The organism is Serinibacter arcticus (genome assembly GCF_004786095.1).
Classification (GTDB): Bacteria; Actinomycetota; Actinomycetes; order Actinomycetales; family Beutenbergiaceae; genus Litorihabitans; species Litorihabitans arcticus.
Genome location: NZ_RHPJ01000001.1, coordinates 56,579 through 285,934, shown reverse-complemented (window position 1 = coordinate 285,934; position 229,356 = coordinate 56,579). Strand labels below are relative to the sequence as shown.

Sequence of the window (229,356 nt, the reverse complement as noted above, 5' to 3'; positions counted from 1 at the left end):
GGGCCACCGCGCTCGGCCTCTCGCAGGGCTTCTCGCAGGTGGGGCCGACCGTCGTGTTCGCCCTCGCCCTCACGCTGTCGATGATCGGTCTCGCGACGGCGATGCGCGCCATCCCGATGGGTACGGCCTACGCCGTGTGGGTCGGGGTCGGGGCCGCCCTGACGGTGACGTGGGCGATGCTCACGGGTATGGAGTCCGCCTCCGTCGTCAAGGTCCTCCTCCTGGTCGGGATCGTGGGGTGCGTGGTCGGGCTGAAGCTGGTCGCCCCGGCCCCGGGTGCGGCGTCGCCGTCCAAGGACGGCGAGACGCCCGCACCCCGCGAGGGGCACCCGTCCAGCACGTGACACGCCGCGGGATCGGCCGACATTCCGCCGTCTCGGCGACCCCGCGCGGCACGCGCCACCCGCTGTCGCCCTCCGTACGCGTCGTTGCAGGTCACAGCCCTGCGGGTTGAGTGTTGCGTGAAGGTCACGGCGAGGTCACGGTCGCGGGCTACCACGCCGTCCGCCCGGGTGGCCAATCGAGAAAACGGCGTGTTCGTGCGGATTCTGCGCGCAGAGCGCGTAGTGTCTCCACCCGAAAGCGCGCACGGTGCGCGCGAGATGAGAAGGGGAAACCTGTGACCGTTAACCGCACTGACCTCGTTGCCGCCATCGCCGACAAGGCGTCCCTGACCAAGAAGCAGGCCGACGACGCGCTCGCCGCCTTCCAGGAGGTTCTCATCGAGAACCTCGGCAAGGGCGAGGCCGTCAAGGTGACCGGCCTGCTCTCGGCCGAGCGCGTCGAGCGCGCCGCCCGCACGGGCCGCAACCCGCGCACGGGCGAGGAGATCTCGATCCCCGCCGGCTACGGCGTCAAGCTCTCCGCGGGAAGCACGCTGAAGGCCGCCGTCGGCAAGTGATCCCACCCCGCTGCGGGCGCTGACCCGCGGCGAGAGGATCCGAGAGGACGGGACCCTGCCACCCGGCAGGACCCGTCCTCTCGTCGTACCCGGACGGGTCCGCCTCTCCGTCTCGTGGCTGAGGCGGGGGAGCGGCGCCTCTGCGAGGGTGGAGGCATGGACGTCGCAGCAGCCGCCACCCCCGATCCGATCCCGCCCGCCCTGCGCACGTGGGGCCTGTTCAAACGGTTCGGCGCCAAGGTCGCCGTGCAGCAGTTCGAGCTCTCGATCCCCGCCGGCTCCTACTTCGGCATCGTCGGCCCCAACGGTGCGGGCAAGACGACCACCCTGAGCATGGCCACGGGCCTCCTCGCCCCCGACGCCGGGACCGCCTACGTGCACGGCGTCGACGTGTGGCGCGACCCGCACACCGCCAAGAGGCAGCTCGGCATCCTGCCCGACGGCTTCCGCCTCTTCGACCGGCTCACGGGTGCCGAGCTCGTGACCTACGCGGGCCTGCTGCGGGGGATGGACCCCGCCGTCGTGACGCAGCGCACCGACGACCTGCTGGGCGTCCTCGGGCTCCAGGACGACGCGGGCAAGCTGGTCGCCGACTACTCGGCCGGCATGACGAAGAAGATCGGCCTCGCGACCGCGATGGTGCACGCGCCCAGCGTGCTCGTGCTCGACGAGCCGTTCGAGTCCGTCGACCCCGTCTCCGCGGCCCACATCCGCGGCCTGCTCGGCGACTTCGTGGCCAACGGCGGCACCGTCGTGCTCTCGAGCCACGTGATGGAGCTCGTCGAGCGCCTGTGCACGCACGTCGCCGTCATCAACGACGGGGCTCTCGTGGCCTCCGGCACGATCGACGAGGTCGGCGGCGGAAACCTCGAGGCCCGGTTCGCGCAGCTCGTCGGCGCGACCGAGGCGATGGGAGGTCTGCCGTGGTTGCGACCCTCGCGCGACTGAGGTTCGCCCTCCTGCGCAACACGCTGCTGCGCGAGAAGTGGCGCATCGTCCTGCTCGTCGTCGGTGTGGTCTACGGGCTGGGGCTGCTCGCGCTCGGCGTCGCCGGGATGGCCGCGCTCAACGTCGTCGACGACGGCGTCCGCAGCACCGCGCTGGTGCTGGCCGGCTCGGTCATGGTGCTCGGGTGGGCCGTCGTGCCCGTGCTCGCGTTCGGCCTGGACAGCACGCTCGACCCGCAGCGGTTCGCGGTCTACCTCGCGCCGAGCCGGCGGTTCGCCGTCGGACTCCTGCTCGCCGGGGCGGTCTCGATCCCCGGCGTCGTGACCGTGCTGCTGTCCGTGGGGTCGGCGTTCGCCTGGCTCAGCACGTCCGGGACCGCCACCAGCGTGGTGACGGTCCTGGTGGCGATCGTCTGCGGCGTGCTGGGGGCGCTGCTGTGCTTCCTGCTCGCCCGCGTCACCACGACGGCGGCGTCCGGCGCCATGCGCGGCCGCCGCGGTCGCGATCTGGCCGGGCTCGTGGCCGGGGTGCTCGTGCTCGTGCTGGCGCTGACGCCGTCCTTCCTCCAGAGCGTCGACCTGGGCGGTCTGTCCTACGACGCCGTGGCGGGGGTGCTCGCGTGGACGCCGTTCGGCGCACCGTGGGCGATCCCGGCCGACGTCGCCGCGGGCGAGGGGGTTCTCGCCGTCGCGCGGCTGGCGATCGTGCTGGCGACGATCGCGCTGGCGCTGCCGCTCTACCAGCGGCTGCTGGTGCGCACGATGACGACGGTCGGCTCCGGCGGGCCGTCGGGCGGGACGCGGAGCACGCGGCTCCCGTTCGTGGCGCGGCTCGTGGCGCGTGGCGTGAGCCCGGGCGCGGCGGCCGTGGCCGCGCGGTCCCTGCGGTACTGGCGCGGTGACCCGCGCTACCTCACGCAGGCGCTGTCGATCCTGGTCCTGCCGGTGCTCCCGATCATGATGGCGTTCCTGATCTCGAACCAGGACACGGGTCTCGACCGCGGGGTCGCGCTCGGGTGGGCCGTGCTCGCCGTCGGACCGCTCGTGGCGTGGATCGGGGCGTGGGCGGTGCACGACGACGTCGCCTACGACTCCACGGCGTTCTGGCTGCACGTCGCCTCGGACGTCCGCGGGATCGACGACCGGTGGGGCAGGGCGCTGGCGGTCCTGATCTGGCTCGCGCCGCTGACGGTCCTGCTGAGCGTGGTGCTGCCGGTCGTCGGCGGCCGCGCCGAGCTGCTGCCCGCGGTCCTCGGGCTCTCGCTCGCGCTGCTCGGCACGGGGACCGGGGTCTCGGCGGTGTTCAGCGCCGCGGTGCCCTATCCGGCCGCGCCCCCCGGATCGAATCCGATGGCGAACCAGACCGGGGCGATGGGGGCGACGTTCGTGGCCCAGCTGGGGTCGTTCGCGGTGCTCGGCGTCATCGTCCTCCCGACGGCGCTGACGCTGATCCCGGTGTTCGCGGCCGGGACCGCCTGGGCGTGGCTGACGCTGGCGCTCGGCGCGGCGACGGGGGTGGTGGTCGCGTTCCACGGGCTGCGGTGGGGCGGGCGGCTGCTCGACCGGCGAGCTGTGCGACTTCTCACCACGATCCGGTCGTGGCCGAAGCACTGATCGCCACTGATCAGGGCCGACGGTCCTGCGGTCGCCCGGTGCGGCGGTGGGCGGGTGGTTCGGGAGGCCGCCGGGACCCATCGCGTCGGAGGGTCCCCGTACACTCGGGACCATGAGTGAGCCCCTGCCGCCGAGCACCCCCGGAGCTCCCGAGGGTCCCTCGGGTCCGGCCACGCAGGGCTCCACCGGCACCCTCGAGCGCACCGAGACGCGGCACGCCACGCAGCCGGGCGACAACGAGCGCTACGCGCACTACGTGCCGAAGGACCGCATCCTCTCCTCGGCGATGTCGGGCGAGCCGGTCATCGCGCTGTGCGGCAAGATCTGGCTCCCCACGCGCGATCCCAGCCGGTTCCCGGTGTGCCCCGCGTGCAAGGAGATCTACGCGGGCATGCACGGCGGCAGCGGCGGTTCCGGTGACTCGAACGGCTCGGGCTCCGGCTTGGGCGGCTCCGGGTCCGGCGGATCGGACGCGTGAGCGCGCCCCGGCGCGCCGACGCAGGCGGTACGGCCCGGGGTCAGCAGCCCGGGCAGGACGACGAGCCCGACCTGTTCGACTCGTGGCGCGCGGAGTCGGTCTCCTCCGCCCCTCCCGCATCGCTCCCGACGCAACCCTCGCCGTCGGCGGCGGAACACCTCTCACCCGCCTTCCCCGCACGTGCCGCATGGGGCACGGCCGGCAACCTGCGAGCGTGGCAGGCGGCGGCGCTCGAGACGTACGGCGAGCGCAACCCGAAGGACTTCCTCGCGGTCGCGACACCGGGGGCCGGCAAGACGACGTTCGCGCTGCGCGTGGCCACCGAGCTGCTCGCGCGCCGGATCGTGACGCGCATCGCCGTCGTCGCCCCCACCGAGCACCTCAAGACGCAGTGGGCCGACGCCGCCGCCCGCGTCGGCATCGCGATCGACCCGACGTTCCGCAACGCGCAGCAGCGGCACGGCTCGCACTTCAACGGCGTCGCGCTGACGTACGCCCAGGTCGGCGCGAACCCCGATCTGCACCGGTCCCGCACGCGGTCGGCGCCCACGCTCGTCATCCTCGACGAGGTGCACCACGCCGGTGACGCCCTGACGTGGGGCGACGGCGTGCGGCACGCCTTCGAGCACGCGGAGCGCCGGCTCTCGCTCACCGGGACGCCGTTCCGCTCCGACACGGCCCCCATCCCCTTCATCGCCTACGAGCCGGACGCCGACGGCGTGCGGCGCTCCAGCGCCGACTACACCTACGGCTACGGCGACGCGCTGCGCGACGGCGTCGTGCGGCCCGTGATGTTCCTGGCCTACTCGGGGCAGATGCGGTGGCGCACCAGCGCCGGTGACGAGGTCAGCGCGCGCCTCGGCGAGCCGCTGACGAAGGACATGATCGGCCAGGCGTGGCGCACGGCGCTGGCGCCCGACGGCGAGTGGATCCCCGCCGTCCTCAAGGCCGCCGACACGAGGCTCACGCAGGTGCGGCGCACCGTGCCGGACGCCGGTGGGCTCGTCATCGCGACCGACCAGACCGTGGCGCGCGCCTACGCCGCGCAGCTGCGGGCGATCACGGGGGAGCCCGCCGTCGTCGTCCTGTCCGACGACGCCGGTGCCTCCGGCCGCATCGAGGAGTTCGGGGCCGGGCGCCAGCGGTGGATGGTCGCGGTGCGCATGGTGTCGGAGGGTGTGGACGTGCCGCGGCTCGCGGTCGGGGTCTACGCGACGGCGACCGCGACGCCCCTGTTCTTCGCCCAGGCCGTCGGCCGGTTCGTGCGGGCCAGGCGGCGCGGCGAGACCGCGTCGATCTTCCTGCCGAGCGTGCCGGTGCTGCTGAACCTCGCGGGTGAGCTCGAGCTGGAGCGCGACCACGCGCTGGACCGGCCCTCCAAGGACGGCCCCGAGGGCGAGATGCTCGACGACGCCGCGCTGGCCGAGGCCAACCGCGAGGAGAAGGCCTCCGACGACCTCGACGGGCCGGGGTTCCAGGCCCTGGAGGCCCAGGCCTCGTTCGACCACGTGCTGTTCGACGGCGGCCAGTTCGGGACCGGCGGCGACATCGGCGGCGAGGTCGAGTCCGACTTCCTCGCGATCCCCGGGCTGATGGAGACCGACGAGATGGCCTCCGCGCTGCGCGACCGGCAGGCGGTGCACCTGCGGGCGGGGCACGGGCGGGCCGCCGCTGCCGTTCCCGGGGAGCCCGGCTGGGCGGGGAGCGACGTGGTGGACCACCGCGAGCTGACGCGGCTGCGCAAGGAGCTGAACCAGCTCGTCTCGGCGTGGGCGCGGCGGTCGAGCACGCCGCACGGCGTCGTCCACTCCCGGCTGCGCCAGCACTCGGGCGGGCCCGAGGTCCCGCTCGCCAACGCGGAGCAGCTCACGAGCCGGATCGCCCAGGTCCGGAACTGGTTCGTCGGCCGGACCTGACCCGTCGTCGGCCGCCGGCTACTGCTGGAGCGCCAGCAGCTCCTCCCACGCGCGGAGCGCGGCGGGCGGGTGGTGGCCGGTCAGGGTGATCAGGACGAGGGCGCGGCCGTCGGCGTCGAACATCTCCAGGGCCGACGTCGGACCGTGCGGCCCCTGCGCCCGCGTCACCCACATGCGGTGGACCGAGGCCTGCGAGACGGCGAGCACCGCCCCCTCCGACCGCAGCCGCAGCGTGCGTCCCGCGTGGCCGATCGCCTCGACCCGCCCCGTGTGGCTCTGCTGCAGCCCCGAGGTCACGGTGAACGTGGGACGCAGCCCGAGCTCGGCGACCCCCGCGAGCACGTCGGGCAGCAGCCAGTGGCCGACGGGGCGGGCGTCCTCGCCGTCGTGACCCGTGAGCGTGCGCAGCCGCGCCCCGCCGGCGTCGGTCAGGTGCGAGTCCACGAGGTCGATCTGGTCGTCGACGCCGGGGCGCGCGGGCACGGGTGCCGGGGGGAGGGTGGTCGCACCGTCGAGCCGGCCGTCGACCCCGCCGTCGAGGCCGTCCTCCGACGGCGGCTCGACCGAGTCCAGCAGCCGCGCGTCCTGGGGGGCGGCGAGCCTGGCCTGGTGCACGCGGCGACCGGTCGCGTCGAACAGGTCCACGCTGGCGGCCGCCGGCTGCGTCAGGTGGATGGACGGGCCAGGGGCGACGCGCAGCGCCGTCGCGACGACGCCCGGTGCGTGCCGCAGCGCGATGGCCGGCTGGGCGATCGGGCCACCGACGGTGGTCAGCGCACCGTAGCGACCGGTCGAGGCGAGGGCCGCACCGTGACCGCTCGTGACGGCGGTGACGCCGTCGAGCAGCTGCAGGTGGTCCACGAGCGCCGGCAGGTCGACCGTGAGGTCGGCCAGCGTGTCGGGGGCGAGATCCTCGAGCAGCCGCAGGTCGCTGACTCCTCGACGCCCGCAGGCGGGCACCGGCCCGCCACCGCACTCACAGCTCTCCGCCACCGCCGACACCACCCGTCGAGACTCCCGGCCACCGGTGCGGTGGCTCCGGGCACGAGTGTAGACGCAAGGTAAGCCATGCCTTACCGGAGCCCGCCGTGGCCTAGACCGCGACGACCTCCGTCGGGATCGCCGGCTCCCCGGCGGACAGCCGCAGCGCCGCCCGCGGCAGCTCGCGGATCGACGCCGCGTGCCGCTCGGTCGCGCGTCGCACGCCCTCGGGGCCGACGAACCGCTCGTCCACGACCCCGTCGACCACGAGCGGCACGTGCAGCGGTCGCAGCTCGGCGACCTCGGCGACCTGGTCGAGCGCGGGCAGATCGGCGTCGGGGGACAGGAGCACGACCTCCTCGGTCGCCAGCCCGTTCTCGATCCGTCGACCGGCGACCTTGCGGCCGCCGACGCTGGACTTCCCGCCCGCCGAGGCCTTCGCGACGGCGTGCATCTCGCCGTCGCTGCCCTCACGCAGCACCAGCTTGTAGACCATGCCGCACGTCGGTGCACCCGATCCGGTGACCACCGACGTGCCGACGCCGTAGGAGTCGACGGGGGCGACGGCGAGCGCCGCGATCGCGTACTCGTCCAGGTCGGAGGAGACCACGATGCGCGTCCCGGTCGCCCCGAGGTCGTCGAGCTGCTCGCGCACCTCGCGCGCGACCGTCGTGAGGTCTCCGGAGTCGAGCCGGACGGCGCCGAGGGCCGTCCCGGCGGCGTCGACCGCGGTGATGACACCCTGCTCGACGTCGTAGGTGTCCACCAGGAGCGTCGTCCCGGCCCCCGCGGAGGCGACCTGGGAGACGAAGGCCGAGCGCTCGTCGTCGTGCAGCAGCGTGAACGCGTGCGCCGCGGTGCCGATCGTGCGCAGCCCGTACCGGCGACCCGCCTCGAGGTTGGAGGTGCCGGAGAAGCCGGCGACGGCGGTCGCGCGGGCCGCCGCGACGGCCGCGTGCTCCTGCGCGCGGCGCGAACCCATCTCCAGGCACGGGCGGTCGCCCGCGGCCGCGGTCATGCGCGAGGCGGCCGCCGCGACGGCGGAGTCGTAGTTGAGGATCGACAGCGCGAGGGTCTCGAGGATCACGCCGTCGGCGAAGGACGCCTCGACCACCAGGAGGGGGGAGCCGGGGAAGTACAGCTCGCCCTCGGCGTAGCCCGTGATGCTGCCGCGGAAACGGTAGTCCTCGAGGTAGGCGAGCGTCTGCTCGCCGACGATCCCGTTCTCACGGAGCCAGTCGAGCTCCTCCCGGCCGAACCGGAAGTCGGCGATCGCCTCCAGCAGGCGCCCGGTACCGGCCACGACGCCGTAGCGCCGCCCGTCCGGCAGCCGTCGGGCGAAGACCTCGAACACGCAGGGCCGATCGGCGGTGCCGTCGGCCAGCGCGGCCTCGATCATCGTGAGCTCGTAGCGGTCGGTGAGCAGTGCGGTGCTCGCGCGGGTGGTCATGGCGCGAGACTAGTTGCTCGCGCGGCCCTGTCTCAGCGTCGGGGCACGAGCCGTTCGAGCTGTGTGACGTGCCGCGGGCCGAGCTCCTCCAGGCTCGCGACGCCGAGCAGGCGCATCGTGCGCGCGATCTCGGAGGTGAGGATGTCGAGCGCCCGGTCGACGCCGGCCCGGCCGCCCGCCATCAGCCCGTAGAGGTAGGCGCGGCCCACCATCGTGGAGCGGGCGCCGAGGGCGACGGCGGCGACGATGTCGGTGCCGGACATGATCCCGGTGTCGAGGTGGATCTCGAGGTCGGACCCGACCTCGCGCACGACCTCGGGAAGCAGCAGGAACGGTACGGGGGCGCGGTCGAGCTGACGGCCCCCGTGGTTGGACAGCGTGATCGCGTCGACGCCGAGCCCGGCCAGCCGCTTGGCGTCCTCCAGGGACTGCACGCCCTTGACGACGATCGTGCCTCCCCACGCCTGGCGGACCTCGGCCAGGGCGGCGTCGTCGATGCCCGGGTCGAACATGGCGTCCAGCAGCTCCCCGACCGTGCCCTGCCAGGAGGAGATGGCCGCGAAGGTCAGGGGCTCGGTCGTGAGGAAGTTCCACCACCAGCCGACCTTGGGCGCCGCGTCCAGGAACGTGGCGGGGGTGAGCTGGGGCGGGAACTGCATGCCGTTGCGCTTGTCGCGGTGCCGCGCGCCCGCGACGGGGGTGTCCACGGTGATGTGCAGCGTGTCGTAGCCCGCCGCCTTGGCGCGGGCGACCAGCTCGAGGGAGCGGTCGCGCTCCTTCATCATGTACAGCTGCATCCACAGCCGGCCGTGCGGTACGGCGGCGCGCACGTCCTCGATCGAGGTGGTGCCGAGGGTGGAGAGGGTGAACGGGATGCCGTGCGCGGCGGCCGACGGCCCCCCGGCGAGCTCGCCCTCGGCGTGCATCAGGCGGGTGAACCCGGTCGGGGCCACGGCCAGCGGGTAGGCCGAGGGGGCTCCCAGGACGTCCCAGCCCGTGGAGATGGTCGTGACGTCGCGCAGCACGCTGGGGTGCAGCTCGATGTCCTGGAACGCCTGCCGGGCGCGTGCCAGGCCGACCTCGTCCTCGGCGGCGCCGTCGGTGTAGTCGAAGGGGCCCTTCGGGGTGCGTCGCTTGGCGACGGCGCGCAGGTCGGCGATCGTCTGCGCCTTCTCCAGACGCGCTCGCACCGGGCTCTGCAGGGGCTTGAGCCGCAGCGTCTGCCGCAGCATCTCCAGTGATGGCACCTGACGCTTCACGCGTGATCCTTCCGTGCCGACCCGCCGGGAGGTCCGTCGGCGCCCGGGCGATGCTACGCCCCGGGTCGGGCGGTCGCAGGCGGCGAGCCGGGCCCTACCCTGGAGACATGTCCGCCCCCGCGCTGCCCGAGACCCGCGAGCAGCCCGCGCCGGTCGCGGTGGGCAAGCCGGTGCGCGGGTGGCGCACGATCGTGTGGGACGACCCGGTCAACCTGATGTCCTACGTCACCTACGTCTTCCGGACCCACTTCGGCTACGACCGCGACAAGGCCGAGGTGCTCATGCTCCAGGTCCACCGCGACGGCCGCGCGATCGTCTCGTCCGGGGGCCGCGAACGCATGGAGGCCGACGTCGAGGCCATGCACACCTACGGCCTGTGGGCCACGCTCGAGGAGGACCCCGCCTGATGCACGCCTTCCGCCGTACCCGGTCCGGCTACGCCACCCGGATGGACGCCACCGAGCGCGCCATCGTCGCCTCGGTGGTCGGCGACGTCGCCGAGCTCCTCGGCCACGGCGTCGGGAGCCTGGGGGAGGACGGGCCGGACGCCTCAGCCTCGACCGAGGGCGCCGGTGCCCCGCCGGCCGACGACGGCCTCCCCGTGATCAGCTGGGACGAGCCGGACGAGGCGTCCTCGCACGCCCCGCTCGACCCGGCGCTCGCGCGGCTGCTCCCGAGCGCGAGCGAGGACGACGGCGTCGCGGGCGAGGTCCGCCGCCTGACCGAGGACTCGATCCGGTCCGCCAAGGGCGAGCGGCTGCAGCGCGTGTGGTGGGACCTGCAGACGCGCGAGGACGAGATCCGCGTGCCCGACGACCGCGCGATGGTGTGGGCGGGTGCGCTGACCGACGTGCGGCTCGTGCTGGCGCAGCGCCTCGGCGTCGAGGACGCCGACGCGGCCGAGCGCCTGACGCAGGTGGCCGCGTCGTCCGAGGACGAGGTCTCCCGCGCGCTCGCCTCGCTCTACCTCGCGCTGTCCTGGCTCCAGGAGTCCCTCGTGGAGGCCATGCTGCAGGAGCTCCCGACGGCGGGCACCACCGACTGACGTCAGTGGCCTCACGGGCGTCCGGGGTGTTCCGGGCGGTCGCCGGGTCCGGGTGACCTCCCTCACGACGACCGGCCGATGTCCCTGCCTCCGCCTACCCTGGGACGCATGCAGCGCGACCTCCCCATCGGCATCTTCGACTCCGGAGTCGGCGGGCTGACGGTCGCTCGGGCCGTCCTGGACCAGCTGCCGCACGAGGCCGTGCGCTACCTCGGTGACACGGCACGCACGCCCTACGGTCCGCGGCCGATCGCCCAGGTGCGCGAGTACTCGCTGCAGATGCTCGACGACCTCGTGGCCTCGGGCGTGAAGGCGCTCGTCATCGCCTGCAACTCCGCGTCCTCCGCCGTCCTGCGCGATGCTCGCGAGCGCTACGAGCCTGCCGGCATCCCTGTCCTGGAGGTCATCCACCCGGCCGTGCGCCGCGCCGTCGCCGCGACCCGGACGGGCCGCGTCGGCGTCATCGGGACCGAGGCCACGATCTCCTCGCGGTCCTACGAGGACGCGTTCGCCGCGGCACCGCACCTGGAGCTGTTCACGCAGGCGTGCCCCGCGTTCGTGGAGTTCGTCGAGCGCGGCATCACGTCCGGGTCGGCGGTGCTCGACGCCGCCCGCACCTACCTCGCACCTCTGCGCGAGGCGCAGGTCGACGCGCTCGTGCTCGGCTGCACGCACTACCCGCTGCTCACCGGTGTGGTCAGCTACGTGATGGGCGACGGCGTCACGCTCGTCTCCTCGGCCGAGGAGACCGCCAAGGACCTCTACCGCACGCTGGTCTCGGCCGACCTGCTGCGCGAGGACGACGCGCCGCCGCCCCGCCACACGTTCCTCGCCACGGGCGACACCCGCGCGTTCCGCACGCTGGCCCGCCGGTTCCTGGGCCCCGAGGTCCCCGACGTGCACGACGCCGTCGAGGTGACGGGCGAGCTGCCTCGCATCACCGACGAGATCGCCGCGGGCCTCGCGCCCGTGCGGGGGGTCCGATGAGGCTCACGGTGGTGGGCTGCTCCGGGTCGATGCCCGGACCGGCGTCGGCCGCGTCCAGCTACCTCGTGCAGGCCGACGGCGTCGCCGCCGACGGCGACACCGACGCCGGAGCCGCCCGCCCGTGGAACGTGCTGCTGGACCTCGGCTCCGGCGCGTTCGGTCCGCTGCAGACGCTGACCGCCCCGAACCGGCTCGACGCCGTGCTGCTGAGCCACCTGCACCCCGACCACTGCGCCGACGTCACGGCGCTCGCGGTCTGGCTGCGCTACGGGCCGGGCAGCCCCGGGCCACGCGTGGTCGTCGTCGGGCCCGAGGGGACCGGGCAGCGCCTTGCTGAGCTCTCGATCATGACGGCGCAGGAGATCGCCGAGACGTTCGACGTGCGCACCGTGCGCGACGGCGAGACGCTCACGATCGGGCCGCTCGTCGTCACCGCGCACGAGGTGCGCCACCCGGTGACGGCGTTCGCGTTCCGGATCACGGGGCCGGACGGCGCCGTGCTGACCTACACGGGAGACACCGACGCGTGCGCCGGCGTCGAGGCGGCCGCGGCCGGCGCCGACCTGCTGCTGTCGGAGGCGGCGTTCACCGACGGCGTCGACGAGGTGCGCGGCATCCACCTCACGGGGCGCCGGGCCGGTGAGCTGGCCGTGGCCGCCGACGTGCGGCGACTCGTGCTGACCCACCTCCAGCCGTGGGCCGACCCCGAGCGCATCCGGCGCGACGCCGCGGCGGTGTACGCCGGGCCCATCACGATGGCCGCCCCGGCGGCGGTTTACGAGGTCTCGACCGTTTCTTGACGCCGGGTCGGTGCGAAGCATGTCCGCCCCATGACCGGTGCGTGGGCACCCGCCCGGTTCGCCGACCTCGGCGGGTTAGCCTTTGCCGAGACGTGAGAAAGGTGTGTCGATGACACAGGACAGTCGAAGCAGCGCCGTGCCGGCGATGCCGGACGAGCTGAGGGCCGACGTGCGGCTGCTCGGCGAGCTGCTGGGAACGGTGCTGACCGAGAGCGGCGGGGCCGACCTGCTCGCCGACGTCGAGGCGCTGCGCGCCCTGACGATCGAGGCGTACCAGAGCGACGAGGACTCCCTGGCCAAGGCCGAGGAGCTCGTGGAGTCGTTCTCGCCGGAGCGGGCGGCCGAGGTGGCGCGGGCGTTCACGTGCTACTTCCACCTCGTCAACCTGGCCGAGGAGTACCACCGGGTGCGCACGCTGCGCGGCCGCGACTCCTCCGCCCCCGGGGCGATGCTCCCCGCCGTCGACACGATCCCCGGCGCGATCTCCCAGCTGCGTGGCGAGGTCGGTGAGGCGGAGACGCTCGCCCGCCTGGCGCGGCTCGAGTTCCGCCCGGTCCTGACGGCGCACCCGACCGAGGCCCGCCGTCGCGCCGTGTCGGCCGCGATCCGTCGCATCTCCGAGAACCTGGTGCTGCTGGACGACCCGCGCGCCAACGACGCCGAGCGCGCCGAGATCCGGCGCGCGCTGCTGGCCGCGATCGACGTCATGTGGCGCACCGCGCCGGTGCGGACGGAGAAGCCCTCCCCGCTGGACGAGGTCCGCACCGCGATGTCGGTCTTCGACACCACGCTGTTCGAGCAGATCCCGCTCATCTACCGCGCGCTCGACGCCGCGCTGCAGCCCGAGACGACCGGCACCGTCCCGCCGAAGGCGCCAGCGTTCGTGCGCCTGGGCAGCTGGATCGGCGGCGACCGCGACGGCAACCCCAACGTGACCGCGAAGATCACGCGCGAGGCCGCCATCATCGCCGCCGAGCACGTGCTCCTGGGCCTGGAGAAGCACACGCTGCGGATCGGGCGGGAGCTGACGCTGGACGCGTCCACGACCCCGCCGTCGCGCGAGCTGCTCGACCTGCGCGAGCGTCACCGCGACCTGTCGGAGGACCTCACCGGCACGGTCGAGGAGCGCTCGCCGGGGGAGCCGCACCGTCAGGTGCTGCTCGTCATGGCGGCCAGGGTCCGCGCCACGCGCGAGCGCAACGCCGATCTGGCCTACCCCGACCCCGAGGAGTTCCTCGCCGACCTGCGCACGGTCCAGACCTCGCTCGCCTCGGCGGGCGACGTCCGCAGCGCCTACGGCGAGCTGCAGGACCTGATCTGGCAGGTGGAGACCTTCGGGTTCCACCTCGCCGAGCTCGAGGTGCGTCAGCACTCGCAGGTGCACCGCGAGACGCTCGAGGAGATCGACCGGCTCGGCATCGACGGCGCGCTGTCCGACCGTTCGCGCGAGGTGCTCGAGACCTACCGGATCCTCGGACGCATCCAGCGCCGCTTCGGGCCGAAGGCGTCGCGCCGCTACATCGTCTCCTTCACGCAGGAGGCGGCGGACATCGCGGCCGTCTACCGGCTCGCCGAGCTCGCGGCCGGTGGCTCCAAGCCCCCGGTCATCGACGCCGTGCCGCTGTTCGAGACGTTCGAGGACCTGCACAACAGCGTCGACATCCTCACCGCCGCGCTCGAGCAGCCGGCCGTTCAGGCTCGGCTCGCGGCGACCGGTCGCAAGATCGAGGTCATGCTCGGCTACTCCGACTCCTCCAAGGACGTCGGGCCGGTCTCGGCCACGCTCGCGCTGTACGACGCGCAGGCGCGGATCGCCGAGTGGGCCAGGGTCAACGACCTCGAGCTGACGCTCTTCCACGGCCGCGGCGGTGCGCTCGGCCGCGGCGGCGGCCCCGCCAACCGCGCCGTGCTCGCGCAGCCGCCGCACTCGGTGGACGGCCGGTTCAAGCTCACCGAGCAGGGCGAGGTCATCTTCGCCCGCTACGGCGACAAGGCGATCGCGACCCGGCACATCGACCAGGTCGGTGCCGCCACCCTGATGTCGTCCGCGCCCTCCAACGAGCAGCGCAACGCCGGGGCGGCGGAGCGCTTCGCGCAGGTCGCGGAGACCATGGACCGCGTCTCGCGCGAGCGGTTCTACGACCTCGTGCGCGCCGACGGCTTCCCGCAGTGGTTCGCCTCGGTGACGCCGCTGGAGGAGGTCGGGCTGCTCGCGCTCGGCTCGCGTCCGGCCAAGCGCGGCCTGTCGGTGAACTCGCTCGAGGACCTGCGGGCGATCCCGTGGGTCTTCTCCTGGACCCAGGCGCGCATCAACCTCACCGGCTGGTTCGGTCTCGGGTCGGCGCTCGCCGCCGTCGGTGACGTCGAGACGCTGCACGCCGCCTACCGCGAGTGGCCGCTGCTGCGCACGATGCTCGACAACGTGGAGATGTCGCTGTCCAAGGCCGACGAGCGCATCGCCCGTCGCTACCTCGCGCTCGGCGACCGCGACGACCTCGCCGAGCTCGTGCTGGAGGAGATGCGCCTGACGCGCGAGTGGGTGCTGCGCACCACGCAGCACACGCGCCCGCTGGAGAGCTCGCGCGTGCTCGGCCGCGCCGTGCAGCTGCGCTCGCCCTACGTCGACGCGCTGTCGCTGATCCAGCTCCGTGCGCTCAAGCGCCTGCGGGCCGGGGCGTCCGAGGCGGAGGTGCCGGAGCTGCGCCAGCTGCTCCTGCTGAGCGTCAACGGCGTGGCCGCCGGCCTGCAGAACACCGGCTGACCCCAGGGTCGGACCCCAGGGCCGCCCGCCCCGCGAGAGCGACCCGTCCGCCGTGAGAGCGATGCGCCGTGCGTCGTTCCCGCGGCGGACGGGTCGCTCTCGGCGTTCGGGCTGCGCGGCCGCGCCCCCGTAACCTGGGGGCATGACGATCCAGAACCGCGCCGACGGCCGCACGCCCGACCAGCTCCGCCCCGTCCGCCTCACGCGCGGCTGGCTCGACTCCGCCGAGGGCAGCGTGCTCGTGGAGTTCGGCGGCACGCGCGTGCTGTGCGCGGCGTCGTTCACGGCGGGTGTGCCGCGCTGGCGCAAGGGCAGCGGTGAGGGCTGGGTGACCGCCGAGTACGCGATGCTCCCGAGGGCCACCAACAGCCGCAGCGACCGCGAGTCCGTGCGCGGCAAGATCGGCGGCCGCACGCACGAGATCTCGCGTCTCATCGGCCGCAGCCTGCGCGCGGTCATCGACTACTCCGCGCTCGGGGAGAACACGATCGTGCTCGACTGCGACGTGCTGCAGGCCGACGGCGGCACGCGGACCGCCGCGATCACGGGTGCCTACGTGGCGCTCGCCGACGCCGTCGCGTGGGGTCAGAAGAAGGGTCACGTCAAGCCGGGCACCGTCCTGCGCGACTCGGTCGCCGCGGTCAGCGTCGGCATCGTCGACGGTGTGCCGCTGCTCGACCTGCCCTACGTCGAGGACGTCCGCGCGGAGACCGACATGAACGTCGTCGTCACCGGCTCGGGCTCGTTCGTCGAGGTCCAGGGCACGGCCGAGGGTGCGCCCTTCCACCGCGCCGAGCTCGACAGCCTGCTCGACCTCGCGCTCGCCGGCACCACCGAGCTCACCCGCCTCCAGGTCGAGGCGCTCGCCGGACCGGTCGCCGGGTTCCGCGCGTGACGTCGCCCGACGGCGGCACCCACCCCGCCGCGCCCCTGCTCGTTCTCGCCACCCGCAACGCGCACAAGGTGGGTGAGCTCCGCGCCATCCTCACGGGTCCCGACGGCGCGCTGCCCGGGCTCGACCCGGCCGCCGTCGTCGGCGCCGACGCCTACCCCCACGTGCCCGACGTCGTCGAGGACGGCGTCACGTTCGCCGAGAACGCGCTGCTCAAGGCCCGTGCGCTCGCCGCCGCCACCGGCCTGGTGGCGGTCGCGGACGACTCGGGCCTCGCCGTCGACGTGCTCGGGGGCGCCCCGGGGATCTTCTCGGCGCGATGGGCCGGGCGCCACGGCGACGACGACGCCAACCTCGACCTGCTGCTCGCGCAGCTCGGCGACGTGCCGGACGAGCACCGCCGTGCCGCGTTCGTGTGCGCGGCCGCGCTCGTCACGCCCGACGGCCACGAGGTGGTCCACGAGGGCCGGCTGCCCGGCACGCTCCTGCGCGAGCGCGCCGGCGCCGGCGGCTTCGGCTACGACCCGATCCTCGTGCCCGACGGCGGGACGCGCTCGTGCGCCGAGCTCACGCCGGCCGAGAAGAACGCGATCAGTCACCGAGGCCAGGCGTTCCGCGCCCTCGCCCCCGAGGTCGTGGCCGCGCTGCAGCAGTCGTGAGCGAGCCGTTCACCGCGGAGGTGATGGCCGTGCCCGCCGAGGTCGAGCAGTGGTTCCCGGAGCCGACCTTCCACCTGAACCAGCTGCAGGAGCACGCATGAGCACGACGCCGGGCCTGATCGCCGCGCGCAAGGTCACCTTCGCCTACCCCGGGCGACCGGTGCTGGCCGACGTCTCGCTGACCGTCAGCGGCCGCAACCGCATCGGCCTGGTCGGGGAGAACGGCAGCGGGAAGTCCACGCTGCTGCAGATCCTCGCGGGCCGGCTCGAACCCGCGACCGGGACGGTCCGCCGTCGCGGCACATTGACCATGGTGGCGCAGGAGCTGCAGGCCGTCCCGCACGAGACGCTCGGCGACCTGCTCGCCGCGAGCATGCAGCGCTCGCGTGCCGCGCAGACCCGGATGGAGGAGGCGGCCGCACGTGCGGCCGCGATCGACGCCGGGGAGGTCGACCCCGGCGGCCGGACGCGGGCGGGCGCGATGGCGGAGGTGGCCGACGCCGTCGCCGCCTACGAGAACGCGCGCGCGTGGGACGCCGACCGCGAGCTCGACGAGGCGCTGACCCGGTTCGGGGCGCCGCGCGACCTCGGCCGGCCGTTGACCGAGATGAGCGTGGGGGAGCGCTACCGGGTGCACCTGGCGTGCGCGCTCGCGGAGCGCTCCGACGTGCTGCTGCTGGACGAGCCGACCAACCACCTCGACCTCGCCGCGATCGAGCACCTCACGGCGCGCCTGGAGGAGTGGCCGGGCGCGGTGGTCCTGGTGACGCACGACCGGCAGCTGCTCGACGACGTCGTGTCCGAGATCCTCGACCTCGACTCGACCATGAACGGTCCGCCCGCGCGCTACGGCGCGCTGCACTACGCCGACTACCGCGCGTCGAAGGACGCCGCGCTCGCGCGCTGGCGCACGCGGTTCCGCACCGAGCAGAAGCGGCTCGAGGAGCTGTTCTACAGCCGCGACTCCTCCTACGAGGGGCTCTCGGACGAGTGGCGGCCGCCCAAGGGCTCGAACAAGAACCGGCGCGGCACGCGCGCCAAGCAGCACGTCACGGCAGCCGACCGCCAGCTCACGCGGCTCGAGGCGCGCGCCGTGTCGGTGCCGCCCCCGCCGCCCGAGGTCGCCTGGCCGCACCTGGGCGGCGAGCCCGACGGCCACGGCAACGCGCCGCTGCTCCTGCTGCCCGGGGCGCACGTGCCCGGCCGGCTCGAGCGCCCCGACCTGATGATCTCGCTCGAGCGCGAGGACCGGCTCCTGCTGGTGGGGCCGAACGGCCGCGGGAAGTCCACGCTGCTCGGCCTGCTGGCGCAGGCGGGCACGGCGCCCGACGTTCGAGTCGGCGTGCTGTGGCAGGAGAGCCGCCTGGAGATCGTCGGTCGCGAGACGGGGTTCGACGTCGCCACGCGGGTCGTGCTGGCCGAGCTGGCCCGCGGCGGGGTCGACGCGGACGAGCTCGTGCCGATCGCGGCCACCGGGCTGCTGAGCGAGGAGGACCTCGACCGTCCCGTCGTCGACCTCTCGGTGGGTCAGCGACGGCGGCTGGACCTCGCCCTCGTGCTCATGACGGCGCCGCACGTGCTGCTGCTGGACGAGCCGACCAACCACCTCGCCGTCGACCTGGTGGACTCGATGACGGGCTGGCTGCGCTGGGTGGCGTGCGCCGTCGTCGTGGCGACGCACGACCGCCTCATGCGCGAGGACTACGCCGACTGGCCGACGATCGACCTCGGCTGAGCCGGGGTCCCACCGCCGCTGCGCGGTGGGGTAGAACAGTGCGCATGAGCCTGTACGGAACGCCGCCCGAGATGCCGCCGCCCCCGCCCGACCAGGGTCCGGCGGGCCGCGCGCCGGCACCGTCCACGTGCACCGCGTGCGGCGCCGAGTCCCTGGAGGCGGGGTTCATCGAGGACTCCGGCGAGGGGTCGCCGGGTTTCGCGCGCTGGATCCCGGGCGCGCTGGAGCGCGGCATGTTCGGCGGTGCGCGCCGGATGGGCAGGCAGCGGTTCGAGGTGGTCGCGATGGCGTGCCAGCGCTGCCGGCACGTCGATCTCTACGTGGGCAACCCCACCTGAGTCGGGGATGGCCCGGTGACCTGGGTCAGACCAGCCCGCCCAGGTGCGCGACGGCGCCCGCGAGCAGCGCCGCGTGGCCGGAGACGCACTCGCCGCGGACCGCCGGGTCGGTGGCCTCCTGCGGCGTGAGCCAGGCGAGCTGGATGGCGTCGCGCTGCGGGGTGGCGTCGCCGTCGATCGGGACGACGTAGGCCAGCGACACGGCGTGCTGACGCGGGTCGTGGAACGCGTGCGCGACGGCGCTGGGGAAGTACTCGTTGACCGTGAACGGCTGCGGCGACGCGGGCACGCGCGGCAGCGCCATGCGGCCGAGGTCCTTCTCCACGTGCCGGGTGATCGCGGTGCGGATGGTCTCGTGCAGCAGCACGCGCCCGGAGATCACCGCCCGCGCGAGGCCGCCCTCGCGAGGGCTGCGCAGCAGCGTGCCGACCCGCAGGAGCGAGCCGTCGGCGTCGAGCCGCACGGGCACGACGTCGATGTAGACCATCGGCACCTTACGGCGCACGAGGTCGAGGTCGTCGGGGGAGAGCCAGGGGCCCTGGTCGTCGGCGCGCACGTCACTCACCCCTCATTCCTACCTCAGGTTCGAGGCTGGAGCAGCACCCTGAGACACGCGCCACCCGCTCGGTGGTCGGCTCTACCGCCGAGAGCGACGCGTGCGTCGTGGGGGCGACGCGTGCGAGGTCGCTCCGTCGACGCTCAGGTCGCTCTCGGCGAGGGCGTCGCACGTGCGGAGCGCGGTCAGTGGTCGCGCAGCGCCTCGACCAGGTCGGCCTTGTTCATCGACGACCTCCCGGGGATCTCGAGCTCGGCCGCGCGCTTGCGCAGATCGGCCACGGTCCAGTCCTCGTAGCTGCCGGACTCGCCGCCCTTGCGCCCGACGGCGCCGCGTCCGCGCTCCGCCGCCGCGTTCGCGATGCGCGCGGACTTCTCCTTGCTGTTGCCGTCCTCGCGCAGGGCCTCGTAGAGCTCGGGGTCCTTCACGCTGGGGCCGGGATCACGTCGTCGTGCCACGGCACTCACCTCCGCTGGTCGGGTCGCTCCCAGCCTGCGCCCGCGCGCAGCCCCGCGGCAAGGATCAGTAAGGCGTCAGCGGCCCCGACGCCGGAGCGCCAGCAGCGTCACGAGCGGCCAGAGGGACTGTGCGCCGCACGCGAGACGCTCGGTGAGCCCGATCGGCCCTGAGCCCGAGGACAGGAACACCGCGAAGACCACCACGAGCGCGGTCAGCACCACGGTCGCCCCGACGGCGGGCAGCGGCCGCTCGATACCCTCGCCCCCGTTCTCGGCTCGTCGGGCGGTCAGCGCGGGCCACAGCGCCAGGGCGCCGAACCCGATGCCGGCGGCGATGCCGTGCGGCTGCGGGTGCAGGTCGACCGGGAGCAGCCCGACGGCGGCCGTTGCCACGCCGCCGAGCGCGAGGAACATGCGGGCCGCCGGCCGCAGCGGGCGCAGGCCGATCGCCGTCACGACGTGCGCGACCCCGGTGGCGACGAGGGCGACGCCGAGGACCTGCGGCGCGGTGCGCGTGGCGACGGCGAGCGCGCTGATCGTCTCGGTCACGGGATCGAAGGACGGCTGCAGCGACTCGGCCAGCAGCCAGCCGCCGATCATCGCGACGGGGGCGGCGACGGCGGAGACGATCGTCCAGCGGGCCGTGCCGCCCCGGGTGGACGGTCGTGAGCTGCGGGGGGAGGTCACGCGGTCTCCTCGGTCAGGGGTGGTGCGCGAGGCGGGACTTGAACCCGCACGCCCGAAGACACAGGAACCTAAATCCTGCGCGTCTGCCAATTCCGCCACTCGCGCCAGCGGGTCCCCAGCCTACCCAGCGGGGGACCGGAACGGCTCAGGCGACGGCGAGGTCCCGGCGCAGCTTGGCCACGTGGCCGGTCGCGCGCACGTTGTACTGCGCGAGCGTGAGCGTGCCGTCGGGGGCCACGACGAACGTGGAGCGGATGACTCCCGTGACCGTCTTGCCGTACATCGTCTTCTCGCCGTAGGCGCCGTACGCCTCGAGGACGGCCCGGTCGGGGTCGCCCGCGAGCGGGTAGGACAGGCCCTCGCGCTCGGCGAACGCGTCGAGCTTCTCCACGGTGTCGGGAGAGATGCCCACCACCGTGTAGCCGGCGCCCTGGAGCGAGGCGAGGGAGTCACGGAAGTCGCACGCCTGGGTGGTGCAGCCGGGGGTGCCGGCGGCCGGGTAGAAGTAGATGATGACGCCGTTCTCGGCGCCCGAGCGCAGCTCGGTGAGCGTCACGGTCCCGCCGCCCGCGGCCGGAAGGGTGAAGTCGGGGGCGACGTCGCCCACCTCGAGCTTGGCCATGGCTGCTACTCCTCGTGTGTGGTGTGCTGCGCCGTCGACCGAGCGCGGCGCCGGGCCAACGCTACCCCCGCTCACCGGGGAGGGGCGGGGCCGTCCATCGGGTGCGGGCGTGGCGCGAAGAGCCCTCCGGACGGGCTATACTTGTTCGGCGCTGCTTCGCAGCACGCGCATGGTGGGTATAGCTCAGCTGGTAGAGCGCCGCCTTGTGGTGGCGGATGTCGCGGGTTCAAGTCCCGTTACTCACCCGGTTCGGAGAAGGCCGGATCCCCTCGGGGATCCGGCCTTCTTCACGTTCTGGTGCGACGTCGTCGCGCGCCTCAGCCCTCCGGCGTGGTCCCGGCCTCGGGCGCCCCGTCGCCCTCGGACGCCGCCACGACGGCCGGCGTCGGGCTCGCCGAGATCAGCGCCGCCCGCTTCTTCAGGTCGGCGGAGGACGGGCCGTCGCCGTCGGGGAAGAGCGCGGCGCGGTAGTAGCGCAGCTCGTCGATGCTCTCGGCGATGTCCGCCAGCGCGCGGTGCCCGCCGGCCTTCTTGGGCGAGGCGTAGTAGGCGCGCGGGTACCAGCGGCGCGAGAGCTCCTTGATGGAGGAGACGTCGATGATCCGGTAGTGCAGGTGCTCCACGACCTCGGGCATGTCACGGTCGAGGAAGACGCGGTCGGTGCCGACGGAGTTTCCCGCGAGCGGCGCCTTGCGCGGCTCGGGCACGAAGGAGCGCACGTACTCGAGGACCTGCTCGCGCGCGCTCTCCATCGTGACGCCGTCGGCCAGCTCGTCCAGGAGACCGGAGGTGGTGTGCATGGTGCGCACCACGTCGTTCATCTGCTCGACGGCACCGGGCGGCGGGGCGATGACGATGTCGATCCCCTCACCGAGCGGCGTCAGGTCGGAGTCGGTCACGATCACCGCGACCTCGATGAGGGCGTCGAGACGGGTGTCCAGGCCCGTCATCTCGCAGTCGATCCAGACGATGGGGTCCTTGGCACGCGAAGTCACCCCACCACCCTAGGTGGAGAGCGGGGGATCCGAGAGTGCGGGCTCAGGCGGGGGCGACCTGCGTGACGTCGTTGTGGGGGTCGTTGCCGTAGGCCACCTCGCGCAGGATCGCGCTCGCGAGACGGTCCAGCGCGCCGGGGGAGAGGGCCGCGTACAGCGACGGCTCGACGAGCTCGAGCTCCATCAGCAGCGGAGGCTTGTCCCCGCGGATGACGAGGTCCACCCGGGCGTACAGCAGCGGGCGCGACTTCATCGAGCGGCCGGGGACCAGGCGACGGACCTCGGTGATGATGTTCTGCGCCGCCTTGATCTCCTGCTCGGACGGCTGCCACGGCTCCATCGACTCGCGCGTGTACGCGGTGTCCTCGCCGGTGTCCTCGCCCACGAGCATGGCGCCCTTGTGGATGGCGTGGGAGTACTCGCCGTGCAGGAAGACCAGGGCGCTCTCGCCGAACGTGTCGATCTCCGGCATGTAGCGCTGCACCATCACGGCGCGGCCGGCCTCGAGCAGGCGCTTGGCGTGGTTGATGGCGAGTCGGCGGGAGTCGGCGTCGGTGGCCGTGTACCGCCCGGTGTCCGCGGAGCCGGCGGACACCGCAGGCTTGACCACGAAGTCCTCGCGTGCCGGGAAGCGGTTGTGCAGGTCGCGCTTCTCGTAGTGGCGCTCGGGTTCGAGCCACTGCGTCTCCACGACCGGCAGACCGAGCTGGGCCAGCGCGTCGATGTAGTGCTTGTCGCTGTTCCAGCGGATCACGTTGAGCGGGTTCCGCAGCTGCGGCACCTGCTCCGCCCACGCGAGGAACTCCTCGCGTCGCACGCTGTAGTCGAAGACGTTGCGCAGCACCACGAGGTCGAACGCGGTCCAGTCCACGTCGGCCGCGTCCCACTGCAGGATGCTCCCCTCGGCACCGCGCTCCCCGAGGGCGACGACGAGCGCGCGGTCCTCCGGATCGCCGTCGGGCAGGTCGGAGCAGGTCACGAGGGCGATGCGCGCAGCTGTGGTCACGGGGTCCACCGTAACGGCCGGGTCAGTCGCGCGGTGGACGCAGCCCCGAGGGGCGCTCGAGCACCCGCGCGAGCTGGTCGCGCACCCGGTCCTTGGAGCGGGGCGTGGCGGGTGTCGCCAGACCCCGCACCAGGACGTCCTGCAGCTCCGGATCGTTCGCCACGGCCTCGACGACGTGCGCCGCGACCTCGTCGCGGTCCCGCATCCGCTCGTCCTCCTCGTGCTCGGCGTTCTCCTCGCGCAGCGAGCGCGCCAGCGCCACGAGCATGCCGATGATGACCACGCTGAAGGGGAGGGCGATGAGGATCGTCGCCGTCTGCATGGTCGCCAACCCACCGCGCAGCAGCAGCACGATGCCGACACCGCCGATGCCGAAGGCCCACATGATGCGCGACCAGGTCGGGGGTTCGCTCGTCCCGCTCGCGAGCATGCCGACGACCAGGGCGCCGGAGTCGGCGGAGGTGACGAAGAAGATCGCGATCAGCACGAGCATGAGGGCGATCCAGATGCGGGCGCCACCGAGGCCGTCGAGCAGGTCGAACATGACGTAGTCAGGGTCGACGGTCGCGCCGTCGGCACCCGCGAGATCGGCCGCGCCGAAGAGCTGGCGGTGGATCGCCGTCCCGCCGAAGATGCCGAACCAGATGAAGGTGACCACGGTCGGGGCGAGCATGACGCCGAGCACGAACTGCCGGATGGTACGGCCGCGCGAGATGCGGGCGATGAACATGCCGACGAACGGGGACCAGGAGATCCACCAGCCCCAGTAGAAGACCGTCCACTGCTGCTTCCAGTCGGCGCCCGCCTCACCGTCGTAGGCCAGGAGCTCGAAGGACTGCCCGACGTAGGACTGCAGGAACGCGCCGGCGGACTGGATCGTCTCGCGCAGCAGGAAGAGGGTCGGGCCGAGGGCGAGGACGACCACGAGGAGGAGCGCGGCCAGGCCCATGTTCAGGTTGGAGAGGATCTTGATCCCTCGGTCGACTCCCGAGACGACCGAGATCGTCGCCAGCAGCGTCACGACCACCACGACCACGACCTGCACCGTGAGGGAGGAGGAGATCAGGCCCGTGTGGTCCAGGCCCGCCGTGATCTGGAGGGCGCCGAACCCCAGGGTCGTCGCCACGCCGAAGACCGTGCCGAGCACCGTCACGACGTCGATGGCGTCGCCCCACCGCCCCTTGACGCGGTCGCCGAGCAGCGGCTCGAGGGTCCAGCGGACCGACAGCGGCTTGCCCCGACGATGGATCGTGTACGCCAGCGCCAGCCCGACCGCGGCGTAGATCGCCCAGGCCTGCGGCCCCCAGTGGAGGAACGTCTGCGTCATCGCCGCCTGGGCCAGCTCGCCGCCGTCACCCGTCTCGCCAGGTCGCGGGTTCACGAAGTGGGTCAGCGGCTCCGCCGGGCCCCAGAACACCAGGCCGATGCCCATGCCGCACGCGAACACCATCGAGAACCAGGCGCCGAGCGAGAACTCGGGCTTCTCGCCGCGGCGTCCGAGCACGATGCGCCCGGACGGTCCGAACGCGACGACCAGGCAGAACACCACCAGCGCCGCGACCAGCAGCGTGTAGTACCAGCCGAACGTGGCGATCACGCGGGTCTGCAAGAAACCCAGGACCTCCTCGGCCTGGTCGGGGAAGAACAGCGTCGCCGCCAGGAACGACAGGATCAGGGCGGCCGACCAGCGGAAGACCGGCCCGACGGCGGAGCTCGCCCGGGCGGGGGTCGGCTCGTCGGCCGTGGTCGGTCTGCCGACGGAGGTCGGTTCGTCCCTCGGCTCGTCGAGCGGGGCGTCGGGGGCGGGGGTGTGCGACATGGGTGCTGAGGCGTCCTTCCGGTCCCGGCGAGGTGCCGGCAGCGCGGCCGGCGGACGTGCCCACCAGCCGCGGGACGGGAATCTCCCGCCGGGGGTCCTGACATGGGTGAGGCCCCGCCACCCGAAGGTGACGGGGCCTCATCTGTACACCCCCCCGGACTCGAACCGGGAACCCACTGATTAAGAGTCAGTTGCTCTGCCAATTGAGCTAGAGGTGCATGCCGTGGCGAGAGAAAACACTAGCACCACCCGGGCCGCTGATCGACCACGACGCCGGTCCGCGAAGCCTCCCCGACCCCTTCGGGGCCTCCCGGGGGCAGGATGGAGCGGTGACCTCCACCATGTTCCGTCCCGGCTCACCCGTCGTCCTCGCGCACCGGGGAGGAACGGTCGGCGTCGCCGAGAACTCGCGCCAGGCCGTCGAGAACATGCTCGCGTGCGGTGTCACGACCATGGAGACGGACCTGCGCGCGACGAGCGACGGCGTCGCCGTCCTCGCCCACGACGTGACGCTCGAACGCCGCTTCGCCGACCCCCGGCGCGTGAGCGACGTCACGTGGTGGGAGCTCGACCTGATCCGCGACGTCGACCACGAGCCGGCGCTGCGCCTGGTGGACGTGCTGGCCGAGTACCCGGGCCTCCGGCTCAACCTCGACGTGAAGAGCGACGACGTCGTCGCGCCCACGCTGCGGGCCGTGCGCGAGGCGGCCGCCGCCGACCGCGTCTGCCTCACGTCGTTCTCCTCCCGGCGCCTCGCGATCGCCGAGCGCGTGACCCGCGGCCGCACCGTGCTCGGCACGGGGATGGCCGACGCCGCGCGCCTCCTCGCGGAGAGCCGCGGTCTGGTCCAGCTCGCGCGCCGGTCGACGACGGCGGCGCCCACGACCGGGCGCGCGGTCCAGGTCCCGCTCCGGTTCAAGGGGGTCGACGTCGTCACGCCGCGGTTCCTCGAGCTGGCGCACGAGCGCGGGCACGTCGTCCACGTGTGGACGATCAACGACCCCGGTGAGATGCACCGCCTGCTCGACCTCGGCGTCGACGGCATCGTGACGGACGATCCGGCGGCGGCCGTGGCCGTCTGGGCCGAGCGGGGGCTCGAGCCGGCTCCGCTCTGACGCGACCCGACATCTCGGTTCCCGCCCGGACGGGGTGCGCGCGGCATACTCCGAGCATGCCCGTTGTCGAGTCCAGCATCGTCGTCGACGTCCCCGCCGCCGTGGCCTTCGCCGTCGCCCAGACCACGGGGGAGGTGCGGCTGCGCTGGGACCCGTTCATCGCGCGGCAGCAGTTCCTCGACGGCGCGACGGCGCCGGGCAAGGGTGTCCGCTCGCGCACGCGGCACCGGTCGGGACTGTCGATGGTGAGCGAGTACGTCTCCTACCGGCCGCCGACCACGACCGGCATGAAGATGGTCACCGGACCGTGGTTCTTCGAGCGGCTCGCGGCGGGCTGGAGGTTCGCGCAGCAGGACGACGGCACGACGCTCGCGACCTGGCGCTACAGCTTCAGCTGCCGCCCGCACTGGCTGGCGCCGTTCGCCGAGAAGATCGGGATCTGGATGCTGGGGTCGGACATCCAGCGCAGGATTGCCGGCTTCGGTCGCGGCTGCGCCGATCCGGTGGTCCTGGCGGCGGCGCGGGCGAGCCTCGCGGCAGGCGAGGCCGACGGAGAGTCCCCCGCCTGAGGCTGCCTCAGCGGACGGGCGCGAGCCCCGGTGCCTCGCCCTTGACGATCGGGACGCGGACCGCGTTGCCCCACTCGGTCCACGAGCCGTCGTAGTTGCGGACGTTGTCGTAGCCGAGCAGGTGCGTCAGCACGAACCACGTGTGGCTCGAGCGCTCGCCGATGCGGCAGTAGGTGATGACGGCGTCCGCCGGCGTCAGCCCGACGCCGGCGATCCCCGCACCGTAGATGTCCTCCAGCTCGTCGCGCGGACGGAACGAGGCGTCGGAGTCGACGGCGCGCGCCCACGGCACGTTCGTCGCCGTCGGGATGTGGCCGCCGCGCAGCGCGCCCTCCTCCGGGTAGTCCGGCATGTGCAGGCGCTCGCCCGTGTACTCCTGCGGGGAGCGGATGTCGATCAGCGGGCTGCCGAGGTGCTCGAGCACGTCCTCCTTGAACGCCCGCAGCGTCGCGTCGTCGCGCTCGACCACGGGGTAGGAGGCCGGTGTGACCGGCGTCCGGTCGATCGTGAGCTCGCGGTCCTCGCCGATCCACTTCTCGCGCCCGCCGTCCAGGAGCCGGACGTCGGGGTGGCCGAAGAGCGAGAACACCCACAGCGCGTAGGCCGCCCACCAGTTCGACTTGTCGCCGTAGATGACGACGGTGGTGTCGCGGCTGATGCCGCGCGACCCGAGCAGGTGGGCGAAGCCCTCGCCGTCGACGTAGTCGCGCACCAGGGGGTCGTTGAGGTCCAGGTGCCAGTCGATCTTGACCGCCGTGGGGATGTGGCCGGTCTCGTACAGCAGGACGTCCTCGTCGCTCTCGACCACCACCAGGCCCTCGGTGCCGAGGTGGTCGGCGAGCCACTGCGTGCTCACCAGCCGCTCGGGGTGGGCGTACTGGGCGAACTTGGGTTCGGTGCGATCGACCTCGACCGGCATGGCACGACCTCCTGTAGCGACGACGTCGTCCAGCCTAGGGGGCCGCGCCGCGTCCCGCTCCGTGAGTCGCGGGGTACCGGATCGCGAGACGAGCTCGGACGCGGCGCGCGGTGGGAGGATGGAGCGGTGACCGAGGAGCTGCCCGCGGCGTTCGCCGCCATCCGCGAGGACTTCCTCGCCCTGACCGTCGCCGACCGCCTGCAGCTGCTGCTGGAGTTCGCCAACGGGCTGCCGCCGCTGCCGGCCGAGTACGCGGATCGACCAGAGCTCCTCGAACCCGTCCCCGAGTGCCAGTCGCCGATCGCGTTCTTCACCGCGCTGGAGGAGTCCGGCGACGGCGCCCCCGGCGAGCGCCGCGTCCGGTTCTTCGCCTCGGCCCCGCCCGGTGCCCCGACGTCGCGCGGCTTCGCCGGCATCCTGGCGGAGGGGATCGACGGTCTGACGCCCGCGCAGGTCGAGGCCGTGCCGAGCGACTACCCGCTCACCCTCGGCCTGGCCGAGGCCGTCTCACCGCTGCGGCTGCGCGGCATGACGGCGCTGCTCGCCCGCACCAAGCGCCAGGTCGCGGAGCGCGTCGCGGCGCTCTGAGGCGCCCGCGACACCCGCGCGTCCTGACGGCGCCCTCCCCGTGCCGGGCGAGGCGGGCCGACCTAGACTCGCGCCGTGACCTCCACGACACCGGGCCCGACGCCGAGCCGTCCCGTCTCACCCTGGCCCGCCCCGCGCACCGACGTCGCGCGGACCTTCCCACCCGCGTTCTCGTGGGGCGTGGCGACGGCGGCGTTCCAGATCGAGGGTGCGAGCCACACCGAGGGCCGCACCGACTCGATCTGGGACCACTTCGCGCGCCTGCCGGGGAAGGTCGAGAACGGCGACACCGGTGAGGTCGCGTGCGACCACTACCACCGCTACCCCGAGGACGTCGCCCTGATGCGCGAGCTCGGCGTGGACACCTACCGGTTCTCGACGTCCTGGTCGCGCGTGCGTCCCGACGGCGGCGACCTCAACCCGGCCGGCGTCGCCTTCTACGACCGGCTCGTGGACGAGCTGCTCGCCGCGGACATCAAGCCCTGGCTCACGCTCTACCACTGGGACCTCCCGCAGGCGCTGGAGGAGAAGGGCGGCTGGCGCAACCGCGACACCGCCTACCTCTTCGCCGAGTACGCGCTCGACATGCACGCCGCACTCGGCGACCGCGTCACGAGCTGGACCACGCTGAACGAGCCGTGGTGCTCGGCGTTCCTCGGCTACGCGGGCGGCCAGCACGCCCCGGGGGAGAACGACGACGCAGGCTCGCTCCGCGCGCTGCACCACCTCCTGCTCGGCCACGGGCACGCCATCACCGCGCTGCGCGAGGCCGACGCCGACCTCGAGCTCGGCATCACCCTGAACTTCAGCAGGTACGCCCCGCTGGACCCCGCGAGCGCGGCGGACCTCGACACCGTGCGCCGCCTCGAGGACGGCATGTACGGGTGCTTCACCGGCCCGATCTTCGCCGGCGCCTACCCCGAGACGTTCCTGTCCGACGTCGCCGACATCTGGCCGCAGGACCTGGTGCGCGACGGCGACCTGGCCACGATCGCCGCGCCGATCGACGTGCTCGGCGTGAACTACTACAACTCCTGGGTCATCGCCGCACCGGACGGTTCGGGGGAGGTGTCGCCGTCGGGCGCCTCCGCCGACGGCGGCGTCTCGCCGTGGCTCACCGCGCGCGAGTCGCGGTGGATCCCCACGCAGGCGCCGCGCACCGAGATGGACTGGGAGAACCACCCCGGCGCGTTCCGCGACCTGCTGGTCGAGCTGGACCGTGAGGTCACCGGCCCCGCCGGCACGCACCTGGTCATCACCGAGAACGGCGCCGCCTACCCCGACGACGTCGTGGCACCGAACGGCGAGATCGACGACGCCGACCGCACCACCTACCTGCGCGAGCACATCGCCGCCGTGCACGAGGCGATCGAGTCCGGTGCCGACGTGCGCGGCTACCTGCTGTGGACCCTCCTGGACAACTTCGAGTGGGCCTACGGCTACGGCAAGACGTTCGGCATCGTGCACGTGGATCGCCAGACGCTGCAGCGCACCCCGAAGGCCAGCGCCCGCTGGTACTCCCACCTCATGACCAGCAACGCGCTGGACGCCCACGAGAGGAACGCATGAGCACCTGGAACGACGTCGTCACCCACCTCACGGGCCAGTTCGGCGGTCAGCAGGTCCAGCCGACGCTGATCCGCTTTGCGGGAGCCGCCGGCGGTGACGCCGCTCCCGTGGAGATGTTCGCGGGTCACGAGACGCTGCAGGGCCCGCTGGGGGAGTGGGTGACGCTGCAGGTGCCGCTCGGCACCTACCACGAGCTCGACTTCTGGAAGGTGATGCAGGCCGCGACGCCGCTGGTCTGCGGCGCTGTCGTGGTCAACGGGGAGCGCCTCGTGCTCAAGCACTCCGCCCGCCTCGCGTCGCTGACGCCCGACGACCTCACGATCGCGATCTACCTGCTGACCGGCTCCGCGCGCCAGCTCTCCTCGCTCCGCACGACCGCCTGAGATCCGGCGCACCGGTGGCGGCCCGCGAGCACCGGTTCCGCAGCACCTGGCACCTGCCCGCCGCACCCGAGGCGGTCTGGGGGGTGCTCGCCGACCCCACGGGCTGGTCGTCGTGGTGGCCGGGGCTGCGGTCGGAGACGGTGCACGTGGGGGATCCGGACGGCGTCGGGACCCGCAGCCACGCCGTCTTCCCCTCGCCGCTCGGCTATCGGCTCAACCTCGGTCTCGAGGTGCTCTCGGCCCGCGCACCGCACGCGGTGGTGCTGCGCGCCGTCGGCGACCTGGCGGGGACCGCGCGCTCGACGCTCGAGCCCGACGGCGCTCGCGGCACCGTGCTGCGGATCGACTGGCACGTCCGGCTCACCAGCGCGGCCCTCACGCGGATGGACCGGATCGCGCCGTGGATCGCGGACCCGAGCCACGCCGTCGTGATGCGCGCGGGTGAGCGCGGCCTGCGCCGCCACCTCCTCCGGTCGGGGTGGGACGGCGGCGGGCCGGGGCAGGTGCGGCGGGGAGCCGCGAACTAGACTCTCGGCGTGACTGCACCCGCCGCTCCCGCGTTCGATCTCGACATCACCCGGGTCGCCCGGCCGGCCCGGTCGCAGGCGCTGCTGGACGCGATGGCGGAGCGCGTCGTCGTCGCGGACGGCGCGATGGGCACGATGCTCCAGGAGCACGACCCCTCGATGGAGGACTACCAGCAGCTCGAGGGCTGCAACGAGATCCTCAACGTCTCGCGCCCGGACATCATCGCCGCGGTGCACGACGCCTACTACGAGGTCGGCGTCGACGCCGTGGAGACCAACACGTTCGGCGCCAACTGGTCGAACCTGTCGGACTACGAGATCGACGACCGCATCACCGAGCTCGCGCGCGAGGGCGCGCGGATCGCCCGCGAGCGGGCCGAGGCGTGGCAGGAGCGCGACGGTCGCCTGCGCTGGGTGCTCGGCTCGATGGGCCCGGGCACCAAGCTCCCGAGCCTCGGTCACACCACCTACGAGCACCTCAAGAGCACGTTCGCGGAGCAGGCCGTCGGCCTCATCGACGGCGGCGCCGACGCGTTCCTGGTCGAGACGTCCCAGGACCTGCTCCAGACGAAGTCCGCCATCAACGGCTGCAAGCAGGCGATCGTCGAGCGCGGCGTGCGGCTGCCGATCTTCGTCGAGGTGACGGTCGAGACCACGGGCACGATGCTCATGGGCAGCGAGATCGGGGCGGCGCTGACGGCGCTCGAGCCGCTCGGTGTCGACGCCATCGGCCTCAACTGCGCCACCGGTCCCGCCGAGATGAGCGAGCACCTGCGCCAGCTGTCCGTCCGCTCGCGCGTCCCGGTCATCTGCATGCCGAACGCCGGCCTGCCGGTCCTGGGGAAGAACGGTGCCGAGTACCCGCTCGGCCCGGCCGAGCTCGGGGCCGCGCACGAGCAGTTCGTGCGCGAGTTCGGGCTCTCGCTCGTCGGCGGTTGCTGCGGGACGACGCCGGCGCACCTCGCCGCCGTCGTCGAGCGCGTGAAGAGCCTCGCCCCGCGGCCGCGCACCCCGCAGCCCGAGGCGGGCGTCGCCAGCCTCTACCAGCACGTCCCGTTCGACCAGGACGCCTCCTACCTCGCGATCGGCGAGCGCACCAACGCGAACGGGTCCAAGGCCTTCCGCGAGGCGATGCTCGAGGGGAACTGGGACGAGTGCGTGCAGATCGCGCGCAACCAGATCCGCGTCGGCGCCCACCTCCTGGACGTGTGCGTGGACTACGTGGGGCGCGACGGCGTCGCCGACGTCCGCGAGATCGTCTCCCGCTTCGCCTCGGCCTCCACGCTGCCGCTGGTCATCGACTCCACCGAGCCGGCCGTGCTGCGCGCCGGTCTCGAGCTCGTGGGCGGCCGCCCCGTGGTCAACTCGGTCAACTACGAGGACGGCGAGGGCCCGGCCTCGCGCTTCGGCCAGATCATGCCGCTGGTCAAGGAGCACGGCGCCGCCGTCATCGCCCTGACCATCGACGAGGAGGGCCAGGCGCGCACCGCCGTCGACAAGGTCCGGATCGCCTCGCGACTCGTGGACACGCTGGTGGGCGAATGGGGCATGCGCGTGGACGACATCGTCGTGGACGCCCTGACCTTCCCGATCGCCACGGGTCAGGAGGAGACGCGGCGCGACGCGATCGAGACCATCGACGCGATCCGTCAGATCACCACGAAGTACCCGGGCATCCACACCACGCTCGGCGTCTCGAACGTCTCCTTCGGGCTCAACCCCGCAGCGCGCAGCGTGCTGAACTCGGTCTTCATCCACGAGGCCGTCGCGGCGGGGCTGGACTCCGCGATCGTCGACGCCGCCAAGATCGTCCCGCTCGCCTCGGTGCCCGACGAGCAGCGCGAGGTCGCGCTCGACCTCGTGTGGGACCGCCGCCGCTACGACGAGGAGGGCACGCTGGTCTACGACCCGCTGGCCCGGATGCTCGACATCTTCGCCGGCGTCAACAGCGCCGAGCTGCGCGACGCCCGCGCCGCCGAGCTCGCCGCGCTGCCCGTGGGCGAGCGCCTCGAGCGCCGCATCATCGACGGCGAGGCCAAGGGTCTCGAGGCCGACCTCGACCTCGCCCGGGCGGGGGGCACCAGCGCTCTGGAGATCATCAACAACCACCTGCTCGCGGGCATGAAGGTCGTGGGCGAGCGGTTCGGCGCGGGCGAGATGCAGCTCCCGTTCGTGCTCACGTCCGCCGAGGTGATGAAGAACGCCGTCGCGCTGCTGGAGCCGCACATGGAGCGGACCGAGGCGGCGGGCAAGGGCACGATGGTGCTCGCGACCGTGCGCGGCGACGTGCACGACATCGGCAAGAACCTCGTGGACATCATCCTCACCAACAACGGCTACGACGTCGTGAACATCGGCATCAAGAAGTCGATCAACGAGATCATCGAGGCGGCCGAGCAGCACGGGGCCGACGTCATCGGGATGTCCGGTCTGCTCGTGAAGTCGACCGTGGTGATGAAGGACAACCTCCTCGAGCTGAACTCGCGCGGGCTCGCGAAGCGCTGGCCCGTGATCCTCGGCGGCGCGGCCCTCACGCGCCCCTACGTGGAGCAGGACCTGGCCGAGCTGTTCGACGGCGAGGTCCGCTACGCGCGCGACGCGTTCGAGGGCCTCGCGCTGATGGAGCCGCTGGTCGCGGTCGCGCGCGGCGCGGACCCGGCGCAGGTCGGGCTGCCCGCGCTGCGCCAGCGCCGGCACGCGCCGTCCACGCTGGTGCTGACCGAGCCCGAGGCGATGCCGGCGCGGTCCGACGTCGCCTCCGACAACGCCGTGCCGACGCCCCCGTTCTGGGGCACGCGCCTCGTGCGCGGCATCGCGCTGGCGGACTACTCCGCGTTCCTCGACGAGCGTGCGACGTTCCTGGGCCAGTGGGGCCTCAAGCCCGGCCGGGGCGACGGCGGAGCCTCCTACGAGCAGCTGGTCGCGACAGAGGGGCGCCCGCGCCTGCGGTACTGGCTGGACCGGATCCTCGGCGAGGGCATGCTCGACGCGTCCGTCGCCTACGGGTACTTCCCGGTGGTCGCGGAGGGCGACGACGTCGTCGTGCTGCACCACGGCGACGACCCGACCGGCCTGCTCGGCGCGCCCGGCCTGATCTCGCCCGACGGTGGCTCCGGCGGCGAGATCGGCAGCGAGCGGCTGCGGTTCTCCTTCCCGCGGCAGCGGCGCGACCGCCATCTGTGCCTGGCGGACTTCGTCCGCTCGCGCGAGTCCGGCGTGGTCGACGTGATGCCGGTGCAGCTCGTGACGGCCGGCGCGCACGTCGACTCCGTCACGGCCGAGATGTTCCAGCGCGACGCCTACCGCGACTACTACGAGCTGAACGGGCTCGTGATGCAGCTGACCGAGGCCTTGGCGGAGTACTGGCACGCGCGGATCCGCGCCGAGCTGGGCTTCGCGGGGGAGGAGCCGACGGCGGTGGAGGGGCTGTTCAAGCTCGACTACCGCGGCGGCCGGTTCTCCCTCGGCTACCCCGCGTGCCCGGACATGGAGGACCGCCGCAAGGTGGTCGAGCTGCTGCGCCCGGAGCGCCTCGGCGTCGTGCTGAGCGAGGAGCTGCAGCTGCACCCCGAGCAGTCCACCGACGCGTTCGTGCTGCACCACCCCGAGGCGAAGTACTTCTCCGTCTGACCCCGGCCTACCTCGTTCGCGAGGTACTTTCGGGCGTTCGCGAGGTACTTCGGGGCGTCTCCGAGGTACTTTCCGGGCGCACCTTGGCCCGGCGCAGCGCGGCGAGCACCGCCGGTCCGGCGACGGCGATCCCGACCACGCTCGTGACGGCCCGGATCGTGTCCCACGTCAGCGTCGAGGTCACGAGCGTGTAGCTGAGGAACGACCCGAGGTTCGTCCCCAGGGACGCGTTGGGGGAGTAGCTGATCGAGGTCGCCGGTCCGACGGCGAACGGCCAGAACCACAGGTTCATCACCGCGCCGAAGGCGTAGGACGCGACGACGCCGTAGCTCGCCAGCAGCGCGACCTCGCGCCACCGCGCCCCGCGCTCCCGCCGTGGGGCGCTCCCGCGCGGTCGCGCGCCGGGCAGCAGCCCCGCCCCCGCGCCGACCCACGCGCACGCGACCATCTGGAACGGCGTCCACGGCCCGAAACCGGACGCTATCGAGCTCAGCGCGATCACCAGCACGCCGAGCAGGAACCCGAACCGCGCCCCGAACGCGCGGCCCGCGAGGATCAGCACCACGAACACCGCCTCCACGCCGCCGACGCCGGTGCCCGCGATCCGCACCGCCGCGCCGACAGCGGTCAACGTGCCGAGCATCGCGAGCGTCGTCGCGGAGCGGATGCTCGCGTCGAGCGCGATCAGCACGAGAACGACGGCGATCGGCACCAGCGCCAGCGCCGCCCACGGCGCGGCGGCCTGGGCCTGCGACGGCACGGCCGGCACGATCAGCGGCCAGGCGAACGCCGCCGCAGCCACGAGGTTGGCGACGAGCAGCAGCGCCCGCTGCGCGCGTGTCACGGGCGGACCTTCGCAACGGACTCGAGGGCGGGCACGGCGCGAGGGACCAGGCGCGCGTCCTCGAGCGCGAGCACGCGATCGGCCAGGGCGGTGAACGCGACGTCGTGCGTGGCGATCACGACGGCGGTGCCGGCCTCCGCCGTCGCGCGCAGCGCCCGGCGCACAGCAGCGGCGGCGACGGGGTCGAGCCCGCGGCTGGGTTCGTCCACGAGCAGCACGCGCGGCGTCGCGGCGAGCTGGACCGCGAGCACGAGGAGCCGGCGCTGACCGACCGAGAGGTCACGCGGGTGCCGGACGGCGACGTCCGACGCGGGGCCCTCGCCGTCGGGCAGAACGGCGAACGCCCGGAACCGCGCCAGGCTCGCTCCGACGGCGGCCCCCGCCCGACGGTCGGCGCGCGCGCACTCCTCCGCCACGGTGAGCCGGAACAGGAGGTCGTCCGACGCGTCGGGCACCAGGGCGAGCGCGCGCAGTCGCGGCCGACGGCGCAGCGTGGCGACGTCGGTCCCGCCCACGCGGGCCGTGCCCCGCCGGGGCAGCGCGAGGTGGTTGAGCAGCGTCGTCTTGCCCGAGCCGACGTCACCGGTGACGGCCACGATCTCGCCGGCGGCGACGTCGAGGGACGCTTCGCTCAGCAGGACGCGGCCGCCGACGGCGAGGGTCACGTCGTGCGCGCGCAGCACCGGATCGCCGGTCACGGGGTCCCGTGGCGCGACCGCGTCGAGCGGCCCGGCACTCGCTGGCGCCACCTCCGCCACGCCCGGGTCCGCGACGACGACGCGCGCCCCGCCGTCGTCCGCCGCCACGACCAGCTCCACGTCGGCGACCTCGCGCAGCGCGGCCACGCGGTGCTCGGCCACGAGGACGGTGGTGCCGTCCGCGGCCAGCTCGCGCAGCGCCGTCACGACGCGGGTCCGGGAGGCGAGGTCGAGGTCGGCGAGCGGCTCGTCGACGAGCACGAGGGCGGGGGCGTGCGCGGTCGCGGCGGCGAGCGCGACGAGGTGCGACTGCCCGGCGGAGAGGTGCGACGTCGCGGTCCCCAGCAACGCTTCGAGGTCGAACCGCTGCGCCGCGCGAGCCACGCGGGCGTCGACCTCGGCGTCGCTCGCCCCCTGGACGGCGCTCGCGAACGCGATCTCGGCGGCGACCGTCTCGGCCACGAAGGACAGGCGCGGGTGCTGCGGCACGACGCCGACGAGTGCCGCGGTCGCGTGCGGCGCCACGTCGCGGTCGACGCCGAGCACGCGCGCCTCACCCGCGAGGGTGCCGCCGTCGACCGCCGTGTGCAGACCGCTGAGAGCACGCAGCAGCGTGGACTTGCCCGACCCGGTCGGGCCGGTCAGCAGGACGAGCGCGCCGCGCGGGAGAGTGAGGTCGGCGCGCAGGGTCCAGCCGCCGTCGTGCGCAAGGGTGACGTCCCGCAGCTCGACGGCGGAGGTACCCGCCCCCGACGCGTCCGGCGCGTGGCCGGTCGACGACGCGAACCCCCGCACCTCCATCGACGCACCCAGCGCGACCGCGCGCTCGACCGTCCGCTCCATGACGGGGACGAGCAGGGACGCCGCGCCGCGCTCACCCCGCAGCCGTCGCGCCCGGCGCACGTCGGTCACGCTGCGCACGAGCCCGGGGAACGTCGCCCACGCGATCACGAGCGCCTGCGCCACGGAGCGCAGCGGGCCGCCCCGACTCGCGCGCGCGCAGACCGCGGCGAGGTCGACGACGCCGTTGAGGACACCGAACGCCAGGATGATCGCCGCGATGGGCAGGGCGCTGACGATCGCCGTCGTGATGCCCTGCGTGGTGATCGGGCCCAGCAGGACCACGTGGTCGACCGGGTCCGGCAGTCGGTGGGAGGGGAGGTCGACGAGCACGCGACCGCCGCGGTCGAGGCCGCGGAACAGCGCCTGGTAGACGAGTCGGACCAGGATGAAGCCGAGCGCGAGCAGCGCCGCGGCGCGCACGGGCCCGGATCGCAGACGCACGATCCGGGCCCGGACGGGGGGTGGTGGAGCGGGGGCGGGTGCGCCCATGTCAGCCGGCGGAACCACCGTCGGGGTTGACCGGCTCGCCGTTCAGCGTGAACTGGAGCTCGAGACGCTCGCCCGGGGCGACCGGCTGCGTGTCGACGCCCTCGGCGGCGTAGGTCCACTCGCCGCCGGCCGGCTTGAGCCAGACGGACCAGTACGCGAACGCGGCCGGCATGCCGGCGCACGTCTCGGTGTAGGACTCACCGTTCTCGGGGTTGACGATCGGCAGGTCGGCGCCGGGGACGCCGTTGACGCGGCAGACGACGGCGTCGCCGTACTCGGTCGTGCCCTCCGTCGTCACGCCGGCCAGGTCGAGCGCCTCGCGCGCCGTGATCGGGGCGTCGGTCGTGATGCACCACGCGCCCTCGGCGGCCTCGATCTGGGCCTCGGTCGCGTCGTCGCGGTCGTCCTCGAGGTCGCCGACGTCGGTGACCAGGGCGACGCCGGACGCGCACTCCTCGGCGACGTCGTCGTCCGCGCCGAAGCCGCCGGAGATCGCCGGGGCGCCGGCGGTGCCGGACTCGCCGGGGGAGGACGAGGCGGAGGCGGAGTCGCTGGGCGACGCGCTGGCCGTCGAGGAGGCTGAGGTCGACGGCGTCGAGGACGCGTCGTCGGACCCTCCGGAGCACGAGGCGAGCAGGGCGACGACCGCGACGGCGGCGGTGAGGGAGAGAGTTCGGCGCATGATCGCGAGCGTAGTCAGCGCCGACGGCGACCGGCCGGTCCGATCATCAGGCGGGCACGGCCGGCCCTGCGGTCAGGTCTCGAGCCCGACCAGCTTGAGCCCGACCGTGACGGTGTCCCCGGCCGCGCAGCCCTGAGCGGTCCGGACGGCCTTCTTGACCGGGAGGACGTAGGCACCCTGCTGCTGGCTGGGGAACACCGACGTCGTCCAGGTGCTCGTGCCGATCGTGACCTCGACCTTCACCGACCCGAACCCGCCCTGCAGCCCGGTCGTGCGCTGGTCGATCTCGTCGGAGTCCTTCTCGGGGACCGTGAGCATGTGCCAGCGGCCGTCGTTCATCGTCCACAGCTCGGCGTCGAAACGGTAGGGCATGCGGCGAGCGTAGGCCCGGGCACCGACGCGGGTCAGCACCCGGACCCGCCCGTCACGGGTAGAGGCCGCGCAGCTTGTGGGCCTCCGTGACGCGGGCGACCGCCAGGCACGTCGCCGCCTCGCGCATCGACTGCCCGTTCGAGGTCGCGTAGCCCAGGACGGCGTCCCACGCCTTCGTCATGCGCTCGGCGAGCTTCTCGTTGACCTCGTCCTCGCTCCACCAGTACGCCTGGTTCGCCTGGACCCACTCGAAGTAGGAGACGATCACGCCGCCCGCGTTCGCGAGGATGTCGGGCACCACGAGCACGTCGCGCTCGCGCAGGATCGCGTCGGCGGCCTCGGTGGTCGGGCCGTTGGCGCCCTCGACCACGATCCTGGCCGCGACGCGCTCGGCGTTCGCCTCGGTGATGACGCCCTCGACGGCGGCCGGGACCAGGGTGTCGACGTCGAGCTCGAGCAGCGCCGCGCCGTCGATCTCCTCGCCGCCCGCGAAGCCGAGCACGGACCCCGTGGCGTCCACGTGCTCGATGAGGGCGGCGACGTCGAGGCCCTCGGCACGGTGGACGGCGCCGTAGACGTCGCTCACGGCGCGGATGCCGACGCCGGCCTCCGCCAGGAGGCGGGCGCCGTCGCGACCCACCTTGCCGAACCCCTGCACGGCAGCGGTCGAGGCGGCCGGGTCGAGACCGCGGTGCCGCATCGCGAGCACGGCGACGTGGGCGACGCCGCGGGACGTGGCGCTGGCCCGGCCGAGCGACCCGCCGAGGCTGAGCGGCTTGCCGGTCACGACGCCGGGCACGGTGTGGCCGACATTGACGGAGTAGGTGTCCATCATCCAGGCCATGGTGCGCTCGTCGGTGCCGATGTCGGGCGCCGGGATGTCCTGCTCGGGGCCGATGAGCGGCATGATCTCGCTCGTGTAGCGGCGCGTCACACGCTCGAGCTCGGCGAGCGAGTGCTGGCGCGGGTCGATGGCGATCCCGCCCTTGGCGCCGCCGTACGGCACGTCGACGAGCGCGCACTTCCACGTCATCCACATCGCCAGTGCGCGAACCTCGTCGAGGTCGACGTTCGGGGAGAAGCGCAGACCGCCCTTGGCCGGACCGCGCGAGAAGTTGTGCTGCACGCGGTGCCCGATGAACAGGGCGGTCGAACCGTCGTCGCGCCGCAGCGGGACGCTCACGGTGAGCTCGCGGCGCGGCGTCGCGAGGAGCTGGTGCATCCCGCTGTCGAGACCGAGGTGGTCGACGGCGAACGCCAGCTGGGCGCGCGCGTCGTCCAGGGGGCCGAGGGCTGCGGAGGGGGTGGCGGCTGTGGTGGTCGGGACCGCGGCTGCGTCGTTGCTGCCGGTGGGTGCCGGGGTGGTGGTTGTGCTCATGCTGTGACGATAGTCACGCCGCATCGTCCGGGCGCTGTTCGGGGGACGCGTCGGGCGCGTCTTTGCCGAGCGCTTGACCAGCATGTGGGACGACGCGACGGCGGGGCCCACCGTGAGGTGAGCCCCGCCGTCGGGACGAGCGGGTCAGGCCCTGATCACTGCGGGATCAGGACTCCTGGCCCAGGTGGTGCAGGCGGTACATGAAGGCCGCCATGGCGTCGCGGTTGACCGGCGAGAGCGGTCGGAAGATCGTGCTTCCGTCGTTGCCGGAACCGTCCCAGCCGGTCGCGATGTCGTTCTCCGCCAGCCACGCGATCTCCGCGTAGAACTGGTTGGAGGTGGCCACGTCGGCGAACGGGGAGGTGGCCGGCGCCGGGGTGTCGTTCACCTTGCCCTCGCGGTCGGCGAACCGGTACAGGAACGCCGCCATCGCATCGCGCGCGATCGGGTCGAGGGGGCGGAACTGGGCCGTGCCGTCGGCCTGCACCCAGCCCGTGGAGATCTCGGTCTCTGCCAGCCACGCGATCTCCTTGAAGAACTGGTTGTCCGTGGAGACGTCGGTGAACGGCGAGGTCTCGGGCTCCCGGAACTCGGGCGAACCCGCCAGGCGGTAGAGGAACGCCGCCATCGCATCGCGAGCGACCGGGGTCACCGGACGGAACTCACGCGTGCCGTCCGGGAGCACCCAGCCGGTGGAGATCCGGTTCTGCGCGAGCCACGAGATCTCGGTGAAGAACTGCGTGCTCGGCGTGACGTCCGCGAACGTCACCGCCTCAACCAGCTCGACCGTGAGCGTGTACGTCGTGCTCTCGCCGGTGGCGCCCGTGACCACGATCGTGGCCACGCCGTCGTTCTCGATGGTCGGCTGGGTGACGGCGACCTCGGCGGCCGTGTCCGTCGGGAACGCCTGGACCACCGGGTAGTCCGTGCCCGCCGCCGTGGTGGCGTACTCGGTGGTGCCCGCGGTCAGCGGGACCTCCTGGCCGCCGGAGCGGAGCGAGGCGAGGGTGGACAGCGACGACGCGGACGGTGCCGCCTCGAAGATCTCCACCTCCGAGACCGTCAGGTGGGTGTTCGCGTACGCGTTCATGACCACCCTCAGACCGGTGGCTCGGACGCCGTCCCAGGCGGAGGTGACGACCGGGGCGCCGGCGACCGGTGCCGCGACCGGGGCGTCGGCCTCGTAGCCCGGGGCGCGCAGCCACGTGCCGTCGGGCTGGCGATACTCCACCCGCATGGTCTCGGCCCAGCTGGTGGCGCCGCCGTCGGCGTAGAAGTACACGTCGCTGCCCAGGACGGTCGTCTCGGGGAAGGTGTACGTCAGCGTGCTGGTGGCGGGCTTGTTGCTGCTGACCCAGTTGGACCAGCCCTTGTCGGTCCGGTCGCCGTTGCGCGTCCGGTCGACCACGAAGCTGCCCTCGGTCGAGGACGCGGCGCCCGTCGTCGTGGCGTCGGGCGCGATGTTGCGACCCGTGGCCGTGGTGACGATGACGTTCACGGTGGCGCGCAGCTGCGCGCCGTCCGCCGTCGCGGTGCCCGTGAGGGTCACGACGCCGGGGGCGGCGAGCTGGGCGTCCGTCAGCGATGCCGTGTCCCACGTGACCGGGGCCGGGAAGGAGAGCACCGAGGCGCCCGCCCTGGCCTGGACCGTGGTGGGCAGGGCGGCGACGGCGGCGGCCGCCGTCGACCCCTCGGCGACCGTGACGGACGCCGGGTCGGTCACGGTGAGGGCGGCGACCTCGACGGTCGCGGTGACCTCGAAGGTGCTGCCGTAGACGTCCGTGGCGGTGCCGGCGACCTGGAAGGTGCCCGGGCTCGCCCAGAGGGCGGCGTCGAACGCCTCCCACGTCACGGCCGCGGAACCGCTGCTGCCGGAGGAGTAGCGCGGCACGACCGTGGTCGGCAGGACCGGCGCGACGCCGGGGTTGGTGCGGACGGTGACGTCGACCGGGAGCGCCGTGAGGTCACGGATCGACCAGGTCTGGTTCGCGCCGCCGTTGGAGCCGTAGACGCCCACGGCGGTGCCGTCGGCCGAGGCCTGACCGGCGACGTCGAGCGACTGCGCGATCGAGGCGTTCACCAGCGACCACGTGGAGCCGTTGGTGGTGTTGAGGATCCAGTGCGCCGCGCGGTTGGTCCGCGCGGCCTCCAGCGTCCCGCCGGTCCAGGCCGGGCCGGAGCTGCTCGCGGTGAGGAACCGACCCTGCGCGTCGGCGAGGACGTAGGTCTTCGTGGCACCCTCGTCGGTCCCGCTCGCGTCGACCTCGTGGACCGTCCACGCCTGGCGCTGCGCGGCGGCGTCGGTGGTCGCGATCGTGCGGATCGCGAGGCCGGTGTTCTCGGCGGACAGCGCGCGACCGCTCTGCTGGCCGACGAGCTGGTAGGTCCCGCCGTCGACGAGCGCGGCGGCCTCGGGCGCGACGCCCGAGACGCCGTCGATCACCAGGGTCGTGACCGACTTGGCCGGCACCGTGTAGGTGGCGGTCCGGGCGGCGACGTCGACGGCGACCGGTGCCGACGGGATCAGCGCGCGGTCGGTCGGGGTGTCGAGCGAGGTCGCCTGCGTGGTGACGTAGGCGGTCAGGCTCGCGTCGGCGTCGATCTCGCCGTACTTGGACAGGTCCACGACGACGGTCTGCTCGTCGGCGGCCGGGTTGCTGTGGACAAGCGTGGTGGACTCGCCGTCGGCCGCGACGGCGGCCGTCGTGGTGGTCGACGTCGTCGGGATCAGCGCATCACCGGGGGAGATGAAGTGCGTGTAGTTGCGCAGCGCGTTGTACTTGCTGTTGACCTCGACGCTGCACTCCGGGGCGGCCTCGACGCTGCCCGCGAGCGCGACGCGGCGCGGGGACTTCCAGACCTCCTCCTCGGAGCCGGCGACCGTGTAGGGCTTGCAGTCGAGGTCGATGAAGATCGAGCCCCAGTTGAGGTTCTCGCCGCCGTTCTCGCGCGGCTGGTCCATGTTGTAGGTGTCCTCGACGGGCTGCCACAGGACCCAGGCGTTGGGCTCCAGCTCGCGCAGGTCGTCGTTGATGCGGGAGGCGATGCCGAGCCCGTTCTCCATGAGGAGCGGGTTCCAGCCGTTGACCCAATTGCCCTCGATCTCGCTCATCCACAGGCTCGTGTCGGCCTGCTTGGCGAGGTCGCGGACCACGAGGCGGCCGCTGGTGCCGTAGGTGTGGACGTTCATCTGGCCGACCTTGTCCCGGTGCGCCTGCGTGTAGGCGGCCCAGTTGGTGGCGAACGTGCCGGGGTTGGTCTCGTCCATCGCGGCGATGACGGCGTCGGTGGTGGTGCCCGGCTTGTTCAGCTCGGCGTCCAGCGCGTCGACGACCTGGGTCTGGCGGACGGGGCCGACGTGCATGCCCTCCTGGCGGCCGCCCGTGGGGACGCCGTTCGTCAGCGTGGTGCCCCAGTAGTTGGTGTTCGGCTCGTTGAACGGGTCGATCGTTGAGAAGTCGATCCCGTAGGTGTCCTCGAGGTGCTCGGTGACGGCCACCATGTAGGCCGTGAAGTCGGCGTCGGCGCTCGGCTTGAGCTGGTTGTCCGTGGAGCTGAACCCTCCAGAGACGTAGCCGGACTCCGTCATGAAGTACGGGGCCGAGTTGGCGAACGCCTCCCAGTGGGTGATCTGCTCGTCCTGGACCAGCCGCTCGATCCACCAGCGCTGGGTGGCGTCGGCGTCCCAGTCGTAGTGGTCGGGGTTGGTGGGGTCGAACGCCGCGGCGACGGCGTCGCGGTCGGCGTAGCTCGTCGTGGCACCGCCGTAGGTGCCGGCCGTGCCGTCGGCGTCCTTCGCCCACCAGCCCTCGACGGCGCCGCCGGGGCGCAGGTAGTCCACGACGTCGGAGGCGTTCCCGCCGCCGACGTTGTAGCGCGCGATGTTGAGGTTGAGACCCTCGTCGCCGAAGACGGCCTGGTACAGGTCCTCGCGCAGCTCCTCGGGGTACCCGCCGGTCGCGTTGGCGAACCAGACGAGGCTGGTGCCCCAGCCCTCGAAGGGCTCGCTGGCGTACCAGGGGTTGGGGGTGATGGTTGTGGTCGTGGCGGCCGCGGCCGGTGCGGCCGCGAGGCCGATCCCCACGCTGGACATCACCACCCCGGTCGCGACTGCGCAGGCGATGGACCTGCGGTTCCTTGTGCTCGTCACTGTGCACCTTTCATCTGGGGCGTGGGCCGTGCTCGTCCCCGCGACGGCGGTGTGCCGCTGTGCTGCGTGTCGGACGCTCGTCTTCCTTGACCGTCTTCCCGCGCCTGTGCAGGGTCCGAATCGCGATGTTGACGTCAACATGGCGACGTCATCATCTTAGGTTGGGTTTCGCTCAGGTGGCAACCGGTGGGCCGCGGCGGGCGCTGCATGGGACGCGGGGGCGACGGCGGCGCGAGGGTCTCGCGGACGTCGACGACACGGGCACCACGTCGTCGAGTGCGGTGCCCCCGGCAGGACTCGAACCTGCAACCTACGGATTAGAAGGCCGTTGCTCTATCCATTGAGCTACGAGGGCTGGCCGACAGAGCCTAACGGTCGCAGCGATCGCGGCTCCGAGCGGCCCAGAAAGCCCTGGGCGGCCGGCCGCGTCCGTGGCAGCGTGTCGGCCATGGACACCGTCGAGGACGTCGTCGCGCTGGCCGCCGCCCACGGGCTCGCGCTCACCGCACGGGGCGCCACCGTGACCGAGGCCGGGCTGGACTATCGCGTGGTGATGGCGGACGACGACGGGGGCAGCCGCTGGGTGCTGCGCGTCCCGCGCCGCCCCGACGTCGCCGACGGCATGGCCGCCGAGCTCCGCATCCTCGACCTGGTGGCACCCGTGCTGGCGGCCGACGGCGTCGCCGTCCCGGACTGGCGCGTCCGCAGTCCCGAGCTCATCGCCTACCCGGCGCTGCCCGGGGCACCCGGTCTGACGCTGTCGGAGGCGGGCGAACCCGTCTGGCACATGGACCCCGCGAGCGCCGACTACGCCGCCCGGCTCGGCCGGCTCCTGGCGCGACTGCACTCCATCGACCACGACGACGCGCTGGCCGCCGGCGTCGAGGTGCGGCCCCCGGCGCAGGTGCGGCAGGGGTGGCGCGACGACGTCGCGCGGGTGTCCGAGGCGTTCACCGTCGCGCCCGCCCTGCTCGGCGCCTGGGAGGAGTGGCTGGCCGACGACGACTGCTGGCCCGAGCGGACCGTCATGACGCACGGCGAGATCTACCCCGCGCACGTCCTGCTCGAGGCGGGCGGCGCCGTCGTCGGGGTCCTGGACTGGACCACCGCCCGCGTGGACGACCCCGCCCGCGACCTGTCGGCGCAGGTCGGTGCCGGCGGCGAGGACGCGCTGGCGGTCACCCTCGACGCGTACGCCGCGGCCGGCGGCCACGTCCACCCCGGGCTGGCTCGCCAGGCGCAGCACCTGTGGGACGCGTCCCCGATCGGGTACGGGCTCTACGCGCTGACGACCGGAGCCGAGCAGGACCGCGCAGCCGCGGGGGCGCTGCTGGACCCGAGCGGCTGAGGCGCCGGGGCCCGAGGGTGGTCAGGCGGCGCGCCGCGCCTCGATCGCGACCTCGGCGCCTGCCGCCGCACGGGACCGACCACCACTCCGTCCGCTCCGCCGCCCGGTCACCACCGTCGCCACGGCGATCCCGGCGATCACCAGCGCGATCCCGAGCGCCTGCGGCAGCGTCAGCCGCTCCCCGGACACGAGCACCCCGAGCGTCACCCCGCTCACGGGGTTGAGCAGCCCGATGATGCCGACCGTCGAGGCGGGCAGTCGCTTCAGGCCGGCGAACCACGCGAGGTAGGCGACCGCCGTCGCGATCAGCGAGACGTAGGCGAAGCCGGCCACCGCCGGCCCGTCCAGGGCCGGGGGAGCGCCCTCGACCAGGAGCGCGACCACCACCAGGAAGATGCCCGCCGAGGCGACCTGCCACGCCGTCGAGGCGATCAGCGGGGCGTCGCTGCGCCAGCGCTTGGTGAGCACGAAGCCGAACGAGGACATCAGCATCGCCGTCACCGAGGCCGCCACGCCCCAGAGGTTCACGGCGGCGGCGGCCATGCTGACGATCAGGGCGACGCCGACGATCCCCATCACCGAGCCCACCAGGGCGCGGATCGAGGGTCGCTCGGAGACGAGCGCCCACGCCATCAGCGTCATCGCGATCGGCGCCGCGGCCATGATGCTGCTGGCCACGCCGCTCGGCAGCGTCGTCGCGGCGATGTAGAGGAGCACGAAGAACGCACCGACGGTCAGGACCCCCAGCACGGCCGAGCGCCACCACCACGAGCCGCGCGGGAGCTGCCGCGCGATGAGCAGCAGCACGAGGCCGGCCGGCAGGGCGCGCAGGGTCGCACCCCACAGCGGCGCGTCGGCCGGCAGCCAGGTGTGCGTGACGACGTACGTGCTGCCCCAGACGATCGGCGCGAACGCCGTGACGAGGATCCACCGCCATGTAGCTTCCATGGAAGATATAATGCCTTCCCTGGAAGATATATTCCAGCGGCCCTAGGATCGAGGCGTGGAAGACCACGTCGACGAGATCCAGCGCGAGTGGCGCCGCGAGCGCCCGGACATCGATCCCGCGCCGCAGGCCGTCATCGGGCGGCTGCACCGGCTCGGCGGTCTCCTGATGACCGAGCTCGAGCGCGTGTACGCCGAGCACGGGTTCAGCCAGGGCGAGTTCGACGTCCTCATGACGCTGCGCCGCGCGGGGGAGCCCTACGAGCGCACGCCCGGCGACCTGGCGGCCCGCACGATGGTCACGTCGGGTGCCGTCTCCAAGCGCGTGGACCGGCTCGAGCGCGCCGGTCTCGTGGCCCGGCGGCGGAGCGCCCAGGACGGGCGCGGCCGCGTCGTCGCCCTCACGCCGGCAGGGTTCGCGGCGGCCGACGCCGCCTTCACCGACCACATGACCAACGAGCACCGCCTCGTGGCCGACCTCGACCCGCAGGACCGCGCCGACCTCGCCCGCATCCTGTCGGCGTGGCTCGTGCGGGTGGACCCCGACGGCGTCGCGCCCGGCGCGACGCCGTCCGACGACGCGTGACGCTCTTCACGGTGTCCCGGCGCGCGTCCCGGCCGACCGCGGCGACCTGGGGCAGGGTGGGAGTGTGACCTCCACGACGCCGTCCGGCCCCGACGCGGCCGACGCGCGTCCGTCCCGACCCACGGGCGCGACCGGCCCCGCGCTCGACGTCGCGACGAGCCTCGCCGGGCACCTGAGCGAGGTTGCGCTCCCGCTCGAGGTCCCCGGCGTCGCCCACGCCCGCGACCTGCGCGACCGCGTCCTGGCCCAGATCACCACGCACCTGATCCCGCGGCTGCGCGAGGCGGCCACGCCCGCGATCCTCGTGGTGGGCGGCCCGACGGGCGCCGGCAAGTCCACGCTCGTCAACACGCTCGCCGGTCGCACGGTCAGCCCCGCCGGCGTGCTGCGGCCCACGACCCGGCGCCCCGTCCTGGTGGTCAATCCCGCCGAGGCCCACCTCGTGGCCGATCACCCCGTGCGGCGCCTGGCGGACGTCGTGGCGGCCGACGGCGTCCCCGCCGGTCTCGCGCTCCTGGACGCCCCTGATCTCGACTCCGTGGACGAGGGCAACCGGCGGCTGTCGGTCGAGCTCGTCGAGGCCGCCGACATGTGGCTGTTCGTCACGACCGCCCACCGCTACGGCGACGCGCTGCCGTGGGAGATCCTCGACGTCGTGCGCCGCCGCGGCGTGACCATCGCCGTCGTGCTCGACCGCGTCGCGACCGACGTGCTCGACGAGGTGCGCCGCGACCTGCTCTCCCGGCTCGTCGAGTCCGGTTTCGGGTCGGTCCCGCTGCTGGTGGTGCCCGACGCCGGCCCGGTCGACGGCCCCCTGCCCGCCGAGAACGTGCGCGAGGTCGCGCAGTGGATCGGGCTGCTGGCCACCCGAGCGGGTGCGCAGGGCATCACCGCGCGCACCGTGCGCGGTGTCTGGAGCCCGCTGCGGGCCGAGGTCCGCGAGCTGCTCGACGCCGTCGTGGCGCAGACCGACGCCGCCACCGAGCTGACGTCGCTCGCGACGGGCGCGGCCGCCGTCGCCGCCGACGACCTCGTGAGTCAGCTCGCCGAGGGAGCGCTCGCCGACGGCGGCCCCACCACGCGCTGGCTGGTGCTCGCCGGATCCCGCGGACCGCTCGAGCCCCTCGCGCACGAGGTGCGCGGATTCCTGGCCCGACGGCGCGTGCCCCGGCAGGCGCCCGAGCGCGCGTCCGCCCTCGAGGTGCTGCGGGCCGAGGTCGACCGATCCTTCTCCGACGTGCTCGGACGCGCCGCCGCGACGGCCGAGACCGCCGTGCGCGACGCGTGGACCTCGGCCCCGACGGCGTCGCAGGCCGGATCGGCGCTGGCCGCCGACCGCGGCTCCGCCGTCGCCGCATCCGAGCGCGCCGAGCGGGTGCGCGCGGCCTGGGACGGATGGCTCGCCGACGTCGCCGCCCTCGTCCCGGTGGCGGCCGACGGCGGGTCGGAGGCGCCGCCGCTGCTGGAGGCCACCGGCCGCGGCACGCTGCTCCTGCTCGCCGCCGCGGGGATCGACGGCGCGACCACGGCCGCGCGCCGGGTCTGGCCCGCCGCGGAGGCCGACCGCGCGATCGCGGCGGCGCGCGACGCGCTCGCCGTGCACGCGCGCAACCTCGTGGCGGCCGAGGCGACCGGTTTCACCACGCCGCTCGCGCAGCGGTTCGACCCGGAGGCCGCCGCGGCGCTGCGGCTGCGCGTCGCCGAGCTGCGGATGCTGGCGGGGGAGGCCTGAGATGACGCGGGACGACGGTGGCGCGACCGGCGCCGTGACCGAGCGCGAGAGCGCCAGGCACAGCGAGCTGCGGGATCTGGTGGATGCGTCGGCGGACCGCCTGCCCCCCGACGTCGTCGCCACCGTGCGCACCGGCCTCGACACGGTCGGGGCGCGCCTCGCGCTCGGCGTGCAGCACACGGTCGTCGCGCTGGTGGGTGGCACCGGTTCGGGCAAGTCCTCGCTGTTCAACGCCACCTCGGGCCTCGACGTCGCCGACGTCGGAGCCCGCCGGCCCACGACCGCGCTGCCCACCGCGGGGGTCTGGGGCTCGGACGCCACCGCGCTGCTGGACCACCTCGACGTGCCGCGCGACCGCCGGTTCCGCGGTGAGCAGGCCCTCACCGGACCCGAGCCCGGCTCGATGGACGGCATCGTCCTGCTGGACGTGCCCGACCACGACTCCGTCGCGCAGGGGCACCGCCTCCAGGTCGACCGGCTGGTGCCGCTCGTCGATCTCCTCGTGTGGGTCCTGGATCCGCAGAAGTACGCCGACCACCGCCTCCACGGGGAGTACCTGCGCGGCCTCGCCGGCCGGCAGGACGCGATGCTCGTCGTCCTCAACCAGACCGACACCCTCACCTCCGACGGGCTCGGCCAGCTGCGGCTCGACGTCGCCCGCCTGCTCGTCTCCGAGGACCTCGGGGGCGTCGAGATCCTCACGACGTCGGCGCGCACCGGCGACGGCATCCCCGCCCTGCGCGAGACGCTTCGCCGCACGGGGGAGCGCAGCTCGACCAACCGCTCGGCCGTCCGCGCGCAGCTCGACGCGCTCAGCGCGACGCTGGCGGGCGCGCTGGGGGCCTCACCCGTGCCGACCCTGGACGTGCCGGCCGCCGCGACGCGCCTGGGCGAGACCCTCGGCGTCCCCGCCGTCGCCGACTCCCTCGCCGCCGCCCATCGCGGCTCCGGCGTCCTCGTCACCTCCGTGCGCGAGCCGGCGCGGGCCCGGATCGAGGCCGTCCGCACGGCCTGGGTCGGCGACCTGACGGTCGGGCTGCCGCCGGCGTGGCGCTCCGCCGTCGACGCCGCCGTGCCCGACGCCGGAGCGATCGCCGAGGCCGCCACCGCCGCCCTGCGCGAGGTGCCGGTGGCCGCGACGCCCGGTCCGGGGCTGCTCGCCCGGTTCCGGCGGGCCCGGCTGGAGCGCGAGGGCGCCGAGGCCGCCGCCGCGTACGCCGCCTCGGCGCAGGACGCGCTGGAGCGTTCCGTGACGACGGCGGTGGCCGGCGCCCGCGCCGAGCTCGACCGCCTGGGCGCGGCGCGGCGCACCCTCGAGGCGGGGCGGTTCGCCCCGGCGTCCTCCGGCGCCTGACTGTCCCCAGAGCGCCGGCCCGCCGGAGCGGTCACCTCTCGTCCGGTCAGGCCCCCGCGCCGTCGGCCCCCGCGCCCATCCTCGGGTCACGCACCACCCCGATCCGAGGAGCAGACCATGAACGACACGACCATCACGATCCGCGGCAACGCGGGCTCCGTCCCCGAACTGCGCACGTCCGCGACCGGCACCGTCTGGACCAGCTTCCGGCTGGCCAGCACCTCCCGTCGCCGCTCGCCCGACGGCGGCTGGGAGGACAAGGCCACCCTCTGGGTGAGCGTCACCGTCTTCCGGGCGCTCGCCGAGCGCGTCGCCGCGACCGTCCGCAAGGGCACACCGCTCACGATCGTGGGAGACCTCTCGCACGAGGAGTGGGTCACGCAGGAGGGTGCCCCGCGCAGCGGACCGGCCGTCATCGCGCGCAGCGTGGCGGTCGACCTGGCGGGTGGCAAGGTCACCTGGACGCGCACGGACCCGCCGTCGGGCGGCACCGAGCACCCGCACAGCGCCGACTCCTTCACCCGGTCGATCACCGGCTCCGGCGCGTACGACGAGCCCGCCGAGCCGGAGGAGGCCGGTGAGCCGCGCGACGTCTCCCACCTGGTGACGGTGGGCTCCGAGGCCGGCGACGGCGACGGAGGCGCCACGGGCGCGAGTGGCGGTGGCGAGCCGCCCTTCTGAGCCCTCGCCGCGGGACGGGTCGGGGCCGCCGTCGGCCACGCGCGTAGGCTGGCCCCAGACAACCCACCCGTTGAAGCTCTGAGGGAGAACTGTGGCGGAGTACATCTACTCGATGGTGCGCGCACGCAAGGCGCACGGCGACAAGGTCATCCTCGATGACGTCACGATGTCGTTCCTGCCCGGCGCCAAGATCGGCGTCGTCGGCCCGAACGGCGCGGGAAAGTCGACGATCCTCAAGATCATGGCCGGGCTGGAGACGGCGTCCAACGGCGAGGCCCGGCTCAGCCCGGGCTACTCGGTCGGCATCCTGCTGCAGGAGCCGCCCCTGAACGAGGAGAAGACCGTCCTCGGCAACGTCCAGGAGGCGGTCGGCGAGCTGCTCGCGAAGAAGGCCCGCTTCGAGGCCATCGCGGAGGAGTTCGCCAACCCGGACGCCGACTACGAGGCGCTCACGGACGAGATGGGCAAGCTGCAGGAGGAGATCGACGCCGCCGACGGCTGGGACGTCGACGCCCGCCTCGAGCAGGCCATGGACGCGCTGCGCTGCCCGCCGCCGGACGCGGACGTCTCCGTCCTGTCCGGTGGTGAGCGCCGCCGCGTCGCGCTGTGCAAGCTGCTGCTCGAGGCGCCCGACCTGCTGCTGCTGGACGAGCCCACGAACCACCTGGACGCCGAGAGCGTGCAGTGGCTCGAGCAGCACCTCGCGCGCTACCCCGGCGCCGTCCTGGCCGTGACGCACGACCGGTACTTCCTCGACAACGTCGCGCAGTGGATCGCCGAGGTCGACCGCGGCCGCCTGTACCCCTACGAGGGCAACTACTCCACCTACCTGGAGAAGAAGTCCGCGCGCCTGGAGATCCAGGGCAAGAAGGACGCCAAGCTCGCCAAGCGTCTGTCCAGCGAGCTCGAGTGGGTCCGCTCCAACGCCAAGGGTCGCCAGGTCAAGTCCAAGGCGCGCCTGGCGCGCTACGAGGAGATGGCCGCCGAGGCCGACCGCACCCGCAAGCTCGACTTCGACGAGATCGCGATCCCGCCCGGCCCGCGGCTGGGTTCGGTCGTCATCGACGCCAAGAACCTGAAGAAGGGCTTCGACGAGCGCGTGCTCATCGACGGCCTGTCCTTCACGCTGCCGCGCAACGGCATCGTCGGCGTCATCGGCCCGAACGGTGTCGGTAAGACCACGCTGTTCAAGACCATCGTCGGACTCGAGTCCCTGGACTCCGGGGACCTCAAGATCGGCGAGACGGTCAAGATCTCCTACGTCGACCAGAGCCGCGGTGGCCTCGACCCCAAGAAGACGCTGTGGGAGGTCGTCTCCGACGGGCTCGACTTCATCCAGGTCGGCAACGTCGAGATCCCTTCGCGCGCCTACGTGTCGCAGTTCGGCTTCAAGGGCCCCGACCAGCAGAAGCCGGCCGGCGTCCTCTCGGGCGGTGAGCGCAACCGTCTGAACCTGGCGCTCACGCTCAAGCAGGGCGGCAACCTGCTGCTGCTCGACGAGCCCACCAACGACCTGGACGTGGAGACCCTCGGCTCGCTCGAGAACGCGCTGCTCGACTTCCCCGGCTGCGCCGTCGTCGTCTCGCACGACCGGTGGTTCCTCGACCGCGTGGCGACGCACATCCTCGCCTACGAGGGCACCGAGGATAACCCCTCGAACTGGCACTGGTTCGAGGGCAACTACGCGTCCTACGAGGAGAACAAGGTCGAGCGTCTCGGCCCCGACGCCGCGCGCCCGCACCGCGTCACCTACCGCAGGCTCACGCGCGACTGACCCTGCGTCGATCCGCGAGCGAAGGCCACCACCCCGGCGGGGTGGTGGCCTTCGTGCTGTGTGAGTTCCACGTTCGTCGCGGGCGTGGCTGACGCGGTCGGGACCGCCCGAGCAGGCAGGATGGCCCCATGAGCACCCCTGCGGAGACCGGGAGCGGCGCGGCCTCCGCCAGGGCGACGCTGATGAGCAGTCTCGACGTCGTCCGCGGGCGCCTCGTGGCCACCACGCTGCCGCTGGCGGGAGCCGGGGTCGAGGAGGCGCGGCGCCGCCGTCGTGACCTCACCGACCAGCTCGACGACTACCTCCTGCCGCGCCTGCGGTCCGACGGCGCACCCCTCCTCGTGGTCGTCGGCGGCTCGACCGGCGCCGGCAAGTCCACGCTCGTCAACTCGCTGCTGGGCGCCCCGCTGACCCGCCCCGGCGTGCTGCGCCCCACCACGCGCTCGCCCGTCCTCGTGCACCACCCGGCCGATGCGCCGTGGTTCACCTCCGAGCGCGTCTTCCCCACGCTGCCGCGCCTGGCCACCACGCGCGACGACGGCGCCGCCGCCCCCCAGCGCGAGGACGCGACCACGGTGCGCGCGCTGCGTCTGGCGCCGTACCCGGGCATGCCGCCGGGCATGGCGCTCCTGGACGCGCCGGACATCGACTCGCTCGAGACCGCCAACCGCGACCTGGCCGCGCAGCTGCTCGCCGCCGCGGACCTGTGGCTGTTCGTCACGACGGCGGCCCGCTACGCCGACGCCGTCCCCTGGGACCTGCTGCGCCAGGCCGCCGCGCGCCGGGCCCAGATCGCGCTCGTGCTCGACCGCGTCGACCACGGCAGCGACGAGGTGGTGGTCGACCTCTCCCGGCTCATGACCGCGCACGGGCTGGTGGACGTGCCGCTGTTCGTCGTGCCCGAGGCACCGCTCGACGCGACGGGGATGCTGCCGGAGACCGCGGTGGCCGACGTCGCCGGTTGGCTCTCCGACCTCGGTGCCGACTCCGGCGCGCGCGACGAGGTCGCGCTCGCCACGCGCGACGGCGTGGTCGACGACGTCGCGGCCAGCGTCCGCGCCCTCGCCGACGCCGTCGACGCCCAGGTCGACGCCGCGCAGCGTCTGACCGACGCCGTGGACAGCAGCTACGGGCAGGCGCGCGCGCAGGTCAGCGAGGCGACCTCGGACGGCGCGATGCTCCGCGGCGAGGTCCTCGCGCGCTGGCAGGACTTCGTCGGGGCGAGCGACGTGATGCGCACGATCGAGCGCGGCGTGGGCCGGGTGCGCGACGCCGTCGGCGCGTTCTTCCGCGGCGGTCGCGTCAGTCCCGACACGGTCGAGGTCGCGATCGCCCACGGGCTCGAGGCCGTCACGCTCGACGCCGTCGAGACCGCTCGCGAGCGCACGCGCGCACTGTGGCGGGCCGATCCCGCGGGCGCAGGCCTGCTCGAGGGTGACGGCGCCTTCTCCACGGGCGTCACCGGCGCGAGCACCGCCGACCTGCGCGCCGTCGTCGCGCAGCAGATCCGCGGCTGGCAGGAGGACGTGCTGGCGATCGTCCGCGAGCAGGGCGAGGACCGGCGCGGCCTGGCCCGCGCGCTGTCGTTCGGCGTCAACGGGCTCGGCGTCGCCGTCATGGTGGTCGTGTTCGCCGGGACCGGCGGTCTCACCGGTGCCGAGGTCGGCATCGCCGGCGGGACCGCGCTCCTCGCGCAGAAGGTGCTCGAGGCCGCGTTCGGGGACGACGCCGTGCGCCGGTTGACCGTCCAGGCCTCGCGCCGCCTCGACCAGCGTCTGGGGTCGGTGCTCGACGCCGACTCCTCCATCGCCCTGACCCGCGTGGCCGCGCTCGGCATCTCCACCGACGACGGTCCGGCCCTGCGCTCGGCCGTGGACGCGGTCGTCGCCGCGGCCCGGGCCGAGCGGGTCGAGCGCGAGGGCGGTCTCGGTGTCGGGACCGTGCACGCCCCGGCGATCGGTCAGACCCTCGCGCCGCGGTTGCGCGGCGCGGACCTGCGTGGCCAGGTGTCGGGCACCGGTTCGCTGATCCACCTCTCGCCCTACCAGCGCCAGCGCGATGCGGCGGAGGCCGCGGGCGGTGCCGGTGGGTCGGGCGGTGCGTCCGCCGGCGGCGCCGACGCAGGAGCGGGCGCAGGATCGGGCACGGGCGAGGACGGCGGCCGTCCCGGCTTCTGGCGTCGCATCTTCGGCCGCGGGGACGACGCGTGAGGGCCCGCGGCGGCCACCGCACCGGTACGGACCTCGCGTCCCGGACCGCGTCGCTGCGCGAGCTCGTCACCGCCGGTCACGACCGGCTCCCGCCCGACGTGCTGGGCCCCGTCACGTCCGTGCTGGAGCGCGTCGGCGAGCGGGCCGCGCTGTCGGCCGAGCACACGGTCGTGGCCCTCGCGGGTGCGACCGGCGCAGGCAAGTCCTCCCTGTTCAACGCGCTCGTGGGGGCGGAGGTCGCCCGCACCAGCCGGCAGCGTCCGACGACGTCGCTCGCCCTGGGCGTGGTCGCCGAGTCCGAGCACCTGCGGACCGGGTCGACGGCGCTGCTGGACTGGCTCGGCGTGCCGCAGCGTCACGACCTCCCCGTCAGCGATCGCCACCGCGACGGGCTCATGCTCCTGGACCTGCCCGACCACGACTCCGTCGTCGCCGAGCACCGGGTCCGCGCCGACCACGTCACGCAGCGCGCCGACCTGCTGATCTGGGTCACCAACCCGCAGAAGTATGCCGACGGCGTGCTGCACTCCTCCTACCTGGCGCCGCTGGCGGGCAAGCCGCGGGGCCTGGTCGTCGTCGTGCTGAACCAGATCGACCGGCTCTCGCCGCAGGACGCGGCGGCCTGCCTGGCCGACCTGGCGCGGCTGGTGAAGCAGGACGGGCTGGACGCGGAGGTGGTCGCGACGTCGGCCACCACGGGCGCCGGCCTCGAGGAGCTGCGCGAGGTCATCTCGGGGGCTGTCCAGCGCCGCACCGCGATGGCCGCCCGCCTCTCGTCCGAGCTGACGGGCGCCGCGGACCTCGTCCTGGCGCGCCTGCCCGAGCGGCCCGACGCGGCGCGCGCGACCGAGCGGGCGCACGCCACGCTGACGGCTGCGCTCGAGCAGGCGGCCGGGGTGCCGCTCGTCGTCGAGGCGGTCCGCGGATCGGCGGTGCGCGACGCCGTCGCGCACACCGGCTGGCCGCCGACGCGCTGGGTGCAGCGCTTCCGCCGGGATCCGCTGCGCAGCCTCGGGCTGCGGCTGCCCGGGGTCGGCTCGTCAGGTGGTTCGTCCGCCACGGCGGGTGCGTCCGGCGTCGCCGGCGCCTCCACCGACCTCGTCCGCTCCTCGCTCCCGGAGCCCTCGCCCGCGCTGCGCTCCGCCGTCGCCAGCGCCGCCCGCGCCTACGTCGACTCCGCGACCAGCCGGCTCCCGGCGACCTGGGGCGAGCGGGTCCACACCGAGGTCGTCGGCCGCGCGCAGCGGCTGCCGGACGACCTCGACCTCGCCGTCACGCAGACCTCCGTCGGTGCCGTCGCCCCGGCGCGCTGGTGGCGCGCCGTCGGCGTGTGGCAGTGGCTGCTCACGGGAGCGCTCGCCGCGGGCCTGGTCTGGCTCGCGGTGCTCGCCGTCATGGCGTACCTGCAGGTCCCGCCGCTCCTGACGCCCGTGGTCACCCAGGGCAGCCTCGAGCTGCCGTGGCCGACCGTGCTCGCGATCGGGGGAGCGGTGCTCGGGATCCTGACGGCCGCGTTCGCACGCTGGGCCGCGAACGTCGGGGCCGCGCGGCGGGCGAGACGCGCTCGGGCCCGGCTGCGACGCAGCATCGACGGCGTCGCGCAGGAGCACCTGGTCACGTACGTCGGCGCCGAGCTCGCGGCGCTGGAGTCGATCCGCGCCGCCGCACGTCGGGCCCGCGCGTGACCGCCCGGCTCCGGATCCCGGTCGCGGTGCGCTGGGGCGACCTGGACGCCTACGGCCACGTCAACAACGCCGACGCCTTCACGCTGCTCGAGGAGGCGCGGATCGAGGCGTTCTGGGCCAACGACGCGCGCCCCGACCCGTGGCCGACGGCGATCCTCGCGATGGGTCCCGGCGCCGCCGTCCAGACGCTCGTGGCGCGCCAGGAGATGGAGTACGCGCGGCCGATGCCGCACTCGCGCTCGGGGTTGCTGGTGCAGCTGTGGATCGGTCGGATGGGCGGGTCGAGCATCGAGGTCTGCTACTCGATCCACGACGTCGAACCCGACCTGGCGCGGATCGGTCCGCCGCTGACCAGCCCGGCCTACGCCGTCGCCACGACCACGCTGGTGATGGTGACGACGGCGACCGGCGCCCCGACCCGCCTGCTGCCCGAGCACCGCGCGGCCCTCGAGCCGCACCTGGACACCCCGGTCGCGTTCCGCCATCGCCGCTAGGGTCGGGACCATGCGTCTCGGGATCGACTTCGGCACCACGCGCACGGTCGTCGCCCGTGCCGATCGCGGCAACTACCCCGTCGTGACGTTCCGCGACGCCGACGGGGACGGTCACGAGTACCTGCCCAGCGTCGTCGCCCTCTCCGGTGGCGAGCTCGTGCACGGGTTCGAGGCTCTCGAGGCCGCGCGCGACGGCGCCCCGCACGTCCGGTCGTTCAAGCGCGTGCTCGGCGAGGCCGGGACCACGCACCTGACGCGGATCGACGTCGGGGAGCGCAGCGTCACCGTGCTGGACCTGCTGTCCGACTACCTCGGGGCGCTGCGGACGGCCGTGCTGGCGTCGGTGGGGGAGGACGACGGCGATGCTGCCGGCCTCGGCGCCGCAGCCGGCCCAGGCCGTCTCGAGGCCGTCGTCTCGGTCCCCGCGCACGCCCACACCGCGCAGCGCTACCTGACGATCGAGGCGTTCCGACGGGCCGGGTTCGACGTGCTGCAGCTCGTCAACGAGCCGTCGGCCGCCGGGTTCGAGTACACGCACCGGCAGCCGCGCACGCTGTCCTCGCGCCGCACCGACGTGCTCGTCTACGACCTCGGGGGCGGCACGTTCGACGCGTCGCTCGTGCAGGCGGACGGGCTGCGGCACGAGGTGCTGGACTCGGTGGGCGTCAACCGGCTGGGCGGGGACGACATCGACGTCGTGCTGGCCGAGACCGCGGTCCGGCTGGCGGGCGAGGCGGGTGGGTCGACGGAGCTGACGCGCGCGCAGTGGCGCCGCCTGGTCGACGACGCGCGCGACGCCAAGGAGCGACTGACGCCCCAGACGCGGCGCATCGTGCTCGACGTCGGCGACCTGCCCGTGATCGTCGCGGCCGAGGACTTCTACGCGGCGGCGACGCCGATCGTCGAGGCGTCCGTGACCGCGATGGAACCGCTCGTGGCGCGCCTCGCTGGCGAGGACGGTGCCCCGCTGGCCTCGGTCGCCGGCATCTACCTGGTCGGCGGCGGCTCCGGGCTGCCGCTCGTCCCGCGGCTCCTGCGCGAGCGGTTCGGGCGACGCGTCCACCGCTCGCCCTACCCGGCCGCGGCGACGGCGATCGGACTGGCGATCGCCGCCGACCCCGACGGCGGCTTCACGCTGCAGGACCGGCTCTCGCGCGGCTTCGGTGTGTTCCGCGAGCGGGACGCCGGGAGCGGGCTCGCGTTCGACGAGATCCTGTCCCGCTCGGCCCGCGTGCCGCGCGAGGGCGACGTCACGATCACGCGGCGCTACCGGCCCGCGCACAACGTGGGTCACTTCCGGTACGTGGAGTACACCGCGGTGGACGACGACGGCGCCCCCCAGGGTGCGCTCGTCCCCTTCGCGCAGCTCGTCTTCCCCTACGACCCGGCCCTGCAGGGGGCGACGGGAGACGGATCCGGTGCTGCCGACGGCGGTCTGGAGTCGATCCCGGTCGCACCCTTCGACGCCGAGCACGACGTGGAGGAGACGTACACCCTGGACGCCGACGGCGTCATCCGCCTCACGCTCACCGACCTCGGCACCGGTTTCGCCCGCACCTTCAGCCTCTGACGTCGCGGGCGGGCGGACCCGCCGGGCCCCTCCCCGCCAGCCCCGCAGCCCCGTCCCGCCGGGCCGGGTGGGCATCCGCCCGCACCCGTCCCCACCGTTGGTGCGCACGTCCGGTCGCTTCGCGTGCCCGGAAGCGACGGAACGCGCGCACAACCGGGATGCCAGGCACCCGGTGGGCCTGCCATCACCGGCTACCGGGAGCTGCTCTCGGGGCCGGGGCCGGGGCCGGGGCCGGGGCCGGGGTGGGTCAGGGGTCGTCGCTGTGCACGGATGGCCGCCCCGACGCCGCCGTGGCGACCACCGGTGCACAGCGAGCCTGCCGTGGCGACCACCGGTGCACAGCGAGCCTGCCGTGGCGACCACCGGTGCACAGCGAACCGGCGTCACGGCCGTCCGTGCACATCGAAGCGCGGCCGGCGGGGGCCGACCAACCGGTCAGACGCTCCCGGCGACGTCCTCCACCGCGCGACCGCTCTCGGCCGCCGCCCGCTTCGCGGCCTCGGCCGCCTCACCGATCCCCGCGATCATCTGGCTGAACACCAGCGGGTGGAACGGGACGAGCGAGTACCAGTACAGCTGACCGGCCAGCCCGCGGGGCCGGAACTCGGCGTGCTGCGTGATCCGGGTGCCGTCGCCGTGCGGCTCGAGCCGGAACTCCAGCCACGCGTACCCCGGCAGGCGCATCTCGGCGCGCAGCCGCAGCATCGTCCCTGGCACCACGTCCTCCACGCGCCACACGTCCACGACGTCGTCGAGCGCCAGCTTCTTCGGCGACCGTCTGCCGCGGCGCAGGCCCGGGCCCCCGACGAGCCGGTCCATGATGCCCCGGACGCGCCACGCCAGCGGCCACGAGTACCAGCCGGACTCCCCGCCGATGGCCTGCAGGACGTCGAAGACCTCGGCCGGCGTGGCGTCGACGTCGAGGGTGCGGACGTCCTCCAGCTCCGAACCGCCCGCCCAGTCGGGATCGCTCGCCTGACCCTGACCGGGGTCGACGCGCCACGCGTCCGACCAGCGGGTCTCGACGGCGTCGCCCTCGATCTTCGCCAGCGCGAGCGTCACGGCGCGGTCGAAGCCGACCAGACCCTCGGGCGGGTCGGGCACGTACGTCTTGATGTCGCTCTCGTGCGCGACCACCTCGTGGATCAGCGACCCGACGAGCGGCTTGGCGATCGACGTCGGCACCGGCGTGACGAGGCCGACCCAATGGCTCGAGAGCCGCGGCGTCAGCACCGGCACCGGCACGATCGTGCGCCGCGGCAGCCCGGCGACCTTGGCGTAGCGGTGCATCATCTGGCGGTAGGTCAGCACCTCGGGTCCACCGATGTCGAACGTCCGCGACACGTCGGACGGGATGTCGGCCGCGCCGACGAGGTAGTGCAGGACGTCGCGCACCGCGATCGGCTGGATCCGCGTGTCGACCCACTTCGGGGCCACCATCGCCGGCAGCCGCTCGGTGATGTAGCGCATCATCTCGAACGACGCCGAGCCGGAGCCGAGGATGACCGCGGCCTGGAGCGCCGCCGTCGGGACGCCCGAGGCGAGCAGGATGTCGCCGATCTCGCGCCGCGACTCCAGGTGCAGCGACAGCTCGCCCGGCTCGGCGTCGGGGTGCATCCCGCCGAGGTAGACGATGCGCTTCACGCCCGCCTCGCGCGCGGCCTGCGCGAACGTCAGCGCGACGCGGCGGTCGCGGGCCGCGAAGGTGTCGTCGGCGGACAGGGAGTGCACGAGGTAGTAGACGACGTCGACGCCCTCGAGCGCCGCGCGCGTCGCCGTCGCGTCGGTCAGGTCGGCCTCGGCCACCTCGATGTCGCCGCGCCACGGTCGGTCGCGCAACCGGCCGGGGTTGCGGGCGATGCCGCGCACCGCGAAGCCGGCTCGCAGGAGCTCGGGGACCAGGCGTCCCCCGACGTACCCGGTGACTCCGGTCACCGCTGCCACACGCTTGTCCGTCATGCCCCCAGTCTGCGCCCGACGGCCGGGTATGCGGCCGTCTCGTCTCACACCCGACGACGCCGGCGCCGCCGCACGAGCAGCACCGCCGCCACCACCGCACCGGCCAGCAGCACGAGGACGAGCACCGGCACGAGGATCGCGGCGAGCACGAGACCGATGCTGGTGACGTCCTCGGCGGTCGACAGGACGGGCGCGCTCACCCCCACCGTCGCGGCGTTCGCGACCGGGCGGACCCCCGCCTTGGTCAGGTGCACGACGAGCGCGACGACGACGCCGATCACGATCGGGATCCACCTGCCGTCCGCGAACAGCGAGCCGGGATCGGTCACCGCGACCGTCTCGCTCCCCACGCCGGACGCGAACACGATCCCGCCGGACGCCGGCCGCACCAGCGTCTGGACCACGTCGTTGACGGAGTCGACGGCCGGGATCTTGTCCGCGACGACGTCGACCAGGCACAGCACCCCGAGCACCCCGAGCAGCCAGGGGTTCTCCAGCCACGTCCATCCGGCGGGCAGCGTGACGAGGTCGGTGAACCGCCCGAGCAGGCCGAGCGCCAGCAGCGGGACGTAGGCGTTCAGCCCCGACGCGGAGGCGAGACCGAGGCCGGTGAGGAGTTCGAGCACGGCGACACCGTAGCGCCGTCGGCCCGCCCCGGTGATGTGGGCGGGTCAGGTTCGAGCGTCAGGCGGGAGGCCGCTGACGACGCCGGACCATGCCCTCCTGCGCGATGCTCGCCACGAGGTGTCCCTCGCGGTCGTAGACGCGTGCCGTGCCCAGCCCGCGACCACCCTGCGCGGCGGGGGAGTCCTGCACGAACAGCAGCCACTGCGTCACGTCGACGTCGCGGTGCCACCACGTCGCGTGGTCCAGGCTCGCCACGAGCAGGCCCGGCGTCGACCACGCCAGCTCGTGACGGCGCAGCACCGGCTCGAGCATCGCCTGGTCGCACGCGTAGACCAGCAGCGCGGCGCGCAGGTTGCGATCGGCGACGGCGGAGGCGGGCAGCTCGCTGTGCGCCCTGATCCACATGGCCTGGCGCGTGCCGGGCTCGGGATCGGGGGAGAGGTAGAGCTGCGGTTCGACGTGCCGCACGTCGAACGCCGTGCGCGGGGCGAGGTAGCGCCGCGTGATCTCGGGCGAGGACCGGAACAGCAGGTCCGAGCTGGGCAGCCCCTCGGGTCCGGGCACGTCCAGCGGGACGGGCAGCGCGTGCTCGAACCCCTCCTGGTCCTCCTGGAAGGAGGCGATGAGCGACAGGATCGGCACGCCGTCCTGGAGCGCGTGGGTGCGACGCGCGGAGAACGAGCCGCCGTCGTGCAGCTCCTCGACGGCGAACGTGAGCGGGTGGTCGAGGTTGCCCGGGCGCAGGAAGTAGCCGTGCACCGAGTGGACGAACCGGTCGCCCGGCACGGTGCGCCCGGCCGCGACGATCGCCTGGCCGAACACCTGACCGCCGTAGATGCGCCTGTTCGCGTGCGGCAGCGAGTCGCCGGCGAACGTCAGCGGCGCCGTGCGGTGCAGGTCGAACAGGTCGACGATCGAGGCGAACACCTCGTGACCCTCCGGGACGCGGTCGTCCTCCACGCTCTCTCGCGCGTCGGTCACAGCAGGCTCCGTCCGTGGGGCGGGTCGAGCGGGGTCGGCCGATCCCCCTGGACGGCGGCCTGCGCCGCGGCCCGGACGTCGACGTCGTCCGACGCGTTGACCATCGCGTGCGCCGCGCGCTCGAGGTAGTCCCAGAGCGTGGCCTCGTGCAGGGGTGGCAGGTCGAGCGACAGGAGCGCGGCGCGCATGTGCGCGAGCCACCGGTCGCGCGCGGCGGGCGTGACGGCGAACGGCGCGTGGCGCATCCGCAGCCGCGGGTGGCCGCGGAGGTCGGAGTAGGTCGACGGTCCGCCCCAGTACTGCACGAGGAACTGCTCCAGGCGCTCCTGCGCACCGTCGAGGTCCTCGGGCGGGTACATCGGCGCGAGCAGGTCGTCGGCGCGCACGCCGTCGTAGAACCGCTGCGTCAGGAGCGCGAACGTCTCGTGGCCCCCGACCTCGTCGTAGAACGTGGAGGCGGGCTTGGGGAAGGCCGGACCGGGTGCAGTGCTCACCCGTCAAGGGTAGGCGGCGTGCACGAGGGCGGGTGGCCGGTGGACGGCTGTGCACGGGACGCCGGGTCCTCGGTACAGTGGTCCGGGTCACGGTGGGCGCGAGGTCGCGAAGCCGTGGCCTTTCTCGACCCGACAACCCGGAGGCACACACATGTCCAAGGAGCTGGATTTCCTGGCGGATCTCGGCGGTGCCGCGAACGTCCTCGAGGTGGAGCCCTGCATCACCCGGCTGCGCGTGGAGGTGGCCGACCCGGCGCTCGTCGACGACGCGGCGCTGAAGTCCCACGGCGCCTTCGGCGTCGTGCGCTCGGGCCACGTGGTCCAGGTCGTGGTGGGCCCGGAGGCCGACGACCTGGCCGCCAAGCTCGACGCCGTGCGCTGAGCACGCCCGCCAGCAGCAGGAACGACGACGGCGCCGCCCCCTCGGGGACGGCGCCGTCGTTCTGCCCGAGGGCGCGAGCGGCAACGCCTCGGAAGGCTGCGATCAGGCGAGCTTGATCCCGCGCGAGGTGAACTCGCCGTAGAGCCGTCGCCGCAGCACCGACGCGACGCGCTGATTCTCGCCCGGCTGGGCGTTGGCGCGGACCTGGAGCACCGCCGACGTCGCCGAGATGTCGCTGACGCGGACGGTCGGCTCCCGGTCGGTCAGCACCAGGCCGGCGAGCGCGGGCTCGGTCAGCGCGGTCCGGACGAGGTCCTCCACGAGGTCGCGCGCCTCGTTGAGGTCGGTGTCGGGGTGGAGCGCGATGTCCACGACGGCGAGCGACCAGCCCTGCGACTCGTTCGCCACCCGCAGGATCTGGCCGTTGCGGACGTACCAGAGCCGGCCGTCGTCGTCGCGGATCGTGGTGACCCGCAGCCCGACCTCCTCGACGGTGCCCGCTGCGAGCGTGCTGCCCAGGGCCCCGAGCTCGACGCGGTCCCCGACGTTGCACTGGTTCTCCACGAGCATGAACAGCCCGGCCAGCAGGTCGGAGACGACCGACTGGGCGCCGAACGCCAGGGCGACACCGACGACGCCGGCCGAGGCGATGAGTGGCGCGATGTCGACACCGAACTCCGACAGGACGACGGAGAAGACGATGATGCTGACGACGACGGTCAGGGTCGAGGCGAGCAGCTGGTGCAGGGTCTTGAGGCGCCGGATGCGCGCGTGGTCGACAGGCACGGAGCCGAGGGTGACGGTGAACCTGCCCGTCTTCTCCACCTTCGCGCGAGGGGCGCGGGTGAGCCGGCCGACCACCCGACCGAGCACCCACCGCGCGAGCACGACCAGCAGCGCGCCGATGGCGATGATGATGGCTGAGCGGATGGCGGCTTCCTGCGCGTTCTCAAAAGTCACGCCCCAACCCTAGGTCGAGCCGCTGGGTGCGTGCTGGGTGCCTGCGGGGCACCGGTCTGGCAGGATCGGGGAGGCCCAGGAAAGGACACCCATGACCAGCGACGACACGCAGCGCCAGGACCCGCCGTCCGAGGCGCTGGTCGCCCTTGCCGAGTCCTTCGGGATCGCCACCAGCTACCACTCCTTCTTCGGCGATCTCGTCACCCCGCCGGCGGCGACGCTGCGCGCGGTGCTGGGTGCGATGGGTGTTGCCACGTTCACGCCCGAGCAGGTCGACGCGGCGCTGGAGCAGGCCCGCACCGCGCCGTGGCGCGAGCTCGTCCCGGCGTCCGTGGTCACCCGTCGCAGCCGCGACACCCACGTCCACGTGCACGTGGCCGACGGGCACGACGCGAGCGTCACCCTCCACCTGGAGGACGGCGGCACCCGCGAGCTCGAGCTCGACGGGTCCTCGCCCGAGAGCCACGTCGTGGACGGCGTGACGGTCTGGCGGCTGCGCGTGACCGTGCCGGCCGAGCTGCCGCTCGGCTGGCACGAGCTGCGCGCCCGCCAGCGGCCGCGCGACGGTTCCGACGGCGCCCACCGCGAGGCCACGACCGTCCTGGCCGTGACGCCCGACCGGCTCGACGTCGTCGACCTCCGCCCGGGCTACGGCGACCGCGCCTGGGGCCTGATGGCACAGCTGTACTCGGTGCGCTCGCGCGCGTCGTGGGGGATGGGCGACTTCGCCGACCTCGGCGACCTGGCCGACCTCGCGGGTCACCGCGGCGCCGACTTCCTGCTGATCAACCCGATCCACGCCGCCGAGGTGGTCGGGCGCATCGAGCCCTCGCCGTACCTGCCGGCGACGCGCCGCTTCGTCTCGCCGCTCTACATCCGCCCCGAGGACGTCCGCGAGGCCGCCTACCTGCCCAGCAGCCAGCGGGCGCTGGTCGAGTGGAGCCGGGACAGCGTCAAGGACTCCAACGACGACGCCGACCACCTCGACCGCAACGCCGCCTGGGCCGCGAAGAAGGCCGCCCTCGAGGTGCTGTTCCAGGCGCCGCGGTCCGCCGGTCGGCAGCGCTCCTACGAGGCGTTCGTCAGCAGCGAGGGTCGCTCGCTCGCCGACTTCGCGCTGTGGTGCGCGCTCGAGGAGCACTACGAGGGCACCGTCCGCCCCGACGAGGCCGACGACGCCACGAGCGACCTCGTCGCCCGGCTGCGGGGCGAGCTCACCGAGCGCGTCGCCTTCTACTCGTGGCTGCAGTGGATCGCGGACGAGCAGCTCGCCGCCGCCCAGGCCGCCGGTCTCGCGGCCGGGATGAAGATCGGGATCATGCACGACCTCGCGGTCGGCGTGCACCCCGAGGGCGCCGACTCCTGGTCGATGCGTCGGATGTTCGCCCCCGGCATCTCCGTCGGGGCCCCGCCCGACATGTACAACCAGCAGGGTCAGGACTGGTCGCAGCCGCCGTGGCGCCCCGACGCCCTCGCGCGATCGGGCTACGCGCCGCTCCGCGACATGATCCGCGGCCTGCTGCGGCACGCGGGTGCACTCCGGATCGACCACATCATCGGCTTTTTCCGACTGTGGTGGATCCCGGCCGGTCACGGCGCCGACGCCGGCACGTACGTCCGCTACGACCATGAGGCGATGATCGGGGTGCTGGCCCTGGAGGCCCAGCGCGCGGGCGCCGTCGTGATCGGCGAAGACCTCGGCAACGTCGAGCCGTGGGTGCGCGACTACCTCTCCTCGCGGGGTGTGCTCGGCACGTCGGTGCTGTGGTTCGAGTACGAGGAGGACCGCCCCACGCCGCCGGAGCACTACCGCCGCCTCCTGCTCGCCACGGTCAACACGCACGACCTGCCCCCGACGGCGGGCTACCTCGCCGGGGAGCACGTCGACCTGCGCGCGCGGCTGCACCTGCTGACCGAACCGGTCGAGCAGGTCCGCGCCGCCGCCGACCGCGAGCGCGAGGTCGTCCTGGGTGTCCTGCGCGAGCGCGGCCTCATCGGCGAGCACCCGACCGAGCGCGAGATCGTCGAGGCGCTGCACCTGTACCTCGTCGGCACCGACTCGGTGCTGCTCGGCGTCGCGCTCGTCGACGCCGTCGGGGAGCGTCGCGCGCAGAACCAGCCGGGGACCAACACCGAGTACCCCAACTGGCAGATCCCGCTCGCGGACTCGGCCGGCAACGCGGTGCTCGTGGAGGACCTGGCCCAGGTGAGCCGGTTCGACTCGCTGACCCGCGCCGTCGACGCCGCGCTGCGCCGGAACGCCGACGAGCGTGGCTGACCTGACTCTCGGAGCGCCGCTGCCCGGCGTCGTGACCGCGCTGGCGGACGTGCCGGACGAGGTCTTCGCGACGGCGATGATCGGCCCCGGCGTGGCCGTCCGGCCGTCCGCGGCGGACGCTCCGGCCGGCGCCGCCGGCCGCCTCGACGTCGTCGCCCCGTGCGCGGGCACGCTCGTCAAGGTGCACCCGCACGCCGTCGCGCTGGAGGCCGCCGGGGGCGTGGGCGTGCTCGTCCACCTCGGCATCGACACGGTCGGTCTGGGGGGCGAGGGATTCGAGGTCCTCGTGGCCGACGGCGACGCCGTCGTCGCGGGTCAGACGCTGCTGCGCTGGGACACCACGGTGGCCCTGGCGGCCGGGCTCAGCGTCCTGAGCCCGCTCGTGGTGATCCAGGGCGGTGACGAGGTGTTCACGCTCGTGGAGCCGGGCACCGTCGTCGCCCCGGGCGATCCGCTGCTGCGCGTCACGGCCTGAGCGTCCACGCTCCCGCGGAGCGCGCTCGCGGGGAGGATGCGCGGGCTGGGCGCCCGCGGATCCTCCCCACGAGAGGGTCGACGCGGGGCGTCAGCCCTGCGCGCGGTCCACGGCCTGCACCGCGAGGGCGCGGCGCACGCCGTCGGCCGCCTCGACCACGAGCCGGCGCAGCGCCGGCGTCCGGTCGCCCAGCTGCGCGAGCCACGCGTCCGTCAGCGCGATGACGTCCACCCCGAACGAGGCGTCGATGTCCGCGAGCCACGACGGGTACAGCCACGTGACCACGTTCTGCGCCATCTCGTTGGTGCGCTCGGCCCACACGGTCTCGAGCGCCGCGAAGTAGCGCTCCACGAACGGCACCGTGAGCGCGCGGTCGTGCGTGCGGGCGAACCCGAGCAGCGTGGCCACCTGCTGGGCGTTGGGCAGCTCGTCCGCCGCCACGACCTTGGCCCAGACGGCCTCCTTGGCCTCGGGGGTCGCGATCGCGGCCCGCGCCCCGGCGGCGGCGCGCTCACCGCTCGCGGTCGCGTCGCGCTGCAGCTCGGCGGCGATCTCGGCCTCACCGGCCGCGCCGCCGGCCACCAGCGCCGTCAGCAGCTCCCAGCGCAGGTCGACGTCGATCGCGAGCCCGTCGATCTCGGTAGACCCGTCCAGCAGCCCGCGCAGGCGGGCGAGCTGGTCGGGGGTGCGGGCCCGCAGCGCGTACGCCTTGGCGAACTGGAGCTGCGCGTCGGAGGAGGTCCCGGCCGCCGTCGTCAGCTCCCACAGGCGCTCGGCCGCCCGCTCGCCGACGTCGCCGCGCACGGCGGGGTCGACCAGCTCGCCGATCGCCTGGTTGAGCTGGCGCAGCAGCACCATCACGACCGTCGAGTCGGTCTCGGCGTCGATGTTGCCCAGCACGAGGTCGACGAAGCTGCGTGCCGGCCACTCGCCGTCGCGCGTCATGTCCCACGCGGCGCCCCACACGAGGGTGCGCGCGAGGGAGTCCGTGAAGCCGCGCAGCGACGACAGCGCCGTGGCGAGCGAGTCGTCGTCGAGCCGGATCTTGGCGTAGGCGAGGTCCCCGTCGTTGACCAGCAGCAGGTCGGGGGCAGGCTCGCCGTCCCACGCCGTCACGGGCGTGAGCGCGCCGTCGACGTCGAGCTCGAGGTGCAGGCGACGGACGAGCGTGCCGTCGGTGACGTCGTAGCCGCCGATCGCGAGCCGGTGCGGCCGCAGCGTCGGCCACTCCGGCGGCGCCTCCTGGGCGACGGCGAGCGAGGCGATCCGGCGCACGCCGTCGTCACCCGTGGTGGTCTCGAGAACGGGCCGCAGCAGCGTGACGCCCGCCTTCTCGAGCCACACGCCGCTCCAGCCGGACAGGTCGCGGCCCGAGGTGCGCTCGAGCTCGCGCAGCAGGTCGGGCAGCTCGGTGTTCGAGTGCGCGTGCGCCTTGAAGTAGGCGGCGACACCGGCCATGAACTCCTCGGCGCCGACCCACGCCACCAGCTGGCGCAGCACGGAGGCGCCCTTGGCGTAGGTGATGCCGTCGAAGTTGACCTCGACGTCCTCGAGGTCGTTGATCTGCGCCACGATCGGGTGCGTCGAGGGAAGCTGGTCCTGCTTGTAGGCCCAGGACTTCTCGAGCGAGGCGAACGTCGTCCAGGCGTTGGTCCAGCGCGTGGCCTCGGCCGTGGCGAGCGTGGAGGCGTACTCGGCGAACGACTCGTTCAGCCACAGGTCGTTCCACCACTTCATGGTGACCAGGTCGCCGAACCACATGTGCGCGAGCTCGTGCAGGATCGTGACGGCGCGGCGCTCGACCATCGCGTCGGTCACCTTGGAGCGGAAGACGTAGCTCTCCAGGAACGTGACCGCGCCCGCGTTCTCCATCGCCCCGGCGTTGAAGTCCGGCACGAAGATCTGGTCGTACTTGGGGTAGGGGTAGGGGTAGTCGAACTGGGCCTCGTAGAACGCGAAGCCGCGGCGCGTGACGTCGAGGATCTCCTCCACGTCGAGGTGCTCGGCGAGGCTCGCGCGGCAGTAGACGCCGAGCGGGATCGTGCGGCCGTCGCTGCTGACGAGCTCACCGTCGCCGCCCGCGTACGGGCCGGCGATGATCGCCGTGACGTAGCAGGGGAGCACGACCGTGGGCTCGAAGGTCCAGGTGGACGACGGCGCCCCGTCGCCCGTGTCGGTCGCGACCGGCTCCGGCGTGGGGGAGTTGGAGATGACGCGCCAGTGCGACGGCGCCGTGACGGTGAAGGCGAACGTCGCCTTGAGGTCGGGCTGCTCGAAGACCGCGAACACGCGGCGCGTGTCCGCGACCTCGAACTGCGAGTAGAGGTAGACCTCGCCGTCGACCGGGTCGACGAAGCGGTGCAGACCCTCACCGGTGTGCATGTAGGCGCAGGACGCCTCGACCACGAGCTCGTTGGTGGCGGCGAGGTCGTCCAGCTGGATGCGGGAGTCGGCGAACACCTGCGCGACGTCGAGGTCGCGGCCGTTCAGCGTGACGCGCTGCACGGACGGCGCGACGAGGTCGATGAACGTGCTCGAGCCGGGCTCGCCGTCGAAGTGCACGACGGTGCGGGAGCCGAAGACCTTGTCCCCGCGCGTGAGGTCGAGGGCGATCTCGTAGCTGCGGGTGGTGACGACGGCGGCGCGCTGCTGCGCCTCGGCGCGGGTGAGGTTCTCTCCGGGCACGGTGGCTCCTTCGCGGTGGGACGGTTCTGCGCTCGGGCAGGGCCCGGGTCACGGGCCGCCGATCATCCTTCCACGCGCGCGTCCTCAGCGTCCGGCGAGGAACGCCCTCACGTCCGCGACCTCCTCGCCGCCGACGCCGTGCGGCAGCCCCGCGTAGCGGCGCTCGGTCAGCGTGGTGTGCTCCGTGAGCCAGGCCGAGGTCAGCGCGGTGACCTGCGGCGGGATCACGGCGTCGGCGTCGCCGTGACCGAAGAACGACGGCGGAGCGGCGGCTGCGAGCGCGGCGTCACCCGGGTGCGGCGTCGGCACCACGAAGCCGGACAGCACGACGAGCGCGGCGAACCGCTCCGGCGCGGTGCGCGCGGCCTGCAGCGCGACGGCGCCGCCCTGGCTGAAGCCGAGGGCCACCACCGGGCGGTCGGCGGCGTGCTCGTCGAGCCACGCGAGCACCGCGTCGGCGGCGTCCTGCGCCGCGTCGACCTCGGGGGCCCCGATCGTGGTGATCGGGAACCAGGCCCAGCCGCCGTGGTCCATCGGCAGCGGGGCGCGCAGCGCGGCGGCGTCGCCGTCGTGGCCGAGGTGCTCCAGCAGCGGGACGAGGTCGCCCTCGTGCGCGCCGTAGCCGTGCAGGATCAGCAGGAGCGGCGCAGCGGCGTCGTGAGCGGCCTTCTCGGAGCCGGCCGGGACGCGGACGGTGGCGGTGTCGTCGATCTCGAGGGTCATGGCCCGAGCCTAGGCAGACCCGCTCCGGGAGAGGTGTTCAGGAGGCGGGCGTGAGCGCCACGACGGAGCCCCACGGATCGTCCACGCGCACCGTGCGGCCGTCGTCGGCGACCTCGTGCCCGTGGTGGCGCAGGCGCTCGGCGGCGGAGTCGACGTCGGCGCGCGACGGCACCGTGACGGCGACCTCGCCGAGCCCCAGGGTGGCCGCCCGGGCGGGGGCGCCCGCCGAGTTCCACACGTTCATGCCCATGTGGTGGTGGTAGCCGCCGGCGCTGACGAACAGCGCACCGGGGTAGCGCGCGGTGATCTCGAACCCGAGCGCATCCACGTAGAAGCGCTCCGCCGTCGCCAGGTCGCCGACCTGGAGGTGGATGTGGCCGACCGTGGCCTCGTGCTCCGCCACCGTGGCGACGACGTCCTCCCGCAGGTGCGCGTTCAGGTAGGCGTTCGGGTCGAGGTGCTCGGTGGACATCGCGATGGCACCGTCGGGGCCGAGCCAGCCCGAGCGCGGGCGGTCGCGGTAGAGCTCGATGCCGTTGCCCTCGGGGTCGGTGAAGTAGAACGCCTCGCTCACGTGGTGGTCGGAGCTCCCGACGAACCGCGAGCGGGGGTCCTGCGACGCGGCGAGCACCGTGGCGGCGAGCGTCGCCTCGTCGGGCAGCAGCATCGCGGTGTGGAACAGGCCGGCCTGCGAGCGCGACGGCGTCGGCAGGCCCGGCGTGTGGACGAGGCGGACGACGCCGCGACCGGCCCGCCCGAGCACGACCTCGCCACCCGACTGCGCCACCGGCGTCAGCGCGAGGGCGCTCGAGTAGTAGGACTCCATCAGCGACAGGTCGCCGACGCGCAGCGTCAGGGTGTCCATGTGGGTCGAGGGGGCGAGGAGGTCTGCGGTAGTTGTCACGACAACCAAGATACGCCGGGTATAGTTGTCGAGTCAACTAACGAGGAGCGCCCATGAGCACCGCCGACCCGCACTGGCTCACCCCCGCCGAGCGGAGCGCCTGGCTGCGACTGCTCGCCGTCGTCGAGCTGCTGCCGGGCGCCCTGGACGGCCAGCTCCGGCGCGAGGCGTCGTTCACGCACTTCGAGTACCAGACCCTGGCGATGCTGTCGGAGAACCCCGGGCGCACGCTGCAGATGTCGGCGCTCGCGGACCGCACAAACGCGACGCTGCCGCGGCTCTCGCACGTGATCACGCGACTCGCCGACCGCGGTCTCGTCGAGCGTCGCGCGTGCCCCGAGGACGGCCGTGCCACGAACGTCGTGCTGACCGACGCGGGGTGGGACGCCGTCGTGGCCGCGGCCCCCGGGCACGTGGCGACGGCGCGCGCCGTCGTCGTCGACGCCCTGACCGCGGAGCAGATCGAGCAGGTCGCCGAGATCAGCGAGGCGATCCTCACGCGGCTCGACCCCGACGGTCGGATGACCGGCCAGCTCGACTGACACGATTCCCCCTCCGGGCCCCGCGTGCGACAGTAGGTGACTGACGAGCGCCCGCGAGCGCACAGGAGCACGAGGTCCAGGAGGACTCAGCATGGCTCAAGCCGACGTGACCCAGCAGACCACCGAGGTCGACTTCTGGTTCGACCCGATCTGCCCCTGGGCCTGGATGACGTCACGCTGGATGGTCGAGGTCGCCGCCCACCGGGACGTCACGCTCCGGTGGCACATCATGTCGCTGTCGGTCCTCAACGAGGGCCGCGAGCTCCCCGAGAACTACCGCGAGATGATGGACAGGGCCTGGGGCCCGGCGCGCGTGGTCAACGCGGTGCGCGAGCGTCACGGCGACGCCGTCCTGGGGGACCTGTACACCGCGCTCGGCACGCGCATCCACCTGGGCGAGGAGGCCTACCCCGAGGCCATCGCGGGCGCCCTGGCCGAGGTGGGTCTCGAGGCCGACCTCGCCGAGATCGCGACGTCCGACGAGCTGGACGCGTCGCTGCGCGCCTCGCACGCCGAGGGCATCTCGATGGTGGGGGAGGACGTCGGCACGCCCGTCGTCGCGATCAACGGTCGCGGCTACTTCGGCCCCGTCATCACCCCCGCCCCGAAGGGCGACGAGGCGCTCCGGCTGTTCGACGGTCTCGTCCTGCTGACGTCCGTCGAGGGCTTCTACGAGCTCAAGCGCACGCGCACCGCCGGCCCGATCTTCGACTGAGCGGAGAGCACATGACTGCGCGCACCCGGGGCTGGATCATCGGCCTCGCCGTCCTGAACGGCCTGCTCGTCATCGGCCTCGTCGTCACCCTCATGCTGGGGGCCGCGAACGACGGCGACGACGCGACCGCAGCCGAGTCCGGCAGCGGCTCCGGCGAGCCCGCCCCGGCGCTCGACGGCGCCACGTCGGCGCCGCCGTCGGCGAGCGAGTCGGCCTCGGCGGAGACCGCCGAGACGCCCGAGCTCGCGCCGCCCCCGGAGGGCGCCCTCGACGCCCCGGCGTTCGCGCTCCCGAGCCGCAACATCGCGTGCACGCTCGACGAGGCCGCGGTCACCTGCACGATCGCCGACGCGACCTTCACCCCGCCCGCGGGGGAGGACTGCGAGTTCCGCGGCCAGGTCGTCACGCTGTCGGCCGACGGCGTCGCGATGCCGTGCCCCGACGGGCAGCAGGCGCCAGCGGGCGACGACGTCCCGACGCTGGAGTACGGCCAGTCCACGACGGTCGGGTCCTGGGCGTGCACGTCCACGGAGAGCGGTGTGGAGTGCTCCTCGCTCGCCGACGGCACCCGGTTCACCCTCGCCCGCGCGTCGTTCACGAGCGAGGGCGCCGGCGCCCTGGGCTAGGCCCGACCTACCAGATGCGCACGCGCTCGGCCGGGTCGAGCCACAGCGCGTCCCCGGGCTTCGTCGCGAACACCTCGGCGAACTCGTCGACGTTGCGCACCACGGCGTTCGCCCGGAACTCCTCGGGCGAGTGCGGGTCGATCGAGAGCAGACGGACGACCTCGGCGTCGCGCGCCTTGGTGCGCCAGATCAGCCCCCACGAGTGGAACAGGTCGCGCAGCCCCTCGCGCTCGGTGTCGGGGTCGACGAGACCGCCGGGCGCCGCTGCTGCGAGGGCGATGCGGTAGGCCTTGATCGCGATGCTGAGACCGCCCAGGTCGCCGATGTTTTCGCCGATCGTGAGACCGCCGTTGACGTGGTGGGAGCCGTTCAGCTGAGCGGGGGAGAGCGCGTCGTACTGCGCGATCAGGGCGGCGGTCCGCTTCTCGAACTCGGTCCGGTCCTGCTCGGTCCACCAGTCGCTGAGTCGGCCGGCGCCGTCGTAGCGGCTGCCCTGGTCGTCGAAGCCGTGACCGATCTCGTGGCCGATGACCGCGCCGATCCCGCCGTAGTTGGAGGCGTCGGGGGCGTCGGCATCGAAGAACGGCGCCTGCAGGATCGCGGCGGGGAAGACGATCTCGTTCATCCCGGGGTTGTAGTACGCGTTGACCGTCTGCGGGGTCATGAACCACTCGTCGCGGTCGACGGGACCGCCGAGCTTCGCGAGCTCGCGGTCCGTCTCGTGCGCGCTGGTGACCCGGACGCTCGCGACGACGTCGCTCGTGATCGTCAGGGTGGAGTAGTCGCGCCACCGCACGGGGTAGCCGATCTTGGGCGTGAACGCCGCCAGCTTCTCCAGCGCGCGCTCGCGCGTGGCGGGGCTCATCCACTCCAGATCGGTGATCGATCGACGGTAGGCCTCGACGAGGTTCGCCACGAGGACGTCCATGCGCGCCTTGTTGTCCGGCGGGAAGTGCTGCTGCACGTACAGGCGCGCCAGGGCGTCACCGAGGGCGCCCTCGACCAGCCCGACGCCGCGCTTCCACCGCTCGCGCATCTCCTGCGCGCCGGTCAGCGTGCGGCCGTAGAAGTCGAAGTTCTCGGCGACGACCGCCTCGGGCAGGTACGGCGCTCGCGAGCGCACGATGCGCCACGTGAGCCAGGTGCGCCAGTCCTCGAGGTCGATCTCGACCCACGCCCGCGCGAGATCGCGCAGGAAGCTGGGCTCGCGCACGTCGACCCGCTCCAGCATCGCCGGCGTGATCTCCAGCGCAGCCAGCCACGCGTCCAGGTCGAAGCCGGACAGCAGCGCGGCGAGCTCGTCGCGCGTGGTGGGGTTGTGGGTGGCGACGGCGTCCCGGTCGCGGACCCGGTCCCAGTGACCGGCCGCGAGCCGCGTCTCCACCGCCACGACGACGGCGGCGCGCGCGGCGGCGTCGTCCGCACCGACCCCGGTGGTCAGGGCGAGCTGGCGCGCGACGTGCGCCTCGTACGCGGCGAGCGTCTCGGCGTGCTGCTCGTCGCTGTAGTAGGCCTCGTCAGGCAGCCCGAGCCCGGACTGCGCCAGGTGCAGCGCGTAGGAGTCGGGGTCGTCGGAGTCGGTGTCCACGTACAGCGCGACGGCGCCGCCGACACCCGTGCGCTGCAGCGTCCCCATCGCTCGCGCGAGCGTCGACCGGTCGGTCACGGACGCCACGACGTCGAGGTCGGCGGTCAGCGGGGTCAGGCCGGCGGCGTCGATCGCGGCCTCGTCCATGAAGGCCTGGTACAGCGTGGCGACCTTGGCGGTCTCCTCGGGAACGGGGCCGGAGGTCGGGTCCTGGACGGCCCCGGTGATGATGTCGCGGACGTGCTCCTCGGACTCGTCGCGCAGGCGGTGGAACTCGCCGTCGCGCGCCCGGTCGGCGGGGATGACGTGCTCGCGCAACCAGGTGCCGTTCACGTGGCGGAACAGGTCGTCCTGCGGCCTGATGGCGGGGTCGCCGCCCTCCCTCAGGTCGTCGGGGCTGGGCGGAGGCGTCTGGGTCGAGGTCACCCGTCCGATGCTACGTCCGTTGCGTGCGGCGGTGCGGAACCACGGTTATCGGCTGGCGTCCGCGGCCGGCGACGCTCCACGATGGGTGCATGACCGTTCCCCCGTCAGCGGCCGAGCCCGCGACCGCACCTGTGACCGCACCCGTGACCGGCCCCGTGAGTGCCCGTGTCGAGGCTCCCGAGCTGCCCCCGCTCGACCACCCCGACGTCGCGCTCTGGCGCCCCGCGACCCTCGCCGACGCCGAGGCGATCACCCGGGCGCAGAAGACGATGGACGCCGTCGACCACCCCGACTGGACGACGCCCCTCGAGGACGTGCGCGACGAGCTGGAGAGCAGTCACCTCGACCTGGCGTGCGACAGCGTCCTCGGGCTGGGCTCCGACGGCGACGTGCTCGCGTGGGGTCTCGTCGACCTCTCGCCCGGACGCGCCACCCGCGTGCAGGTGTACCTGACCGGCGGCGTCGTCCCGGCGGCGCGCGGCCGGGGCGTCGGGCGCCGGCTGCTGGCGTTCCAGGAGGCACGGGCGCGGCAGGTGCTCGCCACCCGCTCCGAGGCGCTGCCCGCGCGGATCCAGATCGACGTCGACGAGCGCAGCCCCGCGGCGCTCGCCCTCGCGCAGCGGCTCGGGATGACCGTGCACCGGTGGTTCACCTCGATGGAGCGCGACCTCGCCCACGAGATCGTCGCGGTCCCCGCGCCCCGGGAGGCCGCGGTGATCACGTACACGCCCGATCGCGCCGACGACGCCCGGCTGGCCCGCAACGACTCCTTCCGCGACCACTGGGGCAGCCAGCCGACGCAGCCGGAGCGGTGGGCGCAGTTCGTGGGCGGCGACCTGTTCCGCGCCGACCTCTCGCGCATCGCGGTGGACGCCGACGGCCGCGTCCTCGGGTTCGCGCTGTGCAACGCCAACCCGGAGGACTGGGAGGTCCAGGGGTTCACGAGCGCCTACGTCGGTGTGCTCGGCGTCGTGCGCGAGGCGCGCGGTCGGGGTATCGCCCCCGCCCTGCTCGAGGGCGTGCTGCGGGCGACGGCGGAGGCCGGCCTGGAGCGGGTGGTCCTGGACGTCGACACGGAGAGCCCGACCGGGGCGCTGGGTCTGTACGAGCGTTCGGGGTTCGTGGCGACGTCGCGCTCGATGACGGTGGCACGCGACCTCTGACACGATGGCCCCATGCGCATCCACATCGCCTCCGACCACGCCGGTTTCGATCTCAAGGAGGCACTGATCGAGCACCTCGCCGCGGCGGGCCACGACGTCGTCAACCACGGGGCGGCCACGTTCGACCCGCAGGACGACTACCCCTCCTTCTGCATCGCCGCGGGTGAGGCCGTGGTCGCGGAGAACGAGGCGGGCGGCGGGACCCTCGGCATCGTCATCGGCGGGAGCGGCAACGGCGAGCAGATCGCCGCCAACAAGGTCCGCGGCGTGCGGGCGGCGCTCGCGTGGAACCTCGACACCGCGCGACTCGGACGCCAGCACAACGACGCGAACGTGATCGCGATCGGAGCCCGCCAGCACTCCGTGGAGGAGGCGACGTCCTTCGTCGACGCGTTCGTGGCCGAGCCGTTCTCGAACGACCCGCGCCACCAGCGCCGCATCGACGAGGTCGGGGCCTACGAGGCGCGCTGAGCCTCGGCGCCCGCCGAGGCGGGCGTCGCGGTCGCCTCGGCCGCCGTGCGGCGGCCCTGACGGAGCCCCAGCGTCGCCGCCGCGACGGCGGCGAGCGGGACCAGCACGAGCGCGGCCCACGGGAGCGCGGTCAGCAGCAGGACGGCCGCGCCGAACGCCAGCGCGACACCCAGGGCGACGAGCTCGGAGCGCTGGAGCACCGCCGTCGTGAGGCCGTGCGACTCGCCGCGGGCCTGGAGCCCGGTCTCGTCCTGGCGGTCGACGGCGCGGCCCAGCGCGCGCAGCCGGACGGTCTCGGCCGCGGCGGCCGCCAGGAACCAGCCTGCCGCTGCGGCGACGCCGTAGGGGACGCCCTGCACCAGGGTCGGACCGGCGTCGTCGAGCGCCGTGGACAGCGGCAGGTCGGCGAGGCCCAGCCCGAACGCGATGACCAGCGCGAGGACGGGCGCCAGCGCCGCGGCCAGCACCTGACCGAGCGCGAGCCGAGCCCACGGTCCGCGTCGCGCGCCGAGCGCCGCGCCCAGCACGACACCGCCCCACGCCGCCGGCAACCACGCGAGCGCGGCGGCGACCCAGGTGAGTCCGGCGCCCAGCAGCGGCTGGTCGTGACGGGACGCGAGCACGAGCGCGACGAGCAGTCCGAGGACCGCGAGGATCAGGCGCGGCGCCACGCGGCGTCGAGCGATGGCGAGGTGCTCGCGCGCCCGCTCGACGGGGTCGGGGGCGGCCTCGCCACCGCCGGAGCAGTGCTCGCACGAGTGCGCCGTGCCGGCGGCCGGGGCGGTCTCGGGCGGCTCGGGAACGTCAGGGGTGCTGCTCACGGGGATCGATCTTACGGCGTCGTGCTGCGCCGGTCCCGTCGGCCGCGATGTCGGCGGCAGCGACCATGATGGTGGGATGAGCAACCCACGCCCGCGGGGACCGGCCGTCGCCGAGGCCGTCGCCGCGTTCATCGAGTGCACGCTCGACCTGGCCGCCGAGATACCGCCGGGCCGGGTGAGCACGTACGGGCGGATCGCGCTCGAGGCGCGCGTGCGGTGCGGCCGCGGGAGCGCGCGCGGCGTTGGCCGGGTGATGGCCACGCGCGGGGACGAGATCCCGTGGTGGCGAGTCGTGACCGCCTCGGGTGCGCCCGCCGAGCGGGTGGGTGATCGCGCGCTCGCGCTGCTGCGCGAGGAGGGAACGCCGCTCGTGGGCGGCCGGGTCGACCTGACCGCGGCGCTGCACACGTTCGACCTCGGGACGGTCGTGCCGGACGACGGGGCGGCCGACGACACGGCCGACGACGACATCGACGAGCGGGAGCGCACGCATGCCTGAGGGTCACTCCGTCCGCCGCCTGGCCGACGCGTTCGAGGCGGCCTTCGACGGCCAGCGGCTCGCGGTCAGCTCGCCGCAGGGCCGGTTCGCCGACGGTGCGGCGCTGCTGGACGGCGGCACGCTCGAGGTCAGCGACGCCTGGGGCAAGCACATGTTCCTGGGCATCCGACCCGCCGGCGCGAGCTCGTCCAGCCTCGAGGACCTGAGGTGGCTGCACGTGCACCTCGGCCTCTACGGCGCGTGGACCTTCGCCGGCGATGCGCAGTTCACCGGACCCCACGCGATCGGCGCACCGCGGGTGCGGGTGTCGGAGGAGGAGACGCCGGTGCGCCCGGACGTGCTCGACGCCGCGGGCGCCGACGGCGCTGACGGCTCGGGTGGCTGGACACCGGCAGCCCCGCGCGGTCAGGTGCGGGTGCGCATCGTCGGTGAGCACGGCGTCGCCGACCTGGCGGGGCCCACCCGGTGCGAGGTGCTCGACGACGGCTCGCGCCGCGCCGTCGTGGCCAAGCTGGGACCGGATCCGCTCCGCCCCGACCCCGACGGGGAGGGGGAGGCCGCCTTCGTCGCGGCCGTGCGCGCGTCCCGCACCGTCGTCGGCGTCCAGCTCATGGACCAGTCGGTGCTCGCGGGCGTCGGCAACATCTACCGCGCCGAGCTGCTCTACCGCGCCCGGGTGCACCCGAACCGGCCGGGGTCCTCGCTCGCGGCCCGGACGCTGCGCGGCATCTGGCGCGACGCCGTCGCAGCGATGGCCGACGGCGTCCGCACCGGCCGGATCGTCACCACCGAGGTCGAGGACCGGCAGTCCGCGCGCGACGCCTGGTACGTCTACCACCGCGACGGCACACCGTGCCTGCGGTGCGGCACGCGCGTGCAGGTGGCGGACCTGACGGGTCGCAAGGTCTACTGGTGCCCCCGCTGCCAACGGATGCGCTGACCACCCTCTCCCACCCGCGCAGCCGACCCGATGACGAGGAGCCGACGATGTCCCTTCCCCTCCCGACCGAGCCCCGCACCGCCGTGGACTGGGTGACGCTCGAGGACGTCCCGCTCGCCGTCGTGCGGCACACGGGCGCACGCCAGGGCGACCTGCGCAACCTGTTCGACCGCAGCTTCCGCGTGATCGGTGCGGCGGTCGCCGCCGGCGACGTCCGGCCCACGGGGCCGGCGGTCGCGATCTACGACGGCGATCCCGCCGACGTCGTCGACCTCGCCGTCGGCTTCCCCGTGGCTCAGGCCCCGGACGCGGCGCTCGAGAGGGACGGGGCCGAGATCGTCGGCCATCACCTGCCGGGCGGCGCGTACGCGGCCGTCTCGCACGTCGGGTCCTACGACGGTCTCTCCGACGCGTGGGAGCGCCTGCTCGCCGGCGTCACCGAGGGGGGCGCACAGCCGCGGGGCGCGTGGGTCGAGGTGTACGTGTCGCAACCGACGCCCGAGTCCGACCCCGCGACGATGCGGACCGATCTGCTGGTGCCGGTGGTGCTCGACGACGTCGTGTGAGTCGCCGGCGCGAACCCGCTCAGATCATGTACTCGATGAGCTCGCTCGGGTCCTCGACGGGGAGGCGGTCGCGCGGAGCGACCGTGGGGATGCGGACCACCGCGGGGACCCCGATGGCGACGCCGGTCGCCGGCACGTCCTTGACGACGACGGCGTTGGCACCGATCGAGGCGTCGTCACCGATCGTGATGTCGCCGAGGATCTTGGCGCCCGCGCCGACCGTGACGCGGTCGCCCAGCGTGGGGTGGCGCTTGCCGCGGCTCAGGGACCGGCCACCGAGCGTGGAGCCGTGGTAGAGCATCACGTCGGCGCCCAGCACCGCGGTCTCGCCGATGACCACACCCATGCCGTGGTCGATGAAGAGGCGCGGACCGATGGTCGCACCGGGGTGGATCTCGATCCCCGTCGCGAACCGCGCGAGCTGCGAGACGGCGCGGCCGAGCGGGTGCAGCACGGGCGAGACGGTCCAGAGGCGGTGCGCGAGGCGGTGCGCCCACACGGCGTGCACCCCGGGGTAGAGCAGGGCGACCTCGAGCGCGCTGCGCGCCGCCGGGTCGTGGCGGCGCGCAGCGGCGACGTCCTCGCGCGCTGTGGCGAGGACGGTGCGCAGGCTCGAGGGCATCGCGGGCGTCAGTTCCGTGGCTCTCGTCGGTGCTGTCGTGCTCAGTCGAGCAGGTCGGCGTAGAGGATCGTGGACAGGTAGCGCTCGCCGAAGGACGGGATGATCACGACGATCGTCTTGCCCGCGTTCTCGGGACGCTTGGCGACCTGGACGGCGGCGTCGATGGCGGCACCGGAGGAGATGCCCACGAGCAGACCCTCCTCGGCGGCGGCGCGGCGCGCGACCCTGACCGCGGTCTCGGCGTTGACGTCGATGACCTCGTCGTAGACGGACGTGTCCAGGATCTCCGGCACGAAGTTGGCGCCGATGCCCTGGATCTTGTGCGGGCCGGGGGCGCCGCCGTTGAGGATGGGGGACTCCTCGGGCTCGACGGCGATGATCTGGATGCTCGGCTTGCGCTCCTTGAGCACCTGGCCGATCCCCGTGATCGTGCCGCCGGTGCCGATGCCGGCCACGACGATGTCGACCTCGCCGTCGGTGTCGTTCCAGACCTCCTCGGCCGTGGTGGCGCGGTGGATGGCCGGGTTGGCCTCGTTGGCGAACTGGCGGGCCAGGACGGCGCCCTCGCGCTCGGCGGCGATCTCGTTGGCGCGGTTGACCGCACCCTTCATGCCCTCGGACGCGGGGGTCAGCACGAGCTCGGCGCCGTAGGCACGCAGCAGCGCGCGTCGCTCCTTGCTCATGGACTCCGGCATCGTCAGGACGACCTTGTAGCCGCGGGCCGCGCCGACGAACGCGAGCGCGATACCGGTGTTGCCGCTCGTGCCCTCGACGATGGTGCCGCCCGGCTTGAGCTCGCCCGAGGCGACGGCTGCGTCGATGATCGCCACGCCGATGCGGTCCTTGACCGAGTTCGCCGGGTTGTAGAACTCGAGCTTGCCGAGGACGGTCGCGACGGCGCCCTCCGTCAGACGGTTGAGGCGGACGAGGGGCGTGTTGCCGACGAGCTGCGTGACGTCGTCGTAGATGCGTGCCATGGCTGGATCCTCACTGGTGGGGTGTGGTGGTGCCGCGGTGCAGGACGGTGCAGAGGCAGGCCCACGGTGCGGCGTCCGCGTGGCTACCGGTGGGTGCGAGCGCACGGGCCTGGCCGCCTGGGGGTGGCTGGAGCCGGTGAGCTCTACAGACAGCAGGTGGGGCAGCAACGGCGAAGGGCCGGAACGGAGACGGCGTGGATCATCGCTCGTCCTCTCGTCCCGACCCGGAAGTGGTTGCGGGGACAACATACCTGCTGTCGCCGCCGGAGAGAGCGGATGACGGGAATCGAACCCGCACCATCTGCTTGGAAGGCAGAGGCTCTACCATTGAGCTACATCCGCGAGGAGGCCCGTGAGGGTCCGCGCCGGGAACGAGTGTAGCGGGACTCCGGCCGCCGCTCGCCGTGTCCTAGACTCACGCAGGTCGTCGCCGCGTCCGCGCTGCCGCGGCACCGGGATGTAGCGCAGCTTGGTAGCGCATCCGCTTTGGGAGCGGAGGGTCGCAGGTTCGAATCCTGTCATCCCGACGTGCAGATCTACGCCACGCCCCGGTTCGACGTCGACCGCTTCGCGAGCGTCGGCGTCGTGATGGACTTCCTGCCCGCCGCCGGCAAGGGTCGCAACACGCGCACGCACGTCGCCCGCATCGCCGCCGGCGGCACGCTGGGGGAGCACGAGGCCACGATGCGCCAGGTGTTCGCCGTGATCGACGGCGAGGCCGAGATCTCCACCGAGCACGGTCCGCGGCTGCCGCTGCCCGCCGGTCGGTTCGTCGTGTGGGAGACGGGGGAGCTGCACCAGACGTGGGCGGTGACCGACGTCGTCGTCGTCATCGTGGAGACCGACGCGGCCCTGGAGCTCCCTGAGCACTTCCGCCCCGTGGTGCCGCCCTCGGCGGACTGACGCTCGTCGTCGGGCCCGGGTGCGCCGCGATAGCATGGGGGGCTGAACGAGCGGACGCGCCCCGTCGGCGTGCCCGCGCACGAACGAGAAGCCCCGCCGACGCCCGACGTCGGCCTCCCGAGTTCACCAAGAGAGAGCCTGCCGTGAAGAGTGCCGTCGAGACCCTTGAGCCGACCCGCGTGAAGCTGACCGTCGAGGTGACCCTCGACGAGCTCGCCCCCAGCATCGAGCACGCCTACCAGCACATCGCGAAGGACGTCTCCATCCCGGGCTTCCGCAAGGGCAAGGTGCCCGCGCGGATCCTCGAGCAGCGCATCGGCTTCGGCCCGATCATCGAGCACGCCGTCAACGACGCGCTGCCCGGCTTCTACCGCGACGCGGTGACCGAGGCCGGCGTGTCGCCGCTCGGCCAGCCGGACGTCGAGGTCACCACCGTTCCGACGTCGGCCAAGGAGGGCGCGTTCGCCTTCACCGCCGAGGTCGACGTGCGCCCCGAGATCGCGCTCCCCGAGCTGTCCTCCCTCACGGTCGAGGTCGACTCCCTCGAGGTCGCCGACGACGAGATCGACGAGCGCATCGAGGTCATGCGCCAGCGTTTCGGCACCCTCGCGGGCGTCGAGCGGGCCGCCAAGGAGGGCGACTTCGTCGTCCTCGACCTGAACGCCACGATCGAGGGCGAGGAGGTCGACACCGTCTCCGGCGTCTCCTACCAGATCGGTTCGGGCAACATGCTCGAGGGCCTCGACGAGGCCGTCACGGGCCTCTCGGCCGACGAGTCCGTCACGTTCACCGCGCCGCTGGCCGGCGGCGAGCGAGTGGGTGAGCAGGCCGAGGTCAACGTCACGATCACCGCGGTCAAGGAGCAGGAGCTCCCCGAGCTCGACGACGACTTCGCGCAGCTCGCGAGCGAGTTCGACACGCTGGCCGAGCTGACCGACGACGTGCGCACGCAGGCCGCCGCCGGCAAGGTCGACGGCCAGGCCGTCCAGGCGCGCGACAAGCTCCTCGATGCGCTGCTCGCCGCCGTCGACTTCCCGGTCCCGGCCGGCGTCGTCGAGGCCGAGGTGCACCGTCACCTCGAGGGTGAGGGTCGCCTCGAGGACGAGACGCACCGCGAGGAGGTGCGCGAGGAGGCCACCGAGTCGCTGCGTCGCCAGCTGCTGCTCGACGTGCTCGCCGAGCAGCTCAAGGTCAAGGTCTCGCAGGAGGAGCTCATCGACTTCCTCGTGCGCACCGCGCAGCAGTACCGCGTGGACCCGAACGAGTTCGTGCAGAACGCCGACAAGACCGGCCAGATCCCGGTCTTCGTGGGTGAGCTCGCGCGCAACAAGTCCCTCGCGCTCGCCCTGCGCCAGGTCGCGGTCGTCGACGGCGACGGTTCCGCCGTCGACCTGACGCCGTTCATCGGCTCGGACGAGCTCGACGCCGGCGACGCCGGGGCCGACGACGCGTCCGACTCCGAGATCGTGGAGGTCGAGACCGAGGAGGCCCCGGCCGCCGAGACCGCTGCCGAGGCACCCGCCGCCGAGGAGAAGCCCAAGCGCGTCCGCAAGGCTCCCGCCAAGACGGCTGCGGCGACGGACTCCGACGAGTCGGGCGAGGCTGCCGCCGAGGAGAAGCCGAAGCGCGCGCGCAAGGCTCCGGCCAAGAAGGCCGCCGCCGACGAGGCCGCCACCGACGCCCCGGCCGACGAGGCCGCCGCGGAGGAGAAGCCCAAGCGCGCCCGCAAGGCTCCCGCCAAGAAGGACGCCGAGCAGGCCTGAGCCCCACCGGCCGCCCCCGGCGGCCACCGGCCGACGGCCCGTCACCTCCCCGCGAGGTGGCGGGCCGTCGTCGTGCCGGGGCGTTCCGGACAGTTCCGAGACGTTCGGGGCCGCCCGAGCGGGTGCAGATGTGCGCCAACAGCGAAACGGTGCCGTGGCGGGCATCGCCCGCCCCACCCCGGGCGTTAATGTCGATGAACACGCACGGCAGGCGACCTCAGGGACCCGCGGTGCAGGACGACGACTCAAGGAGCGCCACGTGAGCGAGATGCCTCAGGCCCAGGCCGACCCGAAGAGCTTCGGGCTGGGTGACCACGTCTACAACCGCCTCCTCAAGGAGCGCATCATCTGGCTGGGCTCGGAGGTGCGGGACGACAACGCCAACGCGATCTGCGCGCAGATGCTCCTCCTCGCCGCCGAGGATCCCGACAAGGACATCTGGCTCTACATCAACTCGCCGGGCGGGTCCGTGACGGCCGGCATGGCCATCTACGACACGATGCAGTTCATCCAGCCGGACGTCGCCACGGTCGCGATGGGGATGGCCGCCTCGATGGGGCAGTTCCTGCTCGCCTCGGGCACCAAGGGCAAGCGCTACGCCACGCCCCACGCCCGCGTGATGATGCACCAGCCCTCGGGCGGCATCGGCGGCACCGCCACCGACATCCGCATCAACGCGGAGCTCATCCTCCACATGAAGCGCGTGATGGCCGAGCTGACCGCCGAGCAGACGGGCAAGACCCCCGAGCAGGTCAACGAGGACGCCGACCGCGACCGCTGGTTCACCGCGGCCGAGGCCCTCGAGTACGGCTTCATCGACCACGTCGTGACCCACGCCTCGAACGTCGCCGGTGGCGGCGGGACGACGGACTGAGACGACGAGACCTAGGAGAGACCCCGTGACCCCCATGCAGTCCACGCACCTCACCGCCCCCGCCGGCTTCGGCGGGCTCGCCGCGCCGACGCCGTCCTCGCGCTACATCCTCCCGCAGTACGAGGAGCGCACCGCCTACGGCTTCAAGCGTCAGGACCCGTACACCAAGCTGTTCGAGGACCGCATCATCTTCCTCGGCGTCCAGGTGGACGACGCCTCGGCCGACGACGTCATGGCGCAGCTGCTCGTGCTCGAGAGCCTGGACCCCGACGGCCTCATCACGATGTACATCAACTCGCCCGGCGGCTCGTTCACCGCGATGTCGGCGATCTACGACACGATGCAGTACATCAGCCCCCAGATCCAGACGGTCTGCCTCGGCCAGGCCGCCTCGGCCGCGGCCGTGCTCCTGGCCGCCGGGAGCCCGGGCAAGCGCCTCGCGCTGCCGAACGCCCGTGTCCTGATCCACCAGCCGGCGATGTCCGGTGGCGGCTACGGCCAGGCGTCCGACATCGAGATCCAGGCCAACGAGATCATCCGGATGAGGGAGTGGCTCGAGGACACCCTCGCGGCCCACACCGGCCGGGACTCCGCCCAGGTCCGCAAGGACATCGAGCGCGACAAGATCCTCACCGCCCCGATGGCGCTGGAGTACGGCATCGTCGACCAGGTGCTCGAGAGCCGCAAGAAGGTCGTCGCGCCCGTTCGCTGAGGCGCCTCGTCCTCGGGCCGTCGCCGCTGGTGTCGGCGGCGGCCCGACGCGCATCCGGGTCGCGACACGCGTCCTCGGGGCAACCCCTCTGGCGGACGCGTCCGACGTAGGGTGGAATGGTTCACGAAGGACCCCGGTCAGGATCCGCCTCGGCGGTCACCGGACCGACGACACGCGCGCGGCAGCGCCGCGCGAGCGAGGGGAGGAGAGTCGATGGCCCACCCCACCGATCCCGTCGAGCTGCTCAAGTGCTCGTTCTGCGGCAAGAGTCAGAAGCAGGTCAAGCGCCTCATCGCCGGCCACGGCGTGTACATCTGCACCGAGTGCGTGGAGCTGTGCAACGAGATCGTCGAGGAGGAGCTCTCCGAGCCCGCCGGTGTCGAGGCCGACCTGACGAACCTCCCGACCCCGCGCGAGATCTACGCGCACCTCGAGGAGTACATCGTCGGCCAGGACTCCGCCAAGAAGTCCCTCTCCGTCGCGGTCTACAACCACTACAAGCGCGTGCAGGCGCAGGGCGCACCCACCAGGCTCCACGAGGACGGCGTCGAGATCGCCAAGTCCAACGTGCTGCTGATGGGCCCCACCGGCACCGGCAAGACCTACCTCGCACAGACGCTCGCGAAGATGCTCGACGTGCCGTTCGCCATCGCCGACGCCACCGCGCTGACCGAGGCCGGCTACGTGGGTGAGGACGTCGAGAACATCCTCCTCAAGCTGATCCAGGCCGCAGACTTCGACACGAAGCGCGCCGAGACCGGCATCATCTACATCGACGAGGTCGACAAGATCGCGCGGAAGGCGGAGAACCCGTCCATCACGCGCGACGTCTCGGGCGAGGGTGTGCAGCAGGCTCTGCTGAAGATCATCGAGGGCACGGTCGCCTCGGTCCCGCCGCAGGGCGGACGCAAGCACCCGCACCAGGAGTTCCTCCAGATCGACACGTCCAACGTGCTGTTCATCGTCGCGGGCGCGTTCGCGGGGCTCGAGGAGATCATCGCCTCGCGCACGCACCGCCGCGGCGTCGGGTTCAACGCGCCGCTGCACGACACGGACAAGGAGGACCTGTTCGCCCAGGTCCGTCCGGAGGACCTCCACAAGTTCGGGCTGATCCCCGAGTTCGTGGGTCGCCTTCCCGTCGTCGCCACGGTCGGCAAGCTCGACACGGACGCGCTGGTCACGATCCTGACCCAGCCGCGCAACGCGCTCGTGCGCCAGTACCAGCGGATGTTCGAGCTCGACGGCGTCGAGCTGGAGCTGACGGACGACGCCGTGGCCGCGATCGCCGAGCAGGCGCTCGCCCGCGGCACCGGGGCCCGCGGTCTGCGGGCCATCATGGAGGAGGTCCTCCTCCAGGTGATGTTCGACATCCCTGGCCGGGACGACGTCGAGCGCGCCGTCATCACCAAGGAGTGCGTGACCGAGCGGATCGCTCCGACGCTCGTGCTCCGCTCGCCGTCGGCCAAGAGTCAGCGTCCCGCACGCGAGAAGACCCCGGCGTGAGCGAGGGTGTCGCGGTCGGCGCCGGCGGCTCGGTGCCGACCGTGCCGCCTGTGCCTCCCGAGCTCGCGCGCCTGCGGCACAGCATCGACAACATCGACTCGGCGCTCGTGCACCTGATGGCCGAGCGGTTCAAGGCGACGCAGCAGGTCGGGGTCCTGAAGGCCGCGCTGGCGCTTCCGGCGTCCGACCCCGGCCGCGAGGCGCGTCAGGTCGCGCGGCTGCGCGTGCTGGCGGAGGACGCCGGGCTCGACCCGGTGTTCGCCGAGAAGTTCTTCGCCTTCGTCGTGGCCGAGGTCATCCGCCACCACGAGGACATCGCCGCGCAGGTCTGACCGGGCGAGCGCCCACCCCACCGCGCGGCCGGTTCAGTCCGTCACCGGCACGTCCAGACCGTTCCCTCCCGGGGCGTACAGCTGCTCGATCGGCTCGGCGAAGTCGCGGTGCACGACGTCGCGCTTCACCTTGAGCGAGGGCGTCAGGTAGCCGCCCGCCTCGGTGAGGTCGACGTCGAGGATCCGCACCCGGCGGATCGACTCCGCGCGCGAGACGGCCCCGTTGGCGCGCTGCGTGGCCCGGACGATCGCGTCCTGCACCTGCGGCGAGCGGACCGCCTCCGCCACCGTGAGGTTGCCGAGACCCTTGCCGGCGAGCCAGCCGGGCAGCATCTCGGCGTCGAGCGTCACGAGGGCACCGATGAACGGCCGGCCGTCCCCGACGACCACGACCTGGGAGACCAGCGGGTGGCCGCGCAGGCCGTCCTCGAGCACCGCAGGGGCGACGTTCTTGCCGCCCGCGGTGATGATGATCTCCTTGCGGCGGCCCGTGATGGTCAGGTATCCGGCGTCGTCCAGCGCCCCGAGGTCGCCGGAGCGGAGCCAGCCGTCGGGGGTGAACGCCTCCGCGCTCGCCTCGGGGTTGCCGTGGTAGCCGCGGAAGACGTGCGGTCCGGCGACCTGGATCTCACCGTCGTCGGCGATCCGGACCTGCGTGCCCGGGTAGGACGGTCCGACCGTCCCGATGCGGACGTCGCTCGGCAGGTTGACGGTGGTGGGCGCCGTCGTCTCGGTCATGCCGTAGCCCTCGAGGATCGTCACGCCCATGCCGCGGTAGAAGTGGCCCAGGCGGGCGCCGAGCGGCGCGCCGCCCGAGATGGCGTACTCCAGCGCGCCACCCATGGCGGCCGTGAGCCTGCTCAGCACGACACGGTCGGCGACGCGGTGGCGCGCCCGCAGCGCGGCGGACGGTCCGGTCGGCGTCGCCAGGGCCTGGGAGTAGTCGATGGCGGTCTGCGTGGCGAACCCGAAGAACCGCTTCTTCAGCGCACCGCCGGCCACGGCCTTCTGCTGCGCCGAGTTGAAGACCTTCTCGAACACGCGCGGGACGGCGAGCAGGAACGTCGGCCTGAACGACCCCAGGTCGGCCACGAGGTCCTTCGTGTCGGGCGAGTGCCCGAGCACGCCGGCCTCGATGACGCACAGCACCTCGATGAAGCGCGCGAACACGTGCGCGAGCGGCATGAACAGCAGCGTGCGCGAGTGGGGGAGCGAGACGACGTCGTGCAGGTCCGAACGCGCGCCGTTGCGGGCGAGGTAGACGAAGTTGCCGTGCGTGAGCTCGACGCCCTTCGGCCGGCCCGTGGTCCCCGAGGTGTAGATGATCGTGGCGAGGTCGTCACCCGTGAGCGCGGCGGTCCGGGCGGCGACGGCGCTCGGGTCCACCTCGGACGCGCGCGCCGCGACGTCGGTGAGGTGGTTGAACGTCACGATCTCGCGGACGGAGGCGACGTCGGCCTCGCGCAGCCGCGCCGCGTGCTCGTCCGTCTCGGCGAGCACGAGGACGGCGCCGGAGTCGCCCGCGATCCAGGAGATCTGGTCGGGCGAGGACGTCTCGTAGATCGGGACCGGCACACCGCCGGCGGTCCAGATCGCGAAGTCCGCCAGCGTCCACTCGTAGCTCGTGCGCCCCATGATGGCGACGACGTCGCCGGGCTCCAGGCCCCACGCCACCAGCCCGCGGGCCAGGTCGGTCACCTCGTGCGCGAACTCCGAGGCCGTCACCGGCGTCCACGCACCCGCGACCCGCCGCTCGAGCATCGTCGCGTTGGGGTGGGCGGCGGCCCGGTCGCGCAGGGCGCCCGGGATCGAGACGGCCGGGTCGTACGGGACGACGGCGGGCGTCGCGGAGAGCTGCGTCATGCCTCCATCCTGCCAGCGGACGTCAGGTTCGACGGCGGGCGCCTCAGCCCTTCGGCGGCGCCTCGCCCAGGGTCGCCCGCGCGACGGTGAGGCGCACGCCCTCGCCGTCGGCCGACGTCGGCTCGCCGACCTCGACCGCGATCGGGCCGTGGACCTTGCCCGCGGCGCGCAGGTCGGAGGCGACGGTCTCCACCTGGACGGCCGCGACCGAGGTCGCCAGCACGGCGACGTCGAGCAGCGGCGCGCGCTGGGAGACCTTGGCCTCGCTCTTGACCTTGCGGAGGGCGCCGAGCGCGATGCCGGCGGTCGCCACGAGGCCGTCGAGGTCACCCGTGCGTTCAGGTCCGGCCGCGGCGCGCAGCGCGTCGGTGGTGGGCCACGGCGCGCTGTGCACCGAACCGCTGCGCCACCACGACCACACCTCGGCCGTCGCGAAGGGCAGGAACGGTGCGAACAGACGCAGCAGCACGTCGAGCGCGAGCGCGAGCGCGGCGCGCGCCGAGGCGATCTGCGCCGGGGTGAGCTCCTCGATCTCGCCGTCGGTGCCCGTCGCGCCACGGCCGTAGGCGCGGTCCTTGACCAGCTCGAGGTAGTCGTCGCAGAACGTCCAGAAGAACGTCTCGGTCGTCTCGAGGGCGCGAGCGTGGTCGAAGTCCTCGAACGCGGCGGTGGCGGTCTCGACGACGTCGGCCAGATCAGCCAGCAGGGCGCGGTCCAGCGGCTCGGTCACGGCGGCGGGGTCGAGCACGACGGCGCCGTTCTCGCCCGAGGCCGTGAGCGCGAACTTGCTCGCGTTGAGGACCTTGATCGCGAGCCGACGGCCGATCTTCATCTGGCCGACCTCGAACGCGGCGTCCGTGCCCAGGCGCGCCGAGGCGGCCCAGTAGCGCACCGCGTCCGACCCGTGCTCGAGGAGGAGGTCCATGGGCGTGACGACGTTGCCCTTGGACTTGCTCATCTTCTTGCGGTCGGGGTCGAGGATCCAGCCGGAGATCGCCGCGTGCTTCCAAGGGAGCGCGTCGGACTCGAGGTGGCTGCGCACCACGGTGGAGAACAGCCAGGTGCGGATGATGTCCTGGCCCTGCGGTCGCACGTCCATCGGGAAGACGCGCTCGAACAGGTCGGTGTCGTGCAGCCACCCGCCGGCGATCTGCGGAGTGAGGGAGCTGGTGGCCCAGGTGTCCATGATGTCGGCGTCGCCGACGAAGCCGCCGGGCACGCCGCGCTGATCGCCCGTGTAGCCGGCGGGCACGTCGGAGCTCGGGTCGATGGGGAGCTGCGCCTCGTCGGGCACGAGCGGGGAGTCCCAGCGGGTCTCGCCGTCCTCGCCCACGGGGTACCAGACGGGGATCGGCACGCCGAAGAAGCGCTGGCGCGAGACGAGCCAGTCACCGTTCAGGCCGCCGACCCAGTTGCTGTAGCGCACGCGCATGAAGTCCGGGTGGAACTCCAGCTCGTCACCGCGCGCGAGCAGCTCGGCGCGCAGGTCGCGGCCCGGCGCCTGGCGACCGCCGTTGCGGATGTACCACTGGCGCGAGGTGACGATCTCGAGCGGCTTGTCGCCCTTCTCGAAGAAGTTGGCCTTGCGCTGCGTGGCGCGCGGCTCGTCCAGCAGCTCGCCCGAGGCGCGCAGCGCGTCGACGACGGCCGTGCGCGCCGAGAAGGTCGTCCTGCCGAGCAGCTCGCCGAACACCTCGCGGCCGCCCTCCGACGTGATCCACTCCGGCACCTCGCGCGTGAGGCGACCGTCGCGCTGCACGATCGAGCGCGTGGGGAGGTCGAGCTCGCGCCACCAGATGACGTCCGTGAGGTCGCCGAACGTGCAGCACATCGCGATGCCCGAGCCCTTGTCCGCCTCGGCGGCGGGGTGCGCGAGCACGGGCACCTCGACGCCGAACACCGGGGTGGTCACGGTGGTGCCGAACAGGTGCTGGTAGCGCTCGTCGTCCGGGTGGGCGATGAGGGCCACGCACGCACCGAGCAGCTCGGGGCGCGTCGTCTCGATCGTGACGTCCTGGCCCGCGTTGTCGCCGGTGCCGTGGAACGCCAGCGAGTGGTAGTGCCCGGGGTAGTCGCGGGCCTCGAGCTCCGCCTGGGCCACCGCGGTCTGGAACGTCACGTCCCACAGCCCGGGGGCCTCGGCCTGGTAGGCCTCGCCGCGCTCGAGGTTGCGCAGGAACGCGGTCTGCGCGACGGCGCGGGCCGTCGCGCCGATGGTCTGGTACTGGTGGTTCCAGTCGACCGAGAGGCCGAGGTGGCGCCACAGCGCCTCGAACTGCTTCTCGTCCTCGGCGGTCAGCTGCTCGCACAGACGCACGAACGTGCGGCGCGAGACGGGCACCTGGTCGCCGGCCTTGACGCTCGTGGCGCCGCCGGAGTGCGGCGGCGTGAAGTCGTCGCCCTCGTACGGCAGCGAGGGGTCGCAGCGCACGCCGTAGTAGTTCTGCACGCGGCGCTCGGTGGGGAGGCCGTTGTCGTCCCAGCCCATGGGGTAGAAGACGTCCTTGCCGCGGGCGCGCTGGAAGCGGGCCACGACGTCGGTGTGCGTGTAGGAGAACACGTGGCCGATGTGGAGGCTGCCCGACGCGGTCGGCGGAGGCGTGTCGATGGAGAACACCGACGCACGCTCCGCGGTGCGGTCGAACGCGTGCAGCTGCTGGGCGTCCCACTCGGGCGCCCAGCGCTCCTCGAGGCCCTCCACGCCCACGCGGTCCGGGACGACGACGGCGTCCAGCAGGCCGTGGTCGGAGTCGGTCGAGGTGTGGGTGGGCACACCGGTGCCCTGGGGAGCCTTGGTCATGGCTCCATCATCCCAGAGAGCGCGTGGGCGCGCCGTCGGACGCTTCGGCAATAGTTGGACGCCGTCCAACTATGCTAGGTTCGCCGCATGATGGCGATCCTGGAGCGGGGTCTCGACGGCTCCCCGCTGGAGTACCGGCAGGCGTGGCACCTCCAGCGCGAGCTGCACGCCGAGGTCGTGGCGGGTGCGCGGTCGGCCACTCTCCTGGTGTGCGAGCACCCGCCGGTCTACACCGCCGGGCGCCGCACACGGCGCGACGAGCACCCGGCCGATCCGGGCCCGACCCCCGTCGTCGACGTCGATCGCGGTGGCCGCGTGACGTGGCACGGTCCGGGCCAGCTCGTCGGCTACCCGATCGTGCGGCTGCGCGAACCGGTCGACGTCGTCGCCTACGTCCGCGCGCTCGAGGCGGCGCTGATCGCCGTGCTGAAGCGCTTCGGTGTGGCGGGGACCCGGGTCGAGGGGCGCTCGGGCGTCTGGGTCCAGCGGCCGGACGGGCCGCCCGCGAAGGTGGCGGCGATCGGCGTCCGCGTCGCGAGCGGAGTGACGATGCACGGCTTCGCGCTCAACGTCGACTGCGACCTCGCGCCCTATGAGCGGATCGTGCCGTGCGGCATCAGCGACGCCGGCGTCACCACCCTGGCGCACGAGGCGGGCTCGTGCCTGACCGTGCGCGACGTCGTCGGACCGACGACGGCGGCGCTCGCGGCCGCGCTGCCCGCCGTCGCGCTGCTCGACGTGGCGGTGGCCGCGTGAGCGCCGAGCCCGCTGGCCGCCGGCTGCTGCGGCTCGAGGTCCGCAACATGGCCACCCCGATCGAGAAGAAGCCGGAGTGGATCAAGACCAGGGCGACCATGGGCCCCGAGTACCGCGAGCTGCAGGACCTGGTGCGCAGCGAAGGACTGAACACCGTGTGCCAGGAGGCGGGCTGCCCCAACATCTTCGAGTGCTGGGAGGACCGCGAGGCCACGTTCCTCATCGGTGGCTCGCAGTGCACGCGGCGGTGCGACTTCTGCCAGATCGACACGGGCAGGCCCGCGGACTACGACGTCGACGAGCCCCGCCGCGTCGGGGAGTCCGTGGCCAGGATGGGGCTGCGCTACTCCACCGTCACCGGCGTCGCACGCGACGACCTGCCCGACGAGGGCGCCTGGCTCTACGCCGAGACCGTCAGGGAGATCCACCGGCAGGCCCCGGGCACGGGCGTCGAGATCCTCGTGCCCGACTTCACCGGTCGGGCCGAGCACCTGGCGCAGGTGTTCGACGCCGCCCCCGAGGTGTTCGCGCACAACGTCGAGACCGTGCCGCGCATCTTCAAGCGGATCCGGCCCGCGTTCCGCTACGAGCGCTCGCTCGACGTGATCACGCAGGGGCGCGACGCCGGGATGATCACCAAGTCCAACCTCATCCTCGGGATGGGGGAGGAGCGCCACGAGATCACCGAGGCGCTGTGCGACCTGCTCGACGCCGGGACCGACATCATCACGATCACCCAGTACCTGCGGCCCTCGCCCCGCCACCTCCCGGTCGCACGGTGGGTGCGTCCGGAGGAGTTCGTCGAGATCTCGGCCGAGGCGGAGGAGCTGGGCTTCCTCGGTGTGCTCGCCGGACCCCTGGTGCGCTCGTCCTACCGGGCCGGGCGGCTGTGGGCCCGCTCGATGGTGGCGCGGGGTCGGGAGATCCCCGACCACCTGCGACCCCTGGCCGAGGCGGCGACGCCCGCGCAGGCCGTCGGCTGAAGGCCGGCGCCGGCGTCGGGCACCACCCGCGGCCACGCGCCGCCGGACCGGACGGTGCGAGGATGGAAGGCATGACCTCCGCCCTCACCGTCGGCATCGCCGCAGCCCTGGAGCAGTTCAGCCCGAACGAGATCATCGAGCACACCGCGCTCGCCGAGAAGCACGGCTTCTCCGGCGTGATGGCGGCCGACCACGTGCAGCCGTGGGTACCGGCGCAGGGCCAGGCCGCCTTCGTCTGGAACGTGCTGTCCGCACTCGGTCAGACGACGAAGGGCGACCTCGGCCCCGGCGTCACCTGCCCCTCGATGCGCTGGCACCCCGCGATGGTCGCGCAGGCGTCCGCGACGCTCGCCGCGATGTACCCGGGGCGGCACTGGCTCGGGCTGGGCAGCGGTGAGGCCCTGAACGAGCACATCACGGCCGGCTACTGGCCCGAGGCGCCCGAGCGCATCAACCGGATGTTCGAGGCCATCGAGATCATCCAGAAGCTCTTCACCGGCTCGCTCGCGGGCAAGGACGTCAAGCACCGCGGCGAGTTCTTCCAGCTCGAGTCGATGCGCCTGTGGACGATGCCGGAGACGCCGCCGGAGATCCTCGTCGCCACGGCGGGACCCGTCACCGCGAAGCGTGCCGGCCGCACCGTCGACGGGCTCATCACGGTCGGGGCGCCGCTCGAGAAGATCTCCGGCCTGTTCGAGAAGTTCGACGCCGGCGCGCGCGAGGCGGGCAAGGACCCCTCGACCATGCCGCGGCTGATCCAGCTCCACCTCTCGTGGGCGCCCACGTACGAGGAGGCGCTCGAGAACGCCCTGACGCAGTGGCCGAACGGCGGCATGAAGTTCCCCAAGGGCGACATCCGATCGCCGTTCGACCTCGCCGCGATGGCCAAGCTCGTGCGCCCGGAGGACTTCGAGGGCCGGATGGTCATCTCCGAGGACCCCGACGTCCACCGCGCCGAGATCCAGAAGTACGTCGACCTCGGCTTCGACCGGGTCTACCTGCACAACGTGGGGCGCAACCAGGCCGAGTGGATCGAGACCTTCGGCCGCGACGTGCTGCCGCACCTGCACCGGTGAGCGCGCTGCAGGTCCTCGCCCCCGAGGGCGTTCCCGCCATCACGTCCTCGACCGAGCTCGCCGCTGTCCTCGTGCCCGTGCTCGCGAACCTCGTGTGGCCCGACGGGAGCATCGGGATCGACGCGGGCGACGTCGTCGTCCTCTCCTCCAAGGTGGTCTCGAAGGCGGAGGGCCGCCTGGTGCGGGCCGACGACCGCGAGGACGCCATCGACTCCGAGTCGGTGCGCGTGGTCGCCTCGCGCGAGAACGCGGACGGCTCGCGGCTGCGGATCGTGGAGAACCGGCAGGGCATCGTGATGGCCGCGGCCGGCGTGGACTCCTCCAACACGCACGCGGGCACGATCCTGCTGCTGCCCGTGGACCCCGACGACTCCGCTCGCCGGCTGCGGCGCGGTCTCGCGGCCCGGCTCGGGGGCGTGCGCCCCGGTGTCATCCTCACCGACTCCGCGGGGCGGCCGTGGCGCAGCGGTGTCACCGACCTCGCGATCGGGGCCGCGGGCATCACGGTGCTCGACGACCTGCGCGGGACGCCCGACGACGCCGGTCGCCCCCTGGAGACCACCGTCGTCGCGGTCGCTGACGAGATCGCCGCGGCCGCCGACCTGCTCAAGCGCCCGACGGGCGGGCGACCGCTGGCCGTCGTGCGCGGGATGGCGCACGTGGTGACGCAGGAGGACGGGCCGGGCGCTCGCGGCCTCAACCGCACGGGACCCGACGACATGTTCGCGCTCGGCTCCCGCGAGGCGTACGAACGCGGCCGCGAGGGCCTCCCGCTCCACGACTGATCCGCGAGGCACTTTCTAGCGTTCGCGAGGTACTTCTCGTGCGCTCGACGACGGCGAGGGCCGCGGACGCCGAAGCGTCCGCGGCCCTCGTGGGTCCAGCCGGAGTCCCGCCGGGTGCGCGGGTCAGGCGTCGAGGATCTCCTTGACCTCGTCCGCCGTGGTCGCCCTCTCGAGCCGGTCCACGGAGTCGGCGTCGAGGAACGCGCCGGCGACCTGCTGCAGGAGCGCGAGGTGCTCGTCACCCGTCGCGGCGATGCCGATGACGAAGCGGACCTGCTCGCCACCCCAGTCGATCCCGTCCCGGTAGCGGACGAAGGAGACGGCGGTGCGGGTCACCTCACCCTTGGCCTCGTTCGTGCCGTGGGGGATGGCGAGGCTCTCGCCCATGAACGTCGAGACGGAGGCCTCGCGCTCGTGCATGGCCGCGACGTAGGCGGTCGTGGCTGCACCCGCGGCGACGAGCAGCGCGCCCGCCTCCTCGATCGCGGCCTCACGCGTGGTCGCGGTGCCCTCCAGGACCACCGACTCGCGGTCCAGGACGGAGTCCCGGGTGGCTGTCGCCGTCGCGACGCCGCCCGCGTGGGCGCCGCCGCCGACCGTGGCGGAGGACTCGGGCGAGCCCGAGCCAGGTGCGGACGACGGCGAGCCGCCGTTGTTGCGCTCGCCCACCAGCTCCACGACCTCGTCGTAGCGCGGGGACGCCATGAAGTTGTCGACCGAGACGTGGATCGCCGAGCCGGTGCGCTGCCGCGCCCGGTCGGTCAGGTCCTGGTGCGTGACGACGAGGTCGTAGGTGTCCGTGAGGTCCGAGATCGCCTTGTTGACGACGGTCACACCCTCCAGGCCGGCGGCCTGCACCTTGCGACGCAGCACCGAGGCGCCCATGGCGGAGGAGCCCATGCCGGCGTCGCAGGCGAACACGATGCTGCGGATCGGACCGGTGGCCGAGGCCCCGGCGCCGCTCAGCATCGAGGCGACGGAGGACTTCCGGCCCTTGTTCGACTCCATCTGCGCCGTCGCGGCGTCGAGGTCGAGGTCCTTGTTCTTGTCGATCCGCAGCAGGAAGGCCGCGACGAGGAAGGTGACGGCGGCAGAGGCGACGACCGACAGGATGACGCCGACGTGGCTCCCCGGGGCGGTCATGGTCAGCACGGCGAAGATCGACCCGGGGGCCGCCGGTCCCACCAGGCCGGAGCCGAAGATGACGTTGGTCAGCACGCCCGTCGCGCCACCCAGGATGAGGGCGATGATGAGGCGCGGCTTGGCCAGCACGTACGGGAAGTAGATCTCGTGGATCCCGCCGAGGAACTGCACGATGATCGCGCCGGGGGCGGAGGCGCGAGCCACGCCCGTACCGGCGACGGCGAACGCGAGCAGCAGGCCGAGGCCCGGGCCGGGGTTGGCCTCGATGAGGAACAGCAAGGACTTGCCGGTCTCCGTCGACTCCGCCGAGCCCAGCGGCGTGAACACGCCGTGGTTGATGGCGTTGTTGAGGAAGAGCACCTTGGCCGGCTCGACCAGGATCGAGGTGGCCGGGAGCAGGCCGTTGTCGACGAGCCAGCCGACGCCGTCGCCCAGCCGCGCGGTCAGCCACTCGACGATGGGCGCGATGCCGAAGAACGCGCCGAAGGAGAGGATCGCGCCGAGGATGCCGGCGGAGAAGTTGTTGACGAGCATCTCGAAGCCGGGCCGGATCTTGCCCTCCCAGAGGGCGTCGAGCTTCTTGATGGCCCAGCCACCGACCGGACCCATGATCATGGCGCCGATGAACATCGGGATGCCCGCACCGGCGACGACGCCGATCGTGCCGATCGCACCGACCACGCCACCGCGCGTCTTGTAGAGCATGTAGCCGCCGGTGTACCCGATGAGGATAGGCAGCAGGAACGTGATGGCCGGGCCGACGATCCCGCCGTCGGCGAAGTCGCCCCAGCCGCCGATCTGCGCGACCCAGCTGTCGGGGGCGAACCGCCCGTCGAAGGCCGGACGATCGGGTGTCTCCGGCGTGGCGCCGTTGAGCCACCCGGGCCCGATGAAGAGGGCGGTGAGGAGGCCCCACGCGATGAACGCCGCGATGTTGGGCATCACCATGTTGGACAGGAAGGTGCCGAACTTCTGGACGGCGACCCGCGCGCCGCCCCGCTCCGTGGGCGGAGCCGTCGTGGTGGTGGTCATGCCTTGCCTTTCGCTGGGGCCGAGAGCGCTCCTCGACCGATCCCCGTTGATCTGTGTTCCTGTTTATATCGGTCCGAATCGGGGCTGGTCAAGAGCGATTGACCACACGTTCCCACTCAGGCAGACTGTGGGCGCACGCAACGACACACGCAGGTGCTCCGGGACGCAGCCGTCCGGACCGCACCGGACGAACGGAGCAACCATGAAGGCACTGCGTTTCCACGCCCCCGGCGACGTCCGCATCGAAGACGTCCCCGAGCCCGAGTGCGGCGTCCGCGAGGTCAAGATCCGCGTCCGCAACTGCTCCACGTGCGGCACCGACGTCAAGATCCGCAACAACGGACACGTCAACATCACGCGCGAGACCACGATGGGCCACGAGGTCGCGGGTGAGGTCGTCGAGGTCGGCGCCGACGCCAAGGGCGGCTTCGCCGTCGGCGACCGCGTGCAGGTCATCGCCGCCGTGCCGTGCGGGGAGTGCCACGAGTGCCGCAAGGGCTGGATGGAGGTCTGCCAGAACCAGACCTCGGTCGGCTACCAGTACGACGGCGGCTTCGCCGAGTTCATGATCGTCCCGGAGCAGGTGCTCGCGGTCGACGGCCTCAACCACGTGCCGGACAACGTCGGCTTCGACGAGGCCTCCGCGGCCGAGCCGTTCGCGTGCGCCATCAACGCCCAGGAGCAGCTGGGGATCGAGGAGGGCGACTTCACGGTCGTCTTCGGCGCCGGCCCGATCGGCTGCATGCACATCCGCATCGCACGCGGCGTGCACAACGTCGGCCCGGTGTGGCTGGTGGACGTCAACGCCGAGCGCCTGGCGATGTCGGCCGAGGCGGTCAAGCCCGACGGTGTCATCGACGCCTCCCAGGAGGACGTCGTCGCCCGCGTGCTCGAGCTGACGAACGGCCGCGGCGCCGACGTCATCATCACGGCGACCCCCGCCAACATCACGCAGGAGCAGGCCGTCGCGATGGCTGCCCGCAACGGCCGGATCTCGTTCTTCGGCGGGCTGCCCAAGACCGACCCGACGATCACGCTCGACTCCAACGTCGTGCACTACCGCCAGCTCCACATCCACGGCGCCAACGGCAGCGCCCCCGCGCACCACAAGCGCGCGCTCGAGTACATCTCCAGCGGCCAGATCCCCGTCAAGGACCTCATCACGCGCCACGTCCCGCTCGAGCAGGCGCTCGAGGCGTTCGACATCGTCGCGCGCGGCGAGGCCATCAAGGTGACGGTCGAGCCGTGACCCAGGCGCCCCCGGCGCTGTACGCCCCCGAGCGCCAGCACACCATCCTCGAGCTCGCCCGGTCCCAGGGCCGGGTGGAGGTCGGGTCGCTCGCGGAGTCCCTCCAGGTCACCCCGGAGACCGTGCGGCGCGACCTGACCGCGCTCGAGCGGCGTGGTCTGGTGCGCCGGGTGCACGGGGGTGCGCTTGCCGTCGAACGCCTCGGCGTCGAGCCGACGCTCGAGCGGCGCATGGAGCGGCTGTCCGAGGAGAAGGCCCGCATCGCGCGGCGCGCGCTCGAGGAGCTGCCCGACGACGGCACGATCCTCCTCGACGCCGGCAGCACCACGGTGGCGCTCGCCGAGGCGTTGCCGCGGGGCCGCGACCTCACGGTCGTGACCAACTCCGTGGCGATCGCGGCGCTCCTGCACGAGCGCTCCGACGTCTCGCTGTTCCTCCTCGGCGGCCGGCTGCGACGCCGGACCGGCGCCGCCGTGGGGGAGTGGGCGCAGCACGCGCTCGCCGACCTCGTCGTGGACGTCGCGTTCGTGGGGACCAACGGCGTCGACGTCGTCCGCGGTTTCACGACCCCGCACGAGGTCGAGGCGGCCACCAAGCGCGCCTTCATCGCCGCGGCCCGTCGGACGGTGGTGCTGGCCGACTCCTCCAAGGCGGGTCAGCTCAGCTTCCACCGGTTCGCCCGACCGAGCGACGTCGACCTGTGGATCACGGACGCCGGCCTGGAGGACGAGACGGCTGACGCGCTGGACGCGGCGGGCGTCGCCGTCGTCCGCGTCTGACGCCGGCCGTCAGTCCACCGGGCTCGAGAAGGCCAGGACCGGCTCGCCGAGGGCGGTGCGCACCACCTCGGCGCGCACACCGTAGACCTCCGCGATCAGGTCGGGCGTGAGCACCGTGGCGGGGTCGCCAGCAGCCACCACCCGCCCCGCGTCGAGCACGACGACGTGGTCGCACCACCGCAGCGCCTGGTTCAGGTCGTGCAGCACCAGCACGCTGGTGATCTGCAGGTCCGCGACGAGCCGCAGCAGGTTGAGCTGCGCCGCAACGTCGAGGTGGTTGGTCGGTTCGTCCAGCAGCAGCAGCCGGGGCTCCTGCGCGAGTGCCCGCGCCAGGTGGACGCGCTGACGCTCGCCGCCCGAGAGCGTGGCGACGTCGCGGCCCGCGAGCTCGAGCGCGCCGCACCGCCGCAGCGCCTCGCGGGCGAGGGCCTCGTCCTCGCGCGAGTCGGCGCTCCAGCGCGAGCGGTGCGGGGTCCTGCCCAGCAGCACGACGTCGATCGCCCGCAGCGCGACGTCGGTCGGCGCCTCCTGCTCCACCAGCGCCAGCCGTCGGGCGCGCTCGCGCCGGGTGAGGCGGCGCAGGTCCTCACCGTCCAGCAGCCAGGCCCCGGCGTCGGGGTCGAGCGCTCCCACCAGCGTGCGCAGCAACGAGGACTTGCCCGACCCGTTCGGCCCGAGGATGCCGGTGACGCCCCCGGCCGGGGCGGTGAGAGCGACGTCGTCGAGGATCGCGCGGCCCTCGAGCCGCCACGTGACGCCCGTGATCTGGACGCTCACGCGATCCCTCCCCGGCGTCGCGCCAGGAGCAGCGCGAACACGGGCGCGCCGATGGCTGCGGTGAGGATGCCGACGGGCAGCTCGCGCGGTTCGATCACGGTGCGCGCGGCCGTGTCGGCCCACAGCAGCACCAGCGCGCCGAGCGCGCAGGCGAGCGGTAGCACGCGCACGTGGCGCGCTCCGACGAGGAGCCGGACGGCGTGCGGCACCACCAGCCCCACGAACCCGATCGACCCGCTGACCGAGACCATCGCACCCACCAGCAGCGCCACGAGCCCGAGCAGGATCCAGCGCGTGCGCGCGACGTGGATGCCGAGGCTGGCGGCCGAGGTGTCGCCGAACGCGAACGCGTCGAGCGTCCGACCGGAGGTGAGGAGCACGAGGCCGACGACGGCGAGCGCCACCCACACGATCACCGCGCTGCGCCAGGTGGCACCCCCGAGCGTGCCCATCAGCCAGCCCAGCACCTCGCGGTAGGAGTCGCCCTGGACGGAGGTGAAGATGACGAACGACGTCACGGCCGAGCACGCCTGGGCGACGGCGACGCCCGCGAGCACGGTCCGCCCCGGGGTGAGGCGGCCACCCGAGACCACCCCGGCGAGCGTGAGCGAGGCGGCGAGCGCGAGCAGCGCCCCGGCGAACGCCGCCACCGGGAGCAGGACCCCGACGCCGAGCACCAGCACCGCGACGGCGCCGACGCTCGCGCCGGAGGAGATCCCGAGCAGGTAGGGGTCGGCGAGCGGGTTGCGCAGCAGCGCCTGCATGACGGCGCCGGTGAGAGCCAGGCCGGCGCCGATGCCGAGGGCGGCGACCACGCGCGGGAACCTGCCCTGCCACACGATCGCGTCCTGGATCCGCGTCAGGGGGTCGGGGGGCGCGCTCACCCCGGTGAACGAGACGAGGTTGGCCAGGTGGTGCCTGGCCGAACCGAGGATGTCGGCGGGGGTGATGTCGGCGGGGCCGAGCGTGAGTGCGAGGACGGCGGACGCGGCCAGGACGACGGCGAGCGCGAGGCCCGTCCACCACGAGCGTGCCCGCGCGCGGGACCAGCCGTCGGGTGCGGTGGTGGCACCGCGCCCGACCGGAGGCTCGTGGTGGACGGCGGTGCTCACGCGCCGGCGGCCTGCAGGTCGGTGAGCTGCTCGGTCAGCGTGCGGACCGCCTCGACGTTGCGGACACCGCCCTCGGTCGCCGCGAACGGCACGACGAGGTAGCGCTCCTCCTGGACCGCCCGCAGCGAGGCGGTGACGGGGTTGGCCGCCAGCGTCTCCTTCTTCTTCTCGGCGGTGTTCCAGCTGGAGTCGACCAGGACGATGACGTCGGGGTCGGCGGCCGTGGCGGCCTCCCACGAGTACGGACCCCAGCCGCCCGCGAGGTCGCCGGCGATGTTCGTCAGCCCGACCTCGTCCATGATCATCTGCGGCGCGCCGGTGCCCGCACCGACGTAGGGGGTGTCCGAGCCCGAGGACCACCACAGGGCGGTCGCCGCGGTGGCCGGGTCGCCCGCCGTGCTGGACGCGCCGGCGCGCTCGGCGCGCAGCTCCTCGAGCGCCGCGGTCTGGGTGGCGACGAGCTCCTGCGCCGCCTCGCTCTCGCCGAGCAGGTCACCCACCTGGGTCACCTCGTCGAAGACGTCCTGGAACGTGAGCGGATCGGGCAGGTACGGCGCCTGCGTGCACGCGCTCGGCGCGACGAACGTGGCCACGTCGAGGTCGGTGAGGGCAGAGCGCTCGCCCGCGCCGTCGGCGGAGAAGTTGGACTCCCAGCCGGCCAGGACGAGGTCGGGCTCGACCGAGAGGACGGCCTCGTTGGTGGGCACGCGGTCCGCGAGCACGGGCAGCGACGCGACGAGATCGGCGTCGGCCGCGTCGACCGGCGGGCTGTCCGGGTAGGCGGTGGCGACCAGGCGGTCACCGGCGCCGAGCGCGAGCACGAGGTCGGTCATGGCCGACTTGATCGTGACGATGCGCTCCGGGGCGGCCTCGACGTCGACGGAGAACCCGCAGTTGTCCGCGGTGAAGGCGGTGTAGCCCGCGGGGGTGGTGGGCGTCGAGGACGCGTCCGTGGGGGCGTCCGAGGGGGCATCCGAGGGGGCGGACGACGTCGCGTCGCCGTCGCCGGAACCGCTCGTGCCGCACGCGGCGAGCAGGGCGGTGGCGAGCAGGACGGCGCCGGCGGGGACGAGCGTGCGGCGGGTGGGGCGACGGGTGGGGCGTGCGGTCACGGGAGGGGCTCCTGGCTGTCGGTGTCGTCGCGCGGCCACGGGTGGGGTCGGGCGAACGGCGTCGGCGCGGGCGCGGTGGCGCCACGTCACGGGGTGGGGGAGCGGCCAGGGGCTCCCGAGTGGCTGCTGCGGGACCATGTCCGGTCCCGTGCTCCGGGGCGAGGTCGCGTCCCGTGCTGCCGACCTCCAGTCTAGGTCGACCGGGAGGGGAAGAACGGAGCGCCGCTCGCGGTTGTCCCCTGAGTGCCCCGCAGCGTCATCGCGGAGCAGCCCAGACCCACGACCAAGGAGAAGCCCCGTGGCTCGCACCATCGAACTGTCCGACGGCTCGACCATCCCCCAGATCGGTTTCGGGGTGTGGCAGGTCAAGCCCGACGAGACCGAGGCCGCCGTCGCCGCCGCCCTGGAGGCCGGCTACCGCCACATCGACACCGCCCAGATGTACCGCAACGAGGGTGGCGTCGGCGCCGCCGTCGCCGCGAGCAGCCTGGACCGCGGCGACGTGTTCCTCACCAGCAAGGTCAACAACGACGCGCACGCCCCCGCGGACACCCGCGCCTCGGTCGCGCGCACGCTCGAGCTGCTGCAGTCCGACTACGTCGACCTGATGCTGATCCACTGGCCGATGGCGAAGAGCGCTGCCGGTTTCCTCGACGCCTACGAGGTGCTGCTGGAGGAGAAGGCCGCCGGTCGCATCCGCTCGGTCGGCGTCTCCAACTTCCACGCCGCCCACCTGGACGCGCTCGTCGAGCGCACCGGCGTCGCTCCCGTGGTGAACCAGATCGAGGTCCACCCCTACTTCGCCAACCCGGCCGTCGCCGCGACGACCGAGCGCGGCATCGTGGTGGAGTCCTGGTCCCCGCTCGCCTCGGGCAAGCTGTTCGGCGACGCGACGGTCGAGGCCGTCGCGGCCGAGGTCGGCGCCACCCCGGCGCAGACCGTGCTCGCGTGGCACCTCGCGACCGGCAAGATCATCCTGCCGAAGTCCGTGACGCCGTCGCGCATCGTGGAGAACCTGGCCGCGGGCGACGTCGAGCTCAGCGCCGACCAGATCGCGCGGATCGACGCGCTCGACAAGGGTGAGGACGGCCGCACGGGCCCGAACCCCGAGGACCTGAACTGACGCGCAGCGCGTCGTGAGCACCGGACGCCGTCCGCCGTCGTGCCTGACACGATGGTGGGCGGCGTTCGCCGTACCAGCCGTCAGACCCCACCCCGCCGTCCCACCCGAGGAGCTCCCATGACCACCACCCCCCGCGCCCTCGTGACCGGAGCCTCGAGCGGCATCGGCGCGGCGACCGTCCGTCGGCTGCGCACGGAGGGCTGGGACGTCGTCGCGACGGCGCGCCGCACCGACCGCCTCGAGGCGCTCGCGGCCGAGACGGGCTGCACCTGGGTCGCGGCCGACCTGACGAGGGACGACGACGTCGCGCGACTCGCCGCCGCTGTCGTCGACGGCGGTCCGCTGGCCGCCCTCGTCAACAACGCCGGCGGCGCCATCGGGGCCGACCCCGTGGCGACCGGATCCGTGCAGGACTGGTCGGACATGTACGACCGCAACGTGCTCGCCACGCTGCGGGTGACGCAGGCGCTGCTCCCTCACCTGGAGGCCGACGGTGGCGGCGACGTGCTGGTCGTGACGTCGACGGCGGGGCTCGAGCCCTACCCGGGCGGGGGCGGCTACACCGCCGCCAAGCACGCCGAGCGGCTCATCCCGCTGACGCTGCGGCAGGAGCTCGTCGGGCGGCCGGTCCGCATCATCGAGGTCGCGCCCGGGATGGTGGCGACGGAGGAGTTCTCGCTGAACCGCTTCGGCGGCGACGCCGAGCGCGCCGCGTCGGTGTACGCCGGGGTGCCCGAGCCGCTCGTGGCCGACGACGTCGCGGACGTCATCTCCTGGACGCTGACGCGGCCCTCGCACGTGAACGTCGATCTCGTCGTCGTGCGGCCGCGCGCGCAGGCGACGAGCACGCTGGTGGCGCGGGAGGTCGCCGAGTAGGTCGGTCGGGGGCGGGTCAGCCCTCCTCGCCCAGTCCGTTCACCTCCAGCCACGCCCGACGGCGGCGCACCGGCGCCTGAGCGAGCCACGCGTCCTGCACCACCTCGCGCACCTCGGCCACCGAGAGCCGCCCCACGTCGGCCTCCCGCAGCAGGACGGAGGGGTGCCCGTCGTAGTGGGGCAGGGTGAAGAACGGGGTCGCGGGGTCGTCGATGAGACCGCGCTTGTCGGCCTCGCCGCCGACCCAGAGGACCATCACGTCCGTCAGCCGCTCACCTGTCCGCTCGTCGACGGCGTCGGGCCGCGGCTCCCGCCAGCGGACGAAGGGGTGGGTCGCCACGCGGTAGCACGGCGTGCCGAAGCTGGTGCCGCGCTCGGCGTCGGGCATCGCCAGAGCGGTGTCGTGGATGTCCTGGACGGTGGCCGGATCCTCGTCGCTGCGCGCCATGGCGCCGAGCGTAGACCCGTGGCGTCGGGTCAGGCCGTCGGTGCCGCGCGCCCCAGCTCGGCGAGGATGCGCGCCGCGAGGTGCGCGACGTCGTCGACGACACCGACGGCGTCGGCCAGCTCGTCCGTCTCCGCGTAGCCCCAGGCGACCCCGAGGCACGGGATGCCGTGCTCGGCGGCGCCGGTGATGTCGTGGTGACGGTCGCCGACCATGAGGGTCCGGCGTCCGTCCGCCGACGGGTCGATGCCGAGCGAGGTGAGCGCGTGCTCGATGACCGTGGCCTTGGACGAGGGGACGTGGTCGAGCGGGGCGCCGTACACGCCGTCGACCAACGCGGTGATCCCGTAGCGGTCGCAGATCGGCCGCGCGTAGACCTCGGGCTTCGAGGTCGCGACGGCGAGGGTGCAGCCCGCGCGACGCAGCGCCTCGAGCTGGGCCGGGATGCCGGGGAAGACGCTGCTGTCCCACATGCCTCCGGCCGTGAAGTGGCGGCGGTAGGTGGCGATGACGTCGGTCAGCAGGTCCTCGGGGACGGAGTGGGCGCGCATCGAGGCGGGCATCGGCGGTCCGACGAAGGAACGCAGACCGGCGGTGTCCGGGACCGGGAGGCCGTGCTCGGCGAGGGCGGTCGCGACGGAGGCCGTGATGCCGGGGAGGGAGTCCACGAGGGTGCCGTCGAGGTCGAGGAGGACGAGGGGGGCGGTCACGGGTCCATCGTCTCAGGGTGGCGGGTGGGCGGTGGAGCGCGCGATGTCAGGGGGTGCCGGTCACGGTCCGTCGAGCGTGCCGAACATCGTGGTCTCTCTCCACAGCCCTTCCGTTCAGGCCCGCGAGTCGCTAGAATCGAACACATGTACACGAGCGGCGGTGGCGGTAGTGATGTGGGCGGCGACGACGCCGTCACGCTGCCGCTCTGGGGCGAGGCGCTCGAGGAGGCTTCGCGGACGAGTCTGGGTGACACCTTCAGCCTCACGCTCGAACCCGGCGTCAGCCAGCACGCCGCCCTCGACGCTCTCCGGGACCTCCAGCACCAGGACGGGGGTTCGTTGACGAACGCCGAGGTGCTCGAGGTGATGGCGGCGTGGTCGCGCCAGGCCGCCGCGGCCGAGGCGCAGGTGCGGGCGTGGGCGGCGGTGCTCGCGGCTCGTCCGTCCCTGTCGCCGTCGTGGCGGACGGCCGGGGGTCGGCGCGTCGAGGCCGCGGCCGACGAGATCGGGTTCCGCCTCGGCGTCTCGCGCCGCCGCGGACAGCAGCTGATCGAGGAGGGTCGCCTCCTGGGGGACGTGCTCTCTCCCGTCGACGACGAGCTGAGCGCCGGCCGCATCGACGCCGGCAAGGCGTCCATCCTGGCCGAGGCGCTGGGGGACCAGGAACCGCACGTCGCCCTCGCCGTCTGCGAGCAGGTGCTTCCCGTGGCGCCGTCCCTCGATCACGCCGGGCTGCGGCGTCGCGTCCAGCAGGTCATCCACCAGGTCGACCCGGGGGAGGCCGACGCGCGGCACGAGCGCGCCGTCCTGCGCCGCCGGGTGAACCGCGTGCGAGTGCTGCCCGACGGCATGGCCTCGTTCTCGGCGCTGCTCGCCGCGCCCGATGCCGTGGCCCTCGAGCAGGCGTGCGAGGCCGCGGCCCGTGCCGCGCGGGCCGGAGGTGACGGACGCACGCTGGAGAATCTGCGCGCGGATGCGCTCGCCTCGATGGGCGCTCGCGCACTGACCGACGGGTGGTTGCCGATGCTTCCGCTCGAGGCGATCCGCGTGGTGCGCCCTCGCCGAGGCAGGTCACGCAGGAGGCGGAGCGCTGATCCGGTGCCGATGCCGATGCCGATGCCGATGTCAGTGCCGACGCCGGTGCCGGGTCGGGTGCCACTGATGAGCGGGCCGACGGTCTCGGCCAAGGCCGTCCCCGTCACCTTCTCCGGGCGAAGCGCGGACCTGTCGGTGATCGCGACGGCCGCGGTGCAGCAGGGCCGTGACGGCGCAACCACTCTCGGTGACGTGGCCAGGCACGATCTGTACGCCTGGGAGCGCGACCCGTGGGACGTGGTCGAGGTCGCCCGTGCCGAGGGGGACCCACCCGTCTTCGATCCGGTGCGGCCGCATCTGGTCGCGCCGGACCCGGCCGAGCGGCTACCCCAGGGCCTCGACCCTGGCAACGATCCGTACGTGGACTGGTCCACACCGCCGGTGATGCGGCCCGGCATCGACGCGCCCGAGCTCGTGGGCTACGGCGCGGTGAGCCCGGCGGTGGTGCGGTCGCTGATGGGTGCCGCGCCGTGGGTCCGCGTGACCGAGCCGGTCTACCGGGACGCCGAACCTCCGCCGTCGGTGGACTCCTACCGTCCGAGTGCCGAGCTCGATCGCCACGTCCGAGTTCGGGACGTCACCTGTGTCGTGCCCGGATGCCACGTCCCTGCCGCGCGGTGCGACGTCGACCACCTGGTGCCGTGGCCGGCCGGTCCGACTGCGGCGGACAACCTGCACGCGCTCTGCCGCCGGCACCACCTGCTCAGGACCCACGCCGGGCACGAGCTCGTCGTCGCCCCCGACGGCACCCGCCGGTGGCGCACGCCGCTGGGACAGACGCTGTGGTCCACGCCCGACGGTGTGATCGGCCGCGAGAACGACGGTCGGAGCACCGGTAAGGCGGATCCGAGCACCCGTCCCCGGACGGCGTTGCCCGGTACCTCACGTGCCGGTGTCGCCCGGTGGGGCAGGACCCGCGCCGTCCCGCGCCTGCGCGACAGCGAGGTCGACCGTCGGCTCCGCGACCTCGACGACGCAGAGGCCGACGACCCCGCGGTGGACGACCTGTGGCCCGTCGGTGTCTCGGCGGCGCCACGCTCCGCCGCGTGATCCACCCGGGCCGAGGGCCTCAGCCCGACCTCAGCCCGTCGTCGCACGCACGCCCAGTGCGCCGGCCAGGTCCGCGCTGAGGTCCCCGCGTCCGACGACCTCGACCTCGCCGACGCCCTGCCACGTCGCGATCTCGCGCAGGTGCGCGACGAGGCGCTCGAGGTCCACGGAATGCGCCCCAGCCCGAGCCCCAGCCCCAGCCCCCGTCCCGCCGGCGCCGTCGGCATCGGCGTGCTCACGCCAGGCTGACTGCACGCGCAGCACGCCGGCCTGCCGGTCGGTCTTGAGGTCGATTCGCCCGACCAGCGCCTCGTCCTGCAGCAGCGGCAGCGTGTAGTACCCGAACACCCGCTTGGGCGCAGGCGTGTAGATCTCGATCCGGTAGTGGAACCCGAACATCCGCAACGCGCGCTCCCGCTCCCAGACCACGGGGTCGAACGGCGACAGCAGGGCCATCGCCTCGGTCCGCCGGGGGCGGCGCGCGTCGACGTCGAGAAACGCAGGCGGACCCCAGCCGCGGACGCGCACGGGTGCGACCAGTCCCACCGCCACGAGCTCGACCAGCGCACGCTTCGCGTCGGCCTGCAGCAGACGGAAGTAGTCCGCGACGTCGCGCAGCGTGCCGATGCCGAGGGCGCGGACGGAGATCAGCACCAGGGCGCGGATCGCGTCCGCGCGCGGCACCTCGGTCGCAAGCAGCTCGGCGGGCACCCGTCGTTCCACCAGGTCGTAGGTGCGCTGGAAGTTCGTCCGTCCGGCAGCCACCACCTCGCCCTGCAGCAGCAGCGTCTCGAGCCCGATCTTCACGTCCGACCAGCCCCACCACGGTCCGGTCCGGCCGGCGGCGTCGTGCTCGACGGCGCCTGCGGTCAGCGGACCCTGCGTCGCGAGCTCGCGCCGCAGGAGGTCGAGCATCTCGGGGTGCTGCGCCGCCCAGGAGTCCGGTTCGGTCCCACGCTCGCGGTACGCCTCCTGCCGCCAGCGCCACAGCGGCCAGTCCGTCACCGGGACCAGCGACGCCTGGTGCGCCCAGTACTCGATGAACGGCGACCGCGCCGTGAACGTCAGCCGGTCGAGCAACGCCTTGTCGTAGGGGCCGAGCCGTGCGAACAGCGGCAGGTAGTGGCTGCGCTCGAACACGTTGACCGAGTCGAGCTGGAGCACCCCCAGCCGCTCGACGGCGGAGCGCAGCTGCCGCGTGCCGACCGCCGATGCCTCCGCTCGACGCGGCCGCCCGAAGCCCTGCGCCGCGAGCGCGATGCGCCGCGCCAGCGCGGCCGAGATCTCCTCCATGCGAGGCACGCTACCGACCCCCTCCGTCATCGGCGGCGCGGCGGGCGGCAGCGCAGGCCCAGCCCCGACCCGCAGCCCAGCCCGGACCCGCAGCAGCCCCCTGCCCCTCGCGGGACCGGCGGGTCTAGCATCACGGCATGGCGACCGCCAGATCGAGCAGCGTGCAGGACATCCGGTTCTGCCACTCCTTCGACGGCGTCACGATCGCGTACGCGGTCCACGGCAGCGGTCCGCCGCTCCTGCTCGACGGGTGCTGGCTCAGCCACCTCCAGCTGGACTGGACGAGTCCCGTCTGGCGCCACTACCTGGTCGAGCTCGGCAAGATCGCAACGCTCGTGCGCTTCGACGAGCGGGGTCACGGGCTGTCCGACCGGGACGTCGTCGACCACTCCCTCGAGGCCCGGATCGCCGACCTCGAGGCGGTCGCCGACCACGCGGGCCTCGACCGGTTCTCGTTGATGGCGATGGCGCAGGCGGGTCCGGTCTCGATCGCCTACGCCGCCCGGCACCCCGAGCGGCTGAGCCGGCTCATCCTCTACGGCAGCTACGCGGATCCGCTCGCGAGCTCGACACCGGAGGAGGTCGAGCTGGATCGGACGTTCCAGGCCCTGATCCGGGTGGGGTGGGAGCGTCCGACACCGGAGTTCCGCCGCGTCTTCACCAGTCTGATGATCCCGGGCGCCACCGAGGAGCAGATGCACTGGTTGGACGAGCTCCAGCGCTCGGCCGTCAGCGCCGAGACCGCGATGCTGGCCCGCGAGATCCGCTCCCGGGCCGACGTCCGGCCCCTGCTCGGCGCGCTGTCGCTGCCCACCCTCGTGGTCCACAGCCGCGGCGACCGGATGAACCCGTTCGACAAGGCCCGCTACCTTGCGACCCACATCGCGGACGCGCGGCTCGTGGCGCTGGAGAGCGATAACCACATCGTCCTCGAGGCCGAGAGCGCCTGGCCGGTCCTCCTGCGGGAGATCACCGAGTTCCTGGCACCCGACCGCGCCGCGGCCCACGAGGAGGCGGTCGACGGCGATCTCGTCCTCCTCACGGACCGGGAGATCGAGGTGCTCCGCCTGGCCTCCGAGGGCAGGGAGAACGACGAGATCGCCCGGCGACTCACCCTGAGCGTGCGGACCGTGGAGCGTCACCTGCAGAACGTCTACGTCAAGCTCGACCTGCACGGTCGCTCGGCGAGGACCGCGGCCGTCGCGCGGCTCCTGTCCTACGGTGCCGACTCGTCCGACTGACGCCGCGCGCCCGCCCCACCACTACGCGTCAGCCGCCCGACCGTGCAGCGGACGTCGGCACCCTGGCGGCTGGCACCGATGTGCCGGACGGCGCCGGCTCCTAGCGTCGAGGCTCCCACCGACGAAGGAGTCCACCATGACCACGCTCACCACCAGCCCCGACGACCTCGCCCTCAAGGCCCGCCACCGCGCGCTCTGGGCGCTCGGCGACTACCCAGCCGTCGCCTCGGAGGTGATCGGGGACCTCGGAGAGGTTCTCGTGGCCGCCACGGGGATCGAGGCCGGGGACCGCATCCTCGACGTCGCCGCGGGTTCAGGCAACGCGTCGCTGCCCGCGGCGCGCCGGGGTGCCGCGGTCACCGCCTCCGACCTCACCCCCGAGCTGCTGGAGGTCGGCCGGGGCCTCGCCGAGCGCGAGGGTCTCGAGCTGCGGTGGGAGACGGCGGACGCCGAGGCGCTCCCGTACGAGGACGCCTCCTTCGACGCCACGATCTCCTGCGTCGGCGTCATGTTCGCCCCGCACCACGCCGCGGCGGCCGACGAGCTCCTGAGGGTCACCCGGTCGGGCGGGCGGATCGGTCTGCTCGCCTGGACGCCCGAGGGCTTCATCGGCCAGCTCTTCGCCACGATGAAGCCGTACGCACCACCGCCGCCTCCCGGCGCGCAGCCGCCGCCCCTGTGGGGTCGCGCCGACCACGTCCGCGAGCTGCTCGGGGACGCTGTGAGCGACGTCGTCGCCCACCAGCAGGTGCTGCACGTGGACCGGTTCGCGTCCGGGGTCGCCTTCCGCGACTTCTTCAAGCAGAACTACGGGCCGGTGATCGCCGTGTTCACCTCGCTCGCCGACGACCCCGAGCGGGCGGGTCGACTCGATGCGGAGCTCGCCGCGCTCGGTGACCGGTTCGCCGACGCCGACGGCACCACGGGGTGGGAGTACCTGCTGGTGACCGCCACGCGCGTCTGATTCGGTAGGCGTGACCGCTGCGGTGCGCCGCGGCGGCCACGCCGTCGACCGCCACGCTGTCGACGGGGACGGCCGGTCCGGCGCTAGACTGACCGCACAGGCGTCGACCCGGCCATCACCGGCGAGCCTCCGGAAGAACAGGGCACGCGCGCTCCTCACGGACAGCGCGTCCGCCCCCAGTAGAACCGGACGGGCAGGCCCGTCACAGCCGTCAACGAGAGGTTCGTCCCCGCGTCCAGGCGCGTGGGTCGGGCAAAGCGAGGTGGTACCGCGGTCCACCGGCTCCCGCCGGCAGGTCGCCCTCGTGCACCGCAGCACGCGTACCACCGGAGCACTCCTTGACCAGCAGCCACTACCCCCGCCATCGCGACGACGACACCGGCCCCGTGGCCTCGCCGTCGATCCCGTCGATCGAGGCCGAGGTGCTCGCGTCCTGGGAGGCGGGTGACACGTTCCGCCGCAGCGTCGAGGCCCGCCCCGCGGGCGAGGACGGCGGCAACGAGTTCGTCTTCTACGACGGCCCCCCGTTCGCGAACGGTCTGCCGCACTACGGCCACCTCCTGACGGGCTACGTCAAGGACGTCGTGCCGCGCTACCAGACCATGCGTGGACGCCGCGTCGAGCGCCGCTTCGGCTGGGACACGCACGGCCTGCCCGCCGAGCTCGAGGCCGAGCGCATCCTCGGCATCACCGACAAGAGCCAGATCGAGCAGATGGGCATCGAGGCGTTCAACGCCGCGTGCCGCGAGTCCGTGCTGCGCTACACCGACGAGTGGCAGACCTACGTCACGCGCCAGGCGCGCTGGGTCGACTTCGAGCACGACTACAAGACGCTCGACCCCTCCTACATGGAGTCGGTCATCTGGGCCTTCAAGCAGCTCCACACCAAGGAGCTCGCCTACGAGGGCTTCCGCGTGCTGCCCTACTGCTGGCACGACCAGACGCCGCTGTCCAACCACGAGCTGCGCATGGACGACGACGTCTACCAGATGCGTCAGGACCCGGCCCTGACGGTCGGTCTCCGACTGCACTCCGGTGAGTACCTCCTCGTCTGGACCACCACGCCGTGGACGCTCCCGTCCCACCAGGCGATCGCGGTCAACCCCGAGGTCGAGTACGTCGTCGTCGAGGCGGGGGAGGGTTCACCGTTCGCGACGGCGCAGCCCGGCGCCCGCGTGATCCTCGCGCAGGCGCGGCTCGCGGCCTACGCGCGCGAGCTCGGCGAGGAGCCGACCGTCGTGGAGACGGTCCGCGGCAGCGACCTCGTCGGCGCCCGGTACGCCCCGCCGTTCCCGTACTTCACCGAGGCGGGCACCGGCCGCGCCCCGGCCGACAACCCCGAGCAGTTCCAGGTCATCGCCGGCGACTTCGTCACCACCGAGGACGGCACCGGCCTCGTGCACATGGCGCCCGCGTTCGGTGAGGACGACATGCTCGCGTGCGAGGCCGTCGGCATCACGCCGGTCGTCACGGTCGACGACGCCGGGCGCTTCACCGCGCTCGTGCCCGACTACGCGGGCGTGCAGGTGTTCGAGGCGAACGCCGCGATCATCGCCGACCTCAAGAACGCGACCGGCCCCCTGGCCGACGTCGCGGCGGAGCACCGCGCCGTCGTCGTGCGCCACGAGACCTACGACCACTCCTACCCGCACTGCTGGCGCTGCCGGAACCCCCTGATCTACAAGGCGGTCTCGAGCTGGTTCGTGCGCGTCACGCAGATCCGCGAGCGCATGGTCGAGCTCAACCAGGAGATCGCCTGGACGCCCGAGCACATCAAGGACGGCCAGTTCGGCAAGTGGCTCGCCGGCGCGCGCGACTGGTCGATCAGCCGCAACCGCTACTGGGGCACGCCGATCCCGGTCTGGGTCTCCGACGACGAGAGCTACCCGCGCACCGACGTGTACGGCTCCTTCGAGGAGCTCGCGCGCGACTTCGGCGACGTCCCGCGCAACGCCGAGGGCGAGCCGGACCTGCACCGGCCGTGGGTCGACCGTCTGACGCGGCCGAACCCCGACGACCCGACGGGTCGCTCCACCATGCGCCGCATCCCCGACGTGCTGGACGTCTGGTTCGACTCGGGCTCCATGCCGTTCGCGCAGGTGCACTACCCGTTCGAGAACACCGACTGGTTCTCCCGCCACTTCCCCGGCGACTTCATCGTGGAGTACATCGGTCAGACGCGCGGCTGGTTCTACCTCCTGCACGTCCTGTCGACGGCGCTGTTCGACCGCCCCGCGTTCCGTACGGCCGTCAGCCACGGGATCGTGCTCGGCTCCGACGGCCGCAAGATGAGCAAGAGCCTGCGCAACTACCCGGACGTCACCGAGGTCCTGGACCGCGACGGCTCGGACGCCATGCGCTGGTTCCTCATGGCCTCGCCGATCCTGCGCGGCGGGAACCTGGTGGTCACGGAGGAGGGCATCCGCGCCGAGGTGCGCGGCGTGCTGCTGCCGCTGTGGAACGCCTGGTACTTCTTCAGCCTCTACGCCAACACGGTGAACGACGGCGCGGGCTACTCCGCGCAGCGCGTCGCGCCCGACCGGGTGATCGGGCTGCCCGCGATGGACCGCTACCTGCTGGCCCGCACGCACGACCTCGCGATCGCGGTCACCGAGGCGGCCGACGACTACGACATCGCCGGTGCGTGCGCGCACATCCGCGACCACATCGACCTGCTCACCAACTGGTACGTGCGCACGCAGCGCGAGCGGTTCTGGGCCGAGGACACCGACGCCTACGACACGCTGTGGACCGCGCTCGAGGCGCTGACCCGCATCATGGCGCCGTTCGCGCCGCTCCTGACCGAGGAGATCTGGCGCGGGCTGACCGGCGGCGACTCGGTGCACCTGACCGACTGGCCGGTGCGCGGGGACGACGTCGACCCCTCCCTCGCCCCCGACGCCGACCTCGTCGCGTCGATGGACGCGGTCCGAGCCGCGGTCTCGACGGCGCACGCGCTGCGCAAGGCGCACCAGGTGCGCGTGCGCCAGCCCCTGCGCTCGCTCGCCGTGGTGGTCGCCGACCCGCGTGCCCTCGAACCGTTCGCCGAGCTGATCGCGACCGAGCTGAACGTCAAGGAGATCCGGGTCGAGGACCTGGCCTCCGACGCGGCGGCGCGCTACGGCGTCGTGACGAAGCTGACCGTCAACGCCCGCGCGGCCGGGCCGCGCCTCGGCAAGGGCGTGCAGCAGGTCATCAAGGCGGCCCGCGAGGGCAACTGGAACGAGGTCGAGGGCGAGATCCACGCCGGCGGCGTCGCGCTCGTCGAGGGTGAGTACGAGCTCTCCACCGTCGCCGCGGGGCAGCCCGACGCCGGGACCGACGGCCCGAGCGAGGTCGGCGTCGCCGTCCTGCCGGGCGGCGGGTTCGTGGTGCTCGACCTGGCGCTGGACGCCGAGCTGCGCGCCGAGGGCTGGGCGCGCGACGTGATCCGGGCGGTGCAGGACGCGCGCAAGAGCGCCGATCTGCACGTCGCCGACCGCATCGAGCTGCGGCTCGGCATCCCCGAGCACCACCGCGCGGCGGCCGAGACGCACCGCGCGACGATCGCCCGCGAGACGCTCGCCGTCGCGCTGGAGCTGGACACGATCGCCGAGGCCGACCTCGCCGCGGGGGCGCCCGCCCTCGTGGCACTGACCAGGGTGGAGGGACGCGCATGAGCCGCGCCGGGGCGGACAGCCGCCGCAACGACCAGGACGCCGGGCTCGAGGCCAGGGCGCGGGAGATCTACCACGAGATCCTGCGCCGCACGCCCGAGCACGACTTCGACCCGACCATCGAGCGGGTCCGCCGCGTCGTCGACATCCTCGGCTCGCCGCAGCTCGCCTTCCGCTCGATCCACCTCACGGGGACCAACGGCAAGACGTCGACGGCCCGCATGATCGATGCGCTCCTGCGCGAGCTCGGGCTGCGCGTGGGCCGGTTCACGTCGCCGCACCTGTCCTCCGTGCGCGAGCGCATCGCGATCGACGGCGAGCCCATCTCCGCCGACGCGTGGGTGCGTACGTGGGACGACATCTCCGCGCACATCGCGATCGTCGACGGCGAGCTCACCACCTCCGGGAAGTACGGCGCCGGGGGCGAGCTGTCGTTCTTCGAGGTGCTGACCGCGATGGCGTTCGCCGCGTTCGCGGACGCGCCCGTCGACGTCGCCGTGCTCGAGGTCGGCATGGGCGGGGAGTGGGACTCCACCAACGTCGTGGACGCGGAGGTCGCCGTCGTCGCGCCGGTCGCCCTCGACCACGAGCGCTGGCTCGGTCACACGCTGGCCGAGATCGCGACCGTGAAGTCGGGCATCGTCAAGCCGGGGGCGACCGTGGTCTCCTCCGCCCAGGACGACGAGGTCGCCGCCGTGATCGCCGCGCGTGCCGCGAGCGTCGGCGCGCGCCTGGTCGTGGAGGTCCCCACGGACGAGGACGGTGACGTCGAGGTGAACCTGCCGGGGCTCGCGGTCCTCGCCCGCACGGTCGCCGTCGGTGGCCAGGTCGTGTCGCTGCGCGGCATCGGTGCCACCTACGAGGACATCTTCGTCCCGCTGCACGGCGCCCACCAGGCGCACAACGCCCTGCTGGCCGTCGCCGCCGTCGAGGCGTTCCTCGGGGGAGCGGCGCTGCCGGGCGACGTCGTGGAGGCCGCCTTCGCCGGGGTCACATCGCCGGGCCGGCTGGAGCTGGTCCGGAACTCCCCGACGATCCTCGTCGACGCCGCGCACAACCCCGCCGGCGCGCGGGCCGCCGTCGAGGCGCTGAACGAGGCGTTCGCGTTCGACCGCCTCGTCGGGGTCTTCGGCGTGATGGGGGACAAGGACGTCGAGGGCATCCTGGTCGAGCTCGAGGGCGCCCTGGCCGAGATCGTCGTGACCCACTCCTCCTCGCTGCGCTCGATGGAGCTCGACGACCTCGCCGACCTCGCCCGCGACGTCTTCGGCGACGAGCGCGTGCACGTGGTCGAGCGGCTCGACGAGGCCCTCTCGCTCGCCGTCGACCTGGCGGAGAACGACGCCGAGGGCGTCGGCGTCGGTTCGGGTGTCATCGCGCTCGGGTCGGTCGTCCTCGCGGCGGAGGTGCGCGCGCTGCTCGGCCGGTCCTGACCGATCGTAGGATGCCGCCGTGGAGACCATCGCGCTGCTGCTCGTCGTCGGGGTGCTGCTCGTGGTCGGGGGCGCCTGGCTCGCTCCCCGGCTCGGCGTCGCGGCCCCGGTCGTCCTGCTCCTGGTGGGCATCGGCTGCTCCTACGTGCCCGGGATCCCCGAGGTGGAGATCGAACCGGAGCTGATCCTGGCGATCGTGCTGCCGCCGATCCTCTACTCGGCCGCCGTCAACGTGCCGGTCACCGACTTCCGGCGCAACCTGCGCGCGATCACGGGCCTGTCGGTGCTGCTGGTGGGGATCTCGACCGTCGTGGTCGGGTTCCTGCTGCACCTCCTGCTGCCCGCCCTCCCGTTGGCGGCCGCGTTCGCGCTCGGCGCCGTCGTCAGTCCCCCCGACGCCGTTGCCGCCACCTCGATCGGCAAGCGGCTGGGGCTCCCGCCCCGCCTCGTGACGGTGCTCGAGGGCGAGGGGCTCGTCAACGACGCGACCGCGCTCGTCCTGCTGCGCTCGGCCGTCGCCGCGATCGGCGGGGGCATCTCCTTCGGGGGCATCGCCGCCGACTTCGGCTACGCGGTCGTGGCGGCGATCGGCATCGGTCTCGCGGTCGGCCTCGGGACCGTCTGGGTGCGCTCGCGGCTCGACCAGCCCACGCTGACGACGGCGATCTCCTTCGTGGTGCCGTTCCTCGCCTTCTTCCCGGCGGAGGCGGCGAACGCGTCGGGGGTGCTGTCCGTCGTGGTGGCCGGTCTCGTGACCGGGTACAGGAGCGCGCGCCACCTCAGCGCGCAGGACCGCATCAGCGAGCGGCTGAACTGGCGGACGATCCAGCTGCTGCTCGAGAACGGCGTCTTCCTGCTGATGGGCTACCAGATCGCCTCGGTGATCGACGCCGTCTCGGACGACCACCTGAGCGTCGCGGCGGCGGTCGGGGTCGGCGCCGTCGTCACCGTCGTGCTGCTGGTGGTCCGGATGGCGTTCATGGTCCCGCTGGTCGCCTCGCTGCGACGCGAGCAGCGCCGCGCCGTCGGGCGTGCGGAGCAGCACGGGCGACGGGCGGCCGCCTTCGCCGCGGTGGTGGAGCGGCATCCCGACCACCCGCGCTTCACGCCGGAACGGCTCGCCCAGGCCGAGCGACGCATCGCGCGTCGCGGGGCCGACCTCGACTTCCTGCGCGACGAGGGCCTCGGGCTGCGCGGTGGTGCGGTGCTGGCGTGGTCGGGGATGCGCGGCGTCGTGACGCTGGCGGCGGCCCAGACCCTGCCGTCCGACGTGCCGCTGCGGCCGCAGCTCATCCTGGTGGCGTTCACCGTCGCCCTGCTGACCCTCCTCGGGTACGGCACGACGCTGCCGCTCGTGATCCGGCGCCTGGGCGTGCGTGGCCCCGATCGCGAGACCGCCAACCGGGAGGTGGACGAGCTCCTGAGCGAGATCGTCGACGCCGGGGCGGCACAGCTGGCCAACCCCGAGCTGCGCCGCTCCTCCGGCGAGCCGTTCGACGCCGGGCTGGTGGCGGACCTGACCACGGCACGTCGGCGCATGGCGGACACGATGGCCACGAACAGGGCGGCCGTCGGCACGGGGGAGGTGCCCGCCCGGCAGGAGCTGTACCGCGTGATGCTGGCGGCGGAGGAGGCCGCGCTGCTGGACGCGCGCGCGAGCGGGCAGTACTCCTCGCACGCGATCGAGCGAGCGCAGACGATGCTCGACTCCGAGCTGGCCCGGTCCGGCGGGGAGTAGCGGCGGGCACCCCCCCGACCCGGTCGGGCCTGCGCTGTGGCTCACGGAGGCTGCGTGCCAAATGCGTTTCTGTGCGTGGATCTGCTTAGACTCGCCCATGGCTACGCCCGGGGGACCCAGCACCACGACGTCGAGACGCGCGAGCGGCGGTGCCACCGGCGCCGGACCGGGGGATGCGGGTGCGGGCACCCGCCGGCTCCCCGCCGGCCGCAAGGCCGAGCTCGCCTCCTACGTCGCCGAGGTCGGTGAGGTGACGGTCGCGCAGCTCGCCGAACGCTTCGACGTCTCGAGCGACACGATCCGCCGCGACCTCGACCGGCTGGACGCCGACGGCGTGGTCGTCCGCACGCACGGGGGTGCCGTCAGCCCGTCGGGCTTCGCCAAGCCCGACTCCGAGCTCGACACCCGGCTCCGGCTGCAGGCCACCGCGAAGGACCAGATCGGGGCGCTGGCCGCCACGCTCGTGGAGGACAACAGCGCCATCGTCATCAACTCCGGCACGACGGCGCTGGCGCTCGTGCGGCACCTGCGTCACCACCGCGAGCTGACGATCGCCACGAACAACCTGCGGCTGCCGGGGGAGATCCACCCCGAGGTGTGCCGCGACCTGTACCTGTTCGGCGGGACGGTGCGGTTCGTGTCGCAGGCGACGGTCGGTCCCGTGAGCTTCCGCCCCGCCGAGCACGAGGGTGCGCTGGAGGTGCGGTGCGACCTCGCGCTCATCGGTGTCGGTGCCATCTCGGTCGACCAGGGCTTCTCGACGAGCAACCTGGGCGAGGCCTCGATGATGGGCTCGATGATCCGCCGTGCCGAGCGCGTCGCGATCCTGGCGGACTCCTCCAAGTTCGATCGCCGACTGTTCGCGCGGATCGCGGACCTGGGCGCCGTCGACTACCTGGTCACCGAGAAGGCGCCCACCGGCGAGCTGGGCGAGGCGTTCGCGGCCGCCGGCGTCACCGTGCTGACCCCGTAGCACCGCCCGCGCCGCAAGACCCCGCCCCGATCACGTCCGACCCCGCCGCAGCTCCGCTCGGGGGCGCACGCGACCGTCCAGGTAAAGATTGCATAACGACGCAGAAGTCGGCATTGCAAAACAGCAAACTCTCGCACTAAGGTCGCAGCAGTGCGCATGGAAGCGCGCGGAACGGCATCTCAAGGAGGAGAGTCATGGGCGTTTCTTCGCGTAGGCGGGTGCTGCTGCCGACGGCGGGTCTGGCGGTGCTCGCACTGGTCGCCGCGTGCGGTGGTGGCGACACGGCCGGCACGGGCGACGGGAGCACGGAAGCGGGTGGGGACGGCGAGGTCACCCTCGAGTTCCAGCAGTGGTGGGAGCCGGAGCTGCCGGACGGCGAGTTCCGCGCACTCATCGACCGGTTCGAGGAGGAGAACCCTGGCATCACGGTCGAGCTCCTCTCCGGTCCCTACGCCTCGACGAAGGAGCAGGTCGTCGCGGGCGCCGCGGCGGGCACGATGCCCGACGTCGTCGGGCTCGACGGCGCGTGGGTGTACGACTTCGCCCAGCAGGGTGCCATCGCCGACCTCAGCGAGCTCATGACGGAGGTCGGCTACGACGACTCCGAGCTGGCCAGCCAGATCGAGGTCGACGGCGCGACGTACATGATCCCGGTGGTCAACTTCGTCTACCCGCTGTTCACGAACGACGCGCTGCTCGCCGACGCCGGTGTCAGCGAGGTGCCCACCACGCGCAGCGAGTTCACCGACGCGGCGAAGAAGATCACCGACTCCGGCACCCCCGGCTGGATCTACCCGCTCTCGCTCGAGCAGCCCAGCGGGATCCAGAACAACGTCATGTCCTGGGTGTGGGCCTCCGGCGGCTCGATGCTCGCCGACGGTCAGCCCGACCTGACCAACGAGGACGTCGGCTCCGCGCTCGAGTTCCTCCAGGGGATGTGGGACGACGGTTCCACCGCCCCCGGTGCCTTCACGATGAAGGAGCAGGACATGGTGGAGGAGTTCACGAACGGCCGGGTCGGCATGATGATCGACTCCCTCGCCCACGTGAACCTCATCCGCGAGAGCAACCCCGACCTCGACTTCACGATCTCGGCCATCCCCGCCGAGGACGGCTACGACGGGGAGCGCGGGATCCCCTACGCCTCCTGGGGCATCGGTGTGGCTGACAACTCCGAGAACAAGGAGGAGGCCTTCAAGCTCGTCGAGTTCCTCATGAGCCAGGAGACCAACTCCGAGCTGTCCACGATGGCCAACGCCTTCCCCGGCAACTCCACCTCGACGCCGGACTTCACGGACTCCGACCCGATCTTCGAGGAGGCCTTCGCGATCTACCAGGAGGGCTACCCGGCGAACGAGTTCACGGGTCTGCCGGTCGCTGAGGAGCTCATGCGGATGTTCTCCACGGAGTTCCAGAAGGCGCTGAACGGCGACCAGTCCCTGGACGAGGCCGTCGAGACCGCCCAGGCCGAGTGGTCCTCGGAGTTCTAGGTCCGCGTCGTCACCGGTGATCCGGTCGGCCCGCCCCCACGGGCCGGCCGGATCCCACCCCACGAAGGAGGGAGCACGCGACATGACGACGACACGGACCACGCACCGGCCCCCGCGCGAGGACCGGCCCCAGGCGCCACCGCCGGCGGCCCGACCGCGCTGGACGGCCGCCCTGCTGCGCAGGCGCGCGACCCCGTTCGGCTACCTCTCACCGACCATCGTGCTGATGGTCGTGCTGATGGCGGTGCCGATCGTGATGGTCATCAGCTACTCGGTGATGGACAACGTCATCACCAACCGGTCCCCGGAACCCGTGGGACTGGCGAACTACGGCACGATCCTCGGCGACCCGGCCTTCTGGAAGGCGGCGACCAACACGCTCGCCTTCACCTCGGTCAGCGTCGTCGTGCACCTCGTCCTGGGTCTGACGTTCGCGATCCTCCTGAACACGGAGCTCCTGGGCAAGGTCACCAAGGCCGTCTTCCGCGTCATCCTCGTGCTGCCCTGGCTCTTCACGGTCGCGATCATCGCGGTGCTGTGGCGGATGCTGCTCAGCCCCAACGGCGTCGTCAACGCGATCCTGGAGAGCGTCGGACTGATCGGGGGCGAGGTCGAGTGGCTCTCGAACCCGACCACGGCGCTCGCGGCGGTCACGTTCATCAACATCTGGGCGGGCTACCCGTTCTACATGATCAGCCTGCTGGCCGGTCTGCAGGGCATCCCGCGCGACCTCTACGAGGCCGCGAGCATCGACGGCGCCGGCCCGGTCCAGCGGTTCTGGGCCATCACGATCCCGCAGCTGAAGCCGCTCATCATCAGCCTCGCGCTGCTCGACTTCATCTGGACCACGCAGCAGTTCGCGCTCATCTGGATGACCACCGGCGGCGGTCCCATCGACGCCACCGAGGTGCTCAGCACCTTCACGTACAAGCTCGCGTTCACCCGCTACGAGTTCGCCGAGGCCTCCACGGCCGCCGTGATCATCCTGGCGTTCTCGATGGTGCTCGCCTACTTCTACGCCCGCAGCCAACGAGCGAGGGACTGATCATGGCCACGACCCTGTCCCACCTGCCGAAGAACCGGCCGGACCTTCGTCAGCACCGCACCCCCGGGCGCAAGAACCCCGGCAAGCAGGCCGCCACGCTCGTGGCGCTCGTGGCCGGAGCACTCTTCGCGGGCCTGCCGGTGCTGTGGATGCTGTCGAGCTCGTTCAAGACCAACGGCGAGATGTTCGCCAACCCGCCGCGCCTGGTCACCGAGGGGTTCAACCTCGGCGCGTACACGGAGATCCTGACCGATCCGGTGAAGGTGCGCTTCTTCGTCAACAGCTACGTGATCGCCTTCGCGGTGACGGGCCTGACGCTCCTGGTCGGCATCCTCGCGGGCTTCGCGTTCAGCCGGTTCGACTTCCCGCTGAAGAAGACGCTCAACGTGGTCATCGTCAGCGTGCAGGCGGTCCCGCCGATCACGCTGCTCATCCCGTACTTCGGGCTCATGGTGGCGCTCAAGCTCTACAACACCTACCCGGGCCTGATCCTCACCTACATGGTGTTCACGATCCCCTACGCGATCATCATGCTCACCGGCTACTTCAACACGCTGCCGCGCGAGCTCGACGAGGCGGTCAAGGTCGACGGCGCCGGCCCGTGGACGGCGCTGTGGCGCATCCTCGTGCCGATCGCGGTGCCGGGCCTGGTCTCCGTCGGGATCTACACGTTCATGATCGCGTGGAACGAGTTCCTGTTCGCCCTCACGCTGACGCGCACCGAGGACATGCGGACCGTGCCCATCGGCATCCAGCTCCTCATGGGTCAGCACTCCTACGAGTGGAACCAGATGATGGCCATGAGCATCCTCGGCTGCCTGCCCGTGCTGGTCCTGTTCCTCTTCTTCCAGCGCTACTTCATCGGCGGCATGACCGCCGGCGCCGTCAAGGTCTGACGGCCTCCCCGAACCCCCACCCGTCCACGAAAGGACATCGTCATGCTCATCTCGGGCTCCGACCTGCTCACCGTCGCCGCGAAGAACTCCTTCGCCGTCCCCGCGTTCAACGTCAGCGACTACTCGATGCTCAACGCCGTGCTGGCGATCAGCGAGGAGAAGCAGTCCCCCCTGATCATCGCGATCCACCCCAACGAGATCGCCAATCTCGGGTGGGACGTCATGCCGTCCGTCATCCAGGCCGCCCGCCGGGCGAGCGTGCCCGTCGCCATCCACCTGGACCACGGCGCCACCTACGAGCAGGTGCTGCAGGCCATCCAGGGCGGCTTCACGTCCGTGATGATCGACGGCTCGATGCTCCCCTTCGAGGAGAACGTCGCCCTGACGGCCCGAGTGGTCGAGGCCGCCCACGCCGTGGGGGTCTCCGTCGAGGGTGAGCTCGGGACCATCGGCAAGACCGACGGCTACGCCGAGGAGGGCGCCGACACGATCATCTACACCGATCCGGCCGACGCCGTCACGTTCGTCGAGCGCACCGGCGTCGACACCCTCGCGATCGCCATCGGCACGCGCCACGGCATCTACCCCAGCGACCTGCAGCCCGAGCTGAAGCTCGACCTGCTGCGCGAGATCGACGCCGCCGTCGACGTGCCCCTGGTGCTGCACGGCGGCTCGAACAACCCCGACGCGGAGATCGGCGAGGCCGCGAGCAGCGGCGTCAACAAGATCAACATCTCCAGCGACATCAAGGTGGCCTACTACCTCAAGGCGCGCGAGGTGCTGGCCGACACCAACCTCCGCGAGCCCGACACGATCCAGCCGCCGTGCCGCGACGCGCTCAAGGCCGTCGCGGCGCAGAAGATCGACCTGTTCGGCGCTGCCGGCAAGGCCGAGCTCTACTGACACCGGCGGAACGGAAGGGAACGGAGCGAGCACGTGCGCGAGAGCAGCACCAGCAGGGCGGAGGCGTCCGCGCCGGCCGAGCGGATCGTGCTCGGCCTGGGCGGGACGGTCGACGTCGAGGTCGTGTGGGACGCCGAGGCGCTCGGGGCCGTGGCCCGCGAGCTCGGCGTGACGGTGGCCGACCTCGACGAGCACCGGCCGATCGACGACGAGCGGTCCCTCGTCGTCGTGCTGCTCGCGCTCCTGGCGGCGGGGCGCGGCGGCGAGCGGTTCGCCGCGTCCTCGGACCTGGTGCGCGCGTTCGGCGCCAGGTTCGCCTCCGTCGTCACGCTGGGGGGCACGAACGTGCGGGCGGCGATCGCCATGGCGGTGCTCGGCGTCCCCGCGACGCTCCACCTGGTCGACGTCGACGACACCGTCCGTCGGCTCGCCCCGCCCGGGTGCGTGCTGCTGCACACGGGGGAGAGCCCCGCGCTCGACCCCCACCTGATCGTGCAGTACCCGGCCGGGGCGGTCGTGGAGCTGGCCGACGGCGTCGTGATCGCTCCGGGTGCCAACCGGTTCATCGTCACCAACGATCCACCGAACCGGCTGCTGACGCTGGCACCGGGGCTGGGCGACGCCGTCGCGCGCGCCGACGTCGTCGTGCTCTCCACGCTCAACGCGATCCAGGAGGCCGACGTGCTGGCGGAGCGGCTGCGGCAGCTCGAGGACGTGATGGCCCGCCGCCGGCCGGACTCCCTGGTGCTGTGGGAGGAGGCGGCCTACCACGCGCCGCACGTGCGGGACGAGGTCAGCGCCGTGCTGGTCCGTCTCGCCGACGTCTACAGCATGAACGAGGACGAGCTCGAGGCGTTCGTCGGACGGCCGGTCGACCTCCTGGACCCGGTCTCGGTCTCGGTCGCCCTCACGGTGCTGGCGAGCGTCGTGCCCGCACGCACGCTCGTGGTGCACACGCGGTGCTGGGCGCTCGCGGTGGGGGAGCGGGCGCACGAGCTGCGCGCCGCGCTGCGCGGAGGCGTCGAGATGGCGAGCACGCGGTACGTGCACGGTGACGCGATGACCGCCGAGGACCTGGCGGCGACGGCGTCGCTGGAGGTGCGCTCCGACGCGCGGTCCGCGGCGCGCGCCCTCGAGCGGCGCCGCCCCGACGTGGTGTGCGAGCCGGGGTACCTCCTCGACGTCGCCCACCCCACGACGATCGGGCTCGGCGACTCCTTCGTCGGCGGGTTCGTGGCCGCCCTCGCGCTCGTCCCGGCGACCCCGGTGGGCGGCTAGCGCAAAGTGGTCAGGAGGGGCAGAGTTGGCCAGGGCGGCGGCTCGCCGAGCACGCCCCACCCAACGACGGGAGATGCGACGTGAAGAAGCTCATCAACGACCCCGAGGCCGTCACCAGCGAGGCGGTCGAGGGCTTCGTCCGTGCCCACGAGGACCTCGTCGTCCAGCTCGACCAGCTCGTGGTCGCGCGCGCCGGCGGCGCCGTGCGAGGCAAGGTCGGGCTCGTCTCCGGAGGTGGCAGCGGCCACGAACCGCTGCACGCGGGCTTCGTCGGCGTCGGGATGCTCGACGCCGCGGTCCCCGGCCCGATGTTCACCTCACCCACGCCCGACCCCATCCTGGCCGCCACCCGCGCGGCCGACGGCGGCGCCGGCGTCCTGCACATCGTGAAGAACTACACGGGTGACGTGCTGAACTTCGAGACCGCCGCCGAGCTCGCCGACGCCGAGGACATCGAGGTCGCCACGGTCGTCGTCAACGACGACGTGGCCGTCGAGGACTCGCTCTACACGGCCGGACGCCGCGGCGTCGCCGGGACCGTCCTGGTGGAGAAGATCGCCGGGGCGGCCGCCGAGCGCGGGGACGACCTCGCCACCGTCGCAGCGATCGCGACGCGCGTGAAGGACTCCGTGCGCTCGATGGGCGTCGCGCTGAGCGCCTGCACCGTGCCGCACGCCGGCCGCCCGAGCTTCGACCTGGCCGAGGACGAGATCGAGATCGGCATCGGCATCCACGGCGAGCCGGGCCGTCGGAAGATCCCGCTGGCGAGCGCCGACGAGATCACCGACCTGCTCCTCGACCCGGTGGTGGCCGACCTGGGCCTGACCGCGGGGGAGTCCGTGCTCCTCCTGGTCAACGGCATGGGCGGGACCCCGGCGTCCGAGCTCGCGATCGTCTACCGGCACGCGCGCCGGCGGCTCGAGGAGCAGGGCGTGGCCGTGCGGCGCTCGCTGGTGGGCAACTACGTCACCTCCCTGGAGATGCAGGGGGCCTCGGTCACGGTGCTGCGTCTGGACGACGAGCTCACGGAGCTCTACGACGCCCCCGTCGCCACGGCGGCACTACGGTGGAACCTGTGACCACACCCCCCGCAGCCGCCCCGGCCGGACCCGGTCCCGACCCTGCTGGCACGCTCGACGTCGCGTGGGCCAGACGGTTCGTGGCCGAGGCGGCCCAGGTCGTCGCCGAGAACCGCGTCGCGCTGTCGGAGCTCGACCGCGTCATCGGCGACGGCGACCACGGCGAGAACATGGCGCGCGGCTTCGCGGCCGTGACGGCGGCGCTCGAGAAGGCCGAGACCGCCACGGTCGGCGACGTGCTCAAGCTCGTCGCCACCACGCTGATGTCCACGGTCGGTGGCGCCGCCGGCCCGCTGTACGGCACGGCGTTCCTGCGCGCCGCCAAGGTGAGCGACGCCCCCGCCGTCGACGGTCAGGGCGTGCACAGCCTGCTGGACGCCGCGCTCGAGGGCGTCGTCGCCCGCGGCAAGGCGCAGGTGGGCGACAAGACGATGGTCGACGCGTGGCACCCCGCCGTCGAGGCCGCCGCAGCGGCGGCCGACGCGGGGGGGACCCCGGCCGCGGTGCTGCGGGCCGCGGCCGACGCCGCGGCCGTGGGCGCCGCGTCGACCGACGAGCTCGTGGCTCTCAAGGGCCGCGCGAGCTACCTCGGCGAGCGGAGCGTGGGCCACCGCGATCCGGGCGCCGCCTCCTCCGTGCTGCTGCTCGACGCCGCCGCACGAGCGGCCGGCGAGGCATGAGCGCCGTCGGCCGCGGGCCCGGCAGCCACCTCGGCGGGCGCACGCACAGCAAGGACGAGCGCGCCACCGGGCTCGTGCTCGTGTCCCACTCCGCGCTGCTCGCGGGCGGGGTCGTGGAGCTCGCGGCCCAGATGGCGCCCGACGTCGTGCTCCGCCCCGCCGGCGGCACCGACGACGCGCGGCTCGGCACCAGCTTCGACGTCGTCGAGCGCGCCATCGCCGCCGAGCTCGACGCCGGGTGCTCCGGCGTCGTGCTGCTCGCCGACATCGGCTCGGCCAGGATGACGGCCGAGGCCGTGATCGAGGCGCTCGACGACCCGCGCGTCGTCCTCGCGGGCGGTGCCTTCGTCGAGGGTGCGGTCGCCGCCGCCGTGACCGCGCAGACCGGCGGCGACGTCGCCCAGGTCGTCGCGTCGGTCGCCGCCGCCTCCCGCCAGGTCGCGCTCGAGCTGCCGAGCGAACCGGCGTCGCCGTCGGCCGACGCGTCGGACGCGGCGGCCGCCGCCGCGCCGTCCCGGTCCTCCGACGGTCCGCGGACCACGCCGCGGATCCGCCTCGACATCCCCGCCGCGACCACGCGCCACTCCGTGGTCGTCCGGAACCCGCAGGGTCTGCACGCCCGGCCCGCCGCCACCCTCGTGCGGCTCGCGGGATCGTTCGACGCGGCCGTGCTGCTGGACGGCGCGAACGCCGCGAGCCTGCTCGCCGTCATGGGCCTCGGCCTCAAGCAGGGCGACGAGGTGGTCGTCCAGGCGAGCGGCCCGGACCGCGCGGCCGCCGTGACCGCCGTCGTCGAGGCGTTCGAGGGTGGGTTCGGTGAGCTCTGACGTGACGGACGACAACACCTCGACGGGAGTCGGGTCGGGGACCACGGGCGAGGCGCCGGACCTGGACGCGCCGCGCCCGCCCCGCTCGGCGCGCCGCATGTTCTGCTCCACGCTGCTGGCCCTGGAGGCGTTCGTCGTGTTCTTCGCGGCCCTGGCCGCGTACGGGCTCCGCGCCGTGGACACCGGGGTGATCCTCGGCGTCGGGATCGGGGGAGCGCTGGCGTGCATCCTCGCGGCGGGGCTGCTGCGCAGCTTCGTCGGCTACCTGCTCGGGACCTTCATCCAGGGCTGCCTCGTGGCCGTGGCCTTCCTCGTGCCCGAGATGCGCGACCACATGCTCGCGGTCGGCCTGACGTTCGCGGTGCTGTGGATCATCTGCTGGCGGGTCGGCGGACGCGTCGACGTCGAGCGGGCCGAGCGGTACGAGGCGGAGCTGGAGCACCACGCCCGCACCCGCGGCGACGCCTGAGGGTAGGGTCGTCGCGTGACTCTTCAGCGCTCCCTCGTCCTCGTCAAGCCCGACGGCGTCTCCCGCCGCCTCACCGGTGAGATCCTCCGCCGGATCGAGACCAAGGGGTACCGGATCGTCGCCCTGCAGCAGCGCACGGCGGACGACGACCTGCTCGCCCAGCACTACGCCGAGCACGTCGGCAAGCCGTTCTACGCGCCGCTCGTGGAGTTCATGGGATCGGGCGAGCTCGTGGCCGTCGTCGTCGAGGGCCACCGCGCGATCGAGGGGATCCGCACGATCATCGGTGCGACCGACCCCACCGCCGCCGCTCCCGGCTCGATCCGCGGCGACCTCGCCGCCGACACGGGCGAGAAGGTCCAGCGCAACCTCGTGCACGCCTCCGACAGCCCGGAGTCGGCCGAGCGCGAGATCGGTCTCTGGTTCCCCACCTCCTGACCGGCACCCGACCCGCGAGCCACCGGTACCGCCCGACCCTCCCCGCGAGGCGGGCGGTGACCGTCTAGGCTCGCCAGCGTGTACCTGCGGACGCTGACGCTGCGAGGATTCAAGTCCTTCGCGTCCGCGACGACCCTGCGGCTCGAGCCCGGCATCACGTGCGTCGTCGGTCCGAACGGGTCCGGCAAGTCCAACGTGGTGGACGCGCTGGCGTGGGTGATGGGCGAGCAGGGCGCGAAGTCCCTGCGCGGCGCGTCCATGGCGGACGTCATCTTCGCCGGCACCACCTCCCGCCCGCCGCTCGGCCGCGCCGAGGTGTCCCTGACGATCGACAACGGCGACGGCGCGCTCCCGATCGACTACAGCGAGGTCACGATCTCGCGCACGATGTTCTCCTCCGGCGGCTCGGAGTACGCCATCAACGGCACCCCGTGCCGCCTGCTGGACATCCAGGACCTGCTGTCCGACTCCGGGCTCGGGCGCCAGATGCACGTCATCGTCGGCCAGGGCCAGCTCGACGCCGTGCTGCGCGCCACGCCCGAGGAGCGGCGGGGCTTCATCGAGGAGGCCGCGGGGATCCTCAAGCACCGCAAGCGCAAGGACAAGGCGCTGCGCAAGCTCGAGTCCACGGCCGCGAACCTCGCGCGCCTGACCGACCTGGTCACCGAGATCCGCCGGCAGCTCGGCCCGCTCGCGAAGCAGGCCGACGTCGCCCGGCGCGCCGCCGTCGTGCAGGCCGATCTGCGCGACTCCCGTGCGCGCCTGCTGGCCGACGACCTGGCGCAGGCGCGCGACGCGCACGAGCGCGAGGTGGCCGACGTCGCCGTGCTGACCGCGGCGCGCGAAGAGGTCGAGCAGCTCCTCGGCGTCGCGCGCGAGCGGCAGGCGCGCCTCGAGGCCGCGGCTGCGGCGTCCGCACCCGCGCTGGCCGAGGCCACCGAGGTCTGGTACCGGCTGTCCGGTCTGCGCGAGCGGCTCCGGGGGACCGCGACGCTCGCCGACGAGCGCTGCCGCCTCCTGGGCGACGCCGGCAGCGCCGCCCCGCAGGGCCCCGACCCCGACGACCTCGACGCGCAGGCCGCGAGGGCGCGCGACGCCGAGGCCGCGATCGGCGTCGAGGTCGCGGCGGCCACCGACGCGATGGCCGCGGCCGTGGCCGTCCGCGCCGAGGCGGAGAAGGACGCGGCGACGGCGGAGCGCGAGCTCGCGAGCGTGCACCGCGGCGTCGCCGACCGGCGCGAGGGCCTGGCCAGGCTCGCCGGTCAGGTCGGCGCGGTCCGCAGCCGGATGGAGGCGCAGGGCTCGGAGCTGGAGCGGCTGCGCGGGGTGCACCGCGACGCCACCGCTCGCGCCTCCGCAGCGGAGCTCGAGTTCGCCGAGCTGGAGCTGCAGGCCGCGGGGGTGGAGGAGGGCGAGGAGAACCTCGACCACGCGCACGAGGAGGCCTCCACCGCGCTGGCGCAGGCGGAGGAGACGCTGCGCGCGGCGCAGGAGGAGGAGCGGACCGCACGCGCCGAGCTCGAGCGCTGGACCGCGCGCCACGAGGCGCTCGAGCTCTCGCTCGACCGTCCCGACGGCACGGGGGCGCTGCTCGCCGCCGACCGCGCGGACGTCCGCGGCCCGCTCGCCGACGCGCTCGCCGTCGAACCCGGCTGGGAGGGCGCGATCGCCGCGGCGCTCGGGCCCGTGGTCGACGGCGCGGTCGTCGCCACGCTCGAGGCCGCCGTCGACGTGCTGCGCTGGACCCGCGAGTCCGGGCACGGGCACGTGCGGCTGCTGGTCGGTGACTCCGACGGTGACTCCGACTCCGACTCCGACGGTGACCGTTCCGGATCGGCCGACGCGCGTCCCGCGGCACCCGGGGGCGCCGCGTGGGCGCTCGACGTCGTGACGGCGAGCGGCGTGACCGATGGCCTGCGGCCGCTGCTGGCGGGCGTGCTCCTCGTCGAGGACCTGGCCGCGGCGCGGGCCGCGCTGGCCGACGGCCCGTCCTCGGCGTCGACGCACGTGCGCGCCGTCGTCACGCGCGACGGCGACGTCCTCACCCGTACGGGTGCCAGCGGCGGCGGCGAGGCCACCACCAACGTCATCGCGCTGACGGCGGCGCGCGAGGAGGCCTCCGCGGGGCGTGACGCGGCGCGGGCGCGCGGCGAGCGTGCCCGGTTCGCCCTCGCGGGAGCGAGCGAGGCCCTCGCCGGTGCGCGCAGCACCGCCGAGGCGACCCTGGCCGACCTGCACGCCTCCGACGCGCGCTTCACCGCGGTCGCGGAGCGGCTCGGACGCCTCGGCGCCGCGATCCGCAGCGCCCGCGCCGAGGCGACCCGCGCCGAGGCGGCCATCGTGACGGCCGAGACCTCGCGCACCGAGCGCGAGTCGGAGCTCGCCGAGCTCGCCGAGCGGCTCGAGGTCGCGCAGACCGCCCCGGCCGACTCCGCCGCCGACCTCGAGGCCGCCGGCGCGCGTCGCGACGCGTGCGCCGAGGCCGCCAAGGGAGCGCGATCCCGCGAGACGGACGCGCGGCTCGCGGTGCGGACCGTGGAGGAGCGGGCGCGCGCGATCGCCGGCAGGGCCGCCGCCCTCGAGCGCGCCGCGCGGACCGAGCGCGCTGCCCGGGTCAAGGCGGCCGAGATGGAGCGACGGCGGGCGGTGCGCGCCGAGGTCGCGCGCGAGGTCCGCGGCACGGCGACCCGCGCGCTGGCGCTCCTGGAGCACTCGCTGCAGCGCGCGTCCGACGAGCGCGACGTGGCGCAGGAGGTGCGGGCGCAGCAGGACGCGGACCTCGCCGTCGTCAAGGGTCAGATCGAGCAGCACGCTCGACGGTTCGCCGAGCTGTCCGACGCGTTCCACCGGGACGAGGTCGCGCGCGCCGAGCAGCGGCTGCGGATCGAGGCGCTCGAGGCGCGCGCCGTGGCGGACCTCGGCCTGGAGAGCGAGACCCTGCTGACCGAGTTCGGACCGCACGTCCCGGTCCCGGTGCTGGGCATCGAGGTCGAGGATGGGCAGGACCAGCCCGTCGTGGCCTACGACCGCGCCGAGCAGACCCGGCGGTTCCGCGCCGCCGAACGTGCGCTGGCGCTGCTGGGGCGCGTGAACCCGCTCGCGCTCGAGGAGCACGCCGCGCTCGAGGAGCGGCACTCGTTCCTGGTCGAGCAGGTCGCCGACGTGCGCAAGTCGCGCGCCGACCTGCTCGAGATCGTCCGCGAGATCGACGTCCGCGTGGAGCAGGTCTTCCGCGAGGCGTGGGAGGACACGCGGCGCGAGTTCGACATCGTCTTCGCGCGGCTGTTCCCCGGCGGCGAGGGCCGGCTCATCCTCACCGACCCCGACGACATGCTCACCACGGGGGTCGACGTCGAGGCGCGACCGCCCGGCAAGAAGGTCAAGCGCCTCTCGCTGCTCTCGGGCGGCGAGCGGTCCCTGACCGCGGTCGCGCTGCTCGTGGCGATCTTCCGGGCGCGACCCAGCCCGTTCTACGTCATGGACGAGGTGGAGGCGGCGCTCGACGACGTCAACCTCGGTCGCCTGCTGGAGATCTTCCGCGAGCTGCGCGCCAGCTCCCAGCTCATCGTCATCACGCACCAGAAGCGGACGATGGAGATCGCCGACGCGCTCTACGGCGTGACCATGCAGGGCGACGGCGTCTCCGCCGTCATCAGTCAGCGCATCGAGCGCGAGGAGGAGCCCGACGAGGCCCTCGCACGGGTGTGAGGAGCGCCTGTGAGTGAACTCACCGGATCTTCACGTCGAGCGCCGTGTCCCACCGTGGGCCGGGCGGGGTCCGGCCGGGATACTGGAGGCATGCCTGCCGTCGCCGCCACCCTGGTCGTCCTGTTCGCCGTCGTCATCGCCGCCGGCACGGTCGCCGTGATGCTGGTCTCCGCGCGTCCCGAGGCCGGGTACCGCGCCTGGCTGCGCGACGTGCTCCGACCCGGCGCCGACGCCGGCGGCCGGGACCGCAGCCACCACTCGCGTCCGATGGGCGCCGTCGCCGAGATGCGCGACGCGGCCGAGGGCGAGACGGTCGGCCTGGACGACCTGCTGCGCGACGCCGAGCGCAGCGACGGCTACCTCACCGTCCCGCAGCGCTACGAGGACCGGTTCGAGGTGCTGACGGAGGGCCTCGCCGCCCGTCAGCGCGCCCTCGCCGACCGTCGTCGCGACGACCGTCAGGAGCGCACGAACGCATGAGCACCCAGACCCTCACCCTCGTCCTGATCGCGATCGGCGTCCTCGCCGTCGCGACGATCGTCACGGTGCTCGTCGTCCGGCGACGTCGCGCGCAGCTCCCTGCGGGAACGGACCGCCCCCGCGTGCCGGGGGCGCCCACCGACGGTGATGACCAGCTCGGCGCCGGCGGCACCACGACCACCGCTCCGACCGGCTCCGCCGGGTCGGTCGGGCCCTCGGCCCCCGCGCTGCAGACGCCGGAGGGCGTCGGTGCGCGGCTGGTCCGCCTCCGCTCGCGGCTCGCGCGCTCCGGCGCGCTCGGCCAGGCGCTGCTGGCGGTCCTCGGCCGCGACCACCTGGACGAGGCCGCCTGGGAGGAGCTGGAGGAGACGCTGCTCCAGGCCGACCTCGGCATCGATCCGACCACGTCGCTGCTGACGAGCCTGCGCACGCGCATCCGCGTGGACGGGACGAAGGATCCGGTCGCGATCCGCGCCCTGCTGCGCGAGCTCCTGCTCGAGCAGGTCGACCCGACCATGGACCGCTCGCTGGCCACCACCCCCGTGCTCGGGGCCGACGGCGAGCCGCACCCGGCCACGATCCTCATGGTCGGCGTCAACGGCACGGGCAAGACGACGACGGTCGGCAAGCTCGCGCGCCTGCTCGTCGCGCAGGACAAGGACGTCGTGCTCGGGGCGGCCGACACGTTCCGCGCCGCCGCCGCCGACCAGCTCGCGACGTGGGGCTCCCGCGTCGGGGTCGACGTCGTCCGCTCCGCCAAGGACGGCGCAGACCCCGCCAGCGTCGCCCACGACGCGGTGACCGCGGGGGCCCGCGCGGGCGCCGACGTCGTCATCATCGACACGGCCGGCCGGCTGCAGAACAAGTCGGGCCTGATGGACGAGCTCGGCAAGATCGTGCGCGTGGCGTCGCGTCCGGCCCCGATCGCGGAGTCCCTCCTGGTGCTGGACGCCACCACCGGCCAGAACGGGCTGCGGCAGGCGCGCGTGTTCGCCGAGGTCGCCCACCTGACCGGCATCGTGCTGACCAAGCTCGACGGCAGCGCCAAGGGCGGCATCGTCGTGGCGGTCCAGCGCGAGCTCGGCATCCCGGTCAAGCTCGTGGGCCTGGGGGAGGGTGCGGACGATCTCGCACCGTTCGAGCCCGAGGCGTTCGTCGACGCGCTCCTGGGCTGAGGTCCACGGCGCGGACGCAAGCGTCCGCCATCTGAGCAGACTCCGCTCGCGCAACGAGATGTTCACGATGGAGAGGGTTTCGTCACGCTCCCGTAACACCCCCACCCAGGCGCGGTAACTCCGCCCCAGCACTCTCGAGTCGTACTGCGGACCGCCCATGCGGTCACGGCGACGACGAGAGGAAACCAATGGAGCTGGATAGCGGGAACGCAGCGTGGATGCTGACATCAGCATCGCTCGTGCTGCTCATGACTCCCGGACTGGCGCTGTTCTACGGGGGCATGTCCCGCGCCAAGTCCGTGCTCAACATGATGATGATGTCCTTCGGCGCGATGGGCGTCATCGGCGTCGTGTACGTCCTGTGGGGCTGGTCGATGTCCTACGGCACGCAGAGCGTCGCCGGCATCTTCAACAACCCGTTCGAGTCCTTCGGGCTCGCCGGCGCGCTGCTGGACGGTGACGGCAACTACGTCCTCAACGGCTTCAACTACCCCGTGGTCATCGACGTCGCCTTCCAGGTGACGTTCGCGATCATCACCACGGCCCTGATCTCCGGCGCCATCGCCGAGCGCGTGAAGTTCTCCGCGTGGATGATCTTCGCCGGCATCTGGGTGACCCTGGCCTACTTCCCCATGGCGCACATGGTGTGGGGCGGCGGCCTGCTGTCGGGTTCGGAGAACTCCCTCGCGGCCGCGATCTTCGGCGTCACCGACGGGGCTGCCAACGTCGCACCGCTCGACTTCGCCGGCGGCACCGTGGTCCACATCAACGCCGGTGTCGCGGGCCTCGTGCTCGCCCTGATCATCGGCAAGCGCAAGGGCTTCGGCAAGGTGCCGATGCGTCCGCACAACCTCACGCTCACGATGCTCGGCGCCGGCCTGCTGTGGTTCGGCTGGTTCGGCTTCAACGCCGGGTCCGCGTTCGCCGCCGACGGCGTCGCCGGCCTCGCCTGGGTCAACACCACGGCCGCCACCGCCGCCGCCATCCTCGGCTGGCTCGTCGTGGAGAAGATCCGCGACGGTCACGCCACCTCCCTCGGTGCCGCCTCGGGCATCGTGGCCGGTCTGGTCGCGATCACGCCGGCCGCCGGTGCGCTCAACCCGGTCGGGTCGATCGCGCTCGGCATCATCAGCGGTGTCGCCTGCGCCTTCGCCGTGGGTCTGAAGTACAAGCTGGGCTTCGACGACTCGCTCGACGTCGTCGGCGTGCACCTCGTCGGTGGCCTCGTCGGCACCGTGCTGGTCGGCTTCCTCTCCACCGGCGGCTCGGTCTTCTTCACCGCCGAGGGCGCGTTCGGCTTCGGCGGTCTCGACCAGCTCTGGATCCAGATCCTCATCGCCGTGGTCGCGGTGGTCTACTCCGGTGTCATCACGGCGATCATCGCGATCGCCATCAAGGCTACGCTCGGCTGGCGCGTCTCCGAGGACGTCGAGTCCGCCGGGATCGACCTCGCCGAGCACGGCGAGTCCGCCTACGAGGGCATCAGCGCAGGTCGCATCGCAACGGAGGTCAAGTGATGAAGCTCGTCACCGCAGTCATCCAGCCGCACCGGCTCGACGACGTCAAGGCAGCGCTCGAGGCCGCGGGCATCCGTGGCATGACGGTCAGCGAGGCGAGCGGCTACGGCCGCCAGCGCGGCCACACCGAGGTCTACCGCGGCGCCGAGTACACGGTCGACCTGGTCCCGAAGGTCCGCGTCGAGGTGCTGGTCGAGTCCGAGGCCGCGAGCACGGTGGCCGACGTCGTGGTGCAGGCCGCGCAGACCGGCAAGATCGGTGACGGCAAGGTCTGGATCGTTCCCGTCGAGGACGTCGTGCGCGTCCGCACCGGCGAGCACGGAGCCGGGGCGCTGTAGTCCGCATGACCGCTCCCGACACGCGAGCGGAGCGTCCGGAGGTCCCGCACCCTGGGGTGCGGGACCTCCGTCGCGCCTCCCTCGAGCTGCCCGGCGGCCCGAGCGTCGCCACCCCACCCCGGGGCGCCGGCCCTGCCGGCCCCACCGGCGCGCCGCTCCTGCGCACGGGCGTCGCCTACCGGTCGGCCCTGGCCGACGTCGTCGACGCGGCCCTGGCGCACGAGTGGGACGCCGCGACCACGCGCCTGGGCATCCCCGCCGAGGGCGTCGCGCTCGCCGTCGTCGGCTCGCTCGCCCGCCGCGACGCCGGCCCGACCAGCGATCTGGACTGTCTGCTGGTGCACGACGGCCGCACGCTGACCGACGACCAGGTGGGGGCCCTCGCCTCCGCGCTGTGGTACCCGATCTGGGACGCCGGCCTGGACCTCGACCACTCCGTGCGCACGCTGGCGCAGTGCCGCCAGATCGCCTCGAAGGACCTGGTCGCCGCCGTCGGGCTGCTCGACCTGCGCCACGTCGCCGGCGACGAGAGCATCGTGCTGCGTGCCCGCACCGCCGTGCTGGAGGACTGGCGCGGCGCCGCGCGGCGCCGCCTGCCCGAGCTCCTCACCTCCACCCGCACGCGGGCCGAGCGCAGCGGTGACCTCGCCTACCTCATCGAGGGCGACCTCAAGGAGGCCCGCGGCGGGATCAGGGACGCCGTCGTGGTCGGCGCGCTGGCCGCCACGTGGCTGACGGACAAGCCGCACGGCGAGTTCGACCGGGCCCACGACCACCTCCTGACGGTGCGCGACGCCGTCGCCCTGGAGACCCGGCGCCACACGAGCCGGCTGCTCCAGGGGGACTCCGACGCCGTCGCCGCCCGCCTGGGCTACCCCGACCGCGACGACCTGCTCGCCTCGATCGCGCAGGCCGCCCGCACCGTGTCCTACGCCCTGGACGTGACCGTCCGCGGTGCGCGGCAGGCGCTCCGGCGGCCGTCCCCGACCTGGCGTCCGCTCGTGGTGCGGGGCCGGCGGATGGCGCCGCGCCTGCGCGCCGTCGCGCAGGACCTCGTGGAGCACGACGGCGAGCTCGTGCTCGCCGCGACCGCGCGCCCGAACGACGACCCCGTGCTGGCGGTGCGCGCGGGGGCGACCGCCGCACGGACGGGGCTGCCGATCTCCCCGGTCAGCGTCGCCTCGCTCGCCGGCGCGCCCGCGCCGCCGAGCCCGTGGCCCCGGCAGGCGCGCGAGGACCTGCTCGCGCTGCTCGGGAGCGGCCACGCGCAGGTCGACGTGTGGGAGGCGCTCGACCTCTCCGGCATCGTCACGCGCTGGTTCCCGGAGTGGGCCGCGGTGCGCAACCGGCCGCAGCGCAACCCGATCCACACGTTCACGGTCGACCGCCACCTCGTGGAGTGCGCCGCCTGGGCGGCCGACCTCTCCGCCGACCTGCCGCGGCGCGACGTGCTGCTGCTGACGGCGCTGTTCCACGACATCGGCAAGGTGGCGGGCGCCGTCGACCACTCCGTCACCGGTGCCGAGATCGTGCCGGGCGTGCTCGCGCGGCTCGGGGTGGGCCAGGACGACGCGCGCGACGCGACCACGCTGGTGCGCCACCACCTGCTGCTGGTGGAGCTGGCGACGCGCGCCGACGTCGAGGACCCCGCGACCGCGCAGATCCTGCTGACCGCGCTCGGCCACGACGCCACCCTGCTCGAGCTCCTGCGCGTGCTCACCGAGGCCGATGCGCGCGCCGCCGGACCCAAGGCGTGGACGTCCTGGCGCGCCTCCCTCGTGGAGGCGCTCACGGAGCGGGCGCGGGCGGCCCTGGCGCGCGGGATATCCTGACCTCTCCCGAGTTCCAGCGAGGTTGAAGCCGTGTTCGCCACTTTGTCCGACCGCATCAACGCGGCCGTCTCCTCCCTCCGGGGCCGCGGCCGCCTGTCCGACGCCGACATCGCGGCCTCGATCGCGGAGATCCGGCGCGCGCTGCTGGACGCCGACGTCGCGCTCCCCGTGGTGCGCGACTTCACCGCCACGGTGCGCGAGCGCGCGACCGAGGCGGAGGTGTCCAAGGCGCTCAACCCCGCGCAGCAGATCGTCAAGATCGTGCACGAGGAGCTCACCCGCATCCTCGGTGGCGCGACGCGCGAGATCTCCTTCGCCAAGCGTCCGCCGACCGTGATCATGCTCGCGGGTCTCCAGGGCGCCGGTAAGACGACCCTGGCCGGGAAGCTCGGCAAGTGGCTCAAGGACGCCGGCCACACGCCGCTCCTGGTGGCCTCCGACCTGCAGCGGCCCAACGCCGTGCAGCAGCTGGAGATCGTCGGCAAGGGTGCCGGTGTCGCGGTGTTCTCGCCCGAGCCGGGCAACGGCGTCGGCGACCCGGTCGCGGTGGCGCGCCGCGGCGTCGCGCACGCCCGCGAGCAGTTCTACGACGTGGTCGTCGTCGACACGGCCGGCCGGCTCGGCATCGACGCCGAGCTGATGCAGCAGGCCGCCGACATCCGCGACGCGGTCAACCCCGACGAGACCCTGTTCGTCATCGACGCGATGATCGGTCAGGACGCCGTCACGACGGCGAACGCGTTCGCCGAGGGGGTCGGCTTCACCGGTGTCGTGCTGTCCAAGCTCGACGGCGACGCGCGCGGTGGTGCCGCGCTGTCCGTCTCCTCGGTGACCGGCAAGCCCGTCATGTTCGCCTCGACGGGTGAGAAGGTCGGCGACTTCGAGCGCTTCCACGCCGACCGGATGGCCTCGCGCATCCTCGACATGGGCGACATGATGACGCTCATCGAGCAGGCCGAGCGCGCGTTCGACGAGGACCAGGCGGCGGACCTCGCGAACAAGATCGCGGGCGACGGGGACTTCACGCTCGAGGACTTCCTGCAGCAGATGCAGCAGATGAAGCAGCTCGGCTCGATGAAGAAGATGCTCGGCATGCTGCCCGGCATGGGTCAGATCCGCGAGCAGCTCGAGAACTTCGACGAGCGCGAGGTCGACCGCGTCGAGGCCATCGTGCGCTCGATGACCCCGGCCGAGCGCACCAACCCCAAGATCCTCAACGGTTCGCGCCGCTCGCGCATCGCGCGCGGTTCCGGCGTCACCGTCTCGGAGGTCAACGGTCTGCTCGACCGCTTCGACCAGGCCAAGACGATGATGCGCTCGATGGCGCGCGGCGGCGGGATGCCCGGGATGCCGGGCGCTCCCGGAGGTGGGTTCGGCCTCGGCTCGATGCCCGGCGGCGGCAAGAAGTCCAAGGGCAAGATGGTCGCTCCCGTGCAGCGGGGCAAGAAGTCCAAGAGCGGCAACCCGGCCAAGCGCGCCGCCGACCAGCGCGCGGCGGCCGAGCGCAAGCAGGACGCACCCGCCGGTTCGGCCTTCGGCCTGGGTGCGCCGCAGGACGCTCCCGCCAAGCTCGAGATCCCCGAGGGCCTCGGCAAGCTCTTCGGTCGCTGACGGCGTCGGCAGCATCGCCGCGCATCTGGCAGAATGTCCCGTTGAACCCGGCTGTCGCGGCCCTCTCACCGCGGTACGCCGTGTCCCGAGCAGCGAGTCCGCGGGTGCCCCACGCCCGCACGAGTCGCTCTCACCCCGACCTCATCAGGAGTACCACCACCGTGGCAGTGAAGATTCGCCTCAAGCGCCTGGGCAAGATCCGCGCCCCCTACTACCGTGTCGTCGTCGCCGACTCCCGCACTCGTCGGGACGGTCGTGTGATCGAGGAGATCGGCAAGTACCACCCCACCGAGGAGCCGTCGTACATCGACATCTCCTCCGAGCGCGCCCAGTACTGGCTCGGAGTCGGCGCCCAGCCGACCGAGCAGGTTCTCGCGCTGCTCAAGGTGACCGGCGACTGGCAGAAGCACAAGGGCCTTCCGGGCGCCGAGGGCACGCTGCGTCGCAAGGGTGACGCCGCCGCCGACGCGACCGCTGCGGCCGAGGCCGTCGCCGCCGCCGACGCCGACGCCGAGCTCCGCAAGGCGAAGGCCGCCGAGAAGAAGGCCGCCGCCGACGCTGACGCCGCCAAGGCCGCGAAGGCCTCTGACGAGTCCGCCTCGTCCGACGACGCCGCAGCCTCCTCCGACGAGGCCTGAGCACCGTGCTGGCCGACGCGCTGGAGCATCTCGTCCGCGGCATCGTGGACAACCCGGACGACGTCCAGGTGACCGCACGCCCCGCGCGTCGCGGTGAGCTGCTCGAGCTGCGCGTCAACCCGGCCGACCTCGGTCGCGTCATCGGCCGCGCGGGCCGCACGGCCCGCGCGCTGCGCACCGTCGTGGGGTCCCTGACCACCACGCCGGTCCGCATCGACGTCGTCGACGTCGACCGTCGCTGACACCGGCGCCCGCGCCCGAGATCAACGCCAGCAGCACCGTCGAACCGCCCTCCCTACCCGGGACGGGCGGTTCGTCGTTTCTCCCCCCACGAACCCGAGCGAGAGGCCGACCGTTGAGCAGTGTCATCCCCGAGGGCCACGTCATCCTCGGCCGCATCGGTGCCGCGCACGGGCTGCGCGGCGAGGTCCGCATCGAGATCAGGACCGATGACAGCGCGCGGCTGGCCGCCGGAACCACCGTGCTGACCGACGACCCCCTGGTCGGCGAGCTCACGGTCTCGCAGCTGCGCCAGGCGTCGGGGAAGGCCACGATCGCCTTCGAGCAGGTGAACGACCGCGACGACGCCGAGGCGATGCGCGGCCTGCTGATCCTCGCGCCGGCGCAGGACGAGGACGACGCCTGGTACCCGAGCGACCTCGCTGGCCTCGCGGCGCGCGGCCAGGACGGCCGCGCACTCGGTGAGGTGCTCGAGGTGCGCGCGATGCCCGCGCACGACGTGCTCGTGCTGCGCGAGCCGTCCGGGGCGCGCACCCTGGTGCCGTTCGTGCGCTCGATCGTGCCGGTGGTCGACGTCGCCGGCGGGTTCGTCGTCCTGGCACCCCCCGGCGGGCTGCTGGCGGACGAGCCGCTCGAGGAGGAGTCGCTCGAGGGCGACGACCAGCCCGACGACGGCGAGCAGGCACCCGCGTGAGCGTGCCCCGGGTCGACGTCGTCACGATCTTCCCGGACTACCTCGCGCCGCTGGACCTGTCGCTGATCGGGAAGGCGCGCACGAGCGGCCTGGTGGACCTGCGGGTGCACGACCTGCGCGAGCACGCGCACGACCGGCACCGCACGGTCGACGACTCCCCGTTCGGCGGGGGCGCCGGCATGGTGATGCGGCCGGACGTGTGGGAGCGCGCGATCGAGGCCACGGCGTCGCACCGACGCTCCGGCGCCGAGGGCGACGGGGACGGCGTGGACGAGGGCGGGACGGACGGGCGGGCGCTCGTCGTGCTCGTCCCGACGCCGTCGGGCCGGCCCCTGACGCAGGCGTTCGCGCAGGAGCTCGCCGACGAGCTCGGCGCCGGCGACCGCGTGCGCGCCGTCGTCGCGTGCGGCCGGTACGAGGGCATCGACGCCCGCCTGGTCCCGGCGCTGCGCGAGCGGTCCGACGTCGACCGCGTCGTGGAGTTCTCGCTCGGGGACTTCGTCCTGAACGGGGGCGAGGTCGCGGCGCTGGCGCTGCTCGAGGCCGTCGTCCGCCTCCTGCCCGGTGTGCTGGGCAACCCCGAGTCGGTCGTCGAGGAGTCCTTCTCGCACGAGGCCGTGCTCGAGTACCCGGTCTTCACCCGGCCCGCGCGCTGGGAGGATCGCGAGGTGCCGCCGGTGCTGCTGTCGGGCGACCACGGCGCCGTCGCGCGCTGGCGCCGGGCCCAGTCGCTGACCCGGACCGTCCAGCGGCGCCCCGAGCTCCTGGCGCGGTTGGACGGGCTGGACGCCGTCGACCTCGCCACGCTCGCCGCTGCCGGCGTCGTCCCCGGGCGGCACGGCCGCCTGATCGGTCCGGTGACGGTCCGTCGCGCCGTCGCGGGGGAGGGCGCACTGGTCGCCGACCTGGCGGCCACCACGTTCGCGCTGGCCTGCCCGGACGAGACGACGATGGCCGACATCCGCGCCCACGTCGCCGCCCACCTCTCGCCCCGGGCGTTCGAGGCGCACCTCGCCTCGGCCGACGACGCGGTGCTGCTCGCGTGCGACGTCGGCGACGTGCCGCTCGGGTACGCCGTGGTGCGGACGGGTGCGCCGTCCGCGGACGCCCCCGCGCACGACGGCACGGGCGCCGAGCTGTCGAAGTGCTACGTGCTCCCGCGGGCCCAGGGGAGCGGTGTCGCGCGCGCGCTGGTGGCCGCCGCCGTCCGGCACGCGCGTGCGGCGGGCGCCGACCACCTGTGGCTCGGCGTGAACGCGCGCAACGCCGCGGCGATCGCGTTCTACACGCGCGCGGGCTTCGCCGTCGTCGGCGAGCGGACCTACCGCGTGGGTGAGGTCGACCACCACGACCACGTGATGGTGAAGGACCTCGCCCCGGGTGTGGCAGACTAGAGCGCCGAGTCGTGCGGAGATCCTTCCGGATGATCCCGCGCTCCCACTGCCGCAGGGGTGGGTGCTCCCGGGTTCGCACGGCACGCACTCCATCACCCCGGTGCCTCGAGCGCCGTCGATCCAGCGTGTGACCTGCCGGCGCACGATGAGGAGCACTCATGCAGAAGCTCGACTCCGTCGATGCAGCGTCGTTGCGCGACGACATCCCCGCCTTCCGGGCCGGCGACACCCTCAAGGTGCACGTCAAGGTCGTCGAGGGCTCGCGTTCGCGCGTCCAGGTCTTCCAGGGCGTCGTCATCGCCCGCGCCCACGGTGGCGTGAGCGAGACGTTCACCATCCGCAAGGTGAGCTTCGGCGTCGGCGTGGAGCGCATCTTCCCGCTGCACACCCCGGCGATCGACCACCTCGAGGTCGTCACGCGCGGCGACGTGCGCCGCGCCAAGCTGTACTACCTGCGCAAGCTGCGCGGCAAGGCTGCGAAGATCAAGGAGAAGCGCTGACCTCAGCGCTCGTCGGCGTGATCACGTCGGCACTGCACTCGTAGCGACGCCGAGCCCGGCCGTCCAGGAGGGATCACCATGACCGACCTGGACGAGCCGGGCTCCGGCGTCTCCGAGACCGCCGCCGGCGACGGCGGTAATCGTCGTCAACGGAGCCGCGGCGCCTCGGCGCTGCGCGAGGCCGTCATCGTGCTGGGGTCGGCGCTGATCCTGTCGCTGCTCATCAAGACGTTCGTCGCGCAGGCGTTCTTCATCCCGTCGGAGTCGATGGAGTCGACGCTGCAGGTGGGTGACCGCGTGCTCGTCTCGCGGCTCGCCCCCGGGCCGTTCGACGTCAGCCGCGGCGACATCGTCGTCTTCGTGGATCCGGGCGGCTGGCTGCCGCCGCAGCCGACCGAGGGCAACGAGGTCCGCAACGTCCTCACCGAGGTCGGCGAGTTCGTCGGTCTGCTGCCCGCCAACACCGGCTCCCACCTCATCAAGAGGGTGGTCGGCCTGCCCGGCGACACCGTGACGTGCTGCGACGACTCGGGTCGGATCAGCGTCAACGGCGTGCCGATCGACGAGCCGTACGTGATCGACGGCGCCGTCCCGAGCCTCCTGGCTTTCGACGTCGTCGTGCCGGCGGACCGCGTCTTCGTGCTGGGCGACAACCGCCCGAACTCCGCCGACTCCCGCTACCACGCGGGTGATCCCGGCGGCGGCATGGTGCCGATGGACAACGTCGTGGGCGTCGCGAACACGGTCATCTGGCCCGCGGACCGCTGGAGCCTCCTCCGCAACCCCGGTGCGACGTTCGAGCAGGTCCCGGACCCCTCGTGACCGTCGGCAAGCCCCCCACGCTCCGGCTCGAGCGTGAGCTCGCCGCGGACGGTGTGCTCGTCGCGGGCATGGACGAGGTCGGTCGCGGCTGCCTGGCCGGACCCGTCAGCGTGGGTGTCGCCGTCGTCGGTGCGACGACGGGTCGTCAGCCCGGCGGGCTGCGCGACTCCAAGCTGCTCCCCGCCACGGCCCGGGAGCGGCTGTGCCCTCCGATCCGGCGCTGGGCGCTGGCCGGCGCCGTCGGGCACGCGAGTCCCGAGGAGATCGACCGGATCGGCATCATCGCGGCGCTGCGCCTGGCGGGCCACCGCGCCGTGGCCGAGGTGACGTCCGTGCTGGGGGTGTCCCCCGCGGTCGTGCTGCTCGACGGGAACCACGACTGGTACACGCCGCCGACCGATGACCTCTTCGCGGCGTTCGACGACGTCGGCGGTGACGCCGACGCGGGCGCTGCTCACGGTCCTCGCGTGCTGACGCGCGTCAAGGCCGACATGACGTGCGCGTCGGTGGCGGCCGCGAGCGTGCTGGCCAAGGTGGAGCGCGACGCGATGATGCGCGCGGCGCACGCCGAGGACCCGCGTTTCGACTGGGCCGGCAACAAGGGCTACGCGGCGCCGCTCCACATCGCGGCGCTGGCCGAGCACGGTCCGACGGCGCTGCACCGCCGCTCGTGGCGGCTGCCGGGCGTCGTGGCCGCCGACCGGGGCATGATGGTCTCGTGAGCGCAGAAGACCTCGAGAACTACGAGACCGACATGGAGCTCGCGCTCTACCGCGAGTACCGCGACGTGGTCGGCCTGTTCGCCTACGTGGTGGAGACCGAGCGCCGGTTCTACCTGGCCAACAACGTGGACCTCCAGGTGCGCTCGGCGGGCGGCGAGGTGTTCTTCGAGCTGACGCTGAGCGACGCGTGGGTGTGGGACGTCTACCGGTCCGCTCGGTTCGTCAAGCAGGTGCGGGTGGTGACGTTCAAGGACGTCAACGTCGAGGAGCTGTCGAAGGCCGATCTGCAGGTGCCGTAGCGGGGTCGGCCCAGCGGCGCACGACGGCGACGCCGGCCACCACTGCGGTGGCTCCGAGCCCCTGGGCGAGCGTGGGGCGCTCCGCGAGCAGGAACCACGCGAGCAGCACGGCGAACAGGACCTCGGCCAGGCCGACGAACGAGGCGACGCGCTCACCCAGCATCCGCACCGAGATCACGCTGACCCCGTACGCGACCGCGGTGGGCAGGGCGCCCACGACCAGGAGCGGCACCCAGGCGGGCACCTGGGAGTCGAGCAGCGTGACGTCGACGAACGGCATCCGGACCGCCAGGATCCCGCTCACCCCGATGAGCACGACGGCGACGGCACCGACCACCATGCCGAGACCGGCCATCGCGAGCGGCGGGATCGTCAGCGGCCTGGCGGTGAGAGCGAAGTAGGACGCGTTGCCGATCGCGGAGCCGGCGGCGAACATCAGGCCGACGGGGTCCAGCGCCAGGCTCCCGGTGAGATCCAGCACGGCGACCAGGCCGAACATCGCCAGGCTCGCCCCCACGAGCACGCCCGGGCGCGGCATGCGCCGCGTGCGGAGCCAGGACCAGCCGATCAGCAGCAGCGGACCCGTGTACTCCACGAGCAGCGCGACGGCGACGGGCAGGCGCTCGACGGCGAGGAAGTACAGGGTCGAGGGTGCGGCGACGCCCAGGATCCCGAACGCCAGGATCCAGCGCCAGTTCTCGCGTGCGCTGCGCCAACCACCCGGCGTGCGACGCAGCACGAGGAGCGTGGGGACCGCCAGGAGGACCGCGCCGATGGTCAGGCGCACGATGATCGCCCCACCCGGGGTCCAGCCCGCCTCGAGCAGCGGCTTCACGAACGGGCCGCTGGTCGCGAAGGCGGCCGAGGCCGCCAGGCCGACGAGCAGGCCCAGGCCGCGGTGGCGGGTGCTGGAGGCGTCTGCTGCGCCGTCGACGGCGACGGGCGCGGGGGCCGCTGCCCCGAGCCCGACGACGGGGGTGGTGTGAGGGTCGAGCAGCGGGGCACCGGACATGGGCGTGTCTTTCGCGAGGGTGGGGCGGGGGTGGAGTGGCCGGAGCGTGTGTCAGGAGTGCGCGTGAGGAGTCCGTGTCAGGAGTCAAACGCTACGATGCTGCTGACGCTAGTGGTCCACCACGTCAGGAGTCAACGACATGTTCAGTCATGACACGACGGTGTCGCTGCACGCGGCCGCCGCCCTCGTGAACACCGCTCGGATGCGCGACGGCGAGGACCGCCTGGGAACCGTCGAGGCTCTCGACGACTTCTACGACGCGCACGACTACTCCGGCACCCACACGCACGACGAGGCCGAGCTGACGGCCGTGCGCGAGGTGCGCGACGGCCTCGCCCGGCTGTGGCGCGTGGACCGCGACGAGGCCGTCGGCCTGGTCAACGCGATGCTGCTCGAGGGGCGTGCGCGGCCGCAGCTCGTGCGGCACGACCACTGGGACTGGCACCTGCACGCGCACGCACCGGGCGCGGCCCTCGCCACGCAGATCCAGGTCGAGACGGCGATGGCGCTGATCGACGTCGTCCGGGCGGGGGCGTTCGACCGGCTGCGGACGTGCGAGGGGTGCGAGGCGGTGCTCGTGGACCTGTCGCGCAACTCCTCGCGGCGGTTCTGCGACGTCAACAACTGCGGGAACCGGGCGCACGTCGAGGCCTACCGTGCACGGCGGTCCGCGCGCGGCTGAGGTCCGCCCGGTGAGGCGGACTGTCCCCAGGGCAGGCGGACGGACCAGCGGCGGCCAGTGATGACGGGGCGACGGCGAGGCGTCGCACGACGGTGCCAACCTCGGGCTCGGAGGTGGTCGACGTGGCCGAGAAGGATGCCCTGGGACGACGGGGTGAGGACCTCGCGGCGTCGTGGGTGCGCGAGCAGGGGTGGGAGGTGCTCGAGCGCAACTGGCGCGGGGAGGGTGGTGAGCTGGACCTCGTGGCGCGGGACGGCGAGGACCTCGTCGTGGTGGAGGTGAAGACCCGGTCGGGGACGGCGTTCGGCGATCCGATCGCGGCGGTCACGCCCGCCAAGGTGGCGCGGCTGCGTCGGTTGACCGGGCTGTGGCTGGCGGCCCACGAGGTGCGCCCGCGCGGCGTGCGGCTCGACGTGATCGGCATCCTCTGGCCGCGCGGCGGGGCGCCGGTGCTCACGCACGTCCCGGGGGTGGGGTCGTGAGCATCGGGCGCAGCCACGCCGTCAGCCTGCTGGGGATGGACGGCCACGTGGTCGAGGTCGAGGCGCACCTCGCGCTCGGGCTGCCGGCGTTCACGATCGTGGGTCGGCCCGATCCGGCCATCGGCGAGGCCCGCGAGCGCATCCGGGCGGCGGTGCAGTCGTGCGGGCTGACGTTCCCTGCCAGGCGCATCACGGTCAACCTGCTGCCCGCCGACCTGCGCAAGGCCGGGGCGTTCGACGTCGCCATGGCGATCGCCGTGCTGCGCGCGGCCGGTGTCGCGCCGCACGCCCCGGAGCGCGTGGTCCACCTGGGCGAGCTCGGTCTCGACGGGCGCATCCACCCCGTGCGGGGCGTGCTGCCCGCCGTGCACGCCGCGGTGCGGGCGGGGTTCACGCGCGTGGTCGTCCCGGCGGGCAACCTCGCGGAGGCGGCACTCGTGCCCGGGATCGAGGCGACGGGGGCGCGGCACCTCGCTGAGCTGATCGCGCGCTACGGGGGCGACGTCGAGGTGCCCGACGCCGTGGGGGAGCCGATCGCCGTCGCTCCCGCCGCGCCAGCGGACGAGCCCGACCTCGCCGACGTGCTGGGCCAGGGCGAAGCACGCTTCGCGCTCGAGGTCGCCGCTGCCGGTGCCCACCACCTGTTCCTCGTCGGCCCACCCGGCACGGGCAAGACGATGCTCGCGTCCCGACTGCCGGGCCTGCTGCCCGACCTGACGGAGGCCGAGGCCGTGGAGGTGACGTCGCTGCACTCGGTGGCCGGGGTGTTCGACCCGGCCGGCGGGCTCCTCACGCGACCGCCGCTGGAGGCGCCGCACCACACGGCGAGCGCGGCCGCCGTCGTCGGGGGCGGCAGCGGCATCCCGCGGCCCGGGGCCGCGTCGCGTGCCCACCTCGGGGTCCTGATGCTGGACGAGGCGCCCGAGTTCGCCAGCCGGGTGCTGGAGACGCTGCGCCAGCCGCTGGAGTCGGGCTACCTCGTGATCGACCGGGCGGCCGGTTCCGCGCGCTACCCGGCACGGTTCCAGCTCGTGCTCGCCGCCAACCCGTGCCCGTGCGGACTCAGCTCCGGGACGGGCGTCGGCTGCACGTGCAGCTCGATCCAGCGGCGGCGCTACCTGTCGCGTCTCTCGGGCCCGCTGCTGGACAGGGTCGACCTGCAGGTCGACGTGCTCCCGAGCAACGCCGCGGTGCTCGCGGGTGACCAGGGCGAGCCGACGGCGCAGGTCGCCGCCCGCGTGCGGCAGGCGCGCGAGCGCATGCGACAACGGTGGTCCGGCACCCCGTGGACCACCAACGCCGAGGTGCCGGGGGCGTGGCTGCGGCGGCACCACCGGATGGACCGCGAGGCAATGTCTGGGGTGACCCGGGCCGTCGACCGCGGCACGTTGAGCCTGCGTGGCGCCGACAGGGTGCAGCGCGTCGCGTGGACCCTGGCCGACCTCGCGGGACGTGAGCGGCCGGGCACGCAGGAGGTCGCGGCGGCGATGACGCTGCGGATCCGGGGGAGTCATGGCTGAACCGCTGCCGGACGCGGACGACACCGTGCTGGCGAGGGTGGCCTGGGGCAGGATCGCCGAGCCGTGCGACCTGCAGGCGGGGGCGCTCGTGGCCCACCTCGGCCACCGAGGGGCGCTGGGATGGTTGCGCTCGACGCGCGCCGAACCGCCGCCGGGACTGTGGCCCGCACCCGTGTGGGAGCGGGCGCGCGCCCGGTGGGCGCCGCGGGTCGAGGGGCTGGACCCCGCCCGCGAGGTCGCGGGGATCCGTCGGCTGGGCGGGCGCGTGATCGTCCCGGGTGACGAGGAGTGGCCGGCGGCGCTCGACGATCTCGACGTGCTGGCGCCGCACTGCCTGTGGGTCCGTGGCGACCCGGGGATCCTGCGTCGGCCCGCGGTGGCGATCGTCGGAGCTCGAGCGAGCACGGGGTACGGCGAGCACGTCGCCGGAGAGCTCTCGGCGAGTCTCGCGGACTCGGGGCTGACGGTGGTGTCCGGCGGCGCCTTCGGCATCGACGCCGTCGCGCACCGAGCGGCCCTCGCGGTGGGAGGGGCGACGGTGGCGGTGATGGCCGGCGGGCTGGACAGGTTCTACCCCGCAGGGAACGCGGACCTCCTGGCACGGGTGGCGCGGGACGGGGCGGTCGTCGCCGAGCTCGGGCCGGGCAGCTCACCGAGCCGGTCGCGGTTCCTCACCCGGAACCGGCTGATCGCGGCGCTCGCGGGCGCGTGCGTGGTGGTCGAGGCGGGCTGGCGCTCCGGGACCCTGTCGACGGCGATGCACGCCGCCCGGCTGCTGCGACCGGTCGCAGCGGTGCCGGGACCCGTGACCTCCGCGGCGTCGGCGGGGTGCCACCGCCTGATCCGGGACGGGGTCGCGGTCCTCGTCAGCGACGCGGGTCAGGTTCGCGAGCTGATGGCGAGCGCGGGGGAGGACCTGGCGGACGAACCGTCCGACGACGCGGTGCGCCGCCCGAGCGACACCCCGCCCGGCCTCGACAGCTCGCACGCCCAGGTGTGGGAGGCGCTCCCCGCCCGCGGTGCGGCGACGCTCGAGTCGGTCGCGCGCGTGGGCGGGCTGGCCGCCCGGGAGGTGCGGATCGCGCTCGGAGCGCTCGAGCTCGCGGGTCACGTGCGACGGGAGGGGGATCGCTACCGCCGCACCGCGACCTGAGGTCCCGGGTGGTGCCTCGAGCCGTGGTCAAGAACGGCCGGTGCGGCCCCGACGCCGCCCACGAACCGCAGGGAGCGTTCTCGGCGGGGGGACGGGGACGGGGACGGGGGGCGCATCGGGTGTGCGTCACCGCGTCACCGCGTCGCCGCGTCACGGCGTCACCGCGTTGCGGCGTTGCGGCGTTGCGGTGCTTGCCAGGAGGGGCTGGGCGGGTCACCGTGAACGTGTGGCGGGGACGGGTGGTGCGACGCGAGCGACGAGTGGGGCCGACGCCCCGACGCCCGTTCCGGACGGGGTGCGCCCGGGGGACGCCGCCGTGGTGGCGGAGTTCGCCGCCCACCTGTCGTTGCAGCGCGGGCTCTCGGACCACACCGTGCGGGCCTACGTCGGCGACGTCGTCGATCTGCTCGCCTCCGCCCCGGGCTCGGCCTCCGGCGCCGACCTCGCGCGCGTCGACCTCGCCGTGCTGCGTCGCTGGCTCGCCTCCCTGGCCGCGCGCGGGCTCAGCCGGTCCACGCTCGCCCGCCGCGGCGCGGCCGCCCGGACGTTCACCCGGTGGGCCACGCGCCAGGGACTCATGAGCACGGACCCCGGACTCCGGCTGCGCAGCCCCCGTCCCGACAGGGTGCTGCCGACCGTGCTCACGCCCGCGCAGGCGGCGGCCGCCGTCGGGGATGCCGCTGCCGTCGGGGGTGCAGCAGGCCGGGCCGGAGGCGGTGTGGGCCGCGGCACCGATTCCGACGCCGGCGCCGCAGCAGCCGCCGATGCCGATGCCGGCGCGGCGACGGATCCTGTGGGCGAGGCGCTCCGGCGTCGCGACCGGGCCGTGCTGGAGCTCCTCTACGGCGCGGCGCTCCGGGTCTCGGAGCTCACCGCGCTCGACACCTCCTCGCTCGAGCACACCGAACGGCTCGTCCGGGTGCTGGGCAAGGGGCGCAAGGAGCGCGTGGTGCCGTACGGGGCCCCGGCCGCCTCGGCACTGGGTGCCTGGCTGGCGGTGCGCGACCAGCTCGTGACGCCGGGGTCGGGGCGGGCGCTGTTCCTCGGTCGACGCGGCGGTCGCATCGACCCGCGCGCCGTCCGGACGCTCGTGCACGCGGCGTCGGCCGCGGCCGGGGGTCCGGAGATCGCGCCGCACGGACTCCGCCACAGCGCCGCGACCCATCTCCTCGAGGGTGGCAGCGACCTGCGCTCGATCCAGGAGATGCTCGGCCACGCCTCGCTCGCGACCACCCAGCGCTACACCCACGTCAGCTCCGAACGACTGCTGGCCGCCTTCGCCCAGGCGCACCCGCGAGCCTGACGTTCGACGGCGGCCCCGCCGTCGCCCCGGAGTACGGGGAACGGGGAACGGGGACCGGGGCGGTGACTGTCACGTTTCCACCGGTTCGCTCGACGACTGTCACGTCTGGTCCGGCTACCAGCGCGCGAACCGGACGCCGGGTGACAGCCACCGAGCGGGAAGTCCGTGGCGGTGCTGCGTCGGAGCGATCCGGCGGTGCTGCGTCGGTGACGATCCGGCTGTCAGGGCGAGGGGACGATCCGGTCGTCAGGGCTCGGCGACGACCTCGACCTTGAATCCGGCCGCGTTCTCGAGCCACCCGGCGTAGTGGTCGGGTCCGCCGGCGTGGGGGTACCGATCGGGGTACAGCGGGAACCAGCCGTGCGCCGGGCCGTCGACCATGATCGCGTCCACCTGCGCCCGACCCCCGCCGAGGAGGGCCAGGTGGTTCAGCCCGGGTCGGCGCCGGTCGTGCACGTCCGCGCCGAGGTTCGGGGAGGTCGTCAGGGTGAGGTACGGGCGGTGGGCCGCGCTGGTCACGAGGCTGGGCCCGGGGACGGGGACGGGGACGGGGACAGGGTCGGACCCGAGGACGGGGTCCGACCTGAGGACGGGGTCAGACCTGAGGACGGGGTCGGACCCGGGAACGACGTGGGCCCCGGGAACGACGTGGGCCCCGGGAACGACGTGGGCCCCGGGAACGACGTGGGCCCCGGGAACGACGTGGGCCCCGGCAACGACCACGGGCTCGGCGGACGGGACGGCCCAGGACTCGCCGCCCGCCTCGCCGCCGCCCCACGTCTGCGTCCGCACCAGGCCGAGCCTGTCCAGGAGCCACCCCCACTCCCGGCGGGTCCTTGCGAGGTCGGCGACCCAGATCTCGAGGTGGTGGAGTCCGGGCACGACGCCCATCCAACCAGCGACTACTCCCAGAGTCGGATCACCACCTCTCCCGCGACCAGGAGCGTCGGGTCGACGTAGGTCTGCGGACCGGTTCGGGCGCCCCAGTGGAGGGTGGCGCCGCCGTCGCCGGGCACGACACCGCCGGCTCCCGCGTGCCCGGCGGCGAGCGAGCCGATCACCACCCCGCGCGTCACCGTCTGCCCGGCGACGACGGTGGCGGTGACCGGTTCATAGGTCGTGCGGATGCCGTCGGCGTGGTCGATCGACACGACCCCTCGTCCGGCGACCGGACCGGCGAACGCGACGACGCCGTCGGCCGCCGCCCGGACCGGCGCTCCGACCGCCCCGGCGAGGTCGACGCCCCGGTGGCCCGCCAGCCACGGCTGCTCCGGGTCGTCGAAGCTCCGCACCACCGTCGCCGGCTCCACCGGCCAGGCGTAGAGCACGGCTCTCGGGGCGCTGGTGGCGCCCTCGGCCGCCGACGCCGACGCCGACACCCACACCGGCGGCGGCGCTACCTGCGCGGCGACCGGTGCGGGGCGCGGGGGCGGGGTGGTCACCGAGGTGGCGAGCACCGCCGTCGTCGCGAGGGCGGCGAGGGCGGCGCCACCGGCGAGGACGCGGAGCACCTGGGGCATGCGGTGATCCTGGGGCGCGCACGCCGGGGCGTGCGGCGCACGCGGCACCACGATCGAGGTGGCGTGCCGTCGTCGTCGCGGGGGACAGTCGCCGCGCACGCCACGCCGGTCGCGGCCCCGGTGCCACCGCTCGCACCACAGCATCCTCGGCACCGCGAGGACCGACCTCGCCGGTCGGGTAGTATCGCCGGTGCAGTCGGCATGTGCCGACTGACATCGCGTGCCCGCACATCGGTGCGACAGCCGCGGACGTCCAGACCGGTTCGCCGGTCGAGCATCCGCGGACCCAGTCGCCCGAGGCGCCCCTGATCGGTCCACCTCCGGGTGGTCCAGGAGCGTCGCGAGCACCAGGCCGCCGCTCGACACGAGCAGCGGAACAACCGGATCAGCGGGCGCACCCAGGGGGGCGTCCGCGAGTTGCGCGGGCACACGTCCGCGCCGAAAGGACGTGCCATGGCCGTCGTCACCATGCGCCAGCTCCTCGAGAGCGGCGTTCACTTCGGGCACCAGACCCGTCGTTGGAACCCGAAGATGAAGCGCTTCATCTTCACCGAGCGCAACGGCATCTACATCATCGACCTGCAGCAGTCGCTGCTGGACATCGACCGTGCCTACAACTTCGTCAAGGAGACGGTCGCCCACGGCGGCAGCATCCTCTTCGTCGGCACGAAGAAGCAGGCCCAGGAGGCCGTCGCCGAGCAGGCCGCGCGCGTGGGCATGCCCTTCGTCAACCAGCGCTGGCTCGGCGGCATGCTGACCAACTTCCAGACGGTGAGCAAGCGCCTCGCGCGTCTCGCCGAGCTCGAGGACGTCGACTTCGACGACGTGGCCGCTTCCGGCCGCACGAAGAAGGAGCTCCTCATGATGAAGCGGGAGAAGATCAAGCTCGACCGCACCCTCGGTGGTATCCGCACCATGGGCAAGGTCCCCTCCGCCGTGTGGATCGTCGACACGAAGAAGGAGCACCTCGCGATCGCCGAGGCGCGCAAGCTCAACATCCCGATCGTCGCGATCCTCGACACCAACTGCGACCCCGACGAGGTCGACTTCCCGATCCCGGGCAACGACGACGCCATCCGCGCCGTCGGTCTGCTGACCCGCGTGATCGCCGACGCCGTCGCCGAGGGCACCATCGCGCGTCACTCCGGCGGTTCCAGCAACGCGGGCGAGGCCGCCGAGCCGCTCGCCGCGTGGGAGCAGGAGCTGCTCGCCGCCAGCGAGGCCGGCAAGGACGAGTCCGCAGCGGTGGCCGACGCCGCCGCTGACGTCGCGCAGGAGGCCAAGGCCGACCCCGAGGTCACCGACGAGGTGGCCGTGGCTGCCGAGGTCGTCGCCGAGGTCGTGGCCGAGGCCACCACCGACGAGACGCCCGCCGACGAGGCGCCCGCGCAGGAGTCCGCCCCCGAGGCCGACGCCGCGCAGGACGCCAAGGCCTGAGCCTTCCCGACACCCAGCACTGACGAGAGAGAGTCACACACCATGGCGAACTACACCGCTGCTGACATCAAGGCGCTGCGGGAGAGGTCCGGCGCCGGCATGCTCGACGTCAAGAAGGCGCTCGACGAGGCCGGCGGCGACGTCGACAAGGCGATGGAGATCATCCGCGTCAAGGGCCTGAAGGGCGTCGCCAAGCGTGAGGGTCGCAGCGCGTCGGAGGGCCTCGTGGCCGCCGCCGTCGTCGACGCCCCCGACGCCGACGGCCAGGTCGGCGTGCTCGTCGAGATCAACGCCGAGACGGACTTCGTCGCGAAGAACGCGGTCTTCATCGACCTCGCCGAGAAGGTCCTCGGCGCAGCCGTGGCCTCCGGCGCGGCCGACGCCGAGGCCCTCGCGTCCGCCTACATCGGCGAGCGCTCGGTCCAGGACGTCGTCGACGAGACGGCCGCCACGCTCGGCGAGAAGATCGTCGTGCGCCGCGTGGCCCGCCTCGCCGGCGAGGTCGTCTCGACGTACCTGCACCGCACCGCCAAGGACCTGCCCCCGCAGGTGGGTGTCCTCGTCGCCGGCAGCAAGCCCGCCGGTGAGGTCGCCACCGAGGTCGCGATGCACGTCGCCGCGTACTCCCCGGTCTACCTCACGCGCGAGGAGGTCCCGACCGACACGGTCGCCGACGAGCGCCGCATCGCCGAGGAGACCTCGCGCAACGAGGGCAAGCCCGAGGCCGCGATCAGCAAGATCGTCGAGGGTCGCCTCAACGGGTTCTTCAAGGACCAGGTCCTGCTCGAGCAGGCCTACGCCCGTGACCCGAAGAAGACGGTCGGCAAGGTCGTGACCGAGGCCGGTGGCGAGCTCACCGGTTTCGTGCGCTTCCGCGTCGGCGCCTGATCCACCGCTGGCCTCGGACGGTCGGGACCTCCCGACCGTCCGGGGCCACACGCGCACCTGGCGCGACCTGCTCCCCATCCCCCTCCTGGAAGGCACCGAGGTGACGACGACGTCGGAATCCCCCCGAGCACGACGCGTGCTCCTCAAGCTCTCCGGCGAGGTGTTCGGCGGCGGGACCATCGGTCTCGACCCCGACGTCGTGGCGAGCGTGGCCGCGGAGATCTCCGCGGCCGTCGCCGACGGCGTCCAGGTCGCGATCGTCGTGGGCGGAGGCAACTTCTTCCGCGGCGCCGAGCTCTCGCAGCGCGGGATCGACCGGTCGCGCGCCGACTACATGGGCATGCTCGGCACCGTCATGAACTGTCTCGCGCTGCAGGACTTCCTCGAGAAGGCCGGCGTGAGCACGCGCGTGCAGACCGCCATCGCGATGGGTCAGGTCGCCGAGCCGTACATCCCGCTGCGCGCCATCCGGCACCTCGAGAAGGGCCGCGCCGTCATCTTCGGCGCCGGCGCCGGCATGCCGTTTTTCTCCACCGACACCGTGGCGATCCAGCGGGCGCTCGAGACGCACTGCGACGAGGTCCTCGTGGGCAAGAACGGTGTCGACGCGGTCTACACCGCCGACCCCCGGACCGATCCCCACGCCCGCCGCCTCGAGCGCCTGACGTTCGACGACGCGATCCGGCAGGGCCTCAAGGTGGTCGACTCGACCGCCTTCAGCCTGAGCCGGGACAACGCGCTGCCGATGCGCGTGTTCGGCATGGGTGAGCCCGGCAACGTCACCCGGGCGCTCCGGGGTGAGAGTATCGGAACGCTGGTCACCGCCTGAGGCGGTCGCAGGCGTACCCCGGGTCCGCCCGGGAGCAGGAGACATCAGCGGCTCATCAGCCGCGCGACCGTGCCGGACGCACGACAAAGGAGCTGCAGTGATCGACGACGTTCTCCTCGAGGCCGAGGACAAGATGGACAAGACCGTGGAGGCGGCGCGCGAGGACATGGCGTCCATCCGGACCGGGCGTGCCAACGCGAGCCTGTTCACCAAGATCCTCGTGGACTACTACGGCGCACCGACGCCGCTGCAGCAGCTCGCCGGCGTGACGATCCCCGAGGCTCGCGTCGTGCTGGTCTCCCCGTACGACCGCTCCGCCACGAACGACATCATCAAGGCGCTCCGCGAGTCCGACCTCGGCGTGAACCCGACCGACGACGGCAACGTCATCCGCATCTCCCTCCCGCAGCTGACGGAGGAGCGCCGCCGCGACTACGTCAAGCTGGCCAAGACCAAGGGCGAGGACGCCCGCGTGTCGGTCCGCTCGATCCGCCGCAAGGCCAAGGACGAGCTCGACCGCCTGGTGAAGGACGGCGAGGTGGGCGAGGACGAGGGCGCCCGCGCCGAGAAGGAGCTCGAGGGCGTCACGAAGTCGCACGTCGAGACCATCGACGAGCTGCTCGCCAACAAGGAGCGCGAGCTCCTCGAGGTGTGAGCGACAGCATGACCACGCACGACCCGGACCACGCCGAGACTCCCGCACCCCCGCTCACGCGCCGTGAGCTGAGGGCGCTGCGGGAGTCCGGCGTCCTCCCCGTCGTCGGCGCCGAGACCACGACCGTCGTCGTGCCGCAGGAGCCCGAGCGGATCGAGTCCGCCGACACGAGCGGCGCCCCCGAGGTCCCGTCCGTCCCGACGGCGCCGCCCACGATCGACCTCCGCGCACCCCTGGTGCCCGAGCCCACCCCGAGCGACGTCCTGACCGCCCGAGCGGGCCGCAACGTCCCGGTGGCCGTGGGCGTCGGGGTCGGCCTCGTCATCGCCCTGGTGGCCAGCCTGTTCCTCCGCAAGGAGGTCTTCGGGCTGTTCGCCCTGGCCACGGTGGCCGGCGCGCTGATCGAGCTGCGCGCGGCCCTCGCGCGCCAGAGCATCACGCTGCCGGTGCTGCCGATCCTGGTCGGCGCCGTCGGCATGTTCGTCTCGGCCTACCTGGCCGGACCCGAGGCGCTGCTGGTCTCGTTCGTGCTCACCGCGGGCGGCGTGGTGGTCTGGTGCGCGCTGGACGGCGGCGGACTGCGCGTGCTGCGCAACGCCACGGCCGCGATCTTCGTCGCGGCCTACGTCCCGTTCCTGGCGTCGTTCCTCGCTCTCGCGCTGGCGGCGGACGACGGCGAGTGGCGCGTCCTCATCGTCGTCGTGCTGGTCGTCGCGTGCGACACGGGCGGCTGGGCCGCCGGCGTGACGATGGGACGGCACGCGCTCGCGCCGTCGATCAGCCCGAAGAAGTCCTGGGAGGGGCTGGCCGGGTCGACCGCGCTCGCCGTCCTCGTCGGCTCGATCCTCGTCCCGCTGGTGCTGGACGCGACGTGGTGGGTCGGCGCGCTCGTGGGCGTCCTCACCGTCGTCGCCGGACTCGTCGGCGACCTGGGGGAGTCCCTCATCAAGCGCGACCTGGGCATGAAGGACATGGGGGACTCGATCCCCGGGCACGGCGGCATCCTCGACCGCGTCGACGCCCTCCTCGTGGCGGCCCCCGTCGTGGTCACCGCCCTCGCCCTGGCCGCACCCGCCCTCTGACACCCCGCCCGCACGGTCACGCGGCCGCCAGCAGGGCACAATGGAGCCATCATGACGACCACCACCCCGACCCCCGCCGGCACGGCCCTCCCCGCCACCACCCCCGACGGGCGGCCGAAGCTGCAGATGGCGGCCCCGCGGCGCGGCAAGCCGCCGATGCACCTCGCCGACCTGACGTCCGCCGAGCGGAAGGCGAAGGTCGCCGAGCTCGGCATCCCGGGCTTCCGGGCCGACCAGCTCTCGCGGCACTACTTCACCCACTTCACGCGGGACGCCGAGCAGATGTCCGACCTGCCCGCCGCGGCCCGCGACGAGCTCGTCGACGCGCTCCTGCCGGAGCTCATCACGCCCGTGCGCACGATGGCGGCGGACGGCGGCGAGACGCTCAAGACGCTGTGGTCGATGCACGACGGCGCGAAGGTCGAGTCCGTCCTCATGCAGTACCGCGACCGCACCACGCTGTGCGTCTCGAGCCAGGCGGGCTGCGGGATGGCGTGCCCGTTCTGCGCCACCGGCCAGCTCGGCCTGACGCGCAACCTGTCGACCGCCGAGATCATCGAGCAGGTCCGCCTCGCGGCCGCCGCGAGCCGCGACGGGCTCACCTCGCGCGGCCCGAACCGCCTGAGCAACGTCGTGTTCATGGGCATGGGCGAGCCGCTGGCGAACTACAAGGCCGTGGTCGGCGCCGTGCGCCGCATGATCAACCCGGCACCGGACGGCTTCGGTCTCTCGGCGCGCAACGTCACGGTCTCGACCGTCGGTCTCGTCCCGGCGATGCTCAAGCTCGCCGACGAGAAGATGCCGATCACCCTGGCGCTCTCGCTGCACGCGCCCGACGACGAGCTGCGCGACGAGCTCATCCCGGTCAACTCCCGGTGGAAGGTGGGCGAGGCGCTCGACGCCGCGCGCCACTACTTCGAGGTCACCGGACGCCGCGTGAGCATCGAGTACGCGCTCATCCGCGACATGAACGACCACGGCTGGCGCGCCACGCTGCTGGCCGACGAGCTGCTGAAGCGCGGACGCGGCTGGGTGCACGTCAACCCCATCCCGCTGAACCCGACGCCGGGTTCGAAGTGGACGGCGAGCGATCCCGACGTCGAGGACGAGTTCGTGGCACGGTTGCGTCACGCGGGCATCCCCACCACGGTGCGGGACACGCGCGGAAGCGACATCGACGGTGCGTGCGGTCAGCTGGCCGCAGGTGCCGAGGACCAGCCCGGCCGCCCGGCGTCGCAGAAGGCAACCAGCACGACGGTCGGCACGACGACCAGCGGAGCGCAGGAGGCGGATCGGTGACGGAGCTGTTCCCCCGCGTGTCGACCACGGCACGCGGGTACGACATCGAGCAGGTCGACGCGTTCTTCGAGCGCGCCCGTCACGACTACGAGGGCAGCGTGTCCGGTGAGGTCACGACCGGGACGACCGGGAGGACGGCGCTCGGCGCACCCCCGTCCACCGCCAGTGCCACCGCCGACGCCGACGCCGACGCCGACGCACACGCCTCCGAGGCCGCGACGCCGGCTGCCGGCCCGCTCGACGCCGCAGCCGTCCGCGTCGCGGCGTTCGACCTCGTGCGGCACGGCTACTCGCCCGCCGCCGTCGACTCGGCGCTGGACCGGCTCGAGGCCGCCTTCGTGGCCGCCGACCGCGCCGACTTCATCGCCGAGAACGGGCAGAGCGCCTGGATGACCGGCGTCGTCGAGCGCGCCACCACGCTGTACGAGCGCCTGACGCGCCCCCCGGGCGAGCGGTTCGCGCCGCCGCAGCACGGCCGCGGCTACGACGCCGCCCAGGTCGACGCGCTGCTCGACCGCCTCGTGGCCTACTTCGACGAGGGCACGCCGATCCAGGCCGGCCAGGTCCGCTCCACCACGTTCGACTCCGCCCCGCGCTCGCGCTCCTACGCCGAGGGCCCGGTGGACGCCTACCTCGACCGCGTCGTGGACGTGCTGCTCGCCGTCGAGTGACGTCCTGATGTTCTGGGTCGGCGTCGCCGTCATCGTCGTGGGGCTGCTGGCCTCCATCGCCTGGCACGAGCTGGGACACCTGCTCCCCGCCAAGAAGTTCGGCGTGCTCGTGACGCAGTACATGATCGGCTTCGGCCCCTCGCTCCTCAGCCGCCGTCGCGGCGAGACCGAGTACGGCCTCAAGGCGATCCCGCTCGGCGGGTACATCCGCATGGTCGGGATGTTCCCGGGTGAGGCGATGCTGCCCGCCGCCACCGCGCACCGCCGCGACCCCGCCGCCGTCGGAGGCTGGCGCCGCCGGACGCGCTCGATCGCGGCCGAGGCGCGCGAGTTCTCCGCGCAGGAGGTCCCGCCCGGTCAGGAGCACCGCACGTTCGCCGCCCTCTCGGTGCCGCGCAAGCTCGTGATCATGGCCGGCGGTCCGTTCGCCAACCTCGTGCTCGCATTCGTCCTGCTCGCCGTCGCCATGATCGGCATCGGCCTCCCGGCCACCACGACCACGCTCGGCACCGTCTCGGCCTGCGTCCCCGCGGCGGGGGCCAGCGAGTGCACCGACGCCGACGCCCCCTCACCCGCGCAGGCCGCCGGACTCGAGGTCGGCGACGTCCTGGTGTCGTGGAACGGCGTCGCGGCGCAGGACTGGGCGAGCGTCCAGGGCGCGATCCGCGACGGCGGCACCGCGCCCGCCGACGTCGTCGTCGAGCGCGACGGCGCCCCGGTCCAGCTGACGGTGACGCCCGTCGTCGCCGAGCGCGAGGTCGTCGGCCAGGACGGGACCGTCACGACGGCGCAGATCCCGATCGTGGGCATCTCGCCCACGCAGGTGCTCGAGCGCGCGAGCGTCGGGGACCTCGGCAGCACCTTCGTCCAGGGCGTGGGGGAGACCTTCAAGGTCGTCGTCACGCTGCCCGCGCAGCTCGTCGGCGTCGTCTCCTCGACCTTCGGCTCGGCCGAGCGCGATCCCGGCGTGGTCGGGCTGATCGGTGTGGGTCGGCTGGCGGGCGAGGCGACGAGCACACCCACGGACTTCGGCGCGGCGGGCGCGGCGCTGACCCTCCTGCAGGTGCTGTCGTCGCTCAACCTCGCGCTGTTCGCGTTCAACATGATCCCTCTGCTCCCGCTCGACGGCGGACACATCGCCGGCGCCCTCTGGGAGGGGCTGCGCCGTCGCGTCGCGCGGCGCCGCGGGCGGCCCGACCCCGGCCCGGTCGACGTCGCCCGGCTGCTCCCGCTGACCTACGTCGTGGTCGTCGCGCTCGTCGCGGTCTTCGTCCTGCTCACCGTGGCCGACATCGTCGACCCCCTCTCGCTGGTCTGAGGCGTGGGCTGGCGGACCCCGGCGGGACCGGTGGCACGGGCGCTGGGGCCCGACGACCTCGGTGACGCCCTGGCGCTGTGCTCGCTGGACCCCGTCGGATCCGTGCTGGCGGCCGTCCGCCTGGCCGACAGCGCGGCACGCCCGTCGTTCGGGTCGGGGGCCTGGGGTGCGTTCGAGGACGGTCGGCTCGTGGCCCTGGCGTGGGTCGGGGCCAACGTCGTCCCGGTGAGCCCCACGGGGCGCGGCCTGGAGGCCCTGGCTCGCGCCGTCGTCGTGCACCAGCGCTCGTTCTCCTCGCTGGTCGGGGACGCCCCGGCGGTCCACACGGTCTGGAGCCACCTGTCGCAGGCGTGGCCCAGCCCGCGCCAGATGCGTGCGGACCAACCCTCGCTCGCGATCACCGGCACGCCGGCCGTCGACGCCGATCCGTCGGTGCGGCCCGCCGTGATGGACGAGCTGGAGCTCGTGCTGCCGGCGAGCGTGGCCATGTTCACGGAGGAGTACGGCTACTCGCCGCTGGGCAGCTCCGGCGCCTACGCCGCGCGCGTGCGCCAGCTGATCGACGGCGGGCGCTCGTTCGTGCGGATCGGCCAGGGTCCCGACGGTCCGCGCGTGGAGTTCAAGGCCGAGATCGGGGCGTTCGCGCTCGGCGTCGCCCAGGTGCAGGGGGTCTGGACGCACCCCGACCTGCGCGGGCACGGGCTGGGCGCCGCCGGGACCGCCGCCGTCGTCGAGCACGCCTACGCGCTCGGGGCGCGGACCGTCTCGCTCTACGTCAACGACTACAACGCCACGGCCAGGGCCGTGTACCGCCGCGTGGGGTTCGACCAGGTCGGCTCGTACGCGACCGTCGTGCTCTAGGCGGGTGAGCCCGCTGGCATAGGCTGGGGCCGTGCTGATGCGGATGTCCACCCTGTTCCTGAGAACCCTGCGCGACGACCCCGTCGACGCCGAGGTCGACTCCCACAGGCTGCTGGTGCGGGCCGGCTACATCCGGCGGGCCGCCCCCGGCATCTACACGTGGCTGCCGCTGGGGCTGAAGGTCCTGGCCAAGGTCGAGCAGGTCGTGCGCGAGGAGATGGCCGCGGCCGGGGCGCAGGAGATCCACTTCCCGGCGCTGCTGCCCCGCGAGCCCTACGAGGCCACCAACCGCTGGACGGAGTACGGCCCGAACCTCTTCCGGCTGCACGACCGCCGCGGCAACGACTACCTGCTCGCGCCCACGCACGAGGAGATGTTCACCCTCGTGGTCAAGGACCTGTACTCCTCCTACAAGGACCTGCCGCTCGCGCTCTACCAGATCCAGACCAAGTACCGCGACGAGGCGCGTCCCCGCGCCGGCCTCCTGCGCGGCCGCGAGTTCATCATGAAGGACGCCTACACGTTCGACATCGACGCCGAGAGCCACGCCGCCTCCTACCAGGCCCAGCGCGACGCCTACGAGCGCATCTTCGCGCGGCTCGGTCTGCCCTACGTGATCGTGACGGCGACGTCCGGTGCCATGGGCGGGTCGCGCAGCGAGGAGTTCCTCTCGCCGTCGCCGATCGGCGAGGACACCTACGTCCGTTCGGCCGGCGGCTACGCGGCCAACGTCGAGGCGGTCACGACGCCGGTGCCCGAGCCGGTCCCGTTCGACGGCGCCCCCGCGGCGCACGTCGAGGACACGCCGGACACCCCGACGATCGCCTCGCTGGTCGACGTCGCGAACGCGCGGTTCCCCCGCCCCGACGGCAGCTGGACCGCCGCCGACACGCTCAAGAACGTCGTCGTCGCGCTCACGCACCCCGACGGCGGTCGCGAGGTCGTCGTCATCGGCCTGCCCGGCGACCGCGAGGTCGACCTCAAGCGTCTCGAGGCCGCTGTCGAGCCGGCTGCCGTCGAGGCGGCTGGCGACGCCGACTTCGCCGCGCACCCCGAGCTCGTCAAGGGCTACATCGGTCCGAGCGCGCTCGGACCGAATGCGGCCGGAGCGCGCGACGTCGCGCCCGACGGCCGCGTCCTGGCCGGTGCCGTCCGCTACCTGCTGGACCCCCGTGTCGTGCCGGGCACCCGCTGGATCACCGGGGCCGACGAGGCCGGGCGCCACGTGTTCGAGCTCGTCGCCGGTCGCGACTTCACCGCGGACGGCACCATCGAGGCCGCCGAGGTGCGCGCCGGGGACCCGGCGCCCGACGGCTCCGGTCCGCTCGAACTGGCGCGCGGGATCGAGATGGGTCACGTGTTCGACCTCGGCACCAAGTACTCCCAGGCGCTCGGCCTGACGGTGCTCGACCAGAACGGCAAGTCGCGCGTCGTGCACATGGGCTCGTACGGCGTCGGCGTCTCGCGCGCCGTCGCGGCGCTGGCCGAGAACTTCCACGACGAGCGCGGCCTCACCTGGCCGGTCGCCGTCGCCCCGGCGCACGTGCACATCATCGCCACGGGCAAGGACGAGGCCGTGTTCACGGCGGCCGAGGAGATCGCGACCCAGGCGCAGGAACGTGGCCTCGAGGTCCTGATCGACGACCGCCGCAAGGTCTCGCCCGGCGTGAAGTTCGCCGACGCCGAGCTGCTCGGCGTCCCGGTCGTGGTCGTGGTCGGACGCGGTCTGGCCGACGGCGTCGTCGAGGTGCGTCGCCGCGCCGCCGGCGTCACCGAGGAGGTCAAGGTCGCCGGGGCGGCGGGGCACGTGGCCGAGGTCGTGGCGTCGCTGCGCTGAGCCGAAGCATCATGGACGACGGGGGACCCACCGATGGTGACGAGCATCCTGCTCCTGCTGCTGGTCGCGCTGGCGGCGGTCGGGCTCCTCGCTCTCGTGATCGTGCTCGTGGTCGTGGGTGCGCGCCGCAACCGCGCACGGGTCGGAGAGCTGGCCGGTCTGGCGGCCGCCCGCGGCTGGCGCTTCCACCCGGACGGGCGCGGCCTCGAGGAGCGGTTCACCGGTGATCCGTTCGGGCGCGGGCGCCGCCGGACCGCCTCCCAGGTGCTCGAGGGTGTGCACCAGGGCTGGCCGTTCATCGCGTTCGACTACTCCTACGTCACGAGCAGCGGGAACGACGGTCGCGACACCACGAGCTGGTTCTCCGTCGTCTCGCTGCACCTCGGGGCGCGGGCCCCGCTGCTCCAGGTCCGACCGCAGTCGGCGTTCGGGCGGTTCTTCGCCGACTCCTTCGGTTCGGACTTCCGCATCGGTCACGCGCCGTTCGACGACTCCTTCGACGTCCGGACGGACTCGCCGGAGTTCGCCCTGGACGTCCTGGGACCGCAGGTCGCGGAGATGCTGCTCGCGACCCGGGACCGCGCCTGGCGCTGGCACGGTGACTCGCTCCTGGTGTTCCGGCCCGGCAGGCACGCCGCCGCCGAGATCGACGGCGTGCTCGCGCAGGCCGCGCACCTCCTCGGTCTCGTCCCGCCCCACGTCTGGGCGCGGCTGCGGGGCGGCCCGAGCGACGCGCCGCTCTGAGGCGCGGCCCGTCCCCCACGGCACCCTCGTCGCCACCTAGGGTCGACGGCATGTCGAACTCCTCCTTCCCGTCGTTCTTCGTCATCTTCGGCGTGGTGATCGCGATCATCGTCGTCAGCGGGGTCGTCTCCGCCAGGCGGAGCCGGGAGCGGACGCAGGCGCTGGTCGCCTACGCGGCGGCGCGCGGCTGGCTGTTCCACGCCGACGGCACCGGTCTGGAGGACCGGTTCGGGGGCGAACCGTTCCAGCGGGGGCGGCGCCGTCGTGCCTCCCAGGTGCTCGAGGGCACCCACCGGGGCTGGCCCTTCATCGCGTTCGATTACACCTACGTCACGAGCAACGGCAAGAACAGCACCACGCACCACTTCTCGGTGGTCTCGCTGCACCTCGGCGTGCGCACCCCGATGCTGCAGGTGCGGCCCCAGTCCGCGTTCGGGCGGTTCTTCTCGGACGCGTTCGGGACCGACTACCACATCGGTTTCCGCGAGTTCGACGACGCCTTCCACATCAGGACAGACTCCACCGAGCTCGCGCACGACGTGCTGACGGAGGCGTTCTGCCGCCGGCTGCTCGCCGCCCCCGAGCGGGCGCTGCGGTTCCAGGGCGACTCGCTGCTGCTGTTCCGCACCGGGCGGCACGACCCGGCGGAGGTCGACGCCGTCCTGGAGCAGGGGAGCGAGCTGCTCGCGCTGGTCCCCGCGCCCGTGTGGGAGCGGCTGCGCGGGGTGGGCGGTCCCACGGACGCGCCCGTCTGATCAGTCGGTGCTCGCCGCCGGGCCGGGGAGCCCCGGCAGGACCACGGCGGGGGAGTCGAGCGGTCCTGTCGCGCCCAGCGCGCGGGCGCGCAGCAGCGCCTCGAGCGCCGCGTCGAGCCCGACCGTGCGGGAGGCGGCCGGAAGGGCGCTGGTGACCCACAGCGAGGCGACCTCGGTCTCCAGGGCGATCGCGGCGGCCACGGGGTCGCCGTCCAGGAGGGGCCCGACGTCGTAGATCGCCTCGCGGGGATCGGCCTCGCCCCCGGTGGATCCCGCCCGGGCGGCCAGCAGCTCCGCCGTGCGGCGCAGCGTGGCGGCGCGACGGTTCCAGTCGGTCTGACGCGCGTCGTCACCGTCGCGCGCGGCCAGCACCTCGTAGGCGTACGCGGCGGCGTCGAGTCCGCGCACCAGGGCGTCGACGTCGCGGAACGTCGCCAGCCGGAGCGCGTTGGTGTCGGTGCCGCCCGTGGGCAGGGGAGCCGCCGGGGCGACGCCGGTCGTCCCGACGACCTCGTGCGCGGCCAGCGCGCGCCACAGGGCCACCGAGGCGAGCACGGTCGCGGTGCTGCCGGGGACCTGCGCGAGGTCGGAGCGCGCGTCGTCGTAGCCGGTCACCAGGAGTGCCACGGTCCCGACCAGGTCCGTGACGGGTGGCGCCACGGACGGGTCGGCGGTGCCGTCGGTCTCCGATGCCGGGTCGGCGGCGGCACCCGAGGCGCCCGCCCACTCCCCGCCGAGGTCCTGAGCGTGCGCCGCGCTGGCGGCGGCGATCTGCTGCAGGCGGTCGACGACGGACGCGGCGGCGGGATCGCTCTGCGCCGCGGTCGCGGCGGTCGCGATCGCCTCGGCGTCGGAGACGGCGCCAGCGCGAGCGGTCTCGGCGGCGTCGGCCGTCACGGGCGGCGGCTCCGGCTGCTCCAGACGGACGCCGCAGCCGCTCGTGAGCCCGACGAGCACGGCGACGCAGGCCGCCAGGGTGACGCTCGCACGCCCGGGGGCGAGGCCGTCGTGACGCCCGGTGCGGGGCGGACGGGTGAGGAAGGAGGCGGAGCGGGGCACGGGGCAACGGTAGTCTTGTCCGGCTGCGGTGCGTGGGTACGCGCCGCGGGAAGCGCACATAACTACACACGGGAGGCGTCATGACGGCCGAGGAGCTGAACCGACGACTGCGCGCGGTCGTCGAACCGCTGGCGAGCAGCCACGACCTGGTCGCGGAGAGCGCGCAGCTGCGCACCCGTGGTCGGCTGCGCACCGTCGTGGTGGTGCTGGACCTCGCCGACGGCCCCGGATCTCTGGGCTCGGACCTGCTGGGTGAGGTGACGCGCGAGATCTCCGACGCCCTGGACGCCGACGACGTCGTCGAGGGTGCCTACACGCTCGAGGTGTCCTCGCCCGGCGTGTCCCGTCCCCTGACGCAGCCCCGCCACTTCCGCCGCGCCGAGCGACGCCTCGTGCGCCTGGCCCTGACCGACGGGAGCACCCTGGTCGCCAGGGTGCGCTCCGCCGACGACGACGGGGTGACCGTCTCCCGCGACGGCGCCCCCGACGGCACCCACGAGACGCTGACCTACGCGCAGATCACCACGGCCACGGTCGAGGTCGAGATGCGCCGCCTGGAGGAGAACTGATGGACATCGACATGGCCGCGCTGCGGCTCATCGAGCGCGAGCGCGAGATCGGCTTCGACGTGCTCGTCTCGGCGATCGAGCAGGCGCTGCTCACCGCCTACGAGAAGACGCCGGACGCGAAGGACCGCGCCCGCGTGGAGATCGACCGGTCGACCGGGCACGTGAGCGTGTTCGTCACCGAGACGACCGGTGAGGGCGACGACGTCGCGACGCACACCTACGAGGACACTCCCGACGGGTTCGGCCGCGTCGCGACGGCGACGGCGCGCAGCGTCATCGTGCAGCGCCTGCGCGACGCCGAGGACGAGCAGGTGCTCGGCGCGTACCGGGGCTCGCAGCTCCAGCTCATCTCGGGCGTGGTGCAGCAGGGCGGACGCGGCGGCATCGTCCTGGTCGACCTCGGCGGCGGCGTCGAGGCCGTGCTGCCCCCGCACGAGCAGGTGCCGGGCGAGGTCCTCGCGCACGGCGAGCGCATCAAGGCGTACGTGACCGAGGTCGCCCGCGGCCCGCGCGGGCCGTCGATCACGCTGTCGCGCACGCACCCCAACTTCGTGCGCCGGCTGTTCGAGCACGAGGTCCCCGAGGTCGCCGACGGCAGCGTCGAGATCGTGGCCCTGGCGAGGGAGGCCGGCCACCGCAGCAAGGTCGCGGTCGAGTCGCACGTCGCCGGGATGGGCGCCAAGGGTGCCTGCATCGGCCCGATGGGTCAGCGCGTGCGCGCCGTCATGGCCGAGCTGCGCGGCGAGAAGATCGACATCGTGGACTTCTTCCCGGACCCCGCCAAGTTCGTCGGAGCCTCGCTGTCCCCGGCGCGCGTGACCAGCGTCACCGTCGTGGACGAGGCCGCCCGCGCGGCGCGCGTCGTGGTCCCCGACTACCAGCTCTCCCTCGCCATCGGCAAGGAGGGTCAGAACGCACGGCTGGCCGCGCGTCTGACCGGGTGGCGCATCGACATCCGGTCCGACGCCGCGCCGCAGGACGAGGCCCCGGACCGTGGGCCGGTGGGCGACGAGCGCGGTCAGGGGTAGACTGATGGGCGGGTCGACGACCCGACGCCCGCGTCCAGGACGCGAACCAGCCCCGACATCCGAGACCGACGCCACTGCGGCGAGCCTCGGATCGGGTCCGGTACGCACGTGCGTGGGGTGTCGGACGAAGGCCCTGCGGTCCGCCCTGGTGCGCGTCGTCGCCGTTCCGGGCACCACCCAGGTGGTGCTCGACCGGCGTGGTGACGCCCCGGGCAGGGGAGCGTGGCTGCACGAGCAGCACAGCTGTCTGGACCGGGCGCTCGCGCGCCACGCCGTACCCCGCGCCCTGCGACTGCAGGACGCGGACGCCTCGCAGGTCGAGGCAGCACTCCGAGCGGCCATCCGCCCGGAGTGATCGAGCAGCAGTTCACGAGCGAGAGCGGGATGAGACGCCGATGGGCCCCCGATGAGCACTCAGCAATGAGCTCGAACCAGTAGACGAGGTCCTCCCTTCCCGGGTGGACCCGGAGAAGGAGAGTTGTGGCCAAGACCCGCGTGCACGAACTTGCACGAGACCTCGGGATGAGCAGCAAGGATCTGCTCGACCAGCTGAAGTCGATGGGGGAGTACGTCAAGTCGGCGTCCTCGACCATCGAGTCCCCCGTCGAGCGCCGCGTGAGGGAGAAGTTCCCCACCGCGCCCGCCGCAGAGAAGCCCGCAGACAAGCCGGCCCCGAAGCCGGCCGCCGCTGCGGCACCCGCCGCCCCGGCGCCCGCGCCGTCCGCCCCCGCCCCCGTGGCACCCGCCGCGCCCAGCGCGCCGCAGGCCGCTGCGCCGAGCGATGCCCCGGCCGCGCCCGCCCCGGTGAGCCCGGCTCCGGCCGCGGCCCGTCCGGGTGCTCCGCGTCCCGCGGCACCCGCGCCCGCCGCTCCGGCCCCGGCCGCCCCCGTGGCTCCCGCGGCGTCGGCTCCGTCGGCCCCCGCCGCTCCCGGCGCCACCCCCGGCCCGCGCAGCAGCGCGCGTCCGGGCAACAACCCGTTCGCGCCGTCGCAGGGGATGCCCCGTCCGGCTCGCTCCGGCGGCGCCGCACGTCCGGGCAACAACCCGTTCGCGCCGTCGCAGGGCATGCCCCGTCCCGGCGGTGCCGGTGGCGCCGGCGGCCCTCGCCCCGCTCAGGGTGCCGGCGCGCCGACCGGCGCCGCCGGTCCTCGCCCGGGTGGCACCGGCGGTCCGGGTGCCGGTGGCCCCCGTCCCGGCGGTCCCCGCCCCTCGCCCGGCGCCATGCCGGCGCGCAGCTCCGTCGGTCGTCCCGGCGCCCCCGCTCGCGGTGGCGCAGGTGCCGGTCGCGGTGGTCCCGGCGGTCGTCCCGGTGCCGGTGGCGGACGCCCCGGCTTCGGTGGCGCTCCCGGTGGTGCGCCGGGTGCCGGCGGCGGTCGTCCCGGAGGCGGCGGTGGCCGTCCCGGTGCCGGCGGCCGCGGTGGTACGCAGGGTGCGTTCGGTCGCGCCGGTGGCCGCCCGGTCCGCGCACGCAAGTCGCGTCGGGCGAAGCGCCAGGAGTTCGAGCAGATGTCCGCGCCGTCGATCGGTGGGGTGCAGGTTCCCCGCGGTGACGGCAGCACGGTCGTGCGCATCCGTCGGGGCGCGAGCCTCGCGGACTTCGCCGACCGCATCGACGCCAACCCGGCGAGCCTCGTCACGGTGCTGTTCCACCTCGGTGAGATGGCCACGGTCACGCAGGCGCTCGACGAGAACACGTTCGAGGCGCTGGGCGCCGAGCTCGGCTATGTCATCGAGGTCGTGTCCCCGGAGGACGAGGAGCGCGAGCTCTTCGGCAGCTTCGACATCGACCTGGACGCCGAGCTCGAGGCCGAGGGCGACGACGACCTGGCGGCACGTCCGCCGGTCGTGACCGTCATGGGTCACGTCGACCACGGTAAGACGAAGCTTCTCGACGCCATCCGCTCCACGGACGTCGTGGCGGGCGAGGCCGGCGGCATCACGCAGCACATCGGCGCCTACCAGGTGTCGGTCGAGCACGAGGACGCCGAGCGCGCCATCACCTTCATCGACACCCCCGGTCACGAGGCGTTCACCGCCATGCGTGCCCGTGGTGCCGACGTCACCGACATCGCGATCCTCGTGGTCGCGGCCGACGACGGCGTCATGCCCCAGACGATCGAGGCGCTCAACCACGCGCAGGCCGCCGGTGTGCCGATCGTCGTCGCGGTCAACAAGGTCGACAAGGAGGGGGCGAACCCCGACAAGGTCATGCAGCAGCTGACCGAGTACAACCTCGTCGCCGAGGCCTACGGCGGCGAGACCATGTTCGTCAACGTGTCCGCCAAGAACCGCACGGGCATCGACGAGCTGCTCGAGGCCGTGCTCCTGACGGCCGACGCGTCGCTGGACCTGCGCGCCAACCCCGACAAGGACGCGCGCGGTGTGGCCATCGAGGCCAACCTGGACAAGGGTCGCGGTTCCGTCGCGACCGTCCTGGTCCAGTCCGGCACGCTGCGCGTGGGCGACTCGATCGTGGCGGGCAAGGCCTACGGCCGCGTCCGTGCCATGTTCGACGACCACGGCGACAACCTGTCGGAGGCGGGCCCGTCCCGTCCGGTGCAGGTGCTCGGTCTGACGTCGGTCCCGCGTGCGGGTGACACGTTCATCGTCGCGCCCGACGACCGCACGGCCCGCCAGATCGCCGACAAGCGCGATGCTGCCGACCGCGCGGCCAACCTGGCCAAGCGTCGCAAGCGGATGAGCCTCGAGGACTTCACCCTCGCTCTCGAGCAGGGCAAGGTCTCCACGCTCAACCTCGTCCTCAAGGGCGACGTGTCCGGTGCCGTCGAGGCGCTCGAGGACGCGCTGCTCAAGATCGACGTGGGTGCCGAGGTCGACCTGCGGATCATCCACCGCGGTGTCGGTGCGATCACGCAGAACGACGTCAACCTCGCGACCGTCGACAACGCGGTCATCATCGGCTTCAACGTGCGTCCGGACGTCCGGGTGTCCGAGCTGGCCGACCGCGAGGGTGTCGACATCCGGTACTACTCGGTCATCTACGCCGCCATCGACGACGTCGAGAGCTCGCTCAAGGGCATGCTCAAGCCGATCTTCGAGGAGGTCCAGCTCGGGACCGCGGAGATCCGTCAGATCTTCCGCAGCTCCAAGTTCGGGAACATCGCCGGTTCGCTGGTGCGTTCCGGCCTCATCCGTCGCAACAGCTCGGCACGTGTGCTGCGCGACGGCGTCGTGATCGGGGACAACCTGAAGATCGAGTCCCTGCGCCGCGAGAAGGACGACGCCACGGAGGTCCGCGAGGGCTTCGAGTGCGGTATCGGGCTCGGCTCGTTCAACGACGTCCGTGACGGCGACGTCATCGAGACGTTCGAGACGCGGGAGAAGGAGCGCACGGCGTGAGCGACAACTCTCGTGCCATCCGGCTCGGCGAGGCGATCAAGGAGATCGTCGCCGTGATGCTGGAGCAGCGGATCAAGGATCCGCGGCTCGGGTTCGTCACGGTGACCGACGTCAAGGTGACCGGCGACCTCCAGCAGGCGACCGTGTTCTACACGGTCCTCGGCACGGACGACGACGTCGCCTCGACGACGGCGGCGCTGGAGTCGGCCAAGGGTCTGCTGCGGACCGAGGTGGGTCGGCGCACCGGGGTGAAGTTCACCCCGTCGCTGATCTTCCAGCTGGACCGCACGCCGCAGACCGCGTCGGACATCGCGGAGGCGCTCCGCATCGCCCGTGAGCGCGACGCCGAGGTGGCGGCCCTGGCCGCCGCGGCGGTGTACGCGGGCGACGCCGATCCCTACCGCAAGCCGGTCGTGATCGGCGCCGACGAGCAGGACGACGCCGCGGAGCGGGACGACGCCGGCGAGGCGACGTCCTGAACGAGAGCACGCAGACGAGGCCGTTCGGGGACGCCCCGGACGGCCTCGTCGTCGTCGACAAGCCCGCGGGCTGGACGTCGCACGACGTCGTCGCCCGGATGCGGCGGCTGCTGCGCACGCGCAAGGTCGGCCACGCCGGCACGCTGGACCCGATGGCCACGGGCGTGCTCGTCCTCGGCGTCGGGCGCAGCACCCGGCTGCTCACCTACGTGGTGGGGGCCGACAAGACCTATCTCGGCACGATCCGGCTCGGTCAGGACACCGTCACGGACGACGCCGAGGGTGACGTCACGTCCTCGGCCGGCGCGGCCGGGATCGCCGAGTCGGCGGTCCGGGACGCGCTCGTCCCGCTGACGGGCGACATCCTCCAGGTGCCGAGCTCGGTGAGCGCCATCAAGGTCGACGGTCAGCGGTCCTACGCGCGGGTGCGCTCGGGTGAGGACGTGGCGCTGCCGTCGCGGCCCGTCACCGTGAGCGAGCTCGTCGTGACGGACGTGCGTCGGGGTGCGGCGGAGGACGGCACGGCCGTGCTCGACGTCGACGTGCGCGTCACGTGCTCGTCCGGCACCTACATCCGCGCCATCGCGCGCGACCTCGGCGCCGCGCTCGGCACCGGGGGACACCTCACGGCGCTGCGCCGGACCAGGGTCGGCGGGTTCGACCTCGACCGCGCCGCCGACCTCGACGCGCTCGCCGCCGCGAGCGAGGCGGGGGAGATCGCCCTGATCGGCCCGGCCGACGCCGCCGGGGCCGTGATGCCGGTGCGGCGGGTCGACGCCGCCGAGGCGGCCTCGCTCGGCTACGGCCAGCGCATCGACGCCTCGGGCGAGGACGGGCCCGTCGCCGCCGTCGGCCCCGACGGTGTGCTCGTGGCCGTCCTGGGCGACGAGCGGCGCGACGGTGCCGTCCGTGCGAAGCCCGTCATCGTGCTCGCGCCGCGCTGAGACACCAGCTGAGTCCACACTGGTGGCGTGACCGGCACCGACCTCCGCTCGATCCACCACCCCGGCGCGCTCGTGGGGCCGCTGTGGGCCGTCGCGGTCGGGCGCGGCGCGCCCGTCGTGCTGCTGCACGGCAACTCCGAGAGCCACCGCGTCTTCGACGCCCTGGTGCCGCACCTGGCGGGATCCCTGACGCTGGTCGGGCTCGACTCGCGCGGTCACGGGCTGTCCCCGCGCGGTGAGCGGGGGCTGACGATCGCGTCGATGGCCGACGACGTCGCGGCCACCCTCGCGGCGCTGGGCCTGGACCGGCCCGTCGTCGTCGGCTTCAGCGACGGCGGCAACATCGCCCTCGAGCTCGCGCTGCGGCACCCGGACGCCGTCGGCCCGCTCGTGGTGGTCGGGGCCAACCTGTTTCCCGAGGGGCTCACGCCGTTCTCGAAGCTGACGACCGACGTCGCGCACGCCGCCACGGTGCTCGGCTCGCGCGTCGCGCCGGCGCTGGGGCCGCTCGCCGAGCGGCTCGGGCTCATGGTGCACGACCCCCGCATCGACCCCGACGCGCTGGGGGCGCTGACGCAGCCGGTCCTGGTGGTGGTGGGGGAGCGCGACGCGATCCGGCCGGAGCACACCGCGCTCATCGTCGACTCGATCCCGCGTGCTCGACTCGCCGTCGTGCCCGGTGTCGGCCACATGGTGCCGGTGCGGGCCCCCGCCGCGCTCGCGGACCTGGTGCGCGGGGTGGTGCGTGGATCGCGGGACCCCGGCGAGGTGGCAGGCTAGAGGACTGCTCGCCACCTCCGGCGGGCCGGAACAGGAGAGTGGCGTGGAGGTCTGGGAAGGACTGGGGCGCGTGCCTGCGGGCACGGGACCGAGCGTGGTCACGATCGGCAACTTCGACGGCGTTCACCGCGGTCACGCGCAGGTGCTGCGGCACGTCGTCGAGGAGGCGCGCGGCCGGGACGCGATCGCCGTCGCCATGACGTTCGACCCGCACCCCTCGAGCGTGCACCGGCCCGAGGCCGTGCCGGAGCAGCTCACCGGCCTGGGCGACAAGCTCGACCTCGTGGCGCAGGCCGGGGTCGACGCGGTGCTCGTGGTCGCCTACACGCCCGACTTCGCCTCGCAGGGGCCCGAGCAGTTCGTGCGGCGCTACCTCGTGGACACCCTGCGACCCGTGCTCGTCGTGGTGGGGCACGACGTCCGGTTCGGCGCCGGCAACACCGGTGACCGCACGACCATGACCGAGCTCGGCCGCCGCTACGGGTTCGACGTGGAGGTGCTCGCCGACGTCGCCTCCGACGCCGACCGGCGCTGGTCCTCCACGTGGGCGCGCGAGCTGCTCGCCGCAGGACGGATGGACGAGCTGGCCGAGGTGCTCGGGCGTCGGCACGCGATGCGCGGCGCCGTCGTGCACGGCGAGGCGCGCGGCCGCCTCCTGGGCTTCCCGACGGCGAACCTCGACCCCGCCTCCTCCGGCGCCGTCCCCGCCGACGGGATCTACGCGGGCTGGCTCGTGCGGGGCTCGGGCGCGGCGACGGGCGGCGGCGGGGAGCGGCTGCCCGCGGCGATCTCCGTCGGCACCAACCCGACGTTCGACGGCGTCACGCGTCAGGTCGAGGCCCACGTCATCGGTCGCACGGACCTCGACCTGTACGGCGAGGAGGTCGTGGTGGAGTTCGTGCGGCGGCTGCGCCCGACGTTGCGCTACGAGGGCGCAGAGGCGCTCGTGGCCCAGATGCACACCGACTGCGCGCAGGCGCTGGAGGTGCTGGGGGACCAGCGCCTGGTGTAGGGTGAAGACGCCGTCAGAACGGCCGCGGACCTCTCTGCCCGGGTGAACCAGCCCCGGTGCGCCGCGCAACGACACCACAGGAGAACCATGCCTCTCGATGCCGCCGTCAAGCAGCAGATCATCGCCGAGTACGCCACCACCGAGGGTGACACCGGTTCGCCCGAGGTCCAGATCGCGATGCTCACGCAGCGCATCAAGGACCTGACGGAGCACCTCAAGCTCCACAAGCACGACCACCACAGCCGCCGGGGCCTCATGCTCCTGGTCGGCCAGCGTCGCCGCCTCCTGGGCTACCTGCAGAAGGTCGACATCGAGCGCTACCGCTCGCTGATCGCCCGCCTCGGTCTGCGCCGCTAGCACACCGCGCTCCGGCCCGGACCCTCTCGGGTCCGGGCCGGTCGTGCATGCGCCACCAGCACCACCCGCTCGTCCCGTCACACCAGCACCACATCCACCCGCAAGCGTCGGCACCGCCGTCGGTCCTCGGTAGTGGCTCCCGTCTCCCGGCACTCGGCCGCGGAGCGAGGGCCTCGATCGAAGACGGGCGCCGGTCGGCGCGCGAACCACGAAGGAGGGCACCCGTGGAGGGTCCCGAGATCACGTTCGCCGAGGCAACGATCGACAACGGTCGCTTCGGCACCCGCACCATCCGCTTCGAGACCGGCCGTCTGGCCAAGCAGGCCGGCGGCGCCGTCCTGGCCACCCTGGACGAGGACACCGTCGTGCTCTCGACCACGACGGCCGGCAAGCACCCCCGCGAGGGCTTCGACTTCTTCCCCCTCACGGTGGACGTCGAGGAGCGGCAGTACGCCGCCGGCAAGATCCCCGGCTCGTTCTTCCGCCGCGAGGGCCGCCCCTCGACCGAGGCGATCCTCGCCTGCCGTCTCATCGACCGCCCGCTGCGCCCCCTGTTCGTCAAGGGTCTGCGCAACGAGGTCCAGGTCGTCGAGACCGTGCTCGCGATCCACCCGGACGACACCTACGACGTGCTGGCGATCAACGCCGCGTCGGCGTCCACCCAGATCTCCGGTCTGCCGTTCTCGGGTCCGGTCGGCGCCGTGCGCGTCTCCCTGATCGACGGCCAGTGGGTCGCGTTCCCGCGCTACAGCGAGTCGGCCAAGGCCGTCTTCGAGATGGTCGTCGCGGGCCGCGTCGTGGAGACCTCCGACGGCCCCGACGTCGCCATCGCGATGATCGAGGCCGAGGCCTCCGAGGCCGCGTGGGACCTCATCCACGGCCAGGGCCAGCAGGCTCCGACCGAGGACGTCGTGGCCGCCGGCCTCGAGGCCGCCAAGCCGTTCATCCGTGCGCTCGCCGAGGCGCAGCTCTCCCTGGCCGGCCAGGCCGCCAAGGAGATCCGCTCCTTCCCGCTGTTCCCCGACTACGAGACCGACGCGTTCGACGCGATGTCCTCGCAGGCCGGCGCGGACCTCGAGCAGGCCCTGCAGATCGCCGACAAGCAGACCCGCGAGTCGCGTCTCGACGAGGTTCGCGACGCCGCGATCGGCGCCCTCCAGGCCGGCTTCGACGGCCGCGAGAAGGAGCTGCACGCCGCGTACCGCGCCCTCACGAAGGCCGCGATCCGTCGTCGGATCCTCACGGACTCCTTCCGCATCGACGGCCGCGGCCTGCGCGACATCCGTCCGCTGTCGGCCGAGGTCGAGGTCCTGCCCCGCGTCCACGGTTCGGCCATCTTCGAGCGCGGCGAGACCCAGATCATGGGCGTCACCACGCTGAACATGCTGAAGATGGAGCAGCAGCTGGACACGCTGTCGCCCGTCACGCGCAAGCGCTACATGCACAACTACAACTTCCCGCCCTACTCCACGGGCGAGACGGGCCGCGTCGGCAGCCCCAAGCGTCGCGAGATCGGCCACGGGGCGCTCGCTGAGCGCGCCATCATGCCGGTCCTGCCGGCCCGTGAGGAGTTCCCCTACGCGATCCGTCAGGTGTCCGAGGCGCTCAGCTCCAACGGCTCCACCTCGATGGGCTCCGTCTGCGCCTCGACCCTCTCGCTGCTGAACGCGGGTGTGCCGCTGCGCGCCGCCGTCGCCGGCATCGCGATGGGTCTGGTCTCCGAGAGCATCGACGGCGAGACGCGCTACGCCGCGCTCACCGACATCCTCGGCGCCGAGGACGCGTTCGGCGACATGGACTTCAAGGTCGCCGGCACGCGTGAGTTCGTCACGGCCATCCAGCTCGACACGAAGCTCGACGGCATCCCCGCCTCGGTGCTCGCCGGCGCCCTCTCCCAGGCGAAGGAGGCTCGCCTCGCGATCCTCGACGTCATGGCTGAGGCCATCGACACGCCCGACGAGATGGCCCCGACCGCGCCCCGCGTGATCACGGTCCAGGTCCCCGTCGACAAGATCGGTGAGGTCATCGGCCCGAAGGGCAAGATGATCAACCAGATCCAGGCGGACACCGGCGCCGACATCTCCATCGAGGATGACGGCACCGTGTTCATCGGCGCGACGGACGGGCCGTCCGCCGAGGCCGCGCGGGCGGCGATCAACGCGATCGCGAACCCGCACATGCCCGAGGTCGGCGAGCGCTTCGTCGGCACCGTGGTGAAGACGACCACGTTCGGCGCGTTCATCTCGCTCTCGCCCGGCAAGGACGGTCTGCTGCACATCAGCCAGATCCGCCGCCTCGTCGGTGGCAAGCGCGTGGAGAACGTCGAGGACGTGCTGTCCATCGGCCAGAAGGTCCAGGTCGAGCTCGCCGAGATCGACCCGCGCGGCAAGCTCTCGCTGCACGCGGTCATCGAGGACGACGAGTCCGCCGAGGGCTCCGACGCCGCGGGCGACGAGGCCTGAGCATGCCCCGACCCCTGGATCTCGAAGGACCGGGCTCCGGGGTCGGCACGTTCGACCACGCGGTCGAGGGGGGAGGACGGCTGCAGCGCACCGTCCTCCCCGGCGGGATCCGGGTGCTGACCGAGGCCATGCCCGGTCAGCGCTCGGTCTCGGTCTCCGCGACGGTGGCCGTCGGCTCGCGTGACGAGCACGACGGCCACCACGGCTCGACCCACTTCCTGGAGCACCTGCTCTTCAAGGGGACGCCGCGGCGCGATGCGCTCGAGATCGCCGAGGCCTTCGACGAGGTCGGCGGTGAGGCGAACGCCGCCACCGGCAAGGAGAGCACCTCCTACTTCGCGCGCGTGCTCGACGCCGATCGTGCGATGGCCGTCGACGTCCTGCTCGACATGGTCACCTCGGCGACGCTGGAGCCGGAGGCGTTCGAGCTCGAGCGCGGGGTGATCCTCGAGGAGATCGCCATGACCGAGGACGATCCGGCCGACGTCGCCCACGAGACCTTCACGGGTGCCGTCTTCGGCCAGCACGCGCTGGGACGCCCCATCGGAGGGACGCCGGAGACGATCCGCTCGGTGCCGCGCGAGGCCGTGCTGGAGCACTACCGCCGGACCTACGGCCCCTCCGAGCTGGTCGTCACTGCCGCCGGTGGCGTCGACCACGACGAGCTCTGCGAGCTGGTGCTGGCCGGTGCCGCGCTGGGGGGCTGGGACCTCGCGCCCGACGCCCGACCCGTCGCACGCCGCACCGGCGAGACGATCCCGGAGGCGCCCGGCTCCGCCACCACCGTCAACCGGCCCACCGAGCAGGCCAACATCCTGCTCGGCGGCCGTGCGCTCCCCGCGGGCGACCCTCGACGGTTCGCCATGTCCGTGCTGAACGCGGTCCTCGGCGGCGGGATGTCCTCCCGCCTGTTCCAGGAGATCCGCGAGCGCCGCGGTCTGGCCTACTCCACCTACTCCTTCTCCTCGGGCTACACCGAGGCCGGTCTGTTCGGCCTCTACGCCGGGTGCACACCCGGCAAGGTGACCGAGGTCGTCGCGGTGATGGACGAGCAGTGGCGCGCCCTCGCGGACACGCCCGTCTCGGCCGACGAGCTGCGCCGCGCCGTCGGGCAGCTCTCGGGCTCGCTGGTGCTGGGGCTGGAGGACACCGGTTCGCGGATGGCGCGCCTGACGCGGTCGGAGATCTCGCTCGGCGAGCTCTGGACGCTCGAGGAGACCCTCGAGGCGCTGCGGGCCGTGACCGCCGCCGACGTGCAGGACCTCGCCGCCGACCTGCGCACGAGCCCCCGCTCGCTGGTCGTCGTCGGACCGTTCACGCACGACCTCGCCGGCGAGCTGCTGGCGCGAACCGCCTGAGACGGGACCCCCGATGACCGAGCCTGCTGTCCACCCCCGCCGCGCCGTCGTCACCGGGGGTGGCACGGGCCTCGGCGCGGCGATCGCCGAGCGGTTCGCCGCTGACGGCGACGACGTCGTGATCGTGGGGCGTCGCCCCGACGTGCTCGTCGCGACGGCGGAGCGGCTGAACGCGCGGCTCGGCCGCACCGCCGTGACCACGCACGCGTGCGACCTCGCCGAGGCGAGCCAGGTCGAGGACCTGGCCGCCGCCGTCGCCGAGGACGGTCCGGTGGACGTGCTGGTCGCGAACGCGGGCGGCGGCAGCACGCGCGCCGGCGCGGACCTCGCCGAGACCGCGCGCCTGACGACCGACCTGTTCACGCTCAACGTCCTCACCGCGGTGCTGACGATCGAGGCGTTCCGCCCCCACCTGCGCCGGCCCGGCGCGCGCGTCCTCACGATGAGCTCCATCGCCGGCGTGCGCGGCGGCGGTACCTACGGGGCCATGAAGGGCGCGATCTCCTCGCTCACGCTCGGCCTCGCGGCCGAGCTCGGACCCGAGGGGATCACCGTCAACGCGCTCGCTCCCGGTTTCGTGCCCGACACGGAGTTCTGGCAGGGACGGTTGAGCGAGAGCGCCGTCGACCAGCGTGTGCGCCCGACGCTGCTGGGTCGCGCCGGACTCCCGTCGGAGGTGGCCGACGCCGCCGCCTACCTCGCAGGCCCCGGCGCCGCCTGGACCACGGGTCAGATCCTCCAGGTCAACGGTGGCGCCTGCCTCGGCCGCGGCTGAGCGACGGCTCCGGGCACGTAGGGTTGAGCGGGTGAGCATCACTGTGGCCGTGCTCGGCGCGGCGGGTCGGATGGGCAGCACCACGACGGCGGCGGTGCGGGCCGCCGACGGGCTGGAGCTGGTCGCCGAGCTGGGGGAGGGCGACGACGTCGCGGCCCTCACCGGTGTGGCCGACGTCGCGATCGACTTCACCGTCCCCGAGGTCACCGAGGCCAACGTGCACGCGCTGCTCGACGCCGGGGTCCACGCCGTCGTGGGCACGACCGGCTGGGACGCGGCCGCGCTCGGACGGGTCAGGGCCCACGCGTCCACCCGCCCCGACGTCGGCGTGCTGATCGCCCCCAACTTCGCGCTGTCGGCCGTGCTCGCGATGCGGTTCGCGTCGGTCGCCGCCCGCTACTTCGCCTCCGCCGAGGTGGTGGAGATGCACCACCCCCGCAAGCTCGACGCCCCCTCGGGCACGGCCGTCCACACCGCGCACGGCATCGCCGCGGCGCGTGCCGAGGCGGGTCTGGGCGCCATGCCCGACGCCACGGCGACGTCGCTGCCGGGGGCCAGGGGCGCCGACGTCGACGGCGTCAACGTCCACTCCCTCCGGCTGGCGGGTCTCGTGGCGCACGAGCAGATCTTCCTGTCCAACCCCGGTGAGCTCCTCACCATCCGCACCGACTCCTTCGACCGGGTGAGCTTCATGCCCGGCGTGCTGCTCGCGGTGCGCGAGGTGGCTGCCCGTCCGGGCGTGCACGTCGGCCTCGATACCTACCTCGACCTGTGAGGCCCTCCCTCGCGCGCCGCTCGCTCTGGGCAGCGATCGCGCTGATCCTGCTGCTCGGGCTCTACGTCGTGGCCGTCGGGGAGCGGGGCGTGCTGCTGCTGCGCTCCGGCGAGGCCGTCGGCATCGCGCTCGGGGCCGCCGTGCTCGTGATCCCGGTCCTGACCGTGTGGTTCCTCGTGCGCGAGGTCGGCCAGGCGCGCGCCGTCGACCGCCTCACCGGTGTGCTGGCCGCCGAGGACGCGCTCGAGGTCGACGACCTGCCGCGCAGCCCCGGCGGGCGCATCGACCGGTCGGTCGCGGGGGAGCGGTTCGAGCCCGCGCGGGACGCGGTCGTGGCCGAGCCCGAGAGCTGGCGCGCCTGGTACCGGCTCGGGTGGGTCTACGACGCCGCGGGGGACCGCCGTCGTGCGCGCGAGGCGCTGCGCCGGGCCGTCCGGCTCGAGCGCGACGCGCGCCGCTGACGCTCGGCGCCCACCGACGGGCCCGGGCGTCAGTGCGGGTGCGGGTGGTCGTGCTGACCGGGACGGGGCGCGGCGGCCGGCTCGGGCTGGATGACGCCCGTGAGCAGGAACTCCTCGCGCTCGCCCCCCGGCACGTCCAGCACGCGGCGGACGCCGACCTCGGCGAGCCCGGCCGAGGTCAGGAAGCCGGTCCGGGAGGTGTCCTCGCGCAGGCTCCAGGCGCCCACGTGGTGGGCGCCGCGCTCGCGGGCGAGGTCGACGGCGGCGGCCAGCAGCCGGGAGCCGTGGCCCTGCCGGCGGTCCGCCGGTGCCACCTCGAGCGCGACCAGCTCGGTGGTCCAGCCGTCCGGAGCCGCCTCCTCGGGGGTCGCCGGGTCCGCGGGGTCCGGACCGCCGGCCGCGAGCGAGGCGGCGGAGGGCGCGGTGGCCACGAAACCCACGACGCGCGGGCCCGCCGCCGCCACGAGCACGCGCCCGCGCGGATCGGGCGGCGACGCGATCGCCGCGGTCCAGGACGCGGCGACGACCGTCGGGTCGATCGAGGAGACGGCCTCCTCGCCGAGCCGCTCGCGCCACGCGGCGAGCTGGAGAGCGGTGACGACCTCGGCATCGGCGGGGGTGGCCGGGCGCACGGAGACGTCGGCGACGAGGGGGGAGAGCATGCCCCCATCCTCGCGCACGGGGCTCGTCCGCCTGGACCGCACCGGGACCTCGCCGTGACCTGACCGTGACCTCGGAGGTATCGTGGGGCGGTCGTGCGCACCGGCGCACCCGCGCGTGGCGCGCGCCTGGCGCCCGTCCCCGCAACGAGTGCGTGTCGAGAAGGAGGTTTCGGGTGAGCCCTGCCACGTACCGACGTCGTCGTCGCGTGCTGGCCGTGGCGCTCTCGCTCGTCGCGGCCTCCGGCGTCTCGGCCGCCCACCTCGGCGAGCGCTCCGCGAGCGCCGAGCGCATCACCGCCGTGCGCGACTCCGCCGTGGTCACCGAGCAGGGCATGCGCGTGGCCGTGGACGCGGCGCGAAGCGAGCTCGAGCTCGAGGTCGGATCCGCGGCAGCCGTGCTGGCGGGCACGGATCTGGACACCCCCGCCGTCCCCGAGGGGAGGCGAGGACTCGCGAACGACGGCGTCGACCCCGCCGCCGTCGAGCAGCTCAGGGCCGCCGTGGCCGATGCCGAGTCCGCGCTCGCCGCACCCGTGGAGCTGACCAGCGTGCCCGCGGTCGTCGAGAGCGTGCTCGTGGACGTCCCCGTCACCACCACGCCCACGGTGACCGACGTGACCGACACCTCGGCCGCCGTCGCCGCCGCTGCGGACGCCGTCCGCGCCGCTCGCCTCGTCGCCGCCACGCAGGGCGTGCTGGACGCACTGGCCGCGGGCGAGCAGCGCCTGGCGTCGTGGGAGCCGATCGCGGCGGATCCGGCCGTGCTCACGGGTCTGCGCGACGCCGTCGCCGCCGGGGTCGCCGTGCGCGAGGGCGCCACCGTCGACGGCGAGGCCGCCGCTCCCGTGACCGACCTCGACGCCCTGCGCGCCGTGCAGACGGACCTCGAGACCGCCACCGCATCGCACGCCGAGGTCGTGACGCGCCCCGATGCCCCGACCACCGTCGGCGGCATCCCCGTCATCAGCAAGGCCGTCCCGCTGCCGCTCGGCTACGACCCGGGCATGCAGCCGGAGGTGTCCGCCGCGTTCGACCGGATGGCGGCCGCCGCCGCGGCCGAGGAGGGCCTGACGCTGTTCGTCGCGTCCGGGTACCGGTCGTACGACGACCAGGCCGCCACCTACGGTCGGTGGGCGGCCGAGCACGGGTCCACCTACGCCGACCGGTTCTCCTCCCGTGCGGGGTTCTCCGAGCACCAGAGCGGTCTCGCGCTCGACGTCAACGACCCCTCCCGGGCCTTCGACGGCACCCCGGAGGCGACCTGGGTCGCCGCGAACGCGGCGCGGTTCGGGTTCGTCGTGCGCTACCCGGAGGGCAAGGAGGCGATCACCGGCTACGTGTACGAGCCGTGGCACCTGCGGTTCCTCGGCGTCGAGCTGGCCACCGAGCTGACCGACGCCGGCCTCACCCTCGAGGAGCACCTCGGGCTCTCCGCCGACTACCTCGGCGGAGCCCCGTGACCGGCGCCGACATGGCGCTCCGGCCCAAGGTCCGGCACCCGGTCCGGGCGCTCGGGCGTCCTCCCTTCGACGGTAGGTTCCTCCCATGAGCACGCGCAACGCCCGCGCCCTGGCGGAGTTCGGCTCCGTCTCGGTCGCGATGGTGACCCCCATGCACCCCGACGGCAGCATCGACGTCGACGCCGCCTGCGCCCTGGCCACCAGGCTCGTGGACGACGGCGCCGACGGCCTCGTGCTGAACGGCACCACGGGGGAGTCCCCGACCACGCACCAGCCGGAGAAGGACGCGCTCGTGCGCGCCGTCGTCGACGCCGTGGGGCACCGCGCGCGCATCGTCGCGGGTGCCGGCTCGAACGACACGCAGCACGCGGTCCGCATCGCGCAGGGCGCCGAGCGCACGGGTGCGCACGGCGTGCTCGTGGTCTCGCCCTACTACAACCGTCCCTCGCAGGAGGGCGTCTACCGCCACATCCACCAGATCGTCGAGTCGGTCGACCTGCCCGTCATGCTCTACGACATCCCCGGCAGGACCGGCGTCGCGATCGGTGACGAGATCCTCGACCGGCTCGCGCAGCACGACCGCGTGCTCGCCGTGAAGGATGCGACCGGCGACGTGCCGGCCGGCTTCGAGCGGATGCGCCGCACCGGCCTCGCGTTCTACTCGGGTGACGACAACCTCAGCCTCGCCTGGCTCGCGCACGGCGCCGTCGGCGTCGTCAGCGTCGTCGGTCACGTGGTGGCGGGCGCCTACGCCGAGATGGTCGAGCGCATCGGCACGGGGGACCTGAGCCGAGCGCAGGACCTCGCGGTCGAGCTCGCTCCGGTGTGCGACGCGATCATGGGCGCCGGACAGGGCGCGGTGTACGCCAAGGCCGCGCTCGAGCTGCTCGGCGCCATCCCGCACCGCACGGTGCGGTCCCCCCTCGTCGAGGCCGACGAGTCCGAGCTCACCGACCTCGCCGAGCGGCTGCGCGCCCTCGGCATCCTCGCGGCCTAGCCCGCGACACCTGGCCCGCCGGCCAGCCCACGGAAGGAAAGTCATGTCCCACAGCCATCCCGAGCTGCCGCTCCCCGGTCCGCTGCCGACGGGCGCCCTGCGCGTCGTCGCGCTTGGTGGACTGGGTGAGGTCGGCCGCAACATGGCCGTCCTGGAGTACGACGGCCGTCTGCTGATCATCGACTGCGGCGTCCTCTTCCCCGAGGACCACCAGCCCGGCGTCGACCTGATCCTGCCCGACTTCTCCTCGATCGCCGACCGCCTCGACGACGTCGAGGCCGTCGTCCTCACGCACGGGCACGAGGACCACATCGGCGCGGTTCCCTACCTCCTGCGCCTGCGCCGCGACATCCCGCTGATCGGCTCGAAGCTCACGCTCGCCTTCATCAGCGCCAAGCTCAAGGAGCACCGCATCACGCCGGTGCTGCGCCAGGTCGCCGAGGGCGAGGAGGCCAGCATCGGCCCGTTCGACCTCGAGTTCATCGCCGTGAACCACTCCATCCCGGACGCGCTCGCCGTCGCCGTCACGACCGGTGCCGGCACCGTGCTGCACACGGGCGACTTCAAGATGGACCAGCTGCCGCTCGACGGCCGCATCACCGACCTGAACGCGTTCGCGCGCCTCGGCGACAGGGGCGTCGACCTCTTCATGCCGGACTCCACCAACGCCGAGGTGCCCGGTTTCACGACCGCCGAGGCCGAGATCGGTCCGGTGCTGGACCAGGTGTTCGCCGCGGCGACCGGTCGGCTCGTCGTGGCCAGCTTCGCCTCGCACGTCCACCGCGTGCAGCAGGTCATCGACGCCGCGTGGGCGAACGAGCGCAAGGTCGCCCTCGTGGGCCGATCGATGGTGCGGAACATGACGATCGCGGCCGAGCTCGGCTACCTCACCGTCCCCGACGGGGTCCTGGTCGACGTCAAGCGCATCGACGAGATGCCGGCCGACCGCGTCGTGCTCATGTGCACCGGTTCGCAGGGCGAGCCGATGGCCGCGCTGTCGCGCATCGCCAACCGCGACCACCGCGTCGAGGTCGGACCCGGCGACACCGTCGTGCTGGCCTCCTCGCTCATCCCCGGCAACGAGAACGCCGTCTTCCGCGTGATCAACGGCCTCATGCGTCTCGGGGCGAAGGTCGTGCACTCCGGCAACGCCAAGGTGCACGTCTCGGGCCACGCCAGCGCCGGCGAGCTCCTGTACTGCTACAACATCCTGCGGCCCAGGAACGTCATGCCCGTGCACGGCGAGATCCGCCACCTCGTGGCGAACGGCGCCCTCGCGGTCAAGACGGGGGTCGACCCGCAACGCGTCATCCTGGCGGAGGACGGCGTCGTCGTGGACCTCATCGACGGCAAGGCTCGCATCGTCGGTGCGGTGCCGTGCGGCTACGTCTACGTCGACGGCTCCAGCGTCGGCGAGATCGGCGAGACCGAGCTGAAGGACCGCCGCATCCTGGCGGAGGAGGGCTTCATCTCCGTCTTCGTCGTGGTCGACTCCACCACCGGTCAGGTCGTCGCCGGCCCGCAGGTCCAGGCCCGCGGGCTCGCCGAGCACGACGACGTCCTGGCGGACGTCGTCCCCCAGGTCACGCAGGCGCTGGCCGAGGCCTCCCGCGGCGGCAACGTCGACACGCACCAGCTGCAGCAGGTCGTGCGTCGCGTGGTCGGCCGCTGGGCCTCCACTCGCCTGCGCCGTCGCCCGATGATCATCCCGGTGGTCGTGGAGGCGTGATCCCGCGCTGATCCACCTGCTCGACCCGCTCGACCCGCAGGACCCCCGGCGGACCCCGCCACCGGCGGGGTCCGTCCGTGCGTCCGGCCCGGCCGGGCGGCCGGGTGTCGGTCCCGGGGCGGGTGAATGCGGCGTGGTTGAGTGGGCAGGTGGCGTGCGTCCAGCCGACGCCGCCGCACCGCACCAGGAGGAGAGTCACATGGCGAACAAGCCACCGTCCCCGGGGCGCACCGCCTCGGCGGCCCGCGCCGCCGGCACCTCGGCAGGCGCCGGACGGTCGGCCCGGACAGCGTCCACGTCGCGCGCCGCCGCGCCGTCGTCGACGAGGTCGCGCGCGGGGGAGACCCGGAAGCAGGCGCCGGGTCGCAGCGCCGCCACGACGTCGGGCAAGAACGGGGGCACGACGGCGCGCAAGCCCGCGGCCCGCACCGCTCCCGCCGCACCGCACCGCCCCGCGCTCCCGGTCCGGATGGTGCGCGGTGCCTGGCTCGGCATCGCCCACGTCGTCGGCGGGACCGCGCGCTCGGTGGGCACCGGCGCCAAGGGCATCGACCCGGCGCTGCGCCGCGACGGCCTCGCCCTCGCTCTCGTCGCGCTGGCGATCGCGGTCGCCGCCCGCGAGTGGTTCTCCCTCACCGGCTCCGGCTCCGACCTCGTGCACGTCGCTGCGGCGGGCGCTGTCGGACGCGTCGCCGTCGTCATCCCCGTGCTGCTCGTGGCCCTCGCCGTGCGCCTGATGCGTCGCCCCGACCTCGGTCCGGCCAACGGCCGCATCACCATCGGCCTCGCCATCATCACGTTCGCGTCCTGCGGTCTGTTTGCCGTCGCCGGCGGGGCCCCCGAGATCGGTCAGGGCTGGGAGGGGCTGCGCGGCGCGGGCGGCATCGTCGGCTGGCTCGCCGCCAACCCCATGACCGCCCTCCTGAGCGAGTTCGTCACCGTCCCCGTGCTCGCGATCCTCGCGTTCTTCGGCCTCCTCGTCCTCACGGCGACGCCGGTGCGTGCCATCCCGGAGCGCTTGACCGCGCTCGGTGACACCGTGACCGGCCGGTCCCGGGTCCGCGCCGACGGCGAGCACGCCGAGGACGGCGAGGACCGCGACGAGGACGACGTGACGCGCGCCCACGAGGACGAGGACGACGACCTCCCCGCCCAGGCGCTCGGCCGTGCCCGCGGGCGCCGGTCCCGCAAGCGGGCTGCCGAGGCCGAGGCCGACGCCGCTGCGGTCACCGCCGTGGGCGACCGCGTCGCCGACGAGGCCTTCGTGCGCCCCGACCTCCACGAGGAGCTCCCCGAGCCCGAGCCCGCGCGACCCGTGCGTCCGCAGCGACCGGGGCGGACCGCGCCGGCCGCCGTCGCAGCCGCCGCGGGGGTGGTCGACGACGTCGAGCTCGCCGAGCCGATCACCGAACCGCTGGAGCTGCAGGCGCCGCCGACGCAGGTGCTGCCGCCGCGCGCCGAGCAGCAGGCCCTCGACCCCTCGCTGAGCTACGTGCTGCCGCCCCCCGGCGCGCTTGTGGAGGGCGCCCCCCACAAGAAGCGCAGCGCCGCCAACGACCGCGTCGTCGAGGCGCTCACGGACGTCCTGACGCAGTTCGACGTCGACGCCGAGGTCACGGGCTTCACGCGTGGCCCGACCGTCACGCGCTACGAGGTCGAGCTCGGCTCCGGCACCAAGGTCGAGCGCGTCACGGCGCTGAGCAAGAACATCTCCTACGCCGTGGCCAGCGCCGACGTCCGCATCCTGTCCCCGATCCCCGGCAAGTCCGCGATCGGCATCGAGATCCCGAACGCCGACCGCGAGACCGTCGTCCTCGGCGACGTGCTGCGCTCCTCCGTCGCGCACCGCGACGAGCACCCGATGGTGATGGGCGTGGGCAAGGACGTCGAGGGCGGCTACGTCATCGCGAACCTCGCCAAGATGCCGCACCTCCTGGTCGCGGGCGCCACGGGAGCCGGAAAGTCGAGCTTCGTGAACTCGATGATCGTCTCGATCATGATGCGCGCCACCCCGGAGGAGGTGCGGATGATCCTCGTCGACCCCAAGCGGGTCGAGCTGACCATGTACGAGGGCATCCCGCACCTCATCACCCCGATCATCACCAATCCCAAGAAGGCCGCCGAGGCGCTGGACTGGGTGGTGCGGGAGATGGACGCGCGCTACGACGACCTCGCCAACTTCGGCTTCAAGCACATCGACGACTTCAACAAGGCCGTGCGCTCGGGTCGGGTCAAACCGCTCCCGGGCAGCGAGCGCGTCATCACGCCCTACCCCTACCTGCTGGTCGTGGTCGACGAGCTCGCCGACCTCATGATGGTCGCGCCGCGCGACGTCGAGGCCTCCATCCAGCGCATCACGCAGCTCGCGCGCGCCGCGGGCATCCACCTGGTGCTGGCGACGCAGCGACCCTCGGTCGACGTCGTCACGGGCCTCATCAAGGCCAACGTCCCGAGTCGGCTGGCGTTCGCGACGTCGTCGCTCGCCGACTCTCGCGTGGTGCTCGACCAGCCGGGCGCCGAGAAGCTCATCGGCCAGGGTGACGCGCTGTTCCTGCCGATGGGATCGGCCAAGCCGATGCGTGTGCAGGGCGCCTGGGTCACGGAGTCCGAGGTGAACGCCGTCGTCGAGCACGTCAAGAGCCAGGCGCAGGCCTCCTACCGCGAGGACGTGGCCGTCGTCGCGACCAAGAAGCAGGTCGACGAGGACATCGGCGACGACCTCGAGCTGCTGCTCCAGGCCGCCGAGCTCGTGGTCACCACGCAGTTCGGTTCGACGTCGATGCTGCAGCGCAAGCTGCGCGTCGGTTTCGCCAAGGCCGGACGGCTCATGGACCTGCTGGAGTCGCGCGAGATCGTCGGCCCCTCCGAGGGCTCCAAGGCCCGCGACGTCATGGTCACGCCCGAGGGCCTGCCCGACATGCTCGCGATGCTGCGCGGCGACGACGTGCCGTCGGGCGGGTCCGGCGGGTCGGTCGCCGCGGGCGGCGTGCCCGCCACCTCGTACGCCGCGGCGGCGCCCGTCGACCTCGTGGCCGACGACCTCGCCTCGCGGCCCCAGGTCTGGGCCGAGGACGACGACGAGGAGTCCGAGGACGCATGGAGCCTGACCGGTCGGTGAGGCGGCCCGGACGGGGGCGACACGGCCCGGGGTGGGCACCGAATCGTGGGTGGCCGTCGTCGCCCTCTAGTGTGGTGACGTGACAGGGACCGAGAGCGCCGCCTCGTGGCGTGCGGGGATGTGGAACCTCCCCAACGCGCTGACCATCGGTCGCCTGGTCCTCGTCCCCGTGTTCGTCCTGCTGCTGCTGGCGGAGTCGACGCCGACCCGGTGGTGGGCCCTGGCGGTGTTCGTGCTGGCCTCGGTCACCGATCAGCTGGACGGCCACCTGGCCCGCTCGCGCAACCTCGTGACGGCCTTCGGCACGCTCGCGGATCCCGTCGCCGACAAGGCGCTCATCCTGGGCGCGCTCGTGACCCTGTCGGTGCTGGGGGAGGTCCCGTGGTGGATCACGATCCTCGTCGCGGTGCGAGAGCTCGGGATCACCGCGCTGCGCGCGGTCCTGGTCCGGCGCTCGATCATGCCCGCATCGCTCGGCGGCAAGGTCAAGACGGTGCTGCAGATCGTCGCGATCGTGCTGCTGGTCGTGCCGTGGTCCGCGCTCGTCGACCCCGACCCGATGCGCGTCGTCGCGCTGGTCGCCCTCTACCTCGCCCTGGCCGTCACGCTCCTGACGGGCCTGGACTACGTGGTCAAGGGCTGGCGCATCTCGCGCTCGACCCGCCCGGCGGCGTGACCACCGCCGAGCGTCTGGTGGCGGCGCTCCGCGCGTCCGGGCGGCGCCTGGCCGTGGCCGAGTCGCTGACCGGTGGGGCGGTGAGCGCCGCCGTCGTCGCGGTTCCCGGAGCCTCGGCCGTGCTGCGCGGCTCGGTGACCGCCTACGACGCCGAGGTGAAGTCCGAGGTGCTGGGCGTAGCTCCGGAGGTGATCGCCGGGCACGGCGTGGTCTCGGCCCCCGTCGCGATCGCGATGGCGCGCGGGGCCGCGCGGCTGCTGCGCGCCGATGTCGCCGTGGCCACGACGGGTGTCGCCGGACCGGGGCCGAGCGACGGCGTCGCGGCAGGCCGGGTGGTGGTCGCCGCTGTCCGCGGTGACGTCGTCGCGGTGCGCAGCGTGCTGCTGGGAGGCGGCCGCGCGCTGGTCCGAGCAGCCGCCGTCGAGCTGGCGCTCGGCGTCGCGCTCGGCGTGGTCGACGAGGTCGTTCCCGTCGTCGCCGACGGGAACACGGCGCGCCTCTGACGCGTTGCACCCAGTGATGGACAAGAACATGAACGTGCAGGGTCGGCTGACGCCGGTCGCGCAGGTGGCTGCCCGCCGGGCGTCCACGCTGCGAACACCGTCACACCTCGGACGCACGCCTGTCACACGCCCGGGGTACCGTGGCCGTCTGGCCGGCGCAGCCTCACCGGGAGCTGCTCAGCTGGCCATCGTGGACACAGGTGCGAAGGAGGGACGGGCCATGGTTCTGCTTCGACGTGAGCTGGGCGACGTGCTTCGTGACGTCCGCCTCGCCCAGAGCAAGACGCTGCGTGAGGTCTCGGCCGCGGCCCGGGTCTCCCTCGGCTACCTCTCCGAGATCGAGCGGGGCCAGAAGGAGGCGTCCTCCGAGCTGCTGAGCTCGGTCTGCGACGCGCTGGACATCCCGCTGTGGGCGCTGCTGCGCGAGGTCAGCGACCGGATCGCCACCGCCGAGGGTGTGCGCATCCCCGACACGGTGCCCGACGAGCTCGAGGCCTCGGTCCGTCCGTTCGCGGCAGCCGTCTGACCTCGCAGGATCTGCCCGCAGGGGCGACGACCGGACTCCGGGAGTCGCCCCTGCGGCGTGTCCGGGGCTTCGCGCTGGTGGGGCGAGCTGCCGTGGCCACGGGCGGTCGTGCGTCAGCGCAGCTGGCAGCGCGGGCAGTAGTAGGCGATCCGGTCGTAGGGGGCCTCGCCCACCCGCCCGTCGCGGATCGGCGTCGTGCAGCGGACGCACGGTTCGCCTGACCGGCCGTAGGTCACCATGGCGATCGAGCCCCGCGTGTTCGGTCCGGTGGGGGCGTCGGCCGAGCCGAGCATGAGGCGTCGCGCGGTGGCGGACATGGCGGCCGGGTCGGGCACCTCGGCGGCGGCCCGCCACGGCGAGACCTTGTGCCGGAAGAGCGTCTCGGCCATGTAGATGGTCCCGAGCCCGGCCAGGACCCCCTGGTCGAGCAGCACCGCGCCGATCTCGCGCGCACCCTGGGCGTGGATCGCCTCACCGATCGCCGCCTCGACGTCGGCGTCGTAGGTGTCGCCCAGCACGTCCGGCCCCAGCGGGGCCAGCAGGCGGGACTCGTCGTGCGTGCGCAGCAGGTGCATCATCCCGAGCTGGTGACCGGTGCAGGTCCACGTCGCGGTCGCGAGCAGGGCCCGGACGTCCGAACCTGCCGCGGCCGGGTCGTAGGTCCGCGGACCACGCCCGTAGCGCGACCTCTCGCGCCGGTCGCGGGGCCGTCCGCCCGTGGAGCGCCGCGCGCCGACGTCGGCCCCGGCGCGGTCGTCGCTCTCGGCGGGCGTGGCCGCCACGCGCCACGTGCCGTCCATCCGGAGGTGGGTGTGCAGGGTCCGGCCGTCGGAGAACCGGGTGAGGAGGTTCTTGCCGTAGGAGGCCGTTCCCAGGCTGCGCAGCCCGGTGAGGTCGTGACCGGCCAGCGTGGGCCAGCGCAGCTCGGACCGGACCAGCTCGCCGTCGGCCAGGGCCAGGGTGAGGCGACGGGCGGTCCGGAGCACCACGTCACCCTCAGGCACGTGGCGACCTCCCCGCCGCGCGGACGTTCGACCCCCGGGCCGCGGCCGCGGGCGCCCGCAGCTTCAGGCCCCGCGGGGTGGCGATGAAACCGGCCTCCCGCAGGGCGAGCGCCGCCGGCGCCTGGGACGTCAGCGAGCCCTCGCCGTCGACCTTGCGCACCGTCAGACCGCTGTAGCGGTCGGGGGCCTGGTCCACGAGCGCGTGGGCCGCGAGCGCAAGGTCCTCGCCGTCGTCGGTCATCGCCAGCACACTGCCGCCCCCGCGCTCGACGAACAGCACCAGACGACCGTCCACGAGCACGACGTCGGCCCCGGCCACCCGGCGCGGGCGAGCCCCGGTACCCGTGGAGGCCGCGGGGTCGACGACCTCGGGCGTGCGGCGCTCCCGGGTGTCCGACGCCGAGGCCGCGCCGTCCGTGCCGGTGTCGTGGTCGTCGGCCGCGAGGTCCGACCCCGTCGTGGCGCCCGGTCCGGGCGCGGCACCGTCGGATCGGCCGAACCGTGGCCACGGGACCAGGGAGCCGTAGGGGTTGGCGGGGTCGGCCGCCGCCATCACGAGGGCTCCCGGTCGCAGGCCGGCGTCGGCCCGCAGCCGATCGACGCACTCCGGCAGCGCGAACTGGGCCGCGCCCTGACCCTCCACGAGGTAGCCGCGACGGATGCGGCCGGAGTCCTCCAGGCGCGAGAGGACGGGGTAGAGCGCGCCGAAGCCGCCGGGGACGCCCTCGGCCTGCGCGATGCCTCGCAGGACGACCCCGTGGCGCTCGAGCAGGCTCGCCGCCCTGGCCGTCATCCGCAGGGTGGGTTCGGTGCTGCGCTCACCGACGAGGCTCCAGCGCCCGGCCATCGTCGGCGGTGTCGCGATCCGCGGGGGGACACGGCTGCCGGTCCGGGCGCCGCTGCTGGCGAGCATCGACTCCTTCATCAGCGACTGCCGACTCATGCGGCGCGCCCGCGTCGCGGAGGTGCCGGACGTGCCGTTGCGCGGTGAGCGCGACCCACCACCCGACGTGGCGGTCCGGGCACGCACCGGGGCGAACGTGTCGTTGGTGACGTGTCCGGCCCACACCGCCTCCCAGACGGCGTCCTCGACGTCGCTGGACGACGGAGCCGTCGCCCCGGCCGCCGCGGCCGCCTCGGTCACGGCCGAGACGATGTCCCGGAAGAACAGACCACCCCGCTCGAGCGCGTCCACCACGGCGGCGGCCGTCGGACCGGGCAGCGACTCGGGCACGGGGGCGAGCAGGGGCACCGCGTCGGCGGGGACGAGCACGACCTTGCCGGTGCCCGCTCCGACCCAGACCACCTCGCCCGCGCTGGTCAGCTCGTCGAGCAGACCGGGGGAGTACGACCGCACCCGCGAGGGCAGGATGCTCGTCTCGACGTCGGCGACGTCGAGCTCGGCGCCCGCCAGCTGGTCCACGGCCGAGAGCAGGCCGTCGAGCCCGTAGAGCTGGCCGAGCTGGTGCCAGCGCGGCAGGTAGATGCCGAGCACGTGTGCCGGAACGGCCTCGACGTCGGCGCGGGCGGCGGCCAGCGACCGGCGCCGGATCCGGCGCAGCACCTCGGCGTCGCAGTACTCCCGCTCGCCGGTGAGGGCGACGGCCGGCGAGGACGCCGCTCCCGTCGCATCCGAGGCGGGTGAGCCGTCCGTCCCCCCGGGCCGCGCACCGGGCGGCCGGAGGCGGCCGGCGACGACGGCGCCGGACGCCTCGAGCAGCCCCAGGGTCGGCGTCAGCGTGCCGGGGGCGAGCCCGAACCGGCGCGCCAGGTCGGACACGGTGAACGGCCCGTGTGTGCGGGCGTGGCGGCGGACGAGGTCGCTCAGCGGGTCCGGGACCGGCGCCAGCAGCGCCTCGGGCAGCCCGACGGGCAGCGCGGTGCCGAGCGCGTCGCGCAGCCGGCCCGCGTCCTCCACCACGGCCCACTGCTCCACACCCGCCACCCTGACCGCCATGACGCGGCGCTGGTCGGCGAGGTCGCGCAGCCAGGCCTCCGCCCGAGCGGTGCTCGACGCGACCGATGCCTCGGCCGCGGCGCTGGTGGTCGCGGCGGAGTCGGCCGTGGCGGAGCTGGTCGTGTCCGTGTCGCTGCTGGTCGCCCCGGATGTCTCGGTCACGTCCCCGGCGGCCGCCGCCACCGCGGCGTCGTCGGGGAGGCAGCGAACGGCGACCTCCGCCGTCGGGATCGGGCCGAGGCGGCGCACGACGTCGAGCACGGCCTCGGCGTCGCGCGCCCGCACCTGCTCGGTGCGCAGACCGACCTCGGCCTCCACCCGCAGGACCGCCTCGGGATCCAGCAGGTCGGCGAGGTCACCGGCCCCCTGCCCGAGGAGCTCCGTGAGCAGCTCCGGGTCCAGTGCCAGCGCGGCGGCGCGGCGCTCGGCGAGGGGGGCGTCGCCGTCGTAGAGGAACTGCCCGACGTAGGCGAACATCAGCGAACGCGCGAACGGGGACGGCGAGGACGTCGTCACCTCGTGGATGCGGACCTCGCGGCGACCGATGCGCCGCATCAGCTCCTCGAGCGCGGAGGTGTCGAAGTCGTCCTGCAGGCTCTCGCGCACCGCCTCCAGCACGACCGGGAAGTCGGGGTAGCGAGCCGCGACGGCGAGCAGCTGGCTGGCGCGCTGGCGCTGCTGCCACAGCGGCTGGCGGCCGTCGGGGCGGCGCCGCGGCAGCAGCAGCGACCGCGCGGCAGCCTCGCGGAACCGGGCGGCGAAGTGCGCGGAGCCGGCGAGCGCGTCGATGACCGCCCGCTGGATCTCGTCGGGCTCGAGCAGCAGGTCCGCGAGACCGACCGTCGTGCTGCCGCCCGAGGCCGGGGCCTCGTCGGGGGCGGGGAGGAGCCAGTCCTCGAGCGGGTCGTCGACGTCGGGCAGGCGCAGCACGATGCCGTCGTCGGAGTGCATCGCGGCCACGTCCATCCCGAGCTGCTCCCGCAGCCGACCGACGAGGGCCAGGGCCCAGGGTGCGTGCACGCGCGAGCCGTAGGGTGAGTGGATCACGAGGCGCCAGTCGCCCAGCTCGTCCCGGAAGCGCTCCACCACGATCGAGGTGTCGCTCGGGAGCTGGCCGACGGCCTCGAGCTGCTCGCCGAGGTAGCCCACGAGGTTGTCGCGCGTCCAGTCCGTGACGTCCCAGCTCGCCACGGTCGCGGCGAGGTCGCCGGACTCCTGGGCGGAGCGCATCATCGCGCCGAGCGCCATCCCCAGCTCGGCCGGGCGGCCGGGCTGATCGCCCTTCCAGAACGGCAGGCGCCCGGGGACGCCCGGTGCCGGTGTGACCAGCACCCTGTCGGGCGTGATGTCCTCGATGCGCCAGGTGCTCGACCCCAGCGTGAACGTGTCGCCGACGCGCGACTCGAAGACCATCTCCTCGTCCAGCTCGCCGACGCGCCGGCCGCCCCGCGCCGCGACGTCGTCGGCCCCGGTGGCGAGGTAGACGCCGTAGAGCCCGCGGTCGGGGATCGTGCCGCCCGAGGTGGCGGCCAGGCGCAGGGCACCCGGTCGGGCGCTGAGGGTGTTCTCGATGCGGTCCCACACGATGCGGGGCCGCAGCTGCGCGAAGTCCTCGCTCGGGTAGCGCCCGGCGAGCATGTCCAGCACGGCGTGCAGGCTGCCGTCGCCCAGCGTGGCGTACGGCGCCGATCGACGCAGCAGCCGCGCCAGGTCCGCCACCGGCCAGTCCTTGACCGCCAGCATCGCCACGACCTGCTGCGCCAGGACGTCCAGCGGGTTGCTGAGGCCGCGGACGTCCTCGATGCCGCCGACGCGGGCCTGCACGGTGGCCGCCACCGCGGGCATGAGGTCGCCCCGGTGGATCGGCACCACGATGCCGTGCGACACGGCGCCCACCTGGTGTCCTGCCCGACCGATCCGCTGCAGCGCGCTCGCCACCGACGGCGGCGAGCCGATCTGCACCACGACGTCGATCGAACCCATGTCGATGCCGAGCTCGAGCGAGGACGTCGCGACGACGGCCGGCAGCCGACCGCTCTTGAGGTCGTCCTCGATCGCGGTCCTGGCCTCGCGGCTCATCGACCCGTGGTGGGCGCGAGCGATCACCCCGGCGGTCGGGAGTGCGGTGCCGGACTGGCCGGGCATCTCGGCCGCCCAGGCGGATCCGGCGTCGGACTCGGCGGCGTGGTCGTCGTCGCGGCCGAGGTCGTGGTCGAGGTCGGCGTCCTCGTCGGGGGCGTGGCGGCGCTCCCACTCCTCGTTCAGCCGCGCGGTGAGGCGTTCGGCGCCGCGGCGCGAGTTGGTGAAGACCAGGGTGGTGCGGTGCTCGCTGATGACGTCGACCACGCGCCGCGTCACGGCCGGCCACACCGAGGCGGTCCGGCCCCGGGACGGAAGGCCCGGCGTCGGGAGCGCTCCGGCCGCCGCACCGGAGAGGTCGGGGCCGCTCACGGGGGCGTCGTCGATCTCCTCCTCGAGGTCCGTGAGGTCGGGCACCGGCACGTCGACGTCGATCAGGAGCTGCTTGGTCGACGGCGGTTGGACGAGCCGCACGGCGCGGCCACCGTCCTCCGGGGTGCGCATCCCGGCCAGGAAGGTCGCCACGCCGGCGACCGGACGGACGGTGGCGGACAGGCCGATGCGCTGCGCCGGGGTGGCGAGCATGTCGTCGAGCCGCTCGAGGCTGACGGCGAGGTGGGCGCCGCGCTTGCTCCCCGCCAGCACGTGCACCTCGTCCAGGATCACCGTCGTGATGCCCGTGAGCCCCTCGCGCGCGGCCGAGGTCAGCACCAGGAAGAGCGACTCCGGCGTCGTGATGAGGATGTCCGGCGGACGGGTCGCGAGCGTGCGGCGCTCGTTGGCGGGCGTGTCACCCGTGCGGACACCGACGCGCACGTCGGGCGGTTCCTGGCCGAGCGTCCGCGTGGTCCGCGCGATGCCCACCAGGGGCGAGCGGAGGTTGCGCTCGACGTCGGCCGCCAGGGCCTTGAGCGGGGAGACGTACAGGATGCGGCAGCGCTCCTGCGGTGGTGGCACCGGGGCGGTGAGCAGCTGGTCGACCGCCCACAGGAAGGCGGCGAGGGTCTTGCCGGACCCCGTGGGGGCGACGACGAGGGCGTGCTGCCCGTCGGCGACGGCGTCCCACGCGCCGACCTGGGCGGCGGTGGGAGCCTCGAACGACTCGGTGAACCACGTCGCCGTGGCGGCGCTGAAGCGCTCGAGGCCGCGCGGCGTGCTGGTCATGCCCCCATCATGCTGGCACCCACCGACATCCCGGTCCGTCGGTCCGGCGGCCGACGGTGGCGCGTACGGTTGTCCGGTGCGCCACTCCGAGTTCTGGTCAGTGATGGAGCAGGTGTTCGGCGCGACCTACTCCCGCAGCCTCGCCGGAGACCTGGTGATGTCGGGGCTCGACGGCCGGACGGCCGACGAGGCGCTCGCGGCGGGGGTGCCTCCGCGCGAGGTCTGGGAGGCGGTGTGCGACGCCACCGGGCAGGACGACACCGCCCGCTGGCTCCACCGCGAGGACCTCCGCAAGGTGCGCCGACCCCGTCGAGGGTGACGGCGAGGGGCGCTCGGCGTGTCGCTTTGATCGAACACGCGTACGACCTAGAGTTGTCCCCAGGTGAGCCCGCCGGCTCGTGATCCCGATCGGATCCGGGGCGGCGAGCGCGATGTCAGTGGCCAGACATACCGTCACCGCAGAGCCACCCGGCGAGGGTGGTGCTGATAGGGCCAGACCTGTCCGTCACGATCCCGCAGGCCGGGAGAACTCGAGGAAGCACCATGGCTGCACAGTCAGGAAAGACGAGCAAGCTGCAGGTCGGTAAGCAGCCGGACAAGCTGAAGGCGCTCGAGGCCGCTCTCGGTCAGCTCGACCGCCAGTACGGCAACGGCTCGGTCATGCGGCTGGGCGACAGCGTCCGCCCGCCGGTCGAGGTCATCCCGACCGGATCGATCGCGCTCGACATCGCGCTCGGGATCGGAGGCCTCCCGCGCGGCCGCATCATCGAGGTCTACGGGCCCGAGAGCTCGGGCAAGACGACCGTCGCGCTGCACGCCGTGGCCAGCGCCCAGCGCGCCGGTGGCATCGCCGCCTTCATCGACGCCGAGCACGCGCTCGACCCCGAGTACGCCAAGAAGCTCGGCGTGGACACCGACGTGCTGTACGTCTCCCAGCCCGACACGGGGGAGCAGGCCCTCGAGATCGCGGACTCGCTCATCCGCTCGGGCGCGCTCGACATCATCGTCATCGACTCCGTCGCGGCCCTCGTGCCGAAGGCCGAGATCGAGGGCGAGATGGGCGACAGCCACGTCGGCCTGCAGGCCCGCCTCATGTCGCAGGCGCTGCGGAAGCTGACCGGTGCGCTCTCCTCCTCGGGCACCACCGCGATCTTCATCAACCAGCTGCGCGAGAAGATCGGCGTGTTCTTCGGTTCGCCCGAGACCACGACCGGCGGCAAGGCGCTGAAGTTCTACGCCTCCATCCGCCTCGACGTGCGCCGCATCGAGACTCTCAAGGAGGGGACCGACGCGGTCGGCAACCGCACCCGCGTCAAGGTCGTCAAGAACAAGATGGCCCCGCCCTTCAAGCAGGCCGAGTTCGACATCCTCTACGGCCACGGGATCTCCCGCGAGGGCGGCCTCATCGACATGGGTGTGGACGAGGGCTTCGTGCGCAAGTCGGGCGCCTGGTACACCTACGAGGGCGACCAGCTCGGCCAGGGCAAGGAGAACGCCCGCAAGTTCCTCATCGACAACCCGGACCTGGCCGACGAGATCGAGTCCAAGATCAAGACCAAGCTCGGTATCGGTGTCCAGGTCCCCGAGGACGCCTCCGAGCTCGACGAGGAGCCGGTCGACTTCTGACCGATCTCGACCCCGCACCACCTGACCCGAGGAGACCGTCGTGAGCGACGTGCCCGAGGATCTCGCGTCAGAGACGCCGCAGCGCCCCCGGCGGGGCGACGGGCCACGCGCCCGCCCCCGCCGTCGGGGCGCTGCGGCGCGCCGGGACCCCGAGGAGGGGCGCGTCGGGCGCACGAGCCCCGAGACCGCGGGTGACGAGGGTGGGGACGCCGAGGTGTCGGGCAGTGTGCAGCCCGGTGTCCCGGCCGGCGTCGACGCCGATCAGGAGAAGGTCGCGCGGTCGGTGGCCCTGCGCCTGCTGACGTCCGCCCCGCGTTCGCGCGCCCAGCTCGCGCAGGCGATGGCGAAGAAGGAGGTCCCGGTCGACGTGGCCGAGCGCGTGCTCGACCGCTTCACCGACGTCGGACTGATCGACGACGCCGAGTACGCCGCCATCCTGGTCCGCACCCGTCACGTCGAACGCGGTCAGGCGCGTCGCGCCATCGCCCAGGAGCTGACGCGCAAGGGGATCGACGCCGAGACGGCCCAGGAGGCGCTCAGCGTCATCGATCGTGACGACGAGGACGCCGCCGCTCTCGAGCTCGTGCGGCGTCGGGCCGGCGCCAGCGCGGGACTTCCGCGCGAGAAGCGCGAGCGCCGCCTGGTGGGCATGCTGGCGCGCAAGGGCCACCATCCCGGCTCCGCCTTCCGGATCGTCAGGGCCGTGCTCGATGCGGAGGGTGTCGCGGCGACGGCTGATCGTGACGACGGCGCGCCCGGTGACGGTTGGGGCGCCTGACAGGTCGCCGGAGACGTGACGGCGAACGACGAGAGGGACCGGCCGCTGGCCGGTCCCTTCCATCGTTCGTTCGGCCTCGTTCCGGGGCCGGTGCCTACCGGACCTCGCCGACGACCGCGCCGGTGTTGTCCGCGGTCAGCTGCGGCCTGGTGCTCCCGGCCGTGCGCCGTGAGAGCCGCCGGGCCACGAGATCGGCGAGCTTGGTCAGCATCCAGTTGATCAGGATGAACACCAGCGCGCAGACGACGAGTGCCTGGAGCATGTTGCCCTCGGCCGCTCCGAACTGGCGGGACAGCTGAAGGAACTCGTTGAACGTGATGATCGATCCGAGCGCCGAGTCCTTGAGGATGACCACGAACTGCGACATCAGCGAGGGCAGCATCGCGATGAGTGCCTGCGGCAGCTCCACGAGCCGGAGCGACTGGTTGTGCGTCATGCCGACCGCCGCGGCGGCCTCGCGCTGACCCTTGGGCAGACCGAACACGCCGGAGCGGACGAGCTCGGCGATGATCGACCCGTTGTAGAGCGTCAGCGCGACCACGACCGACACGAGGGGAAGGTCGGCCGGCGGGAGCACGTCCGCGTACCCCAGACCGATCCACAGCGCGATCATCATGATCAGCACGGGGACGGCGCGGAAGAACTCCACCACGATGCCCGCGACCCACCGCACGGGGGCGAGCGGGGCGAGCCGACCGAGACCGAAGACGAGACCGAAGACGATGGCCAGCACCACGGAGTAGAGCGCCGCGACGATCGTGTTCTGGAGCCCGGGCAGGAAGAAGTTCGTCCAGGCGCGGGACGTGAACAGCGAGGTCCAGCGGCTGGCCTCGAGCTGACCCTCCTGGCCCAGCTTCCACAGCACGAGCGCGACGATCCCGGCGGCCACGAGACCTCCGACGACGTTCGCGACGAGGATGGTGCGACGGGCCCGGGGGCCCGGCGTGTCGAACAGCACGGCCTGACTCATCGCGACACCGCCAGCTTCCGGGACAGGGACGTGGTGAGCACGCCGACGGGGACCACGAGGATGACGTAGCCGACCGCGAAGATCATGAAGATGAGCACGACCAGGTTGCCGTTCTGGTCGATCATGGCGCGCATGACGCTGGAGGTCTCGGTGGCCACGCTCGCCGCCGCCGCGACGGTGGAGTTCTTGATCAGGGCGATCAGCACGTTGCCGAGGGGCGCGACCGCACCGCGGAACGCCTGCGGCAGCAGCACCAGCCGCGCGGCCGGGATGAACGGCAGGCCGATCGCGCGAGCTGCCTCCGCCTGACCCAGCGGCACCGTGTTGATGCCCGAGCGCACCGCCTCGCACACGAACGCGGCGTGGTAGAGGCCCAGACCGACCACCGCGTAGATGAAGAAGTTGACCGTGAAGTCCTGGGAGAAGGTGATCTTCAGCTGGCTCCAGACCCCCAGCACCCCGAACAGCATGATCACGGTGAGCGGCGTGTTGCGGAAGATCGTCACGTAGGACGTGCCCAGCCACCGCAGCGACGGCACGGGGGACACCCGCATCACGCCGAGCGCGGTGCCGAGGACGAGCGCCCCGATCGCGGCCCAGAAGGTGAGCTGGATGTTGACCCAGAACGCCGCAGGGATGTTGTAGCTGGAGAACAGGAAACCGACCTGCTCGAACAGATTCATGAGCCTTGCCTCCGAGGGACCGGCGTGTCAGGGGTGATCGTCGGCTGACCGACACCGACCGGCCCGGCGGGTACCGCCGGGCCGGTCGAGTCGATCGCGTCGATCAGTGGTGCGGGTCGATCAGGTCAGGCGCAGGCCGCCGGGGTCGGCGGGTTCAGCTCGGCGTTGGGGGTGTAGCCGGTGCCCTCGGTGTTCGCGGTCACGGCCTCCTCCCATGCGCCGTCGTCGATCATCTTGGTGATCGCGGTGTTGATGTCCTCGCAGCGGTCGGAGTCCTGCGGGATGCCGACGCCGTAGTTCTCCTCGGAGAACGGGTTGCCGACGACCTTGAACTTGCCGGAGTTGGCCGGGGTGGCCGCGAGGCCGGCGAGGATGATGTCGTCCGTCGTGACGGCGTCGACCTGGCCCGACTCGAGCACGGTCACGCAGTCGGCGTAGCCGGGCTGCTCGAGGAGCTGGACCTCGGAGGCCAGGGTGTCCTTGACCTTCTGCGCCGACGTCGAACCGGTGACCGAGCAGAGGTTCTTGCCGTTGAGGTCCTCGGGACCGGTGATGTCCTCGTTGTCGGCGAGCACCAGCAGGTCCTGGCCGGCGACGAAGTACGGTCCGGCGAAGCTCACGACCTCCTTGCGGGCGTCGGTGATCGAGTAGGTCGCGAAGATCATGTCGACCTGGCCGGTCTGCAGCATGTTCTCGCGCTGCGCGGACGGGGCGGAGACGAACTCGATGGCGTCCTCGCCGTAGCCCAGCTCGCACGCCACGTACTTGGCGACGTCGACGTCGAAGCCCGTGTAGTCGGAGCCGTCCTGGAAGCCGAGGCCCGGCTGGTCGAACTTGATGCCGATGCGGAGGCTGCCCTCGCCGCCGGTGCAGTCGGCCGAGGCGCCGTCGCTCGAGGTGGCCTCGGAGCCGCCGTCGGTGGTGGTCTCGGAGGCGTCGGGGTTGCCGGCGTCGGTCGTACAGGCCGCGAGGCTGAGCGCGGCGACGGCCGCGAGTGCGAAGACGGAACGGACGTTGCGCATGAGGTGTGCTCCTTCGTGTGCGAACCGGGGGCGAGCCCCCGGGAACGTGCTCCCGGATCGATCAGGTGATCCGGAACTCCAGGTCACGGCGGTCCGGCGGACCGCCGTCGGTCAGTGGGTGAGGATCTTGCCGAGGAAGTCGCGGGCGCGGTCGGACTGCGGGTTGGTGAAGAAGGACTCGGGGTCGGACTCCTCCACGATCTGGCCGTCCGCCATGAAGACGACGCGGTCGGCCGCCTTGCGCGCGAAGCCCATCTCGTGGGTGACGACGATCATGGTCATCCCCTCCTTGGCGAGGGAGACCATGACGTCCAGGACCTCGTTGACCATCTCGGGGTCGAGGGCCGAGGTCGGCTCGTCGAACAGGATCACCTTGGGTCGCATCGCGAGGGCGCGCGCGATGGCGACGCGCTGCTGCTGCCCGCCCGAGAGCTGGGCGGGCATCTTGTCGGCCTGCGTGGCCACGCCGACGCGCTCGAGCAGCTCCATGGCCTCGGCCACGGCCTGCTTCTTCTTCAGGCCCCGCACCTTGATCGGCCCGAGAGTCACGTTCTCGAGGATCGACTTGTGGGCAAAGAGATTGAAGGACTGGAAGACCATCCCGACGTCGGAGCGCAGCTTGGCGAGCGCCTTGCCCTCCGCGGGCAGCGGCTTGCCGTCGAGCTCGATGACACCGTCGTCGATCGTCTCGAGCCGGTTGATCGCCCGGCAGAGCGTGGACTTCCCGGAGCCGGACGGGCCGATGACCACCACGACCTCGCCCTTGGCGACGTCCAGATCGATGTTCTGCAGCACGTGCAGGGCGCCGAAGTGCTTGTTGACGCGGCCGAGGTGGACGAGGGGCTGACCGGCGGCGGCCGCCGGCGTCCCGGCGGGCTCTGGCGTGGATGTCATCTGGGAAACCTAGCCCGCCCTTGTTACGCGGAGCAGCATCGGCGGGTCACATCTTGGCAACGTTTTGTCATCACCGGACACCGTCGGGCCCTCGGTGGTATAAGCGGGGATCGGTGACGCCGGGGTGGTCCGTAGACTGCTGCGGTGACGATCATCGCCCCGGCCGCACCCGCTGCTCCCGCCGCCACCCGCAGCTACGTCATCCGCACGCTGGGGTGTCAGATGAACGTGCACGACTCCGAGCGGATGGCCGGTCTGCTGGAGACCGCGGGTCTGGTGCCCGCGCACCCCGAGGGAGCCGGGACCGACGTCGCGGCCGACGCCGCGCAGGCCGACGTCGTCGTGATCAACACGTGCGCCGTCCGCGAGAACGCGGCGACGAAGCTCTACGGCAACCTCGGGCGCCTGGCGCAGGTCAAGCGCGAGCGGCCGGGTCTGCAGATCGCGGTCGGCGGCTGCCTGGCGCAGCAGGACCGCGACACGATCGTGGCGAAGGCGCCGTGGGTCGACGTCGTCTTCGGCACCCACAACATCGACGCGCTGCCGGTGCTGCTGGAGCGCGCGCGGCACAACCAGCAGGCGCAGGTCGAGATCCACGAGTCGCTGCAGGTCTTCCCCTCCACGCTGCCCACCAAGCGCGAGAGCGTCTACGCCGGCTGGGTCTCGATCTCGGTGGGCTGCAACAACACCTGCACCTTCTGCATCGTCCCGCACCTGCGGGGCAAGGAGCGCGACCGCCGCCCGGGCGACGTGCTGGCCGAGGTGAAGGCCGTCGTCGACGCCGGGGCCATCGAGGTGACGCTGCTGGGGCAGAACGTCAACTCCTACGGCGTCTCGTTCGGGCAGCGCGACGCCTTCGCGCGGCTGCTGCGCGCGTGCGGCGAGATCGAGGGCCTCGAGCGCGTCCGCTTCACGAGCCCGCACCCCGCCGCGTTCACCGACGACGTCATCGAGGCGATGGCGCAGACGCCCAACGTGATGCCCAGCCTGCACATGCCGCTGCAGTCCGGGTCCGACCGCGTGCTGCGCGCCATGCGCCGCTCCTACCGCAGCGAGCGCTTCCTCGGCATCATCGACCGCGTCCGTGCCGCGATCCCTGACGCCGCGATCACCACCGACATCATCGTGGGCTTCCCCGGTGAGACGGAGGAGGACTTCGCGGACACGCTTCGCGTGGTCGAGGCCTCACGGTTCTCCTCGGCCTTCACGTTCCAGTACTCCAAGCGGCCGGGCACGCCCGCCGCGGACCTCGCCGACCAGGTGCCGCAGGAGGTCGTCACCGAGCGCTACGGGCGCCTGGTGGAGCTGCAGGAGCGGATGGGCACGGCGGAGAACGTCGCGCTCGTCGGCACCTCCGTCGAGGTCCTCGTCTCCGAGCAGGACGGCCGCAAGGACGCCGCGTCCGGGCGCATCACCGGTCGTGCGCGCGACAACCGGCTCGTGCACGTGGGTCTCCCGGCGGGTCTTCCCGACGCCGAGCGACCGCGTCCGGGCGACGTCGTCAGCACGCGCATCACGCACGCCGCGCCGCACCACCTGGTGGCCGACGGCGCCGAGGTCGCCGTCCGCCGGACGCGTTCGGGCGACGCGTGGCAGGCGCGGCGCGACGGCGGCGACTCCTGCGGTGTCACGCCAGCGGTCGGCGCGACGACGGCGGCGCCGGGGCCGGTCTCGCTCGGTCTTCCCACGCTCCGCGTGCGCTGAGGGCCGGAGGTCGAGCCCGAGGGCTCGGCGTCAGGACCCCGCGGGTACCGAGGCGGCGAGCGAGCGCAGCGCGTGCGCCGTCACCGTGAGCGCGACGTCCACGACCTCGGCCACCTGGTCGGGGCTGAGCCCGACGGCGATGGACGTCGCGCTGGACGCCACGATCGTGAGGCTGTCGTCGGACGCCTCGGTGTAGAGCGTCGGCAGCAGGCGGTCCCGGTTCCAGTCGTTGACGAGCTGCGCCGCGCCCCGGCCCGCGCGCAGCGGCAGCAGCCGTGACCAGCGCGTCCGGACCACGAGGTCGGTGCCCTCGATCACGACCTGGTAGGCGTTGGCCTCCCACCGTCCAGCGACGCCCGTGGGCAGGTCGCGGACGAACTCGCCGCGCTCGCTGACCAGCACGCGGAGCATCTCCGGGGTCACGACGCCGACCCTTCCCGCGGTCGCGGTCACGACGGGTCCTGGCTGAGCGCAGGGTCGGGGTAGAGCTCGTCGAGGGCGTCGAACACGAGGCCGCCGCCGGCCAGCCCGACGGCGAGGTGGTGGTCGATCTGGGTGTCGCTCAGTCCGGTGCGCACCGGGAGGGAGACCTCCGTCAGCACGTGCACGCGGCCGTCGTCGTGCACCCTGACGTAGCACTTGGGGTGACGGCGCTCGCGGTTCCAGCCGTCGGTGAACGCCAGGATCTCCCACAGCCGCTCGATGGAGCCCTGCCGCGACCAGCGGCCGCGGACCTGGAGCACCTGGTCGCGCACGACGGCGAAGGAGAAGAAGCGGTACGCCCACAGCCCGCACAGGTCACCGCGCTCGTCCACGAGGTAGCGGTACCCCCGCCGGTGCAGGGACGCGGCGATCCGGTCGCGGGTCACGGGGAGGACGATCTCGTCCGCGGGGACGGTCTCGCCGGTGTCGGTGACGGCGCCGGCCTCGACGTCGGGGGTGCTCGCGGCCGGGGCGTCCGACGCGGGTCCGACCGGGGCTCGTGCGCCCTCGCGCCCGGCGCCGTCGGGGGAGGCGTCGTCGTCGGCTCCGGGTCGATCCGAGCGCCGCACCCGGGCGTCGCGGCTCGCGTCGCCGTCCCGGCGGCGTAGCCACTCCCAGCGTCGAGCCACACGCCCAGCATAGGCACGTGTCTGGGCCATGATGGCCGGGTGGCGACCACGATCCGACTGCTGACCTGGAACGTCCTCGGCCTGCGCGAGCCCTCGCGGGTGGCCGCCGTCGTGCGCCGGGCGCGTGCCGACGTCGTGTGCCTGCAGGAGTGCCCGCGGTGGCCCGGCGGGCGGGCGGCGCTGGCGCTGTTCGCGTCCGCGACCGGGCTGCGTCTGGCGGCGGGCGGCGGATCGCGCGGGGTCGCGGTGCTGGTCCGACCCGGGGTCGAGGTGACCGCCGGCCGCGTCGAGGCGATGCCCCGACGGTTCGTCGGTGCGTGGTTCACCTACCCCAGGGCGACGGCGACGGCGAGCCTCGTCGTCGAGGGCCGACCCGTGACCGTCTCGAGCGTGCACCTGGACGTGTGGGAGCCCGGACGGCTCGCGCACGTCGATCGCATCCTCGCGGGGTTGCAGGACGGCGACCCCGGCGCCGCCCACGTCGTCGCCGGCGACCTCAACGAGGGGCCCGACGGGGAGTCCTGGGCCCGGCTCACCGCGACGCTGTCGGACGCCGCCGCTGACGGTGGACCGACCTATCCCGCGACGGCGACCCGGCGCCCCCGGTCGCGGCTCGACGCCGTGCTCCTCGGCGGCCCGGTCGCGGCCGTCGACCACCGCACCGGGCCCGACCGCTCCGGTCTGCCGTCGGACCACCTGCCGGTGCTGGTGACCCTCGAGCTGCGCGACCCCGCGGGTCAGCCCGACCCGCAGTCCCGGCGGTCCGGGGGGTCGGACGGCTGGACCGACCGCTGGGGGGCCCCGCCGGCCGGTGCCTGAGGGCCGGCGGGCCGGGTAGCGTCGGGGGGTGCCGAGCCAGACCGCAGCGACGTCGACGGACCCCGGGACCGAGCAGATCCCGGTCGTCGCCGTCGTCGGACCGACCGCCTCCGGCAAGAGCGCCCTCGCGATCGCGCTCGCCACCCGCCTGGGCGGGGAGATCGTCAACGCGGACGCGATGCAGCTCTACCGGGGCATGGACATCGGGACGGCCAAGACCCCGCTCGACGAGCGCGACGGCGTCGTGCACCACCTGCTCGACGTCCTCGAGCCGCACCAGGACGCGTCCGTCGCGGCCTATCAACCGCGCGCGCGGGCGTTGTTCGACGAGATCGCCGGCCGGGGTCGGGTCCCGATCCTCGTCGGCGGATCGGGCCTCTACCTGCGCGCGACCCTCGACGCGCTCGAGTTCCCCGAGACCGACCCCGCCGTGCGCGCGGCGCTGGAGGAGCGCGGTGAGCGCGAGGGTCCGGGCATGCTGCACGCCGAGCTGCGGGAGCGGGACCCCGAGGCCGCCGAGCGCATCGGGTCGAGCAACACGCGCCGCCTCGTGCGCGCGCTCGAGGTCATCGCCCTCACCGGTCGTCCCTATACGGCCCACCTGCCGACCTACACCTACGCGCGGCCCGCCGTGCAGCTCGCGCTGGACGTGCCGCGGCCCGAGCTCGTCGAGCGCATCACGGTCCGCGCCGCGCGGATGTTCTCCGACGGGCTCGTGGCCGAGACCGAGGTCGTCGCGCGCGGCGGCCTCGGTGTCACGGCCGCCCGCGCCGTCGGGTACGCGCAGGCCCTGGCCGTGCTCGCCGGCGACCTGACGACGGCGCAGGCCGCCGAGGCGACGGCGGTCGCCACCCGGCAGGTGGCGCGCCGCCAGGTGAGCTGGTTCCGCCGTGACCCCCGCATCGCCTGGTTGCCGGGGACCGCGCCGGCGCACGAGCAGCTGGACGCCGCGACGGCGGCGCTCGCGGCGGCCGGCGTTAGCCTGGATCGGTGAGCACGCCGACCCCCCGCACGACCGACCGAGCCGAGCAGCCCACGGCGAGGACCGTGGCCCACGACGGCTGGCCCCGCCTGGTCAAGGGACACGGCACGGGCAACGACTTCCTGCTGTGCGCCGATCCCGACGGCGGGCTCGAGATCCTCCCGGCGGACGTCGCGGCGATCACCGACCGCCACCGCGGCATCGGTGCGGACGGGCTGATCCGCGCCGTGCGGATCGACGTCGCGGCCCTGACCGAACCGTCAGCGGCCGCCGCTGTCCGGGACGCCTCGGGGCAGGACGTCGGGTGGTTCATGGACTACCGCAACGCCGACGGCTCCGTCGCGGAGATGTGCGGCAACGGCCTCCGGGTCTTCGTGGCCTTCCTCGTGGACGCCGGGCTCGCCTCGGTGGCCGACGGCGAGCACCTCGACGTCGCGACCCGCGCCGGTGTGCTGCGCGTGCACCGCGTCGGCGACGACCTGATGGCCGAGATCGGCCGGTGGGACGTGCCGGGCGGGACCGAGGCGCTGACGGCGGGCAGCGACGCGCTCGTCACGGTCGCCGGGGTCACGGGTCAGCGACCCGGGCTGTCCGTCAGCATGCCGAACCCGCACGTCGTCATCGCCGTCGCCGACGAGCGCGAGCTCGCGGCCGCCGACCTCACGCGCGCACCGCTCGTCGAACCCGCGCCGCCGCACGGCACGAACGTCGAGATCGTGTGGGCCCAGGGCGAGGTCGAGCGGGACGGCACGCGCTGGGGCGTCGTCAGCATGCGGGTCCACGAGCGCGGGGTGGGGGAGACCCTCTCGTGCGGGACCGGGGCGTGCGCCGCGGCGCTCGCGGCCCAGGTCTGGGCGGGACCCGACGCGCCCGTCGACTGGATCGTGCACGTGCCCGGTGGCACGCTCGTCGTGCACCTCGGACCCGACCGCGCCGTCGCGCTGCGCGGTCCTGCCCAGCTGGTGGGGGACGTCACCCTCCGCTGAGGGCGTCACCCCGATCGCCCCGGCCGGTCGGGTCACCGAGCGCCGGAGCGCGTCACGCGCAGCACCCGGAAGCCGCCGACGCTCGTGATCCGCTCGGTCGGCAGGCCCAGATCCTTCTCGATCCACCGCGCGAGCGAGTCGGCACCGAGGTTCTTCGAGACCACGAGGTGCGCGACGCCGTCGGGTGCCAGCCGAGGCAGCCACCGGCGCAGCATCTCGTGCACGGCGGGCTTGCCGATCCGGATCGGGGGGTTGGACCAGATCGCGGCGAACCGCACGTCCTCCGGCACGTCGTCCGGCACGACGGCGGTGACGTTCGCCGCGCCGTCGGCCGCCGCGTTGCGGCGCGTGAGGTCCAGCGCCCGCTCGTTGACGTCGACGGCCCACACGCGCGCCTCGGGCGCCGCGTGCGCCAGCGTGAGCGCGACCGGACCCCAGCCGCAGCCGAGGTCGAGCAGGTCACCCGTCGCCGGCGGCGGTGGGACGACGTCGAGCAGCAGCCGGGTGGCGTGGTCCAGGTGGTCGCCGGAGAAGACGCCGGGCGCCGTCGTGATCCGCACCTCGCGCCCGGCCAGCCGCACGTCGATCGTGCGCAGCTGGGCGGGGGAGGCGGGGCTGGCGGTGAAGTAGTGCTCGCCGTGACTCACCCGTCCAGGGTAGTGCGGGCCGGGCCGACCTCCTCGCGCACTGTCCCCACCCACGCCCGGGCGCGCGCTGGTGCGCCGTGAGCGCAAAAGCCTTCGCCGTCGCCGACCCGCGTGGGACGATGTCTCACCTATGACGAAGCACGAGAACCCCACCACCACCGCACAGCACGCGACGGCCGGCGACGAAGCCAGCCGCATCGTGGAGCGCATCCTGGCCAGGGCCGGGACCGCGGTGATGACCGGCGAGGCCGGTCACACCGATCACGACGGCGATCAGCTCGACCTCGTCGAGCGTTCCGCGCTCCGACGCGTCGCCGGTCTGTCCACCGAGCTCCAGGACGTCACCGAGGTCGAGTACCGCCAGCTCCGCCTGGAGCGCGTGGTGCTCGTCGGTCTCTACTCGGGCAACGCCGAGCAGGCCGAGATCTCGCTGCGCGAGCTCTCGGCGCTGGCCGAGACCGCGGGCTCCGAGGTCCTGGACGGCCTGCTGCAGAAGCGGCGCACGCCCGACCCCGGCACCTACCTCGGCTCGGGCAAGGCCGCCGAGCTCGCCGAGATCGTGGCCGCGAGCGGCGCCGACACCGTCGTCGTCGACGGCGATCTCGCGCCCTCGCAGCGACGCTCGCTCGAGGACGTCATCAAGGTCAAGGTCGTCGACCGGACCGCGCTCATCCTCGACATCTTCGCGCAGCACGCGAAGTCGCGCGAGGGCAAGGCCCAGGTCGAGCTCGCCCAGCTCGAGTACCTCCTGCCGCGCCTGCGCGGCTGGGGCGAGTCGATGTCCCGCCAGGCGGGTGGCCAGGTCGGTGGCGCGGGTGCCGGCATGGGTTCGCGCGGACCGGGTGAGACGAAGATCGAGCTCGACCGCCGCCGCATCCGCAACCGGATGGCGAAGCTGCGCCGCGAGATCGCCGCCATGGCACCCTCCCGCGCCACCAAGCGGGCCGTGCGCAACGCCTCGACCGTGCCCGCCGTCGCGATCGCCGGCTACACCAACGCCGGCAAGTCCTCGCTGCTCAACCGCCTCACCGGGGCGGGGGTGCTGGTCGAGAACGCGCTGTTCGCGACGCTGGACCCGACGGTCCGGCGCGCCGAGACCCCGGACGGCCGGGCCTACACCCTGGCCGACACGGTCGGCTTCGTCCGCTCGCTGCCCCACCAGCTCGTCGAGGCCTTCCGCTCGACCCTCGAGGAGGTCGGCGAGGCCGATCTGCTCCTGCACGTCGTGGACGCCTCCCACCCCGACCCCGAGAGCCAGATCGCGGCGGTCCGCGAGGTGCTCGCCGACATCGAGGGTGTCGACCAGCTGGTCGAGGTCCTCGTGCTGAACAAGACCGACCTCGCCGAGCCCGAGACGCTGGCACGCCTGCGCGTGGCCTCCGAGCACACGGTCGCCGTCTCGGCGCGCACGGGCGCCGGCATCGAGGAGCTGCGCGAGCTGGTCGCCACGCTGCTGCCGCGTCCCCAGGAGGCGATCGACGTCGTCGTGCCGTACACGCGCGGCGACCTCGTCAGCCAGGCCCACGACACGGGCGAGGTGCTGGACGAGGAGCACCTCGAGGAGGGCACCCGGCTCCGCGCCAGGGTCGACTCCTCGCTCGCCGCCGCCCTGCGCGACAGCGCCGTCGGCTGAGCCGGTGGCGTCGGCGGTGACGACGACGGCTCCGGGGATCGACGCGGCGCTGGACCTCGTGGTCGCCGATCGCGGCGGTCAGCGGCGCGAGGGTCAGCACGCGATGGCCCGCGCCGTCGGGGAGGCGCTCGAGGGGCGCACCCCGCTGCTGGTTGAGGCGGGGACCGGCACGGGCAAGTCCTTCGCCTACCTCGTCCCCGCGGTGCTGCGCGCGGTCACGAAGTCCGAGCGCGTCGTCGTCTCGACGGCCACGCTGGCGCTGCAGCGGCAGATCCTCACCAAGGACCTCCCGGCGGTCGCGGGCGCGCTCGCCGACGCGCTGCCGCGACCGGCCGAGGTGGCGCTGCTCAAGGGCTGGCACAACTACGCGTGCAAGCACAAGGTCTCGGGCGGCTACCCCGAGGAGACCGGCGCGCTGTTCGAGCTCGAGCCGGCGGCAGAGCACCCGGCGACCGACGGCGACGAGGGGCTCGGTGCCCAGGTCGTGCGCGTCCGGGAGTGGGCTGCCGAGACGGAGACCGGGGACCGGGACGAGCTCGTCCCCGGCGTCGGCGATCGCGCGTGGCGCCAGGTGTCCGTCACCAAGATGGACTGCATCGGCCAGCGCTGCCCGCTCCTGGCGGAGTGCTTCCCCGAGCGGGCGCGGGTCGCGGCCAAGGAGGCCGACGTCGTCGTGACCAACCACGCGATGCTCGGCATCGCCGCCTCGGGCTCGCCCAACGTGCTTCCCGAGCACCACGCCCTCATCGTCGACGAGGCCCACGAGCTCGTGGGACGCTCCCGATCGGCGGCGACGGCGGAGCTGTCCGGCCCGAGCATCGACCGCACCGCGCGCATGGTGCGTCGGCACGCGGGCGTGGTCGTGGCATCCCTGGAGGAGTGCGCCCAGCAGCTCGCAGCCGCGATCATCGCCGTCCCGCCCGGGCGCCTGCCCGACGGGCCGACGCCGCAGCTGACCGAGGTGATCACGCTGCTGGCCGCCGCGTGCCGCGAGGCCCTGAGCGCCACCAAGCCCTCCGGGGGTGGCGGCGGGGCCGGCGACGGCGGTGTCCAGATGGCGCGGTCGGCGCTCACCGTCGCGCTCGAGATCGCGGACCGGCTGCTCTCGGACAACGTCGCCCAGCGTCGGGACGTGCTGTGGTGCGACGAGCGGAGCGACGGTTCCAAGCGCCTGTTCGTCGCACCCCTGGAGGTCGCCGGGCTGGTGGCGGACCACCTGTTCGCCGACCACGCGGTCGTGCTGACCTCCGCCACCCTGCGGATCGGTGGCCAGTTCACACCCGCGGCCCACGAGGTGGGGCTGCACGACCCGGCCGGCTATCGCGAGCTCGAGGTCCCCGCGCCCTTCGACTACGGCAAGCAGGCCATCCGCTACGTCGCCCGGGCGCTGCCGACCCCCGCCGCCGGTGGCGGCGGACCGGAGGCGCTGGCCGAGATCGTCGGCCTGCTCGAGGCGTCCCGGGGCGGCTGCCTCGGCCTCTTCTCCTCGCGACGGGCCGCCGAGCGCGCGGCCGAGCACGTGCGCGAGGTGACCGACCTGCCGGTGCTCTGCCAGGGCGAGGACTCGATCGGTGAGCTCGTGCGTGCGTTCCGCGAGGACGCGGAGGCCAGCCTGTTCGGGACCCTCTCGCTGTGGCAGGGCGTGGACGTCGCCGGGCTCACGAACCGGCTCGTCATCATCGACCGCATCCCGTTCCCGCGACCCGACGACCCGGTCGTCCAGGCGCGGTCGGAGGTGGCCGCGTCGCGCGGTGCGAACGCGTTCCTGTCGGTCTCGGCCGCGCACGCCGCCCTGCTGCTCGCGCAGGGCACGGGTCGGCTCATCCGGGCGACGACGGACCGCGGCGTCGTGGCGATCCTCGACTCCCGCATCGCCACGGCCCGCTACGGCGGGTTCCTGCTGAGGTCGCTCCCGCCCATGTGGCCGACGACCGACCCCGCCGTCGCGCGCTCGGCGCTGCGGCGGCTCGCGCAGGAGGCGGTCGACGGCGCCGGGGTGGATCGAACGTCCCGGGCCGAGTCCGACGTCGACGCCTAGAGTTGAGGCCATGAGCCTCCCCACGGCCACCTCGCCCTCGTTCGCCCGCCCCGTCTCCACCGTCGCGATCGTCGGTGCCGGCTCCGTCGGTGCCACGCTCGCCTACGCCGCACTCGTGCGCGGTGCGGCCCGCCGCGTCGTGCTCTACGACGTCAACGCCGCCAAGGTCAAGGCCGAGGCGGCCGACATCGGGCACGGCATCGAGTTCATCTCGCAGGCCACGATCGAGGGCAGCGACGACATCGAGATCTGCCGCGACGCCGACATCGTCGTGTTCACCGCGGGTGCCAAGCAGCACCCCGGCCAGAGCCGCATGGAGCTGGCGGCCACGACCGTCGGGCTCGTCAAGAAGGTTCTCCCGACGCTCGTGGACATCGCCCCGCGGGCCGTCCACATGATGGTGACCAACCCCGTCGACGTCGTGACCTACGCCGCGCAGAAGATCACGGGGCTGCCGCCGAACCAGATCTTCGGGTCGGGCACGGTGCTGGACTCCTCGCGCCTGCGGTTCCTGATCTCCCGCGAGTGCGGCGTGGCCGTGCAGAACGTGCACGCGTACGTGCTCGGCGAGCACGGCGACAGCGAGGTGCCGATGTGGAGCTCGGCCAGCATCGGCGGGGTGCCGCTGCTGGAGTGGCTCGGCCCCGACGGCTCACCGATGTTCACCGACGGTGTGCGGGAGCGCCTCGGGCACGACGTCGTGCACGCGGCCTACTCGATCATCGAGGGCAAGGGAGCGACCAACTACGCGGTCGGTCTCGCGGTGACCCGCATCATCGAGGCGATCCTGCGCAACGAGCACCGCGTTCTCCCGGTCTCCACCCGGATCGACGACGAGTTCCTCGGCATCTCGGACGTGTGTCTGTCGATGCCGACCATCGTGGACGCCATGGGTGCGCGCGAGCGGCTCGGCCTGCCCATGAGCCAGCGCGAGATGGACCTGCTGCGCGTGAGCGCCGCCCACATCCGGGACGCCGCCCGGACGCTCGGCTTCTGACGGCCGAATTCTGACGGTCGACCTCGACTCCCACGGGGTCCGATGACGAACGGCCCGGCTCCCTGGGGAGCCGGGCCGTTCGTGCGCGGTGCGATCGAGCCGCAGTCCGCGGGCTGTCGTCAGACGCGACGCAGGACCGCGACGACGCGGCCCAGGATCTCCGCGTGGCGACCGTCGATGGGGGAGAAGGCGGGGTTGGCCGGGAGCAGCCACAGGGCGTCCGGCGTGCGCTTGAACGTCTTGACGGTAGCCTCGCCGTCGATCATGGCCGCGACGATCTCGCCGTTCTCGGCCACGTTCTGCGACCGGACGACGACCCAGTCGCCGTCGCAGATCGCGGCGTCGATCATCGACTCACCGACGACCTGCAGGAGGAAGAGGTCGCCGTCGCCCACCAGCCGGCGCGGCAGCGCGAAGACGTCCTCGACCGACTGCTCCGCGAGGATCGGGCCGCCGGCGGCGATGCGTCCGACGAGCGGGACGAACGAGGTGTCGGCGTCGCTCGGCTCCGGCAGCATCACGATCGTGGGACTGACGACGCCCTCGGCGCCGTCCACCTCACCGCTGGCGGCCGGAGCGCCGGTCAGGCTGCGTGCCGGCTGCCGGGCCGGGCGGGCGGCGGCCGCCGCGGCGTCGGCGCGCGGGGTCAGGCCGGGCGCGGCCGAGATGACCGTGGGCTCTCCCACCACCTCCATGGCGCGCGGGCGGTTCGGGTCGCGGCGCAGGTAGCCCTTGTCCTCGAGCTGCTGGAGCTGGTGCTTCACGCTCGAGGGTGAGTTGAGTCCGACCGACTGGCCGATCTCTCGCATGCTCGGCGGATAGCCGCGCTCGGCCACCGACGTCCTGATCACGTCGAGGACGGCGCGTTGTCGCACCGTCAGCACCCTGGGGTCCCGCGTCGCCATCTGTTTCTCCCTCGTCGACGACCCCGCCGCCCCCGGCAGGAGTCCCTGCCCGGCGTCGATGTCAGTGGTCGGTGATCTGCTGCTCGTAGGACAAGCGTACGACCGAGGCACTCCGAATCTGGGACACATGTTCGAACGGAGTGTCGACAACCGCGACGCCATGGCCTACTGTATCGAACAGACGTACGACGAACAAGGGTTCGAAGGGAGAAGCGCATGAGCACGGTCGCACTTTCCACGGGACGCATCACCGCACCGAGGTCCGAGGCCCGCACGACCGGTGGAGCCACCGCGGTCCGCCCCACGGCATCGGCGCGTCCTGCTGCCGTCCGTGAGGGTTCCGACCGTCCGGCCACGCGCATGCGCCTCACGCGACGAGGCCGTCTCGTCCTCGTGGGCCTCGGTCTCGCGCTCGCCGCCGGTGCGGGGTCGATCGCCGGCCAGGCCGTCGCGGAGGCGCCGATCGCCGAGCAGGCGACCACGACCGTCGTGGTCGGGCCCGGGGACAGCCTCTGGACGATCGCCCAGGGCATCGCCGCCCCCGGCGAGGACGTGCGTGACGTCGTGAGCGGTCTCGCCGAGCTGAACGAGCTCGACGGTCTCGGCCTGCAGGTCGGCGAGGAGCTCCTGCTCCCCGCCTCCTGACCGGCGGTCGTCTCACTGGGCGGTGAGCGTCGGTCGCTTCAGACTCGTTCCGACGGAGGGGATCGGGTGGCCGTGGAAGAATGGGCGGCCCGTGCCACCCCCTCGGGTGACGCGCCACCTGCGTTCGGAGTCGACGTGCACTGCCCGTACTGCCGCAACACCGATTCGCGCGTGGTCGACTCGCGCACGAGCGACGACGGCTCGTCGATCCGCCGACGTCGGCTCTGTCCGGCGTGCGGACGGCGGTTCTCGACCGTCGAGACGACCAGCCTGTCGGTCGTCAAGCGCTCCGGGGTCGTGGAGCCCTTCAGCCGGGACAAGGTCGTCTCCGGTGTCCGCAAGGCGTGCCAGGGTCGGCCCGTGACCGACGACAGCCTCGCGCTCCTGGCGCAGAAGGTCGAGGAGACGGTGCGCGCGAGCGGTGCCGCCGAGATCGACGCGCACGACGTCGGCCTCGCCATCCTCGGCCCGCTGCGTGAGCTCGACGAGGTCGCCTACCTGAGGTTCGCATCCGTCTACCAGGACTTCGCGTCCCTCGTGGACTTCGAGTCGGCGATCGCCGCGCTGCGTCATGACCACGCCTCACGCGCGGAGCGCGTCTCGGCCGGAGCGGTCGGTGCGCCCCCTGGCGAGGGTGGGGACGGGACCGACCTGCGGGACGAGGCGGCCGACGACGCTGCTCCCGCCACCGAGGTCGATCACGCATCTGCCGGCGGCACGGGCCCGGACGGTGCAGCCTCTGACGGCACCGCACCGGACGGCGCGGAGCGCGGGCGCTAAACGTGTGGCGTCGCGGCGCCGTCGCGACGATGCTTGACCCTGCGGGACAGTCCCGGCAGACGCGACGAAGGGAGTCGGTCATGACCGCTCAGCAGGACGAGCCCCAGAACGAGGTGTCGGAGAACGTGGTCCGGCAGGACGAGACGCCGGAGAGCGACGCGGGCGTCCAGGCTCCGAGCCAGGACACCAAGGAGCGCTTCCGGGCCGCGCTGGAGGCCAAGCGGGCCGGCCAGCAGGGCCGGGGCGCAGGTGCGCAGGATCGCGACTCGCTCGCCGGTCACGCCAAGGACGGTGCCCACGGCCACAAGGTGTTCCGCCGCAAGTCCGGCTGAGCGTCGGCCGCGGGTCCGGTCGGCGATCCGGGAGTGCGTCGTCGGGCGTCAGCCCAGGTGGCGCACCCGGATCGTCGTCGGCAGCTCGCCGATGCGATCGATGACCTCCGGCGTGACGCCGCCGACGACGTCGGTCACCGCGTACCCGAGCTGACCCCACGTGCCGAGCACCTGGTACTCCACGTTGGCGCCGCTGTCGGCGAGCGCGTCGTTGAGCTGGGCCATCACGCCGGGCACGTTGCGGTGCAGCAGCGCGATCCGCTCCGAGCCCTTGCGAGGGGCGTCGAGCACGAGGCCGGGGATGTTGACCGAGAGGTTGGTGGCACCGGACCGGTCGTAGTCGCGGAGCTTGGTCGCCACGAACTGGCCGATGTCGTGCTGCGCCTCCTCGGTCGACCCGCCGATGTGCGGGGTGAGGATGACGTTCGGCAGACCACGCAGGTCGCTCTCGAAGGCGTCGCCCTTGGACTTCGGCTCGTGCGGGAAGACGTCGACGGCCGCGCCGGCGAGCGTCCCGTCGAGGATCCGCTCGCGGAGCGCGGAGTAGTCCACGAGGAACCCTCGCGAGAGGTTGAGGAAGACGGCGCCGTCGCGCATGGCGTCGAACTGCGCCGTGCCGAACATGCCGGCGTTGCCCGGGCGCCCGTCCACGTGCAGCGTGACGATGTCGGCCTCGCCCAGCAGCGCGTCCAGGCTCGGCAGGCGGCGCGCGTTGCCGAGCGACAGCTTCTCGGCCGTGTCGTAGAAGACGACGCGCATCCCGAGCGCCTCGGCGACCACCGACAGCTGGGTACCGATGTTGCCGTAACCGACGATCCCGAGCGTGCGACCGCGGACCTCGTGCGCGCCGTCGGCCGACTTGTTCCACACGCCCTTGTGGAGCGAGGAGTTCTGCACGGTCAGGCGGCGCGTCAGCGCGATGATCTCACCGACCGCGAGCTCGACCACGGAGCGCGTGTTGGAGAACGGGGCGTTGAAGACCGCGACACCGCGGTCGGCCGCGGCCGTCAGGTCGACCTGGTTGGTGCCGATGCAGAACGCCCCGACCGCGTCGAGGGAGGACGCGGCGAGCACGGCCTCGGTCACCTGGGTCTTGGACCTGATGCCGAGCAGCGAGACGCCGTCGAGCGCCTCGATCAGCTCCGACTCGTCGAGCGCGCCCCTGAGGGACGTGACGTCGTAGCCGGTGTCCGTCAGGAGCTGCACGGCGAGCGGGTGGATGTTCTCGAGGAGGAGGGCGCGAGGCACGGGCCCATTGTGGACCCGTCGACCCGGCGCCCCAAATCAGGGCCGGGGGAGTCCCACAGGGTGGTTGCCGAGCATCGAGAGCAGTCGGGTGGCGCGCGTCATCGCGACGTAGGCGTCACCACGGGCCATCGCGCCGACGTCGAGCGCGAGGACCGCGTCGAACTCCAGGCCCTTGCTCGCCAGCGGGTCCAGCACGACGACCGGCGCGGTGAGATCCACGTTCGCCGGTGCGCCCAGTCGTCGGCGAAGGGCGACGACCTGGTCGGCCGGGGCGATCACAGCGACGGTGCCGCCCAGCGTCCGGGCGTGCGCGAGCTCGTCCTCGACCGTCCCGGCGTCCACCCGCAGCGCCCCCGGGAGGTCGCGGGCCGAGACGACCCGCGACGCGGTGAGCTCGACGCCCTCGCGCCGGGCTGACGCCTCGAGCACGGCGGTCGCGGCGTCCATGACGCTCTCGGGGGTGCGGTAGTTGATCGTCAGCTCCGCCAGGCGCCAGCTTCCGCGCACCGCGGTGTCGAACACGTCCGACCACCGGTGCGCGCCGGCCCCCGAGGAGGTCTGACCCGTGTCGCCCACCACGGTGAAGGACCGGCTCGGGCAGCGCCGCAGCAGCACGCGCCACGCCATGGGCGACAGCTCCTGCGCCTCGTCGACGACGATGTGCCCGTAGGTCCACGACCGATCGGCGGCGGCGCGCTCCGCGGTCGTCAGGATCGGACCGGTGTCGGCGAACCGGGCGGCGAGCATCTCGGCGGAGACCATGCCGCCGCCGGCGCCGGACGCCTGCATGGACTCGCGGGCGTAGGCGATCTCGGCGCGCTGCTGCGCGTCAGCCTCGGCAGCCACGCGCGCGCGCTCCGGATCGATGCGCTCGCCGATGAGCTCGGCGGCCTCGTCCAGCAGGGGGACGTCGGCCTCCGTCCACGGCGCGCCGCGGTCGCGTCGCAGCAGGGCGCGATCGGCGCGAGACATGCCGGGGGCGGCCTCGGCCAGACGCTCGGGACGCGCCCACAGGTCGCGGATCAGGCCCTCGGGCGTCAGGGGCATCCACGCCAGGTTCAGGGCCACGCGCACGTCGCGCTCGACCCTGACGTCCTCGGTGATGCCGGCGAGGTCCTCGCCCGAGACCTCCGAGCCGAGCTGCGCGGCGTACTGCCGTGCGAGCGTGGACAGCATCTGGCGCACGAACACCACGCGGGCGGCGTTGTGGGGCTGGTGCGCGCGGCGCGCACGGCCGCGGGCCGCGGCGACGTCGTCCGGCCGGATCTCGAGGTCGTGCGAACCCACGCGCACGGTCTGGATCCTGGCGGGCACGCGCTGCCGGGCGGCGACGGCGCGGGCGACGACACCGGCCATCGACGCGCGCCCCTTGACGCGCGCGACGGCGGACTCCTCGGTCGCGGTGGCCACGACGTCCGGCAGCAGGGTCGACATCGTCGTGGAGACGACGCCGGTCTCGCCCAGCGCGGGCAGGACCCGCTCGATGTAGCTGAGGAACGCGTTCGAGGGTCCGACCAGCAGGACGCCGGAGCGCGCCAACCGCTCGCGGTGCGCGTAGAGGAGGTAGGCGGCCCGGTGGAGGGCGACGGCGGTCTTGCCGGTGCCGGGTCCGCCCTGCACGACGAGCACGCCCTCGACGTCGGAGCGGATGATCTCGTCCTGCTCGGACTGGATGGTGGCGACGATGTCGTGCATCCGGCCGGTGCGGTGGGCGCCGAGGGCCGCCAGCAGCGCCCCCTCGCCGGACAGGCCGGCGCGCGCGTCGTCGTCGAGCTGGTCGACGTCGAGGACGTCGTCCTCCACACCGGTCACGACGCGGCCCCGCGTGGCGACGTGCCGACGGCGCACGACGCCGCCGGGGTTCGCCGCCGTCGCCTGGTAGAAGGGTCGTGCCGCCGGGGCGCGCCAGTCGGTCAGGACGGGGGTGTGGTCCTCGTCGGACAGGCCGATGCGCCCGACGTAGCGCGAGACGAGAGAGCCCTCGTCCTGCCCGTCGGCGGCGAGGTCGATGCGCCCGAACAGCAGGCGCTGCTCGACCGCGTCGTAGGTGGCCAGGCGATCGGCGTACAGGCTCGAGAACGAGTCGCGCTCCGAGCGCGCCTGGTGGGTCCCGCTGTAGCGGACGGCGCGCACCTGGGCCAGCTGCGCGCGCGTCTGCTCGCGCAGGGCGTCGAGCCGGGAGTAAACGTCGTCGACGACGATCTGCTCGACCTCGAGCTGGGCGGCGAGCACGCCGTCGTCGTCGTCGATCTGCCCCGCACGGTCCACGCTGCCTCCTCGACACCGGCCACGCCTCGACCGGCCGTCCATTATTGCCCATCGAGCGGTGCCCGGTGCACCGTCGCGACGTCGCGCGCGGGGGGAATGCGACCGGCGGGGACCGCGTTGATCCTGGCAGGAACGGCACGGCCCCCGGGCGGTGCGCAGCGGAGAGGACAGACGATGGAGCCCAGCAGCATGTATCGGTGGGAGCTCGAGGGATCGGGTCGTGACCGACGCGGTCGGCACGCCGCACGACCGCAGGTCGAGACGCCGGACGACCTCGACCGCGACGCCGCCGTCCGTGACACCACCGTCCGAGACGACGCGGCCGAGCCCTTCGGCACGATCGCCGCGCCGCACGACGGCGCCGATGCCGGTGCCGGGGACGCGCTGACCCCCGACGACGTGGCAGCGCCCCGCACCCCCCGCACGCTGGACGAGGCCCGCGCCGCCGTGCTCGTGCACGCGATGCGGGGCGGGATGGACGCGGGCAGCGCCGGGTCGCTCGTGGCCGCCCACCTGCTCGCCAGCCACCCGAGCACCCGGGTCGCGACCTTCGACATCGACGAGCTCATGGACTACCGCTCGCGCCGCCCGACCATGACCTTCACCTCGCCGAGCTACACGGACTACGACGACCCGGTCCTCGCGCTCGACCACGTCGCCACGCCCGAGGGCGGGCTGCTGCTCCTGCACGGTCCCGAGCCCGATCTGCGCTGGGAGGCGTTCTCGCGCGCCGTGCGCGAGATCGTCGAGCGTCTCGGCGTGAGCACGACGGTCGGCGTGCACGGCATCCCGATGGGGGTGCCGCACACCCGTCCCCTGGGTGTGACGGCGCACGGCAGCCGCGAGGGTCTCGTCGATCCGCAGGCCGACATCTTCGGCACGGTCCAGATCCCCGGCAGCGCGAGCGCGCTCGTGGAGTTCCGCCTCGGGCAGTGGGGGCACGACGCGATGGGCTACGCCGTCCACGTGCCGCACTACCTCGCCCAGGCGTCCTACCCCGCGGCGGCGAGCGAGCTCCTGCGGAACATCTCCCGGGTCACGGGGGAGGAGCTGGACACGTCCCCGCTCGATGCCGCGGCGGCCTCCGTCGCCGTCGAGATCGACAAGCAGATCGAGGACTCCCCAGACGTCGCCGCGCTCGTGCAGGCGCTCGAGACGCAGTACGACGCCTATCAGGAGGCGTCGGGTCGCAGCCTGCTCGCCTCGGCGGACGTGCCGTCGGCCGACGAGCTCGGAGCGCAGTTCGAGGCGTTCCTCGCCGAGCAGGTCGAGGCCGAGAACGACGACGAGGAGCGCCCGGAGCGCTGATCATCCTGTCGATCCCGGTGGCGTTCTCGATCCGGTGTCTGACACAATGAGGACGTTGCACACAGCTTCTCTCTCTGTCGGACGTTCATCGAGCACGGCGTTGGGGATCGATGCAGCACGACGGCTGGGACACCGGGTCGCAGCCGCAGAAGTCCCCGGAAGGACACCGATGGCACAGGGCACCGTGAAGTGGTTCAACGCTGAGAAGGGTTTTGGGTTCATCGCCCAGGACGAGGGCGGCGCTGACGTCTTCGTCCACTACTCGGCGATCTCGAGCGACGGCTACCGCTCCCTCGAGGAGAACCAGCGCGTCGAGTTCGAGATCACGCAGGGCCCCAAGGGCCCGCAGGCGGAGAACGTGCACGCGATCTGATCGCTGCGCGGGTCCTCGGACCACCGCGTCGGTGCGGCCCATCCCCCGGTGACGGGGGTGGGCCGCACTGCTGTCTGCGGGCGCTCTGCCGTGTCTGGACCCCTCCGCCGCGTCAGGACGACGCCGTCGCGGCGTCCTCGTCCGGTTCGGGCTCGCCCACGGGCAGCAGTCCCGCCTCGGAGGGATCGGCGTCCCGCAGCGGCGCGGCCGTCCCGGCGAACGCGTCGAGCTCGCGTCCGGTCACGAGACGGACCGGGGCGGGCAGCGTCAGCAGCCGACGGGTCAGCCAGGCCTCCTCGATCGGCGTCTGCGACGCGACCACGACGAGGTTGCCGAACCGCCGGCCCTTGAGGATGGGCGGTTCGACGGCGAGCGCCACGTGCGCGAACACCTCGCGGGCGCTCGCGACCTCGCGCCGCGCGACCGGCAGCGGCGGGGTGTCCACGAGGTTGCCGAGGTAGAGGCCGCCGGGCGAGAGGTGAGCATCCGCCAGGCGCAGGAACTCCACGGTCGTCAGGTGGCCGGGGACCCGCGCCCCGGCGAAGGCGTCGCGCACGAGGACGTCGAACGTGCCCGCCATGCCGGCGAGCGACGCGCGAGCCTCACCCACCCTGATCCGCAGCGCGGGGGAGCGGGGCAGGTCGAACCACTCGCGCGCCAGCCGGGCCAGCTCCCCGTCGAGCTCGACGACGAGCTGCCGCGTGCGCGGGTGCAGGGCGTGGATCGTGCGGGCGAACGCGCAGGCAGCGCCGCCCAGGTGCAGGATGCGCGGCTGGTCGGCCTCGAGGGCGGGCGCCATCGCCATCAGCATCTGCTGCATGTACTCGAACTCGAGGTGGGTCGGGTCCTCGAGGTCGACGTAGGAGGACTCGACGCCGTTGACGTAGACCATCACGCCGCCCGACCGGTCCGGATCCCCCTCCAGCTCGACCGTCCCGGTGTCGATGGGGACCTGCCCCTCGGGCAGGGACGAGGGGAGCTGACGCCGACGAGCCACCCGAGGATCGTAGTCGCCTTGACCCGGATCGAACCTGTGTTCGATACTGCTCGCGTGGTGGATCTGGGGCAGGACGACTCGGCGAGCCCGATCCTGCACGTGGACATGGACGCGTTCTTCGCCTCGGTCGAGCTGGCCGACCACCCCGGTCTGCGCGGCCGACCGCTGATCGTCGGTGGCCAGGAGCGCGGCGTGGTGCTGGCCGCCACGTACGAGGCCCGCGCGTTCGGCATCCGCTCCGGCATGCCGATGGCGATGGCCAGGGTGCGGTGCCCCTCGGCCGTCGTGCTCCCGCCGCGGCAGGACGTCTACCGCCGCGTCTCGGCGCGCGTCATGGCGATCCTCGGCGACATCACCCCCGTGATGCAGCAGCTCTCGGTGGACGAGGCGTTCCTCGACGTCTCGGGCGCCCGACGGCGGCTCGGCGCGCCACGGGAGATCGGTGCCATGATCCGGACGCGGATCCGCGACGAGCTCGGGCTCGCCGCCTCCGTCGGGATCGCGCCGACCATGTTCGTCTCGAAGATCGCCTCCACCCGGGCCAAGCCCGACGGCATGCTGGTGGTCCCGGCGGACTCCGCCGTCGCGTTCCTGCACCAGCTCGACGTGTCGGCGCTGTGGGGTGTGGGGGAGAGCACGCGGGCCAAGCTCGCCGAGACCGGCATCCACACGATCGCCGACCTCGCGCACACGCCGCCCGCGACCCTCCGGGCGCGGTTGGGCGTCGCGTCCGCCGCGCGGCTGCACGACCTCGCGTGGGGGCGTGACCCGCGGCGCGTCACGCCCACCCGGACCGAGCGTTCGATCTCCGCGGAGCACACCTTCGCCGTCGACACCTCCGACCAGGCGGAGCTCGCTCGGGCCATGCTCGGTCAGGCGCACACGGTCGCGCGGCGGCTGCGCGAGGCGGGGCTGCTCACCCGGGGGGTGGCGATCAAGGTGCGGATGTCCGACTTCACGACGCTCACGCGTTCTCGGCGGCTCGACGCCCCGAGCGATCTCGCGCGCGAGATCTACCGCGCCGCCGTTGCGCTGCTGGCCGGGGTCACCATCCAGCGGGGCGGAGTTCGCCTGATCGGTGTCAGGGCGGACGACCTCGCCCCCGCGGCGAGCACGGCGGTGCAGTCGCTGCTCGGGGAGGACGACACCCAGCAGCGCGCCCTGGAGTCGGTGCTCGACGACGTCGTGCGTCGTTTCCCGGGTTCTGCCACCATCGCCGCATCGCTGCTGACGTCTCCGGAGGAGCGTCCGGACGTGCGTGCGAGGGAGCGGGCCGGCGAGGTGTGACGGAGCAGTCGGGATCGGTTCGCCTCGAGACCCACCCGTGACTACCACCACCGCCCGCGGGCGCATACCCTAGGACACAACGGTCGTGCCGAGGAGGTCGCCATGCCACTGTCTGAGTACGAGCAGCGTGTGCTCGCACAGATGGAACGTCAGCTCAGCTCTGACGATCCCAAGCTTGCCCAGACGTTCTCCGGGGGCAAGCGCCGCACGTCGCGCATCGTGCTCGGCGCGCTCGTGGTCCTGGCCGGTCTCGGCATGCTGGTGGGCGGGGTCGCCCAGCACATGACCTGGCTCGGGATCCTCGGCTTCCTCGCGATGTTCGGCGGGGTCCTCGTGGCGATGTCGCGTACCGGCGGGTCCGCGTCGCCCGTCGCTCCCGGTGGATCCGGCGCGTCAGGAGCGGGTCCGGCCAAGGCCGCCTCGCGCTCCTCGTTCATGACCCGACTCGACGACCGGTGGGACCGTCGCCGCGACAGCGGTCGCTGAGGTCGGCCCCGGTCGAGCAACCCCTCCACATCCCTCCCCGAGCACCACCCGCTCGGGACGCGAACAGCCCCGGACCCGTGAGGTCCGGGGTTTTTTCGTGCTCGGACACGGTCTGTCCGGTTCACCCCCACCTGCGAGGGGGTCCACGGGCGCCGCTATCCCTCCACTCCGAACCACCCGTCCTGACCTGCGACAACGCGGTCGACATGGCGGCGTGTCGGTACTTTCTCTCGACCGGGTGGAGTGAAGTGGAGTAGGGTGGAGCCAAGCGGAGCCACCGGGCTGAGGGGAGGTGCTGGTTCGCATGCTGATCGGGACCTTCACTCCGAAGCTCGACGACAAGGGCCGGCTGATCCTGCCCGCGAAGTTCCGCGAGGAGCTCGCCGGCGGCCTCGTCATGACGCGGGGGCACGAGAAGTGCCTGTTCGTCTTCCCGATGGCCGAGTTCGTCGAGCTCCACAAGTCGTTGCGGGCGGCGCCGCTCACCTCCAAGCAGGCCCGCGACTTCAACCGCGTCCTGCTCTCGGGGGCGCACGACGAGATCCCCGACAAGCAGGGCCGCGTCACGGTGCCGTCGATCCTGCGCGAGTGGGCCACCCTCGGCCGTGACCTCGCCGTCGTCGGCACCGGCAACAAGCTCGAGATCTGGGACGCCGCGGCGTGGGACGCCTACCTCACGGGCGCCTCCGAGGCGTTCGAGGACGCCGCGGGGGAGGTCGTCCCCGACTTCTGATTCGCACGACCTGCTTGGCCTGCACGACCCGCACGACCCGCTCGTCGAGCGAGGTCTCCCGCCGAAGGATCTGGCGCACTTCCCCGGTGCCAGATCAGCCGGAGGGAGTCCTGGCCCGACGACCAGCACGATCCGCACCAGCACCACCCGAGAGGAGGACCCCATGACGCAGGACCGCCGAGCGAGCGACCTCCACGTCCCCGTCCTCCTGCAGCGCTGCGTGGACCTCCTGGCCCCCGCCCTGGCCGAACCGGGCAGCGTCCTGGTCGACGGCACGCTCGGCATGGGTGGTCACACCGAGGCCGTCCTGGAGCAGTGCCCGCAGGCACGGGTGATCGGCATCGACCGCGACCGCGCGGCGCTGACCCTGGCGGGCGAGCGGCTGGCACGCTTCGGCGACCGGTTCACCCCCGTCCACGCCACCTACGACGAGATCGACGACGTCGTCGCCACGCACGCCGGCGGCGCCGTCCAGGGCGTCCTGCTCGACCTCGGGGTCTCCTCGCTCCAGCTCGACGACGCCGAGCGCGGCTTCTCCTACGCCCGTCCGGCTCCGCTGGACATGCGCATGGACACCAGCACGGGCGAGACCGCGGCCGAGCTGCTGGCCGACGCGAGCGAGGCCGAGCTGCGCCGGATCCTGTGGACCTACGGCGAGGAGAAGTTCGCTCCGCGCATCGCCTCGGCGATCGTGAGGTCTCGCGCGCAGGAGGAGCTGACGACGTCGGTCCAGCTCGCCGAGATCGTCAAGCGCGCTGTCCCGATGTCGAAGCAGAAGACGGGTGGCCACCCGGCCAAGCGGACCTTCCAGGCGGTCCGCATCGCCGTCAACGCCGAGCTGGACGTGCTGGAGGACGCGCTGCCGCGCGCGGTGGACGTGCTCGCCGTCGACGGCCGCATCGTCGTGGAGTCCTACCAGTCGCTGGAGGACCGTCTCGTCAAGCGCGAGCTCGCCCGCGGCGCCGCCTCGAGCGCGCCGCGCGACTGGCCGATCGAGCCAGAGACCCACCGCCCCTACCTCGAGCTGCTGATCCGCGGCGCCGAGAAGGCGGACGCGGCGGAGATCGAGCGGAACCCCCGCTCCACCTCCGTCCGGCTGCGCGCCGCCCGCAGGACCCGCCCGACCCCGGAACACATGAGGAGCACGGCATGAGCGCCGCACCGGCACGGATCGCCCTGCCCGCCACCCGTCGACCCGCGCCCCAGGCGCGTCCGCGTCCCCGCCTGCGCATCGTCCGCCAGACGCAGGCCGAGGCGACCCGCGTACCGTTCTTCGCGCTCTGCGCCACCGTGCTCGTGGCGGCGCTGCTCGCGGCGCTCGGCCTCAACACCTCGATGGCGGCCACCTCCTACTCCATCCGCGACAAGCAGGTGGAGCTCGCCGCGGCCCAGCAGAGCGCCCAGACGCTCGCCGGCCAGGTCGAGCAGGCGAGCTCGCCCGCCCAGGTGATGGCCCAGGCCCAGGCGCTCGGCCTCGTCCCCAACCCCGGTCTGGTCTACATCCGGCTGTCCGACGGCACCCTGGTGGGCGGGCAGTGACGGGCCGTCGGCCGCACGAAGGTCGCACCACCCCTCGAACCTCCCCTCGCGCCACCGGCGTGTCACCGGGGCCCGCGCGGGGAACGGGGGCAGCATCGGGGGCCATGGGACCCAGGCGCACGTCGACGACGACGTCGTCCCGCGCCGCCTCCCGCGCCACCGCCACCGCCGCTCGCGGCACCAGCACCCGCACCGCCGCCCGCGCTCTCGGCACCGCGCCCCGCACGCAGCTGCGCCCGGCCGGCGCTGGTGGGCACGCCCCGCCGCCCTCGGGTCCGCGCGTCGGCGCCTCCGCCCGCCGCCAGTGGATCCTGCTGTGGATCGTCGTGGCGGTGCTGGCGCTGTTCGCCGCCCGTCTCGTTCAGGTCCAGGTCGTCGAGGCGGCCACGCTCGCCGAGCAGGGCCGCGACACCCGGGCCCGGGTGATCCCGCTGGACGCCACGCGCGGCGAGATCGTCGACGCCTCCGGCATGGTGATGGCGACCTCGGTCGTGCGCTACGACGTGCAGGTCGACCTCCGGCAGGTGCCCGCCTACGTCCGCCTCGACGAGACCCGGACGGCGGGTGAGGAGCCGGTCATCCTGGGCCGCGGCGCCGTCGAGGCCGCGAAGCAGCTGGCGCCGCTCCTCGGCGTCGACGAGCACGAGCTCGGCGCGCAGCTCACGGGCACGCAGGGTGGTCTGAGAATCGCCAGGGAGGTGACCCCGGAGGTCCGCGAGCAGATCGAGGAGCTCGGCATCAACGGGCTCACCACGCACTCCACCACCAAGCGCGTCTACCCGAACGGCACGACGGCCGGCGATCTCGTCGGCTGGGTCAACAACGAGCAGAACGGTGCCGCCGGCCTGGAGTACAGCCTGAACGGCGATCTCCAGGGCGTCGACGGCGAGCGCAGCTACGAGACCGGCGTCGGCGGCACGGTCATCCCGTTCGCGTCGCAGTCCACGGTGCCGGCGCAGGACGGCCCGACCGTCCACACCAGCATCGACCTCGACCTGCAGTACGTCTGCCAGAACTCGGTCGACGCCCAGGTCGCCTCGGCCAGCGCGGAGTTCGGCGCCGCCGTCGTCCAGGAGGTCAAGACGGGCCGCATCCTCGCGCTGTGCGACTCCGGCGCGACCGACCCGAACGCGCCGACGGGTTCCGGCGAGATCCGGTCCGTCACCAGCCCGTACGAGCCGGGCTCGACCGGCAAGATCCTCACGGTCGCGTCCGCCCTCAACGAGGGCCTCATCACCCCCACCTCGACCTTCACGGTGCCCGACCAGCTGACGATGCCGAACGGGCAGACCTTCAAGGACGCCACCGAGCACCCCGAGCACGAGCTGACCACCGCCGGCATCCTCGCGTTCTCCTCGAACACCGGCACCGTGCAGATCGGCGACCTCATGACCGACGCCAAGCGCGTGGAGTACATGAACGCGTTCGGCTGGGGCGATCGCACCGGCGTCGAGCTCGGCGGCGAGCGCGGCGGCACCAACCTCGACCCGACGCAGTGGGACGGGCGCACGCGCTACGTCACGATGTTCGGTCAGGCCAACCAGGTCAACCTGCTCCAGATCACCAACGTGATGGCGACGCTCGGCAACGGCGGCGTCCGCCTGCCGCTGCACCTCGTGGACGGCTACAGCGACGACGCCGGGACCTTCACCCCCGCCGAGCACGGCGAGGGTGTCCAGGTCGTCACCGAGCAGACCTCCGACGAGATGCTGCTCATGCTCGAGGGCGTGATGGCGGACCAGCTCGGGACCACCGGCAAGAAGGCCGCCATCGACGGCTACCGCGTCGCGGGCAAGACCGGTACCGCGCAGATCCCCAACACCGTCGACGGCCGGCTGACCGACACTGCGGCCTCGTTCGTGGGTGTCGCGCCCGCCGAGGACCCCGAGATCGCCGTCGGCGTGATCATCTTCCGACCCGCCGGTTCCGGCACGGGCGGCGGGCTCGCCGCCCCGGTGTTCCACGACGTCGCGTCCGCGGCCCTGCAGATGCTCGGCATCCCGCCGAGCGGCACCACGGAGACCCTGTACGAGCTGTACGGCGACACCGCCGAGTAGATTGGCCCATCGTGACTTCTCCGCTGACGCAGTTCCGACCGGAACGCGTACCCGCGACCTCGCTGCGTGACCTCGCCGCGCAGCTCCACCTGACACCCGCCGGCGATCCCTGCGTCGTCGACAGTCCCGCCAGCAGTCCCACGAGCACCCCCGCCAGCAGCCCCGCGAGCACCGACGTCCCCGTGACCGGCGTGACGGTGGCGAGCGACGCCGTCGTGCCCGGCGACGTCTTCGTGGGCGTCCCCGGCTTCACCGCGCACGGCGCCCGGTTCGCCCCGGCGGCCGTGGCCGCCGGTGCCGTCGCCGTCGTGACCGACGCCGCCGGCGCCGCGCTTCTGCCGGCCGATCTCGGTGCGCCCGTCCTGCTGCACGACGACCCCCGCGCCGTCGCCGGCGTGCTGGCCGACGTCGTCTACGGCGGTCCCTCCGACCGCCTCACCACGGTCGGCGTCACGGGCACCAACGGCAAGACGACGACCACGTACTTCGTCGAGGCCGCGCTGCGCGCGGGTCTCGGCACCTCCGCCCTCATGGGCACGGTCGAGCTGCGCATCGGCGACCAGGGTGTGGAGTCGCCCCGCACCACCGTCGAGGCACCCGCGCTGCACCGCCTGATGGCCGTCGCGCTCGAGCGCGGCGTCACCAACCTCACGACCGAGGTCTCCTCGCACGCGATCGCGCTGCACCGGCTCGCCGGCGTGCGCTTCGACGTCGTCGCCTTCACCAACCTGCAGCGCGACCACCTCGACTTCCACGGCGACATGGAGAGCTACTTCGCGGTCAAGGCGAGCCTGTTCGCGCCCGGGCAGGCGGCGCGCGGTGTCGTCGTCGTCGACGACGAGTGGGGCCGCCGGCTCGCTGCGACCTCGCCCATCCCCGTCGCATCGCTCGCCACCCACCTGGACGCGCCCGACGCCGAACGCGCCGACTGGCGCGTGGTGAGCGCCGACATCGGCCTCGACGGGGTCGGATCCACCTTCGACCTGCGCGGTCCCGACGGGGCGGTGCACACCGCCTTCAGCCCGCTCCCGGGCCTGGTGAACGTCTCCAACGCCGCCACCGCGATCGTCGTGGCGGTCTCCGCGGGCGTGCCGATCGACGTCGCGATCGACGCCGTCGCGCGCGTCACCGCCATCCCCGGACGCATGGAGCGCGTGGTCGAGCGCGGTCAGGGCCTGGCTCTGTGCATCGTCGACTACGCCCACACGCCCGACGCGCTGGTCTACGCGCTGGAGGCGGTCCGCCCCATCACGCCGGGACGGCTCGTGCTGGTGCTGGGGTCCGACGGCGACCGCGACCAGGGCAAGCGTCCGATGCTCGGCGAGATCGCCGCGCGGCTGGCCGACGTCGTCGTCGTCACCGACGAGAACCCGCGCTCGGAGGTGCCCGGCACGATCCGCGCGGCCATCCTCGACGGCGCCCGCGAGGTGCGCCCCGACCTGACCGACGTCGTCGAGATCGAGGCGGGCCGGGCCGCCGCGCTGCGGCACGCCATGGACCTCACGCGCGAGGGCGACACCGTCATCGTCACCGGCAAGGGCCACGAGCCCACGCAGGAGATCGCCGGGGTCTTCCACCGCTACAACGACCGCGACGTCTACCTCGAGCACGCTCGCACCCTCCTGCGGGACCGCGCGTGATCGCGCTGCGGGCCGCCGAGGTCGCGGCAGCCGTCTCGGGCACGCTGCACGGGTTCGCCGACGACGCCGACCTCGTCGTCGACGGCCCCGTCGTGACCGACTCGCGCGAGGTCCGGGCGGGGTCGCTCTTCGTCGCCATCCGCGGTGAGCAGGTCGACGGGCACGACTACGCCGCTCGGGCGATCGCCGCCGGGGCCGTGCTCGTGCTGGCCGAGCGCGAGCTCACCGACACCGACGGCGCGGCCGTGCCCGTCGTCGTCGTCGCCGATGCCACCACCGCCCTGGGCGACCTCGCGCGCGAGGTGCTCCGCCGCCTGCGTGCCCGCGCGAGCGGACTGCCGCGCGTCGTCGCGGTCACCGGCTCGGTCGGCAAGACCACGACCAAGGACCTGCTGGCCACCGTGCTCGAGCACGACGGCCCGACCGTGGCCCCCGTGCGCTCGTTCAACAACGAGGTCGGTCTGCCGGTCACCGTGCTGCGGTGCACCGAGGAGACCACCACGCTGGTGCTCGAGATGGGCGCCAGCGGTCCCGGCCACATCACGTACCTGACCGATATCGCGCCGCCCGACGTCGCGGCCGTGCTGGTGGTCGGCAGCGCCCACCTCGGCGGCTTCGGCGGCGTCGAGGGCATCGCCCGTGCCAAGTCCGAGATCGTGACCGGCCTCGCGCCCGGGGGAGTGGCCGTGCTGAACGCGGACGACCCCCGCGTCGCGGCCATGGCCACGCTCGCCCCCCGCGTGGTGACGTTCGGGCGCGAGGGCGGCGCCGACGTCGTCGCCCGCGACCTGACGATGGTCGACGGCGCGCACGCGCGCTTCACGCTCGTGGACG

The 229,356-nt window shown here is 73.4% G+C and carries 205 protein-coding genes, 6 tRNA genes and 2 pseudogenes (2 of these 213 only partly in view); 152 read left to right on the top strand and 61 right to left on the bottom strand.

The features are described from left to right. The 6 genes from SERN_RS01340 to SERN_RS01315 all read left to right on the top strand — a co-directional run. On the top strand, positions 1 to 344 hold the 3' portion of the coding sequence (locus tag SERN_RS01340; RefSeq protein WP_135848334.1) for a DMT family transporter. It extends 58 nt beyond the left edge of the window; 344 of the gene's 402 nt are visible here — the last part of the coding sequence; the start codon falls outside the window, past its left edge; its stop codon occupies positions 342 to 344. A gap of 275 nt (positions 345 to 619) precedes the next feature. Continuing rightward, on the top strand, positions 620 to 901 hold the full coding sequence (locus SERN_RS01335; RefSeq protein WP_135848333.1) for an HU family DNA-binding protein: 282 nt from the start codon (positions 620 to 622) through the stop codon (positions 899 to 901). Positions 902 to 1,057: 156 nt separating this feature from the next. Then, entirely contained in the window at positions 1,058 to 1,849 is a 792-nt protein-coding gene (locus SERN_RS01330; RefSeq protein ID WP_135848332.1) for an ABC transporter ATP-binding protein, read from the top strand. Next, on the top strand, positions 1,825 to 3,462 hold the full coding sequence (locus SERN_RS01325) for a hypothetical protein (protein ID WP_135848331.1): 1,638 nt from the start codon (positions 1,825 to 1,827) through the stop codon (positions 3,460 to 3,462). The genes SERN_RS01330 and SERN_RS01325 overlap by 25 nt, the downstream gene beginning before the upstream one ends. Before the next feature lie 112 nt (positions 3,463 to 3,574). Beyond that, positions 3,575 to 3,940 carry a DUF3039 domain-containing protein gene (locus tag SERN_RS01320; RefSeq protein ID WP_135848330.1) on the top strand — a complete coding sequence of 122 codons (366 nt, stop codon included), beginning with the start codon at positions 3,575 to 3,577 and terminating at the stop codon, positions 3,938 to 3,940. A gap of 71 nt (positions 3,941 to 4,011) precedes the next feature. Then, a complete protein-coding gene (locus SERN_RS01315; protein ID WP_135848950.1) occupies positions 4,012 to 5,856 on the top strand; it encodes a DEAD/DEAH box helicase in 1,845 nt (614 codons plus the stop codon). A gap of 18 nt (positions 5,857 to 5,874) precedes the next feature. Here the strand turns inward: SERN_RS01315 and SERN_RS01310 are convergent, their stop codons facing one another. From SERN_RS01310 to SERN_RS01300, 3 genes are all read right to left on the bottom strand, one after another. Then, positions 5,875 to 6,816: a ChuX/HutX family heme-like substrate-binding protein gene (locus SERN_RS01310; RefSeq protein WP_158292534.1), complete on the bottom strand. Its 942-nt coding sequence runs from the start codon at positions 6,814 to 6,816 to the stop codon at positions 5,875 to 5,877. Positions 6,817 to 6,949: 133 nt separating this feature from the next. Beyond that, positions 6,950 to 8,287, bottom strand: a complete 1,338-nt coding sequence (locus SERN_RS01305; RefSeq protein WP_135848328.1) for a nicotinate phosphoribosyltransferase — start codon at positions 8,285 to 8,287, stop codon at positions 6,950 to 6,952. A gap of 32 nt (positions 8,288 to 8,319) precedes the next feature. Further along, positions 8,320 to 9,519, bottom strand: coding sequence for an alpha-hydroxy acid oxidase (locus tag SERN_RS01300; RefSeq protein WP_135848949.1), 1,200 nt, complete (start codon positions 9,517 to 9,519; stop codon positions 8,320 to 8,322). A gap of 134 nt (positions 9,520 to 9,653) precedes the next feature. Between SERN_RS01300 and clpS the strand changes: the two genes are divergently transcribed. From clpS to SERN_RS15640, 9 genes are all read left to right on the top strand, one after another. Further along, complete coding sequence (gene clpS / locus SERN_RS01295) at positions 9,654 to 9,953, top strand: ATP-dependent Clp protease adapter ClpS (protein WP_135848327.1); 300 nt, start codon at positions 9,654 to 9,656, stop codon at positions 9,951 to 9,953. Then, positions 9,953 to 10,591, top strand: coding sequence for a DUF2017 domain-containing protein (locus tag SERN_RS01290; RefSeq protein ID WP_135848326.1), 639 nt, complete (start codon positions 9,953 to 9,955; stop codon positions 10,589 to 10,591). Before clpS ends, SERN_RS01290 begins: the two co-directional genes overlap by 1 nt. Positions 10,592 to 10,699: 108 nt before the next feature. Further along, entirely contained in the window at positions 10,700 to 11,578 is an 879-nt protein-coding gene (murI, locus tag SERN_RS01285; protein WP_135848325.1) for a glutamate racemase, read from the top strand. Next, positions 11,575 to 12,378, top strand: coding sequence for an MBL fold metallo-hydrolase (locus tag SERN_RS01280; protein ID WP_135848324.1), 804 nt, complete (start codon positions 11,575 to 11,577; stop codon positions 12,376 to 12,378). The genes murI and SERN_RS01280 overlap by 4 nt, the downstream gene beginning before the upstream one ends. Before the next feature lie 109 nt (positions 12,379 to 12,487). Further along, a complete protein-coding gene (locus SERN_RS01275; RefSeq protein WP_233251384.1) occupies positions 12,488 to 15,139 on the top strand; it encodes a phosphoenolpyruvate carboxylase in 2,652 nt (883 codons plus the stop codon). 142 nt (positions 15,140 to 15,281) lie between these two features. Next, a complete protein-coding gene (gene rph, locus SERN_RS01270) occupies positions 15,282 to 16,034 on the top strand; it encodes a ribonuclease PH (RefSeq protein ID WP_135848323.1) in 753 nt (250 codons plus the stop codon). Next, entirely contained in the window at positions 16,031 to 16,690 is a 660-nt protein-coding gene (rdgB, locus tag SERN_RS01265) for an RdgB/HAM1 family non-canonical purine NTP pyrophosphatase (RefSeq protein ID WP_199241469.1), read from the top strand. The genes rph and rdgB overlap by 4 nt, the downstream gene beginning before the upstream one ends. 97 nt (positions 16,691 to 16,787) lie before the next feature. Further along, positions 16,788 to 18,425, top strand: coding sequence for an ABC-F family ATP-binding cassette domain-containing protein (locus tag SERN_RS01260; protein WP_135848322.1), 1,638 nt, complete (start codon positions 16,788 to 16,790; stop codon positions 18,423 to 18,425). 44 nt (positions 18,426 to 18,469) lie between these two features. Beyond that, positions 18,470 to 18,763, top strand: a complete 294-nt coding sequence (locus SERN_RS15640; RefSeq protein ID WP_233251383.1) for a hypothetical protein — start codon at positions 18,470 to 18,472, stop codon at positions 18,761 to 18,763. Between the two features lie 25 nt (positions 18,764 to 18,788). Here the strand turns inward: SERN_RS15640 and SERN_RS01250 are convergent, their stop codons facing one another. The 5 genes from SERN_RS01250 to SERN_RS01230 form a co-directional block, all read right to left on the bottom strand. Continuing rightward, complete coding sequence (locus SERN_RS01250; protein ID WP_135848321.1) at positions 18,789 to 19,328, bottom strand: DUF4916 domain-containing protein; 540 nt, start codon at positions 19,326 to 19,328, stop codon at positions 18,789 to 18,791. A 176-nt stretch (positions 19,329 to 19,504) separates the two neighbouring features. Then, positions 19,505 to 19,777, bottom strand: coding sequence for a DUF7218 family protein (locus tag SERN_RS01245; protein ID WP_135848320.1), 273 nt, complete (start codon positions 19,775 to 19,777; stop codon positions 19,505 to 19,507). A gap of 75 nt (positions 19,778 to 19,852) precedes the next feature. Then, a complete protein-coding gene (locus SERN_RS01240) occupies positions 19,853 to 20,464 on the bottom strand; it encodes a DUF998 domain-containing protein (protein WP_135848319.1) in 612 nt (203 codons plus the stop codon). Positions 20,465 to 20,484: 20 nt separating this feature from the next. Then, positions 20,485 to 20,569: transfer RNA gene (locus SERN_RS01235), tRNA-Leu, on the bottom strand. Between the two features lie 40 nt (positions 20,570 to 20,609). Continuing rightward, complete coding sequence (locus SERN_RS01230; RefSeq protein WP_135848318.1) at positions 20,610 to 21,086, bottom strand: peroxiredoxin; 477 nt, start codon at positions 21,084 to 21,086, stop codon at positions 20,610 to 20,612. Between the two features lie 172 nt (positions 21,087 to 21,258). Between SERN_RS01230 and SERN_RS01225 the strand changes: the two genes are divergently transcribed. Continuing rightward, positions 21,259 to 21,331, top strand: a tRNA-His gene (locus SERN_RS01225). Positions 21,332 to 21,403: 72 nt separating this feature from the next. Here the strand turns inward: SERN_RS01225 and orn are convergent. The 4 genes from orn to SERN_RS01205 all read right to left on the bottom strand — a co-directional run bounded on the left by orn (position 21,404) and on the right by SERN_RS01205 (position 25,124). Further along, positions 21,404 to 22,036 (bottom strand): oligoribonuclease, encoded by a 633-nt coding sequence (gene orn, locus SERN_RS01220; RefSeq protein ID WP_135848945.1) that lies wholly within the window; start codon positions 22,034 to 22,036, stop codon positions 21,404 to 21,406. 88 nt (positions 22,037 to 22,124) lie between these two features. Continuing rightward, a complete protein-coding gene (locus SERN_RS01215) occupies positions 22,125 to 23,087 on the bottom strand; it encodes an ATP-grasp domain-containing protein (RefSeq protein ID WP_135848317.1) in 963 nt (320 codons plus the stop codon). A 22-nt stretch (positions 23,088 to 23,109) separates the two neighbouring features. Continuing rightward, positions 23,110 to 24,906, bottom strand: coding sequence for a BCCT family transporter (locus tag SERN_RS01210; protein ID WP_135848316.1), 1,797 nt, complete (start codon positions 24,904 to 24,906; stop codon positions 23,110 to 23,112). Between the two features lie 145 nt (positions 24,907 to 25,051). Next, positions 25,052 to 25,124 (bottom strand) — tRNA-Lys (locus SERN_RS01205). Between the two features lie 111 nt (positions 25,125 to 25,235). Between SERN_RS01205 and SERN_RS01200 the strand changes: the two genes are divergently transcribed. Continuing rightward, positions 25,236 to 26,021 carry a glycerophosphodiester phosphodiesterase family protein gene (locus SERN_RS01200; RefSeq protein ID WP_158292533.1) on the top strand — a complete coding sequence of 262 codons (786 nt, stop codon included), beginning with the start codon at positions 25,236 to 25,238 and terminating at the stop codon, positions 26,019 to 26,021. Positions 26,022 to 26,077: 56 nt separating this feature from the next. Continuing rightward, positions 26,078 to 26,590 carry an SRPBCC family protein gene (locus SERN_RS01195; protein WP_135848314.1) on the top strand — a complete coding sequence of 171 codons (513 nt, stop codon included), beginning with the start codon at positions 26,078 to 26,080 and terminating at the stop codon, positions 26,588 to 26,590. 7 nt (positions 26,591 to 26,597) lie between these two features. Here the strand turns inward: SERN_RS01195 and SERN_RS01190 are convergent, their stop codons facing one another. Then, positions 26,598 to 27,509, bottom strand: coding sequence for a sulfurtransferase (locus SERN_RS01190; protein WP_135848313.1), 912 nt, complete (start codon positions 27,507 to 27,509; stop codon positions 26,598 to 26,600). A 126-nt stretch (positions 27,510 to 27,635) separates the two neighbouring features. Here SERN_RS01190 and SERN_RS01185 point away from each other — a divergent pair, with 126 nt between their 5' ends. The 5 genes from SERN_RS01185 (at position 27,636) to metH (ending at position 34,206) form a co-directional block, all read left to right on the top strand. Continuing rightward, on the top strand, positions 27,636 to 28,097 hold the full coding sequence (locus SERN_RS01185; protein WP_135848312.1) for a SufE family protein: 462 nt from the start codon (positions 27,636 to 27,638) through the stop codon (positions 28,095 to 28,097). Positions 28,098 to 28,172: 75 nt separating this feature from the next. Beyond that, positions 28,173 to 29,666: a GH1 family beta-glucosidase gene (locus SERN_RS01180; RefSeq protein ID WP_135848311.1), complete on the top strand. Its 1,494-nt coding sequence runs from the start codon at positions 28,173 to 28,175 to the stop codon at positions 29,664 to 29,666. After that, positions 29,663 to 30,049: a hypothetical protein gene (locus SERN_RS15220; RefSeq protein ID WP_158292532.1), complete on the top strand. Its 387-nt coding sequence runs from the start codon at positions 29,663 to 29,665 to the stop codon at positions 30,047 to 30,049. The genes SERN_RS01180 and SERN_RS15220 overlap by 4 nt, the downstream gene beginning before the upstream one ends. A 14-nt stretch (positions 30,050 to 30,063) precedes the next feature. Beyond that, positions 30,064 to 30,576, top strand: a complete 513-nt coding sequence (locus tag SERN_RS01175; protein ID WP_158292531.1) for an SRPBCC family protein — start codon at positions 30,064 to 30,066, stop codon at positions 30,574 to 30,576. A 9-nt stretch (positions 30,577 to 30,585) separates the two neighbouring features. Next, complete coding sequence (gene metH, locus SERN_RS01170; protein ID WP_135848309.1) at positions 30,586 to 34,206, top strand: methionine synthase; 3,621 nt, start codon at positions 30,586 to 30,588, stop codon at positions 34,204 to 34,206. A gap of 7 nt (positions 34,207 to 34,213) precedes the next feature. Here metH and SERN_RS01165 read toward each other — a convergent pair whose 3' ends face one another. From SERN_RS01165 to SERN_RS01135, 7 genes are all read right to left on the bottom strand, one after another. Further along, positions 34,214 to 35,050 (bottom strand): ECF transporter S component family protein, encoded by an 837-nt coding sequence (locus SERN_RS01165; protein ID WP_135848308.1) that lies wholly within the window; start codon positions 35,048 to 35,050, stop codon positions 34,214 to 34,216. Then, the gene (locus tag SERN_RS01160; protein ID WP_158292530.1) at positions 35,047 to 37,032 is read right to left on the bottom strand and encodes an ATP-binding cassette domain-containing protein; all 1,986 of its coding nucleotides are present in this window, start codon (positions 37,030 to 37,032) and stop codon (positions 35,047 to 35,049) included. Before SERN_RS01160 ends, SERN_RS01165 begins: the two co-directional genes overlap by 4 nt. Before the next feature lie 49 nt (positions 37,033 to 37,081). After that, positions 37,082 to 37,762, bottom strand: coding sequence for a hypothetical protein (locus SERN_RS01155; RefSeq protein ID WP_135848306.1), 681 nt, complete (start codon positions 37,760 to 37,762; stop codon positions 37,082 to 37,084). 72 nt (positions 37,763 to 37,834) lie between these two features. Beyond that, positions 37,835 to 38,134 (bottom strand): DUF1905 domain-containing protein, encoded by a 300-nt coding sequence (locus SERN_RS01150; RefSeq protein WP_135848305.1) that lies wholly within the window; start codon positions 38,132 to 38,134, stop codon positions 37,835 to 37,837. 52 nt (positions 38,135 to 38,186) lie between these two features. Next, positions 38,187 to 39,512 (bottom strand): Glu/Leu/Phe/Val family dehydrogenase, encoded by a 1,326-nt coding sequence (locus SERN_RS01145; RefSeq protein WP_135848304.1) that lies wholly within the window; start codon positions 39,510 to 39,512, stop codon positions 38,187 to 38,189. Between the two features lie 166 nt (positions 39,513 to 39,678). Further along, positions 39,679 to 43,605, bottom strand: a complete 3,927-nt coding sequence (locus tag SERN_RS01140; RefSeq protein WP_135848303.1) for an Ig-like domain-containing protein — start codon at positions 43,603 to 43,605, stop codon at positions 39,679 to 39,681. Positions 43,606 to 43,944: 339 nt separating this feature from the next. Further along, a tRNA-Arg gene (locus tag SERN_RS01135) sits at positions 43,945 to 44,017 on the bottom strand. 93 nt (positions 44,018 to 44,110) lie between these two features. On the opposite strand from SERN_RS01135, the gene SERN_RS01130 reads away from it, so the two are divergent. Then, the gene (locus SERN_RS01130; protein WP_135848302.1) at positions 44,111 to 45,010 is read left to right on the top strand and encodes a macrolide 2'-phosphotransferase; all 900 of its coding nucleotides are present in this window, start codon (positions 44,111 to 44,113) and stop codon (positions 45,008 to 45,010) included. A gap of 21 nt (positions 45,011 to 45,031) precedes the next feature. Here the strand turns inward: SERN_RS01130 and SERN_RS01125 are convergent, their stop codons facing one another. Beyond that, positions 45,032 to 45,958 (bottom strand): EamA family transporter, encoded by a 927-nt coding sequence (locus tag SERN_RS01125; RefSeq protein WP_135848301.1) that lies wholly within the window; start codon positions 45,956 to 45,958, stop codon positions 45,032 to 45,034. A gap of 55 nt (positions 45,959 to 46,013) precedes the next feature. Here SERN_RS01125 and SERN_RS01120 point away from each other — a divergent pair, with 55 nt between their 5' ends. The 9 genes from SERN_RS01120 (at position 46,014) to SERN_RS01080 (ending at position 58,041) form a co-directional block, all read left to right on the top strand. Further along, on the top strand, positions 46,014 to 46,541 hold the full coding sequence (locus tag SERN_RS01120) for a MarR family winged helix-turn-helix transcriptional regulator (protein WP_199241468.1): 528 nt from the start codon (positions 46,014 to 46,016) through the stop codon (positions 46,539 to 46,541). 64 nt (positions 46,542 to 46,605) lie between these two features. Then, entirely contained in the window at positions 46,606 to 48,273 is a 1,668-nt protein-coding gene (locus tag SERN_RS01115; protein ID WP_135848300.1) for a GTPase family protein, read from the top strand. Between the two features lies 1 nt (position 48,274). Continuing rightward, positions 48,275 to 49,627: a GTPase gene (locus SERN_RS01110; protein WP_135848299.1), complete on the top strand. Its 1,353-nt coding sequence runs from the start codon at positions 48,275 to 48,277 to the stop codon at positions 49,625 to 49,627. A 117-nt stretch (positions 49,628 to 49,744) separates the two neighbouring features. Next, complete coding sequence (locus tag SERN_RS01105; protein WP_135848298.1) at positions 49,745 to 50,308, top strand: single-stranded DNA-binding protein; 564 nt, start codon at positions 49,745 to 49,747, stop codon at positions 50,306 to 50,308. A gap of 91 nt (positions 50,309 to 50,399) precedes the next feature. After that, complete coding sequence (gene ettA, locus SERN_RS01100) at positions 50,400 to 52,082, top strand: energy-dependent translational throttle protein EttA (protein ID WP_135848297.1); 1,683 nt, start codon at positions 50,400 to 50,402, stop codon at positions 52,080 to 52,082. Positions 52,083 to 52,210: 128 nt separating this feature from the next. Next, a complete protein-coding gene (locus SERN_RS01095; protein WP_135848296.1) occupies positions 52,211 to 54,292 on the top strand; it encodes a dynamin family protein in 2,082 nt (693 codons plus the stop codon). Then, on the top strand, positions 54,289 to 55,977 hold the full coding sequence (locus SERN_RS01090) for a GTPase (RefSeq protein WP_135848295.1): 1,689 nt from the start codon (positions 54,289 to 54,291) through the stop codon (positions 55,975 to 55,977). Before SERN_RS01095 ends, SERN_RS01090 begins: the two co-directional genes overlap by 4 nt. Further along, positions 55,974 to 56,471, top strand: a complete 498-nt coding sequence (locus tag SERN_RS01085; RefSeq protein ID WP_233251382.1) for an acyl-CoA thioesterase — start codon at positions 55,974 to 55,976, stop codon at positions 56,469 to 56,471. Before SERN_RS01090 ends, SERN_RS01085 begins: the two co-directional genes overlap by 4 nt. Positions 56,472 to 56,481: 10 nt before the next feature. Beyond that, positions 56,482 to 58,041 carry an Hsp70 family protein gene (locus SERN_RS01080; protein WP_135848294.1) on the top strand — a complete coding sequence of 520 codons (1,560 nt, stop codon included), beginning with the start codon at positions 56,482 to 56,484 and terminating at the stop codon, positions 58,039 to 58,041. Between the two features lie 435 nt (positions 58,042 to 58,476). Here the strand turns inward: SERN_RS01080 and SERN_RS01075 are convergent, their stop codons facing one another. Genes SERN_RS01075 through SERN_RS01060 form a run of 4 tightly spaced genes read right to left on the bottom strand, consistent with a single transcriptional unit; the run spans position 58,477 to position 62,102 of the window. Continuing rightward, a complete protein-coding gene (locus SERN_RS01075) occupies positions 58,477 to 60,000 on the bottom strand; it encodes an SDR family oxidoreductase (protein WP_135848293.1) in 1,524 nt (507 codons plus the stop codon). Between the two features lie 44 nt (positions 60,001 to 60,044). After that, positions 60,045 to 60,626 carry a DUF4126 domain-containing protein gene (locus SERN_RS01070; protein WP_135848292.1) on the bottom strand — a complete coding sequence of 194 codons (582 nt, stop codon included), beginning with the start codon at positions 60,624 to 60,626 and terminating at the stop codon, positions 60,045 to 60,047. A gap of 58 nt (positions 60,627 to 60,684) precedes the next feature. Beyond that, on the bottom strand, positions 60,685 to 61,608 hold the full coding sequence (locus tag SERN_RS01065; RefSeq protein WP_233251381.1) for an acyl-CoA thioesterase: 924 nt from the start codon (positions 61,606 to 61,608) through the stop codon (positions 60,685 to 60,687). Next, positions 61,605 to 62,102 carry a globin gene (locus tag SERN_RS01060; protein WP_135848291.1) on the bottom strand — a complete coding sequence of 166 codons (498 nt, stop codon included), beginning with the start codon at positions 62,100 to 62,102 and terminating at the stop codon, positions 61,605 to 61,607. The genes SERN_RS01065 and SERN_RS01060 overlap by 4 nt, the downstream gene beginning before the upstream one ends. 151 nt (positions 62,103 to 62,253) lie before the next feature. Between SERN_RS01060 and SERN_RS01055 the strand changes: the two genes are divergently transcribed. Further along, the gene (locus SERN_RS01055) at positions 62,254 to 62,484 is read left to right on the top strand and encodes a glucose PTS transporter subunit EIIB (protein ID WP_135848290.1); all 231 of its coding nucleotides are present in this window, start codon (positions 62,254 to 62,256) and stop codon (positions 62,482 to 62,484) included. Positions 62,485 to 62,586: 102 nt separating this feature from the next. On the opposite strand, the gene SERN_RS01050 is transcribed toward SERN_RS01055, so the two are convergent. Next, the gene (locus SERN_RS01050; RefSeq protein WP_135848289.1) at positions 62,587 to 63,444 is read right to left on the bottom strand and encodes a mechanosensitive ion channel family protein; all 858 of its coding nucleotides are present in this window, start codon (positions 63,442 to 63,444) and stop codon (positions 62,587 to 62,589) included. A gap of 91 nt (positions 63,445 to 63,535) precedes the next feature. On the opposite strand from SERN_RS01050, the gene malQ reads away from it, so the two are divergent. Together malQ and SERN_RS01040 are read left to right on the top strand one after the other, a co-directional pair. Beyond that, on the top strand, positions 63,536 to 65,722 hold the full coding sequence (gene malQ / locus SERN_RS01045) for a 4-alpha-glucanotransferase (protein WP_135848288.1): 2,187 nt from the start codon (positions 63,536 to 63,538) through the stop codon (positions 65,720 to 65,722). Then, positions 65,715 to 66,197, top strand: a complete 483-nt coding sequence (locus SERN_RS01040; RefSeq protein ID WP_135848287.1) for a PTS sugar transporter subunit IIA — start codon at positions 65,715 to 65,717, stop codon at positions 66,195 to 66,197. The genes malQ and SERN_RS01040 overlap by 8 nt, the downstream gene beginning before the upstream one ends. Positions 66,198 to 66,287: 90 nt before the next feature. On the opposite strand, the gene pepN is transcribed toward SERN_RS01040, so the two are convergent. The 3 genes from pepN to SERN_RS01025 form a co-directional block, all read right to left on the bottom strand. Then, positions 66,288 to 68,882, bottom strand: coding sequence for an aminopeptidase N (gene pepN / locus SERN_RS01035; RefSeq protein WP_135848286.1), 2,595 nt, complete (start codon positions 68,880 to 68,882; stop codon positions 66,288 to 66,290). Positions 68,883 to 68,966: 84 nt separating this feature from the next. Continuing rightward, entirely contained in the window at positions 68,967 to 69,605 is a 639-nt protein-coding gene (locus SERN_RS01030; RefSeq protein WP_135848285.1) for an alpha/beta hydrolase, read from the bottom strand. A gap of 37 nt (positions 69,606 to 69,642) precedes the next feature. Further along, the gene (locus SERN_RS01025) at positions 69,643 to 70,509 is read right to left on the bottom strand and encodes a VOC family protein (RefSeq protein ID WP_332888451.1); all 867 of its coding nucleotides are present in this window, start codon (positions 70,507 to 70,509) and stop codon (positions 69,643 to 69,645) included. Between the two features lie 53 nt (positions 70,510 to 70,562). Between SERN_RS01025 and SERN_RS01020 the strand changes: the two genes are divergently transcribed. From SERN_RS01020 to SERN_RS01010, 3 genes are all read left to right on the top strand, one after another. After that, on the top strand, positions 70,563 to 71,051 hold the full coding sequence (locus SERN_RS01020; protein WP_135848284.1) for a MarR family winged helix-turn-helix transcriptional regulator: 489 nt from the start codon (positions 70,563 to 70,565) through the stop codon (positions 71,049 to 71,051). A gap of 91 nt (positions 71,052 to 71,142) precedes the next feature. Continuing rightward, on the top strand, positions 71,143 to 71,766 hold the full coding sequence (locus SERN_RS01015; protein WP_135848283.1) for a mycothiol-dependent nitroreductase Rv2466c family protein: 624 nt from the start codon (positions 71,143 to 71,145) through the stop codon (positions 71,764 to 71,766). Positions 71,767 to 71,777: 11 nt separating this feature from the next. Beyond that, on the top strand, positions 71,778 to 72,392 hold the full coding sequence (locus tag SERN_RS01010; protein WP_135848282.1) for a hypothetical protein: 615 nt from the start codon (positions 71,778 to 71,780) through the stop codon (positions 72,390 to 72,392). Positions 72,393 to 72,399: 7 nt separating this feature from the next. Here SERN_RS01010 and SERN_RS01005 read toward each other — a convergent pair whose 3' ends face one another. Further along, positions 72,400 to 74,406: a M13 family metallopeptidase gene (locus SERN_RS01005; RefSeq protein WP_269846113.1), complete on the bottom strand. Its 2,007-nt coding sequence runs from the start codon at positions 74,404 to 74,406 to the stop codon at positions 72,400 to 72,402. An 89-nt stretch (positions 74,407 to 74,495) separates the two neighbouring features. On the opposite strand from SERN_RS01005, the gene SERN_RS01000 reads away from it, so the two are divergent. Then, entirely contained in the window at positions 74,496 to 75,569 is a 1,074-nt protein-coding gene (locus SERN_RS01000) for a GNAT family N-acetyltransferase (protein WP_135848280.1), read from the top strand. A 12-nt stretch (positions 75,570 to 75,581) separates the two neighbouring features. Next, positions 75,582 to 76,040 carry a ribose-5-phosphate isomerase gene (locus SERN_RS00995; protein WP_135848279.1) on the top strand — a complete coding sequence of 153 codons (459 nt, stop codon included), beginning with the start codon at positions 75,582 to 75,584 and terminating at the stop codon, positions 76,038 to 76,040. Here the strand turns inward: SERN_RS00995 and SERN_RS00990 are convergent. After that, positions 76,025 to 76,861 (bottom strand): hypothetical protein, encoded by an 837-nt coding sequence (locus SERN_RS00990; RefSeq protein ID WP_135848278.1) that lies wholly within the window; start codon positions 76,859 to 76,861, stop codon positions 76,025 to 76,027. The genes SERN_RS00995 and SERN_RS00990 overlap by 16 nt on opposite strands. A 76-nt stretch (positions 76,862 to 76,937) precedes the next feature. Here SERN_RS00990 and SERN_RS00985 point away from each other — a divergent pair, with 76 nt between their 5' ends. The 3 genes from SERN_RS00985 to SERN_RS00975 are packed head-to-tail and all read left to right on the top strand — an operon-like array spanning position 76,938 to position 78,866. After that, on the top strand, positions 76,938 to 77,360 hold the full coding sequence (locus SERN_RS00985) for an MGMT family protein (RefSeq protein ID WP_135848277.1): 423 nt from the start codon (positions 76,938 to 76,940) through the stop codon (positions 77,358 to 77,360). Then, on the top strand, positions 77,353 to 78,300 hold the full coding sequence (locus SERN_RS00980) for an Fpg/Nei family DNA glycosylase (RefSeq protein ID WP_135848276.1): 948 nt from the start codon (positions 77,353 to 77,355) through the stop codon (positions 78,298 to 78,300). The genes SERN_RS00985 and SERN_RS00980 overlap by 8 nt, the downstream gene beginning before the upstream one ends. A 47-nt stretch (positions 78,301 to 78,347) precedes the next feature. Continuing rightward, complete coding sequence (locus tag SERN_RS00975; RefSeq protein ID WP_135848275.1) at positions 78,348 to 78,866, top strand: GyrI-like domain-containing protein; 519 nt, start codon at positions 78,348 to 78,350, stop codon at positions 78,864 to 78,866. 19 nt (positions 78,867 to 78,885) lie between these two features. Here the strand turns inward: SERN_RS00975 and epsC are convergent, their stop codons facing one another. From epsC to SERN_RS00960, 3 genes are all read right to left on the bottom strand, one after another. Further along, complete coding sequence (epsC, locus tag SERN_RS00970; protein WP_135848274.1) at positions 78,886 to 79,488, bottom strand: serine O-acetyltransferase EpsC; 603 nt, start codon at positions 79,486 to 79,488, stop codon at positions 78,886 to 78,888. Between the two features lie 41 nt (positions 79,489 to 79,529). Next, complete coding sequence (gene cysK, locus SERN_RS00965; protein ID WP_135848273.1) at positions 79,530 to 80,465, bottom strand: cysteine synthase A; 936 nt, start codon at positions 80,463 to 80,465, stop codon at positions 79,530 to 79,532. A 271-nt stretch (positions 80,466 to 80,736) separates the two neighbouring features. Continuing rightward, positions 80,737 to 80,807: transfer RNA gene (locus SERN_RS00960), tRNA-Gly, on the bottom strand. 111 nt (positions 80,808 to 80,918) lie between these two features. Here SERN_RS00960 and SERN_RS00955 point away from each other — a divergent pair. From SERN_RS00955 to SERN_RS00925, 7 genes are all read left to right on the top strand, one after another. Further along, positions 80,919 to 80,992 (top strand) — tRNA-Pro (locus SERN_RS00955). 1 nt (position 80,993) lies between these two features. Next, positions 80,994 to 81,368 carry a hypothetical protein gene (locus tag SERN_RS00950; RefSeq protein WP_135848272.1) on the top strand — a complete coding sequence of 125 codons (375 nt, stop codon included), beginning with the start codon at positions 80,994 to 80,996 and terminating at the stop codon, positions 81,366 to 81,368. Positions 81,369 to 81,511: 143 nt separating this feature from the next. Then, a complete protein-coding gene (gene tig, locus SERN_RS00945; RefSeq protein ID WP_135848271.1) occupies positions 81,512 to 83,131 on the top strand; it encodes a trigger factor in 1,620 nt (539 codons plus the stop codon). Positions 83,132 to 83,399: 268 nt separating this feature from the next. After that, positions 83,400 to 84,005 (top strand): ATP-dependent Clp protease proteolytic subunit, encoded by a 606-nt coding sequence (locus SERN_RS00940; protein ID WP_135848940.1) that lies wholly within the window; start codon positions 83,400 to 83,402, stop codon positions 84,003 to 84,005. A gap of 34 nt (positions 84,006 to 84,039) precedes the next feature. Further along, positions 84,040 to 84,717, top strand: coding sequence for an ATP-dependent Clp protease proteolytic subunit (locus SERN_RS00935; protein WP_135848939.1), 678 nt, complete (start codon positions 84,040 to 84,042; stop codon positions 84,715 to 84,717). 213 nt (positions 84,718 to 84,930) lie between these two features. Continuing rightward, a complete protein-coding gene (gene clpX, locus SERN_RS00930; RefSeq protein WP_135848270.1) occupies positions 84,931 to 86,220 on the top strand; it encodes an ATP-dependent Clp protease ATP-binding subunit ClpX in 1,290 nt (429 codons plus the stop codon). Continuing rightward, entirely contained in the window at positions 86,217 to 86,552 is a 336-nt protein-coding gene (locus tag SERN_RS00925; protein WP_408640853.1) for a chorismate mutase, read from the top strand. Before clpX ends, SERN_RS00925 begins: the two co-directional genes overlap by 4 nt. Before the next feature lie 33 nt (positions 86,553 to 86,585). On the opposite strand, the gene SERN_RS00920 is transcribed toward SERN_RS00925, so the two are convergent. Further along, complete coding sequence (locus SERN_RS00920; protein WP_135848269.1) at positions 86,586 to 88,415, bottom strand: AMP-dependent synthetase/ligase; 1,830 nt, start codon at positions 88,413 to 88,415, stop codon at positions 86,586 to 86,588. Between the two features lie 43 nt (positions 88,416 to 88,458). After that, positions 88,459 to 91,215: a valine--tRNA ligase gene (gene valS / locus SERN_RS00915; RefSeq protein ID WP_135848268.1), complete on the bottom strand. Its 2,757-nt coding sequence runs from the start codon at positions 91,213 to 91,215 to the stop codon at positions 88,459 to 88,461. 87 nt (positions 91,216 to 91,302) lie between these two features. Between valS and lipB the strand changes: the two genes are divergently transcribed. The 4 genes from lipB to cofE all read left to right on the top strand — a co-directional run bounded on the left by lipB (position 91,303) and on the right by cofE (position 94,815). Then, positions 91,303 to 91,971, top strand: a complete 669-nt coding sequence (lipB, locus tag SERN_RS00910; RefSeq protein WP_135848267.1) for a lipoyl(octanoyl) transferase LipB — start codon at positions 91,303 to 91,305, stop codon at positions 91,969 to 91,971. After that, the gene (lipA, locus tag SERN_RS00905) at positions 91,968 to 92,954 is read left to right on the top strand and encodes a lipoyl synthase (protein ID WP_199241466.1); all 987 of its coding nucleotides are present in this window, start codon (positions 91,968 to 91,970) and stop codon (positions 92,952 to 92,954) included. Before lipB ends, lipA begins: the two co-directional genes overlap by 4 nt. A 71-nt stretch (positions 92,955 to 93,025) precedes the next feature. Then, a complete protein-coding gene (locus SERN_RS00900; RefSeq protein ID WP_135848266.1) occupies positions 93,026 to 94,030 on the top strand; it encodes a TIGR03557 family F420-dependent LLM class oxidoreductase in 1,005 nt (334 codons plus the stop codon). Next, entirely contained in the window at positions 94,027 to 94,815 is a 789-nt protein-coding gene (gene cofE / locus SERN_RS00895) for a coenzyme F420-0:L-glutamate ligase (protein ID WP_135848265.1), read from the top strand. Before SERN_RS00900 ends, cofE begins: the two co-directional genes overlap by 4 nt. A 123-nt stretch (positions 94,816 to 94,938) precedes the next feature. On the opposite strand, the gene SERN_RS00890 is transcribed toward cofE, so the two are convergent. Next, a complete protein-coding gene (locus SERN_RS00890) occupies positions 94,939 to 96,990 on the bottom strand; it encodes a PTS mannitol transporter subunit IICBA (RefSeq protein WP_135848264.1) in 2,052 nt (683 codons plus the stop codon). 202 nt (positions 96,991 to 97,192) lie between these two features. Here SERN_RS00890 and SERN_RS00885 point away from each other — a divergent pair, with 202 nt between their 5' ends. Both SERN_RS00885 and SERN_RS00880 read left to right on the top strand, forming a co-directional pair. Continuing rightward, positions 97,193 to 98,239, top strand: coding sequence for a zinc-dependent dehydrogenase (locus tag SERN_RS00885; protein ID WP_135848263.1), 1,047 nt, complete (start codon positions 97,193 to 97,195; stop codon positions 98,237 to 98,239). Then, entirely contained in the window at positions 98,236 to 99,018 is a 783-nt protein-coding gene (locus SERN_RS00880; protein WP_233251380.1) for a DeoR/GlpR family DNA-binding transcription regulator, read from the top strand. Before SERN_RS00885 ends, SERN_RS00880 begins: the two co-directional genes overlap by 4 nt. Before the next feature lie 9 nt (positions 99,019 to 99,027). On the opposite strand, the gene SERN_RS00875 is transcribed toward SERN_RS00880, so the two are convergent. From SERN_RS00875 to SERN_RS00865, 3 genes are read right to left on the bottom strand one after another with little or no spacing between them, the layout of a single operon-like run. Further along, positions 99,028 to 99,795 (bottom strand): ABC transporter ATP-binding protein, encoded by a 768-nt coding sequence (locus SERN_RS00875; RefSeq protein ID WP_135848262.1) that lies wholly within the window; start codon positions 99,793 to 99,795, stop codon positions 99,028 to 99,030. Further along, on the bottom strand, positions 99,792 to 100,907 hold the full coding sequence (locus SERN_RS00870; protein WP_135848261.1) for a putative F420-0 ABC transporter permease subunit: 1,116 nt from the start codon (positions 100,905 to 100,907) through the stop codon (positions 99,792 to 99,794). Before SERN_RS00870 ends, SERN_RS00875 begins: the two co-directional genes overlap by 4 nt. Continuing rightward, positions 100,904 to 102,019 carry a putative F420-0 ABC transporter substrate-binding protein gene (locus SERN_RS00865; protein ID WP_233251379.1) on the bottom strand — a complete coding sequence of 372 codons (1,116 nt, stop codon included), beginning with the start codon at positions 102,017 to 102,019 and terminating at the stop codon, positions 100,904 to 100,906. The genes SERN_RS00870 and SERN_RS00865 overlap by 4 nt, the downstream gene beginning before the upstream one ends. A gap of 298 nt (positions 102,020 to 102,317) precedes the next feature. Between SERN_RS00865 and SERN_RS00860 the strand changes: the two genes are divergently transcribed. Both SERN_RS00860 and SERN_RS00855 read left to right on the top strand, forming a co-directional pair. After that, positions 102,318 to 103,142 carry an aldo/keto reductase gene (locus SERN_RS00860; protein WP_233251378.1) on the top strand — a complete coding sequence of 275 codons (825 nt, stop codon included), beginning with the start codon at positions 102,318 to 102,320 and terminating at the stop codon, positions 103,140 to 103,142. 117 nt (positions 103,143 to 103,259) lie between these two features. After that, on the top strand, positions 103,260 to 104,018 hold the full coding sequence (locus tag SERN_RS00855; RefSeq protein ID WP_135848258.1) for an SDR family NAD(P)-dependent oxidoreductase: 759 nt from the start codon (positions 103,260 to 103,262) through the stop codon (positions 104,016 to 104,018). Positions 104,019 to 104,034: 16 nt separating this feature from the next. Here the strand turns inward: SERN_RS00855 and SERN_RS00850 are convergent, their stop codons facing one another. After that, positions 104,035 to 104,466 (bottom strand): hypothetical protein, encoded by a 432-nt coding sequence (locus SERN_RS00850; protein WP_135848257.1) that lies wholly within the window; start codon positions 104,464 to 104,466, stop codon positions 104,035 to 104,037. A gap of 29 nt (positions 104,467 to 104,495) precedes the next feature. Beyond that, positions 104,496 to 105,173: an HAD hydrolase-like protein gene (locus SERN_RS00845; protein WP_135848256.1), complete on the bottom strand. Its 678-nt coding sequence runs from the start codon at positions 105,171 to 105,173 to the stop codon at positions 104,496 to 104,498. A gap of 144 nt (positions 105,174 to 105,317) precedes the next feature. On the opposite strand from SERN_RS00845, the gene SERN_RS00840 reads away from it, so the two are divergent. Beyond that, positions 105,318 to 107,318: an HNH endonuclease signature motif containing protein gene (locus SERN_RS00840; RefSeq protein WP_135848255.1), complete on the top strand. Its 2,001-nt coding sequence runs from the start codon at positions 105,318 to 105,320 to the stop codon at positions 107,316 to 107,318. Positions 107,319 to 107,348: 30 nt separating this feature from the next. Here SERN_RS00840 and SERN_RS00835 read toward each other — a convergent pair whose 3' ends face one another. Then, entirely contained in the window at positions 107,349 to 108,611 is a 1,263-nt protein-coding gene (locus SERN_RS00835; RefSeq protein WP_135848254.1) for a winged helix-turn-helix domain-containing protein, read from the bottom strand. A 137-nt stretch (positions 108,612 to 108,748) separates the two neighbouring features. Here SERN_RS00835 and SERN_RS00830 point away from each other — a divergent pair, with 137 nt between their 5' ends. The 31 genes from SERN_RS00830 (at position 108,749) to SERN_RS00680 (ending at position 143,691) form a co-directional block, all read left to right on the top strand. Then, entirely contained in the window at positions 108,749 to 109,852 is a 1,104-nt protein-coding gene (locus tag SERN_RS00830) for an alpha/beta fold hydrolase (protein WP_135848253.1), read from the top strand. A gap of 136 nt (positions 109,853 to 109,988) precedes the next feature. Continuing rightward, positions 109,989 to 110,816 (top strand): class I SAM-dependent methyltransferase, encoded by an 828-nt coding sequence (locus SERN_RS00825; protein WP_135848252.1) that lies wholly within the window; start codon positions 109,989 to 109,991, stop codon positions 110,814 to 110,816. Positions 110,817 to 111,154: 338 nt separating this feature from the next. Then, entirely contained in the window at positions 111,155 to 114,475 is a 3,321-nt protein-coding gene (gene ileS, locus SERN_RS00820; protein WP_135848251.1) for an isoleucine--tRNA ligase, read from the top strand. Then, positions 114,472 to 115,905 carry a bifunctional folylpolyglutamate synthase/dihydrofolate synthase gene (locus SERN_RS00815; RefSeq protein ID WP_135848250.1) on the top strand — a complete coding sequence of 478 codons (1,434 nt, stop codon included), beginning with the start codon at positions 114,472 to 114,474 and terminating at the stop codon, positions 115,903 to 115,905. The genes ileS and SERN_RS00815 overlap by 4 nt, the downstream gene beginning before the upstream one ends. A gap of 19 nt (positions 115,906 to 115,924) precedes the next feature. Further along, positions 115,925 to 117,643, top strand: coding sequence for a cation:proton antiporter (locus SERN_RS00810; protein ID WP_135848249.1), 1,719 nt, complete (start codon positions 115,925 to 115,927; stop codon positions 117,641 to 117,643). A gap of 97 nt (positions 117,644 to 117,740) precedes the next feature. Then, positions 117,741 to 118,616, top strand: coding sequence for a DeoR/GlpR family DNA-binding transcription regulator (locus SERN_RS00805; RefSeq protein WP_135848248.1), 876 nt, complete (start codon positions 117,741 to 117,743; stop codon positions 118,614 to 118,616). A 218-nt stretch (positions 118,617 to 118,834) separates the two neighbouring features. After that, positions 118,835 to 120,106: an ABC transporter substrate-binding protein gene (locus SERN_RS00800; RefSeq protein WP_233251377.1), complete on the top strand. Its 1,272-nt coding sequence runs from the start codon at positions 118,835 to 118,837 to the stop codon at positions 120,104 to 120,106. Between the two features lie 82 nt (positions 120,107 to 120,188). Further along, positions 120,189 to 121,151, top strand: a complete 963-nt coding sequence (locus SERN_RS00795; RefSeq protein ID WP_135848246.1) for a carbohydrate ABC transporter permease — start codon at positions 120,189 to 120,191, stop codon at positions 121,149 to 121,151. A 2-nt stretch (positions 121,152 to 121,153) separates the two neighbouring features. Further along, the gene (locus tag SERN_RS00790) at positions 121,154 to 122,047 is read left to right on the top strand and encodes a carbohydrate ABC transporter permease (protein WP_135848245.1); all 894 of its coding nucleotides are present in this window, start codon (positions 121,154 to 121,156) and stop codon (positions 122,045 to 122,047) included. Positions 122,048 to 122,089: 42 nt separating this feature from the next. Then, positions 122,090 to 122,950, top strand: a complete 861-nt coding sequence (locus tag SERN_RS00785; RefSeq protein ID WP_135848244.1) for a ketose-bisphosphate aldolase — start codon at positions 122,090 to 122,092, stop codon at positions 122,948 to 122,950. Between the two features lie 33 nt (positions 122,951 to 122,983). Continuing rightward, positions 122,984 to 124,228, top strand: coding sequence for an ADP-dependent glucokinase/phosphofructokinase (locus tag SERN_RS00780; RefSeq protein WP_135848243.1), 1,245 nt, complete (start codon positions 122,984 to 122,986; stop codon positions 124,226 to 124,228). 80 nt (positions 124,229 to 124,308) lie between these two features. Next, positions 124,309 to 125,307: a dihydroxyacetone kinase subunit DhaK gene (gene dhaK, locus SERN_RS00775; protein WP_135848242.1), complete on the top strand. Its 999-nt coding sequence runs from the start codon at positions 124,309 to 124,311 to the stop codon at positions 125,305 to 125,307. Next, on the top strand, positions 125,304 to 125,987 hold the full coding sequence (dhaL, locus tag SERN_RS00770) for a dihydroxyacetone kinase subunit DhaL (protein WP_135848241.1): 684 nt from the start codon (positions 125,304 to 125,306) through the stop codon (positions 125,985 to 125,987). The genes dhaK and dhaL overlap by 4 nt, the downstream gene beginning before the upstream one ends. Next, positions 125,984 to 126,814 carry a dihydroxyacetone kinase phosphoryl donor subunit DhaM gene (dhaM, locus tag SERN_RS00765; protein WP_135848240.1) on the top strand — a complete coding sequence of 277 codons (831 nt, stop codon included), beginning with the start codon at positions 125,984 to 125,986 and terminating at the stop codon, positions 126,812 to 126,814. Before dhaL ends, dhaM begins: the two co-directional genes overlap by 4 nt. Next, positions 126,804 to 127,283: a DUF4233 domain-containing protein gene (locus SERN_RS00760; RefSeq protein WP_135848239.1), complete on the top strand. Its 480-nt coding sequence runs from the start codon at positions 126,804 to 126,806 to the stop codon at positions 127,281 to 127,283. The genes dhaM and SERN_RS00760 overlap by 11 nt, the downstream gene beginning before the upstream one ends. A gap of 15 nt (positions 127,284 to 127,298) precedes the next feature. Then, entirely contained in the window at positions 127,299 to 127,721 is a 423-nt protein-coding gene (ndk, locus tag SERN_RS00755; RefSeq protein ID WP_135848238.1) for a nucleoside-diphosphate kinase, read from the top strand. A 78-nt stretch (positions 127,722 to 127,799) separates the two neighbouring features. Further along, positions 127,800 to 131,429 (top strand): chromosome segregation protein SMC, encoded by a 3,630-nt coding sequence (gene smc, locus SERN_RS00750; RefSeq protein WP_135848237.1) that lies wholly within the window; start codon positions 127,800 to 127,802, stop codon positions 131,427 to 131,429. A 90-nt stretch (positions 131,430 to 131,519) separates the two neighbouring features. Further along, on the top strand, positions 131,520 to 131,909 hold the full coding sequence (locus SERN_RS00745; protein ID WP_135848236.1) for a hypothetical protein: 390 nt from the start codon (positions 131,520 to 131,522) through the stop codon (positions 131,907 to 131,909). After that, entirely contained in the window at positions 131,906 to 133,084 is a 1,179-nt protein-coding gene (gene ftsY, locus SERN_RS00740; protein ID WP_135848235.1) for a signal recognition particle-docking protein FtsY, read from the top strand. The genes SERN_RS00745 and ftsY overlap by 4 nt, the downstream gene beginning before the upstream one ends. A 188-nt stretch (positions 133,085 to 133,272) precedes the next feature. Continuing rightward, entirely contained in the window at positions 133,273 to 134,601 is a 1,329-nt protein-coding gene (locus SERN_RS00735; RefSeq protein ID WP_135848234.1) for an ammonium transporter, read from the top strand. Then, positions 134,601 to 134,939: a P-II family nitrogen regulator gene (locus SERN_RS00730; RefSeq protein ID WP_135848233.1), complete on the top strand. Its 339-nt coding sequence runs from the start codon at positions 134,601 to 134,603 to the stop codon at positions 134,937 to 134,939. The genes SERN_RS00735 and SERN_RS00730 overlap by 1 nt, the downstream gene beginning before the upstream one ends. 5 nt (positions 134,940 to 134,944) lie before the next feature. Beyond that, positions 134,945 to 136,771: a [protein-PII] uridylyltransferase gene (locus SERN_RS00725; protein ID WP_135848232.1), complete on the top strand. Its 1,827-nt coding sequence runs from the start codon at positions 134,945 to 134,947 to the stop codon at positions 136,769 to 136,771. Positions 136,772 to 136,801: 30 nt separating this feature from the next. Further along, the gene (gene ffh / locus SERN_RS00720) at positions 136,802 to 138,382 is read left to right on the top strand and encodes a signal recognition particle protein (RefSeq protein WP_135848231.1); all 1,581 of its coding nucleotides are present in this window, start codon (positions 136,802 to 136,804) and stop codon (positions 138,380 to 138,382) included. A gap of 161 nt (positions 138,383 to 138,543) precedes the next feature. Then, positions 138,544 to 139,020, top strand: a complete 477-nt coding sequence (rpsP, locus tag SERN_RS00715) for a 30S ribosomal protein S16 (protein ID WP_135848230.1) — start codon at positions 138,544 to 138,546, stop codon at positions 139,018 to 139,020. Between the two features lie 5 nt (positions 139,021 to 139,025). Continuing rightward, positions 139,026 to 139,262, top strand: coding sequence for an RNA-binding protein (locus SERN_RS00710; protein WP_135848229.1), 237 nt, complete (start codon positions 139,026 to 139,028; stop codon positions 139,260 to 139,262). A gap of 113 nt (positions 139,263 to 139,375) precedes the next feature. Next, positions 139,376 to 139,954 (top strand): ribosome maturation factor RimM, encoded by a 579-nt coding sequence (gene rimM / locus SERN_RS00705; RefSeq protein WP_233251376.1) that lies wholly within the window; start codon positions 139,376 to 139,378, stop codon positions 139,952 to 139,954. After that, positions 139,951 to 141,348, top strand: coding sequence for a tRNA (guanosine(37)-N1)-methyltransferase TrmD (gene trmD / locus SERN_RS16020; RefSeq protein ID WP_199241464.1), 1,398 nt, complete (start codon positions 139,951 to 139,953; stop codon positions 141,346 to 141,348). Before rimM ends, trmD begins: the two co-directional genes overlap by 4 nt. Before the next feature lie 158 nt (positions 141,349 to 141,506). Next, positions 141,507 to 141,848, top strand: a complete 342-nt coding sequence (gene rplS / locus SERN_RS00695; RefSeq protein WP_135848228.1) for a 50S ribosomal protein L19 — start codon at positions 141,507 to 141,509, stop codon at positions 141,846 to 141,848. Positions 141,849 to 141,926: 78 nt separating this feature from the next. Next, entirely contained in the window at positions 141,927 to 142,670 is a 744-nt protein-coding gene (gene lepB / locus SERN_RS00690) for a signal peptidase I (RefSeq protein ID WP_135848227.1), read from the top strand. Continuing rightward, positions 142,667 to 143,392, top strand: coding sequence for a ribonuclease HII (locus SERN_RS00685; protein ID WP_233251375.1), 726 nt, complete (start codon positions 142,667 to 142,669; stop codon positions 143,390 to 143,392). The genes lepB and SERN_RS00685 overlap by 4 nt, the downstream gene beginning before the upstream one ends. After that, complete coding sequence (locus SERN_RS00680) at positions 143,389 to 143,691, top strand: DUF2469 domain-containing protein (protein WP_109228474.1); 303 nt, start codon at positions 143,389 to 143,391, stop codon at positions 143,689 to 143,691. Before SERN_RS00685 ends, SERN_RS00680 begins: the two co-directional genes overlap by 4 nt. Here the strand turns inward: SERN_RS00680 and SERN_RS00675 are convergent. Next, entirely contained in the window at positions 143,648 to 144,703 is a 1,056-nt protein-coding gene (locus tag SERN_RS00675) for an EamA family transporter (RefSeq protein ID WP_135848226.1), read from the bottom strand. The genes SERN_RS00680 and SERN_RS00675 overlap by 44 nt on opposite strands. Positions 144,704 to 144,842: 139 nt before the next feature. On the opposite strand from SERN_RS00675, the gene SERN_RS00670 reads away from it, so the two are divergent. From SERN_RS00670 to SERN_RS00650, 5 genes are all read left to right on the top strand, one after another. Beyond that, entirely contained in the window at positions 144,843 to 145,385 is a 543-nt protein-coding gene (locus SERN_RS00670) for a CGNR zinc finger domain-containing protein (RefSeq protein ID WP_135848225.1), read from the top strand. 122 nt (positions 145,386 to 145,507) lie between these two features. Then, positions 145,508 to 145,867: a YraN family protein gene (locus SERN_RS00665; protein WP_135848224.1), complete on the top strand. Its 360-nt coding sequence runs from the start codon at positions 145,508 to 145,510 to the stop codon at positions 145,865 to 145,867. Continuing rightward, complete coding sequence (locus SERN_RS00660) at positions 145,864 to 147,387, top strand: YifB family Mg chelatase-like AAA ATPase (protein ID WP_135848223.1); 1,524 nt, start codon at positions 145,864 to 145,866, stop codon at positions 147,385 to 147,387. The genes SERN_RS00665 and SERN_RS00660 overlap by 4 nt, the downstream gene beginning before the upstream one ends. Next, entirely contained in the window at positions 147,380 to 148,540 is a 1,161-nt protein-coding gene (dprA, locus tag SERN_RS00655; RefSeq protein ID WP_135848222.1) for a DNA-processing protein DprA, read from the top strand. Before SERN_RS00660 ends, dprA begins: the two co-directional genes overlap by 8 nt. A 316-nt stretch (positions 148,541 to 148,856) precedes the next feature. Then, positions 148,857 to 149,843, top strand: a complete 987-nt coding sequence (locus SERN_RS00650; protein ID WP_332888450.1) for a tyrosine recombinase XerC — start codon at positions 148,857 to 148,859, stop codon at positions 149,841 to 149,843. Between the two features lie 246 nt (positions 149,844 to 150,089). On the opposite strand, the pseudogene SERN_RS00645 reads toward SERN_RS00650, so the two are convergent. Both SERN_RS00645 and SERN_RS00635 read right to left on the bottom strand, forming a co-directional pair. Continuing rightward, a pseudogene (locus SERN_RS00645) lies at positions 150,090 to 150,338 on the bottom strand (VOC family protein); the annotation flags it as partial. A 407-nt stretch (positions 150,339 to 150,745) separates the two neighbouring features. Beyond that, positions 150,746 to 151,363: a murein hydrolase activator EnvC family protein gene (locus SERN_RS00635; RefSeq protein ID WP_135848221.1), complete on the bottom strand. Its 618-nt coding sequence runs from the start codon at positions 151,361 to 151,363 to the stop codon at positions 150,746 to 150,748. 453 nt (positions 151,364 to 151,816) lie between these two features. On the opposite strand from SERN_RS00635, the gene rpsB reads away from it, so the two are divergent. The 12 genes from rpsB (at position 151,817) to SERN_RS00575 (ending at position 163,739) form a co-directional block, all read left to right on the top strand. Continuing rightward, positions 151,817 to 152,800, top strand: coding sequence for a 30S ribosomal protein S2 (gene rpsB, locus SERN_RS00630; RefSeq protein ID WP_135848220.1), 984 nt, complete (start codon positions 151,817 to 151,819; stop codon positions 152,798 to 152,800). 42 nt (positions 152,801 to 152,842) lie between these two features. Then, positions 152,843 to 153,688, top strand: a complete 846-nt coding sequence (gene tsf, locus SERN_RS00625; RefSeq protein ID WP_135848219.1) for a translation elongation factor Ts — start codon at positions 152,843 to 152,845, stop codon at positions 153,686 to 153,688. Between the two features lie 136 nt (positions 153,689 to 153,824). Continuing rightward, positions 153,825 to 154,517, top strand: coding sequence for a UMP kinase (gene pyrH, locus SERN_RS00620; RefSeq protein WP_233251374.1), 693 nt, complete (start codon positions 153,825 to 153,827; stop codon positions 154,515 to 154,517). Positions 154,518 to 154,614: 97 nt separating this feature from the next. Further along, on the top strand, positions 154,615 to 155,172 hold the full coding sequence (gene frr / locus SERN_RS00615; protein WP_135848218.1) for a ribosome recycling factor: 558 nt from the start codon (positions 154,615 to 154,617) through the stop codon (positions 155,170 to 155,172). An 8-nt stretch (positions 155,173 to 155,180) separates the two neighbouring features. Continuing rightward, positions 155,181 to 156,254 (top strand): phosphatidate cytidylyltransferase, encoded by a 1,074-nt coding sequence (locus SERN_RS00610; protein WP_135848217.1) that lies wholly within the window; start codon positions 155,181 to 155,183, stop codon positions 156,252 to 156,254. A 51-nt stretch (positions 156,255 to 156,305) separates the two neighbouring features. Further along, positions 156,306 to 157,553 carry a 23S rRNA (adenine(2503)-C(2))-methyltransferase RlmN gene (gene rlmN / locus SERN_RS00605; protein WP_135848216.1) on the top strand — a complete coding sequence of 416 codons (1,248 nt, stop codon included), beginning with the start codon at positions 156,306 to 156,308 and terminating at the stop codon, positions 157,551 to 157,553. After that, a complete protein-coding gene (locus SERN_RS00600) occupies positions 157,550 to 158,224 on the top strand; it encodes a DivIVA domain-containing protein (RefSeq protein ID WP_233251373.1) in 675 nt (224 codons plus the stop codon). Before rlmN ends, SERN_RS00600 begins: the two co-directional genes overlap by 4 nt. A gap of 7 nt (positions 158,225 to 158,231) precedes the next feature. Then, a complete protein-coding gene (locus SERN_RS00595; protein WP_135848215.1) occupies positions 158,232 to 159,542 on the top strand; it encodes a M50 family metallopeptidase in 1,311 nt (436 codons plus the stop codon). 30 nt (positions 159,543 to 159,572) lie between these two features. Further along, a complete protein-coding gene (locus SERN_RS00590) occupies positions 159,573 to 160,403 on the top strand; it encodes a GNAT family N-acetyltransferase (protein ID WP_233251372.1) in 831 nt (276 codons plus the stop codon). A 31-nt stretch (positions 160,404 to 160,434) separates the two neighbouring features. Next, positions 160,435 to 162,240 (top strand): proline--tRNA ligase, encoded by a 1,806-nt coding sequence (locus SERN_RS00585; RefSeq protein WP_135848213.1) that lies wholly within the window; start codon positions 160,435 to 160,437, stop codon positions 162,238 to 162,240. A 33-nt stretch (positions 162,241 to 162,273) separates the two neighbouring features. Continuing rightward, positions 162,274 to 162,984, top strand: coding sequence for a hypothetical protein (locus SERN_RS00580; RefSeq protein ID WP_135848212.1), 711 nt, complete (start codon positions 162,274 to 162,276; stop codon positions 162,982 to 162,984). A gap of 50 nt (positions 162,985 to 163,034) precedes the next feature. Further along, complete coding sequence (locus tag SERN_RS00575; RefSeq protein WP_135848211.1) at positions 163,035 to 163,739, top strand: hypothetical protein; 705 nt, start codon at positions 163,035 to 163,037, stop codon at positions 163,737 to 163,739. Here SERN_RS00575 and SERN_RS00570 read toward each other — a convergent pair whose 3' ends face one another. Further along, positions 163,740 to 164,798 carry a hypothetical protein gene (locus SERN_RS00570; RefSeq protein WP_135848210.1) on the bottom strand — a complete coding sequence of 353 codons (1,059 nt, stop codon included), beginning with the start codon at positions 164,796 to 164,798 and terminating at the stop codon, positions 163,740 to 163,742. Between the two features lie 80 nt (positions 164,799 to 164,878). Here SERN_RS00570 and SERN_RS00565 point away from each other — a divergent pair, with 80 nt between their 5' ends. From SERN_RS00565 to SERN_RS00500, 14 genes are all read left to right on the top strand, one after another. Beyond that, positions 164,879 to 165,367 (top strand): ribosome maturation factor RimP, encoded by a 489-nt coding sequence (locus tag SERN_RS00565; RefSeq protein WP_135848209.1) that lies wholly within the window; start codon positions 164,879 to 164,881, stop codon positions 165,365 to 165,367. Further along, positions 165,367 to 166,395 (top strand): transcription termination factor NusA, encoded by a 1,029-nt coding sequence (gene nusA, locus SERN_RS00560; RefSeq protein WP_135848208.1) that lies wholly within the window; start codon positions 165,367 to 165,369, stop codon positions 166,393 to 166,395. Before SERN_RS00565 ends, nusA begins: the two co-directional genes overlap by 1 nt. A gap of 112 nt (positions 166,396 to 166,507) precedes the next feature. After that, positions 166,508 to 166,750 (top strand): YlxR family protein, encoded by a 243-nt coding sequence (locus SERN_RS00555; protein WP_233251371.1) that lies wholly within the window; start codon positions 166,508 to 166,510, stop codon positions 166,748 to 166,750. Positions 166,751 to 166,875: 125 nt separating this feature from the next. Then, on the top strand, positions 166,876 to 169,755 hold the full coding sequence (infB, locus tag SERN_RS00550) for a translation initiation factor IF-2 (protein WP_135848206.1): 2,880 nt from the start codon (positions 166,876 to 166,878) through the stop codon (positions 169,753 to 169,755). Then, a complete protein-coding gene (gene rbfA / locus SERN_RS00545) occupies positions 169,752 to 170,234 on the top strand; it encodes a 30S ribosome-binding factor RbfA (RefSeq protein WP_135848205.1) in 483 nt (160 codons plus the stop codon). Before infB ends, rbfA begins: the two co-directional genes overlap by 4 nt. Then, positions 170,231 to 171,178 carry a tRNA pseudouridine(55) synthase TruB gene (gene truB, locus SERN_RS00540; protein WP_135848204.1) on the top strand — a complete coding sequence of 316 codons (948 nt, stop codon included), beginning with the start codon at positions 170,231 to 170,233 and terminating at the stop codon, positions 171,176 to 171,178. The genes rbfA and truB overlap by 4 nt, the downstream gene beginning before the upstream one ends. Positions 171,179 to 171,205: 27 nt before the next feature. Further along, entirely contained in the window at positions 171,206 to 171,958 is a 753-nt protein-coding gene (locus tag SERN_RS00535; RefSeq protein ID WP_135848203.1) for an alpha/beta fold hydrolase, read from the top strand. 43 nt (positions 171,959 to 172,001) lie between these two features. Beyond that, positions 172,002 to 172,970 carry a bifunctional riboflavin kinase/FAD synthetase gene (locus tag SERN_RS00530; protein ID WP_135848202.1) on the top strand — a complete coding sequence of 323 codons (969 nt, stop codon included), beginning with the start codon at positions 172,002 to 172,004 and terminating at the stop codon, positions 172,968 to 172,970. Between the two features lie 87 nt (positions 172,971 to 173,057). Beyond that, positions 173,058 to 173,327, top strand: coding sequence for a 30S ribosomal protein S15 (gene rpsO / locus SERN_RS00525; RefSeq protein WP_135848201.1), 270 nt, complete (start codon positions 173,058 to 173,060; stop codon positions 173,325 to 173,327). A gap of 224 nt (positions 173,328 to 173,551) precedes the next feature. Continuing rightward, positions 173,552 to 175,789: a polyribonucleotide nucleotidyltransferase gene (locus SERN_RS00520; RefSeq protein WP_135848200.1), complete on the top strand. Its 2,238-nt coding sequence runs from the start codon at positions 173,552 to 173,554 to the stop codon at positions 175,787 to 175,789. A 2-nt stretch (positions 175,790 to 175,791) separates the two neighbouring features. Continuing rightward, a complete protein-coding gene (locus SERN_RS00515) occupies positions 175,792 to 177,147 on the top strand; it encodes a M16 family metallopeptidase (protein WP_135848199.1) in 1,356 nt (451 codons plus the stop codon). Positions 177,148 to 177,160: 13 nt separating this feature from the next. After that, the gene (locus SERN_RS00510) at positions 177,161 to 177,922 is read left to right on the top strand and encodes an SDR family NAD(P)-dependent oxidoreductase (protein WP_135848198.1); all 762 of its coding nucleotides are present in this window, start codon (positions 177,161 to 177,163) and stop codon (positions 177,920 to 177,922) included. Between the two features lie 31 nt (positions 177,923 to 177,953). Further along, positions 177,954 to 178,697 (top strand): 4-hydroxy-tetrahydrodipicolinate reductase, encoded by a 744-nt coding sequence (gene dapB, locus SERN_RS00505; protein WP_135848197.1) that lies wholly within the window; start codon positions 177,954 to 177,956, stop codon positions 178,695 to 178,697. Continuing rightward, positions 178,694 to 179,158, top strand: coding sequence for a tetratricopeptide repeat protein (locus SERN_RS00500; RefSeq protein ID WP_135848196.1), 465 nt, complete (start codon positions 178,694 to 178,696; stop codon positions 179,156 to 179,158). Before dapB ends, SERN_RS00500 begins: the two co-directional genes overlap by 4 nt. Before the next feature lie 29 nt (positions 179,159 to 179,187). On the opposite strand, the gene SERN_RS00495 is transcribed toward SERN_RS00500, so the two are convergent. After that, positions 179,188 to 179,820: a GNAT family N-acetyltransferase gene (locus SERN_RS00495; RefSeq protein WP_135848195.1), complete on the bottom strand. Its 633-nt coding sequence runs from the start codon at positions 179,818 to 179,820 to the stop codon at positions 179,188 to 179,190. Between the two features lie 173 nt (positions 179,821 to 179,993). Here SERN_RS00495 and SERN_RS15635 point away from each other — a divergent pair, with 173 nt between their 5' ends. From SERN_RS15635 to SERN_RS00460, 7 genes are all read left to right on the top strand, one after another. Continuing rightward, the gene (locus tag SERN_RS15635; protein ID WP_135848194.1) at positions 179,994 to 181,280 is read left to right on the top strand and encodes a M15 family metallopeptidase; all 1,287 of its coding nucleotides are present in this window, start codon (positions 179,994 to 179,996) and stop codon (positions 181,278 to 181,280) included. A gap of 85 nt (positions 181,281 to 181,365) precedes the next feature. After that, positions 181,366 to 182,277, top strand: coding sequence for a 4-hydroxy-tetrahydrodipicolinate synthase (gene dapA, locus SERN_RS00485; RefSeq protein WP_135848193.1), 912 nt, complete (start codon positions 181,366 to 181,368; stop codon positions 182,275 to 182,277). A 43-nt stretch (positions 182,278 to 182,320) separates the two neighbouring features. Continuing rightward, positions 182,321 to 184,006 (top strand): ribonuclease J, encoded by a 1,686-nt coding sequence (locus tag SERN_RS00480; protein WP_135848192.1) that lies wholly within the window; start codon positions 182,321 to 182,323, stop codon positions 184,004 to 184,006. Between the two features lie 469 nt (positions 184,007 to 184,475). Further along, positions 184,476 to 187,124, top strand: coding sequence for an FtsK/SpoIIIE family DNA translocase (locus tag SERN_RS00475; RefSeq protein ID WP_233251462.1), 2,649 nt, complete (start codon positions 184,476 to 184,478; stop codon positions 187,122 to 187,124). Positions 187,125 to 187,203: 79 nt separating this feature from the next. Beyond that, complete coding sequence (gene pgsA / locus SERN_RS00470; protein WP_233251370.1) at positions 187,204 to 187,800, top strand: CDP-diacylglycerol--glycerol-3-phosphate 3-phosphatidyltransferase; 597 nt, start codon at positions 187,204 to 187,206, stop codon at positions 187,798 to 187,800. Further along, positions 187,797 to 188,303: a CinA family protein gene (locus SERN_RS00465; protein ID WP_135848190.1), complete on the top strand. Its 507-nt coding sequence runs from the start codon at positions 187,797 to 187,799 to the stop codon at positions 188,301 to 188,303. Before pgsA ends, SERN_RS00465 begins: the two co-directional genes overlap by 4 nt. 220 nt (positions 188,304 to 188,523) lie before the next feature. Beyond that, entirely contained in the window at positions 188,524 to 188,829 is a 306-nt protein-coding gene (locus tag SERN_RS00460) for a helix-turn-helix domain-containing protein (protein ID WP_135848189.1), read from the top strand. Positions 188,830 to 188,942: 113 nt separating this feature from the next. Here the strand turns inward: SERN_RS00460 and SERN_RS00455 are convergent, their stop codons facing one another. Together SERN_RS00455 and SERN_RS00450 are read right to left on the bottom strand one after the other, a co-directional pair. Beyond that, on the bottom strand, positions 188,943 to 189,833 hold the full coding sequence (locus SERN_RS00455) for a DNA-formamidopyrimidine glycosylase family protein (protein ID WP_135848188.1): 891 nt from the start codon (positions 189,831 to 189,833) through the stop codon (positions 188,943 to 188,945). After that, complete coding sequence (locus SERN_RS00450; RefSeq protein ID WP_135848187.1) at positions 189,826 to 195,033, bottom strand: Lhr family helicase; 5,208 nt, start codon at positions 195,031 to 195,033, stop codon at positions 189,826 to 189,828. The genes SERN_RS00455 and SERN_RS00450 overlap by 8 nt, the downstream gene beginning before the upstream one ends. Before the next feature lie 76 nt (positions 195,034 to 195,109). Here SERN_RS00450 and SERN_RS00445 point away from each other — a divergent pair, with 76 nt between their 5' ends. The 3 genes from SERN_RS00445 (at position 195,110) to SERN_RS00435 (ending at position 197,437) form a co-directional block, all read left to right on the top strand. Beyond that, a complete protein-coding gene (locus SERN_RS00445) occupies positions 195,110 to 195,352 on the top strand; it encodes a DUF3046 domain-containing protein (protein WP_135848186.1) in 243 nt (80 codons plus the stop codon). 224 nt (positions 195,353 to 195,576) lie between these two features. Beyond that, positions 195,577 to 196,659: a recombinase RecA gene (gene recA / locus SERN_RS00440; protein ID WP_135848185.1), complete on the top strand. Its 1,083-nt coding sequence runs from the start codon at positions 195,577 to 195,579 to the stop codon at positions 196,657 to 196,659. A 40-nt stretch (positions 196,660 to 196,699) separates the two neighbouring features. Next, positions 196,700 to 197,437, top strand: a complete 738-nt coding sequence (locus tag SERN_RS00435; protein WP_233251369.1) for a regulatory protein RecX — start codon at positions 196,700 to 196,702, stop codon at positions 197,435 to 197,437. A gap of 94 nt (positions 197,438 to 197,531) precedes the next feature. Here the strand turns inward: SERN_RS00435 and SERN_RS00430 are convergent, their stop codons facing one another. From SERN_RS00430 to SERN_RS00415, 4 genes are all read right to left on the bottom strand, one after another. Further along, positions 197,532 to 198,407 (bottom strand): amino acid ABC transporter permease, encoded by an 876-nt coding sequence (locus SERN_RS00430; protein ID WP_135848184.1) that lies wholly within the window; start codon positions 198,405 to 198,407, stop codon positions 197,532 to 197,534. Next, a complete protein-coding gene (locus tag SERN_RS00425; RefSeq protein WP_135848183.1) occupies positions 198,404 to 199,090 on the bottom strand; it encodes an amino acid ABC transporter permease in 687 nt (228 codons plus the stop codon). Before SERN_RS00425 ends, SERN_RS00430 begins: the two co-directional genes overlap by 4 nt. Before the next feature lie 125 nt (positions 199,091 to 199,215). Then, complete coding sequence (locus SERN_RS00420) at positions 199,216 to 200,112, bottom strand: glutamate ABC transporter substrate-binding protein (protein WP_135848182.1); 897 nt, start codon at positions 200,110 to 200,112, stop codon at positions 199,216 to 199,218. A 111-nt stretch (positions 200,113 to 200,223) separates the two neighbouring features. Continuing rightward, on the bottom strand, positions 200,224 to 201,006 hold the full coding sequence (locus SERN_RS00415; RefSeq protein WP_135848181.1) for an amino acid ABC transporter ATP-binding protein: 783 nt from the start codon (positions 201,004 to 201,006) through the stop codon (positions 200,224 to 200,226). Between the two features lie 144 nt (positions 201,007 to 201,150). On the opposite strand from SERN_RS00415, the gene miaB reads away from it, so the two are divergent. Further along, positions 201,151 to 202,710, top strand: coding sequence for a tRNA (N6-isopentenyl adenosine(37)-C2)-methylthiotransferase MiaB (gene miaB / locus SERN_RS00410; protein ID WP_199241462.1), 1,560 nt, complete (start codon positions 201,151 to 201,153; stop codon positions 202,708 to 202,710). A gap of 30 nt (positions 202,711 to 202,740) precedes the next feature. Here the strand turns inward: miaB and SERN_RS00405 are convergent, their stop codons facing one another. Both SERN_RS00405 and SERN_RS00400 read right to left on the bottom strand, forming a co-directional pair. Next, entirely contained in the window at positions 202,741 to 203,163 is a 423-nt protein-coding gene (locus SERN_RS00405) for a YbjN domain-containing protein (protein ID WP_135848180.1), read from the bottom strand. After that, complete coding sequence (locus tag SERN_RS00400; protein ID WP_158292528.1) at positions 203,160 to 203,822, bottom strand: YbjN domain-containing protein; 663 nt, start codon at positions 203,820 to 203,822, stop codon at positions 203,160 to 203,162. Before SERN_RS00400 ends, SERN_RS00405 begins: the two co-directional genes overlap by 4 nt. Positions 203,823 to 203,861: 39 nt before the next feature. Here SERN_RS00400 and SERN_RS00395 point away from each other — a divergent pair, with 39 nt between their 5' ends. From SERN_RS00395 to dapF, 3 genes are read left to right on the top strand one after another with little or no spacing between them, the layout of a single operon-like run. Next, on the top strand, positions 203,862 to 204,641 hold the full coding sequence (locus SERN_RS00395; protein ID WP_158292527.1) for an endonuclease/exonuclease/phosphatase family protein: 780 nt from the start codon (positions 203,862 to 203,864) through the stop codon (positions 204,639 to 204,641). Positions 204,642 to 204,669: 28 nt separating this feature from the next. Beyond that, positions 204,670 to 205,635 carry a tRNA (adenosine(37)-N6)-dimethylallyltransferase MiaA gene (gene miaA / locus SERN_RS00390; RefSeq protein WP_233251368.1) on the top strand — a complete coding sequence of 322 codons (966 nt, stop codon included), beginning with the start codon at positions 204,670 to 204,672 and terminating at the stop codon, positions 205,633 to 205,635. Next, positions 205,632 to 206,609 (top strand): diaminopimelate epimerase, encoded by a 978-nt coding sequence (dapF, locus tag SERN_RS00385; RefSeq protein WP_233251367.1) that lies wholly within the window; start codon positions 205,632 to 205,634, stop codon positions 206,607 to 206,609. The genes miaA and dapF overlap by 4 nt, the downstream gene beginning before the upstream one ends. Positions 206,610 to 206,641: 32 nt before the next feature. Here the strand turns inward: dapF and SERN_RS00380 are convergent, their stop codons facing one another. Continuing rightward, positions 206,642 to 207,256 (bottom strand): class I SAM-dependent methyltransferase, encoded by a 615-nt coding sequence (locus SERN_RS00380; RefSeq protein ID WP_233251366.1) that lies wholly within the window; start codon positions 207,254 to 207,256, stop codon positions 206,642 to 206,644. A 130-nt stretch (positions 207,257 to 207,386) separates the two neighbouring features. Here SERN_RS00380 and hflX point away from each other — a divergent pair, with 130 nt between their 5' ends. Genes hflX through SERN_RS00365 form a run of 3 tightly spaced genes read left to right on the top strand, consistent with a single transcriptional unit; the run spans position 207,387 to position 211,924 of the window. Further along, positions 207,387 to 208,889: a GTPase HflX gene (gene hflX, locus SERN_RS00375; protein WP_135848176.1), complete on the top strand. Its 1,503-nt coding sequence runs from the start codon at positions 207,387 to 207,389 to the stop codon at positions 208,887 to 208,889. Positions 208,890 to 208,905: 16 nt separating this feature from the next. After that, a complete protein-coding gene (locus SERN_RS00370) occupies positions 208,906 to 210,927 on the top strand; it encodes an ATP-dependent DNA helicase (protein WP_233251365.1) in 2,022 nt (673 codons plus the stop codon). Positions 210,928 to 210,937: 10 nt separating this feature from the next. Next, a complete protein-coding gene (locus SERN_RS00365; protein ID WP_135848175.1) occupies positions 210,938 to 211,924 on the top strand; it encodes an L-lactate dehydrogenase in 987 nt (328 codons plus the stop codon). A gap of 119 nt (positions 211,925 to 212,043) precedes the next feature. On the opposite strand, the gene lexA is transcribed toward SERN_RS00365, so the two are convergent. Next, the gene (lexA, locus tag SERN_RS00360) at positions 212,044 to 212,829 is read right to left on the bottom strand and encodes a transcriptional repressor LexA (protein ID WP_135848174.1); all 786 of its coding nucleotides are present in this window, start codon (positions 212,827 to 212,829) and stop codon (positions 212,044 to 212,046) included. A gap of 216 nt (positions 212,830 to 213,045) precedes the next feature. On the opposite strand from lexA, the gene SERN_RS00355 reads away from it, so the two are divergent. The 3 genes and pseudogenes from SERN_RS00355 to SERN_RS00345 all read left to right on the top strand — a co-directional run bounded on the left by SERN_RS00355 (position 213,046) and on the right by SERN_RS00345 (position 214,586). Then, entirely contained in the window at positions 213,046 to 213,474 is a 429-nt protein-coding gene (locus SERN_RS00355; RefSeq protein ID WP_135848173.1) for a LysM peptidoglycan-binding domain-containing protein, read from the top strand. Between the two features lie 135 nt (positions 213,475 to 213,609). Continuing rightward, positions 213,610 to 214,095: pseudogene (gene nrdR / locus SERN_RS00350) on the top strand (transcriptional regulator NrdR); the annotation flags it as partial. A 239-nt stretch (positions 214,096 to 214,334) separates the two neighbouring features. After that, positions 214,335 to 214,586 (top strand): DUF5302 domain-containing protein, encoded by a 252-nt coding sequence (locus SERN_RS00345; RefSeq protein ID WP_158292526.1) that lies wholly within the window; start codon positions 214,335 to 214,337, stop codon positions 214,584 to 214,586. A 48-nt stretch (positions 214,587 to 214,634) separates the two neighbouring features. Here SERN_RS00345 and serA read toward each other — a convergent pair whose 3' ends face one another. Together serA and SERN_RS00335 are read right to left on the bottom strand one after the other, a co-directional pair. Further along, positions 214,635 to 215,834: a phosphoglycerate dehydrogenase gene (serA, locus tag SERN_RS00340; protein WP_135848171.1), complete on the bottom strand. Its 1,200-nt coding sequence runs from the start codon at positions 215,832 to 215,834 to the stop codon at positions 214,635 to 214,637. Positions 215,835 to 215,870: 36 nt separating this feature from the next. Next, on the bottom strand, positions 215,871 to 218,102 hold the full coding sequence (locus SERN_RS00335; RefSeq protein ID WP_233251364.1) for a HelD family protein: 2,232 nt from the start codon (positions 218,100 to 218,102) through the stop codon (positions 215,871 to 215,873). A gap of 174 nt (positions 218,103 to 218,276) precedes the next feature. Between SERN_RS00335 and SERN_RS00330 the strand changes: the two genes are divergently transcribed. Both SERN_RS00330 and cspE read left to right on the top strand, forming a co-directional pair. Then, positions 218,277 to 219,410: a proteasome assembly chaperone family protein gene (locus tag SERN_RS00330; RefSeq protein ID WP_233251363.1), complete on the top strand. Its 1,134-nt coding sequence runs from the start codon at positions 218,277 to 218,279 to the stop codon at positions 219,408 to 219,410. 169 nt (positions 219,411 to 219,579) lie between these two features. Beyond that, a complete protein-coding gene (gene cspE, locus SERN_RS00325) occupies positions 219,580 to 219,783 on the top strand; it encodes a transcription antiterminator/RNA stability regulator CspE (RefSeq protein WP_135848169.1) in 204 nt (67 codons plus the stop codon). Between the two features lie 112 nt (positions 219,784 to 219,895). Here cspE and SERN_RS00320 read toward each other — a convergent pair whose 3' ends face one another. Next, positions 219,896 to 220,780, bottom strand: a complete 885-nt coding sequence (locus SERN_RS00320; protein ID WP_233251362.1) for a spermidine synthase — start codon at positions 220,778 to 220,780, stop codon at positions 219,896 to 219,898. Between the two features lie 54 nt (positions 220,781 to 220,834). Between SERN_RS00320 and dinB the strand changes: the two genes are divergently transcribed. The 8 genes from dinB to SERN_RS00280 form a co-directional block, all read left to right on the top strand. Next, a complete protein-coding gene (dinB, locus tag SERN_RS00315) occupies positions 220,835 to 222,067 on the top strand; it encodes a DNA polymerase IV (protein ID WP_233251361.1) in 1,233 nt (410 codons plus the stop codon). 102 nt (positions 222,068 to 222,169) lie between these two features. Then, the gene (locus tag SERN_RS00310; RefSeq protein WP_135848168.1) at positions 222,170 to 222,553 is read left to right on the top strand and encodes a DUF3040 domain-containing protein; all 384 of its coding nucleotides are present in this window, start codon (positions 222,170 to 222,172) and stop codon (positions 222,551 to 222,553) included. Positions 222,554 to 222,857: 304 nt separating this feature from the next. Further along, entirely contained in the window at positions 222,858 to 223,286 is a 429-nt protein-coding gene (mraZ, locus tag SERN_RS00305) for a division/cell wall cluster transcriptional repressor MraZ (protein WP_135848167.1), read from the top strand. 163 nt (positions 223,287 to 223,449) lie between these two features. After that, on the top strand, positions 223,450 to 224,439 hold the full coding sequence (gene rsmH, locus SERN_RS00300) for a 16S rRNA (cytosine(1402)-N(4))-methyltransferase RsmH (protein WP_135848166.1): 990 nt from the start codon (positions 223,450 to 223,452) through the stop codon (positions 224,437 to 224,439). Continuing rightward, on the top strand, positions 224,436 to 224,825 hold the full coding sequence (locus tag SERN_RS00295) for a hypothetical protein (RefSeq protein ID WP_135848165.1): 390 nt from the start codon (positions 224,436 to 224,438) through the stop codon (positions 224,823 to 224,825). The genes rsmH and SERN_RS00295 overlap by 4 nt, the downstream gene beginning before the upstream one ends. 104 nt (positions 224,826 to 224,929) lie before the next feature. Then, the gene (locus tag SERN_RS00290; protein ID WP_135848164.1) at positions 224,930 to 226,882 is read left to right on the top strand and encodes a peptidoglycan D,D-transpeptidase FtsI family protein; all 1,953 of its coding nucleotides are present in this window, start codon (positions 224,930 to 224,932) and stop codon (positions 226,880 to 226,882) included. 11 nt (positions 226,883 to 226,893) lie between these two features. Next, a complete protein-coding gene (locus tag SERN_RS00285; protein WP_135848163.1) occupies positions 226,894 to 228,522 on the top strand; it encodes a UDP-N-acetylmuramoyl-L-alanyl-D-glutamate--2,6-diaminopimelate ligase in 1,629 nt (542 codons plus the stop codon). Further along, positions 228,519 to 229,356, top strand: partial view of a UDP-N-acetylmuramoyl-tripeptide--D-alanyl-D-alanine ligase gene (locus SERN_RS00280; protein ID WP_135848162.1) — the 5' portion only. Its footprint extends 593 nt past the window's final position; only the first 838 of its 1,431 coding nucleotides appear in the window; it begins with the start codon at positions 228,519 to 228,521; its stop codon lies beyond the right edge, outside the window. Before SERN_RS00285 ends, SERN_RS00280 begins: the two co-directional genes overlap by 4 nt.

What these genes read in the sequence shown, in the direction of transcription:
- SERN_RS00730 (WP_135848233.1), top strand. Translation starts at nt 134,601, where the DNA reads ATGAAGCTCGTCACCGCAGTCATCCAGCCGCACCGGCTCGACGACGTC.
- SERN_RS01030 (WP_135848285.1), bottom strand. Translation starts at nt 69,605, where the DNA reads ATGACCCTCGAGATCGACGACACCGCCACCGTCCGCGTCCCGGCCGGC.
- SERN_RS01125 (WP_135848301.1), bottom strand. Translation starts at nt 45,958, where the DNA reads ATGGAAGCTACATGGCGGTGGATCCTCGTCACGGCGTTCGCGCCGATC.
- cspE (WP_135848169.1), top strand. Translation starts at nt 219,580, where the DNA reads ATGGCACAGGGCACCGTGAAGTGGTTCAACGCTGAGAAGGGTTTTGGG.
- SERN_RS00805 (WP_135848248.1), top strand. Translation starts at nt 117,741, where the DNA reads ATGGCTACGCCCGGGGGACCCAGCACCACGACGTCGAGACGCGCGAGC.
- SERN_RS01155 (WP_135848306.1), bottom strand. Translation starts at nt 37,762, where the DNA reads ATGCGCCGAACTCTCTCCCTCACCGCCGCCGTCGCGGTCGTCGCCCTG.
- SERN_RS00980 (WP_135848276.1), top strand. Translation starts at nt 77,353, where the DNA reads ATGCCTGAGGGTCACTCCGTCCGCCGCCTGGCCGACGCGTTCGAGGCG.
- SERN_RS00935 (WP_135848939.1), top strand. Translation starts at nt 84,040, where the DNA reads ATGCAGTCCACGCACCTCACCGCCCCCGCCGGCTTCGGCGGGCTCGCC.
- SERN_RS00420 (WP_135848182.1), bottom strand. Translation starts at nt 200,112, where the DNA reads ATGCGCAACGTCCGTTCCGTCTTCGCACTCGCGGCCGTCGCCGCGCTC.
- SERN_RS01260 (WP_135848322.1), top strand. Translation starts at nt 16,788, where the DNA reads ATGAGCACGACGCCGGGCCTGATCGCCGCGCGCAAGGTCACCTTCGCC.
- ftsY (WP_135848235.1), top strand. Translation starts at nt 131,906, where the DNA reads ATGAGCACCCAGACCCTCACCCTCGTCCTGATCGCGATCGGCGTCCTC.
- SERN_RS00460 (WP_135848189.1), top strand. Translation starts at nt 188,524, where the DNA reads ATGGTTCTGCTTCGACGTGAGCTGGGCGACGTGCTTCGTGACGTCCGC.
- SERN_RS00365 (WP_135848175.1), top strand. Translation starts at nt 210,938, where the DNA reads ATGAGCCTCCCCACGGCCACCTCGCCCTCGTTCGCCCGCCCCGTCTCC.
- dhaM (WP_135848240.1), top strand. Translation starts at nt 125,984, where the DNA reads ATGAGCGCCGTCGGCCGCGGGCCCGGCAGCCACCTCGGCGGGCGCACG.
- SERN_RS00830 (WP_135848253.1), top strand. Translation starts at nt 108,749, where the DNA reads ATGGCGACCGCCAGATCGAGCAGCGTGCAGGACATCCGGTTCTGCCAC.
- SERN_RS01195 (WP_135848314.1), top strand. Translation starts at nt 26,078, where the DNA reads ATGCCCGTTGTCGAGTCCAGCATCGTCGTCGACGTCCCCGCCGCCGTG.
- SERN_RS01150 (WP_135848305.1), bottom strand. Translation starts at nt 38,134, where the DNA reads ATGCCCTACCGTTTCGACGCCGAGCTGTGGACGATGAACGACGGCCGC.
- SERN_RS01210 (WP_135848316.1), bottom strand. Translation starts at nt 24,906, where the DNA reads ATGTCGCACACCCCCGCCCCCGACGCCCCGCTCGACGAGCCGAGGGAC.
- malQ (WP_135848288.1), top strand. Translation starts at nt 63,536, where the DNA reads ATGACCAGCGACGACACGCAGCGCCAGGACCCGCCGTCCGAGGCGCTG.
- dapA (WP_135848193.1), top strand. Translation starts at nt 181,366, where the DNA reads ATGAGCACGCGCAACGCCCGCGCCCTGGCGGAGTTCGGCTCCGTCTCG.
- SERN_RS01330 (WP_135848332.1), top strand. Translation starts at nt 1,058, where the DNA reads ATGGACGTCGCAGCAGCCGCCACCCCCGATCCGATCCCGCCCGCCCTG.
- SERN_RS01305 (WP_135848328.1), bottom strand. Translation starts at nt 8,287, where the DNA reads ATGACCACCCGCGCGAGCACCGCACTGCTCACCGACCGCTACGAGCTC.
- valS (WP_135848268.1), bottom strand. Translation starts at nt 91,215, where the DNA reads ATGACCAAGGCTCCCCAGGGCACCGGTGTGCCCACCCACACCTCGACC.
- SERN_RS00725 (WP_135848232.1), top strand. Translation starts at nt 134,945, where the DNA reads ATGACCGCTCCCGACACGCGAGCGGAGCGTCCGGAGGTCCCGCACCCT.
- SERN_RS00835 (WP_135848254.1), bottom strand. Translation starts at nt 108,611, where the DNA reads ATGGAGGAGATCTCGGCCGCGCTGGCGCGGCGCATCGCGCTCGCGGCG.
- SERN_RS00785 (WP_135848244.1), top strand. Translation starts at nt 122,090, where the DNA reads ATGCTCATCTCGGGCTCCGACCTGCTCACCGTCGCCGCGAAGAACTCC.
- SERN_RS01080 (WP_135848294.1), top strand. Translation starts at nt 56,482, where the DNA reads ATGCGTCTCGGGATCGACTTCGGCACCACGCGCACGGTCGTCGCCCGT.
- SERN_RS00635 (WP_135848221.1), bottom strand. Translation starts at nt 151,363, where the DNA reads ATGCCCCAGGTGCTCCGCGTCCTCGCCGGTGGCGCCGCCCTCGCCGCC.
- SERN_RS00330 (WP_233251363.1), top strand. Translation starts at nt 218,277, where the DNA reads ATGGAGCCCAGCAGCATGTATCGGTGGGAGCTCGAGGGATCGGGTCGT.
- mraZ (WP_135848167.1), top strand. Translation starts at nt 222,858, where the DNA reads ATGCTGATCGGGACCTTCACTCCGAAGCTCGACGACAAGGGCCGGCTG.
- SERN_RS00575 (WP_135848211.1), top strand. Translation starts at nt 163,035, where the DNA reads ATGTCGAACTCCTCCTTCCCGTCGTTCTTCGTCATCTTCGGCGTGGTG.
- epsC (WP_135848274.1), bottom strand. Translation starts at nt 79,488, where the DNA reads ATGCCCTCGAGCCTGCGCACCGTCCTCGCCACAGCGCGCGAGGACGTC.
- lipB (WP_135848267.1), top strand. Translation starts at nt 91,303, where the DNA reads ATGATGGCGATCCTGGAGCGGGGTCTCGACGGCTCCCCGCTGGAGTAC.
- rplS (WP_135848228.1), top strand. Translation starts at nt 141,507, where the DNA reads ATGCAGAAGCTCGACTCCGTCGATGCAGCGTCGTTGCGCGACGACATC.
- SERN_RS00850 (WP_135848257.1), bottom strand. Translation starts at nt 104,466, where the DNA reads ATGGCGCGCAGCGACGAGGATCCGGCCACCGTCCAGGACATCCACGAC.
- SERN_RS00745 (WP_135848236.1), top strand. Translation starts at nt 131,520, where the DNA reads ATGCCTGCCGTCGCCGCCACCCTGGTCGTCCTGTTCGCCGTCGTCATC.
- SERN_RS00920 (WP_135848269.1), bottom strand. Translation starts at nt 88,415, where the DNA reads ATGACGCAGCTCTCCGCGACGCCCGCCGTCGTCCCGTACGACCCGGCC.
- clpS (WP_135848327.1), top strand. Translation starts at nt 9,654, where the DNA reads ATGTCCGCCCCCGCGCTGCCCGAGACCCGCGAGCAGCCCGCGCCGGTC.
- SERN_RS00900 (WP_135848266.1), top strand. Translation starts at nt 93,026, where the DNA reads ATGACCTCCGCCCTCACCGTCGGCATCGCCGCAGCCCTGGAGCAGTTC.
- rpsO (WP_135848201.1), top strand. Translation starts at nt 173,058, where the DNA reads ATGCCTCTCGATGCCGCCGTCAAGCAGCAGATCATCGCCGAGTACGCC.
- murI (WP_135848325.1), top strand. Translation starts at nt 10,700, where the DNA reads ATGCAGCGCGACCTCCCCATCGGCATCTTCGACTCCGGAGTCGGCGGG.
- SERN_RS01290 (WP_135848326.1), top strand. Translation starts at nt 9,953, where the DNA reads ATGCACGCCTTCCGCCGTACCCGGTCCGGCTACGCCACCCGGATGGAC.
- tsf (WP_135848219.1), top strand. Translation starts at nt 152,843, where the DNA reads ATGGCGAACTACACCGCTGCTGACATCAAGGCGCTGCGGGAGAGGTCC.
- SERN_RS00940 (WP_135848940.1), top strand. Translation starts at nt 83,400, where the DNA reads ATGCCTCAGGCCCAGGCCGACCCGAAGAGCTTCGGGCTGGGTGACCAC.
- lepB (WP_135848227.1), top strand. Translation starts at nt 141,927, where the DNA reads ATGACCGACCTGGACGAGCCGGGCTCCGGCGTCTCCGAGACCGCCGCC.
- SERN_RS01145 (WP_135848304.1), bottom strand. Translation starts at nt 39,512, where the DNA reads ATGAGCACAACCACCACCCCGGCACCCACCGGCAGCAACGACGCAGCC.
- SERN_RS01020 (WP_135848284.1), top strand. Translation starts at nt 70,563, where the DNA reads ATGAGCACCGCCGACCCGCACTGGCTCACCCCCGCCGAGCGGAGCGCC.
- SERN_RS01140 (WP_135848303.1), bottom strand. Translation starts at nt 43,605, where the DNA reads ATGTCCAGCGTGGGGATCGGCCTCGCGGCCGCACCGGCCGCGGCCGCC.
- SERN_RS01275 (WP_233251384.1), top strand. Translation starts at nt 12,488, where the DNA reads ATGACACAGGACAGTCGAAGCAGCGCCGTGCCGGCGATGCCGGACGAG.
- SERN_RS00790 (WP_135848245.1), top strand. Translation starts at nt 121,154, where the DNA reads ATGGCCACGACCCTGTCCCACCTGCCGAAGAACCGGCCGGACCTTCGT.
- SERN_RS00975 (WP_135848275.1), top strand. Translation starts at nt 78,348, where the DNA reads ATGTCCCTTCCCCTCCCGACCGAGCCCCGCACCGCCGTGGACTGGGTG.
- SERN_RS15220 (WP_158292532.1), top strand. Translation starts at nt 29,663, where the DNA reads ATGAGCACCTGGAACGACGTCGTCACCCACCTCACGGGCCAGTTCGGC.
- dprA (WP_135848222.1), top strand. Translation starts at nt 147,380, where the DNA reads ATGGCTGAACCGCTGCCGGACGCGGACGACACCGTGCTGGCGAGGGTG.
- rsmH (WP_135848166.1), top strand. Translation starts at nt 223,450, where the DNA reads ATGACGCAGGACCGCCGAGCGAGCGACCTCCACGTCCCCGTCCTCCTG.
- SERN_RS00580 (WP_135848212.1), top strand. Translation starts at nt 162,274, where the DNA reads ATGGTGACGAGCATCCTGCTCCTGCTGCTGGTCGCGCTGGCGGCGGTC.
- SERN_RS00480 (WP_135848192.1), top strand. Translation starts at nt 182,321, where the DNA reads ATGTCCCACAGCCATCCCGAGCTGCCGCTCCCCGGTCCGCTGCCGACG.
- cysK (WP_135848273.1), bottom strand. Translation starts at nt 80,465, where the DNA reads ATGGCACGCATCTACGACGACGTCACGCAGCTCGTCGGCAACACGCCC.
- SERN_RS01300 (WP_135848949.1), bottom strand. Translation starts at nt 9,519, where the DNA reads ATGCTGCGGCAGACGCTGCGGCTCAAGCCCCTGCAGAGCCCGGTGCGA.
- SERN_RS01280 (WP_135848324.1), top strand. Translation starts at nt 11,575, where the DNA reads ATGAGGCTCACGGTGGTGGGCTGCTCCGGGTCGATGCCCGGACCGGCG.
- SERN_RS00610 (WP_135848217.1), top strand. Translation starts at nt 155,181, where the DNA reads ATGACCACGCACGACCCGGACCACGCCGAGACTCCCGCACCCCCGCTC.
- SERN_RS01010 (WP_135848282.1), top strand. Translation starts at nt 71,778, where the DNA reads ATGACTGCGCGCACCCGGGGCTGGATCATCGGCCTCGCCGTCCTGAAC.
- SERN_RS00510 (WP_135848198.1), top strand. Translation starts at nt 177,161, where the DNA reads ATGACCGAGCCTGCTGTCCACCCCCGCCGCGCCGTCGTCACCGGGGGT.
- SERN_RS00355 (WP_135848173.1), top strand. Translation starts at nt 213,046, where the DNA reads ATGAGCACGGTCGCACTTTCCACGGGACGCATCACCGCACCGAGGTCC.
- SERN_RS01075 (WP_135848293.1), bottom strand. Translation starts at nt 60,000, where the DNA reads ATGACGGACAAGCGTGTGGCAGCGGTGACCGGAGTCACCGGGTACGTC.
- SERN_RS00515 (WP_135848199.1), top strand. Translation starts at nt 175,792, where the DNA reads ATGCCCCGACCCCTGGATCTCGAAGGACCGGGCTCCGGGGTCGGCACG.
- SERN_RS00815 (WP_135848250.1), top strand. Translation starts at nt 114,472, where the DNA reads ATGAGCCGCGCCGGGGCGGACAGCCGCCGCAACGACCAGGACGCCGGG.
- rpsB (WP_135848220.1), top strand. Translation starts at nt 151,817, where the DNA reads ATGGCCGTCGTCACCATGCGCCAGCTCCTCGAGAGCGGCGTTCACTTC.
- orn (WP_135848945.1), bottom strand. Translation starts at nt 22,036, where the DNA reads ATGACGGGCCTGGACACCCGTCTCGACGCCCTCATCGAGGTCGCGGTG.
- SERN_RS00425 (WP_135848183.1), bottom strand. Translation starts at nt 199,090, where the DNA reads ATGAATCTGTTCGAGCAGGTCGGTTTCCTGTTCTCCAGCTACAACATC.
- SERN_RS01110 (WP_135848299.1), top strand. Translation starts at nt 48,275, where the DNA reads ATGACGCGGGACGACGGTGGCGCGACCGGCGCCGTGACCGAGCGCGAG.
- SERN_RS00495 (WP_135848195.1), bottom strand. Translation starts at nt 179,820, where the DNA reads ATGCTCTCCCCCCTCGTCGCCGACGTCTCCGTGCGCCCGGCCACCCCC.
- SERN_RS01230 (WP_135848318.1), bottom strand. Translation starts at nt 21,086, where the DNA reads ATGGCCAAGCTCGAGGTGGGCGACGTCGCCCCCGACTTCACCCTTCCG.
- SERN_RS00825 (WP_135848252.1), top strand. Translation starts at nt 109,989, where the DNA reads ATGACCACGCTCACCACCAGCCCCGACGACCTCGCCCTCAAGGCCCGC.
- SERN_RS00475 (WP_233251462.1), top strand. Translation starts at nt 184,476, where the DNA reads ATGGTGCGCGGTGCCTGGCTCGGCATCGCCCACGTCGTCGGCGGGACC.
- SERN_RS01320 (WP_135848330.1), top strand. Translation starts at nt 3,575, where the DNA reads ATGAGTGAGCCCCTGCCGCCGAGCACCCCCGGAGCTCCCGAGGGTCCC.
- recA (WP_135848185.1), top strand. Translation starts at nt 195,577, where the DNA reads ATGGCTGCACAGTCAGGAAAGACGAGCAAGCTGCAGGTCGGTAAGCAG.
- SERN_RS00995 (WP_135848279.1), top strand. Translation starts at nt 75,582, where the DNA reads ATGCGCATCCACATCGCCTCCGACCACGCCGGTTTCGATCTCAAGGAG.
- nusA (WP_135848208.1), top strand. Translation starts at nt 165,367, where the DNA reads ATGGACATCGACATGGCCGCGCTGCGGCTCATCGAGCGCGAGCGCGAG.
- SERN_RS01130 (WP_135848302.1), top strand. Translation starts at nt 44,111, where the DNA reads ATGGACACCGTCGAGGACGTCGTCGCGCTGGCCGCCGCCCACGGGCTC.
- lexA (WP_135848174.1), bottom strand. Translation starts at nt 212,829, where the DNA reads ATGGCGACGCGGGACCCCAGGGTGCTGACGGTGCGACAACGCGCCGTC.
- SERN_RS00310 (WP_135848168.1), top strand. Translation starts at nt 222,170, where the DNA reads ATGCCACTGTCTGAGTACGAGCAGCGTGTGCTCGCACAGATGGAACGT.
- SERN_RS00595 (WP_135848215.1), top strand. Translation starts at nt 158,232, where the DNA reads ATGTTCTGGGTCGGCGTCGCCGTCATCGTCGTGGGGCTGCTGGCCTCC.
- SERN_RS00290 (WP_135848164.1), top strand. Translation starts at nt 224,930, where the DNA reads ATGGGACCCAGGCGCACGTCGACGACGACGTCGTCCCGCGCCGCCTCC.
- SERN_RS00885 (WP_135848263.1), top strand. Translation starts at nt 97,193, where the DNA reads ATGAAGGCACTGCGTTTCCACGCCCCCGGCGACGTCCGCATCGAAGAC.
- hflX (WP_135848176.1), top strand. Translation starts at nt 207,387, where the DNA reads ATGACGAAGCACGAGAACCCCACCACCACCGCACAGCACGCGACGGCC.
- SERN_RS01000 (WP_135848280.1), top strand. Translation starts at nt 74,496, where the DNA reads ATGACCGTTCCCCCGTCAGCGGCCGAGCCCGCGACCGCACCTGTGACC.
- SERN_RS00985 (WP_135848277.1), top strand. Translation starts at nt 76,938, where the DNA reads ATGAGCAACCCACGCCCGCGGGGACCGGCCGTCGCCGAGGCCGTCGCC.
- SERN_RS00675 (WP_135848226.1), bottom strand. Translation starts at nt 144,703, where the DNA reads ATGTCCGGTGCCCCGCTGCTCGACCCTCACACCACCCCCGTCGTCGGG.
- SERN_RS01015 (WP_135848283.1), top strand. Translation starts at nt 71,143, where the DNA reads ATGGCTCAAGCCGACGTGACCCAGCAGACCACCGAGGTCGACTTCTGG.
- SERN_RS00430 (WP_135848184.1), bottom strand. Translation starts at nt 198,407, where the DNA reads ATGAGTCAGGCCGTGCTGTTCGACACGCCGGGCCCCCGGGCCCGTCGC.
- SERN_RS00450 (WP_135848187.1), bottom strand. Translation starts at nt 195,033, where the DNA reads ATGACCAGCACGCCGCGCGGCCTCGAGCGCTTCAGCGCCGCCACGGCG.
- SERN_RS00565 (WP_135848209.1), top strand. Translation starts at nt 164,879, where the DNA reads ATGACGGCCGAGGAGCTGAACCGACGACTGCGCGCGGTCGTCGAACCG.
- SERN_RS00670 (WP_135848225.1), top strand. Translation starts at nt 144,843, where the DNA reads ATGTTCAGTCATGACACGACGGTGTCGCTGCACGCGGCCGCCGCCCTC.
- SERN_RS00345 (WP_158292526.1), top strand. Translation starts at nt 214,335, where the DNA reads ATGACCGCTCAGCAGGACGAGCCCCAGAACGAGGTGTCGGAGAACGTG.
- SERN_RS01055 (WP_135848290.1), top strand. Translation starts at nt 62,254, where the DNA reads ATGTCCAAGGAGCTGGATTTCCTGGCGGATCTCGGCGGTGCCGCGAAC.
- SERN_RS00295 (WP_135848165.1), top strand. Translation starts at nt 224,436, where the DNA reads ATGAGCGCCGCACCGGCACGGATCGCCCTGCCCGCCACCCGTCGACCC.
- SERN_RS00890 (WP_135848264.1), bottom strand. Translation starts at nt 96,990, where the DNA reads ATGACCACCACCACGACGGCTCCGCCCACGGAGCGGGGCGGCGCGCGG.
- SERN_RS00415 (WP_135848181.1), bottom strand. Translation starts at nt 201,006, where the DNA reads ATGACATCCACGCCAGAGCCCGCCGGGACGCCGGCGGCCGCCGCCGGT.
- SERN_RS01105 (WP_135848298.1), top strand. Translation starts at nt 49,745, where the DNA reads ATGAACGACACGACCATCACGATCCGCGGCAACGCGGGCTCCGTCCCC.
- clpX (WP_135848270.1), top strand. Translation starts at nt 84,931, where the DNA reads ATGGCCCACCCCACCGATCCCGTCGAGCTGCTCAAGTGCTCGTTCTGC.
- SERN_RS01095 (WP_135848296.1), top strand. Translation starts at nt 52,211, where the DNA reads ATGAGCACCCCTGCGGAGACCGGGAGCGGCGCGGCCTCCGCCAGGGCG.
- SERN_RS00840 (WP_135848255.1), top strand. Translation starts at nt 105,318, where the DNA reads ATGTACACGAGCGGCGGTGGCGGTAGTGATGTGGGCGGCGACGACGCC.
- SERN_RS01190 (WP_135848313.1), bottom strand. Translation starts at nt 27,509, where the DNA reads ATGCCGGTCGAGGTCGATCGCACCGAACCCAAGTTCGCCCAGTACGCC.
- SERN_RS00795 (WP_135848246.1), top strand. Translation starts at nt 120,189, where the DNA reads ATGACGACGACACGGACCACGCACCGGCCCCCGCGCGAGGACCGGCCC.
- SERN_RS00735 (WP_135848234.1), top strand. Translation starts at nt 133,273, where the DNA reads ATGGAGCTGGATAGCGGGAACGCAGCGTGGATGCTGACATCAGCATCG.
- rlmN (WP_135848216.1), top strand. Translation starts at nt 156,306, where the DNA reads ATGACGACCACCACCCCGACCCCCGCCGGCACGGCCCTCCCCGCCACC.
- rph (WP_135848323.1), top strand. Translation starts at nt 15,282, where the DNA reads ATGACGATCCAGAACCGCGCCGACGGCCGCACGCCCGACCAGCTCCGC.
- SERN_RS00855 (WP_135848258.1), top strand. Translation starts at nt 103,260, where the DNA reads ATGACCACCACCCCCCGCGCCCTCGTGACCGGAGCCTCGAGCGGCATC.
- SERN_RS15640 (WP_233251383.1), top strand. Translation starts at nt 18,470, where the DNA reads ATGAGCCTGTACGGAACGCCGCCCGAGATGCCGCCGCCCCCGCCCGAC.